This window comes from Heterorhizobium halophytocola, assembly GCF_017873095.1.
Taxonomy (GTDB): Bacteria; Pseudomonadota; Alphaproteobacteria; order Rhizobiales; family Rhizobiaceae; genus Allorhizobium; species Allorhizobium halophytocola.
Genome location: NZ_JAGGJU010000014.1, coordinates 1 through 181,193, shown reverse-complemented (window position 1 = coordinate 181,193; position 181,193 = coordinate 1). Strand labels below are relative to the sequence as shown.

General features: G+C 62.3%; 156 protein-coding genes. 97 read left to right on the top strand and 59 right to left on the bottom strand.

Annotated features, from left to right (window positions below; translation table 11 throughout):
- Positions 1 to 185: 185 nt before the first annotated feature.
- From J2Z17_RS22410 to J2Z17_RS22395, 4 genes are all read right to left on the bottom strand, one after another.
- The gene (locus J2Z17_RS22410) at positions 186 to 755 is read right to left on the bottom strand and encodes a CarD family transcriptional regulator (RefSeq protein ID WP_209948503.1); all 570 of its coding nucleotides are present in this window, start codon (positions 753 to 755) and stop codon (positions 186 to 188) included.
- A gap of 357 nt (positions 756 to 1,112) precedes the next feature.
- Positions 1,113 to 1,451 (bottom strand): ferredoxin FdxA, encoded by a 339-nt coding sequence (fdxA, locus tag J2Z17_RS22405; protein ID WP_209948501.1) that lies wholly within the window; start codon positions 1,449 to 1,451, stop codon positions 1,113 to 1,115.
- A gap of 175 nt (positions 1,452 to 1,626) precedes the next feature.
- Positions 1,627 to 2,037, bottom strand: a complete 411-nt coding sequence (locus J2Z17_RS22400) for an RNA-binding S4 domain-containing protein (RefSeq protein ID WP_209948499.1) — start codon at positions 2,035 to 2,037, stop codon at positions 1,627 to 1,629.
- A 2-nt stretch (positions 2,038 to 2,039) separates the two neighbouring features.
- Positions 2,040 to 5,114 (bottom strand): helicase-related protein, encoded by a 3,075-nt coding sequence (locus J2Z17_RS22395; protein ID WP_209948497.1) that lies wholly within the window; start codon positions 5,112 to 5,114, stop codon positions 2,040 to 2,042.
- Positions 5,115 to 5,348: 234 nt separating this feature from the next.
- Here J2Z17_RS22395 and J2Z17_RS22390 point away from each other — a divergent pair, with 234 nt between their 5' ends.
- The 3 genes from J2Z17_RS22390 to J2Z17_RS22380 all read left to right on the top strand — a co-directional run bounded on the left by J2Z17_RS22390 (position 5,349) and on the right by J2Z17_RS22380 (position 6,948).
- Positions 5,349 to 6,434: an alpha/beta fold hydrolase gene (locus J2Z17_RS22390; RefSeq protein ID WP_209948495.1), complete on the top strand. Its 1,086-nt coding sequence runs from the start codon at positions 5,349 to 5,351 to the stop codon at positions 6,432 to 6,434.
- Between the two features lie 38 nt (positions 6,435 to 6,472).
- The gene (locus J2Z17_RS22385) at positions 6,473 to 6,628 is read left to right on the top strand and encodes a DUF3309 family protein (protein ID WP_209948493.1); all 156 of its coding nucleotides are present in this window, start codon (positions 6,473 to 6,475) and stop codon (positions 6,626 to 6,628) included.
- A gap of 68 nt (positions 6,629 to 6,696) precedes the next feature.
- Positions 6,697 to 6,948 (top strand): glycine zipper domain-containing protein, encoded by a 252-nt coding sequence (locus J2Z17_RS22380; protein ID WP_209948490.1) that lies wholly within the window; start codon positions 6,697 to 6,699, stop codon positions 6,946 to 6,948.
- 106 nt (positions 6,949 to 7,054) lie between these two features.
- Here J2Z17_RS22380 and phbB read toward each other — a convergent pair whose 3' ends face one another.
- Positions 7,055 to 7,780 (bottom strand): beta-ketoacyl-ACP reductase, encoded by a 726-nt coding sequence (gene phbB, locus J2Z17_RS22375; protein WP_209948488.1) that lies wholly within the window; start codon positions 7,778 to 7,780, stop codon positions 7,055 to 7,057.
- A gap of 124 nt (positions 7,781 to 7,904) precedes the next feature.
- On the bottom strand, positions 7,905 to 9,083 hold the full coding sequence (locus J2Z17_RS22370) for an acetyl-CoA C-acetyltransferase (protein ID WP_209948486.1): 1,179 nt from the start codon (positions 9,081 to 9,083) through the stop codon (positions 7,905 to 7,907).
- A gap of 237 nt (positions 9,084 to 9,320) precedes the next feature.
- Between J2Z17_RS22370 and phaR the strand changes: the two genes are divergently transcribed.
- Positions 9,321 to 9,896, top strand: coding sequence for a polyhydroxyalkanoate synthesis repressor PhaR (gene phaR, locus J2Z17_RS22365; protein ID WP_209948484.1), 576 nt, complete (start codon positions 9,321 to 9,323; stop codon positions 9,894 to 9,896).
- 80 nt (positions 9,897 to 9,976) lie between these two features.
- On the opposite strand, the gene J2Z17_RS22360 is transcribed toward phaR, so the two are convergent.
- From J2Z17_RS22360 to mtgA, 4 genes are all read right to left on the bottom strand, one after another.
- Positions 9,977 to 10,378, bottom strand: a complete 402-nt coding sequence (locus tag J2Z17_RS22360) for a hypothetical protein (protein ID WP_209948482.1) — start codon at positions 10,376 to 10,378, stop codon at positions 9,977 to 9,979.
- A gap of 210 nt (positions 10,379 to 10,588) precedes the next feature.
- Entirely contained in the window at positions 10,589 to 10,774 is a 186-nt protein-coding gene (rpmF, locus tag J2Z17_RS22355) for a 50S ribosomal protein L32 (RefSeq protein ID WP_209948479.1), read from the bottom strand.
- A 204-nt stretch (positions 10,775 to 10,978) separates the two neighbouring features.
- Positions 10,979 to 11,629: a glutathione S-transferase family protein gene (locus tag J2Z17_RS22350; RefSeq protein WP_209948477.1), complete on the bottom strand. Its 651-nt coding sequence runs from the start codon at positions 11,627 to 11,629 to the stop codon at positions 10,979 to 10,981.
- 83 nt (positions 11,630 to 11,712) lie between these two features.
- A complete protein-coding gene (gene mtgA / locus J2Z17_RS22345) occupies positions 11,713 to 12,408 on the bottom strand; it encodes a monofunctional biosynthetic peptidoglycan transglycosylase (protein ID WP_209948475.1) in 696 nt (231 codons plus the stop codon).
- Between the two features lie 173 nt (positions 12,409 to 12,581).
- Here mtgA and J2Z17_RS22340 point away from each other — a divergent pair, with 173 nt between their 5' ends.
- Positions 12,582 to 13,496, top strand: a complete 915-nt coding sequence (locus tag J2Z17_RS22340; protein ID WP_209948473.1) for a polyprenyl synthetase family protein — start codon at positions 12,582 to 12,584, stop codon at positions 13,494 to 13,496.
- A gap of 66 nt (positions 13,497 to 13,562) precedes the next feature.
- Here J2Z17_RS22340 and J2Z17_RS22335 read toward each other — a convergent pair whose 3' ends face one another.
- The 3 genes from J2Z17_RS22335 to J2Z17_RS22325 form a co-directional block, all read right to left on the bottom strand.
- Complete coding sequence (locus J2Z17_RS22335) at positions 13,563 to 14,225, bottom strand: YiaD family glycine zipper/OmpA-like lipoprotein (RefSeq protein WP_209948472.1); 663 nt, start codon at positions 14,223 to 14,225, stop codon at positions 13,563 to 13,565.
- Between the two features lie 75 nt (positions 14,226 to 14,300).
- Positions 14,301 to 15,551, bottom strand: a complete 1,251-nt coding sequence (gene ispG / locus J2Z17_RS22330; protein ID WP_209948470.1) for a flavodoxin-dependent (E)-4-hydroxy-3-methylbut-2-enyl-diphosphate synthase — start codon at positions 15,549 to 15,551, stop codon at positions 14,301 to 14,303.
- A 108-nt stretch (positions 15,552 to 15,659) separates the two neighbouring features.
- Complete coding sequence (locus J2Z17_RS22325; RefSeq protein ID WP_245224283.1) at positions 15,660 to 16,802, bottom strand: MFS transporter; 1,143 nt, start codon at positions 16,800 to 16,802, stop codon at positions 15,660 to 15,662.
- A 386-nt stretch (positions 16,803 to 17,188) separates the two neighbouring features.
- On the opposite strand from J2Z17_RS22325, the gene J2Z17_RS22320 reads away from it, so the two are divergent.
- Positions 17,189 to 25,660 carry a glycoside hydrolase family 94 protein gene (locus J2Z17_RS22320; protein WP_209948465.1) on the top strand — a complete coding sequence of 2,824 codons (8,472 nt, stop codon included), beginning with the start codon at positions 17,189 to 17,191 and terminating at the stop codon, positions 25,658 to 25,660.
- A 104-nt stretch (positions 25,661 to 25,764) separates the two neighbouring features.
- Here the strand turns inward: J2Z17_RS22320 and pyc are convergent, their stop codons facing one another.
- Positions 25,765 to 29,226, bottom strand: coding sequence for a pyruvate carboxylase (gene pyc, locus J2Z17_RS22315; RefSeq protein ID WP_209948463.1), 3,462 nt, complete (start codon positions 29,224 to 29,226; stop codon positions 25,765 to 25,767).
- A gap of 161 nt (positions 29,227 to 29,387) precedes the next feature.
- Entirely contained in the window at positions 29,388 to 30,137 is a 750-nt protein-coding gene (locus tag J2Z17_RS22310) for a LuxR family transcriptional regulator (protein WP_209948461.1), read from the bottom strand.
- A 295-nt stretch (positions 30,138 to 30,432) separates the two neighbouring features.
- Between J2Z17_RS22310 and J2Z17_RS22305 the strand changes: the two genes are divergently transcribed.
- Complete coding sequence (locus J2Z17_RS22305; protein ID WP_209948459.1) at positions 30,433 to 32,181, top strand: glucan ABC transporter ATP-binding protein/ permease; 1,749 nt, start codon at positions 30,433 to 30,435, stop codon at positions 32,179 to 32,181.
- Between the two features lie 36 nt (positions 32,182 to 32,217).
- A complete protein-coding gene (locus J2Z17_RS22300; RefSeq protein ID WP_209948457.1) occupies positions 32,218 to 32,658 on the top strand; it encodes an RbsD/FucU family protein in 441 nt (146 codons plus the stop codon).
- On the opposite strand, the gene J2Z17_RS22295 is transcribed toward J2Z17_RS22300, so the two are convergent.
- Positions 32,659 to 33,426, bottom strand: a complete 768-nt coding sequence (locus J2Z17_RS22295; protein WP_209948455.1) for an IclR family transcriptional regulator — start codon at positions 33,424 to 33,426, stop codon at positions 32,659 to 32,661.
- Between the two features lie 201 nt (positions 33,427 to 33,627).
- Between J2Z17_RS22295 and J2Z17_RS22290 the strand changes: the two genes are divergently transcribed.
- From J2Z17_RS22290 to J2Z17_RS22255, 8 genes are all read left to right on the top strand, one after another.
- The gene (locus J2Z17_RS22290; protein ID WP_209948453.1) at positions 33,628 to 34,380 is read left to right on the top strand and encodes an SDR family oxidoreductase; all 753 of its coding nucleotides are present in this window, start codon (positions 33,628 to 33,630) and stop codon (positions 34,378 to 34,380) included.
- Between the two features lie 10 nt (positions 34,381 to 34,390).
- Positions 34,391 to 35,272 (top strand): amidohydrolase family protein, encoded by an 882-nt coding sequence (locus J2Z17_RS22285; RefSeq protein WP_209948451.1) that lies wholly within the window; start codon positions 34,391 to 34,393, stop codon positions 35,270 to 35,272.
- Positions 35,269 to 36,786 carry a sugar ABC transporter ATP-binding protein gene (locus J2Z17_RS22280; RefSeq protein ID WP_209948449.1) on the top strand — a complete coding sequence of 506 codons (1,518 nt, stop codon included), beginning with the start codon at positions 35,269 to 35,271 and terminating at the stop codon, positions 36,784 to 36,786. Before J2Z17_RS22285 ends, J2Z17_RS22280 begins: the two co-directional genes overlap by 4 nt.
- Entirely contained in the window at positions 36,783 to 37,787 is a 1,005-nt protein-coding gene (locus J2Z17_RS22275; RefSeq protein ID WP_209948447.1) for an ABC transporter permease, read from the top strand. The genes J2Z17_RS22280 and J2Z17_RS22275 overlap by 4 nt, the downstream gene beginning before the upstream one ends.
- 85 nt (positions 37,788 to 37,872) lie before the next feature.
- Positions 37,873 to 38,820, top strand: coding sequence for an ABC transporter substrate-binding protein (locus J2Z17_RS22270; RefSeq protein ID WP_209948531.1), 948 nt, complete (start codon positions 37,873 to 37,875; stop codon positions 38,818 to 38,820).
- A 61-nt stretch (positions 38,821 to 38,881) separates the two neighbouring features.
- Positions 38,882 to 39,736, top strand: coding sequence for a fumarylacetoacetate hydrolase family protein (locus J2Z17_RS22265; protein ID WP_209948445.1), 855 nt, complete (start codon positions 38,882 to 38,884; stop codon positions 39,734 to 39,736).
- 62 nt (positions 39,737 to 39,798) lie between these two features.
- Positions 39,799 to 40,572, top strand: coding sequence for an L-fucose dehydrogenase (locus tag J2Z17_RS22260; RefSeq protein WP_209948442.1), 774 nt, complete (start codon positions 39,799 to 39,801; stop codon positions 40,570 to 40,572).
- A 47-nt stretch (positions 40,573 to 40,619) separates the two neighbouring features.
- Complete coding sequence (locus J2Z17_RS22255; RefSeq protein ID WP_209948439.1) at positions 40,620 to 42,137, top strand: UxaA family hydrolase; 1,518 nt, start codon at positions 40,620 to 40,622, stop codon at positions 42,135 to 42,137.
- Here the strand turns inward: J2Z17_RS22255 and J2Z17_RS22250 are convergent.
- Positions 42,130 to 43,095, bottom strand: a complete 966-nt coding sequence (locus J2Z17_RS22250) for a LysR family transcriptional regulator (protein ID WP_209948437.1) — start codon at positions 43,093 to 43,095, stop codon at positions 42,130 to 42,132. The two genes, J2Z17_RS22255 and J2Z17_RS22250, sit on opposite strands and share 8 nt — an antisense overlap.
- A 172-nt stretch (positions 43,096 to 43,267) precedes the next feature.
- Here J2Z17_RS22250 and chvE point away from each other — a divergent pair, with 172 nt between their 5' ends.
- The 11 genes from chvE to J2Z17_RS22195 all read left to right on the top strand — a co-directional run bounded on the left by chvE (position 43,268) and on the right by J2Z17_RS22195 (position 56,697).
- Complete coding sequence (chvE, locus tag J2Z17_RS22245) at positions 43,268 to 44,338, top strand: multiple monosaccharide ABC transporter substrate-binding protein (protein ID WP_209948434.1); 1,071 nt, start codon at positions 43,268 to 43,270, stop codon at positions 44,336 to 44,338.
- Between the two features lie 119 nt (positions 44,339 to 44,457).
- Positions 44,458 to 45,993: a multiple monosaccharide ABC transporter ATP-binding protein gene (gene mmsA, locus J2Z17_RS22240; protein ID WP_209948432.1), complete on the top strand. Its 1,536-nt coding sequence runs from the start codon at positions 44,458 to 44,460 to the stop codon at positions 45,991 to 45,993.
- The gene (mmsB, locus tag J2Z17_RS22235) at positions 45,993 to 47,198 is read left to right on the top strand and encodes a multiple monosaccharide ABC transporter permease (RefSeq protein WP_209948430.1); all 1,206 of its coding nucleotides are present in this window, start codon (positions 45,993 to 45,995) and stop codon (positions 47,196 to 47,198) included. The genes mmsA and mmsB overlap by 1 nt, the downstream gene beginning before the upstream one ends.
- Before the next feature lie 15 nt (positions 47,199 to 47,213).
- A complete protein-coding gene (araD1, locus tag J2Z17_RS22230; protein WP_209948428.1) occupies positions 47,214 to 48,179 on the top strand; it encodes an AraD1 family protein in 966 nt (321 codons plus the stop codon).
- 45 nt (positions 48,180 to 48,224) lie between these two features.
- The gene (gene araD, locus J2Z17_RS22225; RefSeq protein ID WP_209948426.1) at positions 48,225 to 49,970 is read left to right on the top strand and encodes an L-arabinonate dehydratase; all 1,746 of its coding nucleotides are present in this window, start codon (positions 48,225 to 48,227) and stop codon (positions 49,968 to 49,970) included.
- Positions 49,971 to 49,980: 10 nt separating this feature from the next.
- Positions 49,981 to 50,910, top strand: coding sequence for a Gfo/Idh/MocA family protein (locus tag J2Z17_RS22220; RefSeq protein ID WP_209948405.1), 930 nt, complete (start codon positions 49,981 to 49,983; stop codon positions 50,908 to 50,910).
- A 7-nt stretch (positions 50,911 to 50,917) separates the two neighbouring features.
- Positions 50,918 to 51,838 (top strand): 2-dehydro-3-deoxygalactonokinase, encoded by a 921-nt coding sequence (locus J2Z17_RS22215; protein ID WP_342454450.1) that lies wholly within the window; start codon positions 50,918 to 50,920, stop codon positions 51,836 to 51,838.
- Between the two features lies 1 nt (position 51,839).
- Positions 51,840 to 52,475: a 2-dehydro-3-deoxy-6-phosphogalactonate aldolase gene (locus J2Z17_RS22210; RefSeq protein WP_209948401.1), complete on the top strand. Its 636-nt coding sequence runs from the start codon at positions 51,840 to 51,842 to the stop codon at positions 52,473 to 52,475.
- Between the two features lie 317 nt (positions 52,476 to 52,792).
- Positions 52,793 to 53,428, top strand: a complete 636-nt coding sequence (gene fhuF, locus J2Z17_RS25470; protein WP_209948399.1) for a siderophore-iron reductase FhuF — start codon at positions 52,793 to 52,795, stop codon at positions 53,426 to 53,428.
- 17 nt (positions 53,429 to 53,445) lie between these two features.
- On the top strand, positions 53,446 to 54,336 hold the full coding sequence (locus J2Z17_RS22200; RefSeq protein ID WP_209948397.1) for a helix-turn-helix domain-containing protein: 891 nt from the start codon (positions 53,446 to 53,448) through the stop codon (positions 54,334 to 54,336).
- Between the two features lie 174 nt (positions 54,337 to 54,510).
- Entirely contained in the window at positions 54,511 to 56,697 is a 2,187-nt protein-coding gene (locus tag J2Z17_RS22195; RefSeq protein ID WP_209948395.1) for a TonB-dependent siderophore receptor, read from the top strand.
- Positions 56,698 to 56,754: 57 nt separating this feature from the next.
- Here J2Z17_RS22195 and J2Z17_RS22190 read toward each other — a convergent pair whose 3' ends face one another.
- The gene (locus J2Z17_RS22190) at positions 56,755 to 58,023 is read right to left on the bottom strand and encodes a glycerate kinase type-2 family protein (protein WP_209948393.1); all 1,269 of its coding nucleotides are present in this window, start codon (positions 58,021 to 58,023) and stop codon (positions 56,755 to 56,757) included.
- A 129-nt stretch (positions 58,024 to 58,152) separates the two neighbouring features.
- Here J2Z17_RS22190 and J2Z17_RS22185 point away from each other — a divergent pair, with 129 nt between their 5' ends.
- From J2Z17_RS22185 to J2Z17_RS22175, 3 genes are all read left to right on the top strand, one after another.
- Positions 58,153 to 58,875: a GntR family transcriptional regulator gene (locus tag J2Z17_RS22185; RefSeq protein WP_209948391.1), complete on the top strand. Its 723-nt coding sequence runs from the start codon at positions 58,153 to 58,155 to the stop codon at positions 58,873 to 58,875.
- 82 nt (positions 58,876 to 58,957) lie between these two features.
- On the top strand, positions 58,958 to 59,869 hold the full coding sequence (locus J2Z17_RS22180) for a dihydrodipicolinate synthase family protein (protein WP_209948389.1): 912 nt from the start codon (positions 58,958 to 58,960) through the stop codon (positions 59,867 to 59,869).
- Between the two features lie 65 nt (positions 59,870 to 59,934).
- Positions 59,935 to 60,981, top strand: a complete 1,047-nt coding sequence (locus tag J2Z17_RS22175) for a P1 family peptidase (protein ID WP_209948387.1) — start codon at positions 59,935 to 59,937, stop codon at positions 60,979 to 60,981.
- Positions 60,982 to 60,986: 5 nt separating this feature from the next.
- Here the strand turns inward: J2Z17_RS22175 and J2Z17_RS22170 are convergent, their stop codons facing one another.
- A complete protein-coding gene (locus J2Z17_RS22170; RefSeq protein WP_209948385.1) occupies positions 60,987 to 62,492 on the bottom strand; it encodes a serine hydrolase domain-containing protein in 1,506 nt (501 codons plus the stop codon).
- Between the two features lie 190 nt (positions 62,493 to 62,682).
- Between J2Z17_RS22170 and J2Z17_RS22165 the strand changes: the two genes are divergently transcribed.
- Positions 62,683 to 63,723, top strand: a complete 1,041-nt coding sequence (locus tag J2Z17_RS22165) for a dipeptidase (RefSeq protein ID WP_209948383.1) — start codon at positions 62,683 to 62,685, stop codon at positions 63,721 to 63,723.
- Between the two features lie 27 nt (positions 63,724 to 63,750).
- Here J2Z17_RS22165 and J2Z17_RS22160 read toward each other — a convergent pair whose 3' ends face one another.
- From J2Z17_RS22160 to J2Z17_RS22145, 4 genes are read right to left on the bottom strand one after another with little or no spacing between them, the layout of a single operon-like run.
- Positions 63,751 to 64,671 (bottom strand): ROK family protein, encoded by a 921-nt coding sequence (locus J2Z17_RS22160; protein WP_209948380.1) that lies wholly within the window; start codon positions 64,669 to 64,671, stop codon positions 63,751 to 63,753.
- Positions 64,668 to 65,846 (bottom strand): N-acetylglucosamine-6-phosphate deacetylase, encoded by a 1,179-nt coding sequence (nagA, locus tag J2Z17_RS22155; RefSeq protein WP_209948378.1) that lies wholly within the window; start codon positions 65,844 to 65,846, stop codon positions 64,668 to 64,670. The genes J2Z17_RS22160 and nagA overlap by 4 nt, the downstream gene beginning before the upstream one ends.
- On the bottom strand, positions 65,843 to 66,865 hold the full coding sequence (locus J2Z17_RS22150) for an SIS domain-containing protein (RefSeq protein ID WP_209948529.1): 1,023 nt from the start codon (positions 66,863 to 66,865) through the stop codon (positions 65,843 to 65,845). Before J2Z17_RS22150 ends, nagA begins: the two co-directional genes overlap by 4 nt.
- A gap of 40 nt (positions 66,866 to 66,905) precedes the next feature.
- Positions 66,906 to 67,643, bottom strand: a complete 738-nt coding sequence (locus J2Z17_RS22145; protein ID WP_245224289.1) for a GntR family transcriptional regulator — start codon at positions 67,641 to 67,643, stop codon at positions 66,906 to 66,908.
- A gap of 493 nt (positions 67,644 to 68,136) precedes the next feature.
- Here J2Z17_RS22145 and J2Z17_RS22140 point away from each other — a divergent pair, with 493 nt between their 5' ends.
- The 6 genes from J2Z17_RS22140 to J2Z17_RS22115 all read left to right on the top strand — a co-directional run bounded on the left by J2Z17_RS22140 (position 68,137) and on the right by J2Z17_RS22115 (position 74,092).
- The gene (locus J2Z17_RS22140; RefSeq protein WP_209948376.1) at positions 68,137 to 69,318 is read left to right on the top strand and encodes a Gfo/Idh/MocA family protein; all 1,182 of its coding nucleotides are present in this window, start codon (positions 68,137 to 68,139) and stop codon (positions 69,316 to 69,318) included.
- Positions 69,319 to 69,329: 11 nt separating this feature from the next.
- Complete coding sequence (locus J2Z17_RS22135; protein ID WP_209948374.1) at positions 69,330 to 70,214, top strand: carbohydrate ABC transporter permease; 885 nt, start codon at positions 69,330 to 69,332, stop codon at positions 70,212 to 70,214.
- On the top strand, positions 70,211 to 71,074 hold the full coding sequence (locus J2Z17_RS22130; RefSeq protein ID WP_209948372.1) for a carbohydrate ABC transporter permease: 864 nt from the start codon (positions 70,211 to 70,213) through the stop codon (positions 71,072 to 71,074). The genes J2Z17_RS22135 and J2Z17_RS22130 overlap by 4 nt, the downstream gene beginning before the upstream one ends.
- Positions 71,075 to 71,127: 53 nt before the next feature.
- A complete protein-coding gene (locus tag J2Z17_RS22125) occupies positions 71,128 to 72,348 on the top strand; it encodes an ABC transporter substrate-binding protein (RefSeq protein WP_209948525.1) in 1,221 nt (406 codons plus the stop codon).
- 93 nt (positions 72,349 to 72,441) lie between these two features.
- Entirely contained in the window at positions 72,442 to 73,578 is a 1,137-nt protein-coding gene (locus J2Z17_RS22120) for an ABC transporter ATP-binding protein (RefSeq protein ID WP_209948370.1), read from the top strand.
- Positions 73,579 to 73,660: 82 nt separating this feature from the next.
- Positions 73,661 to 74,092, top strand: a complete 432-nt coding sequence (locus tag J2Z17_RS22115; protein WP_245224288.1) for a hypothetical protein — start codon at positions 73,661 to 73,663, stop codon at positions 74,090 to 74,092.
- Between the two features lie 18 nt (positions 74,093 to 74,110).
- On the opposite strand, the gene J2Z17_RS22110 is transcribed toward J2Z17_RS22115, so the two are convergent.
- The 4 genes from J2Z17_RS22110 to J2Z17_RS22095 are packed head-to-tail and all read right to left on the bottom strand — an operon-like array spanning position 74,111 to position 77,648.
- Positions 74,111 to 74,506 carry a GFA family protein gene (locus J2Z17_RS22110; RefSeq protein ID WP_209948368.1) on the bottom strand — a complete coding sequence of 132 codons (396 nt, stop codon included), beginning with the start codon at positions 74,504 to 74,506 and terminating at the stop codon, positions 74,111 to 74,113.
- Between the two features lie 36 nt (positions 74,507 to 74,542).
- Positions 74,543 to 75,634 (bottom strand): D-TA family PLP-dependent enzyme, encoded by a 1,092-nt coding sequence (locus J2Z17_RS22105; RefSeq protein ID WP_209948366.1) that lies wholly within the window; start codon positions 75,632 to 75,634, stop codon positions 74,543 to 74,545.
- Positions 75,631 to 77,100 (bottom strand): M81 family metallopeptidase, encoded by a 1,470-nt coding sequence (locus tag J2Z17_RS22100; RefSeq protein ID WP_209948364.1) that lies wholly within the window; start codon positions 77,098 to 77,100, stop codon positions 75,631 to 75,633. Before J2Z17_RS22100 ends, J2Z17_RS22105 begins: the two co-directional genes overlap by 4 nt.
- Positions 77,101 to 77,141: 41 nt before the next feature.
- Positions 77,142 to 77,648, bottom strand: coding sequence for a hypothetical protein (locus J2Z17_RS22095; RefSeq protein ID WP_209948361.1), 507 nt, complete (start codon positions 77,646 to 77,648; stop codon positions 77,142 to 77,144).
- A gap of 217 nt (positions 77,649 to 77,865) precedes the next feature.
- On the opposite strand from J2Z17_RS22095, the gene J2Z17_RS22090 reads away from it, so the two are divergent.
- From J2Z17_RS22090 to J2Z17_RS22050, 9 genes are all read left to right on the top strand, one after another.
- On the top strand, positions 77,866 to 78,729 hold the full coding sequence (locus J2Z17_RS22090; protein WP_209948358.1) for a MurR/RpiR family transcriptional regulator: 864 nt from the start codon (positions 77,866 to 77,868) through the stop codon (positions 78,727 to 78,729).
- 53 nt (positions 78,730 to 78,782) lie between these two features.
- Positions 78,783 to 79,559, top strand: coding sequence for an SDR family oxidoreductase (locus J2Z17_RS22085; RefSeq protein WP_209948356.1), 777 nt, complete (start codon positions 78,783 to 78,785; stop codon positions 79,557 to 79,559).
- Between the two features lie 29 nt (positions 79,560 to 79,588).
- A complete protein-coding gene (locus J2Z17_RS22080) occupies positions 79,589 to 81,511 on the top strand; it encodes a beta-N-acetylhexosaminidase (RefSeq protein WP_209948354.1) in 1,923 nt (640 codons plus the stop codon).
- A gap of 25 nt (positions 81,512 to 81,536) precedes the next feature.
- Entirely contained in the window at positions 81,537 to 82,976 is a 1,440-nt protein-coding gene (locus J2Z17_RS22075; protein WP_209948521.1) for a M81 family metallopeptidase, read from the top strand.
- Between the two features lie 56 nt (positions 82,977 to 83,032).
- A complete protein-coding gene (locus tag J2Z17_RS22070) occupies positions 83,033 to 84,238 on the top strand; it encodes an MFS transporter (RefSeq protein WP_209948352.1) in 1,206 nt (401 codons plus the stop codon).
- 9 nt (positions 84,239 to 84,247) lie between these two features.
- Positions 84,248 to 84,991 carry a copper homeostasis protein CutC gene (locus J2Z17_RS22065; protein ID WP_209948349.1) on the top strand — a complete coding sequence of 248 codons (744 nt, stop codon included), beginning with the start codon at positions 84,248 to 84,250 and terminating at the stop codon, positions 84,989 to 84,991.
- 370 nt (positions 84,992 to 85,361) lie between these two features.
- Positions 85,362 to 86,633 (top strand): ABC transporter substrate-binding protein, encoded by a 1,272-nt coding sequence (locus J2Z17_RS22060; protein WP_209948347.1) that lies wholly within the window; start codon positions 85,362 to 85,364, stop codon positions 86,631 to 86,633.
- Positions 86,634 to 86,713: 80 nt separating this feature from the next.
- The gene (locus J2Z17_RS22055) at positions 86,714 to 87,802 is read left to right on the top strand and encodes a carbohydrate ABC transporter permease (RefSeq protein WP_342454449.1); all 1,089 of its coding nucleotides are present in this window, start codon (positions 86,714 to 86,716) and stop codon (positions 87,800 to 87,802) included.
- On the top strand, positions 87,802 to 88,683 hold the full coding sequence (locus J2Z17_RS22050) for a carbohydrate ABC transporter permease (protein ID WP_209948344.1): 882 nt from the start codon (positions 87,802 to 87,804) through the stop codon (positions 88,681 to 88,683). Before J2Z17_RS22055 ends, J2Z17_RS22050 begins: the two co-directional genes overlap by 1 nt.
- Positions 88,684 to 88,733: 50 nt before the next feature.
- On the opposite strand, the gene J2Z17_RS22045 is transcribed toward J2Z17_RS22050, so the two are convergent.
- Positions 88,734 to 89,447 carry a GntR family transcriptional regulator gene (locus tag J2Z17_RS22045; protein ID WP_209948342.1) on the bottom strand — a complete coding sequence of 238 codons (714 nt, stop codon included), beginning with the start codon at positions 89,445 to 89,447 and terminating at the stop codon, positions 88,734 to 88,736.
- Positions 89,448 to 89,713: 266 nt separating this feature from the next.
- Between J2Z17_RS22045 and J2Z17_RS22040 the strand changes: the two genes are divergently transcribed.
- From J2Z17_RS22040 to J2Z17_RS21985, 12 genes are all read left to right on the top strand, one after another.
- A complete protein-coding gene (locus tag J2Z17_RS22040) occupies positions 89,714 to 90,802 on the top strand; it encodes an ABC transporter ATP-binding protein (protein WP_209948341.1) in 1,089 nt (362 codons plus the stop codon).
- Between the two features lie 33 nt (positions 90,803 to 90,835).
- Positions 90,836 to 92,125 carry an ABC transporter substrate-binding protein gene (locus J2Z17_RS22035; RefSeq protein WP_209948339.1) on the top strand — a complete coding sequence of 430 codons (1,290 nt, stop codon included), beginning with the start codon at positions 90,836 to 90,838 and terminating at the stop codon, positions 92,123 to 92,125.
- 167 nt (positions 92,126 to 92,292) lie between these two features.
- Positions 92,293 to 93,198 (top strand): ABC transporter permease, encoded by a 906-nt coding sequence (locus tag J2Z17_RS22030; protein WP_209948337.1) that lies wholly within the window; start codon positions 92,293 to 92,295, stop codon positions 93,196 to 93,198.
- A 1-nt stretch (position 93,199) separates the two neighbouring features.
- Entirely contained in the window at positions 93,200 to 94,018 is an 819-nt protein-coding gene (locus J2Z17_RS22025) for an ABC transporter permease (RefSeq protein ID WP_209948335.1), read from the top strand.
- Between the two features lie 8 nt (positions 94,019 to 94,026).
- Positions 94,027 to 94,764, top strand: a complete 738-nt coding sequence (locus J2Z17_RS22020; RefSeq protein WP_209948333.1) for an aspartate/glutamate racemase family protein — start codon at positions 94,027 to 94,029, stop codon at positions 94,762 to 94,764.
- Between the two features lie 11 nt (positions 94,765 to 94,775).
- Entirely contained in the window at positions 94,776 to 95,618 is an 843-nt protein-coding gene (locus J2Z17_RS22015; protein ID WP_209948331.1) for a GNAT family N-acetyltransferase, read from the top strand.
- A gap of 211 nt (positions 95,619 to 95,829) precedes the next feature.
- The gene (gene paoA / locus J2Z17_RS22010; protein ID WP_209948329.1) at positions 95,830 to 96,420 is read left to right on the top strand and encodes an aldehyde dehydrogenase iron-sulfur subunit PaoA; all 591 of its coding nucleotides are present in this window, start codon (positions 95,830 to 95,832) and stop codon (positions 96,418 to 96,420) included.
- Positions 96,417 to 97,367, top strand: a complete 951-nt coding sequence (locus J2Z17_RS22005) for an FAD binding domain-containing protein (protein WP_209948327.1) — start codon at positions 96,417 to 96,419, stop codon at positions 97,365 to 97,367. Before paoA ends, J2Z17_RS22005 begins: the two co-directional genes overlap by 4 nt.
- Before the next feature lie 3 nt (positions 97,368 to 97,370).
- The gene (gene paoC / locus J2Z17_RS22000) at positions 97,371 to 99,563 is read left to right on the top strand and encodes an aldehyde oxidoreductase molybdenum-binding subunit PaoC (protein ID WP_209948325.1); all 2,193 of its coding nucleotides are present in this window, start codon (positions 97,371 to 97,373) and stop codon (positions 99,561 to 99,563) included.
- Between the two features lie 213 nt (positions 99,564 to 99,776).
- Positions 99,777 to 100,952: a M20 aminoacylase family protein gene (locus J2Z17_RS21995; RefSeq protein WP_209948323.1), complete on the top strand. Its 1,176-nt coding sequence runs from the start codon at positions 99,777 to 99,779 to the stop codon at positions 100,950 to 100,952.
- Positions 100,949 to 101,968: an Ldh family oxidoreductase gene (locus tag J2Z17_RS21990; protein ID WP_209948321.1), complete on the top strand. Its 1,020-nt coding sequence runs from the start codon at positions 100,949 to 100,951 to the stop codon at positions 101,966 to 101,968. The genes J2Z17_RS21995 and J2Z17_RS21990 overlap by 4 nt, the downstream gene beginning before the upstream one ends.
- 21 nt (positions 101,969 to 101,989) lie before the next feature.
- Positions 101,990 to 103,024: a trans-3-hydroxy-L-proline dehydratase gene (locus tag J2Z17_RS21985; RefSeq protein WP_209948319.1), complete on the top strand. Its 1,035-nt coding sequence runs from the start codon at positions 101,990 to 101,992 to the stop codon at positions 103,022 to 103,024.
- A gap of 63 nt (positions 103,025 to 103,087) precedes the next feature.
- On the opposite strand, the gene J2Z17_RS21980 is transcribed toward J2Z17_RS21985, so the two are convergent.
- The 4 genes from J2Z17_RS21980 to J2Z17_RS21965 form a co-directional block, all read right to left on the bottom strand.
- Positions 103,088 to 104,062 carry an aliphatic sulfonate ABC transporter substrate-binding protein gene (locus J2Z17_RS21980; RefSeq protein WP_377300244.1) on the bottom strand — a complete coding sequence of 325 codons (975 nt, stop codon included), beginning with the start codon at positions 104,060 to 104,062 and terminating at the stop codon, positions 103,088 to 103,090.
- 28 nt (positions 104,063 to 104,090) lie between these two features.
- Entirely contained in the window at positions 104,091 to 104,858 is a 768-nt protein-coding gene (locus J2Z17_RS21975) for an ABC transporter ATP-binding protein (protein WP_209948315.1), read from the bottom strand.
- On the bottom strand, positions 104,855 to 105,589 hold the full coding sequence (locus tag J2Z17_RS21970) for an ABC transporter permease (RefSeq protein ID WP_377300245.1): 735 nt from the start codon (positions 105,587 to 105,589) through the stop codon (positions 104,855 to 104,857). The genes J2Z17_RS21975 and J2Z17_RS21970 overlap by 4 nt, the downstream gene beginning before the upstream one ends.
- Before the next feature lie 121 nt (positions 105,590 to 105,710).
- A complete protein-coding gene (locus J2Z17_RS21965; RefSeq protein WP_209948311.1) occupies positions 105,711 to 107,147 on the bottom strand; it encodes a sulfatase family protein in 1,437 nt (478 codons plus the stop codon).
- Positions 107,148 to 107,368: 221 nt separating this feature from the next.
- Here J2Z17_RS21965 and J2Z17_RS21960 point away from each other — a divergent pair, with 221 nt between their 5' ends.
- From J2Z17_RS21960 to J2Z17_RS21950, 3 genes are read left to right on the top strand one after another with little or no spacing between them, the layout of a single operon-like run.
- Entirely contained in the window at positions 107,369 to 108,421 is a 1,053-nt protein-coding gene (locus tag J2Z17_RS21960; RefSeq protein WP_209948309.1) for a LacI family DNA-binding transcriptional regulator, read from the top strand.
- A gap of 9 nt (positions 108,422 to 108,430) precedes the next feature.
- Entirely contained in the window at positions 108,431 to 109,378 is a 948-nt protein-coding gene (locus J2Z17_RS21955) for a formylglycine-generating enzyme family protein (RefSeq protein WP_209948307.1), read from the top strand.
- Positions 109,379 to 109,381: 3 nt separating this feature from the next.
- A complete protein-coding gene (locus J2Z17_RS21950; RefSeq protein ID WP_209948305.1) occupies positions 109,382 to 110,263 on the top strand; it encodes an SMP-30/gluconolactonase/LRE family protein in 882 nt (293 codons plus the stop codon).
- A 21-nt stretch (positions 110,264 to 110,284) separates the two neighbouring features.
- On the opposite strand, the gene J2Z17_RS21945 is transcribed toward J2Z17_RS21950, so the two are convergent.
- Positions 110,285 to 110,815, bottom strand: a complete 531-nt coding sequence (locus J2Z17_RS21945; RefSeq protein ID WP_209948517.1) for a gluconokinase — start codon at positions 110,813 to 110,815, stop codon at positions 110,285 to 110,287.
- A gap of 179 nt (positions 110,816 to 110,994) precedes the next feature.
- Complete coding sequence (locus tag J2Z17_RS21940; RefSeq protein ID WP_209948303.1) at positions 110,995 to 112,779, bottom strand: chloride channel protein; 1,785 nt, start codon at positions 112,777 to 112,779, stop codon at positions 110,995 to 110,997.
- 408 nt (positions 112,780 to 113,187) lie between these two features.
- On the opposite strand from J2Z17_RS21940, the gene J2Z17_RS21935 reads away from it, so the two are divergent.
- The 7 genes from J2Z17_RS21935 to J2Z17_RS21905 all read left to right on the top strand — a co-directional run bounded on the left by J2Z17_RS21935 (position 113,188) and on the right by J2Z17_RS21905 (position 120,243).
- Positions 113,188 to 114,117 carry a LysR family transcriptional regulator gene (locus J2Z17_RS21935; RefSeq protein WP_209948301.1) on the top strand — a complete coding sequence of 310 codons (930 nt, stop codon included), beginning with the start codon at positions 113,188 to 113,190 and terminating at the stop codon, positions 114,115 to 114,117.
- A 238-nt stretch (positions 114,118 to 114,355) separates the two neighbouring features.
- Positions 114,356 to 115,405 carry a TRAP transporter substrate-binding protein gene (locus J2Z17_RS21930; protein WP_209948299.1) on the top strand — a complete coding sequence of 350 codons (1,050 nt, stop codon included), beginning with the start codon at positions 114,356 to 114,358 and terminating at the stop codon, positions 115,403 to 115,405.
- Positions 115,406 to 115,412: 7 nt separating this feature from the next.
- Complete coding sequence (locus tag J2Z17_RS21925) at positions 115,413 to 116,090, top strand: TRAP transporter small permease subunit (protein ID WP_209948298.1); 678 nt, start codon at positions 115,413 to 115,415, stop codon at positions 116,088 to 116,090.
- Positions 116,087 to 117,370: a TRAP transporter large permease gene (locus tag J2Z17_RS21920; protein ID WP_209948295.1), complete on the top strand. Its 1,284-nt coding sequence runs from the start codon at positions 116,087 to 116,089 to the stop codon at positions 117,368 to 117,370. The genes J2Z17_RS21925 and J2Z17_RS21920 overlap by 4 nt, the downstream gene beginning before the upstream one ends.
- Before the next feature lie 33 nt (positions 117,371 to 117,403).
- A complete protein-coding gene (locus J2Z17_RS21915; RefSeq protein ID WP_209948293.1) occupies positions 117,404 to 118,090 on the top strand; it encodes a DUF2848 domain-containing protein in 687 nt (228 codons plus the stop codon).
- The gene (locus tag J2Z17_RS21910) at positions 118,090 to 119,448 is read left to right on the top strand and encodes an amidase (RefSeq protein WP_209948290.1); all 1,359 of its coding nucleotides are present in this window, start codon (positions 118,090 to 118,092) and stop codon (positions 119,446 to 119,448) included. The genes J2Z17_RS21915 and J2Z17_RS21910 overlap by 1 nt, the downstream gene beginning before the upstream one ends.
- 9 nt (positions 119,449 to 119,457) lie before the next feature.
- Positions 119,458 to 120,243, top strand: coding sequence for a putative hydro-lyase (locus J2Z17_RS21905; RefSeq protein ID WP_209948288.1), 786 nt, complete (start codon positions 119,458 to 119,460; stop codon positions 120,241 to 120,243).
- Positions 120,244 to 120,252: 9 nt separating this feature from the next.
- Here the strand turns inward: J2Z17_RS21905 and J2Z17_RS21900 are convergent, their stop codons facing one another.
- Positions 120,253 to 120,891, bottom strand: a complete 639-nt coding sequence (locus J2Z17_RS21900) for a TetR/AcrR family transcriptional regulator (RefSeq protein WP_209948286.1) — start codon at positions 120,889 to 120,891, stop codon at positions 120,253 to 120,255.
- Positions 120,892 to 121,114: 223 nt separating this feature from the next.
- Here J2Z17_RS21900 and J2Z17_RS21895 point away from each other — a divergent pair, with 223 nt between their 5' ends.
- Both J2Z17_RS21895 and J2Z17_RS21890 read left to right on the top strand, forming a co-directional pair.
- The gene (locus tag J2Z17_RS21895) at positions 121,115 to 122,008 is read left to right on the top strand and encodes a shikimate dehydrogenase (RefSeq protein ID WP_209948284.1); all 894 of its coding nucleotides are present in this window, start codon (positions 121,115 to 121,117) and stop codon (positions 122,006 to 122,008) included.
- Positions 122,008 to 123,897 carry a bifunctional sugar phosphate isomerase/epimerase/4-hydroxyphenylpyruvate dioxygenase family protein gene (locus tag J2Z17_RS21890; RefSeq protein ID WP_209948282.1) on the top strand — a complete coding sequence of 630 codons (1,890 nt, stop codon included), beginning with the start codon at positions 122,008 to 122,010 and terminating at the stop codon, positions 123,895 to 123,897. The genes J2Z17_RS21895 and J2Z17_RS21890 overlap by 1 nt, the downstream gene beginning before the upstream one ends.
- 30 nt (positions 123,898 to 123,927) lie before the next feature.
- Here J2Z17_RS21890 and J2Z17_RS21885 read toward each other — a convergent pair whose 3' ends face one another.
- Positions 123,928 to 124,602, bottom strand: coding sequence for a GntR family transcriptional regulator (locus tag J2Z17_RS21885; RefSeq protein ID WP_209948280.1), 675 nt, complete (start codon positions 124,600 to 124,602; stop codon positions 123,928 to 123,930).
- Between the two features lie 215 nt (positions 124,603 to 124,817).
- On the opposite strand from J2Z17_RS21885, the gene dctP reads away from it, so the two are divergent.
- From dctP to J2Z17_RS21865, 4 genes are all read left to right on the top strand, one after another.
- A complete protein-coding gene (gene dctP, locus J2Z17_RS21880) occupies positions 124,818 to 125,804 on the top strand; it encodes a TRAP transporter substrate-binding protein DctP (protein ID WP_209948278.1) in 987 nt (328 codons plus the stop codon).
- A 100-nt stretch (positions 125,805 to 125,904) separates the two neighbouring features.
- A complete protein-coding gene (locus tag J2Z17_RS21875) occupies positions 125,905 to 126,420 on the top strand; it encodes a TRAP transporter small permease (RefSeq protein ID WP_209948276.1) in 516 nt (171 codons plus the stop codon).
- Complete coding sequence (locus J2Z17_RS21870; protein ID WP_209948274.1) at positions 126,417 to 127,718, top strand: TRAP transporter large permease; 1,302 nt, start codon at positions 126,417 to 126,419, stop codon at positions 127,716 to 127,718. Before J2Z17_RS21875 ends, J2Z17_RS21870 begins: the two co-directional genes overlap by 4 nt.
- A 12-nt stretch (positions 127,719 to 127,730) precedes the next feature.
- Complete coding sequence (locus J2Z17_RS21865; protein ID WP_209948272.1) at positions 127,731 to 128,180, top strand: type II 3-dehydroquinate dehydratase; 450 nt, start codon at positions 127,731 to 127,733, stop codon at positions 128,178 to 128,180.
- A gap of 25 nt (positions 128,181 to 128,205) precedes the next feature.
- On the opposite strand, the gene J2Z17_RS21860 is transcribed toward J2Z17_RS21865, so the two are convergent.
- From J2Z17_RS21860 to J2Z17_RS21825, 8 genes are all read right to left on the bottom strand, one after another.
- Positions 128,206 to 130,599, bottom strand: a complete 2,394-nt coding sequence (locus J2Z17_RS21860) for a Wzz/FepE/Etk N-terminal domain-containing protein (protein ID WP_209948270.1) — start codon at positions 130,597 to 130,599, stop codon at positions 128,206 to 128,208.
- A 73-nt stretch (positions 130,600 to 130,672) separates the two neighbouring features.
- Positions 130,673 to 131,578 (bottom strand): UTP--glucose-1-phosphate uridylyltransferase, encoded by a 906-nt coding sequence (locus J2Z17_RS21855; protein WP_209948268.1) that lies wholly within the window; start codon positions 131,576 to 131,578, stop codon positions 130,673 to 130,675.
- Entirely contained in the window at positions 131,575 to 132,573 is a 999-nt protein-coding gene (locus J2Z17_RS21850) for a glycosyltransferase family 2 protein (RefSeq protein WP_209948266.1), read from the bottom strand. The genes J2Z17_RS21855 and J2Z17_RS21850 overlap by 4 nt, the downstream gene beginning before the upstream one ends.
- Complete coding sequence (locus J2Z17_RS21845; RefSeq protein WP_209948263.1) at positions 132,570 to 133,502, bottom strand: glycosyltransferase family 2 protein; 933 nt, start codon at positions 133,500 to 133,502, stop codon at positions 132,570 to 132,572. The genes J2Z17_RS21850 and J2Z17_RS21845 overlap by 4 nt, the downstream gene beginning before the upstream one ends.
- Positions 133,499 to 134,497 (bottom strand): glycosyltransferase family 2 protein, encoded by a 999-nt coding sequence (locus tag J2Z17_RS21840; RefSeq protein WP_209948261.1) that lies wholly within the window; start codon positions 134,495 to 134,497, stop codon positions 133,499 to 133,501. Before J2Z17_RS21840 ends, J2Z17_RS21845 begins: the two co-directional genes overlap by 4 nt.
- A gap of 3 nt (positions 134,498 to 134,500) precedes the next feature.
- Positions 134,501 to 135,688: a glycosyltransferase family protein gene (locus J2Z17_RS21835; protein WP_209948259.1), complete on the bottom strand. Its 1,188-nt coding sequence runs from the start codon at positions 135,686 to 135,688 to the stop codon at positions 134,501 to 134,503.
- A 57-nt stretch (positions 135,689 to 135,745) separates the two neighbouring features.
- Complete coding sequence (exoK, locus tag J2Z17_RS21830; RefSeq protein ID WP_209948515.1) at positions 135,746 to 136,492, bottom strand: endo-1,3-1,4-beta-glycanase ExoK; 747 nt, start codon at positions 136,490 to 136,492, stop codon at positions 135,746 to 135,748.
- 50 nt (positions 136,493 to 136,542) lie between these two features.
- The gene (locus J2Z17_RS21825; RefSeq protein WP_245224280.1) at positions 136,543 to 137,700 is read right to left on the bottom strand and encodes an acyltransferase family protein; all 1,158 of its coding nucleotides are present in this window, start codon (positions 137,698 to 137,700) and stop codon (positions 136,543 to 136,545) included.
- A gap of 726 nt (positions 137,701 to 138,426) precedes the next feature.
- Between J2Z17_RS21825 and J2Z17_RS21820 the strand changes: the two genes are divergently transcribed.
- A complete protein-coding gene (locus J2Z17_RS21820; protein ID WP_209948257.1) occupies positions 138,427 to 139,395 on the top strand; it encodes a glycosyltransferase family A protein in 969 nt (322 codons plus the stop codon).
- Between the two features lie 48 nt (positions 139,396 to 139,443).
- Positions 139,444 to 140,385, top strand: coding sequence for a polysaccharide pyruvyl transferase family protein (locus J2Z17_RS21815; protein WP_209948255.1), 942 nt, complete (start codon positions 139,444 to 139,446; stop codon positions 140,383 to 140,385).
- Here the strand turns inward: J2Z17_RS21815 and J2Z17_RS21810 are convergent.
- Positions 140,376 to 141,374 carry a glycosyltransferase family 2 protein gene (locus J2Z17_RS21810; protein WP_209948253.1) on the bottom strand — a complete coding sequence of 333 codons (999 nt, stop codon included), beginning with the start codon at positions 141,372 to 141,374 and terminating at the stop codon, positions 140,376 to 140,378. The genes J2Z17_RS21815 and J2Z17_RS21810 overlap by 10 nt on opposite strands.
- Before the next feature lie 83 nt (positions 141,375 to 141,457).
- A complete protein-coding gene (locus tag J2Z17_RS21805) occupies positions 141,458 to 141,838 on the bottom strand; it encodes an exopolysaccharide production repressor protein (RefSeq protein WP_245224279.1) in 381 nt (126 codons plus the stop codon).
- Between the two features lie 602 nt (positions 141,839 to 142,440).
- Here J2Z17_RS21805 and J2Z17_RS21800 point away from each other — a divergent pair.
- The 3 genes from J2Z17_RS21800 (at position 142,441) to J2Z17_RS21790 (ending at position 145,773) form a co-directional block, all read left to right on the top strand.
- The gene (locus J2Z17_RS21800; RefSeq protein WP_209948251.1) at positions 142,441 to 143,121 is read left to right on the top strand and encodes a sugar transferase; all 681 of its coding nucleotides are present in this window, start codon (positions 142,441 to 142,443) and stop codon (positions 143,119 to 143,121) included.
- 101 nt (positions 143,122 to 143,222) lie between these two features.
- Positions 143,223 to 144,482 (top strand): polysaccharide biosynthesis/export family protein, encoded by a 1,260-nt coding sequence (locus J2Z17_RS21795; RefSeq protein ID WP_209948249.1) that lies wholly within the window; start codon positions 143,223 to 143,225, stop codon positions 144,480 to 144,482.
- 7 nt (positions 144,483 to 144,489) lie between these two features.
- The gene (locus tag J2Z17_RS21790; protein ID WP_209948247.1) at positions 144,490 to 145,773 is read left to right on the top strand and encodes an O-antigen ligase family protein; all 1,284 of its coding nucleotides are present in this window, start codon (positions 144,490 to 144,492) and stop codon (positions 145,771 to 145,773) included.
- Positions 145,774 to 145,791: 18 nt separating this feature from the next.
- Here J2Z17_RS21790 and J2Z17_RS21785 read toward each other — a convergent pair whose 3' ends face one another.
- The 4 genes from J2Z17_RS21785 to J2Z17_RS21770 are packed head-to-tail and all read right to left on the bottom strand — an operon-like array spanning position 145,792 to position 149,524.
- Complete coding sequence (locus tag J2Z17_RS21785) at positions 145,792 to 146,463, bottom strand: LutC/YkgG family protein (RefSeq protein ID WP_209948245.1); 672 nt, start codon at positions 146,461 to 146,463, stop codon at positions 145,792 to 145,794.
- Between the two features lie 2 nt (positions 146,464 to 146,465).
- Positions 146,466 to 147,899 (bottom strand): LutB/LldF family L-lactate oxidation iron-sulfur protein, encoded by a 1,434-nt coding sequence (locus J2Z17_RS21780; protein WP_209948243.1) that lies wholly within the window; start codon positions 147,897 to 147,899, stop codon positions 146,466 to 146,468.
- A 10-nt stretch (positions 147,900 to 147,909) separates the two neighbouring features.
- On the bottom strand, positions 147,910 to 148,689 hold the full coding sequence (locus J2Z17_RS21775) for a (Fe-S)-binding protein (protein ID WP_209948241.1): 780 nt from the start codon (positions 148,687 to 148,689) through the stop codon (positions 147,910 to 147,912).
- A 4-nt stretch (positions 148,690 to 148,693) separates the two neighbouring features.
- A complete protein-coding gene (locus J2Z17_RS21770) occupies positions 148,694 to 149,524 on the bottom strand; it encodes a FadR/GntR family transcriptional regulator (RefSeq protein WP_342454447.1) in 831 nt (276 codons plus the stop codon).
- 198 nt (positions 149,525 to 149,722) lie between these two features.
- Here J2Z17_RS21770 and J2Z17_RS21765 point away from each other — a divergent pair, with 198 nt between their 5' ends.
- The gene (locus J2Z17_RS21765) at positions 149,723 to 150,988 is read left to right on the top strand and encodes a DUF3422 family protein (protein WP_209948236.1); all 1,266 of its coding nucleotides are present in this window, start codon (positions 149,723 to 149,725) and stop codon (positions 150,986 to 150,988) included.
- Here the strand turns inward: J2Z17_RS21765 and J2Z17_RS21760 are convergent.
- Both J2Z17_RS21760 and J2Z17_RS21755 read right to left on the bottom strand, forming a co-directional pair.
- The gene (locus J2Z17_RS21760; protein ID WP_209948234.1) at positions 150,976 to 151,623 is read right to left on the bottom strand and encodes an STM3941 family protein; all 648 of its coding nucleotides are present in this window, start codon (positions 151,621 to 151,623) and stop codon (positions 150,976 to 150,978) included. The two genes, J2Z17_RS21765 and J2Z17_RS21760, sit on opposite strands and share 13 nt — an antisense overlap.
- 63 nt (positions 151,624 to 151,686) lie before the next feature.
- A complete protein-coding gene (locus J2Z17_RS21755; RefSeq protein ID WP_209948232.1) occupies positions 151,687 to 152,904 on the bottom strand; it encodes an MFS transporter in 1,218 nt (405 codons plus the stop codon).
- 100 nt (positions 152,905 to 153,004) lie between these two features.
- On the opposite strand from J2Z17_RS21755, the gene J2Z17_RS21750 reads away from it, so the two are divergent.
- Positions 153,005 to 153,841 carry an AraC family transcriptional regulator gene (locus J2Z17_RS21750; protein WP_209948229.1) on the top strand — a complete coding sequence of 279 codons (837 nt, stop codon included), beginning with the start codon at positions 153,005 to 153,007 and terminating at the stop codon, positions 153,839 to 153,841.
- On the opposite strand, the gene J2Z17_RS21745 is transcribed toward J2Z17_RS21750, so the two are convergent.
- Positions 153,811 to 154,887 carry a fatty acid desaturase gene (locus J2Z17_RS21745; protein WP_209948227.1) on the bottom strand — a complete coding sequence of 359 codons (1,077 nt, stop codon included), beginning with the start codon at positions 154,885 to 154,887 and terminating at the stop codon, positions 153,811 to 153,813. The two genes, J2Z17_RS21750 and J2Z17_RS21745, sit on opposite strands and share 31 nt — an antisense overlap.
- Before the next feature lie 210 nt (positions 154,888 to 155,097).
- Here J2Z17_RS21745 and J2Z17_RS21740 point away from each other — a divergent pair, with 210 nt between their 5' ends.
- The 9 genes from J2Z17_RS21740 (at position 155,098) to J2Z17_RS21700 (ending at position 165,600) form a co-directional block, all read left to right on the top strand.
- On the top strand, positions 155,098 to 155,940 hold the full coding sequence (locus J2Z17_RS21740; protein WP_209948225.1) for a helix-turn-helix domain-containing protein: 843 nt from the start codon (positions 155,098 to 155,100) through the stop codon (positions 155,938 to 155,940).
- A 233-nt stretch (positions 155,941 to 156,173) separates the two neighbouring features.
- Positions 156,174 to 157,214 (top strand): LacI family DNA-binding transcriptional regulator, encoded by a 1,041-nt coding sequence (locus J2Z17_RS21735; protein ID WP_342454446.1) that lies wholly within the window; start codon positions 156,174 to 156,176, stop codon positions 157,212 to 157,214.
- A gap of 22 nt (positions 157,215 to 157,236) precedes the next feature.
- The gene (locus J2Z17_RS21730) at positions 157,237 to 158,541 is read left to right on the top strand and encodes an ABC transporter substrate-binding protein (RefSeq protein WP_209948223.1); all 1,305 of its coding nucleotides are present in this window, start codon (positions 157,237 to 157,239) and stop codon (positions 158,539 to 158,541) included.
- Between the two features lie 108 nt (positions 158,542 to 158,649).
- Positions 158,650 to 159,495, top strand: coding sequence for a carbohydrate ABC transporter permease (locus J2Z17_RS21725; RefSeq protein WP_209948221.1), 846 nt, complete (start codon positions 158,650 to 158,652; stop codon positions 159,493 to 159,495).
- Positions 159,492 to 160,325 carry a carbohydrate ABC transporter permease gene (locus tag J2Z17_RS21720; RefSeq protein WP_209948219.1) on the top strand — a complete coding sequence of 278 codons (834 nt, stop codon included), beginning with the start codon at positions 159,492 to 159,494 and terminating at the stop codon, positions 160,323 to 160,325. The genes J2Z17_RS21725 and J2Z17_RS21720 overlap by 4 nt, the downstream gene beginning before the upstream one ends.
- A gap of 13 nt (positions 160,326 to 160,338) precedes the next feature.
- The gene (locus tag J2Z17_RS21715; RefSeq protein WP_209948217.1) at positions 160,339 to 162,429 is read left to right on the top strand and encodes an ADP-ribosylglycohydrolase family protein; all 2,091 of its coding nucleotides are present in this window, start codon (positions 160,339 to 160,341) and stop codon (positions 162,427 to 162,429) included.
- 12 nt (positions 162,430 to 162,441) lie between these two features.
- Positions 162,442 to 163,500, top strand: a complete 1,059-nt coding sequence (locus J2Z17_RS21710; RefSeq protein WP_209948215.1) for an ABC transporter ATP-binding protein — start codon at positions 162,442 to 162,444, stop codon at positions 163,498 to 163,500.
- 815 nt (positions 163,501 to 164,315) lie between these two features.
- Positions 164,316 to 165,113 carry an undecaprenyl-diphosphate phosphatase gene (locus J2Z17_RS21705; protein ID WP_209948213.1) on the top strand — a complete coding sequence of 266 codons (798 nt, stop codon included), beginning with the start codon at positions 164,316 to 164,318 and terminating at the stop codon, positions 165,111 to 165,113.
- A gap of 106 nt (positions 165,114 to 165,219) precedes the next feature.
- The gene (locus J2Z17_RS21700) at positions 165,220 to 165,600 is read left to right on the top strand and encodes a helix-turn-helix domain-containing protein (RefSeq protein WP_209948507.1); all 381 of its coding nucleotides are present in this window, start codon (positions 165,220 to 165,222) and stop codon (positions 165,598 to 165,600) included.
- Here J2Z17_RS21700 and J2Z17_RS21695 read toward each other — a convergent pair.
- The 4 genes from J2Z17_RS21695 to J2Z17_RS21680 form a co-directional block, all read right to left on the bottom strand.
- Positions 165,507 to 167,159 carry an acyltransferase gene (locus tag J2Z17_RS21695; protein ID WP_209948211.1) on the bottom strand — a complete coding sequence of 551 codons (1,653 nt, stop codon included), beginning with the start codon at positions 167,157 to 167,159 and terminating at the stop codon, positions 165,507 to 165,509. The two genes, J2Z17_RS21700 and J2Z17_RS21695, sit on opposite strands and share 94 nt — an antisense overlap.
- Before the next feature lie 107 nt (positions 167,160 to 167,266).
- On the bottom strand, positions 167,267 to 168,055 hold the full coding sequence (locus J2Z17_RS21690) for a FadR/GntR family transcriptional regulator (protein ID WP_209948209.1): 789 nt from the start codon (positions 168,053 to 168,055) through the stop codon (positions 167,267 to 167,269).
- Between the two features lie 91 nt (positions 168,056 to 168,146).
- Positions 168,147 to 168,980 carry a carbohydrate-binding protein gene (locus J2Z17_RS21685; protein WP_245224276.1) on the bottom strand — a complete coding sequence of 278 codons (834 nt, stop codon included), beginning with the start codon at positions 168,978 to 168,980 and terminating at the stop codon, positions 168,147 to 168,149.
- Entirely contained in the window at positions 168,946 to 170,739 is a 1,794-nt protein-coding gene (locus J2Z17_RS21680; protein ID WP_209948206.1) for a heparinase II/III domain-containing protein, read from the bottom strand. Before J2Z17_RS21680 ends, J2Z17_RS21685 begins: the two co-directional genes overlap by 35 nt.
- Before the next feature lie 202 nt (positions 170,740 to 170,941).
- Between J2Z17_RS21680 and J2Z17_RS21675 the strand changes: the two genes are divergently transcribed.
- The 7 genes from J2Z17_RS21675 to kduI all read left to right on the top strand — a co-directional run bounded on the left by J2Z17_RS21675 (position 170,942) and on the right by kduI (position 177,977).
- Positions 170,942 to 171,886 carry a carbohydrate ABC transporter permease gene (locus tag J2Z17_RS21675; RefSeq protein ID WP_209948204.1) on the top strand — a complete coding sequence of 315 codons (945 nt, stop codon included), beginning with the start codon at positions 170,942 to 170,944 and terminating at the stop codon, positions 171,884 to 171,886.
- On the top strand, positions 171,883 to 172,719 hold the full coding sequence (locus J2Z17_RS21670) for a carbohydrate ABC transporter permease (RefSeq protein WP_209948202.1): 837 nt from the start codon (positions 171,883 to 171,885) through the stop codon (positions 172,717 to 172,719). Before J2Z17_RS21675 ends, J2Z17_RS21670 begins: the two co-directional genes overlap by 4 nt.
- Before the next feature lie 2 nt (positions 172,720 to 172,721).
- Positions 172,722 to 173,894 carry a glycoside hydrolase family 88 protein gene (locus tag J2Z17_RS21665; RefSeq protein WP_209948200.1) on the top strand — a complete coding sequence of 391 codons (1,173 nt, stop codon included), beginning with the start codon at positions 172,722 to 172,724 and terminating at the stop codon, positions 173,892 to 173,894.
- A gap of 34 nt (positions 173,895 to 173,928) precedes the next feature.
- Positions 173,929 to 175,038, top strand: a complete 1,110-nt coding sequence (locus J2Z17_RS21660; RefSeq protein WP_209948198.1) for an ABC transporter ATP-binding protein — start codon at positions 173,929 to 173,931, stop codon at positions 175,036 to 175,038.
- Positions 175,039 to 175,062: 24 nt separating this feature from the next.
- Positions 175,063 to 175,800, top strand: a complete 738-nt coding sequence (locus tag J2Z17_RS21655; protein ID WP_209948195.1) for a YesL family protein — start codon at positions 175,063 to 175,065, stop codon at positions 175,798 to 175,800.
- Positions 175,801 to 175,814: 14 nt separating this feature from the next.
- Positions 175,815 to 177,074 (top strand): ABC transporter substrate-binding protein, encoded by a 1,260-nt coding sequence (locus J2Z17_RS21650; protein WP_209948193.1) that lies wholly within the window; start codon positions 175,815 to 175,817, stop codon positions 177,072 to 177,074.
- Positions 177,075 to 177,152: 78 nt separating this feature from the next.
- Complete coding sequence (kduI, locus tag J2Z17_RS21645) at positions 177,153 to 177,977, top strand: 5-dehydro-4-deoxy-D-glucuronate isomerase (protein WP_209948191.1); 825 nt, start codon at positions 177,153 to 177,155, stop codon at positions 177,975 to 177,977.
- On the opposite strand, the gene J2Z17_RS21640 is transcribed toward kduI, so the two are convergent.
- Both J2Z17_RS21640 and J2Z17_RS21635 read right to left on the bottom strand, forming a co-directional pair.
- On the bottom strand, positions 177,974 to 179,035 hold the full coding sequence (locus J2Z17_RS21640; protein ID WP_209948188.1) for a LacI family DNA-binding transcriptional regulator: 1,062 nt from the start codon (positions 179,033 to 179,035) through the stop codon (positions 177,974 to 177,976). The two genes, kduI and J2Z17_RS21640, sit on opposite strands and share 4 nt — an antisense overlap.
- A gap of 21 nt (positions 179,036 to 179,056) precedes the next feature.
- Complete coding sequence (locus J2Z17_RS21635) at positions 179,057 to 180,943, bottom strand: DUF2264 domain-containing protein (RefSeq protein WP_280923394.1); 1,887 nt, start codon at positions 180,941 to 180,943, stop codon at positions 179,057 to 179,059.
- Positions 180,944 to 181,193: the final 250 nt, after the last annotated feature.

Here is a 181,193-nt window from a genome sequence, read left to right as displayed (position 1 = left end):
AGGTGATCCTTCGGCACCAGACTGTTGAGCGTTACCATCTCGAGAGCCGTCTGTTCGGGAGCAGGTTTCTTCAACATGTCCCACTGAATCACAAAACCCCCGGACCAGCCAGGGGTTTGTCAGCAGTCTGAAGCGTCCGCTTTCGCGGACGCTTTTTTTCATTGCCGGTTCGGAACTGGCTGCCTTCAGGCAGCCTCTTCCTGACTGTCTTCTTCGTCGACCGTCTTGCCGCGCTTAGGACCCTTGTTGAGGTTTGCCTCTACAAGGCGCACAGCCTCGGTGTCCGACATCTTGTTGACCGCAGCGATTTCGCGCGCGAAACGATCCAGAGCCGCCTCATAGAGCTGACGCTCCGAATAGGACTGCTCCGGCTGATTTTCTGCGCGGTAAAGATCGCGCACGACCTCTGCAATCGAAATCAGGTCTCCGGAGTTGATCTTGGCATCGTATTCCTGCGCACGACGCGACCACATGGTCCGCTTGACGCGAGCCTTGCCCTGAACGACCTTCAGGGCGCGTTCGACGAAGTCTGTCTCGGAAAGCTTGCGCATCCCGATGCTGACAGCCTTGGCGACCGGCACCTTCAGACGCATTTTATCCTTTTCGAAATCGATCACGAAAAGCTCAAGCTTCATGCCTGCAACTTCTTGCTCCTCGATAGCCGTGATGGTACCCACGCCGTGTGCGGGATACACGATCGATTCGCCGGCCTTGAAGCCCTGACGGCTCGGAGATTTTTTCTGCTGGTTCGTCATTCGATTCACAAACTCCCTGTTATGCTCCCGACAGAAGGTCGGGCCGGGCCAACTCAGACCCGGATGAGACGGGGGAAACCGTCGGGTCACTAGATTCTGATCCAGCTGGTAAAAGTCAAACACGCATATCCGCAACGGTAATGGCACAAAGCCAAAGCATAGCGAATGCCATACAACCGCTGAGATTCACCTGTCTACTTTCGTGAAATTTAGGGCATGCCAATGCCTAAAATGGAACAGTCTTGGAGTACTAGCACAAAAACGGGTGGAAATCAATATTTTGCTGCAAGGCGCCGCAAATGTGGCAAAGCCCGCCAGCGAGACGCCAGCGGGCTTCCAAACGGAATGCAACTTGTTTTAGTCACCCTGACCGGGATTGACCGAAAAGAACTGTTCGAATTTACCTTCAACCCCATCCATTTCCTTGGCATCCGGCAGGGGATCCCGTTTTACAGTGATGTTGGGCCAGACCTTGGCGTAATCCGTATTGACCTTGAGCCACTTGTCGAGACCCGGCTCCGTATCCGGCTTGATCGCCTCGGCGGGGCATTCAGGCTCGCACACACCGCAATCGATGCACTCGTCCGGGTGAATGACGAGGAAGTTTTCCCCTTCGTAGAAACAGTCCACGGGACATACTTCCACACAGTCGGTGTATTTGCAGCGAATGCAGTTGTCAGTGACGACATACGTCATGCGAGACTCCAGAAATCTTCCATATCGACCCTTGGCGGACACAGGATAGCGCCGGTCACATGCCGATGGGCCCTACAATCGAAACGACCGAAGCCGTCCCTTTCAGCTATTGCGTCAGCCTGCCTATGGCAAGGACAAACAATCCGGCAAATGGACCGTTCAGGGCAGGTTTTTTCTAAAAGTCCCCGTCGGCGTCCGGCACCAGGCCATCTATCGCCCGCCGCTCCTTTTTCGTCGGCCTGCCGCTACCCGGTTCGCGCATGGCCTGGTCGAGGGTCGTGATCTGCGGCTTGGACGGGCGTTCCGGCGTCAGATCCTCGTAGAGCAGACGCGCCTCGGAAAACGGCCCCCGCCGGCTGCCACTTCCCCGCACGACCAGCACCAGATCTCGCTCTCGAAGCGCAATCTCCAGCCGGTCTCCGATAGAGACCTGCCGACTCACCTGGCGTATGGTTTGACCATTGACCTTAACATGGCCCGACCCGATATGGGCCTGCGCAATCGATCGCGATTTGAGGATGCGGGCAAAGAACAACCATTTGTCGATGCGTTGCCGGTCCTCGGCAACGCCCGGTTCCGCGCTCATTGCTACCTCTTCAACTGCTCCTTCAGAGCCGCGAGTTTGGCAAACGGCGAATCCGGATCGAGCGGCTTCTCCTTGCGCGGCGGTTTGGCTTCAAAGCGCTGCTGCGGTTTTCCGGGCCGGTCTGGGCGCGGCCCCTTTTGGCCACCGCGCTCGGAGCGTTCGTCGTTTGCCCGCTTGCCGCCGCCGCGTCGCTCGTCGCCTTGAGACTTGCCCGGATTGCCGTTGCCGCGGCCAGCACCTTCCGGACGACGTCCCTTGCCGCGCCGTTCGCCCTGCTCGGCGCGCTGATTGTCGTTGCGACCACCGGGCCGCCACAGGAGAACAGGTTTAGGCTCGGCCGGCACCTCGGCTGCATCGTCAACAGCCGCCTCGGTCGCCGCCGGCCCGGCATCGACGGCCTCCGGCGCTTCACTTGCCGCAGCGGCAGGCGCTTCGCCCTCGTCACCTGTCGTCGTTTCAGCGGCAGGCTCGGCATCGGATGCCGCAGCCTCGGCAGCGACAGTCGGGCTCTCAGCCGGAGCAGCCTCGTCTCCAGCCACCGGCTTGTCCTCGCCATCGGCAGACGGCTCGGTTGCCACAGCCGGCGCATCCTTGTCTGCAGGCTTGATCCCGAGATGCGCTTCGACTTCGGCCGGAGGCACGCTGTCGGCCCGGTAGCCGAGACCCTTCAGGATCTCTTCCATGTCATCAGGCGTCGCACCGAGGATCGACAGCATGGCGGTCGTGGTCATGAACCGACGGCCGTCATAAGCGCCCTCCGGCCGCTCGGCCTGCCCCTGCTTCCACTGCAGAAGCGGGCGGATGAGGTCGGCAAGACGCTCCAGGATATCGACGCGCACCGCGCGTTTACCGAGAAAGCGGAAGCCCGCAAGCTTATAGAAGGTGCGCTCGTAGCTCGGGTCGGTGACAACCGAGGTCCGGCCGGCAGCCAGGACCGAGATCAGATCGCCGTAACCGGGCTTGTCCAGGCCGTCATTGTTCAGGGCCCAAAGCAGCGTGATCAATTCGGCAGGTGCCGGCTTCAGCAGGGCCGGCATGAAAATGTGGTAAGCGCCGAACCGCACGCCGTAACGGCGCATGGAAGCGCGTGCATCCTGGTCGAGCGACTTGACGTCTTCCGACACATCGCGGCGGAACAGCACGCCGAGATTTTCGACCAGCTGGAAGGCAAGCCCCTTGGCCAGTCCCTGCAGGTCTTCGGCGCGCGACAGATCGTCGAGCGGCTTCAGTACCGTCGAGATGTGATGATTGACGAAGCGCTCGATGCGGGCAACGACATGATCACGGGCATTGCCGCTCAACTGCTCGTCCGCCAGAAGCAGAACGCGCGGATGCAGCATATGGTCGCTACCGGTCAGCCGGGCAACGGGATCGCCGAGCCAGCGCACCAGGCCGTCCGAACTGATCGCGAGATCATTGTTGCCGGAGGCATGCAGGCGGGCCGCCCGCGCTTCGAATTCGAGCACCAACGCCTTTTGCGCCGCCGCCAGCACTGCCTTGGCATCGGGACCTTCCGATGTGGCAATACTCGTGAAGCGGAATCCCGCAAGTTGACCGACGTGATGTCCCTCGACGAAGACATCTCCATTCACACTGATTTCAGCTTCCAGCATCGCATTCTCTCTCAAGCGCTTCATGAGCACAGATGTCCTGCGGTCAACGAAGCGTTTCGTCAACCTTTCATGTAACGCGTCTGACAATCGGTCTTCAATTTCCCGCGTCTTTTCCTGCCAGTGTGTCGGATCGGCAAGCCATCCTGCCCGATTCGACACATAGGTCCACGTCCTGATCTGCGCAATGCGAGCAGAAAGCGTATCAATTTCTCCCTCCGTGCGGTCCGCACGTCGGACTTGTTCTGCAAGGAAGTCCTCGTTCACCGTGCCATAACGCACGAGATCCGAAAAGAGCGTAGATATCAGATCGGCATGTTGCGCCGGTGCAATCCGCCGGTAATCCGGCAGGGCACAGGTCTCCCACAGGCGCTCCACCCGCTCGGGCGTTGTCGCCAGATCGCGCAATTCGGGATAGCGCGACAGATGTTCGAGGGCCTGCTGGTCGACGGCCGGCAGCGCTCTCGTCAGGCCGGGTACGCGCGGCGGGGCTTCCAGACTGCGTTTCAGCGCATCGACGGAGGAGAAATCGAACTGCACTGTCCGCCACTGGAGCACCTTCACCGGATCGAAATGATGGGTCTCAAGCCGTTCCACCAGTTCCGCGTCGAAAGGCTCTACCCGTGCCGTCACGCCGAATGTGCCATCGCGCAAATGGCGACCGGCACGCCCGGCGATCTGTCCGAGTTCGCCGGCATTCAGATTGCGGAATTGATAGCCGTCGAACTTGCGGTCCTGCGCGAACGCGACATGATCGACATCGAGATTGAGGCCCATGCCGATCGCATCGGTGGCAACCAGATATTCCACATCGCCGGACTGATAGAGCCCGACCTGCGCGTTGCGGGTGCGCGGGCTGAGGGCCCCCAGCACCACGGCTGCACCACCGCGCTGTCGCCGGATGAGTTCGGCGATTGCATAGACCTCGTCGGCCGAAAAGGCGACGATGACCGTTCGTTGCGGCAATCGGGTGATCTTCTTTTGCCCGGAATAGAAAAGCTGCGAAAGACGCGGTCGTTCGACGATCGTGATCCCGGGCAGCAATTGCAGAAGGATCGGCTTCATCGTGGCCGAGCCGAGCAGCAGCGTCTCTTCCCTGCCCCGCAGATGCAGAAGGCGGTCGGTAAAGATGTGCCCGCGCTCGAGATCGCCGGCAATCTGCACCTCGTCGATCGCGACGAATCCGACATTGGTCTCGCGCGGCATCGCCTCGACGGTACAGACGGAAAATCGAGCACCCTTTGGAACGATACGTTCCTCGCCGGTGATCAACGCGACCTGGGCTGCTCCCACGCGCTCGACCACACGCGTATACACCTCACGTGCCAGCAGCCGCAGCGGCAGGCCGATCATGCCGCTGCCATGGGCCACCATCCGCTCGATCGCGAAATGCGTCTTGCCGGTATTCGTCGGCCCCAGCACAGCTGTCACGCCGCGGCCGCTCAGGATCAGGGGTTGAGACGTCAATGTGCGCTCCACTCGCAGGCCTGCACATTACGCGCAAAACCAGTCCATCACATGGAGAGGTTAGACGACAAACGCAAGCATGGTGAAATGTAGGGCGCGCTTTCCCCAGGAATGTCTCTCGGCAAAGAGTCGCGCTGCCGAGGCGTCGGAACGGGCCGCGAACGAATCAGCGACGAATCGCTGACCTGTCTCTTTTCCTGATTTGTTCCGGAGACGAAGACTGCCGGGCAGCGGATGGAAGCGGCTTTCCGTCATCGCGCTACGTCCATCGTGCAAGCACCAAAAATGAGCGTGCAGCAGCGGAACCTGCCGTTCCCCGGCGGCGTTCTGACTGCCGAGGTTACGAGTATGACGCTATCCGTTCCGCCCGCCGAATGGCTTTCCCAACATCCCGGTCGCAACTTTGTCCTGTTGCACGGCCTCGTCATGGCGCCGACTTTCTGGCGGCTCTATGCGCCGCGCTATGTCGTCGAGCACAACACGGTTGCCTACCCGCTGCCCGGCCACGACCGGTGGCACCTGCCGGTGACCGGTCAGGTCATCACCACCGAAGACATCATAGAAGCCTATGCGGCCGCGATAGAAAGAGACTTCGACGGCCACCCCGTCACGCTTGTGGGGCATTCGACCGGTGCGTTTATTTCGCTCCTTCTGGCGGAACGACGCCCGGATCTCGTGCGCTCGGTTGTATTGATGGGCGGTTTTGCCTGCGGCCGCTTCGAAGGCCAGGAACGGTTTGCCGCTCGCCTGCTGCGCATCCCGGGCATCGGCATGAGCGTCTTCTGCACGCTTCTGAAACGGTGGATTTCGACACCGGAAGGCTTTCGCCAAGGGTCGAGCGATTGCGTCTTCGACAAATCCTGCCCTTGGGAGACCGCGGAGACCGTCGCCATGATCGAAGCGGTGCGGCAGCGGCTGCTGACCTGCAAGCCGCAGGATATCGCAGCGGTCGTCAGCTGGTTCCAGCGAACCAGCCTTCTCGACCGCATCGCCAATGTCGAGGTGCCCGTCCTCAATCTGATCGGCATCAATGACGAGGTCGTGCCGCCGCTGCATCAATTGCGATTGTCTCGGCTGCTGCCGAATGTGCAGACAGTGCTTTTCGGCAAGTCAGGACATCTGCTGATGGTGGAAAGACAAGGCGAGCTCGACCGCGTCTTTGCCCGCTTCTGCGCCGACCCGTGGCTGCTGCAGCCGTCACGCCGTCCCCTGCCCGCCGGCCCCAAAAACGAGATGGTTCTGCCGCGGCAGAACTCGTTCTTGTCACAGGTTCTGCCGTCCTTCGTTTCGCGTGGAACAAATGCGCCGCGAGCTCATTAAGTGTCTGAAGTTTTTGAGTTGATCAAAGAGAGGTTCATATGCTCGGTACAATCCTGCTTGTCGTTCTTATTCTGCTGCTCATCGGTGCACTGCCGACCTGGGGGCACAGCCGCTCGTGGGGCTACGGCCCGTCCGGCGGTCTCGGCCTCGTTGTCGTCATTGTTATCGTCCTTCTGTTGATGGGCCGAATCTAACGCGCAGGTACCAAGCTGCTCGCTAAATCGACCCCGAAAAATTCTACCCCGACCCCAAGGAGCAAAACATGAAAAAGGTCCTGCTGTCCCTCGCCCTCGTCGGCGCCCTGGCATCCTGCACCACCACTGAAAAGACCACGACGGCCGGCGCCGTTGGTGGTGCCATTATCGGTGGCGCGGCTTCCAACTCAGTTGGCGGCGCAGCAATCGGCGCTGCAGTCGGTGGAGCTGCCGGTTACCTCGTCGGCAAGTCCAGCGAACGTCCGGGCTACTGCGTCTATCGCGACCGCCACAACCGCCGTTACACAGCACGCTGCTGATCACGAACGGACTTGATGAAAAGGCCACCGGTCGCATGACCGGTGGCCTTTTTTTATGCGGCGCACTGCTTCAAAATGCTGCAGCACCTGGCAAACGCAGGAAGCCTCAGACGAAAAACTGGCCGCCATTGGCAGACAGGGTCGAGCCGGTGATGAAGCCGGCATCATCCGATGCCAGGAAGACCACGCAACGGGCAATCTCTTCCGGCTCACCGAGGCGACCGACCGGGATCTGCGGAAGGATCCGTTCGTTCAGAACCTTTTCCGGGATCGCACGCACCATTTCCGTGGCGATATAGCCCGGGCAGATCGCGTTGACCGTAATTCCCTTGGCCGCCCCTTCCTGTGCCAGCGCCTTGGTAAACCCGAGGTCGCCGGCCTTGGACGCCGAATAGTTGACCTGCCCCATCTGCCCCTTCTGGCCGTTGATCGAGGAGATGTTGATGACCCGGCCGAAACCGCGGTCCCGCATGCCGCTCCACACCGGGTGGGTCATGTTGTAGAGACCGGTTAGATTGGTGCCAATGACCTCGTTCCAGTGCGCCGGCGTCATCTTGTGGAACATCGCGTCGCGGGTGATGCCGGCATTGTTGACGAGAATGTCCACGGGGCCGAGCGCCTGCTCGATGCCGGCGATGCCGTCAACACAGGCCTGGTAATCCGAAACGTCCCATTTGAAGACGGCAATGCCGGTCTCGGCCTCGAAGGCCTTGGCCTTCTCGTCGTTGCCGGCGTAGACGGCTGCGACCTTGCAGCCGCTCTCCTTCAGTGCAATCGAGATTGCCGCCCCGATCCCGCGTGTACCGCCCGTAACAACCGCTACTCTAGTCATTGTCCTGCTCCCTCATCGTCAAAGTGTTCCACCGTCTGAACCGCCCTTCTTGTCGAGGCGATAGAAAATCCGGCCCGAATAACAAAACGGCCGGCTCGCTTGGTGCGGCCGGCCGGCTTGCAGATCAGAATGCCTCCAGGCACATGGCGACGCCCATGCCGCCGCCGATGCAAAGGGTCGCCAGCCCCTTCTTGACGCCGCGCCGCTTCATCTCGAACAACAGCGTATTGAGCACGCGCGCACCCGACGCACCGATCGGATGACCGATCGCGATCGCGCCGCCGTTGACATTGACGATCGACGTGTCCCAGCCGAGATCCTTGTTGACGGCGCAAGCCTGGGCAGCGAATGCCTCGTTGGCTTCCACCAGTTCGAGATCGCTCGTCTTCCAGCCGGCCTTCTCCAGCGCCTTGCGCGAAGCCGGGATGGGACCGGTGCCCATGATCTGCGGATCGACACCCGCGGTCGCCCAGGAAACGATACGGGCGAGCGGCGAGATTCCGCGACGCGAAGCTTCCTCTTCGCTCATCAGAAGCGCTGCCGCCGCCCCGTCATTGATCCCCGACGCATTGCCGGCCGTCACTGTGCCTTCCTTGTCGAAGGCCGGACGCAGCTTGGTCATGCTTTCGAGCGTCGCGCCATGGCGGATGTATTCGTCGGCATCGACGGTAACGTCTCCCTTACGCGAAGGGACGATCACCGGCACGATTTCATCCTTGAAACGGCCGGCTGTCTGCGCCGCTTCAGCCTTGTTTTGCGATGCGAGAGCGAATTGATCCTGCTCCTCTCGCGACAGCTGCCACTGACGTGCGACATTTTCCGCCGTCTGACCCATATGGTAGCCGTAAAAGGCATCGGTCAGGCCGTCCTTGATCATCGTGTCGATCATTTTCAGGTCGCCCATCTTCTGACCGCTGCGCAGATGCGCGCAATGCGGTGCCATGGACATCGATTCCTGCCCGCCCGCAATGATGATCTTCGCATCCCCCGTCAGGATTTGCTGCATGCCGAGTGCCACCGCCCGCAGGCCGGAGCCGCAGAGCTGGTTCATGCCCCAGGCCGTCGCTTCCTGAGGAATACCGGCCTTCATCGCCGCCTGGCGCGCGGCATTCTGCCCTTCGCCCGCCGTCAGGACCTGGCCGAGAATGACCTCATCGACCTCCCTGGCCTCGACGCCGGAACGCTCCAGAACGCCGGAAATGGCGACGGCGCCGAGATGATGGGCCGGCACGGTGGCAAACGCACCATTGAAAGACCCGACCGGGGTCCGCGCGGCGCTGGCGATAACAACGGAAGTGCTCATTTTGGCGTCTCCTCCTACTTCGAAATTATGTCTGAGGGAAAGGTGTCAAAGCTCTGGCCCCCTGTCAAACGACAACGCGCAATGCAGCCCTTCGCAGCGGCGGAAACCTGCAGCAATGCACGCCGGACGCCGGCCTTCCCGCATCGCACAAAGAGATTGTCATGACAGTTCGTTTCCGATTAGACTAAGATCGGGAGAAGCAATAACAAATATCAAAATCAAGGGTTGGAGACGAACATGGCCAAAGCCAGTGGCGAGATCATCATCAAGAAATACGCAAATCGTCGGCTCTACAACACCGGCACGAGCACCTATGTAACGCTCGACGATCTCGCCAAGATGGTGAAAAAGGGGGAAGAGTTCACCGTCCAAGATGCCAAGTCCGGCGATGACATTACCCACTCGGTCCTGACCCAGATCATTTTCGAACAGGAGTCGAAAACCGGCAATACGCTGCTGCCGATTTCCTTCCTGCGGCAATTGATCAGCTATTACGGCGACCAGATGCAGATGGTGGTGCCGAGCTTCCTGGAACATTCGATGAAAGCCTTCACCGAACAACAGAGCCAGATGCGAGAGCAGATGACGACGGCCTTCGGCGAGATGCCCATGCCGAAGAACCTGCAGATGCCGATGCAGCTGGTGGAAGAACAGGTCAAGCGCAACACAGAGATGTTTCATCAGGCGATGAAGATGTTCTCACCCTTCCTGACGCCGCAGACACCGCAGGAAACCAAGCGGCCGGAAAGCAAGGACATCGACGACCTGAAGGAGCAGCTGCGCACGCTGCAGAACAAGCTCGACAATCTCTAGGACGGCTCTTTTCCGGCCGACAAATATCGTCCCTTGAACGCGCGCCGCGAACGGCACGCGCCGGGGGCTGCGCCTGAACGTCAGAGGCCGATCGACACGTCGCGGCCGGCCGTGCGGATCGAGATGGTGAAACCGCCGATGACGTCGATCAGCGTGATGATCATCAACAGGAAGAAGATCTGCGTCGCGGCCTGCACGACCAGCAGGAACTCGACGAGATAGGCGACGAACACCAGCATCGACAGCATGTGGTTGATCAGCGATGCGGAGCCCGGGCGCGTCGATTTCAGGATTTCTGCAAACAGCAGCACAAGGCCGATCAGGATCAGGCCGTCGCCGAAGGACATGGCCCAGCGCGCACCCGAAAGCATGTTGACGGCAAACATCTCGCCTGAAAGTCCAGCGCCTGCGTCCAGTCCGGAGAAGACAGCCAGATTGTACAGCAGGAAGGGAATGATCGTCAGGGGCAAGGCAGTCAGCATGAACGGCTATCCTTCGTTTCGGCACCTGCAGCATCGGCCCGAAGATCGAACCGCGTCTCGAAAAGCATGATGCCTGGATTCAAACGGTCAAGGGGCGAGGGCTTCGGGCAAGACCTTGGTCACCCGCAGGAGTGCCGATAGACGACAAGTTGAACAAAAAAAAGGCCGGCAAAGCCGACCTTCATCCGCAAGAGCGGTTGGAATGCGCGATTATGCGCTTTCCTTCGGCGTCAGGACCTGACGGCCGCGATACATACCGGTCTTCAGATCGATATGGTGCGGACGACGCAGTTCGCCGGAGTTCTTGTCTTCGACGTAAGTCGCAGCCTTCAGTGCGTCAGCCGAGCGGCGCATACCGCGCTTCGACGGGGTCGTTTTTCTTTTCGGTACAGCCATTTCAATTACTCCACATGACGGGAAAAACGTGTCCGCCGGCTAGAATTCCTAGCCAGATCGGTACGTTTAGATCTCGGAATTGCGCGGGCTTATACATGCTCGATGCCCGCTTGACCAGTCCCCCGGTCGTTTTTTTCAACAGAACGCGCAAGGGGTATGGCCGCTTGCAGCGATAGGCCTGGCCGCCGCCTCGGGGCGATGCAGTCAGACCTCGTCTTCCGCCACATACCACGGTTCCGCCAAGGCGGCATCCCGCCATTTGACCCAGGACGGATGCTCCTTCATCCGTGCCATGTAGTCGAGTACCTGGCTGTCTTTCGTCAGACCGTAAACCTCCAGTCGATTGACCACCGGGGCATACATCGCATCTGCCGCCGAGAACGCGCCGAACAGGAAGGGACCACCACTTACCGCCAATTGTTCCTTCCAGAGGCTCGAAATGCGATCGACATCCCGGTGAACGGCGTCCGACAGATTATCGAGCGGTGCCGGCTTGCGCTTGATGTTCATCGGGCAGGCCGACCGAAGACCGGTAAAGCCCGACAACATCTCCATGCAGATCGAGCGCGCCACGGCACGCCGTGAGGCGTCGGCCGGCCATACACCCACCTCCGGGTAGAGCTCTGCCACATATTCGAGGATCGAGAGCGATTCCCAGATCTTCAGCGTGCCATGCTGCAACAGAGGGATACGCCCCGTCGGCGAAATCGCCTTGATCTCGGGATTGCCAGCCGCGAAATCAAAAGGCACTAGCCGCTCTTCGAACGGGATCCCCAGCGCGTCCATCGCGATCCATGGCCGGAAGGACCATGAGGAGTAATTCTTATTTGCGATATAGAGGATGAGTTCGTGCATCTGGGATCGCCTCGCACCGCCGGTTGAAGTCCTGAGGCACCTTGAGGGCACATTGCCGCTGCGACCAGCCAATAATTGGAATGTCACTCATAAAGACAGGTGATATAGGCACCGGAATTGCGAGCCCGGCGATGGACGACCTGCGCCACGCGCCGCATTCCCTTCGACGGCTTGTTGGCATGTCTGTCGATCGGGTTCGGCAGGGAGACGGCGAGCAGGGCAGCCTGGTCGGCCGACAGTTTCGAGGCCGGAACATTGAAATAGTGATGTGCCGCCGCCTCGATGCCGTAGAGCCGCGGTCCCCACTGGGCGACATTCAGGTAGATTTCCATCGTCCGCTTCTTGGGCCAGAGGAAATCTGCCGTCAACGCCAGCGGCAGTTCCAGTCCCTTGCGCACGAAGGATCGGCTGTTCCACAGGAAGAGGTTCTTCACCGTCTGCATCGGAATGGTGCTGGCACCGCGCGTTTCGTCGCCGGCAAGCGCATCCTCGACCACGCCTTTCATCTCGCCCCAGTCGACGCCGTGATGGGAACAGAACTGACCGTCCTCCGACATCATCACGGCCTGCACGAGATCGGGGGAGATGTTGTCGAAAGAGACCCAGCGGCGATCATAGCCTTGCAAGGTAAGAAGGTCGGCGATCATCGGCGTCGAAAGCGGCCGGATGAAGGGCAGGGCATAGACGGGGATGAGAATATACGGCAGTACAAGCACCACGAGCAGGATGACAATCACCCTGCGGATCCAGCCCGCGACACTGCGCCGTTTTCCCCTCATTCTACCCCGAAACGGCCCGGCATGCCGACCACCCTCTTCCGATCATCCGTTCGTCTTAACGTTCTTTACCGAGCATGGTTCTTGATGACCAGAGTGGGCCGGCCGATCGCATGGGTTTTGCCTTGGATAGTTTCTCCATTGCCAGCAATGCCGGCTCATGCCAAACACCCGATATGACCGAGATTTCTGCGACCTTCGAGACATGTCTGCGCAACTTCGCCAGCGAAATTCTTCCCGTCATGACCGGCCTGCTGAGCCTGACTGCCGAAACCGGCGAGATCGCGCGTCCGGCGCACCTCATCGAGGCGATGCGGCACGGACTGTTGAACGGCGGCAAGCGCCTGCGCCCTTTCCTGGTGGTCGAGACCGCCAGCCTGCTGGGCGGCAATCGTCCTGCAGCGCTCAGGGTCGGCGCAGCGCTCGAATGCCTGCACAGCTATTCGCTGGTGCATGACGACCTGCCGGCAATGGACGATGACGACATGCGGCGCGGCAAACCGACGGTCCATATTGCCTTCGACGAGGCGACCGCGATCCTGGCAGGCGACGGCCTCCTGACCCTGGCCTTCGACACGATCGCGGCCCCGGAAACGGCGTTGCCCGACAAGGCCCGGATCGATCTCGTGCTGGCCCTGTCGCGCGCAGCCGGCATCGGCGGCATGGTCGGCGGCCAGGCCCTGGATCTGGCAGCGGAAAAAAACGCTCCTGGAGAAGAGGGCGTCGTCACCCTCCAGGCGATGAAGACAGGCGCATTGTTGCGATTTGCCTGCGAGGCCGGCGCGATCATTGCCGGCGCTCCGGCGGGCGACCTCGCACGGCTGCGCCGCTATGGCGAACTGCTCGGCCGCGCCTTTCAGATTGCCGACGACCTCCTCGACATCACTTCGGACGCCGCAACGCTCGGCAAGGCGACAGGCAAGGATGCCGATCGCGGCAAGGGCACGCTGGTCGGCCTCAAGGGCCAGGACTGGGCGGTCGCCGAACTTGCGCGCCTGGTCGACGAAGCCACGAGCCTGCTCTCCCCCTATGGCGGGAAAGCCAGGATCCTGATCGAGGCTGCGAAATTCGTCGCCGCTCGCCAGAACTGATCCCTTTCATGAAAAACGCCGCGACGAGCGCGGCGTTGTCGATATCCTGCCTTGCAAAGGAAGCGATCAGCCTTCCTTGAGCGGCGAGATCTGCACCTCGACGCGGCGGTTCTGCGCGCGGCCTTCGGCCGTTGCATTGGTCGCGACCGGCTGGCTCGGACCAAACCCCATCGAAGAGACACGGCGTGAATCCACGCCCTGGCTGAACAGGTAGCTCGCAACGGCCTGAGCCCGGTTCTGCGACAGTTCCTGATTGTGCTGCAGGCTGCCGGTGGAATCGGTATGCCCGTTGACGTCGATCAGCGTCTTGTTGAACTTGTTGAGCACGATCGCCACCGAGTTCAGCGTCGCATAGAATTGCGGCATGACGGCATATTGATCGGTGTCGAAGGTCACATTCGACGGCATGTTCAGGATGATCCGGTCGCCGACACGCGTCACCGAAATGCCGGTGCCCTGAAGCTGGGCCCGGAGTTCGGATTCCTGGCGGTCCATGTAATTGCCGATCGCACCACCGGCAAGCGCGCCGATGCCGGCGCCGATCAGCGCATTGCGGCCGGCATGGTGGCCACCGCCGATCAGGGCGCCGCCGATCGCGCCCGCCGCCGCACCGAGCGCGGCGCCGCCTGCGGTGTTCGACACCTTCTCCTGGCCGGTATAGGGATCCACTGTCGTACAGCCGCTGACATAGACGGCGATAAGGGCGACAGGCAAAACTTTCTTCATCATCGGCATGATTCTCCAATGCACGTTGAGTGCAGGAACATAACCATTGCGGCGAAATGAAGAAAAGACCGGAACGCCCTATTCCGCAGCTGTTTTTTGTCCGTAGCGTGTTTCAATATACTCTATTACAAGCGCTTCGAATTCAGCAGCAATGTTGTCGCCGCGCAGGGTTTTTGCCTTCTTGCCGTCGATGAACACAGGCGCGGCCGGCGTTTCGCCGGTGCCAGGCAGGGAAATGCCGATATTGGCATGCTTGCTTTCGCCCGGGCCGTTGACGATGCAGCCCATCACCGCAACGTTCAGTCCCTCGACGCCCGGATATTTTTCGCGCCACACCGGCATGTTCTTGCGAAGGTCGTTCTGAATGGTCTGCGCCAGTTCCTGAAAGACCGTCGAGGTCGTGCGCCCGCAACCGGGACAGGCCGCAACCACTGGAACGAACTGGCGAAAGCCCATGACCTGCAGGATTTCCTGCGCCACCTGGACCTCGCGGGTCCGGTCGCCGTTCGGTTCCGGTGTGAGCGACACGCGGATGGTGTCGCCGATGCCGTGTTGCAGGACATAGGCCATGGCCGCCGACGAGGCGACAATGCCCTTGGAGCCCATGCCGGCCTCGGTCAGACCGAGATGCAGCGCATGGTTGGAGCGGCCGGCCAGCATGGAATAGACGGCGATCAGATCCTGGACCTGGCTAACCTTGGCCGACAGGATGATCTTGTCGCGCGACAGGCCGATATCCTCCGCAAGCTCGGCCGATAACAGCGCCGACTGGACGATCGCCTCATGCATCACCTGGCGGGCCGAGAGCGGCGAACCGCTTGCCTGGTTCTCGTCCATCAACCGGGTCAGGAGATCCTGGTCCAGCGAGCCCCAGTTGACCCCGATGCGTACCGGCTTGTCATGGCGGATCGCCATTTCGACGATCTCGGCGAACTGCTTGTCCTTCTTGTCCTTGAAGCCGACATTGCCCGGATTGATGCGGTATTTCGCCAGCGCCTCGGCGCAGGCCGGATGATCGGCAAGCAGCTTGTGCCCGATATAATGGAAGTCGCCGACCAGCGGCACATCCATGCCGAGCCGCAAGAGGCGCTCGCGGATCTTCGGAACGGCCGCCGCACTCTCGTCGCGATCGACGGTGATGCGGACAATTTCGGAACCCGCCCGGTAAAGGGCTGCAACCTGGGCCACCGTCGCATCGATATCGGCAGTGTCCGTATTGGTCATAGACTGGACGACGACGGGCGCGCCGCCGCCGACCGTCACGCCGCCGACATTGACGGCAACGGTGTCGTGGCGCGGTTTCGGATCGTAATCAACAGGTGAAAGCATGGCTGGCCTCATGGGCAATAGGCTATTTTCGCCTTTCAGGTGGCCCATGGCATGCCCCTTGTCAACTGCGACCACCGGGCGCGCGCTCCACGACCCTTTCCATATTCGTCACGTTTCCCGATCGGCATATCGTGCGAGATGGGAGAATGCGAAGATTACGATGATGCAGGCGGCAAGGCCGGTGTAGACGGCGGAAAGCGAGCTGTGCTCGGCAATAAATCCGATCAGCGACGGGGCAAACAGGATGCCCGCATAGCCGAAGGTCGTCACCACCGAAAGTCCGACGCCGCGTGCAAGGCCGGGAAGGTTGCCGCCGGCCGAAAAGGCGATCGGAACGACATTGGAAAGCCCGATACCCGTCAGGGCAAAGCCGATCAGCGCCACGACGGTATTCGGCGCCAGGCCGGCCATCAGCAGGCCAACCAGGGAAAATGCAGCGCAGATCCGCAGCGTCCGCACGGCACCCAGCCGGTCGCGAACCCAGTCTCCGGCAAACCGCATGATCGCCATCGTCAGGGCAAAAGCCGCAAAGGCCAACCCGGAATGGCTGAGGGGGGCGGCGAGCTCATCACGCAGATAGATGGCACCCCAGTCGAGCACGGCCCCTTCCGGCACCATGCCGAACAGCGCCACAATCCCGATGAGCCAGGGCAACAGGGTGCGAGGAAGCCGTGCCTTCGGCGCATCGTCTTCCGCATGCGGCTGATCCGTCATGATCTTCGGCCATGCCAGCAAGACGGCCATCGCGGCAAGGGCGGTGGCGATGAGGGCATGCAGCACGACACCCAGGGTGGCTATGAGATAGCCTCCGAGCCCCGCCCCGATCAGGCCGCCCAGACTCCAGAAGGCATGGCATGAGGACATGATCGACTTGGCCATGGACCGCTCGACTTCGACGGCGTTGGCATTCATCGCGACATCCATGGCACCGGTCAGCCCGCCGAACAGGAACAGCGCCACGACGGCCGATGTCAAGGAATTCGCATAGGTCACCGCCAGAAGCGCGGGCAGGAAAAGCAGCGTCGTCACCTGGCAGACCCTGCGGGTGCCGAACCGCGCAAGCTGCCCGCCGGCAATCGGCATCATGACGAGCGAGCCGACGCCGAAAACGAAGAGCATCATGCCGAGCCGACTTTCGGTCAGATCAAGCCGTTCGGCGAATTCCGGAATTTTCGGCGCCCAGGATCCGATCAGAAAGCCGTTCATCAAAAACAGCAATGATACCGCCACCCGCGCGGGTGGAAACGGCATGCGGGTCGACGTTTTAAAGCCTGGACGTGGTTCATTCATGGTCTGGATACTCCTCGACCGCACCCTTATTTAAATCGATTGAAATGACAAGATGAAGACGCTGAAATCGACCCTCACAAATTGTGACGCCGTGACATTCAGCACTCGGCCGCAGGACGCGGTGCCACGCGGATGCAATGTTTTACGAAAAAGGGCATAATGTTGCGCTATTTCGAAATTAGCTATCGAAGGGACTTCATACGCAGCCGTTTGGAATAATCTCGACTCGACCGGATTTGCAGAATAAATGCAAAGCTTGAACAGCGAAATTCTTCTGGCGGAACAACCCTCCGCCCGGGGCGTTCCCGACTTATCTATAAATCTTATCTCAGGTACCGACCCGCCATATGCCCCACGATGTGATGCAGCCTGCACCCGCGCGCGACATTGAAAGTAAGCAGATCGACCATAACGACTCGATCCGATCTACTTACCTGACGAACGAGGAACTGGAACAGAAGGCGGCCGAACTGGCCCGAAACGGTACCGCGGAATTCCCCGGCCTGTTTGCCTTCGACTTTTTCAAGCGTCACAAGGAAAATGAGGAAGAGATCCTCAGGGTCTACCGGACCACGGCTGCCGACGTCGAGACCGGCGCCACGATCACGCCGGCCGCCGAATGGCTGCTCGATAACCATTATATCATCGAAGAGGCCATTCAGGAGGTTCGGCGCGACTTCCCGAAGAAATTCTATCGCCAGCTGCCGACGATGAATATTGCCGGCAACGAGATGCCGCGCACGCTGGCGCTTGCATGGCTCTTCGTCGCCTACACCCACAGCACCGTCTCGCAGGAGAGCATGACGGCACTGGTGGAGGGCTACCAGTCCGAGCAGATTCTGGAGATCGGCGAACTCTGGGCCCTGCCGTCCATGGTCCGCTATGTTCTGGTCGAGAATCTCCGGCGCATTTCCACCCGGGTCGAACGCTCCCGGCAGATGCGGCGTCGCGCCAACGAGACCGCCGACGAGATCATTCGCATCGGCAATGAAGACGGCTCGCGCGAGCTGATGCAGAAGATCGAGCCGCTGCTCGACGACAATACCTTCGCGACCCAGTTCCTCTACCGCCTGCGCAACGGCTCGCAGGACACCAGCTTTGCGATCAACCGGCTTGAGGCGCATCTCGAACATCGCGGTCGCACGGCCGAGGAAGCCCTGACTGGCGAGCAGAACCGGCTTTCGTCCGGCAATGTGACGATGGGCAATATCGTCACCAGCCTGCGTGAAGTCGACGACACCGAATGGTCGGTCTGGGTCGAACAGGTCTGCGCTGTCGATCGGATCCTGGGCACGCATACGGATTACCGCGAACTCGATTTCGGTTCGCGCAACGCCTATCGCAGCACGATCGAAAAGCTCGCCCGCCGCTCCGACCATACGGAAGTCGAGATCGCCCAGAAGGCGATCGACATGACGACCGCGAACATCGGTGGCGATTCGAACGCGGCCGCCGTGGATGTGGGCGCCTTCCTCGTCGGTGAACAGCGCCGGCGTCTGGAGCAGGAGATCGGCTACAGTGCCCCGCCGCAGCAGGTGATCACCCGCATCATGCTCCGCCTGCGGTGGATGAGCGTGGCGGTACCGGTGCTTGTGCTGACATTTCTGGCATTGGCGGCAGCCGGCTGGTTCCTCTCTTATGGCGGCATATCCTGGCCGATCATCCTGCTGCTTCTGCTGATGCTCGCTTTACCCGCATCCGAAGGCGCGACCGGACTTTTCAACACGCTGGTCACCTTTGTCGTCAAACCGGCACGCCTGCCCGGCTTCGAGTTCAAGGAGGGCATTCCGCCGAACGCCCGCACCCTGGTCGCCGTCCCCTGCATGATCCATAACCGCGACGAGGTCGACGAACTCGTACGCAACCTCGAAGTCCACTACCTGACCAATCCGCGCGGCGAGATCTATTTTGCCTTGCTCAGCGACTGGCGTGACGGAAAGGTCGAGGAAAGCCCTGCCGATCTCGAGATCCTCGACTATGCCAAGAAGCAGGTGGCAGACCTGAACATGCGTTACCGCGACAGCGGCCGCACCCTGTTCTACATGCTGCATCGCCGTCGCCAGTTCAATGCGGCCGAAAATTGCTGGATGGGCTGGGAGCGCAAGCGCGGCAAGCTGCACGAACTCAACATGCTGCTGCGCGGAGACCGGGACACGTCCTATGTCACCGGCGCCAACACCGTGCCGGACAACATAAAATATGTGATGACGCTCGATGCCGACACGCGACTGATGCGCGAGGCGGTGACCAAGCTCGTCGGCAAGCTGCATCATCCGATCAACCGGCCGGTCGCCGACCCGAAGACCGGACGCGTGGTCAGCGGCTACAGCATTCTCCAGCCGCGCGTCACCCCGTCGCTGACGACCGGCAAGGACGCCTCGGTCTTCCAGCGCGTGTTCTCGATCAATCGCGGCCTTGACCCTTACGTCTTTACTGTCTCCGACGTCTATCAGGACCTGACCGGCGAAGGCACCTTCACCGGCAAGGGGCTCTATGACGTCGACGCGTTTGAAACCGCAATCAAGGGCCGTATCGACGAGAACAGCGTGCTCAGCCACGACCTTCTCGAAGGTTCGTTTGCGCGCTGTGCGCTCGTTACCGACGTCGAACTCGTCGAGGACTTTCCGACCCGCTACGAGGTGGAAGTCTCGCGCCAGCACCGCTGGGCCCGCGGCGACTGGCAGCTGCTTCCCTATATCCTCGATCCGCTTCGCGGCATCACCGCGCTCGGCCGCTGGAAGATGCTCGACAATCTCCGGAGGTCGCTGACCCCGATCGCATGGTTCGGCGCATCCGTTGTCGGCTGGGCCATGCTGCCGCCTGTCGGCGCCGTGTTCTGGCAGCTTCTGCTGATCTTCTGCCTCTTCGTCGCACCCACCTTGTCGCTGATCTCGGGCCTGATCCCGCGCTCCAGCGATATCGTGCCGCGGGCCCATTTTCAGTCGCTGCTGAACGAAGCCTGGTCTGCGAATGCGCAGGTCGCGTTGCGTATCGTCTTCATCGCCGACAATGCCTGGATGATGGCCGATGCCATCCTGCGATCCGTCTACCGGCTGTTCTACAGCCGCAAGATGCTGCTCGAATGGAAGACGGCCGCAAGCGTCCAGTCGGTCGCCCAGGGCGATATCGGTTCGTATTACCACTCGATGCGCCACGCGCCTGCGCTGGCGCTGGTGGCCCTGGCTTTCTCCAGCATCAATGGCACCTTCGGCGTGCTGGTCGGCCTGCCCTTCATCATCCTCTGGGTCATGTCGCCTCTTGTTGCCTGGTATGTCAGCCAGTCGGCGGAAACCGAGGATCTGCTGGAGGTCCCCGAGCAGACGCTGCTGGAGCTTCGCAAGATCGCGCGGCGGACCTGGCGCTATTACGAGACTTTCGTCACCGCCGGCGACAACTATCTGCCCCCGGACAACGTCCAGGAAAAACCCGAGCAGATCGTCGCCCACCGCACGTCGCCGACCAATATCGGCGTCTATCTTCTCTCGACGATTTCCGCCCGCCATTTCGGCTGGGTCAGCTTCGAACAGACGATCGAGCGGCTTGAACAGACCATCGCGACCGTCGAGCGGATGGAAAAATACCGCGGGCACCTGTTCAACTGGTATCATACCGACAGTCTGAAGACGCTCGGGCCGCGCTATGTCTCCGCCGTCGACAGCGGCAATCTCGCCGGCCACCTGATCGCCATCTCCTCGGCGTGCCGCGAATGGGCGGAAGCGCCCTCGGCGCATCTGCAGGGCAATCTCGATGGCGTCGGCGATGTCTGCGGCATTCTCGGCGAAACGCTGAAGCAGTTGCCCGACGACCGCAAGATCGTCCGTCCGCTGCGCCGCCGGCTGGAAGAGCGCATCAACGGCTTCAACACGGCACTGGCGGCCGTCAAGCGCGAGCACGAATTCGCCTCGATCCGCATCGCCAACCTCGCCGTCATGGCCCGCGACATCCAGAAGCTCGCGGCCAATCTGGATCACGAGGTCGGCTCGGAGCGATCGGCCGAAGTCACCCGCTGGGCGGAATCGCTGGTGTCCACCTGCGAAGCCCATGTCGCCGACTTCTCCTTCGACCTTTCCAACATCGAGCCGTTCCGCCAGCGTCTGGCGAGCCTGCGCGACCGCAGCCGCGGCATCGCATTCTCGATGAACTTCACCTTTCTGTTTCGTCCGGAGCGACGCCTGCTGTCGATCGGGTACCGCGAGGACAGCCACGAACTCGACGAAGCCTGCTACGACCTTCTGGCGTCGGAATGCCGCCTGACGAGCATGTTTGCCATTGCCAAGGGCGATTTGCCGACGGAGCACTGGTACCGGCTCGGCCGGCAGGTGATCCCGGTCGGCGCCCAGGCAGCGCTGGTCTCATGGTCGGGCTCGATGTTCGAATATCTGATGCCGCCCCTGGTGATGCAGGAACGTCATGGCGGCATCCTCAGCCAGACCAACAATCTGGTCGTTCAGGAGCAGATGAACCATGCCAAGCGGCTCGGCGGGATTCCCTGGGGAATTTCGGAAGCCGCCTTCAATGCCCGCGACCACGAGCTCACCTACCAGTACACCAATTTCGGCGTACCGACGCTCGGCCTGAAGCGCGGTCTCGGCCAGAACGCCGTCATCGCTCCCTATGCCTCGATCCTGGCCAGCCAGTATTTCCCCAAGGACGCCCTTGCCAACCTGGAGCGCCTGCGGGATCTCGGCGCACTCGGGATTTACGGCTTCTTCGATTCGGTGGATTTCACCCCGACCCGCGTCCCCGAAGGCCAGACCTGCGCGGTGGTGTTCAATTATTATGCCCACCACCACGGCATGTCGATTGCAGCCATCGCCAACGTTGCGTTCAACGGTCTGCTGCGCGAACTCTTCCATTCCGACCCCGTGATCGAGGCCGCCGAACTGCTTTTGCAGGAAAAGGCACCACGCGAAATCCCGGTGATGAGCGCCAAGCACGAGCCGAAGGTGCCCGGAAAGGGCAAGGCGGACCTGCTGCGGCCGGAAGTGCGCACCATCCTCGATCCCCTCAAGAAGGACCGCGCCCTCGCCTTCCTGTCGAATGGTCACTATTCGGTCGTGCTCTCGGCAACCGGTTCCGGCTTTTCCCGCTGGAACGGCCAGGCCGTCACCCGCTGGAAGGCCGACCCGACCGAAGACCGCTCGGGCACTTTCGTCTTCCTGCGCGACACCACGAGTGGCGACTGGTGGTCGGCAACGGCCACGCCGCGCCGTGCGGAGGGCGAAGAGACCAAGGTCATCTTCAACGACGAGAAGGCCGAGTTCTACAAGACGGTGGCCGGCATCACGAGCAATGTCGAATGCATCGTCGCGACCGAACACGATGCCGAAGGGCGTCGGGTCACGCTGATCAACACGGGTGCCGAGGATCGCTATATCGAGGTGACGTCCTATCTCGAACCGGTGCTGACCTATGATGACAACGACAACGCCCATCCGGCGTTTTCGAAGATGTTCATCCGCACCGAATTCGGCAAGCGCAAGGATGTCATCCGGGTGGAGCGCAACAAGCGCAGTGCCTCGGATCCGGACATCTGCCTGGCGCATCTTGTCGCCGACAATGCCGGCCCGGGCCGCCCGACCGAGTTCGAGACCGACCGGATGGCCTTTATCGGACGCGGGCGCACGCTCGCAGACGCGGCCGCTTTCGATCCGGGCGCCACGCTGGGCGGGAGCGAAGGCTTCACCCTGGATCCGATCCTCAGCCTGCGCCGTGTGGTGCGCGTCCCCTCGGGCAAGAAAGTCCAGGTGATCTTCTGGACGATCGCTGCCCCGAACCGCGAGGAGGTCGATCAGGCGATCGATCGCTATCGCCATCCGGACGCCTTCAACCACGAACTGATCCACGCCTGGACCCGCGCCCAGGTCGAGATGCGCCATGTCGGCATCACCTCGCAGCAGGCTGCCGCCTTCCAGCATCTCGGCCGCTATCTGGTCTACCCGGAAACCCATCTGCGCGTTGACCCGGAAACCGTGCGCAACGGTTTGTCTTCCCAGCGCGCGTTGTGGCCGATGGCGATATCCGGCGACCATCCGATCTTTGCCGTCCGCATCAACGACGACATGGATATCGAGATTGTCCGTGAAGCCCTCAGCGCGCAGGAATATCTGCGCCGCCGCGGCATCATCGCCGATCTCGCGATCATGAACGAACGGCCCGCCTCCTACGCGCAGGACATGCAGCACGCCGTCGATGCGCTGAGCGAGACATTGCGCAGCCGCCAGGCCGACAGTTCCAGCGGTCAGGTCTATGCCGTGCGCCGCGACCTGTCGGACGAGACAAGCTGGAACGCATTGCTCGCCGCCGCCCGCGTGGTGTTCCATGCCCGCAACGGCAAGCTTGTCGATCAGATCAACCGTGCGGCATCGCTCTATTCGTCACCGCGCGGCACGGAAGTGCGGGAGCCAGACTGGCAGGGTCGCATTCCGGCGCCGCTATTGCTCGACGCCGCCGCTGTCAGCGAAACCGCTGACGATCTCGACTTCTGGAACGGCTATGGCGGCTTTTCCAAGGATGGGCGCGAATATATCGTCCGACTGGCACCGGGTCAGGCCACGCCCCAGCCATGGATCAACGTTATTGCCAATGACCGGTTCGGCTTCCACGTCTCCGCGGAAGGTGCAGGCTTTACCTGGAGCACCAACTCGCGGGACTATCAGCTGACGCATTGGTCGAACGATCCGGTCATCGACCGGCCGAGCGAGGCCTTCTATGTCACGGATCTGGACAGCGGTGAGGTCTTCGCACCGTTCGCTGCGCTCAATGTGCGCGACGACAGCAGGTTTGAAGCCCGCCATGGCTTGGGATATTCGAGTTTCCATGCCGCCCATGGCGATCTGGAAACGCGGATCACCCAGACGGTTGCCAGAGACGAGCCGGTCAAGCTTACCCACCTGACCATCACCAATAACGGCACGTCTGCGCGCAGGCTTCGCACCTATGGCTATCTGGAATGGGTGCTTGGCAATGACGGGCAGAAGACGGCCCCCTTCGTCATGGTGTCGCAGGATGCCGACAATGGTGCGCTGTTTGCCACAAACCCCTACAGCATCGACTATTCCGGCCGTTATGCCGTCTTCACCGCCAATCTGAAGGCGGATGCGGCGACTGCGAACCGCCGGGAATTCATCGGCCGCAACGGCTGCATCAAGCTGCCGCAGGCGGTAGCCCGCCAGCAGGTGCTGACCAACACGATGGAAACGGAGGGCGATCCGTGCGCGGCCCTGTCCTTCGACATGCAGATCGGACCCGGCGAAAGCCGCGAGATCACCTTCCTTCTCGGGGATTGCGACAGCGAGGCAGAGGCCAGGGCTCTCGTCGAAAAGATGGCGTTGCGGCCCTTTGGCGAAGTGCTCGCCGACAATAGCGGATTCTGGGAGGCGTTCACCGGGCGCATTCAGGTCGACACCCCTGATGCCGGCTTCAACCATATGGTCAATGCCTGGCTGCCCTATCAGACGCTCGGTTGCCGCATGCTGGCACGGGCCGGCTTCTATCAGGCAAGCGGCGCCTTCGGTTTCCGCGACCAGTTGCAGGACTCGCTCGGTCTGCTGATCCAGGATCCGGCGCTTGCGCGCGGGCAGATCCTCAAGGCTGCCGGGCGCCAGTTCGTCGAAGGGGATGTTCAGCACTGGTGGTTGCCGCAGGGTGGTGCCGGTGTCAGGACCACGATCTCCGACGACGTCGTCTGGCTTGCCTATGCGGTCGACCGCTATGTCGAGGCCACCGGCGACGACAAGATCCTGATCGAACAACTCGCCTTCCTGAAGGGCCCCGCGCTCGAACCGGGCCAGCACGACACCTTCTTCCAGCCGGAAATGGCGGAAGAGGTCGCCGATCTCTACGAGCATGCAGCGCGTGCGCTGGACCTCGCAATCGAGCGGACCGGCCAGCACGGTCTGCCGCTGATGCTGGGTGGTGACTGGAACGACGGCATGAATCGCGTGGGCGAGGCCGGCAAGGGCGAGAGCGTCTGGCTCGGCTGGTTCCTGGCCGGTGCCCTGCAGCGCTTCCTGCCGCGCGCGGATGCCAGAGGCGACGAACAGCGCGTAAAGCGCTGGAACGACCACCTCAAGTCCCTGCTGGAAGCCCTCGACGGCAGCGGATGGGACGGCGCATACTATCGCCGTGGCTATTTCGACGACGGCGAGCCGCTCGGCTCGTCACAGTCGCTCGAATGCCGGATCGATTCGATCGCCCAGTCGTGGAGCGTGCTTGCCGGCGGCGGACCGGAAGACAAGGCACGTCAGGCCGTCGAGGCCGCCTACCGCGAACTTGTCGACGCGGACACCGGCATCATCCGGCTCTTCACGCCGGCATTTGAAAAGTCGAGGCAGGAGCCGGGCTATATCAAGGCCTACCCGCCGGGCGTCCGCGAAAACGGCGGGCAATATACCCATGCCGCCATCTGGCTCGCGATCGCCTTTGCCCGGCTTGGCGACCGTGACAAGGCCTGGCGCTGCTTCTCGCTGCTCAACCCGGTCAACCATGCGCTGAGCCCTGCGGCCGCAGAGACCTATCGTGTCGAGCCTTACGTCGTAGCAGCCGATGTCTATGGCACCGAGAGCCATGCGGGACGCGGCGGCTGGACCTGGTACACCGGCTCGGGCGGCTGGCTCTATCAGTTGGCCGTCAGCGAATTGCTCGGCATTCGCCGCCGCGGCGACAGGCTGTTCATCAGCCCGCTTCTGCCAAGCGACTGGCCGGGCTTCCGCGCCGAACTGAAGATCGACGGCAAGCCCGTCAGCATCAGCGTCGAAGGCGAAAAGGTCCGCGTCAACGACAAGGCACTGCCAAAAGGCAGAGGCTTCAAGCTCTGATCATCTTCAAGCTCTGGTCATAAAGAGGGGGCGGTATCGATCGATACCGCCCCCTCTTTGCATTCCGGTCCTACGGTCCAGTGCGGCCGCTTGCGCCCGCGACCTCAGGCCTCGAAGACGATCAGCAGATCCTTGGCGTCGATCTGGTCCCCGGCCTTCACCAGCACCTCGGCAACCTTGCCTTCGCGGTCGGCATGCAGCGCCGTCTCCATCTTCATCGCCTCGATCGACAACAGAACATCACCGGTCTTGACCTCCTGCCCGACGCTTACGCCGACGGTGGAAATGACACCCGGCATCGGCGAGCCCAGATGGGCCGCGTTGACCGGGTCGGCCTTTCGGCGCACCGCAGCCGCAGATGCACCATGCGCACGATCCGGCACCTTGATGCGGCGGGCCTGGCCGTTGAGTTCGAAGAAGACCGAGATCATCCCCTTGTCATCGGGCTGGCTGGTGGCCTGGTTGACCACCACCAGCGTCTTGCCCTGCTCGATCTCGGCATACATCTCCTCGCCGTTGCGCAGACCGTAGAAATAGGCGTGAGTCGGCAGGACCGATACAGGGCCATAGGTTTCCAGGACTGTCGCGAAATCGGTGAAGACCTTCGGATACATCAGGTAGGAGGCGAACTCGAAGTCGCTGACCGGGCGCTCGAGCTTGGTCTCGATCGTCGATCGCTCGGCATCGAGATCGGCATCCGGCAGCAGCGAACCCGGACGAACCGTATAGGCCTCATCGCCCTTCAGCGCCTTCTTCTGCAGCCCTTCAGGCCAGCCGCCCGGAGGCTGGCCGAGATCGCCCTTCAGCATCGAAACGACGGAGTCCGGAAAGGCAATGTCCCGCTTGGGGTCCACGACATCGGCGACGGAAAGGTCCTGGGAAACCATCATCAGGGCCATGTCGCCGACGACCTTGGAAGACGGCGTCACCTTGACGATATCGCCGAACATCCGGTTGGCATCGGCATAGGCCTGCGCCACCTGATGCCAGCGGGTCTCCAGACCGAGCGAGCGGGCCTGTTCCTTGAGGTTGGTGAACTGGCCACCCGGCATTTCGTGCAGGTAGACTTCGGAAGCCGGGCCCTTGAGATCGCTTTCGAAGGCCGCATACTGACCGCGCACCGCCTCCCAGTAGAAGGAGATCTTGCGGATCCAGGCCGGGTCGAGCCCGGGATCCCGCTCGGTGCCGGACAGCGCCTCGACGATCGAACCCAGGCAGGGCTGCGAGGTATTGCCCGACAGCGCATCCATCGCGGCGTCCACGGCATCGACGCCGGACTCCACCGCCGCCAGGACGGTTGCGGCGGCAATGCCCGAGGTGTCGTGGGTATGGAAGTGGATCGGCAGGCTCGTTGCCTCCCGCAGAGCCTTAAACAGCACACGCGCGGCCTGCGGCTTCAAAAGCCCGGCCATATCCTTCAGCGCGATGATGTGGGCACCGGCCTTCTCCAGTTCGACCGCCAGATCGGTATAGTATTTGAGGTCGTATTTCGGACGGGCACTGTTGAGCAAATCCCCGGTGTAGCAGATCGCCGCTTCGCAGAGCTTGTTCTCTTCTTGCACGGCGTCCATCGACACGCGCATGTTGTCGACCCAGTTCAGGCAGTCGAAGACGCGGAACAGATCGATCCCGCCCTGGGCCGCCTGGCGGACGAAATACTTGACCACGTTATCGGGGTAGTTGGTGTAGCCGACGCCGTTGGCGCCGCGCAGCAGCATCTGCAGCAACAGGTTCGGCGCGGCTTCGCGGATCAGCCCCAGGCGTTCCCACGGGTCCTCGGTGAGGAAGCGCATGGACACGTCGAAGGTCGCGCCGCCCCAGCATTCGAGCGACAGCAGTTCCGGCAGGGCGCGGGCATAGGTGCCGGCGACCCGGGCGATGTCGAACGTACGCATGCGGGTCGCCAGCAGCGACTGATGCCCGTCGCGCATGGTCGTGTCGGTCATCAGAACGCGCTTTTCGTTGCGCATCCATTCGGCAAACCCCTTCGGGCCGAGTTCGTCCAGTTTCTGCTTTGTCCCGTCGCGGATCTCGCCGTTGATATAGGGCACGATCGGCTTCGCCGCCTTGTCGGACGGCTCGGGCCGCCCCTTGACTTCCGGGTGCCCGTTGACGGTGACATCCGCCAGATAGGTCAAGAGCTTGGTCGCGCGGTCCTGCCGCTTGACCTGCTGGAACAGCTCCGGCGTCGTGTCGATGAAGCGCGTCGTATAGGTGTTGTCGCGGAACATCGGGTGGCTGATGATCGCCTCGAGGAAGGTCAGGTTGGTGGCCACCCCGCGCACACGGAATTCGCGAAGGCCGCGGTCCATGCGGCTGATCGCCTCCTGCGGCGTGCTGCCGGACGCCGTGACCTTTACCAGCAGCGGATCGTAATAGCGCGTGATGATCGCGCCGGTATAGGCCGTGCCGCCATCGAGGCGGATGCCGAAGCCGGCAGCCGAGCGGTAGGCGGTAATACGACCATAGTCGGGAATGAAGTTCTGCTCGGGATCCTCCGTCGTGATCCGGCACTGCAATGCATGCCCGTTGAGGCGGATATCGGCCTGTTTCGGCACGCCGGATTCCGGCGTACCGATCTCGAAGCCGTCGAGAATATGGATTTGCGCCTTGACGATATCGATGCCGGTCACGACCTCCGTCACCGTGTGCTCGACCTGGATGCGCGGATTGACCTCGATGAAGTAGAATTTGCCGGTGTCGGCATCCATCAGATACTCGACCGTGCCGGCACCGACATAGTTGGTGGCCTTTGCGATCTTCAGCGAATAGGCGGCCAGTTCCTGTCGCTGCGCCTCGTTCAGATAGGGCGCCGGCGCGCGCTCGACGACCTTCTGGTTGCGGCGCTGGATGGAGCAGTCCCGTTCGAACAGATGCACCACATTGCCATGGGTGTCCCCGAGCACCTGGCTTTCGACATGACGGGCGCGCTCGACCAGCTTTTCGAGATAGACCTCGTCCTTGCCGAAAGCGGCCTTGGCCTCGCGCTTGCCTTCGATCACCTCGCGCATCAGGTCCTTGGGGTCGCGAATGGCGCGCATGCCGCGCCCACCGCCACCCCAGGAGGCCTTCAGCATCACGGGATAGCCGATCTCGGCTGCCAGCCGCTCAATCTCGGCCGGATCATCCGGCAGCGGCTCGGTGGCCGGTACCACAGGGACGCCGACGGAAATGGCGAGATTACGCGCTGCGACCTTGTTGCCGAGCTGGCGCATGGTGTCGGCCCTGGGGCCGATAAAAATAATGCCCGCTTCATCACAGGCATCGACAAATTCAGGACTTTCGGAGAGCAGGCCATAGCCTGGGTGGATCGCGTCCGCTCCGGACTCGCGGGCGACGCGGATTACCTCCTCGATCGACAGATAGCTTTCGATCGGGCCCATGTCCTTGGCAAGATGCGGTCCGCGTCCGACCTGATAACTTTCATCGGCCTTGAAGCGGTGGAGGGAAAGCTTGTCCTCTTCGGCCCAGATCGCGACGGTCTTCAGGCCGAGTTCATTGGCGGCTCGAAAAACGCGAATGGCAATTTCCGAGCGATTGGCGACGAGAATCTTCGAAATGGACAAATTGAACTCCTCCTGACCGGCAGTTTCATGCTGCACTTGCGAGATGAGTATTAGCCTTTCACGCGGCGAAGTTCAAATTCTTGTCACAACAAATTAACTCTATCGTATGCGCCGTTCGATCCCGGGAAATTCCTGACAGCCTTCAGTATACTCGGCCCTTCTCAGGTCACCAGGCCGTGCCTGAAGGCGAGTGCCACGGCATGCTGGCGGTTCTTGGCACTCAACTTGTCCTGGATGCCGTTCATGTACCAGTCGACGGTATGGTTGGAGATCTTCAGAACCTTGCTGATGTCGTTCGACGTCATGCCGTCGGCAAGGTAATTGAGCACTTCCATTTCCCGGCGGGTCATCTTGACGTCGATATTGGCGGCATCGAGTTCGGCACTACGCCCGCTCAGATCCATAAGCCGCCAGAAAAGACGCTTGGCAAGCGCATCGAACAGGCTCATCTCGACGACCGTGAGATCGACGATGCGGCCCCCGAGCGTCATATTGCCGAGCAGACCGTTGCGTCCATGCACCGGAAACATATAGCCGTCTTCCAGACCGTTTCGCAAAGCCTCGACCATCATCCGCTCCATGCGGGAGCGATGCGGATCTCCGCGGAAGCCCGCAAGCGCCTCGCGCCATCGGAAACCGCGCTGCGCATGCCCGAGATAGCGTATGGTCGGATCGATCAGCACATATTTCTTGGCGATATAGGTTTCCGGCCAGCGTTGCGGCCAGCGGCCGGCAAGCACCAGGCCCATGGGATTTTCGTTCGGCTTGGGTTGCCGAACGACCCCGTAGAAATCGAACCCGAAAGTGGCGATCAGGGCCTCGAAGGAGGCAACGAGTTCGGGCGCTGTCCGCGCTTCTGCGGCGACGCCTAAAAAGTCAACGATCCTGTCTATCCGTGCCGTCGTCCCCATCACCGCCTCATTCTTAAAGTTAGTTAAAATCCTGAATTAGCGTAGAAAACGAGCATACGAAGTTAAAGATGTCTTAACCCGTTCCGCTAAATCTTGCATTTGCAGGCCAACTTCGTTAGCGAGCATGATGAGTGACTTCCGCTGTTTCTATGCCCGCAACCGAACCGGACAGGCTTTCGATCGGCCAGCCAAGTGAAACACGGGCTTGCCATCGCGCGCAACCGCCTAGGTATAGCCGAATGCGATTGACCATGACCAGAGGGACCAAGTTGGATATCCACGAGGCTAGAATTCCGTGACCCTGCTGCAAGTCTACCTGAGGGCCCTGCGCTATCTGTCAGCCTATCGCACCCGCACCGGCATTGTCGTCGTTGCCAATATCATCCTCGCAGTGATCACGATTGCCGAACCGGTGCTGTTCGGGCGAATCATCGATGCGATCTCCGACAAGCAGCCGGTCGGAAATATCCTGCTGCTGTGGGCGGGGTTCGGCGTATTCAACACGATCGCCTTCGTGCTGGTTTCGCGAGAGGCCGATCGGCTCGCGCATGGACGGCGGGCGACGCTGCTGACCGAATCCTTCTCGCGCATCATCTCCATGCCGCTCTCCTGGCACCATATGCGCGGCACGTCGAATGCGCTGCATACGCTGCTGAGGGCCAGCGAGACGCTGTTCGGCCTCTGGCTCGAATTCATGCGCACGCATCTGGCAACCTTCGTCGCGCTCGGACTGCTGATCCCGACAGCGATTTCGATGGACCTGCGCCTCAGCGCCGTGCTGCTGGTGCTGGGTCTGTTCTATCTGGTCATCGGCCAGGTGGTGATGTCGAAGACCAAGGAGGGCCAGGCGTCGGTCGAAGGGCACTATCATACGGTGTTCTCGCATGTGAGCGACTCGATCAGCAATGTGTCGGTGCTGCACAGCTACAACCGCGTCGAGGCGGAAACCCGGGCCCTCAAGCGCTTTACCGAGCAGCTTCTCGCCGCACAGTATCCGGTGCTCGACTGGTGGGCCATCGCCAGCGGGCTCAACCGCATCGCCTCGACCCTGTCGATGCTGATCATCCTGGTCGTCGGCACCATGCTGGTCCAGGAGGGCGCGTTGAAGGTCGGTGACATCATCGCCTTTACAGGCTTTGCAGGCGTCCTGATCGCCCGTCTCGACCAGATGCGCAATTTCGCCAACCAGATCTTCGAAGCCCGGGCAAAACTCGAGGATTTCTATCAGCTGGAAGAAGCCGTCGAAGAGCGGGAAGAGCCGGCCGGTGCGCGCGACCTCGAAAATGTCCACGGAAACGTCGAGTTCAGCCATGTTTCGTTCGACTTTTCCAGCACCAACCAGGGTGTGCACGACGTCAGCTTCTCGGTAAAGGCCGGCCAGACCATCGCCATTGTCGGCCCGACGGGCGCCGGCAAGACCACCTTGATCAATCTTCTGCAGCGCGTTTACGAACCGCATGAGGGCAAGATCCTGATCGACGGCACGGACATTGCAGGCGTCACGCGCAAGTCGCTGCGCCACTCGATCGCGACCGTCTTCCAGGATGCCGGTCTGCTGGACCGCTCGATCAGCGAGAATATTCGCCTCGGCCGAGAGGATGCCTCGGACGAAGAAGTGATCGCCGCCGCGCGGGCCGCCGCAGCTGCCGAATTCATCGAAAGCCGCCTGAACGGCTACGGCACATCGGTCGGCGAACGCGGCAACCGCCTGTCGGGCGGCGAGCGTCAGCGCATCGCGATCGCGCGCGCCATCTTGAAGAATGCACCGATCCTCGTGCTCGACGAAGCAACAAGCGCGCTCGACGTGGAGACCGAAGAGCGCGTCAAGCATGCGATCGACCGGTTGCGCCAGGACCGCACCACCTTCATCATCGCCCACCGGCTGTCCACGATTCGCGAGGCCGACGTCGTGCTTTTCCTCGACGAGGGACGCGTGGTCGAGATGGGCGGCTACGAGGAGCTGGCAGCAATGGGCGGCAGGTTTGCCAGCCTTTTGAGAACAAGCGGCCTGCTGGACGACAGCGATGGCCCTGAACAGGATTAAAGAGGGGCGTAACATCGCTTCCGGAGGAGACTGCACATGCTGAAGGGTATCGACCGCCTGCTGACGCCGACCGTCCTGAAAGTACTTGCGGAAATGGGACATGGCGACGAGATCCTGATTGCCGACGCCAATTTCCCGTCCGCCTCGAACGCCCGCAGAACCGCCCTCGGCGAACCGATCTACCTGAATTGCGATGCCCTGCGTGCGGTGGAAGCCGTGCTTTCCCTGATGCCGCTCGACACCTTCGGCGACAGCCCCGTCGTGACGATGGCAGTGGTCAGCAAGCCGGACATGGTTCCACCGATCGTCCAGGAAGCCGCACCGATGTTCGCCGAGCAGGGCTTTACCTCGATCGCCATCGAACGCTTCGCGTTCTACGATCGCGCACGCACCGCCTATGCCATCGTCCAGACCGACGAAACCCGGCTCTACGGCAATTTCATCCTGCGCAAGGGCGTGATCTCCCCCGACGGCTGATCAGCGGAGTGACAGGCTTTCTGCCATCTCTCTCAACTGTCGCAACACATCCTGCGGATCGCTGAGTTCCGGAAGGTCGAGCCGCTCGGTGAACGGACAGGTGATCACCGCGAGGGCCTCGCCGTTCTGATCGATGATCGGTGTGGAGATATCCTTCAAGCCCCGCAACTGCTGGCTTTCGCCGATGCGATAGCCCTGGGCCCGGATGGTTTCGAGTTCCGCTTCGACCGCCTGCAGGCGCGCCGCCATCTCGCCACCGCGCCAGACTGCCAGTGTCTGCTGCCGGCGTTCCGGCTCCTGGAAGGCCAAGAGGGTCAGGCCTGAACTGGTGGTCAACGGGTCGAGCTCGGCACCGACGCGCACCTTGAACTCCCAGAGATCCGGCGGACTTGCCTGGGCCACCACGGTCGCCGTGCCATGTTCGGAAATCACCAGCTGACAGGACTGGTGGGTCCGGCGGGCGAAAGCGTCCATCAGGGGTGTCGCCTGCGAGACGATGCGGCGCACGGGCGTATGGCGATGGGCAAGCACGAACAGCTTCATCGTCAGTTCGTAACGGTCCCCTTCGGGCGAGCGGGCCACATAGCTGCGTGCCACAAGTCGCTCCAGCATGCGGTAGATTTCCGAGGGACTCCGGCCCATGGCCTTAACCAGCTCCGACCGGGTTAGGCCCTTCGGCGCATCGGCCAGAAGCTCCAGGATATCCAGCCCCTTGTCGAGCGCCGGCGCACGGTAGCGGTCGAGACCCTTGTCAGCCTGATCGTTCACTTTCCCTCCTTCCGACTTTCCGGCCCCCTCAACTGATCGCCAGATCGCCCTCCTGTCTATCAGGCATGTCGATCGGGCAGGCCCGTTCGGAATTTCTGCAATTAGCCCAGATTGTCGCTTGTCACGTCAATTCATTTTTGAATATGCTGTTCACATGTAAACAGATCGCATTTCGGTGCGGGATGCATGGGAGGAGTAACTATGCGTCTGGGAGGAAAGAGGGTCGTCGTCACGGCGGCCGGACAAGGCATCGGTCGTGCAAGCGCGCTTGCCTGCGCGCGCGAAGGCGCAACCGTGATCGCGACCGATATCAATGCCGAAGCCTTGGCATCGCTGCCGCAAGAATCGGGCGACAGGATCGAAACACGGATCCTGGATGTCACCGACGCCGATGCGATCACCGCGTTCGCCGGCGAGATCGGTGCCATCGACGGCCTGTTCAATTGCGCCGGCTTCGTTCATGGCGGCACCATACTTGATTGCTCCGACAAGGACTGGGATTTCAGTTTCGACCTGAACGTCAAGGCGATGTTCCGGATGAACAAGGCCTTCCTTCCCGCCATGCTGGAGAGGGCCGCCGACAAGGGTTCGGTCTCGATCCTCAACATGGCCAGCATGGCATCCTCGATCAAGGGCTTCCCCAACCGCATGGCCTATGGCGCGACCAAGGCGGCGGTGATCGGCCTGACAAAGTCTATCGCAGCCGATTTCGTCAAACAGGGCGTGCGCTGCAATGCACTTTGTCCCGGAACCGTCGACACGCCCTCGCTCCGGGGCCGGATCGATTCCTCCCCCGATCCCGTGCAGGCGGAGAAGGATTTCATCGCCCGCCAGCCGATGGGACGGCTGGCAACCGTCGACGACATCACACCTCTCGTCGTCTATCTCCTTTCCGATGAATCGCGCTTCGTCAGCGGCCAGGCCGTCCTGGTCGATGGCGGCGTCACCATCTGAGGCGATGCGGATGAGCCAGATCGACGCCCACTGTCATTTCTGGTCTCTGCAACGCGGGGATTACGGATGGCTGCGCGCCGACGATCCGGGGCTCGCGCCCATCTGTCGCGATTTCGGCCCCGAAGATATCGCAACGTCCCTGGCCGATGCCGGCCGTGAGCGGCTTGTCGTCGTCCAGGCAGCCCCAACCGATGCGGAAACCGCCTTTCTCCTGTCATTGGCAGACGGCCACCCCGAGATCGCCGGCGTTGTCGGCTGGACCGATCTCTCCGCGCCGGACGCTGCAACACGGATCACCACGCTCGCTCGCGCGCGCAAGCTCAAGGGGCTGCGCCCGATGCTGCAGGATCTCGGGCAGGACGACTGGATCCTCACCGCGCCGCAGCCGAACGCCATCTCCGCGATGGTCGAACATGGCCTTCGCCTCGACGCGCTTGTGCTGCCGCGGCATCTCGATCCGCTCGCCCGTTTCGTCGAGCGTCATCCGGATCTCCAAGTGATCATAGACCATGCCGCCAAGCCGCCACTGTCGGCCGGTGGGAACGATCATCGGCATGATCTCTGGCGCTCCGGGATGCAGCGGCTGGCCGCCTTCCCGCACGTTCACTGCAAACTCTCCGGCCTATTGACCGAAATGGACCCGGCCCAATGTCGTGAGATCAACACCGCGCTTGCCGTCCTGCAGCCTCTGTTTGACGATCTCCTCCGCTGGTTCGGTCCGACCCGGCTGGTCTGGGGTTCCGACTGGCCGGTCCTGAGGCTCGCTGCCTCTTATGACTTCTGGGCGGACCTGACCGACCGGCTGCTCGGCGATCTGGACGCTACCGATCGCCGCGCTATTCTCGGCGGCAATGCCGAGCGCTTCTACGACCTGAAGGGAGCCGCGACATGACCGAACTTGTGCGCATGACCGGCATCGAGAAACGCTTTCCCGGCGTCCACGCCCTGAAGCAGGCGCAGTTCGACCTGAAGCGCGGCGAAGTGCACGCGCTGATGGGCGAGAACGGCGCCGGCAAATCCACCCTGATGAAGATCCTCTCCGGCATCTACCGCCCGGATGACGGCACGGTCGAGATCGACGGCCAGCCGATCGAGCTGTCCGGCCCGAAGGCCGCGCAGGCACACGGCATCGGCATCATTCACCAGGAGCTCTCCCTGATGAATGACCTGACCGTGGGGCAGAACATCCTGATCGGCAAAGAGCCACGCCGATCCTTCGGCAGGCTGGACGAGCGTGAGCTGAACCGTCAGGCCGGCGAACTGCTGGGCTCGATGCACATGAAGCTCGATCCGAAGACGATCGTGGCCGAGCTGACGATCGCCCGCCAGCAGATGATCGAGATCGCCAAGGCGCTCTCCAACCGCTCGCGCATCCTGATCATGGACGAGCCGACGGCGGCCCTGACCGATGCCGAGGTCTCGGAACTCTTCGCCATTATCGGCCGGCTGAAGTCGGAAGGCGTCGGCATCATCTACATCTCCCACAAGATGGACGAGTTGAAGCGGATTGCCGACCGCGTCACCGTCATGCGTGACGGAGAATATGTCGTGACCGTCGAAGCGGCCGATACGCCCGTGTCGACGATCATCTCGATGATGGTCGGCCGGGCGCTGAAGGAGGAGACAGTCACGATCCCGGATCTCGACACGGCCGAGACTGCTCTGTCCGTGCGCGGCCTCAATCGCGGCCGCGTCATCCGCGATGTATCGTTCGAGGTCCGCCACGGCGAAATCCTGGGCTTTGCCGGCCTGATGGGCGCCGGCCGGACCGAGGTCGCGCGCGCGATTTTCGGCGCCGATCCGAAGGACAGCGGCGAGGTCTTCGTCCATGGCAAGCCGGTATCCATCGGTACGCCGAAGGATGCGGTACGCGCCGGCATCGGTTATCTCTCGGAAGACCGCAAGCATTTCGGCCTGGCACTCGGCATGGATGTGCGCGCCAATATCGCGATGGCGAGTCTCGGGCAATTTACCGACATGGCCGGTCGTCTCGATGAGAAGGCCATGCAGGCGACGGCGAACGACTATATCGAGCGCCTCGCCATCCGCACACCTGATGATCGCCAGGAGGTCCAGCTGTTGTCGGGCGGCAACCAGCAAAAGGTGGTCATCGCCAAATGGCTGCTGCGGGACTGCGACATCCTGATCTTCGACGAACCGACCCGCGGCATCGACGTCGGCGCCAAGGGCGAGATCTACCGGCTGCTTGCAGCCCTTGCCGCAGACGGCAAGGCGATCATCGTGATCAGTTCGGAACTGCCGGAAATCCTGCGCGTGTCGCACCGCATTGCGGTGATGTGCGAGGGCCGGCTGACAGGCATTCTGCCGGGGGGAGCCGGCACCACCCAGGAGGAGATCATGCATCTCGCCACCTTGCGGGACGCCATGACGGAGGAACACGCATGACCGCCACCCCCGCAAACGGCACGTCCTCTGCCGCCGCATGGCTGAAGGCGAGCCAGGCCCATCAAAAGCTGCTCGCCTTCGCCAGCCTCGTCGTGCTGATAATCGTCTTCAGCCTCGCCTCGCCCAATTTCATGCAGATGTCGAACATGATCGCCATCCTGCAGGCGACCAGCGTCAATGGCGTGCTGGCGATCGCAGCGACACTCGTCATCATCACCGGCGGCATCGATCTGTCCGTCGGCACACTGATGACCTTCTGTGCGGTCATGGCCGGTGTGGTCCTCACCTATCTGGGCATGCCCCTGCCACTCGGCATTGCCGCCGCCCTTCTGACCGGTGCGCTGTCCGGCACGATCTCCGGCACGCTGATCGCCAAGATGAAGATCCCGCCCTTCATCGCCACGCTCGGCATGATGCTGATCCTGAAAGGCCTGTCGCTGGTCATATCCGGCACCAAGCCGATCTATTTCAACGACACGCCGTCTTTCCCGGTGATTTCGACCGGCTCGCTGATCGGCTCCGTCTTCCCCTCGCTGCCGATCCCGAACGGCGTGCTCATCCTGTTTCTGGTCGCAGCCGCCGCCGCCTATATCCTGGGACGCACCGTGCTTGGCCGCTACTGCTTCGCGCTCGGCTCCAACGAGGAGGCGGTGCGCCTGTCTGGCGTCAACACCGACGCCTGGAAGATCGGCATCTACGCATTGGCCGGGGCGATCTGCGGCATTGCCGGCCTGCTGATCGCCTCCAGGCTCAACTCGGCGCAACCGGCACTTGGCCAGGGCTATGAACTCGACGCTATCGCAGCCGTCGTCATTGGTGGCACCTCGCTGTCGGGCGGACGCGGCACGGTTCTCGGCACCATCATCGGGGCGCTGATCATGTCGGTGCTGCTGAACGGACTGCGCATCCTGTCGGTCGCGCAGGAATGGCAGACGGTGCTGACCGGCTCGATCATCATCATCGCCGTCTATGCCGACATGATGCGGCGACGCAGGGCCTGAGGAGGCTGCAAGGCTTGGCCGGACGCTGCCAAAAGAGGCGCCCGGCCCGGGAGGAACAGTCAACGTGAACACCAAGGAGGAGACCATGTTCACCAGACGGACACTGATCGGCGCGGCGAGTGCACTTGCACTTCTGTCGGCCACGGGCATCGCACAGGCCCAGGACAAGATGTATATTCCGCTGATCTCGAAGGGCTTCCAGCACCAGTTCTGGCAGGCCGTCAAGGCGGGCGCCGACAAGGCCGCCAAGGAATTCGATGTCGAGGTGACTTTCGAGGGTCCCGACAACGAGACCATGGTCGACAAGCAGATCGACATGCTGTCGGCAGCTCTTGCCAAGAAGCCGGCCGCGATCGGCTTTGCCGCTCTCGACAGCCAGGCGGCAATCCCGCTGCTGCGCAAGGCGCAGGAACAGAATATTCCGATCATCGCCTTCGACTCCGGCGTTGACAGCGACATTCCGATGGCGACTGCCGCGACCGACAACATCGCTGCCGCAGCCCTTGCCGCCGACAAGATGGCTGATCTGATCGGCGACGAGGGCAAGGTAGCCCTCGTCGTGCACGACCAGACCTCCCGCACCGGCATTGATCGCCGCGACGGTTTCGTCAACCGGATCAAGGAAGCCCATCCCAAGATCGAGATCGTCTCGATCCAGTATGGTGCCGGCGACCAGTTGCAGTCGACGGAAATCACCAAGTCGATCCTGCAGGCCAACCCCGACCTGAAAGGCATTTTCGGGTCCAATGAGGGCTCTGCCATCGGCGTCGTCAATGGCGTCAAGGAAAGCGGCCGCAAGGACGTCGTGATCATCGGATACGATTCCGGCGCTGCCCAGAAGCAGGCGATCAAGGATGGCCTGATGGCGGGCGCCATCACCCAGAACCCGGTCGGCATCGGCTACGAGACGGTCAAGGCCGCCATCGCCGCGGCCAAGGGCGAGACGGTGGAAAAGAACATCGACACGGGCTTCTACTACTACGACAAGTCCAATATCGATGATCCCAAGATCGCAGCCGTCCTGTACGACTGAGACCTGATCAACCTGTCCCGGGGCGCCGAACGTCCCGGGACGCAAGACAGAGAGAGACCCGATGAAACTGCTTCGCTATGGCCCGAAGGGCCAGGAAAAACCCGGTCTGCTCGACAGTGACGGAAATGTCCGCGATCTGTCGACGGTGGTTGCCGACATCGCCGGCGACGTGCTGGAACCCGAGGGCATTGCGCGCCTGCAGGAGATCGACCTGTCCTCCCTGCCGGCCGTGCACGGCACACCGCAGGCCGACCTGCGCCTCGGTCCCTGTGTGGGGCGCGTCGGCAAGTTCATCTGCATCGGCCTCAACTATGCCGACCATGCCGCCGAGAGCAACCTGCCGGTGCCGTCGGAACCCGTGATCTTCAACAAGTGGACGTCCGCCATTGTCGGCCCCGACGATGACGTGGAGATCCCGCGCGGCTCGACCAAGACCGACTGGGAAGTCGAACTCGGCGTCGTCATCGGCAAGGGCGGCAAATATATCGAGGAAGCCGAGGCGCTCTCGCACGTGGCCGGCTACTGCGTCATCAACGACGTGTCCGAGCGCGAATACCAGATCGAGCGCGGCGGCACCTGGGACAAGGGCAAGGGCTGCGATACCTTCGGCCCGATCGGCCCCTGGCTGGTCACGCCCGACGAGATCGCCGACGTCGGCAATCTGAAGATGTGGCTCGACGTCGATGGCGAGAAGCGCCAGAACGGCTCGACCGCCACCATGGTCTTCAACGTCGCGCACATTATCTCCTATGTCAGCCGCTTCATGTCACTGCAGCCGGGCGACGTGATCTCGACCGGCACGCCGCCCGGCGTCGGCATGGGCTTCAAGCCGCCGATCTACCTGAAGGGCGGCGAGACGATGACACTCGGGATCGAAGGCCTCGGCAGCCAGACCCAGAAGGTCGTGAAGACCTGACGCGGTGCGCGGCAGATGGCGGCAAACGCCGTCTGCCGGCCCTCTCGACTCAAGGAGCGGACATGGATCTCGGACTGACGGACAAGGTGATCATCGTGACGGGCGGCGGGGCAGGCATTGGCGCTGCGATCTCGCAGACGCTGGCCGACGAAGGCGCCGTCCCTGTGATCCTTGCCCGTCACCAACCGGATGCCGCCTTTCTCGACCGGTTGACGGCGGCCAGCCCCAAGGCCTGCTGGCTTGAGGTCGAACTGTCCGACGACGACGCTTGCGCCGCAGCCGTCGCCAAGACGCTTGAGCGCTTCGGCCGGATCGACGGCCTCGTCAACAATGCCGGCATCAATGACAGCATCGGGCTCGAAGCGGGACCGAAGGAGTTTCGTGCCTCGCTGGAACGCAACCTGATCCATTATTACACGCTCGCGCATCTGAGCCTGCCGCATCTGAAGAAGAGCCGGGGCGCGATCGTCAATATCTCGTCGAAGACGGCTCTTACCGGGCAAGGCAACACATCTGCCTATGTCGCCGCCAAGGGCGCGCAACTGGCGCTGACCCGGGAATGGGCCGCAGCACTTGCCGCGGACGGCATCCGGGTCAACGCGGTCATTCCGGCCGAGGTGCTGACTCCGCTCTATGAGAACTGGCTGAAGACGTTCGACGATCCCAGCGCCAAGATCGACGAGATTGTCCGGCGCATCCCGCTCGGACGCCGCATGACGCAGGCAGACGAGATTGCCGCCACCGTCGTCTTCGCGCTGTCCGACAGGGCCGGCCATACGACGGGCCAGTGGCTCTTCGTCGATGGCGGCTACACCCATCTCGACCGCGCCCTTTGATCGATAATTCAACCGCGCCGGCAACGGCGCCGACCGAGATCCAGACCATGACCCAGAACAGCATCCGCCTTCATCCGACCGACAATATCGAGATTGCGCTTCGCGACCTGAACGCCGGCGATCAGCTGACCGACAGCGGCGTGGTCCTGAGCGAAGCCGTCCCGCGCGGCCACAAGATCACCACGACGCAGATCGCCAGCGGCGAAAACGTCATGCGCTATGGCCAGATCATCGGCCAGGCGAAGACCGACATCCCGCCGGGCGCCCATGTCCATGTACAGAATCTCGGCATGGGCGAGCACACCCAGGACTATGCGTTTGCCAGCCGCAATGCGCCGCTGCCCGAGGTCACGGAGAAGCGCACCTTCATGGGCTATCACCGTGCCGACGGAAAGGTCGGAACGCGCAACTATATCGGCATCCTGACCTCGGTGAACTGTTCCGGCTCGGTCGCCCGCTTCATCGCGGAAGCCGCCGAAAAGTCGGGCATGCTGGACGCCTTCCCGAACGTAGACGGCATCGTGCCGATCGTGCATTCGACCGGCTGCGGCATGTCCGGCAAGGACGAGGGCTATGCGACTTTGTTCCGCACGCTGTCAGGCTACGCCCAGAACCCGAATTTCGGCGGCATCCTGCTGGTCGGCCTCGGCTGCGAGGTCATGCAGATACCCGATCTGGTCGGTGGTCGGCGGATCCGCAAGGACGGCGTGTTGCGCTACATGACGATCCAGCACGAGGGCGGCACGCGCAAGACCATCGAGAAGGGCCTGGAGGAACTGCGTGGCGTCGCCGAGATCGCCAATCGCGTGACGCGCATGCCCGCGCCGGTTTCCGAGATCACCATCGGCATGCAGTGCGGCGGCTCCGACGGCTATTCCGGCATCACCGCCAATCCGGCGCTCGGCTATGCCTCGGACCTTCTGGTTCGCCACGGCGGCACGACCATCCTGTCGGAAACCTCGGAGATCTACGGCGCCGAACATCTGCTGACCAGCCGTGCCGAAACCGTCGAGATCGGCGAAAAGCTGATCGAGCGCATCCATTGGTGGGAAGAGTATACCGCCCGCAATGGCGGCGAGATGGACAACAACCCCTCGCCCGGCAACAAGCGCGGCGGCCTGACGACGATTCTGGAGAAATCACTGGGCGCCGTCGCCAAGGGCGGCACCGCGCCGCTGCGCGGCGTTTACAAGTTCGGCGAGAAAATCGACCGCCACGGCTTCGTCTTCATGGACAGCCCCGGCTTCGATCCCTGTTCGGTGACCGGCCAGGTTGCGTCGGGCGCCAATCTGATCGTCTTCACCACCGGTCGTGGCTCGGTGTCCGGCTACAAGCCGACACCCTGCATCAAGCTTGCGACGAACTCGGAAATGTATGCCCGCATGCGCGACGACATGGATCTCAACTGCGGCGACATCGTCACTGAGGGTGTCAGCATCGAGGAAAAGGGCCGCGAGCTCTTCGAACTGATCATCTGTACCGCCTCGGGCGAGCAGACCAAGAGCGAGGAACTTGGCTTCGGCGGTGCGGAATTCGTACCCTGGCAGATCGGCGCCGTCATGTAATGGGCAGCTCTCCCGCCGCGCCCAAGCTGCGGCGCTCGTATTCCTCGAGTAGCAGGTGTTTCATCCGGTTGGAGAGCGGCGACAGGCGCTTTCCCTTGATCTCGATCAGGTGATAGGGCTCCACCCGGATCGGCAGGGCGATCTTCAGCGTCGTCAGGCCCGCCACCCGGGCATCCTGGCAAAGCAGCTCCGACACTTCGCGCGACATCGGCGCCACGGCATTGGATGAGGCCAGCATGGCGATCATCACCAGCAGCGACGTGGTGTTGACGATATTGGGCGGGATTGGCGCCGATTGCGATATGAACGCCGCTTCCACCGCGCGCCGCACCGGTGCCCCTGCCGCCTGCATCACCCAGGGAAAATGCACGAGATCGGTGATCGGCAACAGCTCGGCATTCGCCAGCGGATGGGAGCGGTGGACAAGCAGGTCGACATCCTCGGCAAAGGCACCTGTCAGGGCGAACTGCCGCGCGTCCGTGCCCCAGGGCACGCGTCCCAGCACGAAATCGTGGTGGCCGGAAAGCAGGTCGGCAATCAGCGCGTCGCTCGGCGCAACGTCCACATGGAAATCGGCATCTTCGGCTTCTTCCTTGAGGACCCGCATGGCCGGCACGACATAGCCGACGGCGCCACCGGTCACGGCCCCGAGCCGGATGACGCCGGTATGTCCCTTCTTGATCGCCTCGACCTCACGGGCGGTCTCGCGGATCTCCTCGAGCACGGTGTGGGCCCGGCGGGCGAGCACGCTGCCGACGGGCGTGGGCTCCATGCCTTTCGGGGTCCGGATGAAGACCGGAGAACCGACCATGCGCTCGATCTCCGCCAGCATGCGAGATGCGGCCGGTTGCGTGATGGCCAGCGCATTGGCCGCCAGACTGATCTGCCCCTTGTCGGCGATGCTGCGTATGAGACCCAGATGGCGGGGCAAAAGGCGGTGAATTAGGGAATCGGACATCCGTTACATATCAATGATGGTATGCCGATTGTCAAAATAATCATTTGATCGGTATACACGCGTCGCTAAGAGTTTTCGCGGAGCTGGGAGACTGCCGTATATCAGTTTACCGTTCTTTTTCACCGTAGCCAGGAGGAGCTTGGCTTCGGTCGGTTTGACCAGGGAGGTTACCATGAAAAAATTTGGCGCCCTGATTGCGTCCGTCGCAATCAGCCTTGCATCCTTTACGCCTTTTGCCCACGCACAGGACAAGGGCATGGTCGGCATCTCCATGCCGACAAAGACGTCGACACGCTGGATCTCGGACGGCGAGACCATGGAAAAGCTGTTCAAGGACGCCGGCTACACGCCGGACCTGCAGTTTGCCGACGACGATATTCCGAACCAGCTGTCGCAGATCGAGAACATGGTGACCAAGGGCGCCAAGGTTCTCGTCATCGGCGCCATCGACGGCACCACCCTGTCCGACATTCTGCAGCGTGCAGCCGATCAGGGCGTCAAGGTTATCGCCTATGACCGCCTGATCCGTGAATCGAAGAACGTCGACTACTACGCCACCTTCGACAACTTCCAGGTCGGCGTCCTTCAGGGCACCAGCCTGGTCAACGGCCTGAAGGAACGCTTCCCCGACACCAAGCCGTGGAACGTCGAACTCTTCGGCGGCTCGCCGGACGACAACAACGCCTTCTTCTTCTATGACGGCGCCATGTCGGTTCTCCAGCCCCTGATCGACAGCGGCGACATCGTCATCAAGTCCGGTCAGATGGGCATGGAACAGGTCGGCACCCTTCGTTGGGATGGCACGGTGGCTCAGGCCCGCATGGAAAACCTGCTGTCGTCGAACTACACCGACGCCCAGGTCAACGGCGTTCTTTCGCCCTATGACGGCCTGTCCATCGGCATCCTGTCGGCGCTTCGCGGCATCGGCTACGGTTCGGAAGACCTGAAGATGCCGATCGTCACCGGCCAGGACGCCGAGCTGCCGTCGGTCAAGTCGATCCTCGCCGACGAACAGTATTCGACCGTGTTCAAGGACACGCGCGAACTGGCAAAGGTTGCCGTCAGCATGGTTCAGGCGATCATGGAAGGCAAGGAGCCGGAAGTGAACGACACCAAGACCTACGACAACGGCGTCAAGGTCGTCCCGTCCTACCTGCTGAAGCCGGTGGCTCTCAACAAGGAAAACGTCAAGGACGTTCTGACCAAGTCGGAATACTACACCGCAGACCAGATCGGCGACTGATCGCCATTTGATGCTGGGTCCGCGTCTTTGATGCGGACCCTTTTCTTCTCAGTTTGAAGGAGCTAGCACCCGGCCGCCTTTTCCAAAGGCCGACCACGCCCGGTGCCCGAATTCTGCACATGGACAACGTTATTCTCGAGATGCGCGGCATCACCAAGACGTTTCCGGGCGTAAAGGCCCTGGACGACGTCAATCTGCAGGTGCGCGAAGGCGAAATTCATGCCCTCGTTGGCGAGAATGGTGCCGGAAAATCGACCCTGATGAAAGTGCTGAGCGGCGTCTATCCCGCCGGCAGCTACGACGGCGAAATCATCTATGACGGCGAGACCCGCCGTTTCAGCACGATCGCCGACAGCGAAGAGCTCGGCATCATCATCATTCACCAGGAACTGGCGCTGGTGCCGCTGCTGTCGATCGCCGAGAACATCTTTCTCGGCAACGAGATCGCCGAGCGCGGCGTCATCCACTGGCAGCAGACCTTTGCCAGGACGCAGGGCCTGCTGAAGCAGGTCGGCCTTTCCGATCCGCCGACGACCCGCATCACCGATATCGGCGTCGGCAAGCAGCAGCTGGTCGAGATCGCCAAGGCGCTGTCGAAGAAGGTCCGGCTGCTGATCCTCGACGAGCCCACCGCATCGCTGAACGAGAAGGACTCCGATGCGCTGCTGACCCTGCTGATGGAGTTCCGCAAGCAGGGCATGACCTCGGTCATCATCTCCCACAAGCTCAACGAAATCCGCAAGGTGGCCGACAAGATCACCATTCTGCGCGATGGCGGGACGGTGGAGACGCTCGACTGTCACACCCAGGAGATCGGCGAGGACCGGATCATCAAGGGCATGGTCGGTCGCGACATGGAAGACCGCTTCCCGTCGCGCACGCCGCAGATCGGCGATGTCCTGCTCGAGGTGAAGAACTGGAACGTCTACCACCAGAACCACCGCGACCGTAAATTCCTGCAGGACATTTCCTTCAATGTGAGGGCCGGCGAGATCGTCGGCATTGCCGGCCTGATGGGCGCCGGGCGGACGGAAACGGCGATGAGCCTGTTCGGCCGCTCCTGGGGCCACCGGATCACCGGCGACGTCACCATGCACGGCAAGCCGGTCGACGTCAGCACGATCCCGCGCGCGATCGAGGCCGGTCTTGCCTATGTGACCGAGGACCGCAAGCAGCTCGGCTTGATCCTTCAGAACGACATCAAGGACAACACCACGCTTGCCAACCTTCCCGCCGTGTCCAAGGGCGGGGTGATCGACGAGCACAAGGAGTCCCGGGTCGCGACCGACTATCGCACGCGCCTGCGTATCCGCTCGCATTCGATCTATCAGGAAACGGTCAACCTGTCGGGCGGCAACCAGCAGAAGGTGGTGCTGTCGAAATGGCTGTTCACCAATCCTGAAGTGCTGATCCTCGACGAACCCACCCGCGGCATCGACGTCGGCGCCAAGTTCGAAATTTACACCATCATCAACCAGCTCGCTGCAGAGGGCAAAGGCATTCTGATGATCTCTTCGGAAATGCCCGAACTGCTCGGAACCTGCGACCGTGTTTACGTCATGAACGAAGGACGCATCGTGGCTGAGCTCTCAAAAGAAGAAGCAAGCCAGGAGTCCATCATGCGTGCCATCATGCGCTCTGGGGAGAAAAACTAATGGCCATCGAAACCAGAAACGAGACCTCCACCATCTCTGTTGGTGATTACCTGCGCAAGAATGTTCGCGAATACGGCCTGCTTCTGGCCCTCGTCGTGATCATGCTGCTGTTTCAGTTCCTGACCAACGGCGTTCTGTTCAAGCCGGTCAACATCACGAACCTGATCCTGCAGAACTCCTTCATCGTGATCATGGCGCTCGGCATGCTGCTGATCATCGTTGCCGGGCATATCGACCTTTCGGTCGGCTCGATCGTCGCCTTTATCGGCGGCATATCGGCGACGATGATGGTCAAATGGGGCTGGCATTTTTCGCTCGTCGTACCGCTCTGCCTCGTCATCGGCGCCGTCGTCGGCGCGGCCCAGGGATACTGGATCGCCTACCAGAAGATCCCGTCCTTCATCGTGACGCTTGCCGGCATGCTGGTCTTCCGCGGTCTGACCTATCTGACGCTCAGCGGCCGGCCGGTCGGCCCCTTCCCGCGCGAGTTTCAGCTGCTGTCGACCGGCTTCGTCCCTGATCTCGTGCCGCTTGCCGATATCGGGCCAATCAAGAACTGGTTTTCTCTGATCGTCGTCGTCCTGATCGTTGCGCTGGCGATCTACCAGGGCATGAAGCATCGCCGCCTCAACGAACAGCACGGCTCGGAAAACGAACCCTTCGCCTTCTTCGTCGTGCAGATGGCGATCACCAGCATCGTCGCCATCTTCCTCGGCTTCCAGCTGTCGACCTATCGCGGCTTCCCGAACGTGCTGGTGATCATGGGCGTGCTGATCGCGCTCTATTCGTTCGTTACCACGCGTACGACGCTCGGCCGGCGGATTTACGCGCTTGGCGGCAACGAGAAGGCGGCCAAGCTCTCGGGTATCAATACCGAACGCCTGACCTTCTACACCTTCGTCAACATGGGCGTGCTGGCGGCTCTCGCCGGGATGATCATCACCGCCCGCCTGAACTCGGCAACGCCGAAGGCCGGCGTCGGTTTCGAGCTCGACGTCATCGCGGCCGTGTTCATCGGCGGCGCCTCGGCCTCCGGCGGCGTCGGCAAGATCACCGGCGCGGTGATCGGCGCCTTCATCATGGGCGTGATGAACAACGGCATGTCGATCATGGGTATCGGTATCGATTATCAGCAGCTCATCAAGGGCCTGGTACTCCTCGCCGCCGTCTATTTCGACGTCTATAACAAGAACAAGGCCGTCTAAAGGGAGGGTCGATCCATGTTTGTTTCCCAATTGAAGTCAGGCGGCGTCATCTGCCGCCAGGACGACCGCGCGCATCTGGTGACCGGCTTTGACAGCACCTACGCGCTTGCCAAGGCTGCCATTGCCAGCGGCCTGTCGCTCGCCGACATGATTGCCAAGGCCGGTACCGGCGAAAGCGTCGATGTCGCAGCGCTTGCCGCGGACGGCAAGCTCGACTGCCCGGTGCGCCACCCCGATGCCGCCCACATGTACCTGACCGGTACGGGCCTCACCCATACCGGATCCGCCTCGGCGCGCGACAGCATGCACACCGAAACGGCCGGCATGAGCGACTCGATGAAGATGTTCCGCATGGGCATCGAAGGCGGCAAGCCGGCGGACGGCGCCAAGGGTGTTCAGCCCGAGTGGTTCTACAAGGGAAACGGCGTCAATGCGGTCGCCCATGGTGACGATCTCGTCTCTCCGTCCTTTGCACTCGATGGCGGCGAAGAGCCGGAACTCGCCGGCTTCTACCTGATCGGCGAGGACGGCACGCCCTTCCGCATCGGCTTCACCGTCGCCAACGAATTTTCCGACCATGTGACGGAGAAGATCAACTATCTCTATCTGGCGCATTCCAAGCTGCGTCCGGCTGCCTTCGGCGCAGAGCTGCTCGTTGGCGCCCTGCCCGCCCATGTGGAAGGCGCATCGCGCATCCTGCGGGACGGCAAGGTCGTCTGGGAAAAGCCGTTCCTGTCGGGTGAGGACAATATGTCTCACACGATTGCCAATCTTGAATACCATCATTTCAAGTATGGTCTGTTCTGCCAGCCGGGCGACCTACATGTCCACATGTATGGCACCGCGACGCTATCCTTTGCCGATGGCTTCAAGACCGTGGAGGGCGACGTCTTCGAAGTCGACGCCCCGCAATTCGGCCACCCCTTGCGCAACCGCCTGTCGCGTGAAGCAGAACAGGCCGTCGCCGTAAAAATGCTCTGAGGCCGCCCGAACGGGCGCGCCCTACGAAATTGACCGAGAAACGCCATGACCAAGTTCACGCCGGCTGAATGGCCCCGCAAGTTGAGATCCCAGCATTGGTATGGCGGCAATAGCCGCGACACCATCTACCACCGCGGCTGGTTGAAGAACCAGGGCTATCCGCATGACCTGTTCGATGGCCGGCCGGTCATCGGCATCATGAACACCTGGTCCGACCTGACACCCTGCAATGGCCATCTGCGGGAACTCGCCGAAAAGGTGAAGGCCGGCATCTGGGAAGCCGGCGGCTTTCCGGTCGAGGTTCCGGTGTTCTCCGCATCGGAAAACACCTTCCGCCCGACGGCAATGATGTACCGCAACCTTGCAGCGCTTGCCGTCGAGGAGGCCATGCGCGGCCAGCCTATCGACGGTGCCGTCCTTCTCGTCGGTTGCGACAAGACCACGCCCTCGCTGATCATGGGTGCTGCCTCGACCGACATCCCGTCGATTGTCGTCACCGGTGGTCCGATGCTCAACGGCTATTTCCGCGGCGAGCGCGTCGGCTCCGGCACCCATCTGTGGAAATTCTCCGAGGCCGTTAAGGCCGGCGAGATGACGCAGGAGGAATTCCTCGAGGCGGAAGCCTCGATGTCCCGCTCCACCGGCACCTGCAATACCATGGGCACGGCCTCGACCATGGCCTCCATGGTGGAAGCGCTCGGCATGGCGCTGTCCGGCAATGCCGCCATCCCGGCCGTCGACAGCCGCCGCCGCGTGATGGCACAGCTTTCCGGCCGCCGTATCGTGCAGATGGTCAAGGATGATCTGAAGCCTTCCGACATCATGACCAAGGACGCCTTCGAGAACGCCATCCGGATCAATGGCGCTATCGGCGGCTCGACCAATGCGGTCGTGCACCTGATGGCCATGGCCGGCCGCGTCGGCATCGATCTGACACTCGAAGACTGGGATCGCCTCGGCCGCGACATCCCGACCATCGTCAACCTGATGCCGTCGGGCGAATACCTGATGGAAGAATTCTTCTACGCCGGCGGCCTGCCGGTGGTCATCAAGATGCTGGCCGATGCCGGCAAGCTGCATTCTCACGCCCTGACGGTGTCAGGCGAGACGATCGGCGACGAGGTGAAGGATGTCCGCAACTGGAACGAGGACGTCATCCGCCCGTTCGACAACGCACTGACCCAGCATGGCGGCATTGCGGTTCTACGCGGCAATCTTGCGCCGAAGGGCTGCGTCCTGAAGCCGTCGGCGGCCTCCGAACATCTGATGAAGCACCGCGGCCGCGCCGTCGTCTTCGAAGACATTGACGACTACAAGGCCAAGATCAACGACGAGGCGCTCGATATCGACGAGACCTGCGTCATGGTCCTGAAGAATTGCGGCCCCCGCGGCTATCCGGGGATGGCCGAAGTCGGCAATATGGGCCTGCCGCCCAAGGTGCTGCGCAAGGGCATTACCGACATGGTGCGCATTTCCGATGCCCGCATGTCCGGCACCGCCTATGGCACTGTCCTGCTGCACACCTCGCCGGAAGCCGCCCGTGGCGGACCGCTGGCGATCGTCAGGAACGGCGACTTCATCGAGGTCGATGTGGAGGCTCGGCGCGTGCATCTCGACATCTCGGAAGAAGAGATGCAGCGGCGCCTGGCGAACTGGCGCCCGCCCGTAGAACCGCCGGTCAGCGGCTATGCCAGGCTCTACCACGATCACGTCGAAGGGGCCGACACCGGCGCCGATTTCGACTTCCTGAAGGGTTGCCGCGGCTCGGCCGTCGGCAAGGATTCGCACTGAGGCAGGGCATATGACCGACCCAATCTCCCTTGCTCTCGTCGGCGTCGGCAAGATCGCCCGTGATCAGCATATCCCCTCGATTGCCGGCAATGACGCCTTCAGGCTGGAAGCCGCCGTGTCGCGTCACGGCCGGGTCGACGATGTCGAGAACTTCACCGATTTCGACGAGTTCCTGAAGGCTCGCCCGGACGTCAAGGCGGTCTCGCTGTGCACGCCGCCGGAAGTCCGCTTCGACATGGCCGTCAAGGCGATCGAGGCGGGCCGGCACGTTCTGCTGGAGAAGCCCCCGGCGGCCACGATCGGCGAGGCAGAGGCTCTGTCCGCGCTTGCCAGGACCCGCGGCGTCACCCTTTTTGCCACATGGCATTCACGGTTTGCCGTCTGCGTCGCACCGGCCACGACCTGGCTTGCGGGCAAGGCCCTGCAGTCCATTGAGATCATCTGGAAGGAAGATGTGCGCCGCTGGCATCCCGGTCAGGACTGGATCTGGGAAGCAGGCGGCTTCGGCGTTTTCGATCCGGGCATCAATGCGCTGTCGATCCTCACGGCCCTGCTGTCCGAGCCCGTCATCGTGCGCAGCGCCAAGCTCGAGATCCCGGAAAACCGCCGTCAACCGATTGCCGCGTCGCTTGCCATGCGCACACCTTCGGGTCTGCCGATGACTGCCGACTTCGACTGGCGCCAGGAAGGTCCCCAAACCTGGGACATCACGGTCAAGACCGATGGCGGCACGCTGACCCTCAGCAAGGGTGGCAGTGAGATGTATATCGACGGCCAGCCGCAGCAGACCGACACCGACCGGGAATATGCCGGCATCTACGCCCGCTTTGCCGAACTGGTCCACGCCGGTCAGTCGGATGCCGACTTCCAGCCGCTCAGGGTCGTTGCCGATGCCTTCCTCTGCGGCGAGACGATCAAGACCGACGCCTTCCACGAGTGAGATGCCTGTGACCCAGCCCTGCTATGCCCTCGTCGACTGGGGCACCACCAATCTCCGGCTCTGGCTGGTCGATGCGGACGGTGCCGTGCTGGCCGAGCGGCAATCCGCCGAGGGCATGGGCAATCTGTCAACGGACCAGTTTGCCGGCGTGCTCGAAACCCATCTGGCGGCGCTCGGTGCGCCGGCAGATCTCCCCGTGATGATGGCCGGCATGGTCGGTGCCCGCACGGGCTGGGTCGAGGTGCCGTATGCGGTCGCCCCCGCAGATCTGACGACGCTTGCAGACAGCGCCTTCGACGTGCCGCAGACCGCACGCCCCGTGGCGATCCTGCCCGGCGTCTGCCAGACCACGCCTTTGCCCCATGATGTGATGCGCGGCGAGGAAACCCAGCTTGCAGGCGCGGTTGCCGACGGCCTCGTCTCGGCAGTCTTCTGCCTGCCCGGCACCCATTCCAAATGGGCAATAGTGGAAGACGGCAGATTGAGCCGCTTTGCCACCGTGATGACCGGCGAATTGTTCAGCCTGCTGTCGCGCCAGTCGATCCTGCGTCTGACCATAGATGCCGATGCGACCACCGAGCCCGGCATGCCGGAGTTTGCAGAGGGTGTGCGCCAGGGTCTTCGGCCCGGCTTCGCACTGTCGGCCGAGCTTTTCTCGTTTCGCGCCGCAGCCCTGCTTGCCGGTCTGACGCCGACATCTGCCGCGGCGCGCCTGTCGGGCATGCTGATCGGCGCGGAAATCGCCGCCATGGCATCCCAGATCGACAATAACGCCACCATCTATATCGTCGGCTCGGACAGGCTGACGGCCCTCTACCGGGCCGGGCTGTCGCATGCGGGGCTTGCCTGCGAGGCCCTGGATGGCGCAAGCCTCGTGCGCAAGGGCCTGTTTGCCGCTGCCCGTCTGAAATACGGAAGGAAGAACTGATATGTCCCGCATCGTCTGGCCGAAGCTTCAGCGCAATCTGGTCGCCATCCTGCGCGGCATCAAGCCCGAGGAAGTCGAGGGTATCGTCGAGAACCTGCTGGCCGCCGGTTTCGAGGCAATTGAAATTCCGCTGAATTCTCCCGATCCCTTCACCTCGATCGCCAAGGCGCGTGCGCTCGCGCCGGCCGACAGGCTGATCGGCGCCGGCACCGTATTGACGGTCGAAAATGTCGATAGACTGCATGACTGCGGCGGCGATCTGGTTGTCACCCCGAACACCAACCCCGCGGTCATCCGCGCAGCCGCCGAACGCGGCATGGTCACCATGCCCGGCGCCTTCACCGCCAGCGAGGCTTTTGCAGCCATCGATGCCGGCGCATCGGCGCTCAAGTTTTTCCCGGCAAACGTCCTGGGAGCTGCCGGCATCGGTGCGATCCGGGCCGTCATGCCGCCGGAGATTCCGCTCGGCGCCGTCGGCGGCGTATCCGACGCCGATTTCGCCGACTACATGAAGGTCGGCGTGCGCTGCTTCGGCCTCGGGTCGAGTCTTTACAAGCCGGGGGATACGGCAGAGGTCGTGGCCGCAAAAGCCAAGACCGCTGTCGCCGCTTATGATGCAGCCGTCGCGGCCCGTTGAGCAGGACCCGCGGCTCAGCTTAAACTTGACTCTTTGCTGAAAGTTTATAGGGTGTGCCGCAGTAATGGACTTGCTGCACCCCTTCGCCTCTCCGACGAACCGCTGCAGCGCAGTGAAATGCGGTCATGCAACAAGCGGCTCTCAGATCCTCTCCGGGCAGATCTACCCTTGCAACCTCGACCGGCCACGCGCCGGTTGCCCCGGTTCAGGGTGAGCTTTCGTCTTCACCGGACGATCTGTTGAAATCCGCGACCGGGATCAAATATCCGTACGCCCTTGGCAAACTGACTTTGGCACCTTTGGCGGAGGCCGATGTGGTGGCCGGGAGAGCGCTGCTCGATGGTCCGGATCTGGCGACTGTCCTCGACCGCTATCTGCGTGCATTCCCAGGTGTCGATCCGCGCGCCGCCGTCTCCATGTGGTCCATGTATTATTTCAGCGCACTTGGCATTCCGAGTATGCTGCACTGGCTGGAACTGCGCCGCACGCTGCCCTCTGCGCTGGCCGATATCCAGGTCAGCTTGGCACCTGCCACCGGCCTGCCGCAGGGCTTCGTTTTACCGCATATCGGAAAGGTCACGCCGGACATTGCGATCGACCGCGCGCTTTCCTCGCTGATCGAAGATCACGCCGCCCCGCTGATTGAACGGATCGTCGCGGATCATGGCCTTGGAGCCCGGCTGCTATGGTCCAATCTTGCCAGCTACCTGACATGGATCGTCCATGAGGTCGGCCGTCTGACCGATCCGCGGCTGGCCGAGGAAGGTGGCGAATTCCTGCAATGCGCCGTCTGGCCGAGCGGCATGAAAAATCCGATGGCCGGGCTCAACCGTCGCGAAGACGACGGCCATGGCGGGTTCTGCACGCGCCGCCGGGTCTGCTGCCTGCGCTATATGCTGCCGGGCATTCCCGGATGCGGCACGTCCTGCCCCCTGCCCGCCGGCCGCCCCTGAGGCCGGAACGACCTGTCTTGACCTTCCAGCCCCAGATGACCAATCGCATCGACGGATTTTCCGTCACCGAGTGCTTTCATCGGCGCTACTGGAACGGCATGGTCGCCGACCTCTGGCATGTCGACTGCGCGCCGCTTGCCGGCGGCGTCTACAAGGGCATGCATCCGCGCCTGTTCATCGCGCTTGAAGCCGAGACAGGCGGGCCAGGCGGCGGTTTTCGCATGTGGTGCCGCGGGTCGACACAGGTGCTGCACGACTGCCACCGACCGGCGGTCTCCTTCATTCCGGCCGGCATGGAGATGACGAGCGAACTGCGTGATATCCACCGTCTTCGCCATCTCGACATTCACTTTGATGCCGGCGTGCTGGCGCGGCGCCTCGGTGGACAGGTCGACGCCATAAGCTTCAGCGAGCCACGCTTCCTGCTCGCCGAGGAGCGGCTGACGAACCTGGCGCGGCTGATCGCGGCCGAATGCGCGGCGCCGGACCCGCTGCACAATCTCTACGGTGAGGGGCTCGTGCAGTCCCTGATCCTGGCCGTGCTTGGGGTCCGCTCTGTTCCTGCCAGGCGCCGCAGCCCGCTGGCCGGCTGGCAATTGCGCCGCGCGGTCGAATTCATCGAGGCCAATTGCCTGCGCGCCGTGCGGCTGGAGGAACTTTCCGCGCTGACCGGCCTTTCGGAGACGCATTTCAGCCACGCCTTCAAGGCCGCAACGGGGATACCGCCGCAGCAATGGCAGATGAATGCCAGGGTGGAACGGGTCAAAGTGCGACTGACCGGTTCGGACGTTCCGCTGACCACGCTTGCCGCCGAGGCAGGCTATGCCGATGCCGCCCATTTTTCACGGAGCTTCCGCCGCCATGTTGGCATGACGCCGAGCGCCTGGCGGCGCCTGCATCGCCGCTGAAGAGATACCGGCAATGGCAGAGGGCGGTACGGGCAAACATGTCCAAGTTTTGCCCAAAGTCGTTCAATTCTGTCCTATGGCTTCAAGCATCGCCGATTAACTTGACTTATTAACTCATATTATTGCAAGGGTGCGGGACATCATCCACCCGCCACATATGGGGAAATAAGGCGCATGCGTAACAAGCGCAAAACACTGAGGCTCGCCCTGATGGCGAGCGCGGCCGCAACGATGACGGGCCTGACGCCGGCGCTCGCGCAGGACAATTCGACCGAGCTTGGAACCATCCAGGTCAATGCCGACCAGGAGAGTGCGACCGGCCCGGTCAAAGGCTATGTCGCCGGCAAGTCCTCCACCGGTTCGAAGACCGGCACACCGGTCAAGGAAATTCCCCAGACGGTAAACGTGATCGGCCGCGAAGAGCTCGATGACCGCGGCGTCACCGACAAGGTGGACGAGGCCTTGCGCTATACGCCCGGTGTCATGGCGCAACCCTTCGGCCGCGACGGCGATACGGACTGGATCTATATCCGCGGTTTTGACGCCACCCAGACCGGCGTCTTCCTCGACGGCCTGAACCTCTGGAGCTACGGTTTCGGCGGGTTCCAGGTCGACCCCTTCTTCCTCGACCGCGTGGACGTGCTCAAGGGACCGGCCTCCGTGCTGTATGGCGGCGCCAATCCGGGCGGCATCGTCAACGAAATCAGCAAGCGACCGCTCGATGAAGACCGCATCTACACCGAAGCCGGCATCAACAACTACGGGACCGCATTCTTCAACTTCGACGTCAACAAGGTGCTCGCGGACGACAGTGTCAGCGCCCGGCTGATCGGCAAGATCGAGGGCGGCGATACCGATAATGGTGACGAATTCAGGGGCGTTGTCGCGCCGCAAGTCACCTGGTCACCCGACGAGGCGACCAAGCTGACCCTCTATGGTTACTATTCCTATCTCGACCAGCAGGTCGGCTCGAACGGCTTCCTGCCCTATGTCGGAACCGTTGTGCCTGCATCCTTCGGCTATATCGATCCGAACGCCGATTTCGGCGAACCCGACAGCGACTTCAGCTATATCCGCCAGACGATGGTAGGCTACGAGTTCGAGCATGAATTCGACGACGGCTGGAAGGTCTCGCAGAATTTCCGCTACGGACACGTCAACCGCCACGAGAATTCGCCCTATCCTTATGGCTATTACGATCCGGACATAGATGTCGGCTACCTTGAAGAACCAGGCACCACACCCCTGCTGCAGCGCATCGGCTTTGAAGGCCTGACGACGGTAGACAGCTTTTCTCTCGACAACCAACTGACCGGAAAATTCGATACCGGCGCGCTGGTGCATGATGTCCTGTTCGGGATCGACTACAGGAACTATACGCTCGACACCCTGCAAAAGTGGCCGGCATGGCCGGACTCGGCAACCCCCATCAGCCCGACCGACCCCGTCTATGGCGCACCGCAGCCTACCAATGCGGTGCAACTCGACCAGACATTGAAGTTGCAACAGATCGGCCTCTATGCGCAGGATCAGATCCACTTCGGTGGCGGCTGGCTGGCAACCCTGAACGGACGTTATGACTTCGTCAAAACCGAACTCGACGATCGCGTCGGCGCGACCGGATATGATTCGACCGATGGCGCGCTCAGTGGTCGTGCCGGTCTTGCCTACGAATTCGCCAACGGCTTCACGCCCTATGTCAGCGCGGGCACGTTCTTCAACCCGGTTATCGGCATCACCAGCGGCTCGTCCGCTCTGAAGCCGGAAGAAGGCTATCAAGTTGAGGGCGGGTTCAAATACGAACCTGTCGCCTTGCCTGCGCTGTTTACCGCGTCGGTCTTCCATATCGACAAGCAGAACTGGTCCGTGACAGGCCCTAATTCGGTCGGCCAGAGCGTCACTTCCCAGATCGGCGAGGTCACCTCGACCGGCTTCGAAGTCGAAGCAAAGGCCGAGATTGCAGAAGATTGGAAGGCGACGGCAAGCTTCAGCTACACAAAGCTGGAGATCAAGGAGCATCAGGATACGTCGTTGATCGGCAACCAGCCCTATTTGGTCCCCGATATCCAGGCCTCGCTGTGGCTCGATTACACAGTCCCGACCGGCGCATTCGAAGGTCTCAGTATCGGTGGCGGGGTGCGCTATCAGGGTGAATCCTGGGCTGACATGGCCAATACGAAGAAGGTTCCGGACGTCGTGCTGGCGGATGCCGCCATCCGCTACAAGAAGGACGATTGGTCCGCCTCGCTCAATGTCAACAACCTGTTCGACAAGGAATATGTAGCCGGCTGCCAGGGCACTCTGGTCTGCGGCTACGGCGAAGGTCGCACCATCACGTTCAAGTTGACCAAGACCTGGTAGGCTTTCTATCGCCAACAAGCATGCCAAGCCCCTCGTCCCGACGGACGGGGGTTTTTTCTAGATTATCAGGATCGCCCTGAAATCATTGACATTTGTGCCTGTCGGTCCCGGTACGAACAGCGCGCCGGCTAGGTCAAACGCACTCCAGGCATTGTGCGCGGCAAGATATGCCCGCGCATCGCCGCCACTTTGGCGGATCAGACGGCAGGTCTCGCCATCGCAGAAGGCTCCGGCATTGTCTTCGGAACCGTCGATCCCGTCGGTATCCGCTGCCAGCGCATGGATGCCCTGGATACCCTCTATGGCAAGAGCGAAAGACAGCAGGAACTCGCTGTTGCGTCCGCCTTTGCCGGCGGGACCGCCGCCGATCGATACGGTCGTCTCGCCGCCGGACAGGATGACCACCGGTCTGGAAAAGAGCCGGTTTCGTGCCGCCACCTCCCGGGCGATCGCGGCATGCATCAGCCCGATGTCGCGGGCCTCGCCCTCGATCGCATCGGAGAGGATCACAGCCTCGATGCCCGCAGCCCTCGCCGCCGCCGCCGCAGCGTCGAGCGATACGCCGGCTGACGCGACCACATGATGGATATTGTGCGCAAAGGCCGGGTCCGCAGGCTTCGGCGCCTTTGCCTGCGATATCGCCTCGACGATGCGCGGATCGAGCGCGATACGGTAGTCCCGAATGATCCGCAGGGCGGCGTCCCGGTCCGATCCTTCCGGCACGGTCGGCCCGGAGGCCACCATGGCGGGATCATCGCCCGGCACGTCCGAGACAATCAGGCTGATGACGCGCGCGGGCGCACAGGCCTCGGCCAGTCGTCCACCCTTGATACGGGAAAAATGCTTGCGCACCACATTCATCGCAGAGATCGGCACGCCGCTGCGCAACAGCGCCTGGTTGACCGCGATCTCGTCTTCCAGCGCAAAGCCGGAAGGCGGCGCCGGCAGAAGGGCTGATCCGCCACCCGAAATCAGCGCGACGACAAGATCGTCTTCCGTGAGACCCGACACCGCTTCAAGCACAGCATTGGCGCCGGCAAGCCCCGCCTCGTCCGGCACAGGATGGGCCGCCGTCATCACCCGAATGCTCCGGCATGCCTCCACCGGGCCGTGTCGGGCAACGACGACACCCTGAAGCGGCCCCTCATAAGCACGTTCAAAGGCGGCCGCCATCTGGCTTGCCGCCTTGCCCGCGCCGATTACCACCAGGCGGCCTTTGGGAGGTGACGGGATATGCGCCAGCATGGATCGGTAGGGGTCGGCGGCCTCGACGGCCTTGTCGAACAAGTGGCTCAGAAAGCGGCGCGGATCGGAAAGGATGGTCATTCTCCCGGCTCTGTCACGGGAACAATCTGCACCTTCAGGGGCTCGCTCCCGACTTGCGATGGACGGTATACAGCCATCTATGCATGCGATAACCCTGAACACAAAGGATAATCGAAGCCGGAGACATTCATGGCAAACGCAATTCCGGATTCCGGTGTCGCCCCGCCTGGCCCACGCACCCGCGGCGCGGGAACGCAGACCGTCTATTCCATTCTGCGCCAGGAAATCCTCGCCATGACCCTGCCACCCGGCAGCCCCCTCGACGAAGTCGGCCTGTCGGCGCGCTTCGAGATGTCGCGCACGCCGGTGCGCGAGGCGCTGCTGCGGCTGGCAACCGAGGGCCTTGTCACCACCCTGCCGAACCGCTCGACGATCGTCACCCCGATCGATTTTGCCGCCTTGCCAACCTATTTCGAAGCCTTGACGCTGATGTACCGCGTGACGGCAAGAGCCGCGGCAAGCCGCAAGGATGGCGAACAGCTGGCACGGGTAAGAGCGGAGCAGGACGCTTTCGAGCAGGCGGTCGCAGCGCGCGATGCCCTGGGCATGATCGAGGCCAACCGGAACTTTCACGTGGCCATCGCCGACCTCGGCGGCAACGGCTATTACACCGGCTTTTTTACCCGGCTGCTCGACGAAGGCAGACGGCTTTTGCGTCTTTATTATGCGACCTTCGACGACGCGCTGCCGCAGCCCTATGTGCGCGAGCATGAGGAGCTGATCGCAGCGATCGCGTCGGGAGATGCAGAGACCGCCGACGCGATTGCGGCCCGTCACGCAGAGCAGATCGTTCGCCAGATTCAGGACTATGTCGCACGCGATGTGGCGCGGGCGCGGAGCCTTCGGCTCTGAGTCCGAGCGGGCTGTGCCGTAACCCTTTACCTTTGTCGACAAACTGCATACAATGCGGCAAACCCATTCAAGGAGCCCCATCATGACCACCGGCTGGCACGGCGTCTTTCCTGCAGTGACGACGCAATTCAACACGGATCTCTCGGTTGACGCGGAAGGCACGCGTCGCGTGCAGGATGCACTCGTCAACGACGGCGTCCATGGCCTGATCGTCATGGGCACGTGCGGCGAGAACAATTCGCTCGACCCGGAAGAAAAGCGCGCGATTCTGAAGGGCGCCGTCGAGGTGGTGAACGGCCGGGTTCCGGTGATCACCGGCGTATCCGAATTCGACACCCGCCGCGCCGTCGCCTATGCGCGCGACGCCGAAAAGCTCGGTGCCGACGGCCTGATGGTGCTGCCGGCCATGGTCTATGTGCCCAAGCCCGAAGAACTGGTTGCCCATTTCAAGGCCGTCGCCGAGGCCACCAGCCTGCCGATCATGCTTTACAACAATCCGCCGGCCTACCGGGTGAACATCGGCATAGAGGTGCTGAAGCAGCTGGAGGGTGTCGCCAATATCCAGGCGGTCAAGGAGAGCGCGCCGGACACGCGCCGCTTTACCGATCTTCTGAACGTCTTCGGCGACCGCTTCGACATTTTTGCCGGCCTCGACGATGTGGCACTCGAAGGCATGATGCTCGGTGCCAAGGGCTGGGTATCCGGCCTTACCAGCGCCTTCCCGGAGGAATCGGTCGCGCTGGTGGCCGCCGTCGACAGGGGCGACTGGGAAGAGGCGCGCCGGATCTATCGCTGGTTCATGCCGCTGCTGCACCTGGATGCCGAGCATGATCTGGTTCAGACCATCAAGCTGGCCGAAGAGATCATGGGCCGCGGCTCCGAGCGCGTCCGCATGCCGCGCATGGTGCTCACCGGCGAACGCCGCGCCGAAATTACCGCCATGGTCGAAACGGCAGCGGCGACCCGCCCGTCAAAGGCGGCAAGGGCCGCCTGATTTTGAAGACAGTCGCGGGGTGATCGAACACGCCCGCGCGACGCCACATTTCACAGGTTCGCCGCATGACCGCCACACCCCGCCTACGTCTACGTGATCTTGGCATCACCATCGGCACCTATCCGCCCGGCCCCCTGAACGCGATCACCGATGTCGACGGTGTCGAGGTGGGCCACGTCACCCTCCACGAGGGCGATCGCACGAGGACCGGCGCAACGGCAATCCTTCCCCATGGCGGCAATCTGTTTCAGCACAAGGTTCCGGCCGGCATTGCGGTGCTGAACGGTTTCGGCAAATTTGCCGGGATTTCGCAGATTGAGGAACTCGGCGAGATCGAAACGCCGATCCTGCTGACCAATACGCTGGCCATCGGTCGGGCAATCGAGGCGATCAGCCGCTTTACGCTGGACCAGGCGGGCAATGAAAGGGTGACATCGTTGAACGCCGTCGTCGGCGAGACCAATGATTCTCGTCTCAACGACATTCGCGCCGCACGCCCGACGGTCGACGAAATGCTGATGGCGATAACCTGCGCCAGAGGGAGCGCAGTGGAAGAAGGCGGGGTCGGGGCGGGAACCGGAACCGTTGCATTCGGCCTGAAAGGCGGCATCGGCACAGCCTCGCGCATCGTCCCGTCAGGCAACGAACGCTACACGCTCGGCGTCCTGGTTCAATCCAATTACGGCGGACATCTGCGGATAGACGGCAGGCCCCATGCCAACGAGCCCCGCCACGATAAGGACGGATCGATCGTCATGATCCTTGCAACCGACGCGCCGCTGGCATCACGCAACCTGGCGCGTCTTGCGACCCGCTGCCATGGCGGCCTTGCCCGCACGGGTGCGGCCCTGTCGAATGGCTCCGGCGATTATGCGCTCGCCTTTTCCACCCATGAGGGCGTGCGCCGCACGCCGGATCGCCGCCGCGGGGTCCACGCCTATCCCGATCTGTCCAATGATGCCGTCTCGCCGCTGTTCGAAGCGGCTATCGAGGTGACGGAGGAAGCCATCCTCAACTCCCTTGCCATGGCCGAGCCGACGACGGGTTACGACACGGCAAAAGACCGGCCTTCCTTTTTTGACGCGCTGGATCTTAAGCGACAGCGGCGCTGACAGCGTCAGGCCCGGCGATATTCGATCATCCGTGCGCGGCTGAGCACCAGTTCGAATCTGTCGTCCGCAAGGCGATCGAGACAGACGGTCTTGGTCCAGGGCCCGTCGACCAGGGTGAAGAGATAGCGTCCCCGGCCGATCGACCGGAGCGGCATCCGATGGCGCACCGGGCCGACACCCATGACGACCTTGCCGTCCTCGATCTCGATCATCGCTCCCTCGCTCGACAGCCAGCGCCCCGCAAGCGAGGCGGGCACGCCGTCATCGACAGCCGGCAGGAAGCGGCGCGGCGCATGGCCGATCTCGCCGACAATCTCCGCCCCATCGCTGCGCAGGCGCATGGGCGACGAGCCCGACCGCGACGACACCCATCCGTCGCCATCATCATACAGCGTATCGGTCGCATCGAGATAGGTGAGCGATGTCCCCTTGGCCTCGATCCACCAGGGACCGGCTTGCGTGACATAGAGGCCATCGGGCAGGCCGGCCTTGCTCTCCGGCAGCGCCTCGCCCAGCAGGCCGGCCATGGTCTCGAAGGCGATCTTGTAGGTATTGGCATCCTCGCGATTGGCAACAGCGACAATCCCCGTGCGCGTTTCCGGATCGATCAGGAACTGCGACTTGTAGCCCGGATGCGACCCGCCATGACCGAGAAGCACACGACTGCCCAGCAGATTGCGGCGGATGCCGAGCCCGTATCCGGTGACCCGGCCATCGGCAAGCCTGCGCGGTGCCGACAGCGCATCGAGCACGCCCGCAAGCGCGCCCTTGCCGAGCATCAACGCCTGCGCCCAGGCTGCCAGTGCCGTGGCGCTGCCCGTCATGCTGCCGGACGCCGAGATGTGCAGGCCCGCAGCCGACATCTGCCAGCCGGCACCGTCATGCCAGTAGCCCGGCACCAGACCCGCCACCGGTGCGTTCCAGACATCCGGCGCATCGAGGACGACGCCGAGCGCCGCGCCCTGCCGCCGGATATGGTCGCGGAAGAAGATGCCCTTGTTTTCGAGTATCCGCTCGACGAGGCGATAGCCCGTGTTCGAATAGGAGACTTCGCAGCCGGCCTCGTAGTTGAGGCGGGTCATGCGGGCGATGGTCTCGTACAGCGGTTCAGCGCTGGTCTCGGTAAAGACCGAAAGACCGAGCAGCGTCAGGCATTCGCGGATATCCGGCAGGCCGCCGGTCATGTCTAGCGCCTGCCCGACGGTGACCTCGGCCAGCGGCGACCTCAGTTCCTGCAGATGCTCGCCAAGCCGGTCGTCGAGACCGATCTTGTCGGGGTGGGCAAGCACCAGCGAGGCGAAGGCATGCTTGGTCACCGAGGCGTAGCGCACGACGCTGCCCGCAGAAAAGGGTGCACCGGTGGAGAGGCTTTCAATGCCCGCGACCTCGGCAAATCGCACCCCATCGACGTCGAAGGCAAGGACGGCACCACCAGGTTCGTCGGGCTTCCATCCGGCGACGAATTGCTCAGCCAGTTTCTGGGCAGCACCCCAGTTCAGGTCGCTCGACATTGGATACTCCTTGGATACGGCATCGGCGCCCGCCGGACAGATGATCGGCATACGATCGAGGCTTCCTATCAAATTCTCGGTCGCCAGGCGGTTTGCATTTGCACCAGCGCGCGATACTTCCTACCGATAACAATCCTATCTTATCAAGGCCGCCCGTACTCCCGACCGGTGGCCGGCTTCGAGGTTCTCCATGTCTCCCCAGGTTTCCCATCCGGTCTTCGACGGCCATAACGATGTGTTGCTGCGCCTCAGGCGCTCCGGCCAGCCCGATCCTGCCAAGGCGTTTCTGGAAGGGGAAAAGACCGGACATATCGACCTGCCGCGCGCCCGTGAAGGTGGGCTTGCCGGAGGGCTTTGCGCGATCTACATCCCCTCGCCGACGATGGCGAAGGACGCAAACGGCGATTTTGTGCCGCCTGCGGAAGCCGATGCGCTTGCCGAAACCCTGGCCATGGCAAGGCTGCTGTTCGACATCGAGCGTCGCTCGGACGGTGGCTTAAAGATCTGCCGCAGTGCAGCCGATATCCGCCGAGCGATCGAGACGGGCGCCTTTGCCTCGGTTTTTCACATTGAGGGCGCCGAAGCGATCGGCACCGATCTCGACGCTCTCCACGTGTTGCATGCGGCAGGGCTTCGCACGCTTGGCCCCGTATGGAGCCGGCCGAACATTTTTGCCTATGGCGTGCCGTTTCGCTTTCCCTCGACGCCGGACATCGGGCCGGGCCTCAGCGATGCCGGCAAGGAACTCGTTCGCGCCTGCAACGAATTGAAGATCATGGTCGACCAGTCCCACATGAACGAGGCCGGCTTCTGGGATATCGCGGCGATTTCGAACGCACCGCTGGTCGCATCGCATTCCAACGCCCATGCGCTTTGCCCGCATTCCCGCAATGTTACCGACCGCCAGCTCGACGCGATCAAGGACACCGGTGGTCTGATCGGCATCAATTTCGGGGTTCTCTTCCTGCGCAATGACGGCATCAAGGATCCCGGCACCGGCATTGATCCGCTGCTCGACCACATTGCTTATGTGGCAGACCGGATCGGTATCGATCACGTCGCCCTCGGCTCGGACTTCGACGGCACGACGATCCCGGCGGCCATGGGCGACTGCCGGGGGCTGAAGTTGATAGTCGACGGGCTCGTCGAGCGCGGCTTCGACGCGGCAGCCCTCGACAAGGTCACGCACCAGAACTGGATCCGCGTGCTGGAACAGACCTGGGGCGGCTGACCGCCCGGGGTCTCTCTCAGCGAAAGGTCAGGGCGTCGCCTCTCCAAGCGACCGCAGCCCCAGCAGGGCCGCCCCGATCAACCCGGGTTCGACGCGGCAGAGGGCCGGTACGACGAGCGGTCGGTCAAAACGGCGCAGGATGCGCGGGCGCACCGCCTCGTCGATCCTGGCAATCAGCGCCGGCACGTTGGAGAGACCGCCACCAACCGGTACGATGGTGGCACCGGTCACATTGACGACAAGCGCGAGCGGCGATGCAAGCACATCGACCATCACGTGGACGGTGCGCGCTGCGGCTTCATCGCCGACTTGCCACCGGGCAAGGATGTCTTCCGCCTTCAGCGTCTGACCATGCAGGTGTGCGTGGATCTTTTCGATCCCCCGCGCACTGCAGGTCGCGTCGATGCAGCCGTGAAGACCGCAGCCGCAGGCAAAGCGTGGCAATTCGACGGGCGGATTGCCCGCACGGGTCGCAGCCACGGGCCCATGGCCCCATTCACCGCCAAACCCGCCATCGCTGTTGATCGGCTGGCCGTCGACGACGAGACCGCCACCGACACCGGTGCCGAGGATCGTGCCGAACACGATGCGGTGCCCCTTGCCGGCTCCGGCCAGGGCCTCGGCTGTGGCAAAGCAATCGGCGTCATTGGCAACGATCACCGGAAGTCCCAACGCCGCCTGCAGGTCGCCGGCAAGCGTGCGCCCATGCACGCTCGGGATATTGGCGACGATCGCCCGCTTCGTATCGGGATCCACAACGCCGGCAATCGACAGCGCCACGCAGCGCGGAGTTTCGCCGCTTTCCGCAATCACGCTCTTCAGCGTTTCGACGAAGGCGTTGAAGTCCTGCAGCGGCGTCGGTCGACGCTCGAAGGTCCGGATGTCGTCGGCCGAGCGGGCGAAGGCCCCCTTGATGGCGGTGCCGCCGATGTCGAAGCAACTGATCACGACGCACGCTCCTTTTGCGGGCTGGTGCCAAACACGCGCTTGCCGGCAATATAGGTGGAATGCAGCGTCAGGTCGGGACCCAGCATGACGAAATCGGCATCGCAGCCGACGGCAATCCGCCCCTTGTGCCGCGCGCCGATGGCGTCGGCCGGATAAAGCGATGCCATCCGCAGCGCCTCGCCCAGATCGAGACCCAGCATGTGGTGCGCATTGCGAACGCAAGACAGCATGTCGATATCCGCCCCGGCAAGCGTGCCATCGGCAAGCGTCAGGCGCCCACCGCCGCGATAGACCTGCCGGCCGTTCAGCACCAGCCCGTCGTCATCGCTGCCGATGGTCGACATGGAATCGGTCACGAGAAAGATCCGGCCCGGCCCCTGCTTTGCCTTCAGGGCGACCGACATCGAGATCGGATCGACATGGAAACCATCGGCAATCAGCCCGCAGGACAGCGCGCCCGAAGACAAGGCGGCGCCGACGACCCCGGGTTCGCGATTGCCGAGCTGGCTCATTGCATTGAACAGATGGGTAACGAGGCTTGCGCCCGCTTCCACATAGGCGAGCACCGTCTGGGCCGTCGAGTCCGTGTGCCCGAGGCTGACCTTGTAACCGGCCGCGACAAGCGCACGCACCTGTCCGGGCGTGACGCTTTCCGGCGCCACCGTGATCAAAGCCTCGCCGAAACGGCCCCCGGCAGCCCGCAGCCGCTCCAGATCCTCCGGCGCCATCGGGCGGATCAACGCCGGATCATGCGTGCCCTTGCGGGCCAGAGACAGATGCGGTCCTTCGATATGAAGACCGAGATAGCCCGGCACATGCACCGATTGCGATTCGACACCGGCTGCAATCGCGGTCGCCGTAAGCTCCGGCGTGTCGGTAATCAGCGTCACCAACAGCGAGGTGGTGCCGTATTGCGCATGGGCCGCACAGATGCGGGCAATGCCGCCCACCGTCGGGTCGTTGTTGAAGAGGACCCCGCCGCCGCCATTGACCTGCAGGTCGATAAAGCCCGGCGCGATCGTCAGCCCGTCTGCCTTGACGACCTCAGCATCCGATGGGATCTCGCCCGCCCGGCAGAGACCGGCAATGCGATCGCCCTCCAGCAGCAGGGCGTGATCTTGATGAAAGGTCTCCCCGTCGAAAATCCGGGCGCCGTCTATTGCCGTCCTGCTCATCGGGTCTGGGTCACCTTGCTGAGGGCCGCCGGCTTGTCGGGGTTGAAACCCCGGCGGCGGGACAAGGCCTCGACCATGCCGTAATAAGGCACGATCAGTGCCAGAGCATCGGTCAGCGGATGACCTGTCTCGACAAAAGGCAGGATCTTGCCGCCGCTCGCCCGTGCCGATGTGGTAAAGATCCTGGCATTCTTGGCCGCCATGCGACTGGCGATCTCGGCCGTCGAGGCTTCCGCCTTGTCGCGTGCGGCAAAGGCGATGATCGGGAAATCCTTCGCCACCAGAGACACCGGACCATGCAGCACCTCGGCGGAGGAATAGGCCTCGGCATGCAGTTCGCAGGTTTCCTTGCATTTCAGCGCGGCTTCGGCGGCAATCGCCAGCACCGGTCCGCGACCGAGCACATAGAGCGATGTCGCATCGGCAAGCGTCTCGACCACCTCGCTCCAGTCGAGGGCCAGAGCCCGGTTCAGGTCTTCCGGCAGGGCCTTGACCGCGCGCTGGAGCGCTTTATCTCCACTCCAGGCGGCAAGCATGGCAAGGCCTGCCACGATCGAGTTGACATAGGACTTGGTGGCGGCAACGGCGATCTCCGGCCCCGCGGCAATATCGATCGCCGCACTCGCGGCCTCCGCAAGTTTCGACGGCAAGGTGTTGACGAGCGCCACGGCATAGGCGCCGCCGGCCTTGGCCGCCTGCGTCATCGCAACGATATCCGGGCTGGCGCCGGACTGCGAGATGCTGATGCTGGCGGCGCGGTCGAGTTTCAGCGGCGCGTCGTAGATCGACGCAAGCGAGGGTCCGAGCGATGCCACCGGGATGCCCATCTGCAGTTCCACGGCATATTTGAGGAAATAGGCGGCATGATCCGACGAACCGCGCGCGACGGTCACCAGGACGGCGGGATCGACAGCCTTCATCCGCGCACCGGCGGCATCCAGGCTCCTGGCTGAAACATCAAGCAGCCGTGCCGCAGCCTCGGGGATTTCGTCGATTTCCTGGCGCATGGCCGTTGTGATCGTCATGGTGTTCTCGTCTCGATAAGCTTGGAATGAAAGATCAGGTCTGGAGGCTGAGTTCGGCTGTCAGGTCATAGGCATCGCTACGGTAGAGCGCGCGCGACACTTCCATCACCCGGCCGGTCTCGAGATAGGCGACACGCTGGACGGACAGCGCCGCCGATCCGGGCGGAACGCCGAGCAGCGCGCTCTCGTCATCGGCAAGCGTGACCGCGGAGATGCGCTGGTTGGCGCGAACAGGGCGTATGCCCCGTGCCTCCAACGTTTCGTAGAGCGATTCAACGATGGCTTCGGGTTCGTCGAGAATATCCTGCGGCAGGCTGGTCCGCTCAAGCGCGATAGGCATGCCGTCGGCCAGTCGAAGACGCACCAGCCGGGCAACGCGCGCGCCGCCCGAAAGGCCCAGCATCATGGTTTCCTCGGCGGTTGGAAAATACAGCTTGCGATCGATCCAGCGCGATCCGGCGACCATGCCGCGCCGGCGCATGTCTTCCGAAAACGAGGTCAGCCGGCTCAGCGGCTGCTGCAGACGCGGCACCGGCTTGCTGACGAAGGTGCCGGAACCGCGGCGACGCACCAGGAGCCCGTCCTGGACGAGGTCGTCGATCGCCTTGCGCACCGTCACGCGGCTGATGCCGGCCGACTGGGCGATGTCGCGTTCGGCCGGCAGCGCATCGCCATTCTTCAGGATCTCGGTCTTGATCGCGTCTTCGATCGCCTGCTTGAGCTTGACATAGAGGGGTCCGCCCGCCGCAACCTGAAGCTGGTCCAAACGCAATTCCGTCACAGCCTCTCCCCTCGCGCCCCTTTGAACGGCGCCGATCGGATCGTCAGGGCTGTGCGCAGCCGGATTGTCACGAGACAGCCTCCCTCGGTGGTGGAAGTGGACAATACCAACAAAATACCAGTTGGGCAATTTCTTTCGCAAAGAGGAAGCGAAGTTTGGCAGCAATGCCGCTTTCGCGTTTAATTCTAGAGATTTAGCATTTTTCGAACAGGATTTGCCGAAGTCGCTAGACGATTGGCATTTATTTGGTATCATACCAACGCTGACTGCTGCACGGGTCGACAAACCTGGGCTTCAAGACCAGCCGAAGCTGACCCAATAACCGATCGCCCGCGAACCGACATGTCGCGAAGGCGCCAAGTCGTTCTTTCCGCTATGAAAATGAATTTCACATATTTGATGTGCCAAGCGTTTTCTTATTGACGGAACCGGCCGGTTTGCGCAGTTTACGAAAAATAATTTCGAGAAGACAGGGGACGTCAGGATGAAAGTTGGGATAGTAGGGCTCGGATTCCGACTCGGTTATCTCGCCACCGTCTTGAACGAGGCGGACAAGGATTTCGAGATCGTCGGCTATGTCGATCCGGCGCCCGCGGGCATGCCGGGACTGGAAGAGGCCGGCATCTTAGCCGGGACATCCTATGCCACGCCGCAGGACCTGATCGCCGCCGGCGGCTTCGATCTCCTGATGATCGGCTCGCCCAACCATATGCATCTCGACCACATCCGCCTCGGTCTCGAGGCCGGGCTGACCGTATTCACCGAGAAGCCGATCGTGGTGACGATGGAAGAGACCTATGCGCTCGCCTCGCTTCTCCACACCTATGGTCACGACCGGCTGCTGGTCGGTTTGGTGCTGCGCTACTCGCCGCTTTACCGTGATCTGCGCAAGGCGCAGGCCGAGGGCAAGCTCGGCGACGTCGTCTCGATCGAGGCCTCGGAACACATCCAGCCCTACCACGGCGCCTTCTTCATGCGCGACTGGCGCCGCTACGGGCAATATGCCGGCGGCTTCATGCTGGAAAAATGCTGCCACGACCTCGACCTTTATAACGGTCTTGTCGGCACCCGGCCGCGCTATGTCGCAAGCTTCGGCGGTCGCAAGAGCTTCACGCCGGCCAATGCCCCGCAAAACGAGGGCATCAACGACCTGGAAGTCTATCACCGCAAGCCGAGCGGCTGGATGGGTTCCGACAAGGTCTTCGACAGCGATGGCGACATCGTCGACTACCAGACCGCCATCGTCGAATACGAGAACGGCGTGTCGATGACCTTCCATACCAATCTGAACGTACCCGACGAGTTCCGCCGCTTTTGCGTCATCGGATCCAAGGGCATGGCGGAAGGCGACTTCGTCCGCGGCTTCTTCAACGTCCACAGCGCCCGCACCAACGAGAAGACGGTTGCCAATACCTATCAGGCACCCTCGGCGAGCTCTCATCATTATGGCGCCGACGAGCAGATGATCGACGACGTGATCGCCTTCATGCGCGACAGCACCGCACAGCCGGTGTCGGCGATCAACGCGCTGGAAGCCGGCATATTGGCCCTGGCCATGGACGAGGCCCGCTTCGGCCGCAAGGTAATCGATCTTGCGCCTGTATGGGAGAAGTTCGACGCCTGCCTCAACGGCACGGAATCCGCAACGCTTGCACGATCTGCCTGAGGGAGACGATCATGGACGCAAAACGCAGCGCCGTCGTCTTTGCCTGGCTGCTTCTGGCCCCGGCCCTCCTCTACGTCATCGTCATCGTTGCCTACCCGCTTCTCGATACGTTCATCCTGTCGTTTACCGACGCCTCCTTGCGCAAGACCAGCAACTGGGTCGGTTGGGACAACTACCAGCGGATCTTCAACCAGACCTTTGCCGATGTCATCATCCGCACCTTCGTCTGGACGTTCTTCTCCGTCTCGATCAAGATGATCATCGGCGTCTTCGGTGCGGCCATGCTGAATGCAGCCGTGCCGGGTCGCTCGGTCTTCCGCCTCCTCACCATGCCGCCCTGGATCGTACCCATGGCCGTCGGCATCTTCATGTGGGGCTGGATGTATAACGGCCAGTTTGGCATGATCTCCGGCCTGTTGCAGCGCTTCGGTCTCTCGGACGGCCCGGTCGCCTTTCTCGCTTACGGCTCGACGGCCTTCTGGGCGACGATCATCACCGATGTGTGGATCGGCGTGCCGATGGTGACGCTCTATATGCTCGCCGCCATGCAGTCCGTGCCGCAGGACCTCTACGAGGCCGCCTGGACCGATGGTGCCGGCCGTTTCTATCGCTTCCGCCGCATCACTTTGCCGCTGCTGGTTCCGTCGATGATCACCATGTCGATGATCTCGCTGATCTCGACCTTCAATTCCTTCGACATCATCTGGATCCTGACGCAAGGTGGGCCGAACGGCGAGACCACGACGATGATCATCGACACCTATCGCACCGCGATCGGTTCGCACAAATATGGCCAGGGCGCCGCGCGGGCCGTGATGATCTGCATCTTCCTGTCGATCTTCTCGGTCGCCTATTTCCGCGTGACAAGCCGACTTTCAGCCGGAGCCAATCGATGAGCCAGAAGAACCCCTCCCTCATCCACCGCTATGCCTGGTACGAGATCATCGGCATCTATGCCGGCATCCTGCTCTTTCTGACATTCGTGCTGGCACCCTTCGTCGAGGGCTTTCTGGTGTCGCTGAAGCCGCTCAGCCAGCTGTTCTCGTCGCCCTACCGCTTCTGGCCGGAAAACGGCTCGTTTGAGGCCTACCGGACGATGTGGACGAGCGTTCCGGGCTTCGCCCGCTACATCTTCAACTCCTTCTTCATCGCCGGCACCATCACCATTCTGGTGCTGATGATGGTGGTACCCGCCGCCTATGCCTTCGCACGTTTCGATTTTCGCGGCCGCGGTCCTCTGCTCGGCGCCTTCCTCGCCGTCAACATGTTCTCCGGCGCGGTGCTGCTGATTCCGCTGTTCCGGCTGATGCGCTCCTTCGGCGTGCTGAACACCTATCTGGCGATGATCGTGCCGGGCGCCGCCTTCCTGATCCCGACCGGCATCTGGCTGTTGCGTACCTATATCATGCGCATTCCGCGCGAGCTGGACGAGGCGGCCTATGTGGATGGTGCCAGCTACTTCTACACGCTGCGCCGCGTCATCCTGCCGATCGCCATGCCCGGCATCATCGTGGTTGCGATCACCACCTTCATCGGCGCCTACGCCCAGCAGTTCATCTTTGCCCTCACCTTCAATTCCAAGACCGAATACATGCCGCTGCCGATCGGCCTCTTTGCCTATTTCGGCCGGCAGGAAGTGATCTGGAACGAGCTGATGGCGGCAAGCTTCGTCGGCATCGCGCCGGCGATGATCGTGATCTTCTTCCTCCAACGCTACCTCGTCAGCGGCCTGACGGCGGGTGCTGTAAAAGAATAACCAGGCCACACCAACCACCAGAGAACGGGAGACTGACAGTGACGAAGAATTTTATGAAACTCGGGCTTTGCGCCGCGGCCATGATGGGCTCAACCATGCTCGGCACGCTGAGCGTCCACGCCGCCGACAAGGAAATCACCTGGATCTATTGCGGCGACAAGATCGACCCGATCCATGAGAAATACATCAAGGAATGGGAATCCAAGAACGAAGGCTGGAAGGTCTCGCCGGAAGTTGTCGGCTGGGCCCAGTGCCAGGACAAGGCAACCACGCTGGCCGCCGCCGGCACGCCTGCCTCGATGGCCTATGTCGGCTCGCGTACGCTGAAGGAATTCGCCCAGAACGACATGATCGTTCCGATCCCGATGACGGACGAAGAGAAGAAATCCTATTATCCGAACATCGTCGACACGGTCACCTTCGACGGCACCCAGTGGGGTACGCCGGTGGCCTTCTCGACCAAGGCGCTTTACTGGAACAAGGACCTGTTCAAGCAGGCTGGCCTTGATCCCGAAAGCCCGCCGAAGACCTGGGCCGAGGAAATTGCCGATGCCAAGGCTATCAAGGAGAAGACCGGCATTGCCGGCTATGGCCTCCCGGCCAAGACCTTCGACAACACCATGCACCAGTTCATGCACTGGGTTTACACCAACAATGGCCAAGTCATCGACGCCGATGGCAAGATTGTCATGGACAGCCCGCAGGTGCTCGCAGCCCTTCAGGCCTACAAGGACATTACGCCCTATTCCGAAGAGGGCCCGACTGCTTACGAGCAGAACGAAGTGCGCGCCATCTTCCTGGACGGCAAGATCGGCATGATGCAGTCCAGCTCCGGCGCTGCAAAGCTGCTGCAGGACACCAAGATCAACTGGGGCGTGACGACGCTTCCGCTCGGTCCGGATGCCAAGGGTCCCGGCACGCTGCTGATCACCGACAGCCTGGCCGTGTTCAAGGGTTCGGGCGTCGAGGACAAGGCGGTCGAATTTGCCAAATACATCACCTCGCCGGGCCCGCAGGGCGAATACGAATTGCAGGGCGGCGCCGGCCTCACCCCGCTTCGTCCGTCGGAAAAGGTCGATGAATTCGTCAAGAAGGACCCCTACTGGCAGCCCTTCATCGACGGCATCACCTCGGGTGGCCCGGAACCGCTGTTTACCGATTACCGCGGCTTCCAGAACGTCATGATCCAGATGGTCCAGTCGGTCGTCACCGGCCAGGCCGAACCGAAGGCAGCGCTTGAAAAGGCTTCTGCCGCGCTCGAGGAATACAAGTAACAGCAGCCGCATGGGAGGCCGGCCTGCCGGCCTCCCACTTCCCGAATTCCAGACATATCGGTGGCCACACCACTGCCCGCAGGAGACAGCGTTTTGGGCCAGCTCTATCTCAACAAGGTGCGTAAGCACTTCGGACATTTCGAGGTCATCAAAGGCGTGACCCTCGACATCAAGGACGGCGAATTCGTCGTCTTCGTCGGACCGTCCGGATGTGGCAAGTCGACGCTTCTGCGGATGATCGCCGGCCTTGACGACACAACCGATGGCGACATCGTCATCGATGGCGAAAAGGTCAACGCCCTGCCGCCGGTCAAGCGCGGCATCGCCATGGTCTTTCAGTCTTACGCGCTCTATCCGCATATGAGCGTTTTCGAGAACATCGCCTTTCCGCTGCGCGTCGAGAAGCTCGACGAGGCGCGGATCAAGGAAAAGGTCGAGGGCGTGGCCAAGATCCTGCAACTCGATCAGCGCCTGCAGCAGCGGCCCGGCCTCCTCTCGGGCGGCCAGCGCCAGCGCGTGGCGATCGGCCGTGCCATCGTGCGCGAACCGAAAATCTTCCTGTTTGATGAGCCGCTGTCCAATCTCGACGCGGCGCTTCGCGCCGACATGCGCATCGAACTGACCAAGCTGCACCGCGATCTCAAGGCGACGATGATCTACGTCACCCATGATCAGATCGAGGCGATGACGATGGCCGACCGTATCGTCGTCCTGTCCGGCGGCGATATTTCGCAGGTCGGTGCCCCGCTCGAGCTCTATCACAAGCCCGAAAACGTCTTCGTCGCCGGCTTCATCGGCAATCCGAAGATGAATTTCGTGCCCGTCACCGCGACGGCAGTCAGTGATGAGGGCGTCACCATACGGTACGAAGACAAGACCATGACCGTTCCGGTCGAGGGCCGCGCGGACGTCGTCGGCAAGCCTCTGACACTCGGGATCCGGCCGGAGCATGTCGAGCTCAGCGGCGGCGACTTCAACCTTACGGTAGTCCCGAGCGTCATCGAGCGCCTCGGCGTCACTACCATCGCCTATGCAAGCCTCGGCCCGGACCAGCCGTTCTGCGCGGTATTGCCCGGCTCCGTCGGCCTGCAGGCCGAGCAGCCGATGGCCGCCTGCTTCAAGGCGTCCGACTGCCACCTGTTCGACGAGGCGGGCCTGGCGCTGGAGCGCAAGGTGGATCTGGCATCGCTCGAACTGCCGGCGATGACCGCCCTGCCCGCGGCAGGCTGATGCCGGAAGGCCAGGCCGGCCTTTTGCGCGTTGACTTCGAGAGTCATTGTTTTAAGCTTAAAGCATTGTCTCTCGGGAGTTGATGATGCGCGATCCTCATTGCCATTCCAGCAGCATTCAGGTGAACAGGCCGGCGGCCGAAGCCTTTAAAATCATGTCTGAAGGCCTGAAACAGGGGCAATGGACCTGGGGCAGCCTCAACCGCGAGGAGGTATCACCGGGTCTGTTCAAAGGCACTTCGATTTTTACAGGCAAGGCAGCCTTTGTCCGCCTGCATGTCGACACTGCCAGGCTCAGCGTCGACTACGAGGTCGGCGCCGCGCCAGAGACCATGCAGTTTCGCAACATGTCACGGGTGATCCCCGGCGATACCCTGCGCATGGACGCCGGGACTTCGGTGATCAGCCTTCTGACATGGCGGCTCGCCACCCAGTCCGATGCAGAATGGGAGCAGTTCGGCTGCATCCACGAGGCCGAGATGTTTCTGATCAAGGGTCTGCTGGAGCGGCAATAAGCGGCAATAAACAGCCGTTCAGTCCGGAAATTCCTGATATTGCGGAAGGTCGTCGGTGATCTCGTGCCAGGGCGCCTTCGATCCGACGAAGATATGCGCCGAGGGCCGGATCGACGGCGCGTCGACCAGGGTGCCGAGCGTTACGTGGACATAGCGCCCCGCACGCACGACGGAATAGAGAAGGCTGCCGCAGTCCGGGCAGTGCACATCATGGTCGCGCGCCGCATCGCCGTAGACGAGAATGCGGGGTTCACCCCGCGTCAGGCTGAGCCTTTCCCGCGCGATGCCGGCAAACGGCTTGAACGCCGACCCGGTGGCCCGGCGACACTGAGAGCAATGGCAGTTCATCGCATAGGAGAAGGCGTCGTCGACCGCATATCCGGTCGCGCCACACAGGCATGATCCTCTCAGCATGACATGGCCTCCCTCTGGCGCCCGATAGCAGGAGGGCTACCAGACGAGGCCGCGCGCCGCCACCTTTTCGACGCGAGTCACCTTGCCGTCGCGATGAAAGGCAAGGGCGTCGAAGAGGTTGGTGACCACGCAGGTATGGTTCGGGATGATCCGGATCCGCTCACCGATCTCCGGCCTTCCACCGGTGCAGGCGCTGAGGTCGATCGTGCCGTGCTCTTCCGACAGGCCGATAATCGAAGCCTGCGGATATTCGACCACATGGCCGAAATCGGCAAAGCCCAGAAGGTCAGACGTCAGGGTCTTCGAGCCGGCGTCGATCACCGCGCGGTCGCCCGTCGGACGCGAGACGACTGTCGCCAGAATCTGCATGGCGCAGTCTTCGAGACCGACATGGCCGGCCCGCACGATCGAGCGATCGTTATAGATATAGGTGCCGGCCCGATGCTCGGTCGCCGATGGCACGAGATGGGCGGAAAACAGGCTGGGCGTGCCGCCGTTCGAGCGGATGGGGCAGTCGATGCCTTCCGCGTCGAGCAGCGCCATTGCCGCGCGGAAGAAAGCCTCCGTCTCCGTCTCGCCCTTCGCCTTGGGATAGGTGAGCAGGCCGACGAAACTCAAGCCGTCGCTGCCGGCGATCAGGCGAGCCAGTTCGAGGGCGCGCTCCGGCGTCTGGACGCCGCACCGGCCGCCACCGGTGTCGCATTCGACCAGCACCTTAAGCGGCTTTGCGCCGGCGAACTGCGCCGACAGGCCTGCAATGGTCACCGCGCTGTCGGCCACCACTTTCAAGTCACCGATCCGGTCGTTCAGGGCCTGCAGCCGGTCGAGACGCTCATGTCCCATCAGGTTGAAGGTGATCAGGATATCATCGAAGCCGGCATCAGCGAAAACCTCGGCCTCGGTCACCTTCTGGCAATTGATCCCCCTGGCGCCGGCCTTGACCTGCTGGGCAGCCAGCGCCGGGATCTTGTGGGTCTTGATATGCGGCCGGAATGCCAGCTCATGTTCATCCATATAGGACTGAACCCGGGCGATATTGGCGGCCAGCCGATCCTCGTCGATCACCGGCATCGGGGTCATCAGACTGTCGAGGGGCTCGCCGATATGCCGTTTCAGGAGTTCGATCATGCTGCCACCTCATCATGGGGATTTTCGACGCGTGGCCAGATACCCTTTCCGGCCTTGAGATAGGGATTGGTCGCCGGATCGTTCGGATAGGGCGTGCCGGCCGAACAATAAAGGATCTCGGCCGCGATCTTCGAGAACGAGGCATAGAAATGGTTGGTCGACTTGATCACCAGGATCTTCTTTGCCGTCGGATCAATGCCCATGACGGAAAACAGCGACGGGTCGAAGCTCTGTGCCCTCACGGTATTGAGGATGATGTCGATGCCCTGGAAGCGGATATGGGCACTGTCGCCGAAGGGTGCAAAGCTTGCGCCGAACCGCATCTCGGCATTCCTGACCAGCTTGACCACCTCGACCCGTCCATCCACCGGATTGCCGGTGCCCGGCGCCGATTTCGCGCCGAAGCGCAGCGGGATGGCCGCGCCCTCCCCGGCCGCCATGCAGATCTGCACGGCAATCGGATCCCAGATCGTACCGACGGCAGCATCCGTCACGCCGCGCGCCAGCAGTTCCTCGAGCAGAACCGTTGCATCGCCGGCGGTTCCGCCGCCCGGATTGTCCCAGACGTCGGCGATCACCACCGGCCCCGCGGGCGCCGCCATCGCCTGCGTCACGGCCTGATGTTCGTCGATCTGCGGCACCATGAACCGGCCGCGGTTGGCGTAGAGTTCCATGCCGATCTCGCGGGCCAGGGCCTCACCCTTGTTGCGATTGCCATTGGTGATCGCGATCGTCTTCGTGCCCATCTCCGGCACATCGCCAGCCATGAAGCCATGGATGATCGACAGCGACAGCACGTCGGCGTCTTCGGCCTCGATCGCTGTCAGCCGGTCCACGATACCGCGCATCGGCTGGCGCGATGTGGGGAAGACGTCGATCATCTTGGGATCGTAGACCGACATCACCGGACGGACCCTGCCCTCCAGCGTATCGACCGTTATGCGCCAGAGATCCTCGGCCCGGTCGACGAAATCGGTGTGGGGAAATTCCTTGAAGGCGACCAGGAAGTCGCAGGCAGCCACCCGCTTTGCCGTCAGGTGGCTATGCGGATCGAGTTCGGCACAGACGGTGACGTCCGGACCGACAACCTCGCGAATGCGTGTCATCAGGTCGCCCTCGCAATCGTCGTAGCCATCGGCAACCATGGCGCCATGCAGGCCCATCACGACGGCATTGACCGGCAGGGCTGCCTTCAACTGATCGAGGATCTCGTCGCGCAACCCCTCATAAGTGGACCGGCTGACAAGCCCGGCCGGATCGGCCCAGGTCGCCGTGCCCTCGATCAGGGTCCAGCCCTTCTGCGCACAGACCTTGCGCCCGACGGTAATCGGCGCCGTGCAGAGCGTCGGCGTTTCCGGATGCTGCCCGGGCGGCGCATAGAGCGAGGCCTCGAAGGCGCGGCGGTCGATGCAGATCGGCGAGAAGGTATTGGTCTCAGTGGCAAGGGCGGCAGTGAAAATGCGCAACGCGGGAGGCTCCGGTCAGACTGTGGGCGGGCAGAGGCAGATCAGGCGGTACCCATGGGATTGGGCAGATAGCCGGTGAATCCGGAGATCTTCCAACGGCCCTCATGCAGGCGGCAATAATAGAGTGTCTGCCATTCCATCTTGTCGAAACCGCCGTCGGCCGTCTTGATGCCACCCATGAACTTCTTGCGCACCAGCGCCGTCTCGCCCTCGACCTCGATCACCTCGAGCGTCGTGGTGCGGAAAATCGCGGCGCGCGGATCTTCGCCATGGGTCATCGCCTGGAAGTCGCGGGCCTGCTGCAGCCACTCGTCGCGGTAAGCGGCAAGTGTCGGAAACGCGAGGCGCCAATTGTCCGGATTAGGGTCGCGATTGCCGCTGATCCCGAGAAATCCGTCCTCGACAAAGTCGTCCTCGACCATCGACCAGTCCGCCGCCAGAAACGCATCGATGTCGCGCGGCACCAGCATTTCCCAGATGGCATGGCGTGCAGTATCTCCGGCAGGGAACGGATTGAGAAAGGGATCGCGGGTCATCGAGCTGCTCATCTAAATTCTTTTCATGAGGGCGGAAAAACGCTGGCAGAATTCGCTCTGTTATGGTCTTCTGTCAATCAATTAAGAAAATAATTTGCGTAAACGCGCAGCCGAGAGGGGTCTTGGACAATGACGGCAGCTTTGCTTCGAGGCGAGCGACATGTGGCCGCAGCAGCTGACGCGATATCCGCGATCCGGTTGCCGGACATCAGCCTGCATTGAGCCCTTCATGGATATCATCACCAAGATTCAGGACCAAAAGCCGAAATTCTCCCAGTCGGAACGGCGGATTGCCGATATCCTGCTCAACGAGTTCGATTTCGCCGTAAACGCCTCGATCATCGAGCTTGCCGAACGCGCAGAGGTGTCTCCGCCGACGGTAACGCGCTTCTGTCGCCGACTGGGCTGCCAGAATTTTGCCGACTTCAAGGTCAGCCTGGCCAAGACCGTCTATGTCGGCCTGCGCTATCTGAAGCCCGAGCCGACCAGCACCGCACCGGCCGATGTGGCCACCGACGTGATCACGACGGCGCAGAACGCTCTTTTGCAGATCCATCATTCGCTCGGCATCGAACGGATCGAGGCTGCCGCAACCGCGCTTGCCGCCGCAGACATGATCTATGCCTTCGGCTCCGGCGGCAATTCCTCGATGATTGCCGACGAGTTGCAGAACCGCCTGTTCCGGTTGGGATCGCGCATCACCTCCTGCAACGACCATGCCATGCAACTGATGTTGACGGCATCGGCCCGCGGCAGCGACGTGCTGATCGGCTCATCCTTTTCCGGCCGCAACCAGGAACTGGTACGGTGCTTCCAGCTGGCGTCCGAAAGCGGCATCACCACGATCGCCTTGACCCAGAGCGACAGCCCCGTCGCCCAGGCGGCCGACATCCTGGTAGCGGTCAACATTCCGGAAGGCGGCAACATCTTTCGCCCGACCTCCAGCCGTTATGCCTATCTCGCGGTGGTCGACACCATTTCAAGCCTGATTGCCTATCGCAACCGCGATCGCGCGCAGGTGACGCTTCGCCATATCAAGCAACAACTCGTGGAAAACCGGGACGGCGACGACCGACAACTGCTCGGCGACTGATCCTATTCCCACGCCGCATTCGACGGACAAATCAATTCAAGGAGCTTCCCCCCGTGCCTTCTTCTGTTGCAGTCGTCACAGGCGCTGCCGGCGACATCGGCAAGGCCATCGCGGCCAGGCTTGGCGACAGCCATGACCATGTCGTGCTGATCGATCTCGATCTGCCGGCCGCCGAAAAAGCCGCCGCCTCGCTTGGCGGCACCGCCACCTTTCAGGCTCTGCGCTGCGATGTGACCAATGCGGATGACCTGGCAGCGGCAGCGACATCCGTGGCGGATTTCGGTCTTGTCCGCACGCTGGTCAACAATGCCGGGGCTGCACGCGCGACCAGCCTGCACGAGACCACGCCCGCCATCTGGCGCCAGGACAGCAGCCTCAATCTTGAAGCCCCGTTCCTGTGTTTCCGCGCCTTCGAGGATGCGTTGAAGGAGACCAGGGGGTCGGTCGTCAACATCGCCTCGGTCAACGGCCTCGCCGTCTTCGGCCATCCGGCCTATAGCGCCGCGAAGGCAGGTCTGATCCACCTGACGCGGCTGATCGCAGTGGAATACGGCAAATACGGGATCCGGGCGAACGCCGTGGCGCCGGGCACGGTCCGCACCCAGGCCTGGGAAGCGCGCGCGGCCGCCAACCCGCAAGTCTTCGAAGAGGCCAAGCGCTGGTACGCGCTGCGCAGGATTGCAACGGCCGAAGACGTGGCCAATGCCGTCTTTTTCCTTTCCGGCGCTGAGGCATCGGCCATCACCGGTGTCTGCCTGCCCGTCGACTGCGGACTGACGGCCGGCCAGGCGGAACTCGCCCACACCTTTTCGCAATCCGACGATTATTAAAAAACCAAGAGCACGGGAGCATATGCGGCATGGCTATTGCTGAATTTCGACTGGAAAACGCCTGGCATCCGATCGAGGGAGAGACGGGCGGCGGCTTTTCATTCACCCTCCTCAATCTCTCAGCGGAGGCGATCAGCGATTTCCGCCTCGTCTATACCTCGCTGACCCGCACGATCGACGCACCGCGCTGCCAGAACGCCCGCTATTTGAGGCGCAATGCCAATTTCCACGAATTTGCGCCACCTGCCGGTTTCACCCTGAAGCCCGGCGAGAGCTGGACATTCGTCGTCGACGGCCTGCTGCGTCCGGCAAAGCACCGCACCGATGGTGCCAAATCCGCCTATGTCAGCCTCTCGAATGGTCGCCATGTCGATGCGATCGTCGGCGACCTGATGCTGGAAGGACGCCATAGCGAACCAGCGCCGAAGCTGCTGCCGGAAGGCAAGCTCGACCAGCCTTTCGCCTTGCTGCCCTGGCCGGCAGAGGCATCGCTGACGGCAGGCGACACCTATCCGGTGGCGCTCTATCCGGCACCAGGCGCCAATGCCGATGACATCGCGGCAATGCATGGCGTCGCCTCGCTGCACGCGCGGCTGTTCAGTGTCGGTCATCAGCCGCTCAGCCTTGCCCCCGTCCATGAAGGCCGCGCACTCACATTTTCCGCCGACGCCGCGCTCGGGGCGTCCGCCTACCGGCTCGATTTCGCAGGAGATGCCGTCGGCCTCACCTATGGTGACGCAGCCGGTCGCCAATATGGCCTGACCGCCCTTTGCCAGCTGCTGCATGGTGCGCGCATCGATGCCGACAGGTTCCGCTTCCCGGCCGCCGGACACATTGCAGACAGCCCGCGCTATGGCTGGCGCGGCACGCATCTCGATGTCTCCCGGCAATTCTATCCGACCACCGACGTCAAGCGCCTGATCGACATCCTCGCCTGGTTCCGGATGAACATCTTCCACTGGCACCTGACCGACGACGAAGCCTGGCGTTTGGAGATCAGGGCCTATCCGCAATTGACCACCGTCGGCGCCACCCGCGGGCCGGATGCCCCGCTGCTGCCGCAGCTCGGCAATGGCGCCGAGCCCGTCGTCGGCTTCTACAGTCAGGACGAGGTCAAGGCGATCGTCGCCCATGCCGGCACGCTGAACATCGAGGTGATCCCGGAAATCGACATCCCCGGGCACAGCACCGCGACGCTTGCCGCCCTGCCCGAACTCACCGACGGCCAGGAAGCGCCAGACAGCTATCGCTCGGTACAGGGCTTCCCCAACAACGCGCTCAATCCGGCAATCGAGCTCACCTATGACTTTCTCGGCAAGGTGTTCGACGAGATGATCGAGCTCTTCCCGTCCCGCTACATCCATATCGGCGGCGACGAGGTGGCCAACAACACCTGGCTCGCCTCGCCGCTTGCCAGGAAGCTGATGCAGGACGAGGGACTGGAGGGCACGTTCGCGCTGCAGTCCCACTTCATGAAGCGGATCCAGGCGATGCTGGCCGAACGCGGCCGCATCGTGGCCGGCTGGGACGAGGTCTCCCATGGCGGCGGCGTCGATCCGGAGGGCACGCTGCTGGTTGCCTGGCAGAAGCCGGAGGTCGGCATGGAACTCGCCCGCCAGGGCTATGACGTCGTCATGGCGCCGGGCCAGGCCTATTATCTCGACATGGTGCAGGCGGAGGAATGGCAGGAGCCGGGTGCGAGCTGGGCCGGAACGGTGCCGCCACATCACACCTATACCTATGAGGCTGCCGGCGAATTTCCGCCTGAAATCGCAAGCAAGCTTCGCGGGGTTCAGGCCTGCATCTGGTCGGAACACTTCCTCAACCGCGACTATTTCAACCATCTCGTCTTTCCGCGCCTGCCCGCCATCGCCGAGGCCGCATGGACGCCGAAAGCTGCAAAGAGCTGGGACCGCTTCGCCGCAATCGTTCCTCTGAGCCCGCGTTTCTGAGCCCGTAACCGAGGTTGTCATGACTTTGAAAATCGCCGTCGGTGGCATTCATACCGAATGCAGCACCTCCTCCCCGGTCCTGATGAAGGTGGAGGACTTCCGGGTCTTCCGCGGTCCGGACCTGCTCGGGGCCGACTATTTCTCGTTTCTGAATGCGGACGGTATCGACCATCTGCCGCTGTTGCATGCGCGCGCCGTCCCGGGCGGCCCGGTGTCGCGCGCTGCCTATGATGCGTTCAAATCCGAGTTCCTCGAGCGCCTGAAGGCCAGCCTGCCGATGGACGGGCTTTATCTCGCCATGCATGGCGCGATGAATGTCGAGGGCATGGACGACGCCGAAGGCGACTGGATCTCGGCTGCCCGCGCGGTAGTCGGCGACCATGTCGTCATTGCCGCAAGTTACGATCTGCATGGCAATGTCAGCCAGAAGATCATCGACCAGCTCGACATCTTCGCCGCCTACCGTACCGCACCCCACATCGATGTGCGCGAAACCATGGTTCGGGCCTGGTCGATGCTGGTCGCCGCACTGAAATCGGGCACGCGACCCGGCATTGCCTGGGTACCGGTGCCGGTGCTCCTTCCGGGCGAGCGCACCTCGACGGAAGACGAGCCGGCCAGGAGCCTCTATGCGACCCTGCCGGAACACGACAAGACCGACGGGGTTCTCGATGCCAACCTGATGATCGGCTATGTCTGGGCCGATGAGCCCCGCGCGACCGCCTGCGCCGTCGTCACCGCCACCGACAGGCAGGCGGCCAGAACGGCAGTCAAGGCGATCGCCCAGTCTCACTGGGACGCCCGGGAGGCCTTCAGATTCGGGCCGGTCACCGGCCCGCTGGACGAGATGCTGGAGATCGCCGCAAAGACCGAGACACGCCCGATCATCCTTGCCGATTCCGGCGACAACCCGACCGGCGGCGGCGTCGGAGACCGCGGCGATGTGTTGCAGGCACTGATCGAACGCGGCTGGCAGGACGCCGTGGTCGGCGGGATCTGCGATCCCGAGGGCGTCGCCGCCTGCTTTGCAGCCGGCGAAGGAGCCGAACTGACCCTCACCATCGGCGGCAGGCTTGATCCGGCCAGCCCCTCTGTCGAAACAACGGTCACCGTCAAACAGCTTGACGATCCCGGCCCGCCCGAGGAGCGGCAGGCGGTGGTCGTCACGGGCGGGATCACCGTGATCCTGGCTGCGCGCCGGCGCCCCTACCACAACATCGCCGACTTCACCCGCTTCGGCATCGAGCCTGAGGCCGTGCGGCTGCTGGTGGTCAAATCCGGCTATCTGTCACCCGAACTGGCGCCGATTTCCAATCCGAACCTGATGGCGCTGACCGACGGCGTGATCAACCAGGACATCGAGGCCCTGCCGTCCAGCCGCCGCGTCCAGCCGATCTATCCCTTCGTGAAAGGGTTCGATTTTACCCCCGAAGTGCGATATTCGTCCCGCTGGCAAGACAGCTAGCGCTTGCAGGCCGGGCGACATTCCCGTCCGGCCTTCCTCATACATGTCCGGCTTCCATGTTTCAGCCACTCTCGATTGTCCTGCGATCGGCGCCGATCCGCGCCAGCGCACTCACCATCTTCTTCTTCGGCTTTGCCGGCGCAGCGACCTCGCCCTACATGTCGCTTATCGGCATTCGTGAACTCGGATTCAGCGACGCGCATTACTCCCTGCTGATTTTTCTCGCAGCCGTCGTCAACGTGTCGGCCAGCATCCTTGCCGGCATCCTTTCCGACCGCATGGGGGACTATCGCCGGTCCATGCTGATTGCCTGCCTGTTCGGGATCTCCGGGTATGGCCTGATCTTCTTCATACCCAATGCCAGCATTTTCGTCTTCGCCATGCTCTGCATGGTGCCGATCTTCGGGACACTGAATTCCCTGATCTTCGCCCAGGTCCGTGCCAGTTCGAAGGACGTCTCGGCGCGTGAACTGGTCACGATCAACTCTGCCATCCGCTCGATGATCTCGCTCTCCTGGGTGCTCGTTCCGGGCCTTGTCGGATTCTATCTGGCCGGCCAGAAGAGCATGCTGCCGGCCTTCCTGATCGCGGCACTTGCCTGTGCCGCCTGCCTCCTGCTGATCCTGACGCTTCTCCCACGCGATGTGACGCCATCTGCGACGAACGGTGGCCTTGCGATCTTTGCGGCATTGAAGATCGTAGGCTCGCCGCAGGTGCTGCTGCGCGTGATTGCCGTGTCGCTGGTGTCGGCGATGATGCATGTCAACGCAGCCGTCCTTCCCCTGGTCGTGACCGGCAGGGCGCACGGCACCTCGGCCGATGTCGGCAATATTGTCGGGATCGTCGCGTTCCTCGAGGTCGTCTTCATCATTTTCTGGGGCATGCTGGAACGCCGCGTGACGTCACTCGGTGCGCTCGCGGCGGGAACGGTCTTTTACGGCGCCTATCTGATCCTGCTGAGCTTCGTCACCGACACGTCGCAGGTCTACGCCCTGACGCTGCTGAGTGGCCTCGGCGCCGCCGCGATCATCAGCATACCGATCACCTATGTGCAGAACCTGATTGCCGATCGTGCCGGCCTTGGAAGCTCGCTGATCGCGGTCAATGTCTTTATCAGCGGCGGTTTGGGGTCGCTGATCTTCGCAATCGGAACCGCCGTCAGCGATTATGCCGGCACCGCTCTGCTTGCGGCTCTTGTCGGCCTTGCCGGGATCGCGCTTCTGGTGTTTTTCGATGTCAGAGAACGCGCTCACAGCCGATAGGATCCAGACATGCCGAACCCGAAAGCAAGCGAGAGGCGCCTGGAAGTCTGCGTCGAGACCGAAGCCGGGCTGAGGGCCGCGATCAATAGCGGCGCCGACCGGATCGAGTTATGCTCTGCCCTCTCCGTCGGCGGCCTGACCCCGTCGGCGGGCTTCATGAGGCTTGCGGCGGAGGCCTCAGTCCCCGTCCACGCGCTGATCCGCCCGCGGGCCGGCAGTTTCGTGCATGACGCGGCCGAACGCGACATCATCACGGCGGACATACGGGAAGCGAAAGCGGCGGGACTGGCAGGCGTCGTCATCGGCGCGTTGACCTGCGACAACCGTCTCGACCTCCCCGCCCTCCGTCAACTCGTCGATGCGGCAGACGGTCTGTCGCTCACCCTGAGCCGCGCCTTCGATCTGGTGGAGGATCCGCTGGTTGCCCTGGAAGAGGCGATATCCCTCGGCTTCTCGCGCATCCTGACCTCCGGCTGCGCCCCGTCGGCGCCACACGGACTGGAGACGCTGCGACGGCTGGCGGCGAGGGCCGACGGGCGTATCGGCCTGTTGCCGGGCGGAGGCGTGCGGGCCGAGAACGCGCCAGCGCTGCTTGCGATCAATGGAATTTGCGAACTCCATGCCTCCTGCGGCAACAGCAGACCTGCCGATGACCGGCTGTCCGCACTCGGCTTTTCGGATGCTCGGGACGTTTTTACCGACACGGAAAAGGTGCGCGCTCTGAAGCGTGCGATGCAGATCGCCGGTCCCTGACGGCCGGGACTGCGCAAGACAGCCGCAGATTGTCTCCGATTGCAAAACCGGCCCGCTCAGGTTGACCCTGTCGCGACAAGGGTGTCATATTGACGCCATCGCAGCCTGAAGCAGCAAAGGCGGCATGCCCGAACAGGTGCTTCGCAACTGAGGAGGTCAGGACGCGATGCCTGTCGGCAAGTCGGCGCATATGCTGCGGTCAGGGAAAAGCCTGGACATATCTGACGGGACGAGACGCGCAGTCTGCTGACTGCTGCGCAAGACGCGCACGTCCATGTCTGCTTACCCTTTCGGACGGGGATTTAGAGGAGAGACCAGGAGACAGTCGACATCAATCGCCGCGACAGCGGTTCTCAGGGAGGAGAAAGACATGAAAAAGCTGGCAAGCTTTGCAGGCGCCATGATCGCCGGCACCTTGTTCTGCGGCGCAGCACAGGCCGCGACGGAACTGAGCCTCTGGTATCACGGGGCCGGAAACGACACCGAAAGGCAGATCCTGACGGGCATCATCAAGGACTTCAACGGATCGCAGCAGGACTGGGAGGTCAAGCTCGAGGAATTTCCGCAGAACGCCTATAACGATTCCGTCACGGCAGCGGCCCTTGCCGGCAAGCTGCCCGACATCCTCGACATGGACGGGCCGAACATGCCCAACTGGGCGTGGTCGGGCTATCTCCAGCCCCTGGATCTGCCGGAAGACAAGATCGCCAATTTCCTGCCCGGCGCGGTCGGCAAATGGAAAGGCAAGCTCTATTCCGTCGGTCTTTGGGATGCAGCCGTCGCGATCTTTGCCCGCAAGTCGGTGCTGGAGGAAAACGGCATCCGCATACCAACGCTCAAGAAACCCTGGGTCGGTGAAGAACTGAATGCGGCCCTGCACAAGCTGAAGGACAGCGGCCAGTTCGACTATCCGATCGATCTGGGTATGGCCGACAAGTCGGAATGGTATCCCTACGCCTTCAGCCCCTTCCTGCAAAGCTTCGGCGGCGACCTGATCGATCGCGAAAGCTACACCACCGCCGAGGGCGTGCTGAACGGTGACGAGGCGCTGCAATTCGGCGAATGGTGGCAAGCGCTGTTTAACGACAAGCTTGCCCTGGGCACCTCGCAGTCGCCCTCCGATCACGAAACCGGTTTCCTCGACGGCAAATATGCGATGCAGTGGATGGGCAACTGGGTGGCGGTAAAGGCGCTGGAGAAATACGGCGACGACCTGCTGTTCCTGCCGGCTCCGGATTTCGGCCACGGCCCGAAGATCGGTGCCGGCTCCTGGCAGTTCGGCGTCTCTGCCAAGAGCGAGCATCCCGACGGCGCCGCCGCCTTCATCGCCTTTGCCATCCAGGACAAGTATCTGGCCCAGTTTTCCGATGCGATCGGACTGATTCCGGCCACATCGACGGCGGCCGAACTGACGAAGAACTACAAGAAGGGCGGGCCGCTCGCCGTGTTCTTCGATCTCTCGGCCAAACAGGCGACGCTGCGGCCCGTTACGCCCGCCTATGCCTTCATCTCGCCGACCTTCCAGAAGGCGGCCGCCGACATTGCCGACGGCGCTGATGTGGCCGACACGCTCGATGCCGCGACCGATGCAATCGACGCAAATATCGAGAAGAACAACGGCTACGGCTTCGAGGATAACTGATCCCGGAAGATCCATCCCTGTCGCGGCCGCAGATCCGGCCGCGATAGAACTCCTTTTGCACCATTCCGAGGAGAGCGTTCGTGGCAGGCCGATCGAAAACGTCCGCACTGCATCGTCAGAACCTGACCGGCTGGCTGATGGCCGCGCCGGCAGCCTTGCTGATCCTCACCTTCCTGGCGGCCCCGTTCTTTCTCGGTGTCGGCCTCTCCTTCACCAACCAGCGGCTGGTCTCGCCCAATCCGACCGAATTCGTCGGCCTTGCCAATTTCGAAAGCCTGCTCGGCGTCGGCATCCTGGTGCTGGAGCCGAAACGGGATGCATCCGGCGCCGTGACCCGGGATGATGCCGGACAGATCGAATATCCAAGGGTCCGGTCGTTCACCCGCAACAATCCCGACTACCCGCAATATAAGGGCATGCGGGACTACAAGAGCTTTGCCTGGGGCGACGACCAGATCGTCATTCTCGCCCGCGACGTGGTCTTCCTCAAGGCGCTGGTCAACACCCTGGCCTTCGTCCTGGTGGTCGCGCCGGTGCAGGGCGGGCTGGCGCTGGCGCTTGCTCTGCTGGTCAATCAGAAACTGCCCGGCATCAACATCTTCCGCGCTATCTATTTCATGCCGGTGGTGCTGTCGATTGTCGTCGTATCGCTTCTATGGCGCTTCATATATGCCGGCGACAACGGGCTTTTGAACGCCCTTTTGTCCTTCCTCACCTTCGGCCTGTTCAAGCCCGTCGACTGGCTCGGCAATCCGGATACGGCGCTCTGGGCGATCCTTGCCATGTCGGTCTGGCAGGGCGTCGGCTTTCACATGGTGATCTGGCTGTCGGGTCTGCAGACAATTCCCGTCTCGCTCTATGAGGCCGCAGACATCGAGGGGGCGAACAGCTTGCAGAAGTTTCGCTTCATCACCTGGCCGCTGCTGCGCAATACGGCGGTGCTGGTCCTGCTGGTGATCACCATGACCGGCTTTGCGCTATTTGCCCAGATCGACGTGATGACCGGCGGCGGGCCGCTCGATTCCACCCAGTCCCTCGTCTACCAGGCGGTCCAGCACGGCTATGTGAAGCAGGACATCGCCAGCGGGTCGGCGATCTCCGTCATCCTCTTCATGCTGGTCCTGACCATTTCCCTCATCCAGCGCTATCTGACACGGGAGCGACAATAATGGCCTATGCTGGCGCAAGGACCACCTGGACGGATTACGCGCTTCGCTATCTGCTGCTGAGCGCGGTTGCCGCCGTCTTCATCTTTCCGCTGATCTTCATGGTCATGTCGTCGCTGAAGCCGGATGCGCAACTGCTGCGAGACACCGCCTCGATCCGCGCCTTTCTACCGGTCGGCGACATCTCGCTCGACAATTATGTCGCCGCCTTCAGGCGGGCGCCGATCGGGCTCTTCGTGATGAATTCGGTCATCGTCACCCTGGTGACGGTTGGCGCGGCGCTCTTCTTCGGCTCGCTTGCCGGCTTTTCCTTCGTCTTCCTCAACTGGTTCGGCCGCGATCTGGTTCTCTCGGTCATCCTTGCGACCCTGATCATTCCGTTCGAGACGATCGCCATTCCCCTGCTGCTCGAGGTTAACAACCTGCCTTGGCTGTGGACCTCCGGCGTTACCATCGGGTGGCTCAATTCCTACCATGTGCAGATCATTCCCTGGATCGGCGACGGGCTGACGATCTTCCTGTTCGTCCAGTATTTCAAGGATCTGCCGAAGGAACTGATCGAGGCCGCCACGATCGACGGGGCGAGCTGGTTCCAGATCTACTGGCGCGTGGTCATGCCGATTTCCGGCCCGGTGATCGCGACGGCGGCGATCCTCAAATTTTTGATCATGTATAGCCAGCAATATCTCTGGCCGCTGCTGGTCACCCAGTCGGAGGGCTATCGTCCCGTGATGGTCGGGCTGCAGTATTTCTTCCAGCTCAACGTCGCCTGGGGAGAGGTCATGGCCTATCTTACGATCATCACGCTGCCGGTGCTGATCTTCTATCTCTTCCTGCAGAAGGCCTTCATCTCGAGCATCGCATCGACGGGCCTGAAAGGATAAGCCTCATTCCCGGAAGTCTCCCGATCCGCGGGCAAAAACCGTGATACGCCTTAAAGATTGAGCGCCTGCCTGAGGCTGAGGGCCTCGCCGCCGCGCAGGTCGAGATCGGCCTCGATATGGCCGATGTGATGCAGCATCAGCGAGGTCGCCTTGTCTACATCGCCTTTTTCCAGCGCGTCGAGAATGTCGGCATGCTCGTTGTGGCCGCAGCTCGACACGCCGCTTCGACCATAAAGCGCGATCACCAGCGAGGAGCGCGCGACCAGCTCGTCCATGAATTTTTCGAGGATCGCATTGCCGGCGACCTTGGCCAGCATCAGGTGGAAATCACCCGAGGCCTTGATCTCGGCCCGTCTGGCGACGGCCCCGCGGTCGGCCTTGTGGCGCTCTTCCTCGTCCAGATGCCGGCGAAAATCGGCGAGGTCCTGCGCCGTGATGCGCTCGGCTGCCGCAGAGACGATGCCGGTCTCGATGAGCCGGCGGGACGCAAAGACCTGGCGCGCCTCCTCCGGCGTCGGATTGGAAACGAAGGCGCCGCGATTGCGCTCCGTCGTCACCAGGCCTTCAAAGGCAAGCATCTGCAGCGCATAGCGCACCACCGTCCGGCTGACGTCGAACAGCGTGCCGACCTCGGCTTCGGACAGCTTTGTGCCGGGCGACAGGCGTCGATCGACGATCGCGTCGCGCAGAGAATCCCGGATGCCACGCGCGCGATCTTCCTGATTGGCGTCCATCACCGGGCGAATTTTCTGCGGCAGGTCCATGTCTCTCTTTCCGTTTCCTGCCCCTCTTTTAACGCCAAGCAAGACAGAAGAGAAGCGGACAGCCGACCAATTCAGTCTTTTGATTGCATACAATATCTATGATCGATTGAACACATTCGCATAGAATTTGTGCATACACCGCCCATAGTTTTTGCAAAGTGACATATATCGCCGGGAAGAGCGACCGCGAGGACCATCGCCCACGCGGCATTATCGAACTGGCACGGCTCCTGCATATCCAGAGGCGCAGGAATGAGGGGCCAGTCATGACGAAAGCAGCAGACATCGACATCGCGGCAGTTTCCAAGGTCTATGGAAACACCACCGCCGTCCATGCGATCAGCCTGAAAATACCGGCCGCCACCTATTGCTGCCTGCTCGGTCCCTCCGGCTGTGGCAAGACCACCACACTGCGCATGATTGCCGGCCACGAGAATATTACGACCGGCGACATCCTGCTCGGCAACACGATTGTCAACGATCTGCCGCCGGCCAGCCGCGGCACGGCGATGATGTTCCAGTCCTACGCGCTGTTTCCGCATCTCGACCTTGTCGACAATGTCGCCTTCAGTCTGAAGATGAAGGGCATGGCCAAGGACGAGCGCCGCCGCGAAGCGCTGGAAATGCTGAAGCTGATGCAGCTGGAGCCTTACGCGACCCGAAGACCGGCGCAATTGTCCGGCGGTCAGCAGCAGCGCGTTGCTCTGGCACGCGCCCTGATCACCAAGCCGGAGGCCCTGCTGCTCGACGAGCCGCTGTCGGCGCTCGATCCGTTCTTGAAGATCCGCATGCGGGCAGAGCTGAAGAAACTGCAGACCTCGCTCGGCATCACCTTCGTGCATGTGACGCACAGCCAGGAAGAGGCGATGGCGCTGGCAGACATCATCGTCGTGATGAATGACGGCCGGATCGAACAGGCGGCACCGCCGCGCAAGATCTTCGAGAAGCCGGCGACGGCTTTCGTCGCCCGCTTCATGGGCAATCACAACATCATTACCGGTCGGCTTGTCGGCAAGTCGGACGACGAGGTGACGATCGAACTGCCGGGCGGCATGCGATTCTTCGCCCCGGGGCTCGTGCCGCACGCCGAAATGACCGCCGATATCGCCGTCCGCATCGACCATGTCCGCGTCGGCGAAAGCCCGATGGCCGGCTTCGGCTTTACCGGCATCGTGTCGAATATCGAGGATCTCGGTGCAACCGTGAAGATCACGGTCAGCGCGCCGGGTCTGGAGGACTTCACCGTGGTGATGGGCGACGCGGCATTCTTCGCCGAACCCTTCAAGATCGGCGATGCCGTACCGCTTTCGTGGTCACCGTCCGATGCCATCGTGCTCGGCCGGGTCAAACAATAACAACCCAGAAAAATCGCAAGAGGAGAACAGCGCATGACTGAGAAGACAGAAAAGACCGCGGCGATCACCCGCCGCTCGCTCCTGAAGACCGGCGCCGCAGCAGCCGGTCTCGCCGCAGGCTCCGGTGCCATCACCGGCTTCCCGACCATCTGGGCCCAGTCCAACATCACGCTGCGCCAGTTCGGCACCGGCGTGTCGAACATCAACGCGATCGCCGACCAGTGCAAGAAGGACCTCGGCATCACGCTGGAAATGACGGCAACGGATTCCGACGCCGCAGCCCAGCGCGCCGTCACCCAGCCGAATTCCTACGACATCGCCGATATCGAATACTGGATCCTGAAAAAGGTCTATCCGACCGGCGTCATCCAGCCGATGGATGTCAAGAAGCTGACCAATTACGACAAGGTCGTTCCGCTGTTCAAGAACGGCAAGCTGAAGTCCGACAGCGTGATCGCCCAGGGCACGGCGCCGCACACTGTCGGCTTCGTGGATGACCAGGCGTCCAAGACCTTCGCCGATCATGAGACCGAATGGTTCACCATGATGCCGACGATCTACAACGCCGACACGCTGGGCATCCGTCCGGATCTCGTCGGCCGCGAGATCAACAGCTGGGCCGACATCCTCGATCCGAAGTTCAAGGGCAAAACGGCCATCCTCAACATTCCCTCGATCGGCATCATGGATGCCGCGATGATCATGGAAGCCGCCGGCAACATCAAATATGCCGACAAGGGCAACATGACCAAGGACGAGATCGACAAGACGATCGATTTCCTCATCAAGACCAAGCAGGATGGCCAGTTCCGCGCCTTCTGGAAGTCCTTCGACGAGTCGGTCAACCTGATGGCATCCGGCGAAGTGGTGATCCAGTCGATGTGGTCGCCGGCCGTTGCCGCCGTCCGCTCCAAGGGCATTGCCTGCAAGTTCCAGCCGCTGAAGGAAGGCTACCGCTCCTGGGGCGGTGGCCTTGGCCTCGCCTCGCATCTGAAGGGCGCCGAACTCGACGCAGCCTATGAATATATCAACTGGTACACCTCCGGCTGGGTCGGCGCCTACCTCAATCGCCAGGGCTACTACTCCGCCTGCATGGACACGGCCAAGAAGTTCATGTCCGACGACGAATGGGGCTACTGGATCGAAGGCAAGCCGGCCAAGGGCGACATCCTGTCTCCCGAAGGCAAGGTGATGGAAAAGGCCGGCGCGGTGCGCGATGGCGGCTCCTTCGAAGAACGCATGGGCCATGTGGCCTGCTGGAACTCGGTCATGGACGAGGACCGCTACATGGTCCGTCGCTGGAACGAGTTCATCGCCGCATAAGGTGCCAATCTTGATCCCCTCCCCGAAAGGGGGAGGGGCTTTGCCGCACCTCGCCGAGCGCGACATTGGGGCGGTCGATCAAGGCCCGGTTTCCCCCATGGGGGAAATCGTCGGCGGGCCAGAGGAGGCTCGCTTGCCGTAGCCTCAACAGAGAGCAAGGACAGATCATGACGACAGTGCGCTTCATCGGTGTCGACCCGCATAAGCCGAAGCGGCAGATCCGGGTACCCGGCTGGCTCGCCTCCTATCTGCAGGCAACGCCGCTCGCGCTGATCCTCGGCGCCTTCCTGTTGCTGCCGATCCTGATGATCGTCACCGTCAGCTTCTGGGACTATGATTTTGCCCAGATGTATCCGGGCTTCGTCACCTTCAACTACACCGAGACGCTCGGCTCCTGGATTACCTGGAAGACCTATCTCAACACCTTGAAATATGCCGCCATCGTCTGGGCGATCACCCTCTTCATCGGCTTCTGGGTCGCCTATTTCCTCGCGTTCCACGTCCGTACCGCCGCAATGCAGAGCATCCTGTTCCTGGTCTGCACCGTACCGTTCCTGACGTCGAACATCATCCGGATGATCTCCTGGATTCCGGTACTCGGCCGCAACGGCCTGATCAACAGCGCGCTTGTCGGCACAGGCATCATCAGCCAGCCGGTCGAATGGCTGCTCTATTCCGATTTCGCCGTGGTGCTGGCCATGGTCCATCTCTACACGCTGTTCATGGTGACGCCGATCTTCAACACGATGATGCGCATCGATCGGTCGCTGGTGGAAGCGGCGCGAGACGGCGGCGCCACCGGCTGGCAGATCCTCACCAATGTCATCATTCCCCTGTCGAAGCCCGGCATGGCGATCGGCACGATCTTCGTCGTCACGCTGGTCATGGCCGATTTTTCCACCGTGCAGGTAATGTCCGGCGGGCAGAGCGCCTCGGTGGCACTGATGATGAAGAACCAGATGTCGCTGCTGCAATATCCGGCTGCCGCCGCCAATGCGGTCGTGCTCCTGATCCTGGTGCTGCTGATGGTTGCCGCCATCCTGCGCGTCGTCGACATTCGCAAGGAGCTCTGACATGCACCGTGAAAAACGCCCCCGCGAATTCTACGTACTGGCAGCCTTCTTCGTGCTCTTCGTGCTGTTCCTCTATGGCCCACTGTCGGCAATCGTCATCCTGTCCTTCCAGGGCGAGAACGGCGGCCTGACCTTCCCGCTGAACGGGGTGTCGCTGCACTGGTTCGCCAATCTCTTCGAACGCCAGGCGGTCGGCGATTTCGGCGGCTCCTTCCGGCGATCCTTCGCCCTCGGGCTGATGGTGATGGTGACGACGGTAATCGTTTCCCTGCTTGCCGGCCTCGCATTCCGCCGCAAGTTCAGGGGCGCCACCTCGCTGTTCTACCTGGCGGTCGCCAGCCTCGTCGTGCCCTCGATCATCATTTCGCTCGGCATCGGCGTGCTGTTCAGCCAGCTCGGCTTGCAACCCGCATGGTATTCCTCCGCCTTCGGCGCGCATCTCACCTGGACGCTGCCCTTCGGCGTGCTGATCATGTTTGCCATCTTCAACCGCTTCTCGCCGTCCTACGAGGAAGCCGCCCGGGATCTCGGCGCCTCGTCCTGGCAAAGCTTCTTCCACGTCGTGCTGCCGATCATCCTGCCGTCGCTGATCGGCGTCGGTCTGTTCGGCTTCACCCTGTCCTATGACGAATTCGCCCGCACGCTCCTAACCTCCGGCGCCTACAACACCCTGCCGCTCGAGATCTACGGCATGACGACCAACGTCACGACGCCGGTACTCTATGCACTCGGCACTGTCACCACGCTGTTCTCCTTCCTGGTGATCGGCGGAACTCTGGCGGCGATCATCCTGATCAGCCGGCGCCGCATCAGCTCTTGAGACACGACATGAAGATTGCCGTCATCAACCCCAACACCACCGCATCGATGACGGCGACGATTGCCGATGCGGCACGTCGCGTGGCCAATAGCGGGACCGAGATCCTCGCCGTCACCTCCTCCATGGGACCCGTGTCGATCGAGGGCTATTACGACGAGGCGCTTGCCCTGCCCGGCCTGTTGCTGGAGATCGCCAGGGCCGAGCGTAGCGGAGCCGAGGCGGCGGTAATCGCCTGTTTCGACGATACCGGCCTCGATGCGGCGCGCGCACTGGCCACCATACCGGTGCTCGGCATCTGCGAAGCGGCCCTTGCGACCGTTTCCTTCATCGCGCAGCGCATCACCATCGTGACGACCATGGAGCGCTCCCGGCTGCCGATCGAGCACCTTGTGCATCGCTACGGCATGGTGGGCCGGGTGAAGGTGCGCGCTGCCGACATCCCGGTACTCTCGCTGGAAGATCCGCACTCCGATGCCCGCGATCGGCTGCGCGGCGAAATCGCGGCTGCCCTTCGCGACGATCGCGCCGAGGCGATCGTGCTCGGTTGCGCCGGCATGGCCGATCTTTCCCATGCCCTGTCGACGGAATTCGGCGTGCCGGTGATCGACGGCGTTGCCGCTGCGGTCAAGCAGGCCGAAGGCCTTGTTACCCTTGGACTTTCAACCGCAAAACGCGGCGCCTATGCCACTCCGGTAAATAAGCCCTATATGGGAGAGCTTCAGGGGTTTGCCCCGGCACAAATCTGAGGGGAACAGGCATGGGTCAAAACGAGGTTCGCGTCCTCGATCTGGCAGAGATCGAGACGCTGGTCGGCTGGGCCGTCGAAGAAGGCTGGAATCCGGGATACGAGGATCCGGCCGCATTTCAGGCAGCCGATCCGCGAGGATTTCTTGGCTGTTTCGTCGATGGCCGGCTGGTCGCCGGCATTGCAGCCATCGCCTATGACGATCACTACGGCTTCATCGGGCTCTATATCTGTCGGACCGACATGCGCGGCAAGGGCCACGGACGTCGTGTCTGGGATGCCGGCATGGAGCGGCTCGGCGACCGAGTGATCGGCCTCGACGGCGTCGCCCCTCAGCAGGCCAACTACCAGACAATGGGTTTCGAGACACTTTATGAGACGGTTCGCTGGTCGGGACTGTCCACCGGGCCGGATCATGAGCTGGTCCAGTCGGTCCGCCATCCGACCACAGACGATCTGCCGGCCATAGAGGCACTGGATCGCCTTTATTTTCCGGCACACCGCTCAGCCTTTCTGCAGACCTGGATCGGCGAGCACCGCATCGCCTATCTCGCCGAAAGCCGCAGCGGCATCGACGGCTACATCGTCATTCGCCGCTGTCGCGACGGTTACAAGATCGGACCGTTGTTTGCCGCCAGCGAAGAGGTCGCCTCAGGGCTTCTGCAGGCGGCACTTTCCGTGCACCCCGGCGAAGTCATGCATATCGACGTACCGCGCCATCAGGAAAGCCTGACCCGGGAACTGGACGCGCTCGGCTTTGCACCCGGCTTCACAACCGCCCGCATGTATCGCGGTGAGGCACCGGATACCGACCTTTCCGGCGTCTATGGCGTCACCACCCTCGAGCTTGGCTGACGGCGACGGACAATTTTCCGACAGTGGTTGCGCTTCCCGCGTTGCCACCTCGCCCTAGGTCAGTATCAATGCGGTCCAAGCAAAACCGAACGACCGGTTGAACCGAGCGGCGCTGCCGGACGTTACGCATCATCACACACTTCAATAAGCGCGTGCCCTCTGTGGTCTGCAGCTTGAAAACTCAAAGACAATCCGACGGACGGAGCTCGAAATGGACAACCTTGGCAAGGTCGAACAGGAACACTCGCGAACGCCCTTGGCGGGCGAAGGACAAACAGACGGGCGGGTCCACACCGCTCCGGTCTCCTTCAAGGTCAACGGCAAACAGCAGGACCTCGATCTGGACACGCGCACCTCATTGCTCGACGCCCTGCGCGAACATCTGAAACTGACCGGCACGAAAAAGGGCTGCGATCACGGGCAGTGCGGCGCCTGCACGGTGATGGTCAACGGCCGGCGGATCAATTCCTGTCTGTCGCTTGCCGTGATGCATGACGGCGACGAGATCACCACGATCGAAGGGTTGGGCACACCGGACGAGCTGAGCCCGATGCAGCAGGCCTTCATCAAGCACGACGGCTATCAGTGCGGCTACTGCACGCCAGGCCAGATCTGTTCCGCCGTCGCCGTCCTCGAGGAGATCAAGGCCGGCATCCCCAGTCATGTCACAGGCGACCTGCTGGCCAGGATGCAGATCAGCGACGACGAGATCCGAGAACGGATGAGCGGCAATATCTGTCGCTGCGGCGCCTATGCCAACATCCTCGACGCCATCAACGAAGTAGCGGGAGAAGACGCATGAGGGCTTTCACCTACGAAAAGGCCGCATCCGTCGAAGCGGCAGCCAAAGCGGCAGCCGGCAATGCCGACGCAAAATTCATCGCCGGCGGCACCAATCTGCTGGACCTGATGAAGCTGGAGATCGAGGCGCCCACGCATCTGATCGACGTCAACGGCCTGCGGCTCGATACCATCGAGCCGACGCAAGACGGCGGCCTCCGGATCGGGGCGCTGGTGCGCAATACCGATCTGGCGGCCGACGAGCGGGTGCGCCGCGACTACGGCCTTCTGTCGCGCGCCCTGCTGGCAGGAGCCTCCGGCCAGCTTCGCAACAAGGCAACGACGGCTGGCAATCTGCTCCAGAGAACCCGCTGTCCCTATTTCTACGATACCAACCAGCCCTGCAACAAGCGCAATCCCGGCAGCGGCTGTGCCGCACTGGCGGGCTTCTCCCGTCAGCATGCGGTCATCGGCGTCAGTGATGCCTGCATCGCCACGCATCCCAGCGACATGGCGATCGCCATGCGGGCACTGGATGCGATCGTCGAAACCGTCAGCGCAGATGGTTCGACCCGCCGCATTCCGATGGCAGACTTCCACTGTCTGCCCGGCGACACGCCGCATGTGGAGACCGTCTTGCGGCCGGGTGAACTGATCACGGCCGTCACCCTGCCGGCCCCGGTCGGCGGCAAGCAGATCTATCGCAAGGTCCGCGACCGGGCCTCCTATGCCTTCGCGCTGATTTCCGTCGGCGCAATCGTGCAGCCGGATGGCAGTGGCCGTGTGGCCGTCGGCGGCATCGCCCATAAACCCTGGCGCGTGGAGGAGGCCGAATCCGAACTGGCGCACGGCGCAAAAGCAACAACCGCGATCCTGCTGAAGGGCGCACGCCCCACGGAACAGAACGCCTACAAGGTCACGCTGGTCGAGCGCACGCTCGCCGCGGTCCTTTCAGAAGCGCGAGGCTGAGAGATGAAGTTCGAAAAACCCGCAAGCTCCAATCCCATCGACAAGATGTCGATCGTCGGCAAGCCCGTGAACCGCATCGACGGCGCGCTGAAGACGAGCGGTCTTGCACCCTATGCCTTCGAGCAGCACGACGTGGTGGGCAACCAGGCCTATGGCTACATCGTCGCGGCACCGATCGCCAAGGGTACGATCACCGCCTACCATCTCGAAACGGCCAAGGCGGCACCCGGTGTTCTCGCGATCGTCACGGCGGAAAATGCCGGCACGATCGAGGTCGGTGATTTCAACACAGCCAAACTGCTGGGTGGACCGAAGATCGAGCATTACCACCAGGCGGTCGCCGTTGTCGTTGCCGACACATTTGAACAGGCCCGCCACGCCGCTGGCCTGGTACGGATCGACTACAACCAGGACCAGGGCAAGTTCGACCTTGCCAGCGAGAAGGGTGCAGCAAAGGTTTCGGATGAGGATGAGGGCACGGCGGTCGGCGATTTCGACGGCGCGTTCGCGCAAGCCGCAGTAACGCTCGACGCTACCTACACGACGCCGGATCAGTCACATGCGATGATGGAGCCTCATGCTTCGCTTGCCGCATGGGAAGGCGATAAACTGACCGTCTGGACCTCCAACCAGATGATCGCCTGGGCGCACGGCGACATCGCCAAGACGCTCGGGCTGGACAAGGAGAACGTGCGCGTCGTCTCGCCCTATATCGGTGGCGGTTTCGGCGGAAAGCTGTTCGTGCGCTCCGATGCCATCCTGGCGGCGATCGGTGCGCGGGCGGCCGGACGACCGGTCAAGCTGGCCCTGCCGCGGCCTGTCATCTTCAACAACGGCACCCACCGGCCGGCGACGATCCAGCGGATCCGCATCGGCACCGAAAAGAGCGGCAAGATTACCGCAATCGCCCATGAGAGCTGGAACGGCAATCTGGAGGACGGCTCGCTCGAGACCGCTGTCCAGCAGACCCGGCTGCTTTACGCCGGCGAGAACCGGATGACGATGATGAAGCTCGCGCATCTCGATCTGCCGGAGGGCAATGCCATGCGGGCGCCCGGTGAAGCGCCGGGATTGATGGCGCTCGAAATCGCCATCGACGAGATCGCCGAAAAGGCCGGCATCGATCCTGTCGAGTTCAGGATCCTCAACGACACCCAGGTCGATCCGGAAAATCCCGACCGTCCGTTTTCACAGCGCCCCTTCGTCGAATGCATGCGCAAGGGCGCCGAGCGGTTTGGCTGGAACGACCGTCCTCGAACGCCGGCCAGCCGCCGCGAGGGGCGCCACCTGATTGGCATGGGCGTCGCAGCCGCCTTTCGTAACAATCTGCTGTTGAAATCCGGCGCGAGAGTCAAGCTCGACAGCAAGGGCGTGGTCACCGTCGAGACCGACATGACGGATATCGGCACTGGCAGCTATACCATCATCGCCCAGACGGCGGCAGAGATGCTGGGTGTCCCCCTCGACCAGGTCGACGTCAGGCTTGGCGATTCCCGCTTCCCGGTATCGGCCGGCTCCGGCGGCCAGTTTGGTGCAAACTGCTCGACCTCGGGGGTCTATGCCGCCTGCATGAAGCTGCGGGAGGCCGTCATCCGCAAGGTCGGCTTCAACTCCGATGACGTCGTCTTCGAAAACGGCGTGGTCCGCTCCGGAAGCCGCTCCATCCCGCTCGGGGAAGCCGCCGGCGAGGGCCTCAGCGAAGAGGACGCCATCGAGTGGGGCGATCTGGACGAGACCTACCAGCAATCGACCTTCGGTTCGCATTTCGTCGAGGTTGCCGTCGACGCCTTTACCGGTGAGACCCGCATCCGGCGCATGCTGGCGGTCTGCTCGGCCGGGCGCATCCTGAACCCGAAGACGGCCCGCAGCCAAGTCATCGGTGCCATGACCATGGGTGTCGGCGGTGCGCTGACGGAAGAACTGGCCGTCGATACGAACCGGGGCTTCTTCGTCAACCATGACTTAGCCGGCTATGAAGTTCCCGTGCATGCCGACATCCCCCGCCAAGAGGTCATCTTCCTCGATGACGTCGATCCGGTTTCTTCGCCGATGAAGGCAAAGGGCATCGGCGAACTCGGCCTTTGCGGTGTCGCAGCCGCCGTGGCCAACGCGATCTACAACGCAACCGGCGTTCGGGTGCGCGACTATCCCGTCACCCTGGACAAGCTGATCGAAGGCCTGCCGGAAGTGGCCTGAACACCGTGCCGTCTCCTTACCTCGTAAAGGAGGCGGCACTGCTTCTCCCCACACCGGATATCGTGCAGGTGCGGCACGCCATGCGCCCGGCCCCAAAGGGACCTTGCACCTGCAATGCGGTGCGGGGATGCTTGCCCGTACGGCGGAACTGCTTATGCTGCCACGCATCAAGATCCCATCCGACCGTGATGCCACGCTTTTCTGGAGTTCTCCATGCCGTTCGATCCTGTCCTCACAGCGCTTGCCGAAGATGCGAAATCCTGGCGCCGCACCATTCACCAGTTTCCGGAATTGCTGTTCGACCTGCCGAAGACGGCCGCACTGGTGGCGGAAAAGCTGAAGGAATTCGGTGTCGACGAACTGGTGGAGGGCATCGCGACTTCGGGCGTTGTGGCCGTCATCAACGGTTCGAAGGGAGCAGGCAAGACGATCGCGCTCCGCTGCGACATGGATGCGCTCCCGATGTCGGAACAGACCAATCTGGCACATGCCTCGAAAGTGCCCGGCATGATGCATGCCTGCGGCCATGATGGGCACACGGCCATGCTTCTGGCGACGGCAAAGCGCCTTGCCGACACCCGGGATTTCACCGGCAAGGTCGTGCTCGTGTTCCAGCCGGCGGAAGAAGGCGGTGGCGGCGGCCGGGTGATGATCGAGGAAGGCGTGCTGGAGCGCTTCGGCATCGACGAAGTCTACGGCATGCACAACGAGCCCGGCCTTGCCATCGGTTCGTTTGCCATCCGCAGCGGCCCGATGATGGCCGGCGGCGACCGCTTCATCGTCACCATCAACGGCAAGGGCGGACATGCCGCCCAGCCGCATATGAGCCACGACCCGGTCATCGTCATGGCGCACATGATCACGGCCCTGCAGACGATCCCGTCGCGTTTCACCAACCCGTTCGACCCGGTCGTCGTATCGCTCACCTTCGTCGAGGGCGGCAGTGACAAGGCGCTCAACGTCATTCCGGCCGCGATCCGCGTCGGCGGCACGATCCGCACCATGCTGCCGGAAACCCGAAAGGCGGTGGAAGAGCGGTTCCGCGACATCGTCACGACAACGGCCAGGCTGTTCCAGTCTGAAGCCGAGATCGACTGGCGACCGGGCTATCCGGTCACGGTCAACGATCCGGACAAGACCAGGGTCGCGGTCGCGGCCGCCAGCCGCGTTGCCGGCGCCGGGCAGGTCGATGCCGATTGCCCCCCGACCATGGGGTCGGAAGACTTCTCCTACATGCTGGAAAAGCGCCCGGGCGCAATGATCTGGATCGGCAATGGCGACAGTGCCGACCTTCACAACCCGGCTTACGACTTCAACGACGATGCCATCGTGCACGGCGTCAGCTACTGGCTGTCGCTTGTCGATCAGCAGCTCGGACAGTCCGCATGACCGAGCAATCAGATGTAAAGCTCACCTATGCGGAGCTCGTTGGACTGCTGGAAGCGATCTTTCTGCGCCACGGCGTGTCGGGAGATGCGGCCAGGGTCCTGGCCGCCAATTGCGCGGCCTGCGAGCGCGACGGCTCCTTCAGCCATGGCATCTTTCGCATGCCGGGCTACGTCTCGACCCTGAACAGCGGTTGGGTCGATGGACAAGCCCTGCCACTGGTCGAGGATTGCGCCCCCTCCTTCGTCCGCGTCGATGCAAAGGGTGGATTTGCCCAGCCGGCGCTGGAAGCAGCCCGCCCTCTGGTCCTGGACAAGGTGAAGCAAAACGGCATCGCCGTTCTTGCCATCCGTCGCTCGCATCATTTCAGCGCCCTGTGGCCGGATGTCGAGCCTTTTGCCGAACAGGGACTCGTCGCGCTGAGTTTCGTCAACAGCATGGCCTGCGTCGTGCCGCAGGGCGGCAAGAAGGCGCTGTTCGGCACCAACCCGGTAGCCTTTGCAACGCCACGAAAGGGCCGTCCGCCCTTCGTCTTCGATCAGGCGTCGAGCGCCATTGCCCATGGTGACGTGCAGATCGCAGCCCGCGAGGGCCATGCCCTGAAGCCCGGTCAGGGCGTTGATCGCGACGGCCAGCCGACGACCGATCCGAAAGCGGTTCTCGACGGCGGCGCGCTTCTTCCATTCGGTGGCCACAAGGGCAGCTCGATCGCCTTGATGGTGGAAATCCTGGCAGCCGCGCTGACAGGCGGGCACTTCTCCTGGGAGTTCGACTGGAGCGCGCATGAGGGGGCACAGACGCCGTTTACCGGGCAACTGTTCATCATCATCGACCCGGAGCGCGGCGGCAACGCTTCCTTCGAGGCGCGCGTCTCGCAGCTCTGCGACATGGTGTTGGAAGCGGGACAGGATCGCCTGCCGGGCGACCGGCGCCATGCGATCCGCGCCGTGGCCGAGAAAGACGGCATCCCGCTCAAGGGCGAGACATATGCGAGGCTCAAGCAATTCGCCGAGGGCTGAGGCGGGGCAAAGGAACGCCAGATGCGCACGACCAAGGTCATCCATGTCGTCAGCTGTCACGCCGAGGGCGAAGTCGGCGACGTGATTGTCGGCGGCGTGCTGCCGCCGCCGGGCGATACGCTCTGGGATCAGTCCCGGTTCATCGCCCGCGATGAGACATTGCGCAATTTCGTGCTGAACGAGCCCCGCGGCGGGGTCTTCCGCCACGTCAACCTGCTGGTCCCGCCAAAAGATCCGCGCGCCCAGATGGGCTGGATCATCATGGAGCCGGCCGACACCCCGCCGATGTCCGGCTCCAACTCGATCTGTGTCTCGACCGTCCTGCTCGACAGCGGAATCATTCCGATGCAAGAGCCGGTAACGAAGATGGTGCTGGAGGCGCCGGGAGGACTGGTGGAGGTCACGGCCGACTGCGCAAACGGCAAGGCGGAACGGATCACCGTGCGCAATGTGCCGTCCTTTGCCGACAGGCTCTCGGTGCCGCTGGAGGTCGAGGGCCTGGGCACGCTGACGGTCGATACGGCCTATGGCGGCGACAGCTTCGTCATCGTCGATGCGGCAAGCCTCGGCTTTGCCGTCACGCCGGACGAAGCTCGCGAGATCGCGGAGACCGGCATCCGGATCACCAATGCGGCGAATGAGCAGATCGGGTTCACCCATCCGGAAAATTCGGACTGGAATCATATCTCGTTCTGCCAGATTGCCGGCCCCCTCACCCGCAAGGATGGTCATCTGACCGGTGCCAATGCCGTCGTCATCCAGCCAGGCAAGATCGATCGCTCGCCCACCGGCACAGGATGTTCGGCGCGGATGGCGGTTCTGCATGCCAAGGGGGAGATGAAGGTCGGTGACACCTATCTGGCCCGCTCGATCATCGGCTCGGAATTTCGTTGCAGCATCGACGCTTTGGCAAGGGTTGGCGAACGCGACGCGATCTATCCGCTGATCTCCGGCCGCGGCTGGATCACCGGCACCCACCAGTTGATGCTCGACCCGGCAGATCCCTGGCCGGGCGGCTACCGGCTGTCCGACACATGGCCCCGGATCGGCCGGTAGGCGGATGCGTCAGGTGCGATGAAAACGCCGGCCCTCTGCGGGCCGGCGGATCCCGGCCGAAGGTTACGCCTCGGCGAACAGCGTCTTGGTATAATACTGCTCGGCCGGCATGGGATCCTTCACCGTGCCGAAGGTCTTGAACATGTCGTTGAATTGGGTCAGCCACTTTTCGACCGTGCCGTCTTCGTTGAACGTGTTCAGATCCGCGCTCGACAGCATCTTGCGGCTGCGCGCCACCTTCTCGGTCGCCTCCTTCGGTGCCTTGAGGAAAGCGGTCGTCAGCTCGATCGAACGATCGAGATTCTCGATGCGGTAGTCCATCGCCTTCTTCATCACCTTGAGGAAGCTGACGACAAGCTTCGGGTTCTTCTCGACGATGTCGTTGCCGGCCACATAGGTGTTGATGAAGGAGGTATCGGGGAAGAAGTCCTTGTTGCCGACCAGTTCGTTGAGATCCGGCACGCGCGCCTTGATCGCGTCGATCAGCGGATACCAGATGCCGGCGGCATCGATCTGCTTGGCGGCAAAGGCGGCCACCACCGTGCTCGGGTCCATCGGCACCATCTCGATGTCCTCGACGGTCATGCCGGCTTTCGCGAGGCCCATGCGCAGGATCATGTCGCCCGACGTGCCCTGGGGCACCCCAACCTTCTTGCCCTTCAGCTCCTCGACCGACTTGATGCCCGACTGGGCGATGATGCGGTCGGAAAAGCCGATATCGTTGACGCCGATCACCTTGGCGCGGCCGCTGGCCGGCAGCCACAGCGCGCCGGGACCGATGGTGCCGAAATTCAGGCTTCCGGCCCCCATGGCCTGGATCTGGATCGGCCCGTTGGTGAAGACCTTCAGGCTCGGCGACAGGCCTTCGGCATCCCAGAGCTTCTGGTCCTCGGCAATGGCAAAGACGCTGGCATTGGGAAAATCGGCTATATAGCCGATGCTGAGGTCGTCGGTGGATGCCTGCGCCGGGCGCATGGCCGGCAAGGTGCCGGCCGCGGCAAGCGCTGCGGTCGTCATCATCAGGTTACGTCTCGTGATCATGGTGTTCCTCCTCCTAGAGTTTATGTCACTGCGATGCCGGGTGATACACAGAGCGCCAGACCTCGTTTCTGAGCGCCGCGAACTCCGGTGAAAGCCGCATCTCCTCCGTCCTCGGATAGGGCAGTTCGACCGGGATGATCTTGTGCAGGCGGCCGGGCCGGGCCGCCATGACGATGACGCGGCTCGCCAGGAACACGGCTTCATCCACGTCATGGGTGATGAAGACGACCGTGCGGCGCTCTTTGCTCCACATCGCCAGCAACTGGTCCTGCAATTGCACGCGGGTCAGCGCGTCGAGCGCGCCGAAAGGTTCGTCCATCAACAGGATCTTCGGATTGACCGCATAGGCGCGCGCGATCGCGCAGCGCTGCTTCATGCCCCCCGACAGGGTCTTGGGCAGCGATTCGGCGAAATGCGTCAGCCCGACGAGTTCGATGAAGTGATCGGAAATGCGCCGACGCTCGGTTTTCGGGTGGCCGGCGATCTTCAGGCCGAACTCGACATTTTCCCGTACCGTCAGCCAGGGAAACAGGGCATATTGCTGAAAGATCACGCCACGCTCGGGGCTCGGGCCGCGCACCTCGACGCCATCGACCGTCACCTTGCCGGAGGTGGGCCCGGTCAGGCCGCCGGCGATGTTCATCGCCGTCGATTTGCCGCAGCCGGACGGGCCGACGACCGTGATGAATTCCCCGTCCTCGATATCGAGCGACAGGCTTTCGAGCGCGGTAAAGCGCGTGGCGCCGAGGTCAAAGACCTTCGAGACATTCTGAAAGGAAATCTTGGGGGTCATAGGCGCTCCTGCCAGGACGTCAGGACATTGTCGGTGGCCATCACGATCCGATCCATGATCAGGCCGAGCACGCCGATGGCAATGAGGCTGACGAAGATGGTGGGCAGGTCGTAGTAGAGCTGGGCCTGCTGCATGCGAAAGCCGAGACCGGACTGGGCGGCGATCAGTTCGGCGGCCACCACGGTTGCCCAGGACGAGCCGAGCCCGACGCGCACACCGACCATGATGTAGGGCACCGAAGCGGGGATCACCACACGCCGGAAAATGGTGAAATCGCCGGCCCCGAGCACCCGGGCGGCATTGATCATGGTTCGATCGACGCTGATCACGCCCTGATAGGTCGCGATGACGCTGGACAGGAAGGCGGCGAGGAAGATGACGAAGATCTTCGGCGTTTCCTCGATGCCCATGGTGACGATCGCAAGCGGGATGATCGCAAGCGGCGGAATGGTGCGGAAGAACTGGACATAGGGTTCGATGATGCCCCGGGCAACACGGTACCAGCCCATCAGGAAGCCGACCGGGATAGCCACCAGAATGCCGAGAATGAAACCGGCAAGGACCCGGCCAAGGCTGGCAAGCGCATCGTCAAGCAGCGTGCCGTTTGCGGCCAGTTCGAATGCCTTGCCGGCAACCGCCATGGGTGTCGGCAGCCCGACGACCCCGGTCGCCGTGACGGCCGCCCACAGGGCAATGCCTGCCGCCACCGAAACGATGTTGAGGCCCAGCATGCCGAAGGTACCGACGGAAAGACCGGATCGGCCGGCGCTTGGCGTGATAGGACTGTCCGACATCAGCGGTCTCCCCCGGTCGGCATGACCGGCCAATGCATCCGCCGTCTCGAAGGCGCGCTCATCGTGCACCTGCCATGACGTCGCGCGTGCGGTAATTGGACTCGATCAGCCAGTCGCGCATCACGTCGAGAAGCTCGCGCTTGCGATCGAGATAGGCCGGATCGCTCCAGAGATTGCGGACTTCCTTGGGGTCGTTTTCGAGATCGAACAGCTGGCCATCCTCGGACCCCTTGAAGTGCACGAGCTTCCAGGTGTCGCTGCGCACACCGGTCATGAATTCCGTACCGCCGGCCATCGCCACATCGCCCATCTGCTCGCAGAACACGTGGGTGCGCGGGGTCCAGTCCCCGGTCTCCAGCGCCGATTTGAGGCTGCGCGCCTCGAAGCTCTCGGGTGGCGTGATCCCGGCATATTCGAGGATGGTCGGTCCGAGATCGAAGAGCTGGCAGAGACCGTTCAGTTCCCGTCCGCCTTCGAAGCGGCCCGATGTGGACCAGATGATGGTCGGCACGCGCGTGACGATGTCATACATCGACCATTTCTGAATCAGGCCATGTTCACCCAGGCATTCCCCGTGGTCGGAGGTGAAGATGACAATGGCATCGTCCAGATAGCCCCGTTCTTTCAGGCTGGCCAGCAGTTCGCCGACCTTCTCGTCGATCAGGGTGACATTGCCCAGATAATGCGCCCAGAGCCGGTGCATCTGGTCGGGCGTCGGGTCCAGGCTCCAGACGACGGAATCATGATCGACCTCGACATCGTGCTGACGCTTGTCCTTCAGCTCCTGATGGAGGCTGTCGAGCTCTTCCCGGGTCGGCTGCGGCAGCGGCAGGTCATTGCACTCGAGATAAGGTTTGGTATAGCGCGCCGGCGGATCGAAGGGCGGATGCGGACCTGGAAAACCGACCTGCAGGAACAGGGGCTCGGTCGGCGGATAGTTCTCGACCCACCACTTGGCCATGTTGCCGACAAAGGCATCGGAATGCAGGGCTTCGGGCAACTCCCAGTCGAAGGTGCCGAGCCGATCCCGATAGTCCGGCAATTGGCGATAGGTCTCGCGCTGCTGCTTCACCAGGCCATTGGCGGCCAGCGCCTTGTCCCATTCGTCGAAATAATAGCGCCCCTCCATATAGCGGTCCTTGTTTTCCACCACATAGCGCTCGTGGAAACCACTGTCGGAATTGTAGGGAATGGTGTGCATCTTGCCGACATTGACGCAACGATAGCCGGCGTCCCGCAGCTTCTCGACCCAGGTGTGCTGCCATTTCTGGCCATTGGCGAGCACACCGGTTGTGTGCGGATAATAGCCTGAAAACAGACTGGCGCGGGACGGTACACAGCTCGGTGCGGTGATGTGACAATCGGTCAGCGTCACGCCGTTTTCAGCCAAACTGTCGAGATTGGGCGTGACAGCATAGGGATAGCCGAGTGCCGCGATCGAATCGTAGCGCTGCTGGTCGGTCATGATGAGAATGATATTGGGACGCTCCGCCATGCACTCCTCGCTCCCCATAGTCTGCAACACGTTTTCTGCGCCCGGCACTCATTGAGAGCGGTCAACGCAAAAAGAATGCCTTCACCAAAAAAACTCTGGAAATCAGCGCCGCCAGTCTCTCCGATGCGGCCACCAACTTGTCCTCCGGGCGAATTGATGGCATAAAGTTAGCGCTAACGCAACGCTAACTTATCAAAAATCAAAAAGGGGAAAGCGCCACGATGGAGGACCGCAGGAATGACGGGCAACGACCGCCGGCGACACTCGCCTCGATTGCCGCCCGGGTCGGGGTTTCCGCCAACACGGTGTCGCGGGCCCTGCGTGCGCCCGACACAGTTCGGCCCGAACTGCGGCGCAAGATCGCCACGGCGATGGAAGACCTGAACTACGTGCCCAACCGCCTGGCGGGCGGCCTGGCTGGCACACGCTCGGACCTTGTCGGCGTGGTCGTCACGTCGCTCTATTATTCCGAATTCGCCACCATCGTGGACCGTCTGCAATCGACCCTGCTGGCCAGCAATCTGCACGTGATGCTCGCCAATACACGCTATGACGCGGACGAAGAGCTGAAGCTGGTGCGCTCCATGCTGAGCTGGCGTCCGGCCGCCATTGCGATTATCGGCGTCGATCACCATCCCAAGGTCAACGACCTGCTGCGCCATTCCGGCGTGCCGATCGTCGAGATGTGGGATCTGGACGGAGACGTGATCGATTCGGCAGCCGGGCTCGACCACGGCGAAATCGGCGCGGCCCAGGCCAGGCACCTGATAGAGCGTGGCTACCGCAATCTCGCCTTTCTCGGCAGCATGCGGGAGATTGATGCGCGTGCCGCCAAGCGTGCCGCTGGAATGCGTCGCCTTGCCGAAAGGCAGGGCCTGCCGCCGGTGGTGATGAAGACGCGGGCGGAACCCGGCCATCCCGACCTCGGCGAAGCGTTGTGCCTCGAACTGCTGGCCGACAATCCGGCGATCGATGGTATCGTCTGCAACAGCGACACCGTTGCCTATGGTGTGCTGCGTGGCCTGCGAAAACTCGCCAAGAACGTGCCCGAGGACGTCGGTGTCATCGGTTTCGGCGATGCCGAGGCCAGCGCCTGCCTCACCCCAACCTTGTCGTCGGTCCGGCCCGACCGCGACAACATCGGCCGACTGTCCGCCGAAATCATCCTGGAGCGCCTGCGCGACAAGCCATCACGAATCGCACCAATCGACTGGGACATCGTGGCGCGTGACAGCAGCCGGCGCGGCATGCCGACCATCGGCAACGACATGTGAGGTAGACCCATGAGCGGATGTTGCGAAGCCCAGCGCAGAGCCGGGCCGTCCGGACCGACGAAAACCACACCGATCATCGCCGGACGCGGAGCCCCGGGCGATGTGGTGTTCGTCAAGGGTGGCCAAAGTTTCGTCGGCACCCATGACCCGATCCTGGTCACCGATGGCGAGGGCCCCGAACGGCCCGTCACCTTGGCCGACTTCTATCTCGAAGCAGAAACCGTCTCGAACCGCCGCTTTGCCGATTTTGTCGCCGCGACGGGCTTTGTCACCGAATCCGAGCGCTTCGGCTTTGCCGCCGTCTTTGCCGGCCTGATGGACAGGCCAGAGATCGCCGCGCTGAATGTCACGGGAACCCCGTGGTGGGCACGCGTTGACGGGGCGAACTGGCGAGAGCCGGAAGGTCCGGGCAGCTCGATCGAGGACCGTCTGGATCATCCCGTCACGCAAGTCACCTGGAACGATGCCGATGCCTTCGCCGCCTGGGTCGGCGGAAGGCTTCCGTCGGAGGCGGAATGGGAACATGCCGCCCGCGGTGGAAACCGGTCCCGCCGCTTCCCCTGGGGGGACGCGGAACCGACCGACGAGCAGATATTCTGCAATATCTGGCAGGGCCGGTTTCCGCAGACGAATACGCAAAGGGATGGCTATTACGGCACCGCGCCGGTGCGTTCCTTCGAACCCAGCGAAACCGGGCTCTACAACATGGCCGGCAATGTCTGGGAATGGAGCGCCGATCCGTTCAAGGTCCGGTCGCTCACAAAGGCAGCAAAGGCGCGCAACGAACAGGCCCGCAAGGCAGGCGACAGGGTACTGAAAGGCGGATCCTTCCTCTGCCACAAGAGCTATTGCTATCGCTACCGTATTGCCGCCCGCATGGGGTTGTCGCCCGACAGCGCATCGAGCAATACCGGCTTTCGCATCGCCTACGGTGCCCCAATGTTCGGAACGGGCTGAGCAATGGCGTTCGACATAGCGCTGGACATCCGGGCTGAGCTCGGCGAATCGCCCGTCTGGTCCACCGCCGAGCAAACGCTCTACTTCGTCGACATCAAGGGACAGTCCATTCATGCGTTTCGGCCCGGAACCGGTGTGCACCAAAGGATTGTCGTTCCGGAAGATATCGGCTGCATCGGCCTGCGGCACGGCGGCGGCTTCATCGCCGGGCTTCGGAGTGGCATCTGGCTGATCGGGGCCGAAGGGACACTGGAACGCAAGCTCGCCGACAATCCCGAAGACACGACAAACAGCCGTTTCAATGACGGCAAGGTCGCACCCGGCAACCGTTTCATGCTCGGCACGATCGACGAACAGCGTCGCGGCCAGACGGCCAGTATCTACCGCTATCACGACGGACGGCTCGAAGCCGTTGCCAGCGGCCTCACCACATCGAACGGCCTCGCCTTTTCCCCCGATGGGCGAACGCTCTACCATTCCGACACGCCCAGACGGACGGTCTGGCGCCGCGATTATCAGCCGGACACGGGCGCACTCGGCGACCCCTCGGTCTTCATCCAGACAAGGGAGGAGGATGGGCGCCCGGACGGCGCAGCCGTCGATGCCGAAGGTTGCTACTGGGTCGCACTCTATGTCGGCGGCCGGGTCCGACGCTACAGCCCGGACGGTCGGCTACTGGAGGAACACCTGCTGCCGGTTCGTTGCCCGACCATGGTGGCGTTCGGCGGAGCGGATTTGCGGACGCTCTACGTTACCTCGGCGCGGGCCGGCCGGAGTGACGACGAACTGCAGGCCCATCCCCATTCCGGCAGTCTGTTTTCCATGGCGGTTACCGTCCCCGGACTTCCGGCCGTCGCATTCGATGCATCCCGGGAGATGCAGTAGCGCAGAGCAAGGGGGACCGGATCAGATCTGGTCCGCGCGAAGCCCGGCTTCGGCCTCCGCCACGATGGCCGAAACCTCCTGGTCTATGCTGACGGTCACGACGCCGGCCTCGCCGGTCGGCGGCTCCAGGGTCGCCAGCTGACTTTCCAGCAGCGCAGTCGGCATGAAATGTCCCTGCCGCTCGCCCATCCGCTGGCTCAGCAGCGCGTGGCTGCCATTCAAGAAGACGAAACGCAGGCGCGCTCCGGCCCCCGTGCGCAACCGCTCGCGGTAGACGTGACGCAGCGCGGAACAGGAGGCGACGACAGAGCGGCCCTGCTGGAGTTGCTCGGCCATCCGCATGCCGATCACGTCGAGCCACGGCCAGCGATCGTCGTCGTTGAGGGGAATGCCCACCGCCATCTTGTCGATATTGGCCTGCGGGTGGAGGCTGTCGCCTTCGATGAAGACAGCCCCGAGCCGTTTTGCCAGCATGTCGCCAACGGAAGTCTTGCCACATCCGCTGACCCCCATGACGATGACCGCGATCGGCGTCTGCGCGGCGTCTGGCATTTGCTTGTCGGCGTCGGTATTCGGCATGAGCGGTTCACCATTGTCGATGAAAGAAAGAGAGGCGCTGCATCTGATGCGTAGATACGGCGTGCCTGTCGCATATGCCGGACCCTTCCGCCCAGCGTCAATCCGTCAATCCCTGCGACCTTCGTCGATGACTGAGACACAAGCGGACAACGCTAGAGCGTTTCGCCCACCACTTCGCGCCGCCGGCGATCCAGCTCCTCGGTGTAGCGGCGCAGCGTATGGCTCTCGCTCAGCTGCCCGATCACCCGCCGCTCGATCAGGTTGTTGACGACGGCCAGGACTTCGGCGCGTGCCCGATCGAAGGTGCCGGCCGCCTGCCGTGCATTCATCTTGGGCTGCAGGAAATCGTTGCGCAGGTCGATATATTTGTCGAGGGAAGGCTCTTCCCCTTCGGCCAGAACATCGGAATACACCTCCGGCACCGGCACCATTCCGACATAGCGGTCATCATCATCGACGATGACCACCTTCTGGGTCGAGCCAAGCGGAAAGGCCTCGCGAAACTCGGCCAGCGTCATGCCGGCATTTGCCTTGCGCATGTCGGTTCGCATCAGCTTGTCCACCGTCAGATTGCGGATCCAGCCGACGTCATGGGCGCTACGAATGCTTTCGCCGCGCAGATGAAAACGCCAGGTGGCGAACGAATAGCCGAAGGTGGTGCGCACCACCAGCGACGAACTGATCACCGCCGCCATCACCAGCGCGGTGATGGCAAAGTCACCGGTGATCTCGAGCGCCAGGAAGGTCATCGTCAACGGCCCGCCGATCATGGCGGTCGCCAGGCAGCTCATCCCGACGACGGCAAAGACCGTCGGCGCCAACGGACTGAAGAAGAGGACGCTTGCCGGAAACGAGAAGATCTTGCCGACCAGCGCGCCCATGAACAACGAGGCGAAGAACAGGCCGCCGCGAAAGCCCGAGCCGATGGAGATGGCAGAGGCGAAGGACTTGAGCAGCAACAGCAGCGCCAGCCCCGGCAAGGCGACGCTGGTCTCGAGATTGAGATGCAGGGCGCCGTGACCGGCCGACAGCACCTGCGGCGAGATCGTCGCCAGCAATCCGACGGCGATCCCGCCGATTGCCGGCTTCACGGCCGGCGGAATGGCGCTGCGCCGCGCCAGCTGCTCGGTGGCGGCCACACCCATCATGATCAGGATCCCGACACCGGCGCAGACCGCGCCAAGCAGGATCGCCGGCAGATAGTCCGAGGGTACGATCTCGCCCACGGGGCCGACTTCGATCAGGAAGACGTCGCCGGAGAGACCGCGCGCAACCAGATTGCCGAGCAGGGCGGCAATCACCACCGGTGCCAGCGCCACGGTACTGTAGGTGCCGATGATCAGCTCGAAAGCGTAGAAGGCGCCGGTAAACGGGGCGTTGAAGGCCGCAGCGATGGCCCCGGCGGCACCGCAACCCACCAGGATGCGCATGTCCTCGCGCCTCAGGCCAACCTTGGAACCGATCTTGGAGGCAATACCGGACGAGATCTGCGTATAACCGGCCTCCAGACCGACAGATGCGCCAAAACCGTTGGACAGCAGGTTCTGAACGACGACGATAACGCTGTCGGTCAGTGACAGGCGGCCGCCATAAAGCGCATTGGCCTCGATCGGGTCGACGATAGGGCGGTTACGCCGCTTGCGCAGCAACAGATAGAAGAGCCCCAGCAGCACGCCGCCGATGACCGGCCCGATCAGCACCAGCAGCACATTCTCGATACGCGCCGAACTCAGCATCTCGTCGCCGGAAATCTGGAAAACCTTGCTGTGCAGCGTCTTGGAAATCCAGCTCATCGCACTGACGGCACAGCCGGCGGCGATCCCGGCGAGGATCGAACATCCCAGCAGTGCGAATTCACTGCCGCGCGCAAAGAACTTCTTCTTGATGAGCTTTACCCAGGCGCGACCGGTATGAACGATCTGATGGAGGGATTGCATGGTTTTCACGGAGATCAGGGTTGGAGGGAGACGTCAGGCGCACTGCGGTGGGGCAGTCCGGCCTGGGTGATTTCGGGTGACTGCCGCGCCATATACACCGAAAATGGCTGCCGCATGTCCGGTCTCCGCCTTTCCCGAGCGCAAAGGCGCAAGCCGGCATTGGGCCCTGCGTTCTGGTTTGCGCGCCCGAAGCCGCCCGGCAGCCGTCGTTGTCAGCCCTTCCATATGGTCCAGACGGCAAGGCCGGCAACCTTTCGCGGCAACCATCGCCATTTTTCCGCATCGAATCCGTGTGTGACCTGCCCATGGGCAAATTGGCATTTCCGACGATAAGAGGGTAAGTAGACAGGAGTTGCAGACGGCAGCGGCCAACTCCTTGTCCGCCGCTCGAAATGTCCCGGGTTCAGCTTGATCGACTTGCGCAATATCGAGACCTTTTTCTGGGCGTCCGCCCTCGGCAGCCTCAGGGCCGCGTCCGAAAAGCTCGGCACCACGCAACCGGCCATCTCTCAACGCATCGCCTCGCTTGAAGCGGCGCTCGGCGTGAAGCTGTTCGAGCGCGCGGCACGGGGCGTCAAGCTGACGGCCAAGGGCCACGAATTGCTGGTGCATGCTGAGCGGATGATGCAGGCCCGCAACGACATCATCCAGGCGGCGAGAAGCACCGATTCGATGAGCGGACGCTTTCATCTCGGCGTTGCCGAAACCATCGTCCAGACCTGGCTGCCGCGCCTGATCACCGAGGTCTATGCCGCCTATCCTTCTCTGACGATCGATATCGAGGTGGAAACCAGCGACAACCTGCAGGCGCTGCTGATGAGCCGGCGGATCGGCCTTGCCTTCCTGATGGGCCCGGTGCTCGAAGCCCGGGTCGAGAACCGGCCGCTCTGCTCCTATCCGCTGGCCTGGGTCGCCCGCGCCGACATGGATCTCGGGCCGCAGCCCGTCAGTCTCGAGCAGATCGCCGCCCAGCCGATCGTCACCTACGGTTCCGGCAGCGCGCCCTATCGCCAGGTGCGCGACATGTTGCGCCGGGCCGGAATTTCCTCGCCACGCATGGTGGGGAGCGCGTCCCTGTCGATGATCGTGCGGATGGTGCTCGACGGGATCGGCACCGCCGTCATCACGCCGAGCTTCCTCACCGACGAACTCGCCCGCGGCTCACTGCGGGTCATCGAGGTGCGCGCCGACCCGTTGCAGGATCTGAACTTCACCGCCTCCTGGGTCGACGGGCCGGACGCCCATGCCGCCCGGGTCATCGCCAGAATAGCCGAACAGGTGGCCGACGAGGATCGCGAAGCGCGGCAAAGCGACGGCCAGATCAAAGCCAAGGCATAAGCAGATTTTATATCTGACTTGCAAACTTGCGATTGGACAAGCGCAGCCGCGCGCTTTCTACTCCCTGACACAAGCAGCAACATAAGCTGCAAAAGGGGACAGGTCAGAAGACGCAAGATCAGCATGGCGATACGCTCTGGACGGAGCGATGATCGGCATAGCAGGTCGAGACATCTTCCCGCACGGCGCGGCACGTCCCCCGATGGTCTCAACCACCTGCTCGAAGGGGAATTCGACAATGAAACTCAAGACGCTCCTGACAACCATCGCCGCCGGCGTGCTTCTCGCCAACACGGCGGGCGCTGAAGACCTACCGGAAACCAAGCTGACCATTGTCGGCGGCTTGAGCAACCTGACCGCCTACCAGGACTTCGAGGTGCCTTTCTGGACCAAGACGATCCCGGAAAAGTCCAATGGCAAGGTCACCGCGACGATCAAGGGCTTCAACGACATGGGCCTCAAGGGTCCGGAACTGATGCGGCTGATGTCGCAGGGCGTCGTACCCTTCGGCACCGCGACGCTCTCCTATTTCGCCAGCGACAACCCGATCAACGAGGCGATCGACCTGCCGGGCCTGGCGCCCGATGCGGCAACGGCGCGCAAGGTCACCGAAGACTTCAAGCCGGTCTATGAGAAGTTCTACGGCGAGGGCTCCAAGGTCAAGGTTCTCGGCATCTCCACCTATCCGGCGCAGGTGATCTTCTGCAATGCCGACATCAAGGGTCTCGCGGACCTCAAGGGCAAGAAGGTCCGCACCTCCAGCCGCACCCAAGCCGAATTCGTCGAGGCCTTCGGCGGCAGCAGCGTCACCATGGCCTTCGGCGAGGTCGTACCGGCCCTGCAGAACAAGGTCGTGGATTGCGCGATCACCGGCTCGCTGTCCGGCTATTCGGCCAAGTGGTATGAAGTCTCCACCCACCTGCTCGCCCTGCCGATCAATTGGAACCAGCAGGTGCATGCGGTGAACCAGAAGGTCTGGGACGCTCTCGACCCGAAGGTCCAGGACTTCCTGCAGACCAATATCAACGACCTGGTCGACCAGATCTGGGACGCTGCGGCCAAGCAGACGCAGGAAGGCTATGACTGCAATACGGGTGCCGACGCCTGCCCGCTGGACGTGAAAGGCAAGATGACCCTGGTCGTGCCGACAGACGAAGACAAGGCACTGCTGAAGGCCACGCTCAAGGACAAGATCCTGCCGCGGTGGGCTGCCCGTTGCTCGGCCGATTGCGTGACCAGCTTCAACGAGACCATCGGCAAGGACATGGGCCTGACGGCCTCCAAATAAGCCGAACATGCCTGGCGGAGGCGATCTCGTCGCCTCCGCCGTCTCTCTGTCCAAGGAGGCCGCCGTGACGGCGTCGACACCGGTTCTATTTCTCTCGAAGCTCGTGGCGCATGCCGAAACGGTCGCCCGCTACGCGGTCTATGCCAGCGGCGCCCTGACGATCGGTAGCGTCCTGTTGATCTCCTATGATGTCATCACCCGCAAGCTGTTCGGCTGGTCGATCGGCGGCTCCGACGAGATCTCCAGCTATGTCTTTGCCATCAGCACCTCCTGGTCGCTGGCCTTCGCCACCCTGCAGCGTGCCCATGTGCGCGTCGATCTGCTCTACCAGCGTCTACCGGTCCGCCTCTCGGCCGTGCTCGACTGGCTGGCCCTTGTCATGCTCGGCGTCTTCATGGCCTATCTGACCTTCTATGCCTATGACGTGGTGGCCAGTTCGGTCAGCCAGAATTCGCATGCCAACACGCCGCTCGGCACACCGCTCGCCATCCCGCAGGGGCTCTGGTTTGCCGGTCTCGTCTTCATGTGCATCGTGCTTGCCCTGATGCTTCTGCGCGCTTCGGTGGCGCTGGTCACCGGCGACATAGACGTGGTCAAGGCAATGACCGGGATTCGCTCGGCAAAGGAAGAAGCCGATGAGGAGGCTGCCGCCGGTGAACGCCTGATCGCAGGAGAGCGCAAATGATCGCGACCACCCTCATTCTGCTCCTGGTGCTGATCGGCATCTCGATCCCCGTCGGTGCGGCGCTTGGCGTGCTCGGCCTGATCCTCGATCCGCTCTATTCCATGCTGCCGCTAACCCGCGGCCTCGGCGAAATCGCCTGGAGTACCAATAACGACTTCCTGACGGTCGCCATTCCCCTCTTCATCCTGCTTGGCGAGATCCTGCTGCGCGCCGGCTTTGCTGAACGCATGTATTCGGCCATGAGCCTCTGGCTCGCCTGGCTGCCGGGCGGGCTGATGCACGCCAATATCGGCGCATCGGCGCTGTTTGCCGCAACGTCGGGATCCAGCGTCGCGACGGCTGCGACCGTCGGCACGGTCGCCGTGCCGCAGATCAGGCGCCATGCCTATAACGAGCCGCTGTTCCTCGGATCGCTGGCGGCCGGCGGCACGCTTGGGATCCTCATTCCGCCGTCGATCAACATGGTGCTCTACGGCGTGCTGACCAACACCTCCGTGCCGAAACTCTATCTCGCGGGCATCCTGCCGGGCCTGCTGCTGACCGGGCTTTTCATGCTGATCATTGTCGGTGCCTGCATGGCGGTGCCGGCCTGGGGCGGGCGACGCATCAGCGCAAGATGGGCCGAACGCGTCTCGAGCCTCAAGCATCTCGGACCGCCGCTCGGGATTTTCCTGCTCGTCGTCGGCTCCATCTATGCCGGTGTTGCGACGCCGACGGAAGCGGCAGCCCTCGGCGTGCTCGGCGCCCTGATCCTGGCCGCCTGCTTCGGCCGACTGTCCTTCCGCATGCTCGGCGAGGCGATCGAAGGCACGATGAAATCGACGGCGATGATCATGCTGATCATCCTGGCGGCCGCCTTCCTGAACTTCATCATGTCGGCCGCCGGCATCACCGATGCGATCACCGGCTCGATCACCGGCCTCGGCCTCTCGCCGCTGCAGATGCTGTTCGTCATCGTGATCTTCTATCTCGTGCTCGGCTGCTTCATGGAGTCGCTGTCGATGATGATCACCACGATCCCGATCGTCTCGCCGATCATGTTCCAGCTAGGCTTCGATCCGATCTGGGTCGGCGTGCTGATCATCATCCTGGTGGAAGCAGCCCTGATCACGCCACCCGTAGGGCTCAACCTCTTCGTCGTCCACAGCCTGCGCAAGAGCGGCGACATGTCGCCGGTGATCACCGGCAGCCTGCCTTTCGTCGCTGCCATGGGAATGTTGATCCTGTTGCTGACCGTGTTCCCGTCCATTGTCCTTTACCTCCCGAGCCTTGCCAACTGACGGCAAGCCTCCTGTCTGCCCTGAGAGAACCGCATGAAACTGCATTTCAAGATCGAGGCCGAGAAGGCCACTTCCGATATCGATGTCACGATCGACAATCTCGTCGTCGCCGGCTGGGCCGGTCGCGACCATGCCGCGATCGAGCATCATATCGAGGAACTGGCAGCCCTCGGCGTGCCACGTCCAAGCGCCGTGCCGCTGTTTTACCGCGTCTCCGAAAGCCTCGCGCTGCAAGGCCAGCGCATCCAGGTCGTCGGTGCCGAGACCTCCGGCGAAGTCGAGACCTTCGTATTTTCCGCCGGCGGCATCCTGTATGTCTCGCTGGCCTCCGACCACACAGATCGCAAGCTTGAGACCACCGGCGTTGCGCTCTCCAAGCAGATCTGCGCCAAGCCGATCGCCGCAACAGCCTGGCCGTTTGCCGAGGTCGCCGATCACTGGGACAGCCTGATCATTCGTGCCTATATCGTCGAAGGCGGCAGCAAGGTGCTTTATCAGGAAGGCCCGCTCTCGTCGCTGCGCACGCCGCAGGAGCTGATTTCGGGCTATACCGACGGTGCCGCAAAACTTCCCGACGGCACCGGCATGATCTGCGGTACCGTGGGCGCGATCGGCGGCATACGCCCCTCGTCGAACTTCACGCTGGAACTGCACGACCCGATCCTCAACCGCTCGATCCACCACAGCTACGCCATAGAGGTCCTACCGGAAGTCGCCTGATGACCATCGAACAGACCCTCACCAAAGCCGCCGCAGCCCTCGCCTCGGGCGAGACTACGGCTAAGACCCTGACGCAGATTGCCATCGAACGCATGGACGATCCGGCTGGTGAGGGCGCGCGCACCTTCATCCGTCGCAACGACGCGCGGGCCCTCAGGCTCGCCGAGGCCTCGGATGCCATAAGGGCGGCCGGCCATCCCCGGTCGCCGATCGAGGGCATGCCGATTTCGGTGAAGGACCTGTTCGACCTGAAGGGCGAGACGACGCTTGCCGGCAGTGTCGCACTGAAGAGCGCCGCACCGGCCATCGCCGACGCCCCGATCGTTAGCCGGCTCATTGCCGCCGGCGCGGTGATCACCGGCACGACCAATATGAGCGAGTTTGCCTTTTCCGGCCTTGGCCTCAACCCGCATTATGACACGCCCCGCAATCCCTTCGACCGTCAAAACGGCCGCATTCCGGGCGGCTCGTCCTCAGGAGCCGCCATTTCCGTCACCGACGGCATGGCCATGGCCGCGATCGGCACCGATACCGGCGGATCGATCCGTATTCCGCCGGCGCTCTGTGGCCTGACCGGCTTCAAGCCGACGGCGCCGCGTGTATCGCGTGACGGCGCCGTGCCACTGTCGACCACGCTCGATTCCATCGGCCCGATCGCCCGCAGCGTGACATGCTGCGGCATACTCGATGCCATTCTGTCGGGCGGCAATCCGCATGATCTGCCTGACGCCCTGCCGATCCGGGGATTGCGACTGGCGATCCCCCAGGCCGTGGTGCTTTCCGACATGGACGCCGACGTGGCCGCTGCCTTCGAGGCCACGGTCAGCCGCCTGTCTGCGGCAGGCGCCGTCATCACCGACCTGGCGCTCGACGAATTTGCCGAAGTCGCCGGCATCTATGCGCGCGGCACCATTGTCGCCGCAGAAGCCTATCACTGGCACCAGTCACTGATCGAAAGCGCCGGCGACAGCTATGACCAGCGCGTGCGGATGCGTATCCTGACCGGCAAGGAACAATCTGCGACTGGCTATATGCGTCTGATCGCGGCACGCGCCGACTGGATCCGTCGCGTCAATGGGAAGATCGCCGGCTTCGATGCGCTGATCATACCGACCGTGCCGCTGGTCGCCCCTGAAATTGCGCCACTCGTGGCCGACGACGCGCAGTTCTTTGCCGCCAACGGCCTGATGCTGCGCAATCCCAGCCTGATCAACTTCCTCGACGGCTGCGCGCTGTCGATCCCCTGCCATGCGCCCGGCACGGCGCCGGTCGGACTGATGGTCGCCGGAAGCGCCTTTGCCGACCGACACATTCTTTCAGCCGGCCTGGCGATCGAGCAGGTTCTGGTACAAGCCTGACGGAGACGGATGATGATGAAGACTAAAACCGCCGCGCACGCGGTGCGTCTCGACGCGCGCGAAGGTCGGTTGAGCGGGCCTACGGCGAACCTCGCTCCGGGCTTCGTGCAGGCGAACCTCGCCATCCTGCCGCGCGCAATCGCCTATGACTTTCTGCTGTTTTGCCAGCGCAATCCGAAGCCCTGCCCGCTGATCGCAGTCTCCGAGATCGGCGATCCGCTGCTGGCGTCGCTCGGCGCCGATGTCGATATCCGTACCGACATTCCCCGCTACCGGGTCTGGGAGCGCGGCGAATTGAAGGACGAACCGAGCGATGTGGCGGCCATCTGGCGCGACGATCTGGTCTCCTTCCTGATCGGCTGCTCGTTTTCCTTCGAGGAAGCGCTGCTGGCGGCCAGACTGCCGGTTCGCCACATCGAGGAGGGACGCAATGTGCCCATGTACCGGACCACGATCGAAACGACCCCGGCCGGCCGGTTCGCCGGACCACTGGTGGTGTCGATGCGACCGATGAAGCCGGCCGATGCCATCCGCGCCGTGGAAATCACCTCGCGGCTGAGCGCAGTCCATGGTGCGCCGGTACATGTGGGCGATCCCGCGGCGATCGGCATTTCCGATCTCGGCAAGCCGGATTACGGGGATGCCGTCACCGTCCATCCCGGAGAGATCCCGGTTTTCTGGGCCTGCGGCGTCACCCCCCAAGCAGCCGTCGCCCGCATCCGGCCCGATTTCTGCATCACCCATGCGCCGGGACACATGCTGGTGACGGATATTCTCAACGCTTCGCTCGGATAGGTGCTTCCCTCAGGCCTTGAGGTAGCTGATCACCGCGTCTGAAATCATCTGCTTGTGCCGATCGTAGAATTCCGGTGCCGACAGGTCGCGCTGGAAGATCGTGCCGAAGGTGTAGCGGTTGGAGACGCGGAAGAAGCAGAAGGCGCTGATCATCATGTGCAGGTCGATCGGGTCGACATCCCGGCGGAAGACCTCTTCTGCCTGACCGCGCTGCAGGATGTCCGACAAAGTCTCGATGATCGAGATGTTGAGTTCGCTGATCTCGGTCGAGCGCTGCATATGGGCAGCCTGATGGACATTTTCGACCGACACGAGGCGGACGAAGTCCGGATGGGATTCGTCATGGTCGAAAGTGGTCGAGATCAGCGTGCGGAGTGCCGCCTCCGGCGCCATGCCGGAGAGTTCGAGATCGGCCTCCAGCGAGCGGATTTCCCGATAGGCCTTTTCCAGCACCGCCAGATAGAGCCCCTCTTTCGAGCCGAAATAATAATAGATCATCCGCTTTGAAGTGCGGGTCCGCTCCGCGATCGCATCGACGCGTCCGCCCGACAGTCCATGAGACGCGAATTCCTCCGTCGCGACGGTCAGAATGTCTTCTCTGGTCTTTTCAGGATTGTTCTTGCGCGCAGCTCGCGGTTGGTTCGGCATCGTCGGCTTGGATCTCCCTTGGGCTGCGCTCCAGTCGCGCCGTACCGTACATCAACGGTACTTAGATCAGAAAGGATCGTTCTATCAACCAATTGGTGCTCCAAATATTGACACGAACTAGTTCGTACATTATTCTGATGCCAACCGAATATGCGACGGAGGAATGGCAAAGGCCATGGAGGAACGCGGGTTTTCGGCGTCTTCAGGCTATCAGCCTCATGCTATGGATACCACAGACAAGACCTTTCGTGCCGGCCTGATCGGGCAGGGAATCCAGGCTTCGCTGACCCCCGCCATGCATATGGCGGAAGGTGCGGCCCAGGGCCTGTCCTATGATTACGAGCTGATTGATCTCGCCCTGATCGATGGCGGCGCCGACCGCCTGGCGGCTCTCCTGGAACAGGCCGAACAGCGCGGACTGGGCGGGCTCAACATAACCTATCCCTGCAAGCAGCAGATCATGCCGCTCCTCGACAGCCTGTCCGACGAGGCGCTGAAGCTCGGGGCTGTCAATACCGTCGTGCTTCAGGACGGCAAGCGGCACGGCCACAATACCGACTGGTGGGGCTTTGCCGAAGGTTTCAGGCGCGCCCTGCCCGACGCGGACCTCACCTCCGTGGTCCAGCTCGGGGCCGGCGGCGCCGGGTCGGCGACGGCATTCGCCATGCTCAAGCTCGGTGCCGGTAGATTGACGATCGTCGACCAGGACCCGGTCCGCGCCCGGACCCTTGCCGACAGCATGGCACCGCTGTTTCCGGAAGCGGCCGTGACGGCTGGAGCAGACACGGCCGGCGCAATTGCCGCCGCGACCGGCCTCGTGCACGCGACACCGACGGGCATGGCCAAACACCCGGGCCTCCCCCTGGACGCCGCCTTGCTGCGACCCGATCTGTGGATTGCCGAGATCGTCTACTTTCCGCTCGAGACCGAATTGCTGCGGGTCGCCCGCAAGCTCGGCTGTCGTACCGTCAATGGCGGCGGCATGGCGGTGTTCCAGGCCGTCCGCGCCTTCCAGCTGTTTACCGGCCTCACGCCTGACGCCGACCGGATGCGGGCACATTTCAGCCGTATGACCGCGGGCGAAGTCGGCGAGACCGGCGAAAAGGGAGCTGCGTGATGAAGACCTCGATCGCCACGGTGTCGATCAGCGGCGAACTGCCCGAGAAACTCGAAGCGATCGCCAAAGCCGGCTATGACGGCGTCGAGATTTTCGAGAATGACTTCCTCGCCTTCGACGGCAGTCCCCGTGATGTCGGCCGCATGGTCCGGGATCTCGGCCTGGAAATCACGCTGTTCCAGCCGTTTCGCGATTTCGAAGGCATGCCCGAGCCGCATCGCAGCCGTACCTTCGATCGGGCCGAGCGCAAGTTCGACGTCATGCAGGAACTGGGCGCCGATCTGCTGCTGGTCTGCTCCAATGTGTCCGGCGTGGCGCTCGGCGGCATCGACCGGCTCGCCGACGACTTTCGCGAACTCGGTGAACGGGCTGCAAAACGCGGCCTGAAAGTCGGCTATGAAGCCCTTGCCTGGGGGCGACACATCTTCGACCATCGCGATGCCTGGGAGGTGGTGCGCCGCGCCGACCATCCCAATATCGGATTGATCCTCGACAGCTTCCACACGCTGTCGCGCAAGATCGACATCAACTCGATCCGTTCTATCCCGAAGGACAAGATCTTCATCGTCCAGCTCGCCGACGCACCGTTGATCGACATGGACCTGCTCTACTGGTCCCGCCATTTCCGCAACATGCCAGGCGAAGGCGACCTGCCGGTGGCAGATTTCACCGCCGCCATCGCCGACACAGGCTATGACGGCTACCTGTCGCTGGAGATCTTCAACGATCAGTTCCGCGGCGGCTCCACCCGGGAGATCGCCGCCGACGGGCATCGCTCGTTGATCTATCTCGGCGACCAGATACGCCGCCGTTCGCCCACCACCCGCCTGACCCTGCCGACCATGCCGCCACGGGCGAAAATCCGCGATGTCGGTTTCGTCGAATTTGCCACCGACGACGGCGACGCCGCCGGCCTGATCGGCATCCTGCGCTCGCTCGGATTCGTCAAGACGGCCGTCCATCGCAGCAAGGCGGTCAGCGTCTATAGCCAAGGCGATATCCGGCTGCTGGTCAACACGGACGAAGGCGGTTTCGCCAGCGGCTCCTATGCCGTCCACGGAACCTCGGCCTATGCCGTGGCGCTGATCGTCGACGACGCAAAACAGGCGCTTGCCCGCGCCGAGGCGCTCAATGCCGTGCCCTTCACCCAGCCGGTGCAGGAAGGCGAGCTCGAACTTCCAGCCATTCGCGGCGTCGGCGGCGGAATCGTCTATCTGATCGACGACAAGACCGATCTCGGACGCTTCTCGGAAATCGATTTCCTGCCCGTCGAGCCGGACGCGCAAATCGAGGCTGCCGGGCTGACCCGGATCGACCATATCGCCCAGACCGTCAGCTATGACGAGATGCTGACATGGCTGCTGTTCTACACGTCGATCTTCGAAACCCAGAAGACCCCGATGGTCGACATCATCGATCCCGGCGGTGTCGTGCGCAGCCAGGTGATCGAAAACGGCCAGGGCAGCCTTCGCATCACCCTGAACGGCGCCGAGAACCGGCGCACGCTGGCCGGCCATTTCATTGCGGAAAAGCTTGGCTCCAGCGTGCAGCACCTCGCCTTCGAGACCGACGACATCTTCGCGACCTCGCAGGCGCTGGCAAGGAACGGCTTTCGCAAGCTGCAGATCTCGCCCAATTACTATGGAGACGTGGAGGCCCGCTTCGGGCTCGATCCCGAGCTGACGGACCGGCTGAAGCAGGAAAACATTCTCTATGACCGCGACGAGCATGGCGAATATTTCCAGCTCTACAGCGAGACCTATGGTGAAGGCTTCTTCTTCGAGATCGTCGAACGGCGGGCCTACAAGGGCTATGGCGCGCCAAACGCCATCTTCCGCATCGCCGCGCTGAAAAAGCTCATGCGCCCCGATGGCATGCCGAAAATCTGACGACAGGGATGCGGCGGGGTGCCATCCGCCTCAACTGAAGAGACCACTCTGGATCACCTGGTCGGCCCCGCGCATCACGTGGTTGCGGATCAGGTCGACGGTTGCCGGCGCGTCGCGCTTCATCGCAAACTCGAACAGCGTCTGGTGCTCACCGACCACCGCCTCGCCACGGAAGCTTTCGGCGAGAAGATGATAGCGAAGGAACCGGTCGAAGATCGAATTCAGCATGGTCATCAGGCTGGTCGACCGACAGGCCCCGACAAGGGCGTGATGAAACTCCCAGTCGAAACGCACCCAGTCGAGCGAGCGCTTTTCCCGACCCTCCAGCAAGGCCCGTTCGGCGGACGACAACTTGTAGTGCGCCGCCACCACCTGCGCCTCCCAGTCGAGATCACCGGCGGCGAAGGACTGGGGGATGGCGTGGCATTCGAGCAGGATCCTCAGTTCGGCCAGTTCCAGCAGCTCCGCCTTTGTGGCCGGACTTACGGTGAAGCCGCGCTGCCCCTCGGCGACGATCAGGCGCTCCGCGGCAAGTCCGCTCAGGATCTCGCGCAGCGTCGAAACGCTGACATCGTAGCGCCTGCGGGCTTCGTCCAGCTTCAGCTTCGATCCCGGCCGCAGCGTACCGGAGATGATGTCGGCGCGTATGCGTCGCGACGCTTGATCTCCGGCGGTTTCAGCTGTGTTGCCGTCCCTGACTGCCATTGCGCCCTTCCAACTTGCCTCTTGATTTATACGAGATAACACAGTTCACATGACAAAAGCGAAAACGTCCACTATTATCGACAGAAAGATTCGAGGGGCGATTGACTTAAACGAACCATTTCGTACAATATTGATGATCGGCAATGAGAGGATTGCCGAATTGACGGGAGGGCCGGCTCACTGAGTGACGGCCGGCACTAGAGGAGGAATACAATATGACATTCGATCTGACCCGGCGTCACTTCATGGGGGCGACGCTGGCGGCAACCGCCCTGAGCGCGGCACCTGTCTTTGCCGCAGACAAGCCCGTACTGAAATTCTCGGCCGTGTTCTCCGAGCAGGACATTCGCGCCAAGATGCTCCAGATGTTCCAGGCCGATATTGCCGACAATTTCACCCTGCAGCCCTATTACGGCGGCACGCTGTTCAAGCAGGGAACCGAACTTGTCGCGCTCCAGCGCGGCAATCTGCAGATGGGCAACATCGCTCCGCAGGACGTCTCCAAGCAGATCCCGGAATGGTCGGTCCTGACATCGGCCTACCTGTTCCGCGACGCTGACCACCTGACCAAGTTCTTCGCCAGCGATGTCGGCCAGGAATTCAAGCAGATGGCCGAAGACAAGCTCGGCATCCACATTCTCGGGCCGACCTATTTCGGCGCCCGCCAGGTGGGTCTGAAGCCCAACAAGAAGATCAACACCCCTGCAGACATGGCCGGTATCAAGCTGCGCATGCCGGGTGGTGATGCCTGGCAGTTCCTCGGTGAATCGCTTGGCGCCAACCCCGTGCCGATGGCCTATGCCGAGGTCTATACCGGCCTGCAGACGGGTGCGATCGACGGCCAGGACAATCCGCTGCCGAACGTCAAGAACATGAAGTTCTACGAAGTGATGTCGCAGATCGTCATGACCTCGCATCTCGTCGGCTATGACCTGCTCACCATTTCGAGCAAGGTCTGGAAGGACATGGACGAAGATCAGCAGAAGGCTTTCCAGGCCTCTGCCGACAAGGCCATGACCTGGAGCCAGGAACAGCACCTGGCCGGCGAAAAGGCGCTCATCGAGGAGTTCAAGAAGGACGGCCTCGAGATCTACGAGCCGGATATCGCCGCCTTCCGCAAATATGCGCAGGACAAGTATCTGAACTCCGATCTTGCCAAGTCCTGGCCGGAAGGCGTTCTGGAAAAGGTCGCGGCAATCTGAGGCGAAAGGGTCCCGGCACAAGGGACCCGCAGCGAATACGGGCGGGCCGGCGCAAGCACGGCCCTGCCCCACGCTTCATGCCAAGTGGAGGAATCTTGAAATGGGAAAGTGGCATGCCGCTGCCGACTGGCTGAGACGGCGGGCGGAGAACATCCTGGCATTCATGCTGCTTGCCATGTTCATTGCCTTCATACTGCAGATCGTCTTCCGCTACGCGCTCAATCTCGCCGTCGGCTGGACCAATGAGCTGAGCGTCGTGCTGTGGATCTGGATCGTGCTGTTTGGCTCCGCCTTCGTGATCCGCGAAGTCGACGAAATCCGCTTCGACCTGTTCTGGGCATCGGCCGGCAGCCGTACGCGGCGCGTCATGCAGATCCTGACCTCGATCGCGCTTGTCGTCTTCTTCGGCATCTCCTTTCCCGCCGTGGTCGAATATGTGTCCTTCATGAAGGTCGAAAGCACCGCCTACATGAAGATCCGCTTCGACTATCTCTATTCAATCTACGTGGTTTTCGCCGCGGCCATGATCGTGCGCTATCTCTGGCTGGGCATCCAGGCGATCCGCGGCGGCGAGGCTGAAGAGCCGGACCGCGCATCGACAGAGCCGCTGGAATGAACCTTGCAAGCCCCTTCTCCCTCGCCGTCACGCTGATCACGGCGCTCGCCCTTCTCGGCATGCCTATCGGGCTGTCGATGATGGTCGGCTCCATCCTCTATCTCTGGATGATGGGTCTCGACCTCGGCACCGTCGCCGAACAGTTCCTGAACGGCATGTATTCCAATTACGTGATCCTCGCCGTGCCGCTCTTCGTGCTGGCCGCCGAGTTCATGAATATCGGCTCGATGACCGAGAGACTGCTGAGCTTCTGCAACCTGCTTGTCGGCCGCTTCCGCGGCGGGCTTGCAATGGTCAACGTCGTGCAGTCGATCATCTTTGCCGGCATGTCCGGCTCCGCCATCGCCGATGCCGCCGGCACCGGCGGCCTGATGCAGTCGATGATGACCCGCAATGGCCGCTATACCCCGAGCTTCGCCGCCGCCCTGACCGCGGTGACCTCGGTCATCGGCCCGATCATTCCGCCATCCATCCCGATGGTCGTCTATGCGCTCGTCTCCGATGCATCGATCGGCTATCTCTTCCTCGCCGGGATGATCCCAGGCCTCTTAATGGCAGCCCTTCTGACCGTCCAGGTCATGGTCACCGCACGCAGGCGCAATTTTCCCGTAGAGCCTGCCGTTCCGCTGCGCGAAGTGCCGAAGATCACCTGGCGGGCCCTTCCGGCCCTGATGATGCCGGTCATCCTGCTCGGCTGTATCTATAGCGGCATCACCACGCCAACCGAGGCCGCCGCCATTGCCGCGGGCTATGCGCTGCTGGTGTCCACCTTCATCTATCGCAGCATTTCCGCGCAGGCCTTCTATGACGGTCTGGCGAAAAGCGCCAAGACCACCACCTCGATCGGCATGCTGATCGCCGGCTCGCTGGTGTTCAACTATGTGGTGACGCTGGAAAACATTCCCGATTCGCTGCGCCAGGTGATGATGGGCTGGGATCTGTCGCCGACCGGCTTCCTGATCTTCGTCAACCTCATCCTGCTGCTTCTCGGCTGCGTGCTTGAAGGCACCGCGATCCTGCTGATCATCGTGCCGGTCTTCATTCCGACGGCGCAGGCGCTCGGCATCGACATGGTGCATTTCGGCGTGGTCGTCGTGGTCAATATCATGCTCGGCCTGGTAACCCCGCCTTATGGCCTTCTGCTGTTCATCGTTGCCAAGATATCCGGCGCTCCGATGCGGGCGATCGTCAAGGACGCGACACCCTTCATCCTCTGGCTGATCGTTTCGCTGATCATCATCACCTTCTTGCCGGATCTCGTCCTGTGGCTACCGCGCATGTTCGGATATCAGGGCTGAGGCATTTCCATCATGACCGACAAAAAACCGCTCTACATCCTCAACGGGCCGAACCTCAACCGGCTCGGCAAGCGCGAGCCGGAGATCTACGGCACGACGACACTGGCCGAGGTCGAGGCGATGTGCCGGACGGCCGCCGGCGACCGGCCGGTCGTCTTTCACCAGACCAACAGCGAGGAAAGACTGATCGACCTGGTGCATGAGGCGATCGACGAAGGTGCCGGCATCATCGTCAATCCCGCAGCCTTCACCTTCACCTCGATGGCATTGCTGGACGCGCTGAAGATGTTTGCCGGGCCGATCATCGAGTATCACATCTCCAACATCCATCGCCGCGAACCGATCTATCATCGCTCCTATGTCTCGATGACCGCAACGACGGTGATGGCGGGCCTTGGAGCACTCGGCTATCCGGTCGCCGTGCAGGCGATCGAACGGCTGATTGCGGAGGGGCGTCGCTAGGACGTCACCCCTCCGGCCCTTTCGATCAGGCCTTGGCGGAAGGTGGGGTCTCATCCGCCGCAGCCTCGTGCTTTTCCAGCAAAAGCCCCGGCCCATGGGCATAGGCCGGATCGTAATAGGCCTTGTATTTCTCGCGGAACCGCTCGGGCGCATCGGGATCGGAATAGCGATTGAGCTGGTCCATATCCGTCTTGTTCAGGATCGCGCCGATCGCCTTGTCGGCGATCTGCGGCTCGCCTGTCAGCACGTTCTCCACCACCTTGATCGGGGTCACGCCCCATTCGGTGACGAAGACGAAACCGTCGATCTGCGGCTCCAGTGCCTTGGCATCGGACACCGGAACCAGCGGCGGCAGATCGATCACGATCACCTCGAACATGTCGCGCAACTTTTCGACCAGCTGCGCCATGGCCGGCGACGAGAAGATGTCGCTGGCCTGCATCAGGGAACTGTCCGCGGAGGCGATCGGCATGATCGCAAGCTTGGAGCGGCGATCGGCCCAGACGACCTTGGTCCAGTCGATGCCTTCCCGCAGGACCTCCACCAGCCCGGCCTGCGGCTTGCGCGCCAAAAGCTTGCTGAGCGAAGGCTCGTGCAGATTGCCGTCGAGCACCAGCGTGCGCTGGCCGCTCATCGCGAACTGGCCGGCGAGATTGGCCGCAACCATCGTGCTGCCTTCTCCCGGCAGGCACGACACCACGCCGATCACGCGGCATTTGCGCCCCTTCAGCGCGATATCCGATGCAATCCGGGCATTTCGCAACACTTCCGTATAGGGTGAGCGTGGCGCATCGATCGCCAGCCGCATCAGCTGGCGGAAGAACATCGGGTCCTTCTCGTCACTCGCCCCTTCGGTCGCCTTGTCGCCAGCGGCTTCCCCCTTCGGCGAGAGACTGCCCTTTCCGATCAAGGGCAGATAACCGAGGAAGCGCAGGCCGAGCTTGTTGCGCACGTCGTGGCCGGTTCGGAAAGACCTGTCGTTGAATTCGAGAAACGCCGCCGCACCGCATCCGACGATACCGCCCAGAATGATCGACAGCGCCAGCGTCAATGTCTTGCGCGGGCTGGACGGCGAAGACGGCGTGCCCGCTTCCGAGATGATCCGCGCCTTCGGAATGGCGAAGGATTCCTGCTGGGCCGACTGCTCGAACCGCGACAGGAAGCTCTGATAGAGGGTCTTCAGCGCGTCGGCCTTCTGCTCCAGTTCTGAGAGTTCGACCATGGACACATTGGCATCCGAATTCCGTCCGGCGACCTGATCGATACTCTTCTTCAGCGAGGTCTCGCGCGACGTCGCGACTTCGTAATCGTTGCGGAAGCTTTCGGTCAGTTGCTGCAACTCGTTATAGATCTGCCGCGCGATGTCGTGCTTCTGCGCCTTCAAGGCGACGGCCTGGGGATGGTCCGCCCCGAACTGCTCGATGATCCCCTGCTCCCGGTCATGAATGCCGATATAGCGCTTTCTCAGATCCTGCAGGATCGAGTTGTCGGTGTCGCGCGAGGAGACGACAGCATTGTTGACCGCCGCGTCCGCGCCCTTGTCGATGATCGCCTTGTACTGCTGGTAACGCGCTGCCGCCTGCGCGGTGTCGGCCTGGGCCACGATCAGCTGGCTGTTGAGATCCGCCAGCTGCTGAGAGGACAGCAATTCGCCGCGCGAGGAAACCAGTCCATGGCTCTTCTTGTATTCCTCAACGGCAAGGGCTGCCTTTTGCGAGCGCGTGTTCAGGTCGGTCAGACGTCCCTGCAGCCAGTCCGAGGCCCGTTCGGTAGCCTTGAAATCGGCGCTGACCTGTTCGTCCAGATAGGAGTTCGCATAGGTTCTGGCGATCGTCGCCGCCAGCTGCCGATCAGGCGAGCGAATCGACACGGCAATCACCGAACTGCGTCCGACACGATCGACCGAGAGCGATTGCTGCAGGATCGCGGCGGCCTTTTCGCGGCGCCCCGCCTTGATGGCCGATTCCGACGGCGGCTCGGGGGCCGGCGTCAGTACGGCGATGAGGCTCTTGATGCCATCCTTGATCAGGCCGGTCGTCGACTTCGGCGGATTGACGAACATCTCGTTCTGATCGAGCTTCGCATCCTCGACGACACGCAGAGCCAGCGATTTCGACTTCAGGATCTCGACGGCGCTGGATATGCGGTTGTCCGTCTGCTGGGCCGATTCCGAACTGTTCTTGTCATCGACGAAACGCGAGACATTCTCGTCGAGCAGGAGTTGCGTCATCGCCGTGTAGACCGGCTGGGCGGTAAACAGATAAAGCCCGGCCAGCACGATCGCGACGATGACGAAGGACACGATAACGGAGATGCGCCGGATGAAGGCGCTCCACAATTTGTCCAGATCGATAAAGCTGTCGTTGTCTTGGCGATCCATCCGCAGTATCGGCCTCGATCGGAATGTTACCTGGTCCATTATCAATCCGCCTCCGGGATTTCAGCATGCAGGCGCCGGATGGCGCCTGCAGATCGTAGATTCGAACACGTTCTCAAGCAGCCCGCACCGCTTGCTGATGGCCCGCGACCAGGTCCTGAATCGACTGGGCGAGGTCCTCGCCCAGTTCGGCCCGCAGCATGGCAAAGGCGACATTGGCCTCGATGAACCCGCGCTTGCTGCCGCAATCGAAGGTGCGTCCACCATAGGGATGAGCGTGAAATGCCTGCTGCTCGGCAAGACGCTGCATGCTGTCGGTGAGCTGGATCTCGTTGCCGGCACCACGCTCCTGCGACGCCAGAAGGCCGAAGATCTCGGGCTGCAGGATATAGCGGCCATTCAGGTAATAGTTCGACGGTGCGACGGCCGGATCCGGCTTTTCGACCATATCGGAGACTTCGAATCCGTGCTCCACCTTGTTGCCGATGCCGACAATGCCGTAGCTCGAGGTTTCGTGGGGCGCGCACTCCTCCACTGCGATCACATTGCCGCCGACCTCGTCATAAAGGTCCATCAGGCCGGCCATGCAGCCCTGCGGGCCGAACGACACCATGTCCGGCAGCAGCAGCGCGAAGGGCTCGTTGCCCACCAGCTCACGCGCGCACCAGACGGCATGACCGAGGCCCAGCGGCGACTGCTGGCGCGTATAGCTGACGGTGCCGGCGATCGGCAGCATCTTCTCCAGCAGGTCGACCTGGGCGGTCTTGCCGGCCCGCGTCAGCGACGAGGTGAGGTCCGGCGTCGTATCGAAATAGTCCTCGATCGCCGTCTTGTTACGGCTGGTGACGAAGATGATGTGCTCGATGCCGGCGGCCATGGCCTCATCGACCGCATACTGGACGACAGGACGATCGACGATCGTCAGCATTTCCTTGGGCATCGACTTGGTGGCGGGCAGGAACCGTGTCCCGTTACCGGCAACCGGAATGACCGCTTTGCGCACTGGCTGAAACTTCGTCATGAACTCCGTCCTTTCTGAAGGGCCTTGCCCCGTTCGACTGGATTGTCACCGGTTCTGTTCATGAACCGGCGCATGCGTGCGGCGATCGGCATTTGCAGATGCCTGAGGGCTCTGGGATTTTGAGCCGCAGTCTTCAACACCCCGCCGATCGACCTCTTCTTGATTTCCTCAACGAGCGTGAGGAAGGAACGGGCCTCGAAAAGGCTCCGCGTCCGCTGGCGCTGGGCGATCAGGGCTTGACCGCCCAGCGCGAACCTTTGGAGAAACAGGCTGTCCGACGACAGCATGGCATCCACATGATGCCGCTCCAGAACCCGCGAAATCGAGCCTTCCCGGATATGGTAGATATAGCCGGAATGCGGTTCGACGGCGCAGGTTCCCCCGCTGGCCAGCGCGCTGGCCAGCAGCATGTAGTCCTCGCCGATCTTCAGGCTCTCGTCGAAGCGCAGATCTTCCCGCACCAGAAACCGGCGCGAAAAGACCGGCTTCATGTAGCCGTAGTTGAAGGTCGAGCGAAAAATGATGTTCGACTGGATGAAATCCGCAAGCGTCAGGATTGCGAGCTTATGCAGATCGTCTTCGCGGAACATGCGTTGCGGCAGGCCGCCATGCATCGGCACGACATCGAGATTGTCGACCACGATCTGCGCCTCAGTGGCTTTCGCGCAGGCCAGCATCCGGCGCATGCGTTCGGGGCGCACCGCGTCGTCCGCATCGAGCACGGCGATCCAGTCTCCGCAGGCCGCAGCGATCCCGGCATTGCGCGCCGCGCCCGGTCCCCCGTTCTGCCCCTGACGGATCAGCGTTACGGGCTGGCCTGCATAGCTCTCGGCGATCTCGACCGTGGTATCGGTCGAACAATCATCGATCACCAGCACTTCGACGGTGACGCCGGTCTGCGCAAGCGCGCTGTCGATCGCGCGCGCAAGCGTGTCCTGCGCATTGTAGGCGGCAATGACGAAACTGACATCCGGACGGTGAAGACTTTCGCTCATGAAGCCTCCGCAACGCCGTATTGGCGGATTTCACGAAATCCTAGCAGGCCCGTCACGGCGCCGGCATGCAGGGCGGCGCGCAGGGCGTAACGGTTGCGCACGATCGGCGAAAAGGCGGTAGCGACGGTCATCAGCGCGCAGACGCCAAGCTTGGTGACCGCCAGTGCCGACTGCGACAGGCGCGCTGCGCCGCTGTGCTTGAGGGCCAGGATGCGGCCATGGGTCTGCCCGGAGCGGAACCGCCGCTTAGCCAGCCAGTCGAAACTCGAGCGCCTGGCCGGCACCGGCTCCTCGATCAGGGCGCGCGGGGCAAAGGCGATTTCGCCGCCCGCTTCCGTCAGCGCACTGAAGAATTGCGTGTCCTCGCCACCGCTCTGGCCGAGCGCCAGGTCGAAGCGCCGTCCGATGATGCGCCGGGAGCGCATGTCGAGCAGCACATTGCAGGTATAGCCGGTGCGGATCACCCCGTTGACCCAGACCGGCAGGGTGGAATGGAAGTCCCCCTTGCGCATCCACGGCGGCGAGGCCTCTCCGTAGACGGCCTGGACCGGACCGAGCACGGCGTCCGCATCGGTCTGAAGGGCGACGCCGTAAAGCTCGACCAGCCAGCCGGGCGATGCCATTTCGTCGTCATCGATGAAGGCGAGGAAATCACCGGTCGCTTCCGTGAGGCAGGCATTGCGGGCAATCGAGATATTGGCCTTCGGGCAATGGACATAGCTGATCGGGAAAGGCGACTGATGATGCAGTTCTTCGACCAGATCCCGGGCGCTCGGTTGCGCATCATTGTCGGCGACGATCAGCCGGACGGCGACGTCCGGCGGCACGGTCAGGGCAAAGAGCGACATCAGCGTGTCGCGCAGGGCCGGCCGCTGGAAGGTGCAGATCCCGATATCGATCCGGGTGGTTCCAAGAACAGGTGCCGTCATGCAGCGGACCTCCGTCGCTTGAGGCTGAGGAATTCGGCCCAGAAGCCCGCAGACCAGGCAAAATGCATGATCATCGCCGCAACACCTGCCAACAGACCGTAGGAATTGCGCTCGCTGATCGCGATCCAGACGCCATAGGCAAGACAAAGTCCCGCCCAGAGCAGGAAGGGCACGGCGAAGATCCAGTGGACGAAGGAAAGCAGCACGGCGATGCAGACCGGCACGACGGCAAGCGGGATCGCCTGGCGCACCTTGGGCAGCACCCTGTGCTTGAGCAGATTGCGGGCCCGGCCGCGACCATAGCCCAGATATTGCCGGAACAGCGCCGGCGCCGTCCTTCGTGGATAGTAAATCATGTAGGTGCGGCCGGTCATCCAGAGCCGGAAACCGGCAAACCGCAGGCGGTGGTCGAGTTCGGCATCCTCGTTGTGACTGAATGTCTCGTCATAGCCGCCAACCGCACGGAAGGCGTCGATCCGCATCAGCGCGTGATGGGCATGATCGACCCAGTGGCCGCCACCGCCATCGCGGTGCTTGGAGCCGCCATTGCCGAGCTTGGAATTCTGCGCGACCGCGGCCGCCCGCTGAAACAGTGCCGAGCCCACCGTCTTCATTCCCACCACGACCGACTCGGCACCCGTCTCGATCGCCTCCTCGAGCAGCACCCGGCAATAATCCTCCGGATAATCGCCATGCGCATCGATGCGGATGAGAAAATGCCTGTCGGCACCGTAGGTCTCCACGGCAAGATTGATGGCCGGCGCCTGCAGCCGCTTCGGATTGGAAAGAAGCTCGAGACCGGTGATCTCGCCCTTCAGCCGCTCGACGATCTCGACCGTGCCGTCGCTGCTGCCGCCGTCGGCAACCACGATCAGCATGTCGAGCGTGCCGCGATTTGCCGCCAGTTGGCGGACCAGCGCCTCAATATGCGCAGCCTCGTTCAGGCAGGGAATGACGATCAGTGTCTTCATGATCTTGAACCCGCTGTCGCGCATGGTTTATCTCCCCGTCCCGATTGCCGGCGAACTGACGGGCGCCCGCGCCCCGGAAAGCCGCGTTTGCAGATTGGCCAGCCTTGCAACGAGCGCCCGGCAATCCTCCGGACCGGCGACCCAGGTGGAGCGATCGACGGCGGCGAGGTCTGCCTGCAGTCGGCCATGGCGCTCGTCGGTCATCGTCTCGAACTGCCGAACCAGTGCTGCCGGGCTCCCGTCGTCCAAAGTCAATCCGATCCTGCGACTGTCCAGAAAGCGGCCCGTTTCCGTCGATTTCAGCGCGATGGGCACCGCACCGTGCAGCGACCCTTCGTAAAGCCGGTTCGGCAACAGCCAGTTGGAGTTCAGGCCTTCCTCGAAGTAGTCGATCGCCCAGACGAACTGGACCTGCGAATAGATGGAGGAGAGATCCTCGGGATATCTGTAGGCGCCGTGGAATTCGACAAAGGGTGCGTCCGCCACCTGGCGTTCGAAAGCGTCGAATTCGCTGGTCGCCGGTCTGCCGCGCAGAACGATTTCGACGCTGCCGTTCATCTCCCGGGCAAACTCGCTCAGGATGGCCAGCGACTTGCGGCAGCGGATAGCCCCGAACCAGCCGATCCGCCAGGGTTCGCCGGGCTTGGGGGAAGCCGGCCGCACGGGCGCTACCGCGCCGTCGAGATCGAGCACCTTGTTTTCCAGCAACAGTGTCGGCAGATCGAGCTGGGAACGCCTGGCAAAGTAGCTTTCGACAAAGGCCGGCGAACTGGTGACCAGCAGCCGGGCATTGCGGCCGAAATAGCCTTCGACGGACCGGAACATCCGCCCTGTCATGCCCTCGTCGAGCAGCAGCCGGTGAATGTCGAGCGATTCGTAGACAATCGGAATATCACCCCCGAACAGGCGCGCCGCGCGGCCGGCAAGCGCCAGCATCTCCAGATTGCGGGCGATAATGACGTCCGGCTTGGCGACACCCTGCAACTTCGCCTTGAGCGAGAACGCCGTGGAGGCGACGGCGCCCATGCGCTGGAGAAAGCGCGCATCGGCCGTCCGCCCGAGCGTGATCGAGCAGACCGCGGGGTCGCCGGCCAGCAGGTTTTCAGCCCGCTGGAAACCGGCGACGGTGACCTTGGCGCCACCCGTGGTCAGCATCAGCACGCGCCGCCGGATGGCGGCGTCGGCCAGATCATGTGCCAAATAAAGAATGTGCATCGTCAACTGTCGAAATCCTTGTGCACCCGGCAGCCGCATCGGCCGACCGGACATCTATCAATCGAGTGTGCAAAGCACTGAATCGGGAAATTGGCAGTCTTCGCCGGGGGCCGTGAACGCCACGCGGTCGATCTTCATGGAGATCGGAGCTTCATAGGCAAAAGGGCCCATCCAGCTGGAAAGGGTATCCGTACCCCAGAGGCTCATGAAAATTTTCTGCGCGTTGGAGGGGATCTTGGATGTGTCTGTCACCTCGTGGACGAGCTTGCCGTCGATGAAATAGCGGATCCGGTCGGCCGCCCAGATGAAGGCATAGTCGTGGTAGCTCTTGTCGGCGCCGCCGGCGACCGCGACCAGCTTTTCATTGCCGCCCGTTCCGGAAACATACTGGTTCAGCTGCACTTCGTCCGTATTCTTGCCAAGCACTTCGAAGTCGATCTCGTCATGCGGCTTGTTGTCCGTCTCGCCGATATAGCTGAAGAAGGCCGAGTTCAGGCCCGATCCGGTCGCCGCCTGCATGCGGATCTCGTAGGTGCCGTAGCCAAAGCGGGCCTTTGTCTGGATTTCTCCGCAGGCATAGTCCCGCGCCCCCAGCTTCTTCTTTTCGAAGCCGAGTTCGAGAGAGCCGTCTGCCTGATGCACCTCGCCCTTCGACCAGGTGCAGTTCTGGTGATCGCCGTTGTTCCAGCCGTCGGAAATGTACCAGAAGGACTTGTCCAGCGTGTCGAAGTTGTCGACGAAGGACTTGCCCGTCGCGCCCTGCTGGGCGAAGGCCGGGCTGCCGCCGATTGAAACCGCGAACATGATCCCAGCAGCGACGTGGACATGGAGACGGCGATAGCGTGCAATTTCCGTCATCGGTTCACCTTTACTGCTGATTTATGGGTGTGCCACTGCGTGCCCGGATGCGTATGGGACCGCATCGACTGGCCTTCGGAGGAACTGCGGGACTTGCGGCCGCGGCTCCCCGTCATCACCTGGTAGAGCGAGGGCAGATAGCGCGAGATCAGCGTGTTCGACACCACGAGGATGAAAAAAGTGAGGACGATCGCACCGAAGTAGAAGACCGGGTAGGCGTCGTTATCCATGAACCGGCGCCATGTCATCCAGAGCATCAGCAGCAGCGGATAATGGCCGCAGAAGATCCAGAAGCTGAGGCTTCCGGTATTGGCGAGGCGCTGCCCCAGCGCCGTCGGCGTTGCCAGAGCCGACAGCAGCCAGAAGCCGAGGGCACCAACGATGGACAGCGTGTTGCGAGCAAGGTCAAGCAGATAGGGATAGTCCGGCCCGGTCAGATAAAGCCCGACGGACAGCAATGTCGCCGCCAGCACCGTCAGCGCGGCCCCCAGAACGGCATGCCGGTCCAGCGCCTTTACGTCGACCTTGTAGAGCGCCAGCGCGATACCGAAAGTGAAGCTGAAAAGGATCGACTTTTTCAGCACCAGACCGATCGTGACGCCCGGCAGAATGGCGAGCCCGAACAGCAGCACACATGTCACCACCGGTGCCCGACGCACGAGAAATGCCAGGATCGGCGACAGCAGGATGCAGACGAACAGATCGCGCAGGAAATAAAGCGGCAGATCGATCGGAAATTCCTCGAGCGAGAACAGATAGCTGGTCAGTTGGCGAAACGAGGCATGCCAGAGATCCGGAAAGAACCCGATCCCGGCGCCCTGCGACTGAATGAGCGCGACGAAGACGAAGAGCCCGATATTCCAGATGAGAAAAGGTGCCAGCAGCGTCTCGACCTTGGTGCGCACCGTCTTGGGATAATCGAACGCCTCGGAGCCGCGCCGGAACAGCAGATAGCCGGAGATCGCGCTCAGACAAGGCACGCCGATGCGAAAGAAGCTGTCGCCCAGAAGCACGCGAAACCAGTCGAACGCCCCCTGGCCGCCGGCATAGGCGCTTGTCGCCGGATCGAACGGCACATGGACGAAGACGATGCCCGAGATCAGGAAAATGCGCATCAGGTTGATGCGAGTGGAGATGTTCTGATCGACACTCAACGGAGTCACCCCTGTTTGTCGGCGCCCCGCAGCGCCGCGATTTCAATCAGAGCAGACGTGTGCCCGCGCACTGCTTAGAGTCCGTGCTAGTTTCGGGCAAAATGTGGCGGCGCAGCAAAAAAGCAGCCGCAAGTTACAGACGGCGCGTCGCGTTCAACCGCCAGGTACACCTAATAAGATCATTCAAATCAATCGATTAGATCAACCAATCGGGCGTTTTGCTGCGATGCAAAATAGTCGGTATCCAAGCTCTGCAATCCAGAAAGCCGGCCCGATGCGCCGAACTTGATCCTTAAAGTCTTAGGGGAATTACGGCGACCACGCGGATAGCCGTGTCGAGAATGCGGCGAAAGAACGGCAGCATGCGCATCGCCTCTGCTTTGCTGCTTCACTTGCCGCAACTCTTGCATCGAGGACTGCGAGACAGTCGCGCGCGCGCAGGGTAGAGATCAGAGCCGCAGCCGATGACCGCGAGGTGACCGTACAATCGCAAGTCACAGCTACGGCATTGAACCCGCTTTGAGCGAAAAGTCGGGCAAGAATCCGCGCCGTGACAAATTTCAGCCTGAATGTGACTGTCTTTGATAGAGCGCTCCGCCCCATGGCTCGGAGCCGCGTCACGATTCTGTTGCTGGAGAAATCCGAAAAGATAAGCAGGACTGCCTGGCAAGCGGTGGCCACGGCTCCATGTGGCCAGTGATCCTTTAGATGAAAGCAGGGGCAATAATGGCAACATTTACAGTTGTAATTCCATTTTATCAGAAAGAGCCCGGCATCCTCGACCGCGCGCTCAACTCCGTTTTCGACCAGACCTATCAGGATTTCGACATCGTCATCGTCGACGATCAGTCACCTCTCCCGGCCAAAGAAGCGCTTTCGACACTCGATGACGAGAGGCGAGCGCGAATCACCGTGATCGGGCAGCCCAATGCCGGACCGGGTGGAGCGCGCAATACCGGCCTCGACAATGTGCCGAGCTCGACCCGGTATGTCGCCTTTCTGGATTCGGACGATCTCTGGATACCGCATCACCTGCAGAACGCCCATGACAGCATGAGCCGCTTCGGCGGCGACTGCTATTGGGCATCGATGCAGGCCAGCGAAGAGTTCTACTACCATTTCGGCGTTGCCAAGCTGAAGGAAACGGAAACCTTCACCCAGCTGAGCGATGCACCGCTGGTGATCGAGGTGCCGGAACTGGCAGGCGTGATGCTGAAGAACTGGAGCTTCCTGCATCTCTCCTGCATGGTGATCGGACGCAGCATTTTCGAAAAGGTGCGCTTCGACGCGGCCTTGCGACTGGCCGCCGAAGACGTGCTATTCTTCTGCGACTGCATCATGGCCGCCAAGCGGACGCTGCTCTGCGACGCGCCGGGTGCGATGCGCGGCAAGGGCATCAACATCTTCCACAGCATCGACAACCGCTCTCCGCAATTCCTGCGCCAGCAGTTCAACACCTGGGTTGCGCTGGACACGCTCGAAGGCCGGTTCGCCCGGCGACCGAACGACATCGCCTCCATCACGTCCTACAAGAACACGGCGCGGCGCCAGGCCTTGTGGAGCCAGGTCGGGCGCGTGCGGCAGCGCCAGGCCCCCGATCTCGGCCTGCTGGCACGGTGGGCGTGGCGCGATCCGGCGATCCTGCGCACTGTCCTGCAGCTGGGAACCGACAAGCTGTCACGCCGCCAATCCTAGAGCCCCGGCACGCTCACATCAATTTTTGAAAACCCCAAGGAGGGTGGAATGAAGCCATATCACTGGGCGTCTCATCACGGCAATTTCGGCGACGACCTCAACCTCTGGCTCTGGGACTTTCTGTTGCCCGGCTTTCGCGAGGTCCACGAAGAGACCATGCTGGTCGGCGTGGGGACGGTTCTCAATCCCGTGCTTCTGCCGACGGGCATGCGCAAGCTGGTGATCGGCAGCGGATATGGCTACGGCGCGCCGCCCGAGATCGGCAATGCCGCCGAATGGGATGTACGTTGCGTCCGCGGGCCTATGACGGCGGAACGTCTGGGCCTGCCGTCGACCATGGGCATCGTCGATCCGGCGGTGATGATCAGCGAGATGCCGGAATTCCAGAACCTGCCGAAACGGCATCAGAAGACCTTCATTCCCCATTGGGAATCGGCCGAATTCGGCATGTGGAAATCGGTCTGCGAACCCGCTGGCCTCACCTATCTGGACCCGCGTGGCGAAGCGAGATCGGTGATCGCGCACATCGCCCAGTCTGAACTGGTGATTGCCGAATCCATGCATGGCGCAATTCTGGCGGATGCCTTCCGGGTGCCCTGGATCGCGGTCTCCACGTCCCGCTCGATCAATGATTTCAAGTGGAATGACTGGGCCTCCAGCGTCAAGGCGCGCTACAGGCCGCATCAGATTCCGGTCTCCACCCGCGCCGAGGCGATCGCCAAGGGCTCCCGGTTCTGGGGTGTGAAATTCGACAGCGACAAGGCCGCCGATCCCGCGATGCCGGGCGATGCCGGCGAGGTCATGACGCGGCCGCAACCGGCGCAGACCGGCGTTCGCGGCCTGGCAAAGCAGTTCCTCGCGACGCCCTCGGTGCTGGCCCTCTGGCAGGCGAGCCGTGCGACCCCGCAACTTAGCCCCGACGGCGTGCTGGAAGACTTGCGCGGCCGCTTTCACGGGGTTCTCGAGGGGATCCGCAAGGATTATTTCTGAGAGACCGGTACGCCCGGCAAGAGATAGCGCAGGCCCGTAAGGGGCGCCGGCTCGACCGCGCGGGCGCGGCGCATCGCCTGCGTCTTGTCGCGGAAGATGCCGCCCGCAACCGCCGAAAAGGCGCCGGGCCGCTGCAGCAGATGCACGATCGCCGCACCCGCCCCCTGCTGTTTCTTCGTATCGAGGAAAGCCCGCAGGGCATAGCGGTCGCGGATATGCCGCTCGTGGCGGCGCAGCAGGGCGGCGATATCAGGGGGCAGATCGGTGCCCTGAAGGATTGCGCGATCTGCCTCGCAGAGACGATACAGGTCTTCGGTCCGGTGCTGCCCGCTCAGGGAATCCGCACGCACCACGGCGCCATAGCCGCAATGCTCGATGACCTTGTACCGGGCGCCCTTGATCAGGGCCCTCAGATACAGGTCGTAATCCTCGCCCAGCCGTAGGCTTTCATTGTAACGGATACCGTGCTCGTCGAGAAAATCGCGCCGCATCACCGGCTTCAGAAAGCCGATCTCGCCTCGCCGCACGCCGGGCTTGGAAATATTGCCTTCGAGAAATTCCACGGTTGAAATCGCCCGCGCCCGCGGCTGGAAATGCACCGGCTCGTCAACGTCCGTCGCCTTGCCGGTGAAGGCGATATTGTCGGCGATGAAGTCCCAGCCGGACTCTGCCAGCATGGGGGTGAAGCGTCCCGGAAAGAAGAAGTCGTCGGCATCCAGGATCGCGATCAGCGGTGACCTGGAGGCCTCGATCGCTCGGTTGCGTGCCGCCGCCGGGCCACGATTTTCGGCAAGAGAGATGATCTGGAGCCTGCCGGATCCGTCGTCTGCCCTCCGCGCCACGCCCGCCGTGTCGTCGCTCGAACCGTCGTCGATCACGACAACCTCGCCGACCACCGGTTCCTTGAGGGCCGAGCGGATCGCGACATCGATCGTGCTTGCGGCATTCTTCGCGGCGATGATTACGCAGACGCGCGCGGCATCGTTCATGTCACCCATCCTGTGCTGGACTAAACCTGAAGTAGTTGAGCCCAGAAACTTGACGGAGATATGATGACGACGAAAAACGGAGCTTAAAGTTCGGTGGCCTTCAGGTTCGACGGCGCCTCGGCAAGACGATCGTCCGTCCGCCTGGCCTCCCCGACCCGGTGTGCGGCAACCATGCCGTGGTCTTCGCTCTGGCGCTTCTGATGTTCGCGGCGCACGAGATAAAGGATGCCGATGAAATAACCGACCTGCAGGATGACCGCGCAAAGGACGGTCTGCCACAGGGCCGTGACGAACGAACCCGTTACCCAGGAGAGCGCTACCCAAATCGCTAAAAGGGCACCTGCCATGCTCACGAAAACGCGAGGTGCATACATCAATCGGTCCTCCCTGCCTGCTTTGGCAATACGACGGCTCCGCTCCTTCGATCCCGGAAAGACCATATAAAAACAGGGGCTGTCGTACAAGTTTCTTGAGACCTTCCTTGCACGTAAAGCATGAAACTTTCGTAAGCTCGACTCATTTTTCGACATTCACGCCGCTATTCGGTCCATTAATGAGCACACTTCCGCCACAATCACCTTCCGTGCGGTTGCATCGCAATTTTTTTCGCCTCCCTCCGGACGTTTTTAATCAACTTTTGTTAACAAATACGCGGTCGAAACCGTCTCCGTAGCTGCATTGCAGCAATGTATTGCAGCGCACAATTTCCGCCTACTCGGAACCACCTTCAAGATATGCCCGTTGTGCGAACTTGCAAACTGTCAAAGACAGCTCGCATGGCAGGAAAGGACGACAGGGCCCCATGACTTCATACTACTGCAATCTGTTAATAAGAGACAGCGAAATTAAACGAAAACGTTCAACCTATATTCCATTCGCGTCAGGATTGTTCTTATTTTAACGATTTGCTAATGAACCAGACCGCGACATGATCGGCAGCGCAGGCACGATAACCTCAAAAACCCGCTGATTTACCCAATTCCCGACACAGACTTATTATCTCATTCTGTCTCACGACGCGCCTTATGGGTACCGACCCCATCGCAGCATAAATGGAGTTTCCTCTATGAAGTCAGCGACACGCTCGGCTGGATCGCCGTTCCTCAATACCGGCGAGGCTTACATCATCAATCCTACGGGAGGCCTCGCAAAACGCACCTTCGACATCACCGCCGCACTTGTGGCGCTGATTGTGTTCAGCCCGCTGCTGCTGTTGATCATGGTCTTGGTGAAGTTCTCGGACGGAGGATCGACCTTTTATGGCCATCGTCGCATCGGCCACAACGGGCGCTATTTCCACTGCCTGAAGTTCCGCACCATGACGCCGAATGGCGATGAGGTCCTGCGCCGGCACATCGAGTCGGATCCGCAGGCCGCGGAAGAATGGCGCACGACACGCAAGCTGCGCAACGATCCCCGCGTCACCGTTGTCGGTAGCGTTCTGCGCAAGCTGAGCCTTGATGAACTGCCGCAGCTCATCAACATCCTCAAAGGCGACATGAGCGTCGTCGGCCCCCGTCCGGTAGTCGATGAAGAACTCGGTCTCTACGACCATCAGGCCGTGTTCTACCTGCAGACCCGTCCCGGCCTCACCGGCCTGTGGCAGATCAGCGGGCGCAACGACGTGTCCTACGAGAACCGCATCGCCTTCGATACGCATTACGTGCAGAACTGGTCCTTCGTTCAAGACATCCTGATTATCGCGAAGACGGTCCCCGCCGTCTGCCTTTCCCGCGGCAGCTACTGAGCAATCGATATTCGGATTCACCGCGGCCACGCATCTATGCGGGCGGAAGCTTTTCAGCGCTTTCCGCCCGCGAACCGTTTTGTGAGAGAGCGAGAAACCCAATGGACAAGAACCACGCGCGCCGCTGGCGACGGAAAGCCGCTTTCGGCCTGATTGCCGGGAGCCTGACCGTGTTGACCGCCGCGACAGCCTTGGCGCAGGATGCCGGCTATCGGCTGGATGTCATGGACAAGCTCAAGATCCGGGTTGCCGAATGGCAGCCGGCAGACGGGACCATCCACAGCATGGACGGCATTGCCGGCGACTACACGATCGGACCGGAGGGCACGATCTTTCTGCCCTTCATCGGTGACATCAAGGCCGCCGGGCGGTCACCCTCCGACATTTCGAAGGAGATCGGCGAGCGACTGCAGAGCCAGTTTGCGCTGCGCACGACCCCGTCTGCATCCGTCGAAGTCGCCGAATTCGGGCCGATCTATCTGGCAGGCGACATACAGACGCCGGGACAATACCCCTTTGCGCCCAATCTCACGGTGCTGAAAGCCGTCAGCCTCGCAGGCGGCCTGCGACGCGCCGACGCCGGCCAGCGCTTTGCCCGCGACTTCATCAATGCCAGCGGCGACACCGCCGTCAACCAGGCCGAATATGCAAGGCTTCTTGCCCGCCGTGCCCGTCTACTGGCCGAAATCAACGACAAGACCGAGATCAAGATACCGCCCGGCCTTGAAAAGGTCGCCAATGCCAAGACGCTGCTCGCCAGCGAGCAGGCCTTGATGCAGTCGCGGCGCGAAAGCTACGAACTGCGGCTGAAGGCGCTCGGTGATCTGAAGGAACTGCTGAACAGCGAAGTTCAGTCGCTCAATCAGAAGGAAGCCACCCAGCAGTCGCAGCTGAAGCTCGTCAAGGAAGATCGCGCGCGTATCGACCGCCTGACGGAAAAGGGGCTGATGACCAGCAGCCGGCAGCTGACCAGCGCGGAGCGCTCCGCCAATGTCGAGTCGACGCTGCTCGACATCGACACCGCGACGCTGAGGGCCAAACAGGACATCAGCCAGGCGGATCAGGACGAGATCACCCTGCGCAACAACTGGAAGGCCGACAGAACCAAGGAGCTTCAGGATACCGAGGCGCAGATCGAGAAGATCGAGCTTGAGCTCTCGACCAATCATCAGCTGATGTCGGAGGCGCTGGCACAGTCGGCCGAAGCGGCCAAGTTCGACCCGAGCGGCAAGCCGACCTCGGTGAAGTACACCATCGTGCGCGACGACGGCGATGGCGCCAAGGAGATCCCCGTCGATGAAACCGTCAAGCTCGAGCCGGGCGACGTGGTCAAGGTGATGTCGCAGTTGCTGATGGAGTGAGTGCGGCATGAGGATTGCAAAGAGCCTGCTGGTAGAGCCAGAGACCAACGATCTCTACGGCATCATGGCCATGGTGCTGTCGCTTTTCGTGTTCGCCTACTCGACCCGGTTCGGGCAGATTTCGATTCTGGCCTTTTACGGCGTCTGGCTGCCGCTGGTGGTGGTCGACTATCGTCGGGTGCTCGGAAACTATTTCCACTTCACCTGGATCTTTGCCTTCGCCATTCTCTGCTTCCTCTCCGCATTCTGGTCGCAGGCACCCTCCACCTCGCTTCGCGCCGCCACCCAGTATCTGACCCATGTGGTCTGCGCGCTGATTGCCATGCGCGTCATCGCACCGGTGACCCTGGTGCGCGGCAGCGTGGTCGGCTGCGCCGTCGTGCTGCTCTATTCGCTGGCCTTCGGCAGCTACAGCTACGATGTGCTCGATAGCAGCTACAGCTTTGTCGGCGCCTTCGATTCGAAGAACCAGCTCGGCTTCTATGCCTCGCTCGGTGTCCTCTTCTGCTATGCCCTCATCACCGTATTCCGCGCCCGGGGCTTCTGGTTCCTGGCAAGTCTGGGCTCGGCGCTGATATCCGGCTACGCTCTGTTTGCATCGAAATCGGCAACCTCGGTGATTACGACCCTTGCGGTCATCTGTGTGTGCGCCGTTTTGCAGCTCAGCCTCTGGGTCTCACCGCGTCAGCGCCGGGCGATCTTCGCGATCGGCATCATCCTGGCCATCGGCACCGCCATAGCGGCCCTGCAGTCCGGGGCCGTCGATGCCGTTCTCGGTGCCTTCGGCAAGGACACCACGCTCACCGGCCGCACCTATCTATGGCAGCAGGGCATCATCGCCGCGCACGCGGCCCCCTGGTTCGGGGTCGGCTATCAGGGCTATTGGGTGCACGGCTTTGCCGATGCGGAACGGCTATGGCAGGAATTCTACATTGCCTCGCGGACCGGCTTCCACTTCCACAACACCTATATCGAGACCACCGTCGAAACCGGCCTCGTCGGCACCACCCTGCTGACCATGGTCCTGCTGGTATCGCTTTTCGGCCATCTCCACCGTTTCCTGATGCTGGACAGAAGCGAAAGCGCCTTGCTGCTTGTCAGCATCAGCATGCTGCTTCTGGTGCGCTCCTTCGTCGAGATCGACATCCTGTTCGCCTATCAGGTCGGGTCCTTCCTGCTCTATTACGCAGCAGGACGGCTGACGCTTGCAGAGCCGCGGGCCGCCCATCGAGAGGCCATCGAGGAGTTCGCCGAAGTCGGCGAACGCTACAGGCTTCCCCAGCCGAAATAGGAAAAGGCGCTTCGTGACCTAACCGACGACGATGATATGCAGCGCCTTGGGGCCATGGGCGCCCAAGAGCAGTTTCTGCTCGATATCGGCCGAGCGCGAGGGCCCGGTAATGAAGTTCAGCGTCCGCGGCATGGTCGCCTTGCCGTTCGCGGCCCGCAGCCTCGCGAAGACCGTTTCCAGATCGCCACCGATCGCGTCAGCCGCCACGACCACGATATGCTGCTCGGGCAGGAAGCTGATCGTCACCGGATTGTCCGCCCCGGACAGCAGCGCCAGCGTGCCGGTCTCGGCAATGCCACCGAAGGCATGGCTGATGCCGACGAGATCAAGGCCGTCGGACGCGCCGTGGCGGATCTCAAGCGTGTTTTCGGACGACCATGGGGCCTCGGCCAGGCGAGGATCCGCCCCCATGCGCAAGACCGCCGGCAGGTTATGGGCGCGCAGGAATTCGCCGACTGCAGCCGGCAGGCGATCGAGGGTATCGATCCTGTCGGTCGTGGCATTGTATTTCTCCGCCATGGCGCGGAACAATGCGATCCTGTCTTCCAACGGCAGCTGTCCACGGGCCGGAATGATGCCGACCGGCGGGGAGGCAATACGCTCGGCAACGGTCCGGCGGCGCGTCTCGTCATCGCGGTCGGCACCGAGCGAACCGCGAATCTTGCCGAGAATGGCTGTCTTGCCGCTCATCGTCATGCCACCTTCCTCCGCCCGGCTTTGGCAGCTTCCCACTGGGCCAGGAATGTCTGTCCCTCCGGTGCCGGCAGATCGCGATATTTGGTCCAGCCGCCGGCAAGCGGCAAATGCCGGAGCCTATGGCTTCTACCGCCGATCAGTGAAAGCGCGCGCATCGCGAGACGCGTGGCAGCCTGGTAGAGCGCAGGCCGCTTCGCAAAGAACGCCCAGACGCCGAGACCGTAGCGCACGGTGGCCGGCGACAGATGCCGCTCGAATTCCTTCTCGCGCCAGTGCCGCATCATCTTCGGCAAGGGAATGCGCATCGGACAGACCGCTTCGCAGCGGCCGCAAAAGGTCGAGGCATTGGGCAGTTCGGCCGAATTCTCGATGCCGAACAGGGCCGGCGTTAGGACGGCCCCCATGGGCCCCGGATAAACCGAGCCATAGGCATGGCCACCGACGGCGTGATAGACGGGACAATGGTTGATGCAAGCGCCGCAACGGATGCAGCGGAGCATTTCCTGGAACTCGGTGCCGAGCATCGATGAGCGGCCGTTGTCGAGCAGCACGACATGGTATTCGTCGGGTCCATCCGGATCGTCGGCCCGTTTCGGCCCGGTGGAAAATGTGGTGTAGACCGACATATCCTGCCCGGTCGCCGAACGCGCCAGAAGCCTGAGGATCTGGGCGCAGTCTTCCAGCGTCGGGACGATCTTTTCCAGCGAGGCGACGACGACATGCACCTTGCCGAGCGACTGGGTCAGATCGCCATTGCCTTCATTGGTAACAATGACCGAGGAGCCGGTCTCGGCAATCAGGAAATTCGCCCCGGTGATCCCGACATCCGCCTCGAAATAGCGCTGGCGCAGCACGCCGCGGGCTTCCGACAGCAGCGTTTCGGGCTCCGTCAGGTCACGCGCGACGTCGAGATGGGTGTGGACGCGGCGGAAATCCGCCTCGACCTGATCCCGGTTGAGGTGAACGGCCGGCGCGATGATATGGCTGGGATGCTCACCGCGCAGCTGGATGATGTATTCGCCGAGATCCGTCTCGATCGGCTGAACGCCCTCGCCTTCGAGGAATTCGTTGAGATTGATCTCCTCTGTGATCATCGACTTGCCCTTGGTGACGGTCCTGGCGCCAACCCGCTTGCAGATGTCGAGGATGATGTTGCGCGCGTCTTCGGCGGTCTCGGCCCAGTGGACATGGCCGCCCGCGGCCGTCACCTTCTCCTCATAGGCTTCCAGATAGAGGTCGAGATTGTCGAGCGTATGATCCTTGATCGCCTTACCGCGATCGCGGATGTCCTCGAATTCGGGAAGGGCGGCGGCGGCGATCGCCCGCTTGGCGATGAAGCCGGTTTCGACATTCTTCAGCGCCCGCTGCAACTGCGCATCGCCAAGCGCGCCGAAGGCATTGTCCTTGAACCGGTCGGTCGTCAGTTCCATCTCCGCCTCCTCACTTGCCCGAGCCTGCGATCGGTGCCTTGGCGGTCATCCCGGCCAGCACCTCGGCCACATGGCGCACTTCGATTGCCGATCCCTCGCGCTTCAGCTTGCCGGCCATGTTCATCAGACAGCCCATGTCACCCGCAAGCATCATGTCGGCACCGGTCTCGACGATCGCCTTGGTCTTCTTCGACACGATGGCGTTGGAGATATCGGCATATTTGACGCAGAAGGTGCCGCCGAAGCCGCAGCAGACATCACTGCCGTCCATCTCCCTGACCTCCAGTCCCTCGACCGAGGCCAACAGCTTGCGCGGCTGGGTCTGAACCCCGAGTTCGCGCAGGCCCGAGCAGCTGTCGTGATAGGTGACGGTCCCGGCCAGCTTGGCCGACACGCCCGGCACGAACATCACATCGGTCAGGAACGAGACGAGTTCGTGAACCTTGTCGGAAAAGCGCCGACAGCGCTCCTCCCATTGGGCGTCCCCCTTGAAAAGCTCCGGATAATGCTTCTTCAGCATGGCCGCACAGGAGCCGGACGGCGCCACGACATAATCGAATGCCTCGAACAGCTCAATCACCTGGACGGCGAGATCGCGGCTGTCCTTGCGGTCGCCGGAATTATAGGCCGGCTGGCCGCAACAGGTCTGCGCCATCGGCACATGCACCTCGCACCCGGCATCCTCGATCAGCTGCGCGGCGGCAAAGCCGACCGTCGGGCGAAAGAGATCGACCAGACAGGTGGCGAACAGCCCGACCTTCGGCTTCGTCATGGTTTGCGCTGTCGTCATGCCTTCACTGCCCCTTGGGTTCAAGTTCGCGTTTGCCGGTGCGGCCGACGGCCGCCGCCTGGGCGTCGCGCTGTAGCAGCCTGAGGCGGGCGACCCGCCCGCGTTCTCCCGCCTGCTCGGCCTCGTCGACGGCGCGGCGGACAAAATCGATATGGTCCTGCGCTGCCTGCTTGGCGGCAGCCGCATCCCCGGCGACGATGGCATCGAAGATTGCCTCGTGCTGGGCAAGCAGTGCGGCGCCCGACAACCCGTTGTCGAATACCGCCTGCCGGTTCAGCACGATCCCCTCGCTGAGCAGCCGGTAACAGGCGCGCAGCGTGTGGAGCAGGATGATGTTGTGCGCCGCTTCGCCGATCGCATTGTGAAACTCGACATCGGCGCGCATCTCGTCCTCGGCGCGGCTTTCCGCGTGGGCCTGGCGCATGTCCGTGATGATCCTGGCAAGAAGCGCCTTGTCGGCCTCCGTCGCCCGCAGTGCTGCCAGTTCCGCCGTCATGCCCTCCAGCTCGCGGCGATAGTCGAGATAGTCGCGGGTCGCTCTGGGATGCCTTGATATCAGTGCCGTCAGCGGCTCTGAAAACACCTGGCCGACAATATCGGCAACGAAGGTGCCGCCACCATGCTGGCTGCGCACCAGGCCGCGTGCTTCCAGAAGTTTCAGCGCCTCCCGCAGGATCGGCCGGGACACGTCGAAGGACTCTGCCAGATCGCGTTCACCGGGCAACCGATCCCCGTCGCGCAGCACGCCGTCGAGGATCATGCCTTCGATCTGCCGCACCACCTCGTCGGCGGTGCGTCCATGGCTGATGCCGGAAAACAGGCTTGCCTCGTCCACGATCGATCTCCTCCTCCAAGATCTATCGACAGGTGAAGAATTGGTCAAATAATTTATCCAGTCGACCGTCATGCATTGGCGGCATGCTCCCTACCCCCATGCGGGGACCGGCACCGCGGTCGAAAACCGCGACATTCGCCTTGCTGTCCACCCGCATTGTCCTCTGCTAAAGTCGACCGGCGAAAAGAGAGGGAGACGGTGTCGAACAGCCAGTTTGCTTATCCCGTGGCGCCAGAGCGGGCCGCAGCCCTCGGCGAAATCCATGCAAGACCCTATGCCCTGCTGGGGCCAGATCGCCTGATCTTCCAGCTTGCCTTCATGATGGAGGGTGGCTCGATCGTCCATCATGCCGTGATCTCGGATCTGTCGCGCGCCCGCGGCATCGCGCCGCCGGAACAGAATGCGCGGTATCATGCTCTCGCCTGGGGACAGGGTACCTTGCGCTGGGAGCGGCACACGGAATTCTCCACCTTCTTCTGGGACGGCCCGCTGCCCCCGGCCTTTGGCGGAGACGTGTCTCCGCACCCGTTCGGCGACGGCTTCTCGCCTCCCGGTACGCTGATCTCGGCGATCCGCCTCGAAATTCGCGGCGACGGAGACGACGCACGAAATGCCTTGTCTGCCTTCGACCCCGCGAGCCTCTGCCACAGCGAGGTGGAAAAGGGGCAGGCGACCGTTCTCACCGACTTCCGCCAGGACGGCAACGGATTGACGCAGATGCTGCTGGTCGACCACGGCCTGAGTGCTGCGCGACGGGGTGCACTCGCGCAGCGCCTGCTCGACATCGAAACCTATCGGACGCTCGCCATGCTGGGCCTGCCGCTTGCCCAGCAGCTCTCCTCCGATATCCGCCGCATCGAGGACGGGCTGGCGGACATAACGCGGCGAATGAAGGACAATGCCCGCGACGAAGCCGATGCCATTCTCTATGAGATTACCGGGCTTGCCGCGGAACTGGAGGCCAATGCCGCCTTCAGCCTCTATCGCTTCGGCGCGTCGCGCGCCTATGACGGTATCGTGTCGGAGCGCATACAGGCGCTGGAAGAAATGCCGGTGTCGGGCGCCGAAACGCTCGGGTCCTTCCTCGGGCGGCGTCTGGCACCCGCCATGCGCACCTGCCAGGCGGTGGAGGAACGTCAGGCCAACCTGTCCCGCAAGCTGTCGCGCGCCACCGGCCTCGTTCGATCCTGGATCGACGTCGAACTGGAACGGCAGAATTCCGACCTTCTGGCGGCAATGAACCGGCGCGCGGAAATGCAGTTGCGCCTGCAGCAGACAGTCGAGGGCCTGTCGGTCGCCGCCATCTCCTATTACGTCATCGGCCTCGTCGGCTATGTGCTGAAAGCCCTCAGCCACGATCTCCTGCCGGTCGATCCGGCCGTCGCGACCGGCGCCGCAGTGCCGGTGGTGGTGATTACCGTGTGGTGGATCGTAAGACGGATCCGGCGCCGTCATATCGCCTGACGATCATCATCTTCCGCCTGTCCATTGTCGATCACCGGCGATGACAGTTGCCCCACCGCGACGGAGCCACCGGCTGGATCCCGCTCCTCGAACTGGGCAGCGCGGGCAAACAGCATGGCCGTGTCGACCATGGTTGCAAGATCCGTGTCGAGGCCTGCCGCCGTGACGCAGATCCCGTCGATGCCCAGCCTGCGGTTTGCCTGACGCGACCAGCGATAGATGCGCGTATAGTGCGGCGCGAGCACCTCCTCCATCTCCGGCCGCAGCGTCAGGATCATCATCTGCTGGCGCCCGAACGACCAGGGATAGGCTCTCTGGATCGCCTGCCAGGGAAATGTCGTGGTCGAAACCCGCAGGTCCCGGATCCCCTGCGGCCCGATCGTCACCAGCACGCCGCGCTCGCTCAACAGCCTCCAGCCGATCAGGATTGCACACAGGCCGAAGAACAGCACCCCGACAGAGCCGACACTGATCTGCACGAAGCCGGCGGACCGGCCAAAGCCCTGGACGACCAGAACGGTGCCGATCGCCGTGAAGGCCAGCGATCCGGCCAGTGCAAGCGTCAGCTTGCCGGGCGAACCCCGCGCCTGCAGGGGCGCCGCCAGCTGCGGCATGCGATGCGCAAGCGATGTCATCGGCGAGCCCTCGTCCTCATTAGCACCTTAAGCGCGACAGGCTCGCCCGAGCGGCCCGCGCCGTCAAGTCCGGGCGAGGTGGCGACGGCCCTTGCCGATATCCGGCAAGAACACCGTCATGAGACCGATCAGCGGCAAATAGGAGCAGAGGCGGTAGACGAATTCGATGCCGTAATGATCGGCCACCACGCCGAGAATCGCAGCGGCAATGCCGCCAATGCCGAAGGCGAAGCCGAAGAACAGGCCGGCAATCATGCCGACGCGGCCGGGCACGAGTTCCTGGGCGAAGACGACGATCGCCGAGAAGGCCGAGGCGAGGATCACGCCGATAATGAAGGTCAGCACGACGGTTGGATAGAACCCGACATAGGGAAGCGCGAGCGTGAACGGCAGGGTGCCGAGGATCGAGAACCAGATGACAAATTTCGTGCCGAACCAGTCGACGATCGGTCCGCCGGCGACGGTTCCGACCGCCACTGCGCCGAGGAAGACGAACAGCAGGATCTGCGCCTGCTGCACGGAAACCGCAAACCGCTCGATCATGTAGAAGGTGTAGTAGCTGGAGATGCTGGCCATGTAGACATATTTGGAAAACACCAGCAGAGCCAGCACGCAGATCGCCTTGATGACGACCGCGCGCGGCAATGCGACGAGCGGGCTCGCCGGCGGGCGCTTGGCATTGGCGCGCCTGTTCTCTGCATACCAGTTGCCGACCCGCCAGAGCACGGCGATGCCGACAAGCGCGATGACGCAGAACCAGGCCACGCTTGTCTGGCCGTTCGGCAACACGATGAAGGCGGCCAGCAGCGGGCCGATCGCCGAGCCGAAATTGCCGCCAACCTGGAACAGCGACTGTGCAAGGCCATGGCGCCCGCCGGACGCCAGACGTGCGACGCGCGAGGATTCCGGATGAAAGATCGCCGACCCCAGACCGACGACACCGGCGCCGACCAGCAGCATCCAATAACTGTGGGCATAGGCCAGCAGCAGCAGTCCGATGAGTGTCGAGCTCATGCCGGCCGCCAGCGAATAGGGCAGTGGCCGCTTGTCGGTATAGATGCCGATGAGCGGCTGCAGCAGCGATGCCGTCACCTGAAACACCAGTCCGAGCAGACCGATCTCGGCGAAGTCGAGCGCGTAGCTCTGCTTGATCATCGGATAAAGCGCCGGGATCAGCGACTGCATCGTGTCGTTGAGCAGATGGCAGAAACTGATCGCCATGATGATGTTGAACACCGTTGCTTCGGTCTTGATCGGCATGCCGGGTGCTGTGTCGGCCATCGTGAAGGGCTCCATTATCGGGACGACCTTGATAGACCGATTGCGCGGGACCTGCTTTCGTGTTTCGGTCCAGTTTTTTCGCAAGTGGGCCATTTGATCGATGCCAATTCTTCATCCCGCGGACTCGCATGAGCTGCATCTGAGCAGCCTCAACACGATCGAGGCGGCGGCAGGGCCGATAAAGTCGTTGCCACGCTTCTATCCGGCTGGCCACAGGGTGGAGCGTCATACCCATAGCCGCGCGCAGCTGCTCTATGCCGCCAAGGGTGTCGTGGTGGTCGCAACGGAGGAAGGTCGCTGGATGCTTCCGCCCGGTCACGCCCTGTGGATCGCGCCGGGGATAGCGCATTCGGTGGAGATGCTGGTCGATGTCACCATGCTGTCGCTCTATCTGGCACCCGGGGTGGTCGCGGGTCTGCCGGAGCGGGTGAAGACGGTCGGGGTGACCGACCTGGCGCGAGCGCTGATCGTGGCCGCCGTCAATCCCGAACCGGAAGACAACACCCCCGCTCGTGCAGCCCTGATCATGCCGCTTTTGCTCGACGTCATCTCGACCTTGCCGGAGCGCGGGCTGGCGCTGCCCTTTCCGTCGGATCCAAGGCTTGCCGCGCTTTGCCGCAGCTTCGTCGCGCAACCGACGGCCGAGCTGCCGATCGATCGCTGGGCGGATCAGATGTCGATGAGCCGGAGAACCTTCACCCGGATTTTCCGGCGCGAGACAGGGCTCAGCCTGTCGACCTGGCGCCAGCAGGCCTGCCTGTTTGCCGCCCTGCCGCGCTTGGCCGATGGCGAACCGGTCACAACCGTGGCCCTCGATCTCGGCTATGACAGCGTCGCGGCCTTCACCACCATGTTCAAGCGTATGCTGGGCAGTCCGCCGCGGATCTATCTTGCCCGCGACCGGTCTCAGCCGGCGGCGTCGGCAAGCTTGCTGTAGGCGACCATCGCCGCGTCGCTCTCCACCACAGTTTGCGTGTTCCAAGCCAAGGGTGCGTCGACCGGGACCTCCAGCAGGCCCTTGATCGAAAGCCCTGCCGTCTCGCGTCGCAACTGCGGATGCACCACCGGCTCCTTGGGCCTCAGCGCATGCGCCTTCAGGATGTCCAGGTAGCTCGAATAGACATAGCCGCCGTTCATCGCCTGCCATTCCGCGCGCCGCTCGCGGTAGAGCCCCGGCAGCCGGTACCAGGCAGCCGTCGGCAGCTTGTGATGGACGATGTGGAGATTGTTGTTGAGGAAAAGCGGCGCCAGGATCGATGTCTCGACGATGATCGTGCGCCCGTCGACGTTTTCGCTCCACTGGTGTTCGCAATAGGTCCGGATCGACAGCAGCGCCACACCGAGATAGGCCGCGGTCAGCGCATAGAGCCAGACGGGAATGCCGAAGCCGAACTGAATCAGTGCGAGTGTCGGCACGAGGCTTGCGGCATGCAGAGCCCATGCCTTCGCCGTCTTGCGGTCGCCGCGGATGATTTTTCGCCATTCGCCAAGCGTGAAGCCGAGGATCATCATCAGCGGACCGATCGTCACCCGGCCGACCAGCGTGTTGTTGATGGCGAGCAGCATCTTGATGAGACGCGGCATCCGCGCCCAGTCGGCGAGCGCCTTGTAGTAGCTTTCCGGGTCGTCATAGGGGTCGGTCAGCCGCTCATCCGCATGATGCTGCAGATGGGTGTGCTTGTAGCTGCGATAGGGATAGAAAAGGCCGATCGAGAGGAAGACGAGCGCTTCGTTGACCAGCGCATTGCGGGTCGGATGACCGTGCAGCACCTCGTGCTGAAGCGACCCGTGCAGCGCGACCGCCACGCCCATGATCAGCAGCGCCGCCACCGGCCACGACGGATAGAGATAATAGCCGGAGCCCAGCCAGACGCCGTAGCAGCCGACAAGCAGCAGCAGCGTCGGCCACTCGACCCTGTACCGGCTTCGCCGGGCATGCTGCGTGATTACCGGAACACCATGCCCTGCCGCCAATTCACCCATGTCATCCTCGTCAAGCCATGCGACCGCGATGCCGACACCGCCGCCGATGCCTGCTCCGAAGTCTTCGATTTCAAGATTACGTTGCGAATCCAGTGCCTTCGAGCATGGCAGCAATTGACAGCTGTCAGCAATGTGACAGTGGTTACAAAACGTTGATTTTGAGAAGCATCGGCCTAGTATGGTGATGATTGTCACGAAATGGTGCTTAAAGTGGACAAACGACTGCTTTCCAATTTGTTTCGCGAACGCCTGCAGATCCTGCTGGACCGCAGTGGCGAGAGCCAGGCGGTGTTCGCCCGCCAGATCGGCATAGACCGCTCGGCCCTGTCGCAGCTGCTGGCAGAGGGCGCCGCCCGCCTTCCGCGCGTCGAAACCCTGCTCAACATTGCCGAGGGGCATGCGGTGTCGCTGGACTGGCTTCTGGGCCTTTCCCATGACCAGGGCCTGATGGGCGAACTGCACCAGAGCTTCGAGATCGAGGACCGCAATGATGGCGCCGACAACGCCAATCTGCTGATGCGCTGGCATGCGGAGGCTGCCGGCTCCAAGATCCGCTATGTTCCGATGAGCATCCCCGATCTTCTGCGCACGCCGGAGACGATCGCCTATGAGGCCATCGCCCGCCATCAGAGTGTCGCCGGGCAGACCAACGACACCTATTTCCGCCTCGACTATAACCGCCAGCCCGGCACGGATATGGAAGTCTGCATGCCGACCCAGGCCGTCCAGGCGGTGGCGCGGGGTGAAGGCATCTGGAGCGGCCTCGACAAGGAGGTGCGCGCGCAGCAGCTCGACTACATGGCCGCGCTGATCCGCGAGCTCTACCCCTCCTTCCGCATCTTCCTGTTCGACGAGCGCGAGCGGTTTTCGGTGCCCTACACGGTCTTCGGCTCGCTCCGTGCTGCCCTCTTCGTCGGCGGCATGTATCTCGTGCTCAACAATGCCGACGCCATCCGCAAGATGCAGCAGCATTTCGAACGCCTGATCCGCGCGGCCCGCATCCACCCGCACGAGGCCGCGGATTATATCGGCGGGCTGGCGGTCAGCGGCTGATACCCAAAAGCGGAATGAAAGCGGCTCAACGGCTCTGCTTTCTCTTGCACAGGCTATGCTGGCAAGCCGCTGATTTGCCCCGCAGATTGCGCTCTGCCCTGCATGCCGCCCTGCCTCGGGATAAGAGCGCTCCAAAGCTCTCCGAACGCATCAACCTGCTGTCCCCATAAAAAAGCGTATTGACTTGTTGATACGTATCAATAGCATGTTGATACGTATCAACTGAGGTATTCGTGACTGTGGTCGGACGCCGGGTAACGCAGCGGGAGGTCGCCGAACGGGCAGGCGTAGCACAGGCTACCGTCTCGCTGGTGCTGAACGGCGGACGCGACAAGGTCGCGGTCGAAACGGCCGAGCGCATCGAAGCTGCGATTGCCGAACTCGGCTATCATCCCAACCGTTTCGCTCAGGCCCTCAGGACCCGCCGCACGCGGGTCATCGCCTGCGTCGTGCCCGATCTTGCAAACCCCTTTTATCCGTCTCTGGTCGTCGCGCTGCAGAAAGTCGCCCGCTCGGCCGGCTACGAGGTGATGACGATCGACACCGAGGGCAAGCTTGCCAACGAACAGCATGTGGTCGCCTCCGCACAGCAGGGTCGTTTCGACGGCATCGTCGGCGTCTTCTTCAATCTCGGCGCCCGCGAGCTCGCCCCATTGGGCAAATCCGGCATACCGGTCGTGCGCATCGAAGTGAGCCGCAAGCAGGGCGGGCCGCTGCCGATCGACAACCTGTTCATCGACAACGAGGCAGCCGCCCGTGCGCTGACGAACCACCTGCTCGACCTCGGTCATCGCGACATTGCGATGATCGCGGCACCGGGTGGCCCCCAGCGTTTTCGGTTGCAGGGTTATCTGGATGCCATGGCAAGCCTCGGCGCGGAGCCGATCGTCCGGGAAGCTGCGCATTTCACGCTCGATGCCGGACGCGATGCGACCGACCGGTTGCTCGACGAAGGGCCGCCGGTCACGGCCGTGATTGCCGCAAACGACCTGATGGCGATCGGCGTCATGCAGAGCGTGGTCGCCCACGGCCTGTCGATCCCGGACGACATATCGGTTGCCGGCTTCGACGACATCCTGCCGTCTGCCCTTGTCACCCCCGGGCTTACGACCGTCGCACAATTCCAGGATCAGCTCGGAGCGCGAGCGGCAAATCTGCTGCTCACCCGCCTCGCCCAGGACGACGTCATGGCCGGCCGCGCGGAGGAAATGAAGTTCGAACTGATCGTCCGGCCGTCCGTCGCCCCACCGGCGCGGCGACCGGCAACCGAATAGTCAACACAGGGAGGAAATCCGAATGTCCAGAAAAAGCAAATTGCTCGCCTTGGCGCTGCTCGCCGGATCGGCGCAGATGGCGCTTGCCCAGGATCGCGTGACCTGGTGGTACGAACAGGCAACGCCCGACCAGCAGAAGCTGATCCAGCAGAACATCGTCGATCCGTTCAACAAGGCAAACAGCGACTACAATCTGGTCGTCGACTACCGCGGCAACGAACTCGACAAGCAGTTGCGCGTCGCGCTTCTGTCCGGCAACGGCCCCGACGTCGTCTATACGCCCGGCCCGAGCTATGTCGCGCCGATGGCCCAGAACGGCCAGTTGCTGGCGCTCGACGACTATGCCGCGAAATACGGCTGGATGGACAAGGTTCTGCCGGTGTTCCTGAAGATGGGCGAGTATGACGGCAAGCTTTACGCCCTGCCGAAGACCTATGAAACCGTCGGCCTGTTCTACAACAAGACGCTGTTCGACAAGAACGGCTGGAAGGCACCGACGACGCTCGACGAGCTGGAAACCCTGGCCGACGCCATGCTGAAGGAGGGAGTGACACCGTTTGCCGCTGGCAATGCCGATTGGCGTGGCGCCAATGAATGGTTTGTCACCCTGGCGCTCAATGCCGTCGCCGGCCCCGACGCCATGAACAAGGCGCTGCGCGGCGAGATGCCGTGGACCGCAGAACCCTTCGTCAAGGCGATCGACCGCCTGAATTCCTGGTGGCAGAAGGGCTATTTCGGTCAGAACTACTTCTCGCTGACAAGCTCCGAACAGGCCGCCGACATGATGGCATCGGGCCGGGCCGGCATGATGCCGAGCGGCACCTGGCAGTTCCAGAATGTCGCGACCTATGGCGAAAAGGATGGTTCTGAGGCCGGTTTCGTCGGCTTCCCGAGCGCCGAAGGCGAACCCGTCTTCCCACTCGGCGTCGGCTCCACCTTCTCGATTGCCGCCAAGGCGAATGACCCCGACGGCGCGGCAGCGGCGATCAACTACATCTTCTCGCCCGAAGTCTACGGCTCGATGAATTCGGCCTGGCAGGGCGAGTGGAACATCCCGCTGAAGGACATCTCCAGCGTCAAGATGGGCGACAATGTCACGCCACTCTTCACCGACACGATGAAGACACTTTCCGGCTCGGTGAATGACGGCAATTACGGGTACACGACCTGGACCTTCCTGCCGCCGGCAACCGACAATTACCTGATCAACGGCATCGAGCAGGTCTGGCTGAAGAAGGTAACGACCGCCGACTTCCTCGCCAAGCTCGACGAGTCCTTCCAGAAGGAAATGAAGGCAGGGAAGGTCCCGGCCGTGCCGGCGCGCTGATCCCTGCCAACTGACGGGGCGTGCGCATCCTCCTGGCGTGCGCCCCACTTTCTCTTTCCGCCACAAACCTGCGGAAAGTCGGGTCCCTATGCCCGGAAAGGCTATCCCATGCATCGACTTTACGTCCTGCCGACACTCATCATCAATGTCGTCATGATTGCCATTCCAGCCTTGTTGACGGTCGCCCTGGCCTTCTACGACTGGGATGGGATCAGCACCCCGGAATTTGTCGGGCTCGACAATTTCCGCGCTCTTTGGGGTGACGGCGTGTTCTGGACCGCGCTGACCAACAACGTCATCTGGACCTTGATCTTTCTGACCATCCCGATCGCCATGGGCCTGCTGGCGGCGACCATGATGCTGGTTGCGCGTCGCGGCTCCAGCTTCTTCCAGGTGATCTATTTCCTGCCGGTGATCATCGCCACCGCGATTACCGGACGCGTCTGGCAGGGCATGATCTATTCCCCGGTCACCGGCATTGCCGGGCTGCTGCAACGCATGGGGCTGGATGTCGGCAATCCGCTGACCCAGACCTCTACTGCCCTTTATGGGATCGCCACCGTCGATCTCTGGCACTGGTGGGGCTTTCTCTGCGTCATCTTCTTTGCCGCCCTTCGTCAGGTGCCCTCCGAGCAGATCGAGGCGGCCCGCGTCGAGGGTGCAACCTTCTTCCAGACCATTCGCTACGTCCTGCTGCCGGGGATCAAGCCGACGATCACGCTGATGATGATCATGACGGTGATCTGGTCCTTCCTGGTCTTTGACTTCGTCTACATCCTGACCCAGGGCGGTCCCGCCTATTCGTCGGAGGTGCTGTCGACCTTCGCCTATCGCTCGGCCTTCTACGATCTGGCCGTCGGCAAGGCGGCGGCCATCTCGGTGGTCATCAGCCTGTTCGGACTTGTCGCAACGGTCTTCTACATCCGCTCCCAGGCCAAGGAGTTCGACCAATGAGAATGTCGGAAAGCCGTCTTACCAACACGCTCGTCTACATCACCCTCAGTGTGCTGCTGATCATCACATTGTTTCCGATCGCACTGATGGTGCTGAATTCGCTGAAGGCCTCCGCCGAGATCGTCCAGAACCCGCTGGCCCTGCCGACCGAACTGCGCTGGGACAATTTCACCCGTGCATGGTCGGACGCCAATTTTGGCCGCACCTTGCTGAATTCCGCGGTGCTGACCGGCATGACCATCGTGCTCGTCTGCACCACGGGATCGCTGACGGCCTACGTGCTCGCGCGGCGCAAGATCAAGACCTGGAAGATCCTCACCTTCTATCTGCTCGCCTCGACCACGGCGCCGATCCAGCTGTTTCTCTTTCCGCTCTATTTCGGCTTTGCCCGCTTCGGCCTGATCAACAATCCGATCGCCGTCTCGTTCATCTACACGGCGGTCTATTCCCCCTTCGCCATCATGCTGCTTCGAACCTATTTCCTGGCGGTGCCGAAGGAACTGGAGGAAGCGGCCCTGATCGACGGCGCCACCCATTGGCAGGTGTTTGCCCGCGTCTTCCTGCCGATCGTGTCACCCGGCATCCTGACGGTGGCACTGATCATCGGCCTCTATTCCTGGAACGAGTTCCTGATCGCCACGACCTTCCTGCAGGGACAGGACCGGCTGACGGCGGTCGTCTCCTTCTTCCTGCTGTCCGGCCAGTACTCGTCCGACTGGGGTGAGATCATGGCCGCCGCCCTCATCATCATCCTGCCCATCGTGATCCTCTTCGTCCTGCTGCAGCGCCGCTTCATTGAAGGCATGGCCGGCGGCTCGGTGAAGGGCTGACAAGGAGTTTTCCATGACCATCCCCGCAGACTACAACAACCGCGTCTATGCCGGCGTTCTCGGCAAGCTGATCGGCGTCTATCTTGGCCGCCCCTTCGAGAACTGGCGCTACAAGGAGATCCTCGAGAAACTCGGGCCGATCACCTACTATGTACATGATCGTCTGGGCGATCCGCTCGTCGTCACCGACGACGATGTGGCCGGCACCTTCACCTTCCCCCGCGCCCTCGACGACTATGGAATCTCGCCGGACCTCTCGGCCGAGGACATCGGCAAGGCCTGGCTCAACTACATCATCGAGGAGCGTTCGATCCTGTGGTGGGGCGGTGCCGGCAATTCGACCGAACACACGGCCTGGCTCAACCTGCAACGCGGCATTCCGGCGCCCGCGTCCGGCTCGATCGAGACGAACGGCGCCACCGTCGCCGAACAGATCGGCGCGCAGATCTTCATCGACGGCTGGGCGCTGGTGTCGCCGGGCAATCCGGCCCAGGCCGCAAAGCTCGCGCGTGCCGCCGGCTCCGTCAGCCATGACGGCGAAGCCGTCCACGCCGCGGTGCTCTGGGCCGCGATGGAGGCGGAAGCCTTTGTCAGCCAGGACGTGAACCACCTGCTCGACACCGGCCTCTCATTCATTCCTAAGGATAGCCTGATCGCCGGTCTGATTGCCGACATACGCCAGTGGACCTCGGGCAATGAGGACTGGGAGGCGACCCGCCAGAAGATCGAGGACAATTACGGCTACGACAAATATCCGGGCAATTGCCACGTCGTGCCGAACCACGCGCTGATGATCATGGCGCTGCTGCATGCGCCGCACGACTTCCAGCGCGGCCAGATGATCGTCAACACCTCCGGCTGGGACACCGACTGCAATGCCGGCAATCTCGGCTGCCTGCACGGCATCATGCTCGGTCTCGAGGGTCTGGAGGCCGGTCCCGACTGGCGCGGCCCGGTGGCCGACCGCCTCTATATCTCGACCGCCGATGGGGGGCGCTCGATCACCGACGCGGTCGACGTGTCCCTCTGGCTTGCCAATCTCGGCCGCAAGCTTGCCGGCGAACCGGCCGAACCCGCGCCGAAAAATGGCGCAGAATTTCACTTTTCGCTTCCCGGTTCCGTCCAGGGCTTCCGACCGCAAGGCGGTGACATCGCGGTGGCCGACCTGAAGGTTCACGGCACCGGCAAGGCGCTCGCAATCGATTTCGAGGCGCTCGCGCCGGGACGGGAGGCTGCCGCCACGACACCGGTCTTCACACCGCTCGAAGTCACGGGCATGCGCACCTATGACCTGATGGCAAGCCCGCGCCTCCATGCCGGGCAGACCCTGCGCGCCAGCGTCACGGCCGCATCGGATCTGACGGGGACGGTCGAAGCCAGGCTGCGCATCCGCCACTACGATGGAAGCGACAAGCTCGTCGACATAGACATGCAGGACGGCGTGCTTCTGGCGCCCGGCAAGACGGTCGACCTGCAATGGACCGTGCCGGAAACTGGCTATCAGCCGATCGCCGACGTCGGCATCGTGCTTGCGACCGGCAACGGCCGGGCCAATGGCCGCGTGCTGCTGGACAGCCTCACCTGGGAGGGTTGCCCTGACGTTACCTTCCGCCGGCCGGACGGTTCAAGCGACTTCTGGCGCCGGGCCTGGGTCAGCAATGTGCATTTCTTCTCGAAGAACTTCCCGCAGGACTTCCGCATCAGCCAGAACCGCGGTGAGGGCCTGCTGCTGCAGGGCACCCGCAACTGGACCGACTACGCAATCGAGGCCGACCTGATGCTGCATCTGGGCGATCATGGCGGCCTGGTCATCCGGGCGGAAGGACAGCGCCGCTATTATGCCGCGCGCCTTACCCGCAAGGGCGAGTTGCAGATCGTCAGGCGCAGGGACGAGCAGGAGGACGTGCTGGCCTCCGTGCCGCTTGAGATCCCCTTCGAGACAGCCTTCACCATGACGGTTTCGGCAAGCGGCGAGAGGCTCTCCGCTGCGGTCGGCGACACCGTCGCTGAAGCCACCGACCCCGCCTACAAGGGCGGTGCGGCCGGTCTCATCATCCACGCGGGTGCCTTGTCGGCGACGCGCATCCGTATTCGTGCCGCGTAAGGGAGGACGATCATGGCCAATGTGACAATCGACAAGGTCGTCAAGAAATATGGAAGCGTCGAGGTCATCCACGGCATCGACGCCGTCATCGGCGACGGCGAATTCGTCGTGCTGGTCGGTCCGTCCGGCTGCGGCAAGTCGACACTGCTGCGGATGATCGCCGGGCTGGAAGACATTTCCGGCGGCACGATCTCGATCGGCGACAAGGTCGTCAACGACCTGCCGCCGAAGAGCCGCGACATTTCCATGGTGTTCCAGAACTATGCGCTCTACCCGCATATGACGGTCAAGGAGAACATGGCGTTTTCCATGACCCTCGCCGGAGCGCCGAAAGAGGAGAAGGAAAGGAAGGTTCGCGAAGCCGCCGAGATCCTCGGTCTCCTACCGCTGCTCGAACGCAAGCCCAAGGCGCTCTCCGGCGGCCAGCGCCAGCGCGTCGCCATGGGCCGCTCGATCGTGCGCAATCCGCAGGTCTTCCTGTTCGACGAGCCGCTGTCCAACCTCGATGCCAAGCTGCGCGTCCAGATGCGCGGCGAGATCAAGGGGCTGCACCGCCGCCTCGGCACCACCATGGTCTATGTTACCCACGACCAGATCGAGGCCATGACCATGGCCGACCGCATCGTCGTCATGCAGGCCGGGCGCATCGAACAGATCGGCACGCCGCTCGAGCTCTACGACAATCCGGTCAATACCTTCGTGGCACAATTCATCGGCTCACCGGCAATGAACCTGTTTGCCGGCGTCAACAAGGGCGGCCAGATCGAGCTTGAAGGCGGCCAGCCGACAGGGCTGAGCGCTCCGCCATCGCTTGCGGAAGGGCAGCGCATCGTCATCGGCAAGCGTCCCGAAGAACTGCATCTGACAACGGACGGACCGATCTCGACCCGGATCGAAAACATCGAGCCGACCGGATCGGAGACCTTCGTCGAAGCCCGCCTCGGCGACACCCCTGTCGCCGTCGTCCTGCGCCAGCGCCCCGCATTCACGATCGGAGCAGAGCAATCCCTGACCCTCAACAAAGGCGCCACCCACTATTTCGACGCAGCCACGGGAATGCGGCTGGGATGAATGAGGACGCGAGGCTCCTGTCCGCAACAACGCCGACCAGCCCGCAGCCGCAAGGCGAAATCTCCGAGAACCATCGCTCCTCGGCTGTTTCGACTGGGGGCATGAGTGGCCCTGCTCGGAGGCGAGTCGCGCCGGACAAACCTACGATCAGATTCCAGGCGCCGGCCTCACCGAAGGACGCAAACTTGGCAACGTGACCTGCATCCGCGAGATCGGCTCGACCCTCTTTGTCTGCGGCGACTATGGCCAGGTCTATCGACGGGATGCGAGTGGCTGGACGCCGATCGATGATGATCTGGTCGCTCTCGGGCGGAGTATCAAAGACTTGCCGCTATCTGACAGTGCCATCATGACCGATGACATCCTTAAACAATACGTCCAGTCAATGCGGCGGAAGGCGCTTGAATGGGCCGCTACGCTGACGTCTGTCGGGCTGCGACCAGGGCTTTGGTGGTTTTGTGCTCCGGGGCCGAAAGCTGGCAAACGCTGTGTGCACTGCCCCTTCGATCCCGAGCCAGATCCGGACCAGATCCACAGCCGGCGACCTTTTTGTTGCGGTGCGAAGTCCGGCCGCTTATGGCGGTTTGCGGATGAATCGACGTATACGTCATCCAAAAGCCGCTAAGGGTGATCTAAAAGCGATACCGGATTGCCTTTGCCCTTCCGACACGCGTTAAGATGCCGTCAGGTTTTGCGGTAACGGTCATGTCGACGAAATCGGGTGCCGGCGGTTTGATGTGTGTGCTGGAAGTTGAGTGTTGTGCGCCGGGGGCGCCGTGCGGGCGGATGCCATCCGTCCGAAGAAAGGTCAGTGTATGGAATATCTGAATACTATCATTCTCGGTATCATTGAAGGGATTACGGAATTCCTGCCGATTTCCTCCACCGGGCATCTGATCATCGCCGAGCAATGGCTCGGCCATCGCTCCGACACCTATAATATCGTCATCCAGGCCGGCGCCATCCTTGCGGTCACCGTCATCTACTGGAAGCGGATATGGTCGCTTGCCACGGGGCTGGGCGATGCGGAAAACCGGGAATATGCCGCCAAGCTTGCGGTTGCCTTTCTCATCACCGCCGTGCTCGGTTTCATCATCACGAAGCTGGGCTTCAAGCTGCCCGAAAGCGTCATTCCGGTAGCCTGGGCACTGGTCATCGGCGGCTTCTGGATCCTTTTTGCCGAAGGCGTTGCCGCTCGCGCCGTGCCGCGCATGGAGATCACCTGGAAGGTGGCCATCATCGTCGGGCTGGCGCAGATCGTCGCGGCGATCTTTCCCGGCACGTCGCGTTCGGCGGCCACCATTTTTGCAGCCCTTCTGTTCGGCACCGGCAGCCGGGTCGCCGCCACCGAGTTCTCCTTCCTCGTCGGCATCCCGACCATGTATGCGGCCAGCGGCTACGAGTTGCTCAAGTCCTTCAAGGCCGGCGCCCTTGGCGAAGAGAACCTGACATCGCTTGCCATCGCCTTCGTGGTCTCCACCATCACCGCCTTCATCGCGGTCAAATGGCTGCTCGGCTATATCCAGGTGCACCGCTTCACCGTCTTTGCGATCTACCGCATCGTCTTCGGGGTAGCGCTGTTTGGCATGTTCTATGCCGGCTGGGTGACCTGACGCTCCGGTCCTCCGTCAGGGTGTGGCCCGGGCGGGGGCGGATACCGGTGTCCAAAGCGATGAAAGCGAATGTCTTATTCGCCACGCCGGTGCTCTATTGCCGCCCATGATAAAGCACCGACCAGTCGAGGCCTTCCGGGAAGTCATGCGCAGCGGCAGCATATCGGCTGCCGCCGAAAATCTCGAGATATCCCAGCCTGCCGTCAGCCGGCTGATCAAGGATCTGGAAGCGGAGATCGGCTTTGCGCTGTCTACCCGCCACGGATCGCGCATCGCCCCGACCACCGCCGCACACGAGTTCTTCGAGGTGGTAGAGCGCAGTTCACCGGGCTCAATTACAGTCAGCAGAGCGCCCAACGCACCCGCTCGGGTCGATGGACCTGCACAGCGACCTCATAGCCCCAGACCGACCGCGTTGGTTCGATGCACACCCTTGGGAACAAAGCTGAAGTCTTCGGAAAGCCCGAGGGTGTCGGCAGCCAGATGAAGCGTCGAGAGCCACATTTCGGTTCCCTGCAGGCTTGGAGCCTGACCATCGGCGAAGGCAAAGCCCTGGCGCGGCCGCCAACGGTCCGGCGCGCGCAGGATGATATCTTCCGCAATGGTCTCGGCCTGGGCGCGCCCCATGTCGGTCTGCTTCAGGCAAAGCCAAAGAGGATGGATCGTGTCGAGCAGATTGCAGGCATTGTAGGCAGCATCGGCAAATCCGGCATTGCTGCGGTAATGGGTGAGGACCGAGTTGATCGCGGCTTCGGGCAGCGGGACCGGGAGGCCGAATTGTGCGTAGGAACCCCGGGTCAGGCGATAGAAACAATTGACCGGCTGCAGCATGCCCTGCCCGGCGGTTGGCTTGCCCCATAGCCCTGTCGCGCGGTCCACATGGGTGGCAAGCCAGCCGAACAGGATTTCCTTGCCGCGCCCGCTCTGGAAATAGCGCGCGTTGAAATAGATGGCTGTCGCAATCGCGTCGACACGGTCGCCGGAACGCCAAGCGCGCGTGCCCCACGGCAACCCATCCAGCCAGGCAAAGAGCGCATCCGCGTCCAGTTCGACACCGGCAATCGGATGGAGCGGTCGGTACCCCAGGACCTCCAGCGCATATCCGGCTGCAAGCACATTGTAGAGAGCAAGCGTATCCTCGCGGATATCCACGGCAGGATCGGGCAAACGGTACGTGTCGGGGAAAAAGCCGTTTGCCGGGTCCTGCACGGCCTGCAGCCGCGCGGCCATCAAGCGCGCTTCGTCGCCGTCCGGCGGATGGCCGAAGCCCGCAGCGATCTCGATGGCGTCACACTGATGTCGAAGTGCCATGCGGGCGACGCCGTCGGCTTCTGCGGACAGATAGCCCTCCGCCGTTTCATATTGCGCCAGCACGTCACGCCATTCGGCTTGCGCGGTTGAACTCATTTTCTGAAGCGCTTTTTCGGCCTGGCCTCGACGGGATTTGGCCGCTTCGCCGCGCCGGCGTATCACCTTGGCCGGTACCCCGGCGACGATGGACGCCTTGGGCACATCGCCAGTAACGACGGCACCCGCCGCGACGACGGCGCCATCGGAAATCGTCACCCCATCCAGTATCACCGCATTGGCACCGATCCAGACATCATTTCCGATGGTGATGCCCAGCATCTGAAGCGCTTGGTCTTTGATGGGCACGTTCGGATCGTCAAAGCCGTGGTTGAAGCCTACGATCGAAACCAGCGAAGCAATGCGAACACCATCGCCGCACCGTACCTTGCCGGAAATACAGGCATAGGGATTGACGGAACAATTGGCGCCGAATTCAACATCACCCCGCACAAGGGCATGTCCGGCAATCCAGGACCGCTCGCCAACCACAATAGAAGAGGTAAAGATCCGGGCATCCGATGCGATATAGGCACTGTCGGCGATCCGGGCACCTGCCGACAAGGCAAGCGCCTGCTTCAACGCCCTCTGATCGGCGCTGTCGATATCCTCAGGCGCGCGCTCCCAGGTGAGGAACTGCAGCCTGGCCTGCCGCGCGGCTTGGCCAGCATCGTCCGCGTCGACAGCATTCCCGGTCATCCGTATCGCCTCACGCATTTGAATTACCGTTTCGTGGATGGAGTTTTCCGATTGGGTCTATTTGCAACGCACCGCCTGAGGATCACTCACGCCGGAGCCGATGCCTGCTACTGGCCGATGCTGCGGCCAAGATGCTCTTCGCGCAGAAGGCTCCGGTGACGGATCTGGCTTCCCTTCAGGTGATCCCGCATGGCATTTCTTGCGGCCTCCTCGTCGCCGTTGGAAATCGCCAGAACGATCTTTTCATGCTCCTGGTGAATGAGCCGCCGATAGGCTGTTTCCGCCTCTGCCTTGTTGCCGTTGACGATCTTGGATTGCGGGATCGCGGCATTGCCGTGAGTTTCCAGATACTGCCGAAACAGCGGATTGTTGGTGGCATCGGCGATCGCAAGGTGCAGCGCCAGATCCGCCTCGCGAATCGAATTGCCCGCTTCGATGCAGGCGAACAACATCGCATGATGATCGTATATTTGCTCTTCTTGCGCTGGAGAGCGGCGCTGTGCCGCAAGCCCGGCCGCCTCGATTTCGATCGGTGTGCGGATTTCCAGCACCTCGAGGTCCGACGAAAGCCGCGCTCGGTTGGTGTTGCGCGGGGAGAAGGAAAGCCGGGAAGGCTCCATCACGAAGACACCCGCCCCCTGCCTGGCCTCGACCAGCCCCTCATAGCGCAGGAATGCGATCGCCTCACGCACCACAGTGCGGCTGACGCCGTGCGCCTCAGTCAGCTGTGCCTCGCTTGGCAGCTTGTCCCCGGGCGCGTATTCACCGTTAAGAATGGCCTGACGAAGAACATCACTGACATGCGACACCAGTGTGCCGGCACCTTTCACCTTGTCCTTGACCTGCGTGACCACTACCCCACCCTTTGCCGAAACAACCCCGCCCTGATTTACCATCAATCGCGGGCGCTACATGTATTACAAATAGCCACTTGTATCAACTGTTGCCGGCAAAATGCCGAGGCCTGCTCTACCGCACCGTCAACCGTCATGCCTCGTTTCCCCAGAATTCTATCTGCGTCAGCGCAGGAAAGGGCGACGGATCCTGCGCTTTGACAAGCTTGTGGAGGGTCGCCCGCACCGCGACCCGCGGTTCGATGGGAAACCGTTGCGCACCCGCCAACTTCGCCGTCGCCAGTGCCACACTTTCGCCGTCGGGAAAGGTGACCGTCACGCTCTCCCACCAGGCATCGTGAGGAAAATCGGCACGAAGATAGAGCACGATCTCGTCGATGCGGACGAGGCGGCCGAATTCTACCGTAAGCGATGCCTCCGGGTCGCAGTTGATGCCCCAGCTGGTGTAAGGCCAGGCACCGTGGCCGTCGCTGGCAATTTCCCCATCAATGGCGTTGCGGGCCGCGAAGGCTGCTTCCTGGCGGGTTTCGACATTGGCATGGCCCCGTGGAAACAGCGAGGAATTCTCGCCATCGTCAAATGGATTGAAGGCGAGATTTCGCCGCGCGGAGATCTCTTCGCGAGATGCAAGTCGAGCCTTCAGTCGATGGACGGCGCCACTGAATGCCTTGGCGCTGAAGCCGGACCTTTTGTCGCCGAAGGGAACTGTGAACTGGCCCTTCTTGTCCGTAAGATATAGGAGCGCTGTCGGCATGGCATCGTCGAAGGCGATTGCCAGCTGACACCCGGCTTCGCCCGCCTCGATCTCGAGCCTGTCTCCCTCTGCGTATCGGGCCTGATACACCAGCACCACTTCGTCATGCGCCGTCTTGTGGGCGATCACATCGCCCGAGGCGTTCAGGATCCTGAGGGTCAGTTGCATGGCATCTATCCTATACGATGGTGAGAAGAAGGCGCCCTGCCGCATAGGGCAGCCGAAGCCGGTATAGCGGTTCGGGCCAGGCCAATTGCAAGCGCGGATCGGAAACCGGTATTTCCTCCACCTCGGCCTTGCCGCCGCCGCTTACGCTGATCCTTGCAAGATCGCCGACATCTATGCAGCTGTCGTCGACGCTTGGTTTCACGGCCAACATCAGCGAGAGAACTGCCGGCAGATCGCCATCGACCTGGTCCTCGAGCTCGATCCTGCTCCCCTTGAAGAACCGGACCGTCCGACGGAATCGGCGCAGCCGCGCATCGGGCGGATAGGCGCCGGCAAGCTCCATCGCGATCAATGCCTGCTCCGCTTCGAGCGAAACGGAGACATCCCGCGCGGCAAAGGCGTCGCCATCCTGCTGCATGACACCACCGAAATCGGGCAGGTTGTGATAGCCCGACTGCATGGTCCAGATGCCATAGCGGTCAGGCGAAAAGGTCCTGGCGGTGTAGCTTTCAACGCCGACATCGATCAGCAACGGCGTGCCGTCCTTGTAAAGGGTGACGCTGCCGACATCGTTGTGATTGTGGCTTTCGCCATTGTTGCCGGCCTTTACCGCCAGGGCGAAACGGTCGTCACGGGCAATGACAAGACCGATGCTCGGGTAAAAGATATCCGGCTTCCTGACCCGCACCTTGCCGTGTTCGCGCATGGCATTGGCGGCAAAGGCCGCCTGCACGCGATAGAACAGGTTGATCTCGTCCGGCAGGTCCGGTGCTGGCTCCTCAGCCCAGTCGGCTGCGGCGAAATCGGCAAGCGGCTCGGAGCCGACAGCGCAGCCAAACAGGAACTCCCGGGCACCGCAGCGATCATTGACCGCGGAACAGTCGGCGAAGTTGAAATACCGCTGGCCCTCGACATGCGCATTGACGATGTAATCCGCCATGTTGCGGATCTTGGGCGCATTCCATAACGGCCCGAAGGCTTGCGGCGCGACACCTGCCAGCAGGTTGAGGGCGTTGAACAGGCAAAGCCCGGCATGACGGTAGTAGAGCGCTCCCTCTTCACAGGCACCGTCCTCGCCATAGTCCTTCAAGAAGGCGTCGAGGCTGCCGGCAGCCTTGCGGACGATAGCGTGGAGATCGATATCCGGAACCCTCGAGGCAAAGGCCGTCAACAGGACGTTCTGCGTACACCATGCCGTCCAGTTGTTCATTCGCTCGTCGCCGTTGCCCATCCACCAGAAATGCGCTGAAAGATAGGGATCCAGGATGCGGCGGCGCAGTTCGTGCTCGATGCGGCCAGGCATTCCGGGTGCGGCGGCTTCAATCGCATCGCCCAGGAGATAGTGGGCCATGGCCAACTGCGCGCCGGTTTCGGCGGCAAAGAGGTCGATCACCGGGCGGTCCGGCTGCGGCAATGCCGTGCGCGCGCCACCCCGGATGTAAGCGTTGTGTGCCGGCAATTGCCAGCCGCTTTCTTCGCAGATCAGCATCAGGCCGTTGATGATCGGATCGAGAAAGCGCCCATTGGCCTCCACGCATTCGGCCATGACGAGCCCGTTCAGTCGGCGCCGACGGGTGAAATAGAGCGCTTCGAAACGTGTCCGGTTGCCGTTCCGGCTGTAGTCGAGCCATGCGGTGACCGGCAGCGACGGCCATTCACCGTCCGTCATCCGTTCTCCGGCCGCAACAAGCCGGGCACGGATATCGCCCGGCAGTTCCTGCCATTCGGTCCGGTCCGATGCGGAGGGGACAAGACTGAAATCCGCCAGCCGCGGCGGCAGGTAATCCAGCCTTTCAGAAAACATCTTTTGGCACTGTGTCATCATACCCATTCCGGCGAATATGCCCCGAATGAAATAACTCATTTGTCACTTGTGTTACCTGTAAATGAAATGTATTACAAGTGACGGGAGTGAAGGCGGAACGCGCGCATCCGGACCGCAGGGCCCTGGATTGCGCGCTCCGCAGCGACCGGCGATTGCGGCCAGTCGCAGGAGTGAGGAGGCGATGGTGGATACCACCCAGACAGGCGGCTTGCCGACGTCCGCCCGGCGGCGCCCGGCGATATCGAAGCGCCAGCGCAAGCTGCGCTCGACGCTGGTTGCCTATTCCTTCATCGCGCCGAATTTCATCGGCTTTGCCGTATTCACGCTCGGGCCCATCATCTTTGCCTTCGCACTCGCCTTCATGCACTGGGACGGCTCAAACCACATCAGCTTCGCCGGACTCGACAATTTCTGGCATCTGTTCCGCGACCGCGCATTCGCCGCCGCCTTCTGGAACACGATTATCTACACGGTCTTTTCGGTGCCGCTTACCATGGCATGTGCGCTCGGTCTGGCGATCCTGCTGAACCAAAAGATCGCCGGACGCGGCTTTTTCCGCACCGCCGCCTTCTTCCCCTATGTCGCCTCGCTGGTGGCGGTGGCGGTCGTCTGGAACATGCTGTTCAACCCGGACATGGGTCCGGTGAACATGATCCTCTATTCGATCGGCATCGACCCCAAGAACCTTCCCGGCTGGGCGGCCGACAAGAACTGGGCGATGGTCACCATCATCCTGTTCGGCATCTGGAAGAACATGGGCTACTTCATGGTCATCTATCTCGCCGGGCTGCAGGGCATCAATGCCGAGCTCTACGAGGCGGCGGACCTGGATGGCGCCACGGCCTGGCAGAAATTCTGGCACGTCACGCTGCCGCAACTGACGCCCACAACCTTCTTCGTCTCCGTCATGCTCACCATCCAGTCCTTCAAGGTGTTCGACCAGGTCTTCATGATCACCCAGGGCGGTCCCGGCACATCGACGCTCGTTCTCGTCTACCACATCTACAACGAGGCCTTCATCTCCTGGGATCTCGGCTATTCCAGCATGGTGGCACTGGTCCTCTTCATGCTCGTGCTGATCGTCACCGTGGTGCAGTTCCGTCTGACGCGGGAGGACACGGCATGAGGAAGACGCGGAGCAGGATCAGGTTCAGCCGTATCGCCGTCTATGTCCTGATCATCGCCATCACGATCATCATGCTGCTGCCCTTCGCCTGGATGCTCTCAGCCTCGCTGAAGCTCAACCGGGAGGTCTTCCAGTTTCCGATCCAGTGGATCCCCCCGCATCCCCACTGGCAAAACTACGTCGACATCTGGACGAAGATCCCGCTGACGACCTTCGTCTACAATACCGCCAAGATCACCATCATCGTCACGCTTCTGCAGCTGCTGACCTCGAGCTTTGCCGCCTATGCCTTTGCCAAACTGCGCTTCGCCTATCGGGACTGGCTGTTTCTCGGCTATATCGCGACCATTGCCATGCCCTGGCAGGTTTATATGGTGCCGCAATTCCTGATGATGCGGGAGATGGGGCTTTACAACACCCACTTGGCGATCATCTGCCTGCAGGCCTTTACCGCCTTCGGCGTCTTCCTGATGCGGCAGTTCTACATGTCGATACCGGATGAACTCTGCGAGGCCGCGCGCGTCGACGGGATGAGCGAATACCAGATCTGGTGGTCAATCATGCTGCCGCTGTCGAAGCCGGCATTGTCGACGCTGACGATCTTTACCTTCGTCTTTGCCTGGAACGATTTCCTCGGGCCGATGATCTACCTCACCAAGACCGAGCTGAAGACCATCCAGATCGGCCTTCGCATGTTCATCTCGCAATATTCCGCCGAATACGGGCTGATCATGGCCGCCTCCGTCGTGGCGCTGATCCCCGTGCTCGCCGTCTTCCTCGTCCTGCAGCGGTTCTTCGTCGAGGGCATCGCTTCGTCCGGCCTGAAAGGCTAGCCATGACCGTCATCGATACCCATAGCGCAATCCGCCCCATCAGCGACGACGAGGTGCGCTCCGCCCTCGATACCGCGGTGGCGCAGGTGCGGCGCAACCTGCCGCAATTTACCTACAGCGCCCAGAACCATTCCAGCGTCGACAATTTTTATCCGGCCGTTGCCAACGACCAATGGACGGCCGGGTTCTGGCCGGGCGAAATCTGGCTCGCCTTCGAGCACAGCGGCGATCAAACGTTCCGTCATGCGGGACAGATACAGGTGCAGAGTTTTCTCGACCGTATCGAGCGGCGCATCGAGACCGATCACCACGACATGGGCTTTCTCTACTCCCCGACCTGCGTGGCGGCGTGGAAGCTGGTCGGTGACGAGGACGGTCGAAAGGCTGCCATCCTCGCTGCCGATCAGCTGATCGAGCGCTACCATCCGGTCGGCCAGTTCATCCAGGCCTGGGGCCGCATGGGAGAGCCCGGCAATTACCGCTACATTATCGACTGCCTGTTGAACCTGCCGCTGCTCTACTGGGCAAGTCGCGAGACCGGCGACCCGAAATACCGCGACATCGCGCTGATCCATGCCCGCACGACGCTGGCGCATTCGGTACGACCCGATGATTCCACCTACCACACCTTCTACATGGACCCGGAAACCGGCGATCCCGTGCGCGGCGTGACGGCACAGGGTTACCGCGACGATTCCAGCTGGGCGCGCGGCCAGGCGTGGGCGATCTACGGCATGGCGCTGTCTTATCGCTATGAGCCGCTGCAGCAATACCGCGAGACCTTCGACCGGCTGCTGGCCTACTATCTCAAGCGACTGCCGTCTGACCTCATTCCCTATTGGGATCTGATCTTCATGGATGGCGAAGAGCCACGCGATTCCTCCTCGGCCTCGATCGTCGCCTGCGGCCTGCTGGAAATGGCCGATATCGTCGGCGGCGTGGAGGCCGATGGGTGGCGAGAGCTGGCACGGCGGATGATGAAGAGCCTCGTCGACAGTTACGCGGTGCGAGATCCCGCCATATCCAACGGGCAGGTCCTGCACGGCACCTATTCCAAGAAGACCCCCTACAACACCTGCAAGGGCGAAGGCGTCGACGAGTGCGTCGCCTGGGGCGACTACTATTACATGGAGGCGCTGACCCGCCTGTCCGGCAATTGGTCCTCCTACTGGTGACGGGGACGCAAGAAAGGGTTTGGCGGCTGACATCATGGCTGGAATTTCACTCAAGAAACTGAACAAGACCTTTGGTGCGCTGACGGTGGTGCACGACATCGATCTGGAAATAGCCGACAAGGAATTCATCATCCTCGTCGGCCCCTCCGGCTGCGGCAAGTCGACGACCTTGCGGATGATCGCCGGACTGGAGGAAATCTCGGGCGGAGAGCTCCTGATCGGCGACGATCTGGTCAACGACGTGCCGTCGAAGGACCGCGACATCGCCATGGTCTTCCAGAATTACGCGCTCTATCCGCATATGACGGTCTACAAGAACATGGCCTTCGGCCTTCATCTGCGCCGTGCGCCGAAAGAAGAGATCGACCGGAAGGTCCGCGAGACCGCCCGGCTTCTCGACATCGAGCACCTGCTCAACCGCAAGCCCAAGGCGCTATCCGGCGGCCAGCGCCAGCGGGTGGCGCTCGGCCGCGCCATGGTGCGCAATCCGGAAGTGTTTCTGCTGGACGAGCCGCTGTCGAACCTCGACGCCAAGCTGCGCGGCACCATGCGCACCGAGATCAGCAAGCTCCACCGCCGCCTGAATTCAACCTTCATCTACGTCACCCACGACCAGGTGGAGGCCATGACCATGGCCGACCGGATTGTGGTCATGAAAAGCGGCCGCATCCTGCAGGTCGATACCCCGCAGAACCTCTACGACCGACCGATCGACATGTTCGTCGCCGGCTTTATCGGCGCACCGCAGATGAACATGATCGACGTGACCATCGAGCGGCGAGGCGACGACTGGGTCGGCGTCTTCGAGGGGCGCGACATGCCCTTGCTGCTGGGCGACAAGGCCGAAAGACTTGCGCCTTATGAAGGCCGCACCGTTGTTCTCGGGATCAGGCCGGAGAATCTCCACGAGCGGCAACCAACCGATATCGCGCCCGAAGCCACGGCGATGATCGACGCGGTGGTGGAACTCGCCGAGCCAATGGGCTCGGAAATCCACCTGAACCTCGTGGCCGGCGGCAAGGACATGATTGCCAGGGTCTCGCCACGCTGCAAGGCCCAGGATGGCGATCCGATCACGCTGATTGTCGATCTGGTCAATCCGCATCTGTTCGACAAGGAAACCGAACTTTCGATCCTCTACTGAGGCCAAGAGCCGGGAGACAAGGCCGTGCAATGGCTGACCGCGAACTTTGAGAGGGAAGGCCCGGGCATCCCCAAGGATGCACCGAAGAAGACCGGCCTGGCGCTGTTTGGTCAGATCGTGCTGCGGGAATGGTGGGAGCTTTTCAAGCTGAATATCGCGATCATCGTGTTCTCGCTGCCGCTGGTGACGATGCCGGCAGCCTTCGCCGCGTCCATCCGCGTCTGCAACCTGATGGTGGAGGACGAGAATGTCTATCTGATGCGCGAATTTCGCGCCGCTTTCCTCGGATCCTTTCTGAAGGCGACGACCTGGGGCTTCGGCCTGCTGATCGTCCTCGGTCTTTTCGGCTACGCCTGCTATGTTTACGGGCAGCTCGCGCTGCACGCTCCGATCTACGTGCTGCCGTTCGCCCTCGCACTCGCCACCAGCCTGTTTGCCTGGATCGTGGCTGTACACCTCTTCGTCCTGATGGTCCGCGCCCCCTCGCTGTCACCGGCCGCGCTCTTGCACCGCGCGGTTGTTGCCGGTCTCTCACGGCCACTGCCGGCGCTCGGGGCCCTCGCGTTCACCTCGAGCCTCTGGTTGCTGCACGTGATTCTCTATCCCGCCTCCGTCTTCATGCCGGCTGCCTTCAATTTCTCGCTCGCCGCGCTGGCAATCGTCTTCAGCGTGCACCGTTCAACAGATTTCGCACTCGCCCTTCGTCTCGGGAGGACCAGGGATGGTGAGAAAGTTTCGCAAAAAGCGCCCGGGCGCACATAATCGGAGGAAATGACATGCGAAATATTCTATCCAGCGCATTGCTTGCAACTGTAAGCCTCACGGCTTTCTCGGCCCATGCCGACGACAAGGTGACGTTGAACTGGGCCCTGTGGGACTGGGCCGCGACCGCCTATTACCAGCCATTGATCGATGCTTTTGAAGCCAAGCATCCGAACGTGAAGATCACCTATACCGATCTCGGCTCGGCCGACTATTCGACGATGGCGATGACGCAACTGGCAGGTGGCTCCGGCGATCTCGACATCGTCACGATCAAGGATGCGCCGGGCTACGCCAACATGGTGAACGCCAAGACCCTGTTGCCGCTAAACGACGACATTGAGGATACCGGCATCGACAAGGCGGCCTATGGTGGCCTGATCGATGAACTCACGGTCGAGGACAAGGTCTATGCCCTGCCCTTCCGTTCCGACATCTGGATCACCTACTACAACAAGGACCTGTTTGATGCCGCGGGCGTCGAATATCCGACCAATGACATGACACTCGCCCAATTCGACGAGAAGGCGCGCAAGCTTGCAAGCGGCTTCGGGGCGAACAAGGTCTATGGCGCGCTGTTCCACACCTGGCGCTCTGCGGTGGAAATGCCCTGCATCGTCGATGGCAAGCATACGCTGATCGACGGCAGCTACGAGTTCCTGAAGCCCTGCTATGACCGGGTCCTGGCCCTGCAAGAGGAGGGCGTGGTCCCCTCCTATGCATCACTGAAGACCAGCAACACCCATTACTCCGGTCCCTTCTACAACGGCACCGTCGCCATGATGCCGATGGGCAGCTGGTTCGTCGCAACCCAGATCAAGAAGGTGCAGTCCGGAGAATCACTTTCGAAGAATTGGGGCATCGCTGCCTTTGCCCATCCCGAAGGCGTTGCGGCCGGATCCACGGCGGCCGTCGTGACGGCCCTGTCGGTCAACGCGAATTCGGCCCACAAAAAGGAGGCGCTGGACTTCGTCAACTTCGTCTCGGGTCCTGAAGGCGCGGCAGTCGTTGCCGGCACCGGCACCCTGCCGGCCCTGAAGACAGATGCGGTCCTGTCCACCATCACCTCGACCGAGGGCTTTCCGCAGGACGAGACCAGCCTCAATGCCCTGAAGTCCACCAAAGCCTATCTGGAACTTCCCGTCAGCCCGAAGTCGGCCGATATCGAAGTGGTGCTGAACCGCGCCCACGACGCCATCATGACCAACAACATCTCGGTCGAGGATGGCTTGAAGCAGATGGATCAGGATGTGCAGGCGATCCTGAAGAAATAGCCGCAAGGACAAAAGGGGGCATGCAGTCCTGTCGTGCCCCCTCTCCCATTTCTCCCGGATTCAAGGATACCCAACCCCATGCTCACCGTCGAAACCCGTCACGCCGTGCATCAGGATCATGCGAAGACCATGGGCACGGACGAGTTGCGCCGTCATTTCCTGGCAGACGACATGTTTCGTCCGGGCGAGATCCGTCTGATCTACACCCACTACGACCGCTTCGTCATGGGCGCGGCCGTGCCTGCGGGCCAGCCCCTGACACTCGACAAGGTGGAAGAGACCCGCACGGCGACATTCCTCGAACGCCGGGAAATGGGCGTGGTCAATATTGGTGAAACCGGTAGCGTCAGCACCGGCGACAATCGCTACGAGATGCAGCGCGGTGACGTTCTCTATCTCGGCATGGGTTCCGGACCGGTCACCTTCGACGGAGCCGGCAGGTTCTATATCGTGTCCTGCCCCGCCCACCGCGCCTGCCCTTCCCGGCTTGTCAGACTTTCCGACAGCAAGCAGGTGAAACTCGGCGCGATCGAAACGTCGAACAAGCGCACGATCAACCAGTTCATCCATCCACTGGTCATGGAAAGCTGCCAGTTGGTGCTGGGCTACACGACGCTGGAGGACGGATCGGTGTGGAACACCATGCCCGCCCATGTGCATGACCGGCGCATGGAGGCATACCTCTATTTCAACCTTCCGGAAAACGGGCGCATCGTCCATCTGATGGGCGAACCGCAGGAAACGCGGCATCTCTTCATCGGCAATGAGGAAGGCGCGCTCTCGCCACCCTGGTCGATCCATTCCGGTGCCGGCACCTGCGGCTACACCTTCATATGGGCAATGGCCGGCGACAACATCGACTATACGGACATGGACTTCGTTCAGCCAAACGAGCTGCGCTAGCCCAGACGTGAAGCCTTTGCCGGTGCAGTCGAACGCCTGACAATCAGCGGACCGGCAAATTCCGTATAAGTCACGGTCGCCTGAGGGGATCGCATTCGCTCAAGCAGCCTGCGCAGTCCGTAGCCACCGATCTCTTGCCGCGGCACCTGGACCGTCGTCAAAGGCGGATGTGTCATGGCCGCCATCCGGATATCATCGAAGCCGACGATCGAAATATCCCCGGGGATGCTGAGGCCCGCGTCTTCAACCGCGGTCATCGCACCGAAGGCGCTCGCGTCGTTGCAACACTGGATCGCGGTGAAATCCGGCTTTCCGCCTTGAGCCGCAAGCCGATCTCGCACAGCCGCATAGGCGGCGTCGCTGCGCATGACGGCAAGATCGATGACGAGATCGCCGTCGAACGCCAATCCCGCCGCCTCGATCGCGTCCCTTGCCCCATGCAGACGGTCTCGCACCGGCCGGCGCGCACCGTGGGTCAGGTGCAGGATACGGTGATGCCCAAGATCGATCAGGTGACGCGCAGCGGCAAAGCCGCCCGACCGGTTGCCGGCGGATACGGCATCGAGCCGCATCCCCGGATCGATGCCGTTGACGATAACAGCAGGCACACCCTCACCGACCAGGCGACCGATCAGCGTCTCGTCGTGAAAGGAGAGGAGAATAATGCCCCTTCGATCGCCGTCCGTTGTTGACGCCGCAATCTGAGGCAGTTGCCCCTCGCCCATCATCACATAGGCGAGCGGTAGATCGAGGTCGCGGCACTCCCGTTCGATACCGGCGAAGAGTTCCACCTGGAAATCGGGCGGCCCGGACAGTCCCATGTCGATGTTCGACAGCACCGTGACCGAAATGCCCGGTCCGCCGGATCCGATATAGTTCAGTCTGTCGGCAGCGCTCTGAACACGGCTTCGGACCGTCTCAGACAAACCAGGCGACCCGCTCAATGCACGCGACACCGTGCTGATCGAAACCCCGGAAAGTTCCGCAATCTCGCGCAGCGTCACTTTGCTGCGCGCCGTGCCCGCACTTGCGCCGGGAGAATCGCTTTCGTCTTTCAAATCGGTCCTTCCTGCGTGGCGTCACTCTCGCAATAGAGCAATTCCATGCCGGCGGCAAAGCGCCTTCACCGTCTCCGGTACCGCAATCGCCGTGATCGCCGCCTCGGGCGATGGCACCGCGAAGGCCGCTGTCGCCAGCCATGTGGTGCCCGCGTCGACGCGGGCCGCCAGCCGCGGAAAGAATGTACGGGGAAACCGCAGATTGGTATTGGGCGCGGCCCGGATGATCGTCGCCTCCCGGTCACCGGTCAGATCGACGATGGCGGAAATGGCGGACAAGGTTCGCACGCTGCCTTGGCCCGGCTTGAGATCGAACCACTGTTCAGGTGACTGATGGCCGTCGCCGGTGCGGTCGATGGCGAAACCACCTTCCGCGACATGCAGGGGTGCTGCGGTGACAATGCGGTGCAGCCGCACATGCCAGCCATTGCCGCCGAAATCGAGCCAGGTATCGACCGTGAGTTCGCCATCCGGCGTCCAGCGGCCCCAGGCCATGTCGCTGTCGATCCCCGCCTCGGTGATGCCGGATCGCGTCATCCAGGCGATGCCGTCGCGGGATACCATGAGCCCGCTATCGACCGCGCTTCGCTCGGGACGATCGGGCGCGGTGGCATCGCTGGCCACCGAAAAGGCAAATGCCGAGGAATAGGCGAAACGACTGTATTTGGCGTCGTAGTACCGGTGCTCACGTCCATCCTGTCCGCCGGTCAGCATCACGGCATCATTGGATGTGCGCCGGGTGATGAAGCCACCGGTTTGGGCAAGCACCCGCCCACCCGGGAGTTCCTCCGCTGCCTCCTCCTGCGCCTGCCAGAAGGGGTGGTTGTCGGCAAGGGCGATCACCAGCAGCGTCTTCAGCGCCCAATAGGGAGAACCGGGCGCATTATAGGCCTCGGAAACCAGCAGGTTCGGATAGCTGTAGCCGATCGAAAGAACACCGTCGCGATCCGTGATCGGCTGCGTGGACCACCAGCGCAGATGGCGAAGAAGCAGCCCCTTGATGCGCCCCCAGGGCAGCACCTCCTCACCGGCAAAGGCGCAGGCTGCCCAAAACGCAGCCTGCGCGAAGCGATAGGTCATCGATCGACCATAAGGGATCGCCGCACCGGTGTCGTCGAACCAGTGCTGGAAATTGTCAGCGAATGCGCGCGCCCGCTGCCGGAACCGCCGGGCGTGATCGGGGAAGATATCGTCGGCCATCTGAGCGACGAGCAGACCGTAGAAATGCATCCCCATCGGCGTGTAATAATCAAGCTGATACCATTTTCCGTCCCGGTAGAAGCCGTCGCCGAGATGAAACTCGTCGATGCGGTTCAGCGCTGCGCGTACCGCCTGCTCGGACCAGTTGCGGCCGACCTTGCGCATTGCAAGATTGGCAAGGATGCGGAAAAACAGCCAGTTGTTGTCGGCGGTCGGATGATCGTTGATCGTCAGCATCCACCGTTCGATCCTGTCCTTCGCCGCCGGCGCCAAGGGCTGCCAGAAGGTGTCCGGCGCCAGAAGGAAGGCAAGCGATATGCCGGCCATTTCCACCATCCGCTGGTCATGAGAGCCGACAGGTCCCCAGAATTCCGGATGGTCCGGGTCGGTTCCATTGGAGAGCCCTTCCACATAGCGGGCCGCATCCTCGAAGCCGAAGCCACCGGCCACGAGCGGAGCTATGCCCCACAACGGGCGCACGAAGCTTTCCATCTCCGCTGCCGCGCTACCGTAGTGAGCCCCGGACACGCCAAGCCGCAGCCGTGCATTGCCTTCGGAAAACCAGGGTCTCAGCGGCGCGTAGAAACCGTTCATGGCCTCCGCGAGATCCGAGCGTGTCTTGAGAAGATTTCCGTTGAGAGGATTGGAAGTGAGAAGACGCAGAACCACAGGCTCCCGCTCCCAAGCGGACGGATGATTGACGGACATGGGACTCCTCCACGATAACGCAACTTTTCTTATCACACAAAGTTTGCGAAACTGGAAGAAATTGCTTCGGGCGGGGATGAAAGAGCAAGGCAGCGGCGAGCCACGGTTCCGAACGCCCTTCTGGCGCCTCAGGCGCTCGTCCCGTCCCGCCCTGCCCTGGAACGGCAAAAAGCTCCTCGCTGTGTGCTGAGGAGCTTTGTGTGTGGTTTTTTAATTGTTTGTTGATTTGGTTGCGGGGGCAGGATTTGAA

What these genes read in the sequence shown, in the direction of transcription:
- J2Z17_RS22410 (WP_209948503.1), bottom strand. Translation starts at nt 755, where the DNA reads ATGACGAACCAGCAGAAAAAATCTCCGAGCCGTCAGGGCTTCAAGGCC.
- fdxA (WP_209948501.1), bottom strand. Translation starts at nt 1,451, where the DNA reads ATGACGTATGTCGTCACTGACAACTGCATTCGCTGCAAATACACCGAC.
- J2Z17_RS22400 (WP_209948499.1), bottom strand. Translation starts at nt 2,037, where the DNA reads ATGAGCGCGGAACCGGGCGTTGCCGAGGACCGGCAACGCATCGACAAA.
- J2Z17_RS22390 (WP_209948495.1), top strand. Translation starts at nt 5,349, where the DNA reads ATGGAAGCGGCTTTCCGTCATCGCGCTACGTCCATCGTGCAAGCACCA.
- J2Z17_RS22385 (WP_209948493.1), top strand. Translation starts at nt 6,473, where the DNA reads ATGCTCGGTACAATCCTGCTTGTCGTTCTTATTCTGCTGCTCATCGGT.
- J2Z17_RS22380 (WP_209948490.1), top strand. Translation starts at nt 6,697, where the DNA reads ATGAAAAAGGTCCTGCTGTCCCTCGCCCTCGTCGGCGCCCTGGCATCC.
- phbB (WP_209948488.1), bottom strand. Translation starts at nt 7,780, where the DNA reads ATGACTAGAGTAGCGGTTGTTACGGGCGGTACACGCGGGATCGGGGCG.
- J2Z17_RS22370 (WP_209948486.1), bottom strand. Translation starts at nt 9,083, where the DNA reads ATGAGCACTTCCGTTGTTATCGCCAGCGCCGCGCGGACCCCGGTCGGG.
- phaR (WP_209948484.1), top strand. Translation starts at nt 9,321, where the DNA reads ATGGCCAAAGCCAGTGGCGAGATCATCATCAAGAAATACGCAAATCGT.
- J2Z17_RS22360 (WP_209948482.1), bottom strand. Translation starts at nt 10,378, where the DNA reads ATGCTGACTGCCTTGCCCCTGACGATCATTCCCTTCCTGCTGTACAAT.
- rpmF (WP_209948479.1), bottom strand. Translation starts at nt 10,774, where the DNA reads ATGGCTGTACCGAAAAGAAAAACGACCCCGTCGAAGCGCGGTATGCGC.
- J2Z17_RS22350 (WP_209948477.1), bottom strand. Translation starts at nt 11,629, where the DNA reads ATGCACGAACTCATCCTCTATATCGCAAATAAGAATTACTCCTCATGG.
- mtgA (WP_209948475.1), bottom strand. Translation starts at nt 12,408, where the DNA reads ATGAGGGGAAAACGGCGCAGTGTCGCGGGCTGGATCCGCAGGGTGATT.
- J2Z17_RS22340 (WP_209948473.1), top strand. Translation starts at nt 12,582, where the DNA reads ATGACCGAGATTTCTGCGACCTTCGAGACATGTCTGCGCAACTTCGCC.
- J2Z17_RS22335 (WP_209948472.1), bottom strand. Translation starts at nt 14,225, where the DNA reads ATGATGAAGAAAGTTTTGCCTGTCGCCCTTATCGCCGTCTATGTCAGC.
- ispG (WP_209948470.1), bottom strand. Translation starts at nt 15,551, where the DNA reads ATGCTTTCACCTGTTGATTACGATCCGAAACCGCGCCACGACACCGTT.
- J2Z17_RS22325 (WP_245224283.1), bottom strand. Translation starts at nt 16,802, where the DNA reads ATGCCGTTTCCACCCGCGCGGGTGGCGGTATCATTGCTGTTTTTGATG.
- J2Z17_RS22320 (WP_209948465.1), top strand. Translation starts at nt 17,189, where the DNA reads ATGCCCCACGATGTGATGCAGCCTGCACCCGCGCGCGACATTGAAAGT.
- J2Z17_RS22310 (WP_209948461.1), bottom strand. Translation starts at nt 30,137, where the DNA reads ATGGGGACGACGGCACGGATAGACAGGATCGTTGACTTTTTAGGCGTC.
- J2Z17_RS22300 (WP_209948457.1), top strand. Translation starts at nt 32,218, where the DNA reads ATGCTGAAGGGTATCGACCGCCTGCTGACGCCGACCGTCCTGAAAGTA.
- J2Z17_RS22290 (WP_209948453.1), top strand. Translation starts at nt 33,628, where the DNA reads ATGCGTCTGGGAGGAAAGAGGGTCGTCGTCACGGCGGCCGGACAAGGC.
- J2Z17_RS22285 (WP_209948451.1), top strand. Translation starts at nt 34,391, where the DNA reads ATGAGCCAGATCGACGCCCACTGTCATTTCTGGTCTCTGCAACGCGGG.
- J2Z17_RS22280 (WP_209948449.1), top strand. Translation starts at nt 35,269, where the DNA reads ATGACCGAACTTGTGCGCATGACCGGCATCGAGAAACGCTTTCCCGGC.
- J2Z17_RS22275 (WP_209948447.1), top strand. Translation starts at nt 36,783, where the DNA reads ATGACCGCCACCCCCGCAAACGGCACGTCCTCTGCCGCCGCATGGCTG.
- J2Z17_RS22270 (WP_209948531.1), top strand. Translation starts at nt 37,873, where the DNA reads ATGTTCACCAGACGGACACTGATCGGCGCGGCGAGTGCACTTGCACTT.
- J2Z17_RS22265 (WP_209948445.1), top strand. Translation starts at nt 38,882, where the DNA reads ATGAAACTGCTTCGCTATGGCCCGAAGGGCCAGGAAAAACCCGGTCTG.
- J2Z17_RS22260 (WP_209948442.1), top strand. Translation starts at nt 39,799, where the DNA reads ATGGATCTCGGACTGACGGACAAGGTGATCATCGTGACGGGCGGCGGG.
- J2Z17_RS22255 (WP_209948439.1), top strand. Translation starts at nt 40,620, where the DNA reads ATGACCCAGAACAGCATCCGCCTTCATCCGACCGACAATATCGAGATT.
- J2Z17_RS22250 (WP_209948437.1), bottom strand. Translation starts at nt 43,095, where the DNA reads ATGTCCGATTCCCTAATTCACCGCCTTTTGCCCCGCCATCTGGGTCTC.
- chvE (WP_209948434.1), top strand. Translation starts at nt 43,268, where the DNA reads ATGAAAAAATTTGGCGCCCTGATTGCGTCCGTCGCAATCAGCCTTGCA.
- mmsA (WP_209948432.1), top strand. Translation starts at nt 44,458, where the DNA reads ATGGACAACGTTATTCTCGAGATGCGCGGCATCACCAAGACGTTTCCG.
- mmsB (WP_209948430.1), top strand. Translation starts at nt 45,993, where the DNA reads ATGGCCATCGAAACCAGAAACGAGACCTCCACCATCTCTGTTGGTGAT.
- araD1 (WP_209948428.1), top strand. Translation starts at nt 47,214, where the DNA reads ATGTTTGTTTCCCAATTGAAGTCAGGCGGCGTCATCTGCCGCCAGGAC.
- araD (WP_209948426.1), top strand. Translation starts at nt 48,225, where the DNA reads ATGACCAAGTTCACGCCGGCTGAATGGCCCCGCAAGTTGAGATCCCAG.
- J2Z17_RS22220 (WP_209948405.1), top strand. Translation starts at nt 49,981, where the DNA reads ATGACCGACCCAATCTCCCTTGCTCTCGTCGGCGTCGGCAAGATCGCC.
- J2Z17_RS22210 (WP_209948401.1), top strand. Translation starts at nt 51,840, where the DNA reads ATGTCCCGCATCGTCTGGCCGAAGCTTCAGCGCAATCTGGTCGCCATC.
- J2Z17_RS22195 (WP_209948395.1), top strand. Translation starts at nt 54,511, where the DNA reads ATGCGTAACAAGCGCAAAACACTGAGGCTCGCCCTGATGGCGAGCGCG.
- J2Z17_RS22190 (WP_209948393.1), bottom strand. Translation starts at nt 58,023, where the DNA reads ATGACCATCCTTTCCGATCCGCGCCGCTTTCTGAGCCACTTGTTCGAC.
- J2Z17_RS22185 (WP_209948391.1), top strand. Translation starts at nt 58,153, where the DNA reads ATGGCAAACGCAATTCCGGATTCCGGTGTCGCCCCGCCTGGCCCACGC.
- J2Z17_RS22180 (WP_209948389.1), top strand. Translation starts at nt 58,958, where the DNA reads ATGACCACCGGCTGGCACGGCGTCTTTCCTGCAGTGACGACGCAATTC.
- J2Z17_RS22175 (WP_209948387.1), top strand. Translation starts at nt 59,935, where the DNA reads ATGACCGCCACACCCCGCCTACGTCTACGTGATCTTGGCATCACCATC.
- J2Z17_RS22170 (WP_209948385.1), bottom strand. Translation starts at nt 62,492, where the DNA reads ATGTCGAGCGACCTGAACTGGGGTGCTGCCCAGAAACTGGCTGAGCAA.
- J2Z17_RS22165 (WP_209948383.1), top strand. Translation starts at nt 62,683, where the DNA reads ATGTCTCCCCAGGTTTCCCATCCGGTCTTCGACGGCCATAACGATGTG.
- nagA (WP_209948378.1), bottom strand. Translation starts at nt 65,846, where the DNA reads ATGAGCAGGACGGCAATAGACGGCGCCCGGATTTTCGACGGGGAGACC.
- J2Z17_RS22140 (WP_209948376.1), top strand. Translation starts at nt 68,137, where the DNA reads ATGAAAGTTGGGATAGTAGGGCTCGGATTCCGACTCGGTTATCTCGCC.
- J2Z17_RS22135 (WP_209948374.1), top strand. Translation starts at nt 69,330, where the DNA reads ATGGACGCAAAACGCAGCGCCGTCGTCTTTGCCTGGCTGCTTCTGGCC.
- J2Z17_RS22130 (WP_209948372.1), top strand. Translation starts at nt 70,211, where the DNA reads ATGAGCCAGAAGAACCCCTCCCTCATCCACCGCTATGCCTGGTACGAG.
- J2Z17_RS22125 (WP_209948525.1), top strand. Translation starts at nt 71,128, where the DNA reads ATGAAACTCGGGCTTTGCGCCGCGGCCATGATGGGCTCAACCATGCTC.
- J2Z17_RS22115 (WP_245224288.1), top strand. Translation starts at nt 73,661, where the DNA reads ATGATGCGCGATCCTCATTGCCATTCCAGCAGCATTCAGGTGAACAGG.
- J2Z17_RS22110 (WP_209948368.1), bottom strand. Translation starts at nt 74,506, where the DNA reads ATGCTGAGAGGATCATGCCTGTGTGGCGCGACCGGATATGCGGTCGAC.
- J2Z17_RS22105 (WP_209948366.1), bottom strand. Translation starts at nt 75,634, where the DNA reads ATGATCGAACTCCTGAAACGGCATATCGGCGAGCCCCTCGACAGTCTG.
- J2Z17_RS22095 (WP_209948361.1), bottom strand. Translation starts at nt 77,648, where the DNA reads ATGAGCAGCTCGATGACCCGCGATCCCTTTCTCAATCCGTTCCCTGCC.
- J2Z17_RS22090 (WP_209948358.1), top strand. Translation starts at nt 77,866, where the DNA reads ATGGATATCATCACCAAGATTCAGGACCAAAAGCCGAAATTCTCCCAG.
- J2Z17_RS22080 (WP_209948354.1), top strand. Translation starts at nt 79,589, where the DNA reads ATGGCTATTGCTGAATTTCGACTGGAAAACGCCTGGCATCCGATCGAG.
- J2Z17_RS22070 (WP_209948352.1), top strand. Translation starts at nt 83,033, where the DNA reads ATGTTTCAGCCACTCTCGATTGTCCTGCGATCGGCGCCGATCCGCGCC.
- J2Z17_RS22065 (WP_209948349.1), top strand. Translation starts at nt 84,248, where the DNA reads ATGCCGAACCCGAAAGCAAGCGAGAGGCGCCTGGAAGTCTGCGTCGAG.
- J2Z17_RS22060 (WP_209948347.1), top strand. Translation starts at nt 85,362, where the DNA reads ATGAAAAAGCTGGCAAGCTTTGCAGGCGCCATGATCGCCGGCACCTTG.
- J2Z17_RS22050 (WP_209948344.1), top strand. Translation starts at nt 87,802, where the DNA reads ATGGCCTATGCTGGCGCAAGGACCACCTGGACGGATTACGCGCTTCGC.
- J2Z17_RS22045 (WP_209948342.1), bottom strand. Translation starts at nt 89,447, where the DNA reads ATGGACCTGCCGCAGAAAATTCGCCCGGTGATGGACGCCAATCAGGAA.
- J2Z17_RS22040 (WP_209948341.1), top strand. Translation starts at nt 89,714, where the DNA reads ATGACGAAAGCAGCAGACATCGACATCGCGGCAGTTTCCAAGGTCTAT.
- J2Z17_RS22035 (WP_209948339.1), top strand. Translation starts at nt 90,836, where the DNA reads ATGACTGAGAAGACAGAAAAGACCGCGGCGATCACCCGCCGCTCGCTC.
- J2Z17_RS22030 (WP_209948337.1), top strand. Translation starts at nt 92,293, where the DNA reads ATGACGACAGTGCGCTTCATCGGTGTCGACCCGCATAAGCCGAAGCGG.
- J2Z17_RS22025 (WP_209948335.1), top strand. Translation starts at nt 93,200, where the DNA reads ATGCACCGTGAAAAACGCCCCCGCGAATTCTACGTACTGGCAGCCTTC.
- J2Z17_RS22020 (WP_209948333.1), top strand. Translation starts at nt 94,027, where the DNA reads ATGAAGATTGCCGTCATCAACCCCAACACCACCGCATCGATGACGGCG.
- J2Z17_RS22015 (WP_209948331.1), top strand. Translation starts at nt 94,776, where the DNA reads ATGGGTCAAAACGAGGTTCGCGTCCTCGATCTGGCAGAGATCGAGACG.
- paoA (WP_209948329.1), top strand. Translation starts at nt 95,830, where the DNA reads ATGGACAACCTTGGCAAGGTCGAACAGGAACACTCGCGAACGCCCTTG.
- J2Z17_RS22005 (WP_209948327.1), top strand. Translation starts at nt 96,417, where the DNA reads ATGAGGGCTTTCACCTACGAAAAGGCCGCATCCGTCGAAGCGGCAGCC.
- paoC (WP_209948325.1), top strand. Translation starts at nt 97,371, where the DNA reads ATGAAGTTCGAAAAACCCGCAAGCTCCAATCCCATCGACAAGATGTCG.
- J2Z17_RS21995 (WP_209948323.1), top strand. Translation starts at nt 99,777, where the DNA reads ATGCCGTTCGATCCTGTCCTCACAGCGCTTGCCGAAGATGCGAAATCC.
- J2Z17_RS21990 (WP_209948321.1), top strand. Translation starts at nt 100,949, where the DNA reads ATGACCGAGCAATCAGATGTAAAGCTCACCTATGCGGAGCTCGTTGGA.
- J2Z17_RS21985 (WP_209948319.1), top strand. Translation starts at nt 101,990, where the DNA reads ATGCGCACGACCAAGGTCATCCATGTCGTCAGCTGTCACGCCGAGGGC.
- J2Z17_RS21975 (WP_209948315.1), bottom strand. Translation starts at nt 104,858, where the DNA reads ATGACCCCCAAGATTTCCTTTCAGAATGTCTCGAAGGTCTTTGACCTC.
- J2Z17_RS21970 (WP_377300245.1), bottom strand. Translation starts at nt 105,589, where the DNA reads ATGCTGGGCCTCAACATCGTTTCGGTGGCGGCAGGCATTGCCCTGTGG.
- J2Z17_RS21965 (WP_209948311.1), bottom strand. Translation starts at nt 107,147, where the DNA reads ATGGCGGAGCGTCCCAATATCATTCTCATCATGACCGACCAGCAGCGC.
- J2Z17_RS21960 (WP_209948309.1), top strand. Translation starts at nt 107,369, where the DNA reads ATGGAGGACCGCAGGAATGACGGGCAACGACCGCCGGCGACACTCGCC.
- J2Z17_RS21955 (WP_209948307.1), top strand. Translation starts at nt 108,431, where the DNA reads ATGAGCGGATGTTGCGAAGCCCAGCGCAGAGCCGGGCCGTCCGGACCG.
- J2Z17_RS21950 (WP_209948305.1), top strand. Translation starts at nt 109,382, where the DNA reads ATGGCGTTCGACATAGCGCTGGACATCCGGGCTGAGCTCGGCGAATCG.
- J2Z17_RS21945 (WP_209948517.1), bottom strand. Translation starts at nt 110,815, where the DNA reads ATGCCAGACGCCGCGCAGACGCCGATCGCGGTCATCGTCATGGGGGTC.
- J2Z17_RS21940 (WP_209948303.1), bottom strand. Translation starts at nt 112,779, where the DNA reads ATGCAATCCCTCCATCAGATCGTTCATACCGGTCGCGCCTGGGTAAAG.
- J2Z17_RS21930 (WP_209948299.1), top strand. Translation starts at nt 114,356, where the DNA reads ATGAAACTCAAGACGCTCCTGACAACCATCGCCGCCGGCGTGCTTCTC.
- J2Z17_RS21925 (WP_209948298.1), top strand. Translation starts at nt 115,413, where the DNA reads ATGCCTGGCGGAGGCGATCTCGTCGCCTCCGCCGTCTCTCTGTCCAAG.
- J2Z17_RS21920 (WP_209948295.1), top strand. Translation starts at nt 116,087, where the DNA reads ATGATCGCGACCACCCTCATTCTGCTCCTGGTGCTGATCGGCATCTCG.
- J2Z17_RS21915 (WP_209948293.1), top strand. Translation starts at nt 117,404, where the DNA reads ATGAAACTGCATTTCAAGATCGAGGCCGAGAAGGCCACTTCCGATATC.
- J2Z17_RS21910 (WP_209948290.1), top strand. Translation starts at nt 118,090, where the DNA reads ATGACCATCGAACAGACCCTCACCAAAGCCGCCGCAGCCCTCGCCTCG.
- J2Z17_RS21905 (WP_209948288.1), top strand. Translation starts at nt 119,458, where the DNA reads ATGATGATGAAGACTAAAACCGCCGCGCACGCGGTGCGTCTCGACGCG.
- J2Z17_RS21900 (WP_209948286.1), bottom strand. Translation starts at nt 120,891, where the DNA reads ATGCCGAACCAACCGCGAGCTGCGCGCAAGAACAATCCTGAAAAGACC.
- J2Z17_RS21895 (WP_209948284.1), top strand. Translation starts at nt 121,115, where the DNA reads ATGGATACCACAGACAAGACCTTTCGTGCCGGCCTGATCGGGCAGGGA.
- J2Z17_RS21890 (WP_209948282.1), top strand. Translation starts at nt 122,008, where the DNA reads ATGAAGACCTCGATCGCCACGGTGTCGATCAGCGGCGAACTGCCCGAG.
- J2Z17_RS21885 (WP_209948280.1), bottom strand. Translation starts at nt 124,602, where the DNA reads ATGGCAGTCAGGGACGGCAACACAGCTGAAACCGCCGGAGATCAAGCG.
- dctP (WP_209948278.1), top strand. Translation starts at nt 124,818, where the DNA reads ATGACATTCGATCTGACCCGGCGTCACTTCATGGGGGCGACGCTGGCG.
- J2Z17_RS21875 (WP_209948276.1), top strand. Translation starts at nt 125,905, where the DNA reads ATGGGAAAGTGGCATGCCGCTGCCGACTGGCTGAGACGGCGGGCGGAG.
- J2Z17_RS21870 (WP_209948274.1), top strand. Translation starts at nt 126,417, where the DNA reads ATGAACCTTGCAAGCCCCTTCTCCCTCGCCGTCACGCTGATCACGGCG.
- J2Z17_RS21865 (WP_209948272.1), top strand. Translation starts at nt 127,731, where the DNA reads ATGACCGACAAAAAACCGCTCTACATCCTCAACGGGCCGAACCTCAAC.
- J2Z17_RS21860 (WP_209948270.1), bottom strand. Translation starts at nt 130,599, where the DNA reads ATGGACCAGGTAACATTCCGATCGAGGCCGATACTGCGGATGGATCGC.
- J2Z17_RS21855 (WP_209948268.1), bottom strand. Translation starts at nt 131,578, where the DNA reads ATGACGAAGTTTCAGCCAGTGCGCAAAGCGGTCATTCCGGTTGCCGGT.
- J2Z17_RS21850 (WP_209948266.1), bottom strand. Translation starts at nt 132,573, where the DNA reads ATGAGCGAAAGTCTTCACCGTCCGGATGTCAGTTTCGTCATTGCCGCC.
- J2Z17_RS21845 (WP_209948263.1), bottom strand. Translation starts at nt 133,502, where the DNA reads ATGACGGCACCTGTTCTTGGAACCACCCGGATCGATATCGGGATCTGC.
- J2Z17_RS21840 (WP_209948261.1), bottom strand. Translation starts at nt 134,497, where the DNA reads ATGCGCGACAGCGGGTTCAAGATCATGAAGACACTGATCGTCATTCCC.
- J2Z17_RS21835 (WP_209948259.1), bottom strand. Translation starts at nt 135,688, where the DNA reads ATGCACATTCTTTATTTGGCACATGATCTGGCCGACGCCGCCATCCGG.
- exoK (WP_209948515.1), bottom strand. Translation starts at nt 136,492, where the DNA reads ATGTTCGCGGTTTCAATCGGCGGCAGCCCGGCCTTCGCCCAGCAGGGC.
- J2Z17_RS21820 (WP_209948257.1), top strand. Translation starts at nt 138,427, where the DNA reads ATGGCAACATTTACAGTTGTAATTCCATTTTATCAGAAAGAGCCCGGC.
- J2Z17_RS21815 (WP_209948255.1), top strand. Translation starts at nt 139,444, where the DNA reads ATGAAGCCATATCACTGGGCGTCTCATCACGGCAATTTCGGCGACGAC.
- J2Z17_RS21810 (WP_209948253.1), bottom strand. Translation starts at nt 141,374, where the DNA reads ATGAACGATGCCGCGCGCGTCTGCGTAATCATCGCCGCGAAGAATGCC.
- J2Z17_RS21800 (WP_209948251.1), top strand. Translation starts at nt 142,441, where the DNA reads ATGAAGTCAGCGACACGCTCGGCTGGATCGCCGTTCCTCAATACCGGC.
- J2Z17_RS21795 (WP_209948249.1), top strand. Translation starts at nt 143,223, where the DNA reads ATGGACAAGAACCACGCGCGCCGCTGGCGACGGAAAGCCGCTTTCGGC.
- J2Z17_RS21790 (WP_209948247.1), top strand. Translation starts at nt 144,490, where the DNA reads ATGAGGATTGCAAAGAGCCTGCTGGTAGAGCCAGAGACCAACGATCTC.
- J2Z17_RS21785 (WP_209948245.1), bottom strand. Translation starts at nt 146,463, where the DNA reads ATGAGCGGCAAGACAGCCATTCTCGGCAAGATTCGCGGTTCGCTCGGT.
- J2Z17_RS21780 (WP_209948243.1), bottom strand. Translation starts at nt 147,899, where the DNA reads ATGGAACTGACGACCGACCGGTTCAAGGACAATGCCTTCGGCGCGCTT.
- J2Z17_RS21775 (WP_209948241.1), bottom strand. Translation starts at nt 148,689, where the DNA reads ATGACGACAGCGCAAACCATGACGAAGCCGAAGGTCGGGCTGTTCGCC.
- J2Z17_RS21760 (WP_209948234.1), bottom strand. Translation starts at nt 151,623, where the DNA reads ATGACATCGCTTGCGCATCGCATGCCGCAGCTGGCGGCGCCCCTGCAG.
- J2Z17_RS21755 (WP_209948232.1), bottom strand. Translation starts at nt 152,904, where the DNA reads ATGGCCGACACAGCACCCGGCATGCCGATCAAGACCGAAGCAACGGTG.
- J2Z17_RS21750 (WP_209948229.1), top strand. Translation starts at nt 153,005, where the DNA reads ATGCCAATTCTTCATCCCGCGGACTCGCATGAGCTGCATCTGAGCAGC.
- J2Z17_RS21745 (WP_209948227.1), bottom strand. Translation starts at nt 154,887, where the DNA reads ATGGGTGAATTGGCGGCAGGGCATGGTGTTCCGGTAATCACGCAGCAT.
- J2Z17_RS21730 (WP_209948223.1), top strand. Translation starts at nt 157,237, where the DNA reads ATGTCCAGAAAAAGCAAATTGCTCGCCTTGGCGCTGCTCGCCGGATCG.
- J2Z17_RS21725 (WP_209948221.1), top strand. Translation starts at nt 158,650, where the DNA reads ATGCATCGACTTTACGTCCTGCCGACACTCATCATCAATGTCGTCATG.
- J2Z17_RS21720 (WP_209948219.1), top strand. Translation starts at nt 159,492, where the DNA reads ATGAGAATGTCGGAAAGCCGTCTTACCAACACGCTCGTCTACATCACC.
- J2Z17_RS21715 (WP_209948217.1), top strand. Translation starts at nt 160,339, where the DNA reads ATGACCATCCCCGCAGACTACAACAACCGCGTCTATGCCGGCGTTCTC.
- J2Z17_RS21710 (WP_209948215.1), top strand. Translation starts at nt 162,442, where the DNA reads ATGGCCAATGTGACAATCGACAAGGTCGTCAAGAAATATGGAAGCGTC.
- J2Z17_RS21705 (WP_209948213.1), top strand. Translation starts at nt 164,316, where the DNA reads ATGGAATATCTGAATACTATCATTCTCGGTATCATTGAAGGGATTACG.
- J2Z17_RS21700 (WP_209948507.1), top strand. Translation starts at nt 165,220, where the DNA reads ATGATAAAGCACCGACCAGTCGAGGCCTTCCGGGAAGTCATGCGCAGC.
- J2Z17_RS21695 (WP_209948211.1), bottom strand. Translation starts at nt 167,159, where the DNA reads ATGACCGGGAATGCTGTCGACGCGGACGATGCTGGCCAAGCCGCGCGG.
- J2Z17_RS21690 (WP_209948209.1), bottom strand. Translation starts at nt 168,055, where the DNA reads ATGGTAAATCAGGGCGGGGTTGTTTCGGCAAAGGGTGGGGTAGTGGTC.
- J2Z17_RS21685 (WP_245224276.1), bottom strand. Translation starts at nt 168,980, where the DNA reads ATGCGGCAGGGCGCCTTCTTCTCACCATCGTATAGGATAGATGCCATG.
- J2Z17_RS21680 (WP_209948206.1), bottom strand. Translation starts at nt 170,739, where the DNA reads ATGTTTTCTGAAAGGCTGGATTACCTGCCGCCGCGGCTGGCGGATTTC.
- J2Z17_RS21675 (WP_209948204.1), top strand. Translation starts at nt 170,942, where the DNA reads ATGGTGGATACCACCCAGACAGGCGGCTTGCCGACGTCCGCCCGGCGG.
- J2Z17_RS21670 (WP_209948202.1), top strand. Translation starts at nt 171,883, where the DNA reads ATGAGGAAGACGCGGAGCAGGATCAGGTTCAGCCGTATCGCCGTCTAT.
- J2Z17_RS21665 (WP_209948200.1), top strand. Translation starts at nt 172,722, where the DNA reads ATGACCGTCATCGATACCCATAGCGCAATCCGCCCCATCAGCGACGAC.
- J2Z17_RS21660 (WP_209948198.1), top strand. Translation starts at nt 173,929, where the DNA reads ATGGCTGGAATTTCACTCAAGAAACTGAACAAGACCTTTGGTGCGCTG.
- J2Z17_RS21650 (WP_209948193.1), top strand. Translation starts at nt 175,815, where the DNA reads ATGCGAAATATTCTATCCAGCGCATTGCTTGCAACTGTAAGCCTCACG.
- kduI (WP_209948191.1), top strand. Translation starts at nt 177,153, where the DNA reads ATGCTCACCGTCGAAACCCGTCACGCCGTGCATCAGGATCATGCGAAG.
- J2Z17_RS21635 (WP_280923394.1), bottom strand. Translation starts at nt 180,943, where the DNA reads ATGTCCGTCAATCATCCGTCCGCTTGGGAGCGGGAGCCTGTGGTTCTG.